Annotated in this window: 210 protein-coding genes, 3 tRNA genes, 2 rRNA genes and 1 pseudogene (2 of these 216 cut by a window edge); 105 read left to right on the forward strand and 111 right to left on the reverse strand. The window is 59.7% G+C overall.

Annotation, left to right across the window (positions count from 1 at the left end; translation table 11 throughout):
- Positions 1–213, forward strand: the 3' portion of a protein-coding gene (locus L6966_RS03405) for a YchJ family protein (protein WP_237232873.1). 210 nt of this gene lie to the left of the window's left edge; only the last 213 of its 423 coding nucleotides appear in the window; its start codon lies off the left edge, out of view; it ends in the stop codon at positions 211–213.
- A 109-nt stretch (positions 214–322) separates the two neighbouring features.
- Here L6966_RS03405 and L6966_RS03410 read toward each other — a convergent pair whose 3' ends face one another.
- Entirely contained in the window at positions 323–1,228 is a 906-nt protein-coding gene (locus L6966_RS03410; protein WP_237232874.1) for a spermidine synthase, read from the reverse strand.
- Between the two features lie 65 nt (positions 1,229–1,293).
- Between L6966_RS03410 and L6966_RS03415 the strand changes: the two genes are divergently transcribed.
- Positions 1,294–1,917, forward strand: a complete 624-nt coding sequence (locus tag L6966_RS03415; RefSeq protein ID WP_237224989.1) for a GNAT family N-acetyltransferase family protein — start codon at positions 1,294–1,296, stop codon at positions 1,915–1,917.
- A gap of 74 nt (positions 1,918–1,991) precedes the next feature.
- Entirely contained in the window at positions 1,992–3,122 is a 1,131-nt protein-coding gene (locus tag L6966_RS03420; RefSeq protein ID WP_083090625.1) for a glutathione S-transferase family protein, read from the forward strand.
- Here the strand turns inward: L6966_RS03420 and L6966_RS03425 are convergent.
- Together L6966_RS03425 and L6966_RS03430 are read right to left on the reverse strand one after the other, a co-directional pair.
- Positions 3,083–4,921, reverse strand: coding sequence for a lipase family protein (locus L6966_RS03425; RefSeq protein WP_237224990.1), 1,839 nt, complete (start codon positions 4,919–4,921; stop codon positions 3,083–3,085). The genes L6966_RS03420 and L6966_RS03425 overlap by 40 nt on opposite strands.
- Before the next feature lie 2 nt (positions 4,922–4,923).
- The gene (locus L6966_RS03430; protein WP_237224991.1) at positions 4,924–5,466 is read right to left on the reverse strand and encodes a hypothetical protein; all 543 of its coding nucleotides are present in this window, start codon (positions 5,464–5,466) and stop codon (positions 4,924–4,926) included.
- A gap of 281 nt (positions 5,467–5,747) precedes the next feature.
- On the opposite strand from L6966_RS03430, the gene purB reads away from it, so the two are divergent.
- The 4 genes from purB (at position 5,748) to L6966_RS03450 (ending at position 8,941) form a co-directional block, all read left to right on the forward strand.
- A complete protein-coding gene (gene purB, locus L6966_RS03435) occupies positions 5,748–7,181 on the forward strand; it encodes an adenylosuccinate lyase (protein ID WP_237224992.1) in 1,434 nt (477 codons plus the stop codon).
- Positions 7,182–7,277: 96 nt separating this feature from the next.
- A complete protein-coding gene (locus tag L6966_RS03440) occupies positions 7,278–7,769 on the forward strand; it encodes an ion channel (protein ID WP_083090629.1) in 492 nt (163 codons plus the stop codon).
- On the forward strand, positions 7,759–8,322 hold the full coding sequence (locus L6966_RS03445; RefSeq protein WP_237224993.1) for a voltage-gated chloride channel family protein: 564 nt from the start codon (positions 7,759–7,761) through the stop codon (positions 8,320–8,322). Before L6966_RS03440 ends, L6966_RS03445 begins: the two co-directional genes overlap by 11 nt.
- The gene (locus L6966_RS03450) at positions 8,294–8,941 is read left to right on the forward strand and encodes a chloride channel protein (RefSeq protein ID WP_237224994.1); all 648 of its coding nucleotides are present in this window, start codon (positions 8,294–8,296) and stop codon (positions 8,939–8,941) included. Before L6966_RS03445 ends, L6966_RS03450 begins: the two co-directional genes overlap by 29 nt.
- Positions 8,942–8,995: 54 nt before the next feature.
- Here the strand turns inward: L6966_RS03450 and L6966_RS03455 are convergent, their stop codons facing one another.
- Positions 8,996–9,526 carry an HdeD family acid-resistance protein gene (locus L6966_RS03455; RefSeq protein WP_237224995.1) on the reverse strand — a complete coding sequence of 177 codons (531 nt, stop codon included), beginning with the start codon at positions 9,524–9,526 and terminating at the stop codon, positions 8,996–8,998.
- Between the two features lie 246 nt (positions 9,527–9,772).
- Between L6966_RS03455 and L6966_RS03460 the strand changes: the two genes are divergently transcribed.
- Positions 9,773–10,846: a hypothetical protein gene (locus tag L6966_RS03460; protein WP_237224996.1), complete on the forward strand. Its 1,074-nt coding sequence runs from the start codon at positions 9,773–9,775 to the stop codon at positions 10,844–10,846.
- A gap of 56 nt (positions 10,847–10,902) precedes the next feature.
- Here L6966_RS03460 and ypfJ read toward each other — a convergent pair whose 3' ends face one another.
- Positions 10,903–11,838: a KPN_02809 family neutral zinc metallopeptidase gene (gene ypfJ, locus L6966_RS03465; RefSeq protein ID WP_237224997.1), complete on the reverse strand. Its 936-nt coding sequence runs from the start codon at positions 11,836–11,838 to the stop codon at positions 10,903–10,905.
- A 12-nt stretch (positions 11,839–11,850) separates the two neighbouring features.
- Positions 11,851–12,654: a di- and tripeptidase gene (locus tag L6966_RS03470; RefSeq protein ID WP_237224998.1), complete on the reverse strand. Its 804-nt coding sequence runs from the start codon at positions 12,652–12,654 to the stop codon at positions 11,851–11,853.
- Between the two features lie 170 nt (positions 12,655–12,824).
- Here L6966_RS03470 and L6966_RS03475 point away from each other — a divergent pair, with 170 nt between their 5' ends.
- Positions 12,825–13,757 carry an EamA family transporter gene (locus L6966_RS03475; RefSeq protein WP_237224999.1) on the forward strand — a complete coding sequence of 311 codons (933 nt, stop codon included), beginning with the start codon at positions 12,825–12,827 and terminating at the stop codon, positions 13,755–13,757.
- Here the strand turns inward: L6966_RS03475 and L6966_RS03480 are convergent.
- The 5 genes from L6966_RS03480 to L6966_RS03500 form a co-directional block, all read right to left on the reverse strand.
- Entirely contained in the window at positions 13,754–14,563 is an 810-nt protein-coding gene (locus L6966_RS03480) for a spermidine synthase (RefSeq protein WP_237225000.1), read from the reverse strand. The two genes, L6966_RS03475 and L6966_RS03480, sit on opposite strands and share 4 nt — an antisense overlap.
- Positions 14,564–14,589: 26 nt before the next feature.
- Complete coding sequence (locus L6966_RS03485) at positions 14,590–15,534, reverse strand: cation diffusion facilitator family transporter (protein ID WP_237222067.1); 945 nt, start codon at positions 15,532–15,534, stop codon at positions 14,590–14,592.
- Between the two features lie 11 nt (positions 15,535–15,545).
- On the reverse strand, positions 15,546–15,863 hold the full coding sequence (locus L6966_RS03490) for an acylphosphatase (RefSeq protein ID WP_237225001.1): 318 nt from the start codon (positions 15,861–15,863) through the stop codon (positions 15,546–15,548).
- Between the two features lie 17 nt (positions 15,864–15,880).
- The gene (locus L6966_RS03495; RefSeq protein ID WP_237225002.1) at positions 15,881–16,696 is read right to left on the reverse strand and encodes a carbon-nitrogen hydrolase family protein; all 816 of its coding nucleotides are present in this window, start codon (positions 16,694–16,696) and stop codon (positions 15,881–15,883) included.
- A 124-nt stretch (positions 16,697–16,820) separates the two neighbouring features.
- Entirely contained in the window at positions 16,821–17,492 is a 672-nt protein-coding gene (locus L6966_RS03500; protein WP_237225003.1) for a DsbA family protein, read from the reverse strand.
- Between the two features lie 225 nt (positions 17,493–17,717).
- On the opposite strand from L6966_RS03500, the gene pta reads away from it, so the two are divergent.
- From pta to L6966_RS03530, 6 genes are all read left to right on the forward strand, one after another.
- Positions 17,718–19,829 (forward strand): phosphate acetyltransferase, encoded by a 2,112-nt coding sequence (gene pta / locus L6966_RS03505; RefSeq protein ID WP_237225004.1) that lies wholly within the window; start codon positions 17,718–17,720, stop codon positions 19,827–19,829.
- A 250-nt stretch (positions 19,830–20,079) separates the two neighbouring features.
- Positions 20,080–21,219, forward strand: coding sequence for an acetate/propionate family kinase (locus L6966_RS03510; RefSeq protein ID WP_083090643.1), 1,140 nt, complete (start codon positions 20,080–20,082; stop codon positions 21,217–21,219).
- Between the two features lie 273 nt (positions 21,220–21,492).
- A complete protein-coding gene (locus tag L6966_RS03515; RefSeq protein WP_143539031.1) occupies positions 21,493–22,101 on the forward strand; it encodes a hypothetical protein in 609 nt (202 codons plus the stop codon).
- Positions 22,098–22,871: a hypothetical protein gene (locus L6966_RS03520; protein WP_237225005.1), complete on the forward strand. Its 774-nt coding sequence runs from the start codon at positions 22,098–22,100 to the stop codon at positions 22,869–22,871. Before L6966_RS03515 ends, L6966_RS03520 begins: the two co-directional genes overlap by 4 nt.
- 279 nt (positions 22,872–23,150) lie before the next feature.
- Complete coding sequence (locus tag L6966_RS03525) at positions 23,151–24,587, forward strand: M48 family metallopeptidase (protein WP_237225006.1); 1,437 nt, start codon at positions 23,151–23,153, stop codon at positions 24,585–24,587.
- Between the two features lie 201 nt (positions 24,588–24,788).
- Positions 24,789–25,760, forward strand: a complete 972-nt coding sequence (locus L6966_RS03530) for a bile acid:sodium symporter family protein (RefSeq protein WP_237232875.1) — start codon at positions 24,789–24,791, stop codon at positions 25,758–25,760.
- 6 nt (positions 25,761–25,766) lie between these two features.
- Here the strand turns inward: L6966_RS03530 and L6966_RS03535 are convergent, their stop codons facing one another.
- Entirely contained in the window at positions 25,767–26,723 is a 957-nt protein-coding gene (locus L6966_RS03535; protein ID WP_237225008.1) for a LysR family transcriptional regulator, read from the reverse strand.
- A gap of 88 nt (positions 26,724–26,811) precedes the next feature.
- On the opposite strand from L6966_RS03535, the gene L6966_RS03540 reads away from it, so the two are divergent.
- Positions 26,812–27,555: a LysE family translocator gene (locus tag L6966_RS03540; protein ID WP_237225009.1), complete on the forward strand. Its 744-nt coding sequence runs from the start codon at positions 26,812–26,814 to the stop codon at positions 27,553–27,555.
- Positions 27,556–27,678: 123 nt separating this feature from the next.
- On the opposite strand, the gene L6966_RS03545 is transcribed toward L6966_RS03540, so the two are convergent.
- A complete protein-coding gene (locus tag L6966_RS03545) occupies positions 27,679–29,772 on the reverse strand; it encodes a glycoside hydrolase family 15 protein (protein WP_083090649.1) in 2,094 nt (697 codons plus the stop codon).
- A gap of 158 nt (positions 29,773–29,930) precedes the next feature.
- On the opposite strand from L6966_RS03545, the gene L6966_RS03550 reads away from it, so the two are divergent.
- From L6966_RS03550 to L6966_RS03565, 4 genes are all read left to right on the forward strand, one after another.
- Positions 29,931–30,281, forward strand: a complete 351-nt coding sequence (locus L6966_RS03550; RefSeq protein WP_237225010.1) for a metal-sensitive transcriptional regulator — start codon at positions 29,931–29,933, stop codon at positions 30,279–30,281.
- Positions 30,282–30,363: 82 nt separating this feature from the next.
- Positions 30,364–30,579 carry a heavy-metal-associated domain-containing protein gene (locus L6966_RS03555; RefSeq protein ID WP_237225011.1) on the forward strand — a complete coding sequence of 72 codons (216 nt, stop codon included), beginning with the start codon at positions 30,364–30,366 and terminating at the stop codon, positions 30,577–30,579.
- A gap of 192 nt (positions 30,580–30,771) precedes the next feature.
- Entirely contained in the window at positions 30,772–33,048 is a 2,277-nt protein-coding gene (locus L6966_RS03560; RefSeq protein WP_237225012.1) for a heavy metal translocating P-type ATPase, read from the forward strand.
- 29 nt (positions 33,049–33,077) lie between these two features.
- Positions 33,078–33,653 (forward strand): YdhK family protein, encoded by a 576-nt coding sequence (locus L6966_RS03565; RefSeq protein ID WP_237225013.1) that lies wholly within the window; start codon positions 33,078–33,080, stop codon positions 33,651–33,653.
- 80 nt (positions 33,654–33,733) lie between these two features.
- On the opposite strand, the gene L6966_RS03570 is transcribed toward L6966_RS03565, so the two are convergent.
- Positions 33,734–34,759: an LLM class flavin-dependent oxidoreductase gene (locus L6966_RS03570; RefSeq protein WP_237232876.1), complete on the reverse strand. Its 1,026-nt coding sequence runs from the start codon at positions 34,757–34,759 to the stop codon at positions 33,734–33,736.
- A gap of 287 nt (positions 34,760–35,046) precedes the next feature.
- Between L6966_RS03570 and L6966_RS03575 the strand changes: the two genes are divergently transcribed.
- The 8 genes from L6966_RS03575 to L6966_RS03610 all read left to right on the forward strand — a co-directional run bounded on the left by L6966_RS03575 (position 35,047) and on the right by L6966_RS03610 (position 39,039).
- Positions 35,047–35,520 carry an Asp23/Gls24 family envelope stress response protein gene (locus L6966_RS03575; RefSeq protein WP_237224508.1) on the forward strand — a complete coding sequence of 158 codons (474 nt, stop codon included), beginning with the start codon at positions 35,047–35,049 and terminating at the stop codon, positions 35,518–35,520.
- Positions 35,520–35,714 (forward strand): hypothetical protein, encoded by a 195-nt coding sequence (locus L6966_RS03580; RefSeq protein WP_237224507.1) that lies wholly within the window; start codon positions 35,520–35,522, stop codon positions 35,712–35,714. The genes L6966_RS03575 and L6966_RS03580 overlap by 1 nt, the downstream gene beginning before the upstream one ends.
- Before the next feature lie 64 nt (positions 35,715–35,778).
- Positions 35,779–36,144, forward strand: a complete 366-nt coding sequence (locus L6966_RS03585) for a hypothetical protein (RefSeq protein ID WP_237203022.1) — start codon at positions 35,779–35,781, stop codon at positions 36,142–36,144.
- Positions 36,141–36,812: an Asp23/Gls24 family envelope stress response protein gene (locus L6966_RS03590; RefSeq protein WP_237224506.1), complete on the forward strand. Its 672-nt coding sequence runs from the start codon at positions 36,141–36,143 to the stop codon at positions 36,810–36,812. Before L6966_RS03585 ends, L6966_RS03590 begins: the two co-directional genes overlap by 4 nt.
- Positions 36,805–37,422 (forward strand): Asp23/Gls24 family envelope stress response protein, encoded by a 618-nt coding sequence (locus L6966_RS03595; protein ID WP_237224505.1) that lies wholly within the window; start codon positions 36,805–36,807, stop codon positions 37,420–37,422. The genes L6966_RS03590 and L6966_RS03595 overlap by 8 nt, the downstream gene beginning before the upstream one ends.
- Positions 37,423–37,489: 67 nt before the next feature.
- Positions 37,490–38,050 carry an RNA polymerase sigma factor gene (locus tag L6966_RS03600; RefSeq protein WP_237224504.1) on the forward strand — a complete coding sequence of 187 codons (561 nt, stop codon included), beginning with the start codon at positions 37,490–37,492 and terminating at the stop codon, positions 38,048–38,050.
- Positions 38,051–38,056: 6 nt separating this feature from the next.
- Positions 38,057–38,647, forward strand: a complete 591-nt coding sequence (locus tag L6966_RS03605; RefSeq protein WP_237224503.1) for an anti-sigma factor — start codon at positions 38,057–38,059, stop codon at positions 38,645–38,647.
- The gene (locus L6966_RS03610) at positions 38,644–39,039 is read left to right on the forward strand and encodes a hypothetical protein (protein ID WP_237224502.1); all 396 of its coding nucleotides are present in this window, start codon (positions 38,644–38,646) and stop codon (positions 39,037–39,039) included. The genes L6966_RS03605 and L6966_RS03610 overlap by 4 nt, the downstream gene beginning before the upstream one ends.
- A gap of 43 nt (positions 39,040–39,082) precedes the next feature.
- Here the strand turns inward: L6966_RS03610 and L6966_RS03615 are convergent, their stop codons facing one another.
- Positions 39,083–40,042, reverse strand: coding sequence for an AraC-like ligand-binding domain-containing protein (locus L6966_RS03615; protein WP_237224501.1), 960 nt, complete (start codon positions 40,040–40,042; stop codon positions 39,083–39,085).
- A gap of 152 nt (positions 40,043–40,194) precedes the next feature.
- Between L6966_RS03615 and L6966_RS03620 the strand changes: the two genes are divergently transcribed.
- From L6966_RS03620 to L6966_RS03650, 7 genes are all read left to right on the forward strand, one after another.
- Positions 40,195–41,610: an aldehyde dehydrogenase family protein gene (locus tag L6966_RS03620; protein ID WP_237224500.1), complete on the forward strand. Its 1,416-nt coding sequence runs from the start codon at positions 40,195–40,197 to the stop codon at positions 41,608–41,610.
- A 112-nt stretch (positions 41,611–41,722) separates the two neighbouring features.
- Positions 41,723–43,252 (forward strand): GMC family oxidoreductase, encoded by a 1,530-nt coding sequence (locus tag L6966_RS03625; protein ID WP_237232877.1) that lies wholly within the window; start codon positions 41,723–41,725, stop codon positions 43,250–43,252.
- 209 nt (positions 43,253–43,461) lie between these two features.
- Positions 43,462–44,802: an MFS transporter gene (locus L6966_RS03630; RefSeq protein ID WP_237232878.1), complete on the forward strand. Its 1,341-nt coding sequence runs from the start codon at positions 43,462–43,464 to the stop codon at positions 44,800–44,802.
- 194 nt (positions 44,803–44,996) lie between these two features.
- Entirely contained in the window at positions 44,997–46,205 is a 1,209-nt protein-coding gene (locus tag L6966_RS03635; RefSeq protein WP_237232879.1) for a thiolase family protein, read from the forward strand.
- Positions 46,205–46,963, forward strand: coding sequence for an enoyl-CoA hydratase/isomerase family protein (locus tag L6966_RS03640; RefSeq protein WP_237232880.1), 759 nt, complete (start codon positions 46,205–46,207; stop codon positions 46,961–46,963). The genes L6966_RS03635 and L6966_RS03640 overlap by 1 nt, the downstream gene beginning before the upstream one ends.
- A gap of 9 nt (positions 46,964–46,972) precedes the next feature.
- Complete coding sequence (locus tag L6966_RS03645) at positions 46,973–47,839, forward strand: 3-hydroxyacyl-CoA dehydrogenase family protein (RefSeq protein ID WP_237232881.1); 867 nt, start codon at positions 46,973–46,975, stop codon at positions 47,837–47,839.
- Between the two features lie 87 nt (positions 47,840–47,926).
- Entirely contained in the window at positions 47,927–48,232 is a 306-nt protein-coding gene (locus L6966_RS03650; protein ID WP_083091925.1) for a helix-turn-helix domain-containing protein, read from the forward strand.
- Between the two features lie 211 nt (positions 48,233–48,443).
- Here L6966_RS03650 and L6966_RS03655 read toward each other — a convergent pair whose 3' ends face one another.
- Positions 48,444–48,872, reverse strand: a complete 429-nt coding sequence (locus tag L6966_RS03655) for a PaaI family thioesterase (protein WP_237224494.1) — start codon at positions 48,870–48,872, stop codon at positions 48,444–48,446.
- Positions 48,873–49,003: 131 nt separating this feature from the next.
- Here L6966_RS03655 and paaZ point away from each other — a divergent pair, with 131 nt between their 5' ends.
- Complete coding sequence (gene paaZ / locus L6966_RS03660) at positions 49,004–51,085, forward strand: phenylacetic acid degradation bifunctional protein PaaZ (protein WP_237232882.1); 2,082 nt, start codon at positions 49,004–49,006, stop codon at positions 51,083–51,085.
- On the opposite strand, the gene L6966_RS03665 is transcribed toward paaZ, so the two are convergent.
- The 8 genes from L6966_RS03665 to L6966_RS03700 form a co-directional block, all read right to left on the reverse strand.
- Positions 51,082–51,774, reverse strand: coding sequence for an MOSC domain-containing protein (locus tag L6966_RS03665; protein WP_237224492.1), 693 nt, complete (start codon positions 51,772–51,774; stop codon positions 51,082–51,084). The genes paaZ and L6966_RS03665 overlap by 4 nt on opposite strands.
- Positions 51,775–51,799: 25 nt before the next feature.
- Positions 51,800–52,414 (reverse strand): TetR/AcrR family transcriptional regulator, encoded by a 615-nt coding sequence (locus L6966_RS03670; RefSeq protein ID WP_237224491.1) that lies wholly within the window; start codon positions 52,412–52,414, stop codon positions 51,800–51,802.
- Positions 52,415–52,499: 85 nt separating this feature from the next.
- The gene (locus L6966_RS03675; protein ID WP_237232883.1) at positions 52,500–53,873 is read right to left on the reverse strand and encodes a phenylacetate--CoA ligase family protein; all 1,374 of its coding nucleotides are present in this window, start codon (positions 53,871–53,873) and stop codon (positions 52,500–52,502) included.
- Positions 53,870–54,301: a PaaI family thioesterase gene (locus L6966_RS03680; RefSeq protein WP_237232884.1), complete on the reverse strand. Its 432-nt coding sequence runs from the start codon at positions 54,299–54,301 to the stop codon at positions 53,870–53,872. Before L6966_RS03680 ends, L6966_RS03675 begins: the two co-directional genes overlap by 4 nt.
- A gap of 84 nt (positions 54,302–54,385) precedes the next feature.
- The gene (locus L6966_RS03685) at positions 54,386–55,165 is read right to left on the reverse strand and encodes an enoyl-CoA hydratase (RefSeq protein WP_237232885.1); all 780 of its coding nucleotides are present in this window, start codon (positions 55,163–55,165) and stop codon (positions 54,386–54,388) included.
- Positions 55,166–55,190: 25 nt separating this feature from the next.
- On the reverse strand, positions 55,191–56,120 hold the full coding sequence (mmsB, locus tag L6966_RS03690; RefSeq protein WP_237232886.1) for a 3-hydroxyisobutyrate dehydrogenase: 930 nt from the start codon (positions 56,118–56,120) through the stop codon (positions 55,191–55,193).
- Between the two features lie 53 nt (positions 56,121–56,173).
- On the reverse strand, positions 56,174–56,935 hold the full coding sequence (locus L6966_RS03695) for an SDR family oxidoreductase (protein WP_237232887.1): 762 nt from the start codon (positions 56,933–56,935) through the stop codon (positions 56,174–56,176).
- A 32-nt stretch (positions 56,936–56,967) separates the two neighbouring features.
- Entirely contained in the window at positions 56,968–58,173 is a 1,206-nt protein-coding gene (locus L6966_RS03700; protein WP_083091914.1) for an acyl-CoA dehydrogenase family protein, read from the reverse strand.
- Positions 58,174–58,470: 297 nt separating this feature from the next.
- Here L6966_RS03700 and L6966_RS03705 point away from each other — a divergent pair, with 297 nt between their 5' ends.
- The gene (locus tag L6966_RS03705) at positions 58,471–60,240 is read left to right on the forward strand and encodes an AMP-binding protein (protein ID WP_237224485.1); all 1,770 of its coding nucleotides are present in this window, start codon (positions 58,471–58,473) and stop codon (positions 60,238–60,240) included.
- Between the two features lie 91 nt (positions 60,241–60,331).
- Here the strand turns inward: L6966_RS03705 and L6966_RS03710 are convergent, their stop codons facing one another.
- Together L6966_RS03710 and L6966_RS03715 are read right to left on the reverse strand one after the other, a co-directional pair.
- Positions 60,332–61,408 carry an enoyl-CoA hydratase/isomerase family protein gene (locus L6966_RS03710; protein WP_237224513.1) on the reverse strand — a complete coding sequence of 359 codons (1,077 nt, stop codon included), beginning with the start codon at positions 61,406–61,408 and terminating at the stop codon, positions 60,332–60,334.
- A 21-nt stretch (positions 61,409–61,429) separates the two neighbouring features.
- Positions 61,430–62,929, reverse strand: coding sequence for a CoA-acylating methylmalonate-semialdehyde dehydrogenase (locus tag L6966_RS03715; RefSeq protein ID WP_237224484.1), 1,500 nt, complete (start codon positions 62,927–62,929; stop codon positions 61,430–61,432).
- Positions 62,930–63,132: 203 nt separating this feature from the next.
- Here L6966_RS03715 and paaA point away from each other — a divergent pair, with 203 nt between their 5' ends.
- The 7 genes from paaA to L6966_RS03750 all read left to right on the forward strand — a co-directional run bounded on the left by paaA (position 63,133) and on the right by L6966_RS03750 (position 69,246).
- Positions 63,133–64,155: a 1,2-phenylacetyl-CoA epoxidase subunit PaaA gene (gene paaA / locus L6966_RS03720; protein WP_237224483.1), complete on the forward strand. Its 1,023-nt coding sequence runs from the start codon at positions 63,133–63,135 to the stop codon at positions 64,153–64,155.
- A gap of 2 nt (positions 64,156–64,157) precedes the next feature.
- The gene (gene paaB / locus L6966_RS03725) at positions 64,158–64,469 is read left to right on the forward strand and encodes a 1,2-phenylacetyl-CoA epoxidase subunit PaaB (protein ID WP_083091910.1); all 312 of its coding nucleotides are present in this window, start codon (positions 64,158–64,160) and stop codon (positions 64,467–64,469) included.
- Complete coding sequence (gene paaC, locus L6966_RS03730; protein WP_237232888.1) at positions 64,466–65,293, forward strand: 1,2-phenylacetyl-CoA epoxidase subunit PaaC; 828 nt, start codon at positions 64,466–64,468, stop codon at positions 65,291–65,293. The genes paaB and paaC overlap by 4 nt, the downstream gene beginning before the upstream one ends.
- Before the next feature lie 188 nt (positions 65,294–65,481).
- Positions 65,482–65,973: a 1,2-phenylacetyl-CoA epoxidase subunit PaaD gene (paaD, locus tag L6966_RS03735; protein WP_237224512.1), complete on the forward strand. Its 492-nt coding sequence runs from the start codon at positions 65,482–65,484 to the stop codon at positions 65,971–65,973.
- 16 nt (positions 65,974–65,989) lie between these two features.
- Entirely contained in the window at positions 65,990–67,141 is a 1,152-nt protein-coding gene (gene paaE / locus L6966_RS03740; protein ID WP_237224481.1) for a 1,2-phenylacetyl-CoA epoxidase subunit PaaE, read from the forward strand.
- 13 nt (positions 67,142–67,154) lie between these two features.
- Positions 67,155–67,925 carry an enoyl-CoA hydratase/isomerase family protein gene (locus tag L6966_RS03745; protein WP_083091907.1) on the forward strand — a complete coding sequence of 257 codons (771 nt, stop codon included), beginning with the start codon at positions 67,155–67,157 and terminating at the stop codon, positions 67,923–67,925.
- A gap of 82 nt (positions 67,926–68,007) precedes the next feature.
- A complete protein-coding gene (locus L6966_RS03750) occupies positions 68,008–69,246 on the forward strand; it encodes an ATP-binding protein (protein WP_083091906.1) in 1,239 nt (412 codons plus the stop codon).
- Positions 69,247–69,415: 169 nt separating this feature from the next.
- On the opposite strand, the gene L6966_RS03755 is transcribed toward L6966_RS03750, so the two are convergent.
- From L6966_RS03755 to L6966_RS03780, 6 genes are all read right to left on the reverse strand, one after another.
- Positions 69,416–70,222 carry an HpcH/HpaI aldolase family protein gene (locus L6966_RS03755; protein ID WP_237232889.1) on the reverse strand — a complete coding sequence of 269 codons (807 nt, stop codon included), beginning with the start codon at positions 70,220–70,222 and terminating at the stop codon, positions 69,416–69,418.
- Positions 70,207–70,992 (reverse strand): 2-oxo-hept-4-ene-1,7-dioate hydratase, encoded by a 786-nt coding sequence (gene hpaH / locus L6966_RS03760; RefSeq protein ID WP_083091905.1) that lies wholly within the window; start codon positions 70,990–70,992, stop codon positions 70,207–70,209. The genes L6966_RS03755 and hpaH overlap by 16 nt, the downstream gene beginning before the upstream one ends.
- 155 nt (positions 70,993–71,147) lie before the next feature.
- A complete protein-coding gene (hpaD, locus tag L6966_RS03765) occupies positions 71,148–72,254 on the reverse strand; it encodes a 3,4-dihydroxyphenylacetate 2,3-dioxygenase (protein ID WP_237232890.1) in 1,107 nt (368 codons plus the stop codon).
- A gap of 77 nt (positions 72,255–72,331) precedes the next feature.
- The gene (gene hpaE / locus L6966_RS03770) at positions 72,332–73,840 is read right to left on the reverse strand and encodes a 5-carboxymethyl-2-hydroxymuconate semialdehyde dehydrogenase (RefSeq protein ID WP_237224477.1); all 1,509 of its coding nucleotides are present in this window, start codon (positions 73,838–73,840) and stop codon (positions 72,332–72,334) included.
- 18 nt (positions 73,841–73,858) lie between these two features.
- A complete protein-coding gene (locus L6966_RS03775; protein ID WP_143539140.1) occupies positions 73,859–74,536 on the reverse strand; it encodes a GntR family transcriptional regulator in 678 nt (225 codons plus the stop codon).
- Between the two features lie 15 nt (positions 74,537–74,551).
- Positions 74,552–76,099: a fumarylacetoacetate hydrolase family protein gene (locus tag L6966_RS03780; RefSeq protein ID WP_272878606.1), complete on the reverse strand. Its 1,548-nt coding sequence runs from the start codon at positions 76,097–76,099 to the stop codon at positions 74,552–74,554.
- A gap of 87 nt (positions 76,100–76,186) precedes the next feature.
- Between L6966_RS03780 and L6966_RS03785 the strand changes: the two genes are divergently transcribed.
- The 4 genes from L6966_RS03785 (at position 76,187) to L6966_RS03800 (ending at position 81,489) form a co-directional block, all read left to right on the forward strand.
- Positions 76,187–76,333, forward strand: a complete 147-nt coding sequence (locus L6966_RS03785; RefSeq protein ID WP_237224475.1) for a hypothetical protein — start codon at positions 76,187–76,189, stop codon at positions 76,331–76,333.
- A gap of 59 nt (positions 76,334–76,392) precedes the next feature.
- On the forward strand, positions 76,393–78,282 hold the full coding sequence (locus L6966_RS03790; RefSeq protein WP_237232891.1) for an FAD-binding monooxygenase: 1,890 nt from the start codon (positions 76,393–76,395) through the stop codon (positions 78,280–78,282).
- 251 nt (positions 78,283–78,533) lie between these two features.
- Complete coding sequence (locus tag L6966_RS03795; protein WP_237232892.1) at positions 78,534–79,871, forward strand: flavin monoamine oxidase family protein; 1,338 nt, start codon at positions 78,534–78,536, stop codon at positions 79,869–79,871.
- 175 nt (positions 79,872–80,046) lie between these two features.
- A complete protein-coding gene (locus tag L6966_RS03800) occupies positions 80,047–81,489 on the forward strand; it encodes an APC family permease (protein WP_237232893.1) in 1,443 nt (480 codons plus the stop codon).
- 146 nt (positions 81,490–81,635) lie between these two features.
- Here L6966_RS03800 and L6966_RS03805 read toward each other — a convergent pair whose 3' ends face one another.
- Positions 81,636–82,163 carry a TetR/AcrR family transcriptional regulator gene (locus tag L6966_RS03805; RefSeq protein WP_143539139.1) on the reverse strand — a complete coding sequence of 176 codons (528 nt, stop codon included), beginning with the start codon at positions 82,161–82,163 and terminating at the stop codon, positions 81,636–81,638.
- Positions 82,164–82,204: 41 nt separating this feature from the next.
- On the opposite strand from L6966_RS03805, the gene L6966_RS03810 reads away from it, so the two are divergent.
- Positions 82,205–82,762, forward strand: coding sequence for a DUF4188 domain-containing protein (locus tag L6966_RS03810; RefSeq protein ID WP_237232894.1), 558 nt, complete (start codon positions 82,205–82,207; stop codon positions 82,760–82,762).
- A gap of 8 nt (positions 82,763–82,770) precedes the next feature.
- Here L6966_RS03810 and L6966_RS03815 read toward each other — a convergent pair whose 3' ends face one another.
- The 4 genes from L6966_RS03815 to L6966_RS03830 all read right to left on the reverse strand — a co-directional run bounded on the left by L6966_RS03815 (position 82,771) and on the right by L6966_RS03830 (position 87,345).
- Positions 82,771–83,187 (reverse strand): hypothetical protein, encoded by a 417-nt coding sequence (locus L6966_RS03815; RefSeq protein ID WP_237224469.1) that lies wholly within the window; start codon positions 83,185–83,187, stop codon positions 82,771–82,773.
- 88 nt (positions 83,188–83,275) lie between these two features.
- Entirely contained in the window at positions 83,276–83,887 is a 612-nt protein-coding gene (locus L6966_RS03820) for a hypothetical protein (RefSeq protein ID WP_083091894.1), read from the reverse strand.
- 115 nt (positions 83,888–84,002) lie between these two features.
- Positions 84,003–85,574, reverse strand: coding sequence for a MocR-like pyridoxine biosynthesis transcription factor PdxR (pdxR, locus tag L6966_RS03825; protein WP_143539138.1), 1,572 nt, complete (start codon positions 85,572–85,574; stop codon positions 84,003–84,005).
- 319 nt (positions 85,575–85,893) lie between these two features.
- Positions 85,894–87,345 carry a glycoside hydrolase family 16 protein gene (locus tag L6966_RS03830; protein WP_237224466.1) on the reverse strand — a complete coding sequence of 484 codons (1,452 nt, stop codon included), beginning with the start codon at positions 87,343–87,345 and terminating at the stop codon, positions 85,894–85,896.
- A gap of 681 nt (positions 87,346–88,026) precedes the next feature.
- Between L6966_RS03830 and pdxS the strand changes: the two genes are divergently transcribed.
- The gene (gene pdxS / locus L6966_RS03835; RefSeq protein WP_083091892.1) at positions 88,027–88,938 is read left to right on the forward strand and encodes a pyridoxal 5'-phosphate synthase lyase subunit PdxS; all 912 of its coding nucleotides are present in this window, start codon (positions 88,027–88,029) and stop codon (positions 88,936–88,938) included.
- Positions 88,939–88,973: 35 nt separating this feature from the next.
- On the opposite strand, the gene L6966_RS03840 is transcribed toward pdxS, so the two are convergent.
- A complete protein-coding gene (locus tag L6966_RS03840; protein ID WP_237232895.1) occupies positions 88,974–89,120 on the reverse strand; it encodes a hypothetical protein in 147 nt (48 codons plus the stop codon).
- 121 nt (positions 89,121–89,241) lie between these two features.
- Between L6966_RS03840 and pdxT the strand changes: the two genes are divergently transcribed.
- On the forward strand, positions 89,242–89,874 hold the full coding sequence (gene pdxT, locus L6966_RS03845; RefSeq protein ID WP_083091891.1) for a pyridoxal 5'-phosphate synthase glutaminase subunit PdxT: 633 nt from the start codon (positions 89,242–89,244) through the stop codon (positions 89,872–89,874).
- On the opposite strand, the gene L6966_RS03850 is transcribed toward pdxT, so the two are convergent.
- Positions 89,871–90,899 (reverse strand): TPM domain-containing protein, encoded by a 1,029-nt coding sequence (locus L6966_RS03850; protein WP_237232896.1) that lies wholly within the window; start codon positions 90,897–90,899, stop codon positions 89,871–89,873. The two genes, pdxT and L6966_RS03850, sit on opposite strands and share 4 nt — an antisense overlap.
- Before the next feature lie 106 nt (positions 90,900–91,005).
- Positions 91,006–92,484 (reverse strand): phospholipase D-like domain-containing protein, encoded by a 1,479-nt coding sequence (locus L6966_RS03855; protein WP_237232897.1) that lies wholly within the window; start codon positions 92,482–92,484, stop codon positions 91,006–91,008.
- Between the two features lie 115 nt (positions 92,485–92,599).
- On the opposite strand from L6966_RS03855, the gene L6966_RS03860 reads away from it, so the two are divergent.
- The 5 genes from L6966_RS03860 (at position 92,600) to L6966_RS03880 (ending at position 100,086) form a co-directional block, all read left to right on the forward strand.
- Positions 92,600–93,196: a TetR/AcrR family transcriptional regulator gene (locus L6966_RS03860; RefSeq protein WP_237232898.1), complete on the forward strand. Its 597-nt coding sequence runs from the start codon at positions 92,600–92,602 to the stop codon at positions 93,194–93,196.
- 52 nt (positions 93,197–93,248) lie between these two features.
- Positions 93,249–95,834 carry a YhgE/Pip domain-containing protein gene (locus L6966_RS03865; RefSeq protein ID WP_237232899.1) on the forward strand — a complete coding sequence of 862 codons (2,586 nt, stop codon included), beginning with the start codon at positions 93,249–93,251 and terminating at the stop codon, positions 95,832–95,834.
- A gap of 96 nt (positions 95,835–95,930) precedes the next feature.
- Entirely contained in the window at positions 95,931–96,395 is a 465-nt protein-coding gene (locus tag L6966_RS03870; RefSeq protein ID WP_237224457.1) for a YbjN domain-containing protein, read from the forward strand.
- 4 nt (positions 96,396–96,399) lie between these two features.
- On the forward strand, positions 96,400–98,271 hold the full coding sequence (locus L6966_RS03875; RefSeq protein WP_237232900.1) for an HSP90 family protein: 1,872 nt from the start codon (positions 96,400–96,402) through the stop codon (positions 98,269–98,271).
- Positions 98,272–98,292: 21 nt separating this feature from the next.
- Positions 98,293–100,086, forward strand: coding sequence for a hypothetical protein (locus L6966_RS03880; RefSeq protein WP_237232901.1), 1,794 nt, complete (start codon positions 98,293–98,295; stop codon positions 100,084–100,086).
- Between the two features lie 15 nt (positions 100,087–100,101).
- Here L6966_RS03880 and L6966_RS03885 read toward each other — a convergent pair whose 3' ends face one another.
- Positions 100,102–100,842 carry a FadR/GntR family transcriptional regulator gene (locus L6966_RS03885; RefSeq protein WP_237232902.1) on the reverse strand — a complete coding sequence of 247 codons (741 nt, stop codon included), beginning with the start codon at positions 100,840–100,842 and terminating at the stop codon, positions 100,102–100,104.
- A 138-nt stretch (positions 100,843–100,980) separates the two neighbouring features.
- On the opposite strand from L6966_RS03885, the gene eat reads away from it, so the two are divergent.
- From eat to L6966_RS03910, 5 genes are read left to right on the forward strand one after another with little or no spacing between them, the layout of a single operon-like run.
- On the forward strand, positions 100,981–102,396 hold the full coding sequence (gene eat / locus L6966_RS03890) for an ethanolamine permease (RefSeq protein WP_237232903.1): 1,416 nt from the start codon (positions 100,981–100,983) through the stop codon (positions 102,394–102,396).
- Positions 102,397–102,429: 33 nt separating this feature from the next.
- Complete coding sequence (locus tag L6966_RS03895; protein WP_237232904.1) at positions 102,430–103,815, forward strand: glutamine synthetase family protein; 1,386 nt, start codon at positions 102,430–102,432, stop codon at positions 103,813–103,815.
- Entirely contained in the window at positions 103,796–104,512 is a 717-nt protein-coding gene (locus L6966_RS03900; RefSeq protein ID WP_237232905.1) for a gamma-glutamyl-gamma-aminobutyrate hydrolase family protein, read from the forward strand. Before L6966_RS03895 ends, L6966_RS03900 begins: the two co-directional genes overlap by 20 nt.
- Positions 104,513–104,521: 9 nt before the next feature.
- A complete protein-coding gene (locus L6966_RS03905) occupies positions 104,522–105,877 on the forward strand; it encodes an aldehyde dehydrogenase family protein (protein ID WP_083091880.1) in 1,356 nt (451 codons plus the stop codon).
- A 32-nt stretch (positions 105,878–105,909) separates the two neighbouring features.
- The gene (locus L6966_RS03910; RefSeq protein ID WP_083091879.1) at positions 105,910–106,692 is read left to right on the forward strand and encodes a 3-oxoacyl-ACP reductase; all 783 of its coding nucleotides are present in this window, start codon (positions 105,910–105,912) and stop codon (positions 106,690–106,692) included.
- An 84-nt stretch (positions 106,693–106,776) separates the two neighbouring features.
- On the opposite strand, the gene L6966_RS03915 is transcribed toward L6966_RS03910, so the two are convergent.
- From L6966_RS03915 to L6966_RS03935, 5 genes are all read right to left on the reverse strand, one after another.
- Entirely contained in the window at positions 106,777–108,216 is a 1,440-nt protein-coding gene (locus L6966_RS03915) for an MATE family efflux transporter (RefSeq protein ID WP_237232906.1), read from the reverse strand.
- Between the two features lie 153 nt (positions 108,217–108,369).
- On the reverse strand, positions 108,370–109,239 hold the full coding sequence (locus tag L6966_RS03920; RefSeq protein ID WP_237232907.1) for a shikimate 5-dehydrogenase: 870 nt from the start codon (positions 109,237–109,239) through the stop codon (positions 108,370–108,372).
- Positions 109,240–109,356: 117 nt separating this feature from the next.
- Positions 109,357–109,938, reverse strand: coding sequence for a GNAT family N-acetyltransferase (locus tag L6966_RS03925; protein WP_237232908.1), 582 nt, complete (start codon positions 109,936–109,938; stop codon positions 109,357–109,359).
- A gap of 91 nt (positions 109,939–110,029) precedes the next feature.
- Positions 110,030–110,551 (reverse strand): GNAT family N-acetyltransferase, encoded by a 522-nt coding sequence (locus tag L6966_RS03930; RefSeq protein WP_237232909.1) that lies wholly within the window; start codon positions 110,549–110,551, stop codon positions 110,030–110,032.
- Between the two features lie 2 nt (positions 110,552–110,553).
- On the reverse strand, positions 110,554–110,979 hold the full coding sequence (locus L6966_RS03935) for an RNA-binding S4 domain-containing protein (protein ID WP_237224446.1): 426 nt from the start codon (positions 110,977–110,979) through the stop codon (positions 110,554–110,556).
- 147 nt (positions 110,980–111,126) lie between these two features.
- Here L6966_RS03935 and L6966_RS03940 point away from each other — a divergent pair, with 147 nt between their 5' ends.
- Entirely contained in the window at positions 111,127–112,077 is a 951-nt protein-coding gene (locus L6966_RS03940; RefSeq protein WP_237232910.1) for a sucrase ferredoxin, read from the forward strand.
- 54 nt (positions 112,078–112,131) lie between these two features.
- Here L6966_RS03940 and L6966_RS03945 read toward each other — a convergent pair whose 3' ends face one another.
- From L6966_RS03945 to L6966_RS03960, 4 genes are all read right to left on the reverse strand, one after another.
- Complete coding sequence (locus L6966_RS03945; protein ID WP_419721880.1) at positions 112,132–112,878, reverse strand: VIT1/CCC1 transporter family protein; 747 nt, start codon at positions 112,876–112,878, stop codon at positions 112,132–112,134.
- A gap of 96 nt (positions 112,879–112,974) precedes the next feature.
- Entirely contained in the window at positions 112,975–115,710 is a 2,736-nt protein-coding gene (locus tag L6966_RS03950; RefSeq protein ID WP_237232911.1) for an HAD-IC family P-type ATPase, read from the reverse strand.
- Positions 115,711–115,791: 81 nt separating this feature from the next.
- Positions 115,792–116,382, reverse strand: a complete 591-nt coding sequence (locus L6966_RS03955) for a TetR/AcrR family transcriptional regulator (RefSeq protein ID WP_237232912.1) — start codon at positions 116,380–116,382, stop codon at positions 115,792–115,794.
- Between the two features lie 118 nt (positions 116,383–116,500).
- Positions 116,501–117,499: an alpha/beta hydrolase gene (locus L6966_RS03960; protein WP_237224442.1), complete on the reverse strand. Its 999-nt coding sequence runs from the start codon at positions 117,497–117,499 to the stop codon at positions 116,501–116,503.
- A gap of 46 nt (positions 117,500–117,545) precedes the next feature.
- Here L6966_RS03960 and L6966_RS03965 point away from each other — a divergent pair, with 46 nt between their 5' ends.
- Positions 117,546–117,797, forward strand: coding sequence for a ribbon-helix-helix domain-containing protein (locus L6966_RS03965; RefSeq protein ID WP_237232913.1), 252 nt, complete (start codon positions 117,546–117,548; stop codon positions 117,795–117,797).
- Between the two features lie 153 nt (positions 117,798–117,950).
- On the forward strand, positions 117,951–119,606 hold the full coding sequence (locus tag L6966_RS03970) for an alpha-keto acid decarboxylase family protein (protein ID WP_237232914.1): 1,656 nt from the start codon (positions 117,951–117,953) through the stop codon (positions 119,604–119,606).
- 20 nt (positions 119,607–119,626) lie between these two features.
- Here the strand turns inward: L6966_RS03970 and L6966_RS03975 are convergent, their stop codons facing one another.
- Positions 119,627–121,015: an MBL fold metallo-hydrolase gene (locus L6966_RS03975; RefSeq protein WP_237224439.1), complete on the reverse strand. Its 1,389-nt coding sequence runs from the start codon at positions 121,013–121,015 to the stop codon at positions 119,627–119,629.
- A 127-nt stretch (positions 121,016–121,142) separates the two neighbouring features.
- On the opposite strand from L6966_RS03975, the gene L6966_RS03980 reads away from it, so the two are divergent.
- Positions 121,143–121,400: a metal-sensitive transcriptional regulator gene (locus tag L6966_RS03980; protein ID WP_237224438.1), complete on the forward strand. Its 258-nt coding sequence runs from the start codon at positions 121,143–121,145 to the stop codon at positions 121,398–121,400.
- A 104-nt stretch (positions 121,401–121,504) separates the two neighbouring features.
- Here L6966_RS03980 and L6966_RS03985 read toward each other — a convergent pair whose 3' ends face one another.
- Entirely contained in the window at positions 121,505–122,107 is a 603-nt protein-coding gene (locus L6966_RS03985) for a rhodanese-like domain-containing protein (RefSeq protein WP_237224437.1), read from the reverse strand.
- Between the two features lie 13 nt (positions 122,108–122,120).
- Complete coding sequence (locus tag L6966_RS03990) at positions 122,121–122,897, reverse strand: sulfite exporter TauE/SafE family protein (protein ID WP_237224436.1); 777 nt, start codon at positions 122,895–122,897, stop codon at positions 122,121–122,123.
- 171 nt (positions 122,898–123,068) lie between these two features.
- On the opposite strand from L6966_RS03990, the gene L6966_RS03995 reads away from it, so the two are divergent.
- Positions 123,069–124,343 (forward strand): ATP-binding protein, encoded by a 1,275-nt coding sequence (locus tag L6966_RS03995; RefSeq protein ID WP_237224435.1) that lies wholly within the window; start codon positions 123,069–123,071, stop codon positions 124,341–124,343.
- Between the two features lie 148 nt (positions 124,344–124,491).
- On the opposite strand, the gene L6966_RS04000 is transcribed toward L6966_RS03995, so the two are convergent.
- From L6966_RS04000 to L6966_RS04035, 8 genes and pseudogenes are all read right to left on the reverse strand, one after another.
- On the reverse strand, positions 124,492–125,802 hold the full coding sequence (locus L6966_RS04000; RefSeq protein WP_237224434.1) for a type II toxin-antitoxin system HipA family toxin: 1,311 nt from the start codon (positions 125,800–125,802) through the stop codon (positions 124,492–124,494).
- On the reverse strand, positions 125,799–126,164 hold the full coding sequence (locus L6966_RS04005) for a helix-turn-helix domain-containing protein (RefSeq protein WP_237224433.1): 366 nt from the start codon (positions 126,162–126,164) through the stop codon (positions 125,799–125,801). The genes L6966_RS04000 and L6966_RS04005 overlap by 4 nt, the downstream gene beginning before the upstream one ends.
- Before the next feature lie 200 nt (positions 126,165–126,364).
- Positions 126,365–127,741: an NAD-dependent succinate-semialdehyde dehydrogenase gene (locus L6966_RS04010; protein WP_237224432.1), complete on the reverse strand. Its 1,377-nt coding sequence runs from the start codon at positions 127,739–127,741 to the stop codon at positions 126,365–126,367.
- A 145-nt stretch (positions 127,742–127,886) separates the two neighbouring features.
- Positions 127,887–129,230 carry a 4-aminobutyrate--2-oxoglutarate transaminase gene (gene gabT / locus L6966_RS04015; protein ID WP_237224431.1) on the reverse strand — a complete coding sequence of 448 codons (1,344 nt, stop codon included), beginning with the start codon at positions 129,228–129,230 and terminating at the stop codon, positions 127,887–127,889.
- A 105-nt stretch (positions 129,231–129,335) separates the two neighbouring features.
- Positions 129,336–130,823 carry an NAD-dependent succinate-semialdehyde dehydrogenase gene (locus L6966_RS04020; RefSeq protein WP_237224510.1) on the reverse strand — a complete coding sequence of 496 codons (1,488 nt, stop codon included), beginning with the start codon at positions 130,821–130,823 and terminating at the stop codon, positions 129,336–129,338.
- Positions 130,824–131,032: 209 nt separating this feature from the next.
- Positions 131,033–132,589: an APC family permease gene (locus tag L6966_RS04025; protein WP_237224430.1), complete on the reverse strand. Its 1,557-nt coding sequence runs from the start codon at positions 132,587–132,589 to the stop codon at positions 131,033–131,035.
- Between the two features lie 126 nt (positions 132,590–132,715).
- Positions 132,716–133,105 (reverse strand): annotated as a pseudogene (locus L6966_RS04030) (helix-turn-helix domain-containing protein); the annotation flags it as partial.
- 69 nt (positions 133,106–133,174) lie between these two features.
- Entirely contained in the window at positions 133,175–133,540 is a 366-nt protein-coding gene (locus L6966_RS04035; protein WP_237224429.1) for a VOC family protein, read from the reverse strand.
- 89 nt (positions 133,541–133,629) lie between these two features.
- Here L6966_RS04035 and L6966_RS04040 point away from each other — a divergent pair, with 89 nt between their 5' ends.
- Positions 133,630–134,613 carry a helix-turn-helix transcriptional regulator gene (locus tag L6966_RS04040; RefSeq protein WP_237224428.1) on the forward strand — a complete coding sequence of 328 codons (984 nt, stop codon included), beginning with the start codon at positions 133,630–133,632 and terminating at the stop codon, positions 134,611–134,613.
- Here the strand turns inward: L6966_RS04040 and L6966_RS04045 are convergent.
- Both L6966_RS04045 and L6966_RS04050 read right to left on the reverse strand, forming a co-directional pair.
- Positions 134,610–135,506 carry a universal stress protein gene (locus L6966_RS04045; protein ID WP_237224427.1) on the reverse strand — a complete coding sequence of 299 codons (897 nt, stop codon included), beginning with the start codon at positions 135,504–135,506 and terminating at the stop codon, positions 134,610–134,612. The genes L6966_RS04040 and L6966_RS04045 overlap by 4 nt on opposite strands.
- A 40-nt stretch (positions 135,507–135,546) precedes the next feature.
- Positions 135,547–136,977: a flavin monoamine oxidase family protein gene (locus L6966_RS04050; RefSeq protein WP_237224426.1), complete on the reverse strand. Its 1,431-nt coding sequence runs from the start codon at positions 136,975–136,977 to the stop codon at positions 135,547–135,549.
- A gap of 134 nt (positions 136,978–137,111) precedes the next feature.
- Here L6966_RS04050 and L6966_RS04055 point away from each other — a divergent pair, with 134 nt between their 5' ends.
- The 4 genes from L6966_RS04055 to L6966_RS04070 all read left to right on the forward strand — a co-directional run bounded on the left by L6966_RS04055 (position 137,112) and on the right by L6966_RS04070 (position 141,096).
- Positions 137,112–137,900 (forward strand): TetR/AcrR family transcriptional regulator, encoded by a 789-nt coding sequence (locus tag L6966_RS04055; protein WP_237224425.1) that lies wholly within the window; start codon positions 137,112–137,114, stop codon positions 137,898–137,900.
- Between the two features lie 219 nt (positions 137,901–138,119).
- Positions 138,120–138,701 (forward strand): hypothetical protein, encoded by a 582-nt coding sequence (locus L6966_RS04060; RefSeq protein WP_237224514.1) that lies wholly within the window; start codon positions 138,120–138,122, stop codon positions 138,699–138,701.
- Between the two features lie 211 nt (positions 138,702–138,912).
- Entirely contained in the window at positions 138,913–140,478 is a 1,566-nt protein-coding gene (locus L6966_RS04065) for an SMI1/KNR4 family protein (RefSeq protein ID WP_237224424.1), read from the forward strand.
- A gap of 117 nt (positions 140,479–140,595) precedes the next feature.
- Positions 140,596–141,096: an arsenic metallochaperone ArsD family protein gene (locus L6966_RS04070; protein ID WP_237224423.1), complete on the forward strand. Its 501-nt coding sequence runs from the start codon at positions 140,596–140,598 to the stop codon at positions 141,094–141,096.
- Between the two features lie 142 nt (positions 141,097–141,238).
- On the opposite strand, the gene L6966_RS04075 is transcribed toward L6966_RS04070, so the two are convergent.
- A complete protein-coding gene (locus L6966_RS04075; protein WP_237232915.1) occupies positions 141,239–146,140 on the reverse strand; it encodes an NAD-glutamate dehydrogenase in 4,902 nt (1,633 codons plus the stop codon).
- A gap of 291 nt (positions 146,141–146,431) precedes the next feature.
- Between L6966_RS04075 and L6966_RS04080 the strand changes: the two genes are divergently transcribed.
- A complete protein-coding gene (locus L6966_RS04080) occupies positions 146,432–148,708 on the forward strand; it encodes an NAD-glutamate dehydrogenase domain-containing protein (protein ID WP_237232916.1) in 2,277 nt (758 codons plus the stop codon).
- Positions 148,709–148,755: 47 nt separating this feature from the next.
- Here L6966_RS04080 and L6966_RS04085 read toward each other — a convergent pair whose 3' ends face one another.
- From L6966_RS04085 to L6966_RS04115, 7 genes are all read right to left on the reverse strand, one after another.
- On the reverse strand, positions 148,756–150,099 hold the full coding sequence (locus L6966_RS04085) for an MFS transporter (RefSeq protein WP_083091852.1): 1,344 nt from the start codon (positions 150,097–150,099) through the stop codon (positions 148,756–148,758).
- Between the two features lie 113 nt (positions 150,100–150,212).
- Positions 150,213–152,429 (reverse strand): acyltransferase family protein, encoded by a 2,217-nt coding sequence (locus L6966_RS04090; protein ID WP_083091851.1) that lies wholly within the window; start codon positions 152,427–152,429, stop codon positions 150,213–150,215.
- Positions 152,430–152,637: 208 nt separating this feature from the next.
- Positions 152,638–153,927 (reverse strand): hypothetical protein, encoded by a 1,290-nt coding sequence (locus L6966_RS04095; RefSeq protein ID WP_143539134.1) that lies wholly within the window; start codon positions 153,925–153,927, stop codon positions 152,638–152,640.
- Between the two features lie 50 nt (positions 153,928–153,977).
- Entirely contained in the window at positions 153,978–154,853 is an 876-nt protein-coding gene (locus L6966_RS04100; RefSeq protein WP_083091849.1) for a glycosyltransferase family 2 protein, read from the reverse strand.
- Between the two features lie 60 nt (positions 154,854–154,913).
- Positions 154,914–155,312, reverse strand: coding sequence for a DUF2304 domain-containing protein (locus L6966_RS04105; RefSeq protein WP_237224417.1), 399 nt, complete (start codon positions 155,310–155,312; stop codon positions 154,914–154,916).
- Positions 155,313–155,315: 3 nt separating this feature from the next.
- Positions 155,316–156,059, reverse strand: a complete 744-nt coding sequence (locus L6966_RS04110; protein ID WP_083091847.1) for a glycosyltransferase family 2 protein — start codon at positions 156,057–156,059, stop codon at positions 155,316–155,318.
- 148 nt (positions 156,060–156,207) lie between these two features.
- Positions 156,208–158,241: a DUF6541 family protein gene (locus L6966_RS04115; protein WP_237232917.1), complete on the reverse strand. Its 2,034-nt coding sequence runs from the start codon at positions 158,239–158,241 to the stop codon at positions 156,208–156,210.
- A 207-nt stretch (positions 158,242–158,448) separates the two neighbouring features.
- On the opposite strand from L6966_RS04115, the gene L6966_RS04120 reads away from it, so the two are divergent.
- The 3 genes from L6966_RS04120 (at position 158,449) to L6966_RS04130 (ending at position 162,197) form a co-directional block, all read left to right on the forward strand.
- Positions 158,449–160,116: an alpha-keto acid decarboxylase family protein gene (locus L6966_RS04120; RefSeq protein WP_237232918.1), complete on the forward strand. Its 1,668-nt coding sequence runs from the start codon at positions 158,449–158,451 to the stop codon at positions 160,114–160,116.
- Positions 160,117–160,379: 263 nt separating this feature from the next.
- Positions 160,380–160,901, forward strand: a complete 522-nt coding sequence (locus L6966_RS04125) for a flavin reductase family protein (RefSeq protein WP_083090913.1) — start codon at positions 160,380–160,382, stop codon at positions 160,899–160,901.
- Between the two features lie 51 nt (positions 160,902–160,952).
- Positions 160,953–162,197, forward strand: a complete 1,245-nt coding sequence (locus tag L6966_RS04130) for an acetylornithine deacetylase (RefSeq protein ID WP_237224859.1) — start codon at positions 160,953–160,955, stop codon at positions 162,195–162,197.
- Positions 162,198–162,310: 113 nt separating this feature from the next.
- Here L6966_RS04130 and L6966_RS04135 read toward each other — a convergent pair whose 3' ends face one another.
- From L6966_RS04135 to L6966_RS04165, 7 genes are all read right to left on the reverse strand, one after another.
- On the reverse strand, positions 162,311–163,273 hold the full coding sequence (locus L6966_RS04135; RefSeq protein ID WP_083090915.1) for an MIP/aquaporin family protein: 963 nt from the start codon (positions 163,271–163,273) through the stop codon (positions 162,311–162,313).
- Between the two features lie 224 nt (positions 163,274–163,497).
- Positions 163,498–164,103, reverse strand: coding sequence for a VanZ family protein (locus L6966_RS04140; RefSeq protein WP_083090916.1), 606 nt, complete (start codon positions 164,101–164,103; stop codon positions 163,498–163,500).
- 42 nt (positions 164,104–164,145) lie between these two features.
- On the reverse strand, positions 164,146–164,799 hold the full coding sequence (locus tag L6966_RS04145; protein WP_237224860.1) for a VanZ family protein: 654 nt from the start codon (positions 164,797–164,799) through the stop codon (positions 164,146–164,148).
- A 96-nt stretch (positions 164,800–164,895) separates the two neighbouring features.
- Positions 164,896–165,282, reverse strand: coding sequence for a fluoride efflux transporter FluC (locus L6966_RS04150; RefSeq protein ID WP_180377796.1), 387 nt, complete (start codon positions 165,280–165,282; stop codon positions 164,896–164,898).
- On the reverse strand, positions 165,279–165,686 hold the full coding sequence (locus tag L6966_RS04155) for a CrcB family protein (RefSeq protein ID WP_237224861.1): 408 nt from the start codon (positions 165,684–165,686) through the stop codon (positions 165,279–165,281). The genes L6966_RS04150 and L6966_RS04155 overlap by 4 nt, the downstream gene beginning before the upstream one ends.
- Before the next feature lie 9 nt (positions 165,687–165,695).
- The gene (locus tag L6966_RS04160; RefSeq protein WP_237224862.1) at positions 165,696–167,219 is read right to left on the reverse strand and encodes a sensor histidine kinase; all 1,524 of its coding nucleotides are present in this window, start codon (positions 167,217–167,219) and stop codon (positions 165,696–165,698) included.
- Positions 167,220–167,230: 11 nt separating this feature from the next.
- On the reverse strand, positions 167,231–167,977 hold the full coding sequence (locus tag L6966_RS04165) for a response regulator transcription factor (protein WP_083090921.1): 747 nt from the start codon (positions 167,975–167,977) through the stop codon (positions 167,231–167,233).
- 566 nt (positions 167,978–168,543) lie between these two features.
- Between L6966_RS04165 and L6966_RS04170 the strand changes: the two genes are divergently transcribed.
- Complete coding sequence (locus tag L6966_RS04170) at positions 168,544–169,395, forward strand: PRD domain-containing protein (RefSeq protein ID WP_237224863.1); 852 nt, start codon at positions 168,544–168,546, stop codon at positions 169,393–169,395.
- A gap of 64 nt (positions 169,396–169,459) precedes the next feature.
- Here the strand turns inward: L6966_RS04170 and L6966_RS04175 are convergent, their stop codons facing one another.
- The 6 genes from L6966_RS04175 to L6966_RS04200 form a co-directional block, all read right to left on the reverse strand.
- A complete protein-coding gene (locus L6966_RS04175; RefSeq protein ID WP_083090923.1) occupies positions 169,460–169,906 on the reverse strand; it encodes a hypothetical protein in 447 nt (148 codons plus the stop codon).
- Positions 169,903–170,673: an HAD family hydrolase gene (locus L6966_RS04180; protein WP_237224864.1), complete on the reverse strand. Its 771-nt coding sequence runs from the start codon at positions 170,671–170,673 to the stop codon at positions 169,903–169,905. Before L6966_RS04180 ends, L6966_RS04175 begins: the two co-directional genes overlap by 4 nt.
- A 112-nt stretch (positions 170,674–170,785) precedes the next feature.
- Positions 170,786–171,661, reverse strand: a complete 876-nt coding sequence (locus L6966_RS04185) for a PTS system mannose/fructose/sorbose family transporter subunit IID (RefSeq protein ID WP_083090925.1) — start codon at positions 171,659–171,661, stop codon at positions 170,786–170,788.
- A 15-nt stretch (positions 171,662–171,676) separates the two neighbouring features.
- Positions 171,677–172,483, reverse strand: a complete 807-nt coding sequence (locus L6966_RS04190) for a PTS mannose/fructose/sorbose transporter subunit IIC (RefSeq protein WP_083090926.1) — start codon at positions 172,481–172,483, stop codon at positions 171,677–171,679.
- Positions 172,480–173,478 carry a mannose/fructose/sorbose PTS transporter subunit IIA gene (locus L6966_RS04195; protein ID WP_237224865.1) on the reverse strand — a complete coding sequence of 333 codons (999 nt, stop codon included), beginning with the start codon at positions 173,476–173,478 and terminating at the stop codon, positions 172,480–172,482. Before L6966_RS04195 ends, L6966_RS04190 begins: the two co-directional genes overlap by 4 nt.
- A gap of 196 nt (positions 173,479–173,674) precedes the next feature.
- Positions 173,675–175,000, reverse strand: a complete 1,326-nt coding sequence (locus L6966_RS04200) for a hypothetical protein (protein ID WP_083090928.1) — start codon at positions 174,998–175,000, stop codon at positions 173,675–173,677.
- A 157-nt stretch (positions 175,001–175,157) separates the two neighbouring features.
- On the opposite strand from L6966_RS04200, the gene L6966_RS04205 reads away from it, so the two are divergent.
- The 3 genes from L6966_RS04205 (at position 175,158) to L6966_RS04215 (ending at position 177,942) form a co-directional block, all read left to right on the forward strand.
- Positions 175,158–176,276, forward strand: coding sequence for an LLM class flavin-dependent oxidoreductase (locus L6966_RS04205; protein WP_237232919.1), 1,119 nt, complete (start codon positions 175,158–175,160; stop codon positions 176,274–176,276).
- A gap of 36 nt (positions 176,277–176,312) precedes the next feature.
- Positions 176,313–177,095 (forward strand): CE1759 family FMN reductase, encoded by a 783-nt coding sequence (locus L6966_RS04210; protein ID WP_237232920.1) that lies wholly within the window; start codon positions 176,313–176,315, stop codon positions 177,093–177,095.
- Between the two features lie 349 nt (positions 177,096–177,444).
- Positions 177,445–177,942 (forward strand): MarR family winged helix-turn-helix transcriptional regulator, encoded by a 498-nt coding sequence (locus L6966_RS04215; protein ID WP_083090931.1) that lies wholly within the window; start codon positions 177,445–177,447, stop codon positions 177,940–177,942.
- Between the two features lie 88 nt (positions 177,943–178,030).
- Here the strand turns inward: L6966_RS04215 and L6966_RS04220 are convergent, their stop codons facing one another.
- The 4 genes from L6966_RS04220 to L6966_RS04235 all read right to left on the reverse strand — a co-directional run bounded on the left by L6966_RS04220 (position 178,031) and on the right by L6966_RS04235 (position 181,022).
- Positions 178,031–178,246, reverse strand: a complete 216-nt coding sequence (locus L6966_RS04220) for a hypothetical protein (protein WP_083090932.1) — start codon at positions 178,244–178,246, stop codon at positions 178,031–178,033.
- 22 nt (positions 178,247–178,268) lie between these two features.
- Complete coding sequence (locus tag L6966_RS04225) at positions 178,269–178,655, reverse strand: hypothetical protein (protein ID WP_083090933.1); 387 nt, start codon at positions 178,653–178,655, stop codon at positions 178,269–178,271.
- 297 nt (positions 178,656–178,952) lie between these two features.
- On the reverse strand, positions 178,953–180,188 hold the full coding sequence (gene bioB, locus L6966_RS04230; RefSeq protein ID WP_237232921.1) for a biotin synthase BioB: 1,236 nt from the start codon (positions 180,186–180,188) through the stop codon (positions 178,953–178,955).
- 138 nt (positions 180,189–180,326) lie between these two features.
- Positions 180,327–181,022 (reverse strand): hypothetical protein, encoded by a 696-nt coding sequence (locus L6966_RS04235; protein WP_237232922.1) that lies wholly within the window; start codon positions 181,020–181,022, stop codon positions 180,327–180,329.
- A 115-nt stretch (positions 181,023–181,137) separates the two neighbouring features.
- Between L6966_RS04235 and L6966_RS04240 the strand changes: the two genes are divergently transcribed.
- The 4 genes from L6966_RS04240 to L6966_RS04255 all read left to right on the forward strand — a co-directional run bounded on the left by L6966_RS04240 (position 181,138) and on the right by L6966_RS04255 (position 183,912).
- Positions 181,138–181,725, forward strand: a complete 588-nt coding sequence (locus L6966_RS04240) for a TetR/AcrR family transcriptional regulator (RefSeq protein ID WP_237232923.1) — start codon at positions 181,138–181,140, stop codon at positions 181,723–181,725.
- On the forward strand, positions 181,709–183,082 hold the full coding sequence (locus L6966_RS04245; protein WP_237224873.1) for a galactokinase: 1,374 nt from the start codon (positions 181,709–181,711) through the stop codon (positions 183,080–183,082). The genes L6966_RS04240 and L6966_RS04245 overlap by 17 nt, the downstream gene beginning before the upstream one ends.
- A 381-nt stretch (positions 183,083–183,463) precedes the next feature.
- On the forward strand, positions 183,464–183,661 hold the full coding sequence (locus L6966_RS04250) for a CsbD family protein (RefSeq protein ID WP_083090938.1): 198 nt from the start codon (positions 183,464–183,466) through the stop codon (positions 183,659–183,661).
- A 38-nt stretch (positions 183,662–183,699) separates the two neighbouring features.
- Positions 183,700–183,912, forward strand: a complete 213-nt coding sequence (locus L6966_RS04255; RefSeq protein WP_237232924.1) for a hypothetical protein — start codon at positions 183,700–183,702, stop codon at positions 183,910–183,912.
- A 216-nt stretch (positions 183,913–184,128) separates the two neighbouring features.
- On the opposite strand, the gene L6966_RS04260 is transcribed toward L6966_RS04255, so the two are convergent.
- Together L6966_RS04260 and L6966_RS04265 are read right to left on the reverse strand one after the other, a co-directional pair.
- Entirely contained in the window at positions 184,129–184,752 is a 624-nt protein-coding gene (locus tag L6966_RS04260; protein WP_237232925.1) for a rhomboid family intramembrane serine protease, read from the reverse strand.
- 274 nt (positions 184,753–185,026) lie between these two features.
- Entirely contained in the window at positions 185,027–185,551 is a 525-nt protein-coding gene (locus L6966_RS04265) for a peptidylprolyl isomerase (RefSeq protein ID WP_237232926.1), read from the reverse strand.
- Positions 185,552–185,805: 254 nt separating this feature from the next.
- On the opposite strand from L6966_RS04265, the gene L6966_RS04270 reads away from it, so the two are divergent.
- Positions 185,806–186,630, forward strand: a complete 825-nt coding sequence (locus L6966_RS04270) for a class I SAM-dependent methyltransferase (RefSeq protein WP_237232927.1) — start codon at positions 185,806–185,808, stop codon at positions 186,628–186,630.
- A gap of 759 nt (positions 186,631–187,389) precedes the next feature.
- Positions 187,390–187,944 (forward strand): hypothetical protein, encoded by a 555-nt coding sequence (locus L6966_RS04275; RefSeq protein ID WP_083090942.1) that lies wholly within the window; start codon positions 187,390–187,392, stop codon positions 187,942–187,944.
- Positions 187,945–188,279: 335 nt separating this feature from the next.
- Here the strand turns inward: L6966_RS04275 and rrf (L6966_RS04280) are convergent.
- The 14 genes from rrf (L6966_RS04280) to dnaA form a co-directional block, all read right to left on the reverse strand.
- Positions 188,280–188,396 (reverse strand): 5S ribosomal RNA (gene rrf / locus L6966_RS04280).
- Between the two features lie 3 nt (positions 188,397–188,399).
- A tRNA-Ala gene (locus L6966_RS04285) sits at positions 188,400–188,472 on the reverse strand.
- Positions 188,473–188,595: 123 nt separating this feature from the next.
- Positions 188,596–189,330 (reverse strand): ATP-binding cassette domain-containing protein, encoded by a 735-nt coding sequence (locus L6966_RS04290; RefSeq protein ID WP_083091842.1) that lies wholly within the window; start codon positions 189,328–189,330, stop codon positions 188,596–188,598.
- Positions 189,331–189,581: 251 nt separating this feature from the next.
- Positions 189,582–189,698, reverse strand: a 5S ribosomal RNA gene (rrf, locus tag L6966_RS04295).
- 3 nt (positions 189,699–189,701) lie between these two features.
- A tRNA-Ala gene (locus tag L6966_RS04300) sits at positions 189,702–189,774 on the reverse strand.
- A gap of 12 nt (positions 189,775–189,786) precedes the next feature.
- Positions 189,787–189,894, reverse strand: a complete 108-nt coding sequence (locus L6966_RS04305; RefSeq protein WP_219336344.1) for a DLW-39 family protein — start codon at positions 189,892–189,894, stop codon at positions 189,787–189,789.
- Between the two features lie 35 nt (positions 189,895–189,929).
- A tRNA-Ile gene (locus L6966_RS04310) sits at positions 189,930–190,003 on the reverse strand.
- Between the two features lie 190 nt (positions 190,004–190,193).
- A complete protein-coding gene (locus tag L6966_RS04315) occupies positions 190,194–190,691 on the reverse strand; it encodes a DUF3566 domain-containing protein (protein WP_237232928.1) in 498 nt (165 codons plus the stop codon).
- Positions 190,681–193,332 carry a DNA gyrase subunit A gene (gyrA, locus tag L6966_RS04320; RefSeq protein ID WP_237232929.1) on the reverse strand — a complete coding sequence of 884 codons (2,652 nt, stop codon included), beginning with the start codon at positions 193,330–193,332 and terminating at the stop codon, positions 190,681–190,683. Before gyrA ends, L6966_RS04315 begins: the two co-directional genes overlap by 11 nt.
- A gap of 75 nt (positions 193,333–193,407) precedes the next feature.
- Positions 193,408–195,435, reverse strand: a complete 2,028-nt coding sequence (gyrB, locus tag L6966_RS04325) for a DNA topoisomerase (ATP-hydrolyzing) subunit B (RefSeq protein WP_083091533.1) — start codon at positions 195,433–195,435, stop codon at positions 193,408–193,410.
- A 309-nt stretch (positions 195,436–195,744) separates the two neighbouring features.
- Positions 195,745–196,350, reverse strand: coding sequence for a DciA family protein (locus L6966_RS04330; RefSeq protein ID WP_083091535.1), 606 nt, complete (start codon positions 196,348–196,350; stop codon positions 195,745–195,747).
- A gap of 6 nt (positions 196,351–196,356) precedes the next feature.
- A complete protein-coding gene (recF, locus tag L6966_RS04335) occupies positions 196,357–197,556 on the reverse strand; it encodes a DNA replication/repair protein RecF (RefSeq protein WP_372237682.1) in 1,200 nt (399 codons plus the stop codon).
- A gap of 29 nt (positions 197,557–197,585) precedes the next feature.
- Positions 197,586–198,713 carry a DNA polymerase III subunit beta gene (gene dnaN / locus L6966_RS04340; protein WP_237224884.1) on the reverse strand — a complete coding sequence of 376 codons (1,128 nt, stop codon included), beginning with the start codon at positions 198,711–198,713 and terminating at the stop codon, positions 197,586–197,588.
- A 456-nt stretch (positions 198,714–199,169) separates the two neighbouring features.
- Complete coding sequence (gene dnaA, locus L6966_RS04345) at positions 199,170–200,735, reverse strand: chromosomal replication initiator protein DnaA (protein WP_219336345.1); 1,566 nt, start codon at positions 200,733–200,735, stop codon at positions 199,170–199,172.
- A gap of 518 nt (positions 200,736–201,253) precedes the next feature.
- Between dnaA and rpmH the strand changes: the two genes are divergently transcribed.
- The 8 genes from rpmH to L6966_RS04385 all read left to right on the forward strand — a co-directional run bounded on the left by rpmH (position 201,254) and on the right by L6966_RS04385 (position 207,481).
- Positions 201,254–201,391: a 50S ribosomal protein L34 gene (gene rpmH / locus L6966_RS04350; RefSeq protein WP_083091541.1), complete on the forward strand. Its 138-nt coding sequence runs from the start codon at positions 201,254–201,256 to the stop codon at positions 201,389–201,391.
- Between the two features lie 96 nt (positions 201,392–201,487).
- The gene (gene rnpA, locus L6966_RS04355; RefSeq protein WP_083091543.1) at positions 201,488–201,889 is read left to right on the forward strand and encodes a ribonuclease P protein component; all 402 of its coding nucleotides are present in this window, start codon (positions 201,488–201,490) and stop codon (positions 201,887–201,889) included.
- A 9-nt stretch (positions 201,890–201,898) separates the two neighbouring features.
- Positions 201,899–202,318: a membrane protein insertion efficiency factor YidD gene (gene yidD / locus L6966_RS04360; RefSeq protein ID WP_237224912.1), complete on the forward strand. Its 420-nt coding sequence runs from the start codon at positions 201,899–201,901 to the stop codon at positions 202,316–202,318.
- 58 nt (positions 202,319–202,376) lie between these two features.
- Positions 202,377–203,348 carry a membrane protein insertase YidC gene (gene yidC / locus L6966_RS04365; protein ID WP_237224885.1) on the forward strand — a complete coding sequence of 324 codons (972 nt, stop codon included), beginning with the start codon at positions 202,377–202,379 and terminating at the stop codon, positions 203,346–203,348.
- A 24-nt stretch (positions 203,349–203,372) separates the two neighbouring features.
- A complete protein-coding gene (locus L6966_RS04370) occupies positions 203,373–203,912 on the forward strand; it encodes a Jag family protein (protein WP_237224886.1) in 540 nt (179 codons plus the stop codon).
- Between the two features lie 3 nt (positions 203,913–203,915).
- Positions 203,916–204,566 (forward strand): 16S rRNA (guanine(527)-N(7))-methyltransferase RsmG, encoded by a 651-nt coding sequence (gene rsmG, locus L6966_RS04375; protein ID WP_237224887.1) that lies wholly within the window; start codon positions 203,916–203,918, stop codon positions 204,564–204,566.
- A gap of 799 nt (positions 204,567–205,365) precedes the next feature.
- Positions 205,366–206,184: a ParA family protein gene (locus L6966_RS04380; RefSeq protein ID WP_143539100.1), complete on the forward strand. Its 819-nt coding sequence runs from the start codon at positions 205,366–205,368 to the stop codon at positions 206,182–206,184.
- A gap of 145 nt (positions 206,185–206,329) precedes the next feature.
- The gene (locus L6966_RS04385) at positions 206,330–207,481 is read left to right on the forward strand and encodes a ParB/RepB/Spo0J family partition protein (protein WP_083091551.1); all 1,152 of its coding nucleotides are present in this window, start codon (positions 206,330–206,332) and stop codon (positions 207,479–207,481) included.
- Positions 207,482–211,118: 3,637 nt separating this feature from the next.
- On the opposite strand, the gene trxA is transcribed toward L6966_RS04385, so the two are convergent.
- The 5 genes from trxA to L6966_RS04410 all read right to left on the reverse strand — a co-directional run bounded on the left by trxA (position 211,119) and on the right by L6966_RS04410 (position 216,115).
- Entirely contained in the window at positions 211,119–211,439 is a 321-nt protein-coding gene (gene trxA / locus L6966_RS04390; protein WP_237224888.1) for a thioredoxin, read from the reverse strand.
- 33 nt (positions 211,440–211,472) lie between these two features.
- Positions 211,473–212,513, reverse strand: a complete 1,041-nt coding sequence (gene trxB, locus L6966_RS04395; protein ID WP_237224889.1) for a thioredoxin-disulfide reductase — start codon at positions 212,511–212,513, stop codon at positions 211,473–211,475.
- 90 nt (positions 212,514–212,603) lie between these two features.
- Positions 212,604–213,848 carry a hypothetical protein gene (locus tag L6966_RS04400; RefSeq protein WP_083090565.1) on the reverse strand — a complete coding sequence of 415 codons (1,245 nt, stop codon included), beginning with the start codon at positions 213,846–213,848 and terminating at the stop codon, positions 212,604–212,606.
- A gap of 54 nt (positions 213,849–213,902) precedes the next feature.
- A complete protein-coding gene (gene murJ / locus L6966_RS04405; protein WP_237224890.1) occupies positions 213,903–215,585 on the reverse strand; it encodes a murein biosynthesis integral membrane protein MurJ in 1,683 nt (560 codons plus the stop codon).
- A gap of 26 nt (positions 215,586–215,611) precedes the next feature.
- Positions 215,612–216,115, reverse strand: coding sequence for an NUDIX hydrolase (locus L6966_RS04410; protein ID WP_237224891.1), 504 nt, complete (start codon positions 216,113–216,115; stop codon positions 215,612–215,614).
- Between the two features lie 92 nt (positions 216,116–216,207).
- On the opposite strand from L6966_RS04410, the gene L6966_RS04415 reads away from it, so the two are divergent.
- The 11 genes from L6966_RS04415 to L6966_RS04465 all read left to right on the forward strand — a co-directional run bounded on the left by L6966_RS04415 (position 216,208) and on the right by L6966_RS04465 (position 226,705).
- Complete coding sequence (locus L6966_RS04415) at positions 216,208–217,626, forward strand: CCA tRNA nucleotidyltransferase (protein WP_237224892.1); 1,419 nt, start codon at positions 216,208–216,210, stop codon at positions 217,624–217,626.
- A 187-nt stretch (positions 217,627–217,813) separates the two neighbouring features.
- Positions 217,814–218,824 (forward strand): ATP-binding cassette domain-containing protein, encoded by a 1,011-nt coding sequence (locus tag L6966_RS04420; RefSeq protein WP_237232930.1) that lies wholly within the window; start codon positions 217,814–217,816, stop codon positions 218,822–218,824.
- 2 nt (positions 218,825–218,826) lie between these two features.
- Entirely contained in the window at positions 218,827–219,720 is an 894-nt protein-coding gene (locus tag L6966_RS04425; protein WP_237232931.1) for an ABC transporter permease, read from the forward strand.
- Between the two features lie 184 nt (positions 219,721–219,904).
- Complete coding sequence (locus L6966_RS04430; protein ID WP_083090559.1) at positions 219,905–221,167, forward strand: hypothetical protein; 1,263 nt, start codon at positions 219,905–219,907, stop codon at positions 221,165–221,167.
- A gap of 225 nt (positions 221,168–221,392) precedes the next feature.
- The gene (gene rpsF / locus L6966_RS04435; RefSeq protein ID WP_083090558.1) at positions 221,393–221,698 is read left to right on the forward strand and encodes a 30S ribosomal protein S6; all 306 of its coding nucleotides are present in this window, start codon (positions 221,393–221,395) and stop codon (positions 221,696–221,698) included.
- A gap of 91 nt (positions 221,699–221,789) precedes the next feature.
- Entirely contained in the window at positions 221,790–222,455 is a 666-nt protein-coding gene (locus L6966_RS04440; RefSeq protein ID WP_083090557.1) for a single-stranded DNA-binding protein, read from the forward strand.
- A gap of 131 nt (positions 222,456–222,586) precedes the next feature.
- Entirely contained in the window at positions 222,587–222,823 is a 237-nt protein-coding gene (gene rpsR / locus L6966_RS04445; RefSeq protein ID WP_004005948.1) for a 30S ribosomal protein S18, read from the forward strand.
- A 24-nt stretch (positions 222,824–222,847) separates the two neighbouring features.
- The gene (rplI, locus tag L6966_RS04450) at positions 222,848–223,297 is read left to right on the forward strand and encodes a 50S ribosomal protein L9 (RefSeq protein WP_083090556.1); all 450 of its coding nucleotides are present in this window, start codon (positions 222,848–222,850) and stop codon (positions 223,295–223,297) included.
- Between the two features lie 130 nt (positions 223,298–223,427).
- On the forward strand, positions 223,428–223,742 hold the full coding sequence (locus L6966_RS04455; RefSeq protein WP_143539027.1) for a hypothetical protein: 315 nt from the start codon (positions 223,428–223,430) through the stop codon (positions 223,740–223,742).
- A gap of 376 nt (positions 223,743–224,118) precedes the next feature.
- Complete coding sequence (locus L6966_RS04460; RefSeq protein ID WP_237232932.1) at positions 224,119–225,459, forward strand: DUF418 domain-containing protein; 1,341 nt, start codon at positions 224,119–224,121, stop codon at positions 225,457–225,459.
- A 109-nt stretch (positions 225,460–225,568) separates the two neighbouring features.
- Positions 225,569–226,705: a glycerate kinase gene (locus tag L6966_RS04465; RefSeq protein ID WP_237232933.1), complete on the forward strand. Its 1,137-nt coding sequence runs from the start codon at positions 225,569–225,571 to the stop codon at positions 226,703–226,705.
- Here L6966_RS04465 and L6966_RS04470 read toward each other — a convergent pair.
- Together L6966_RS04470 and L6966_RS04475 are read right to left on the reverse strand one after the other, a co-directional pair.
- Positions 226,702–227,586: an ABC transporter substrate-binding protein gene (locus L6966_RS04470; protein ID WP_219336322.1), complete on the reverse strand. Its 885-nt coding sequence runs from the start codon at positions 227,584–227,586 to the stop codon at positions 226,702–226,704. The two genes, L6966_RS04465 and L6966_RS04470, sit on opposite strands and share 4 nt — an antisense overlap.
- Positions 227,587–227,839: 253 nt before the next feature.
- Positions 227,840–228,862: a siderophore-interacting protein gene (locus tag L6966_RS04475; protein WP_237232934.1), complete on the reverse strand. Its 1,023-nt coding sequence runs from the start codon at positions 228,860–228,862 to the stop codon at positions 227,840–227,842.
- 180 nt (positions 228,863–229,042) lie between these two features.
- Here L6966_RS04475 and dnaB point away from each other — a divergent pair, with 180 nt between their 5' ends.
- On the forward strand, positions 229,043–230,153 hold the 5' portion of the coding sequence (gene dnaB / locus L6966_RS04480; protein ID WP_237232935.1) for a replicative DNA helicase. 2,414 nt of this gene lie beyond the right edge of the window; the window shows 1,111 of its 3,525 coding nt (coding positions 1–1,111); it begins with the start codon at positions 229,043–229,045; its stop codon lies beyond the right edge, outside the window.

Below are 230,153 nucleotides of genomic sequence, written 5' to 3' on the forward strand. Positions count from 1 at the left end.
GATCTTGACTCCAGCCTGCGCTGGTACCGCCTCGACATTCTCAGTACGGCAGGTGGCCCCTTCGATACCAGCGGTGGCGTAGAGTTTGCCGCCTACTACCGGTCAGTGCCGGGCACACCCGAGGACGAGCGGGTGCGCGGGGTGCAGACCGAGGTCTCCCGCTTCACCAAGGACGGCGGGGCCTGGTACTACGTTGATGGTGAGGTCAGCTAACCCCGGCAGACTTCTTCGCCCTATCCCTTTTCTCATGGCCCCAGAGATTATCTCGGGGCCAAGAGAGAGGATAGGGCGATTACTTTATTGACCAGCGCGAAGCTGAATATTACTGACCGGCGCGAAGTTGGGCCAGGTCAACCTCTGGTTGGGCGTCGCGACGCGGGGTAGCCGAACGAGTAAAGTCGCGCACCCAGGCGTCGTCCTTGTATTGGGCAGGCACACCGCCACCTAGCAGGCGCTTAGTGATTGCGGCGGCTGCCAGATCACCCGCCACCGGCAGGGGCGCGTTTGACCCGGCAATGATGACGTTGCCCTTGCGCCTCCCCTTGAGCATGGCCGGGTCTGCCACGATGCAGGTATGTTCAAAGACCTGCGCGATAGCGGCAGCCTCAGCGCGAGCCCCGGCCAGGGAGCGGTCGTCGCCGCAGTTGATGATGTAGAGCCCGCCCGGGGTCAGCGAGCGCTCGGCCAGCTGGGTAAATTCGAGGGTGGTCAGTGGTTCCGGGGTGATGTAGCCGGCAAAGACGTCGCGGATGATGATGTCGCGGGAGGCCGGGGCAAAACCTTCGGTGACGGCGCGGGCTTCGCCGACCCTGATCTTGAGGGTGGGGGCCTTGGGCAGGTCGAACCATTCGCGCACGTAGGCGGCGAGTTTGCCGTCAAGTTCAACGACGGTATTGTGGGAGGCCGGGTAGACGTCGGCCAGGTATCGGCCCATGGAGCAGGCCCCGCCGCCTAGGTGGGTGATGCGGAGGTGTGCGGGGTCCAGGTGGGTATCAACGAAGGACTCAATGACGGTGGCCAGCCAGCGCATATATTCGAAGTCAAGTTCACGGGGCTGATCGAGCACGATGTGGGAGGATTCCATGCCGTTGATTTCGAGCACCCAACCACCGGGAGTGTAATCGTCCTCAATCAGCTCGGCGATGCCGGTGTCGATGGGGTAGGTGCCTTCGGTGAGGGCTACGGGGGCTTCTACCTGCTTTTTGGGGGTTCGTCTGCGCTGTGCCACCCCTCTAGCCTAGTGGGTGAGTGGGCCCAGCGGGGCTTGCTAGAGTGAGAAAGCAGTCATTGTGAGTGAAAGGACGCGCGCCCGTGGGTTTTGTGGCTGATGGCCGGTATGTGTTGGCGCCGGTGGGCGCTGAAGACGCCGAGAAGTATGTTGACCTACAGTTGCGGTGCCTGGCGGAAACCTATAACGGGCTTGTAGACCCGGAGTTCGGTGCCCGGCAGGCTGCTAACCGAGAGGGCTGGCTCGAAGAGTTTGCCGAGAATATCGCCGCTCCCGGCGCACGAGCCTTTTTTGCCTACGAGAACCCGGCGTGGACGCCCACCGGTGGCCTATCGTGTGCCGTCGGCGGGGTGATTGATTGGGGGGCCCCGGTCGGATTTTCGCTTTCCCGCCCCGGCCCTTTGGCTTGGGAGCTTGGCATCGGCCTGCCCCCGGTTGATGAAGGCACCCGGGAGCTCACCCATCTTTATACCCTTGCCTCGACTCATGGGACGGGGTTAGGCGCTGCCCTCTTTGACGCTGTTCTTTACCCAGATGAGCCTGCCTATCTGTGGTACATCGTGGGGAACGGTCGGGCGGTCGAGTTTTACCGACGCCGGGGCTTTGAGGACGAGGGGTGCCCTGTCGACTGCGGTGGGGCCTGGGGTTCTGCCCGGACGGCCCGTATGTATCGCGGGCTCACTCTTTAAGGAGCCAGATACTAACACCCGTCCACCGCCACAAGATATTTTACTTTGAAAGTATTTTCTGGGATGGTGGGTATATGAGCACCTCCACCAAAGCCCCGGCAGGTAGCGCAGAAGACCACTCCACGCGTGGCTCCTATGTGCACGCCGGTGAAGAATACAACCGCGACACCGCCTATATCGAGGACCGCATCGTCGCGAATCCGGCAGCCACCGCAGTGACCGCCCCGGAGCACCGCCTCTGGCAGGTCAAGCCCGGCGCCTACCACCTGGTTGCAGCCCGCGCCTGCCCCTGGGCCAACCGTACCCTGATTGTGCGCCGTCTGCTGGGGCTCGAAGATGCTATCTCAGCCGGTATGCCCGGCCCCACCCATGATGCCCGTTCTTGGACCTTCGATCTGGACGAAGACGGTAGGGATCCTGTGCTCGGCATTGAACGTCTGCAGCAGGCCTACCTCACCCGCTTTCCCGACTACCCGCGCGGTATCACCGTACCGGCCATCGTTGATATTGAGACCGGCGCCGTGGTGACCAACAACTTCCCTCAAATCACCGAGGACTTCTCGAAGGAGTGGACAGCCTACCAGCGTGAGGGCTCCCCCGACCTGTGGCCCGCTGAGCTTGAGGACGAGATGCGCGATGTGATGAGGCGTATCTACACCGAAATCAACAACGGGGTCTACCGCTGCGGTTTTGCTGGTTCTCACAAGGCCTACGAGGACGCCTACAAGCGTCTCTGGGATGCCCTCGACTGGGTTGAGGAGCGCCTGGCTACCCGCCGCTACCTCATGGGGGACCACATCACTGAAGCCGATGTGCGCCTCTTCACCACCCTGGTACGCTTCGACGCGGTCTATTACAGCCACTTTAAGTGCAACCGCCAGACCCTGGCCTCCATGCCCAACCTGTGGGGCTACGCCCGTGACCTTTTCCAGACACCCGGCTTTGGCGACACCGTGGACTTCCAGCAAATCAAGGAGCACTACTACATCGTTCACGAGGACATCAACCCCACCCAGCTTGTTCCTGCTGGCCCTGACCTCTCGGGCTGGCTGACCCCGCACGGCCGCGAGGCTCTGGGGGGCTCCCCCTTCAACACGGACGCCGGTGCCACCGCCCCTGCCCCCGTGCGGGAGGCCGAGCGGGTGGCCTCCGGCCACAGCCCGCTCTACCCGGCAGGTACAGAATCCTCAGGTGCGAAGAAGTGAACCGCTTCTGTGACACCCTGGTCGATAGCCTCATCACTGACCAGACCTCCCAGCCCGGCTAGGTCTGACATGTTGCGAACGTGCTGTTGCAGGTCAGGGTGGTAGACCCGAATACTGGGATCCTCGGGCGGCAGAAGAGCTGGCTCACCCACCGTGAAACCCTCAAAGGTAGGGTTGTGGAGCTGAACCCCGCCGATTTCCACCCTGCGGAGCTGCTCGTCCAACCACTGATCTGCAGGTCTCATGGCGTTGGCGTCAAACTGCCGCATGGCGTGATCAATATCTTGGTAAATATCTGAGGGATTAATATCTTCACTGGAAAGGTGGCGGCTCCCCGCACCCGCTTCCTGCGCAGTGGCGTGCACCAGATTGGCAGTGCCCAGAAGCATCATCTGCTCCTGCTCAGTATCAGTGACGGTGGGAAGATGAGTAGAACCTGACGTAACGTTCGTGCTCTGCCACTGATAGCCACTAAAAACCTCCTCCAGCTCCTGAATGGTCTGCTGTGCCCCCGGGTCAATCTCAGCCATCTTCCGGTAGTCGCTAGCACCGTGCGCGCCCACCCCCTCTGGCCTGGTGCGTAAAACGTGAGAGTGGTGAGGCCGGTAGTCAGGATCATCACCCAAAAGGTGAGCAACAGGATCCCCCTGGTAGGTGAGATCAACGTGTTTGACCCCGTCACGGGCCCTCACCCCGTGCACCGGCGTGCCCATGGTAATCACCGAACCCACCCTGTACCTACTGGCAACAGAACCGTTATTAGCCATAGCCATGGCGGCCATACCGCCCTGGCTGAACCCCGCAAAATTCACCTTCGCCCCCTCAGGGATTCCAGCGTCGTCCATAGCCTCTTGAACTAGCGTCATCAGGGCGGGGTACTCCTCAGGAGCTAAATTGGGCTCCTTGAGAGCCTCGGCCATAAGCACCGTGCCAACCCAGTTGTTGACGCCACCATCATACTGCTCACGCCAGCTCATCTCACCATCAGTCCCCGGCACAATGACGAGGTAGGAGACCTCACCGGTGTGCTCATGCACATAGGTCTGAACCGTAACGTGGTCGCTCTCGTGCTGGTGCCCCTGAGCCTCCATGTGAGCATCGCCGGCCTCTTCAATCGCTTGCGCCTGCTCAAACATCTCGGTAATCGCCTGCGCAGTCGTGGGAGGAGCCATCATGTACCCCCGCTCAGAACCAGGCCCCATGAGCACACCAGTCATGTCTTTTGACGACCGCAGGCGACCATTCATACCGGCTTGACGCGCCTTCCTGGCAGCCACACCCGTCACACAGTTGAAAAATTCATGCCCCAGGCGGGTCTGGCGGAACAGCAGATACCCCTTCTCGGTAGCGGTAACAACCGCTTGAGCCCCGTGCACCACCCTGATTTTCAGTGTTCCTACCCGATAACCAAAAACAGAGCCCACCTGACGGGCAGCAGCGGAGCCTGAACGCTCAGCCGCCGCGTAGGCGCTCAACGCCTCCACAGCGAACCGCTCAGCCTGCTCATAAGCCCGGGCAGAGAGCCTCACCCGACCCGCCAGGCGACTCACACCCTCAACCAGAGCATAGAGAGCAACAGTGCCAGCGCCCAGGGTAGCCAGGGCACCCGCGCCAGCCCCCGAACTGTCCAGGGGAGCCAGCAGGGCCACCTGAGCCGTCAGGCTACCCAGCGGCCCCACCAGATCCTCATACCGGTCAGCCACCCCCTGCAAGGCATCAGCCAACGGGCCCAACTGCTCCAGCTCGACCGAAATATTAAAGCCAGCACCACCACCGTCAAGAGAAGAAACACCGTGCACCGCTACCGCCCCACCTCAGCCAGAGCAGCAGCCACCCTACCCATCAACGGGTCAGACATCACCGCAGTGAGCTGCGCGTGAGCCTGAGGTAGCCCCGCCCGCTCGGCATAAACCACAAAATCGTCCAGCTCCACATCAAGCGACCCCATGCCTACCAGCACCGCATCCACCGCAGCACCCGCCGCCCCAATAGCAGCAGCCAGTACTTCCACCTGGGCGGCAACCACCTCACCGGCCACACGCACCTGGCCCGCAGCGTCCTCAAGCTCCCTACCCAGCAGAGCACCGGCCTCCCGCTCCACACTCAAAGCACGACCAAAGGCTTGCCCCGCCTGCGATGACCAATCCACCTGACCCGCAACCCAGGCATCCCGCGAAGCACTCACCACCTGCTCAGCCTGTACACGCACCTGAGAAGCTACCGCATCAGACCACTCCCGAATCCGGGCAGCTAGCGCCATAGCTTCCGCGCTCGCAGCTGCCGCGCCTTCGCTCCCCCAGCCTGCGCGCCCCGCAGCTGCAACCAGTTCATGAACCGACGGCATCACTACCTCCTCAACAGCACAACCAATCAGCACTTGCCCACACTCTAGCCCTCGCCGACCCTGCTCAGCCGCTCGCGGGCACCCTGTGGATAAGGCACAGCGCACCGTCACGCTCGCGCACTCCCCGGCAACCCAGGATTTGGTGCAGCCGTGACGCACTATGACGGAGCTCGTCCACACCCCTTGACGTCAGCATTTGCGGCCTGCAAGGGCGCGGGGAGCCACCGCACACGCAGGCTCAAAACATGCGCTCCCCCACTCACCCGTGAGAAACTAGAGTCATGTCTCATCGCGAAAACTGCACCACCCTGCCCTCTGGCCGCCACTCCCTTACTGGCGCAGGCCTTGCCCTCGGCGCCCTCGACGGCCGCTACAAGGCCGCCACCGAGCCCCTGGTCGACTACCTCTCAGAAGCCGCCCTCAACCGCGACCGCATCCACGTTGAAGTTGAATGGTTCATCTACCTCTGTGACCATCGGGTCCTGCCCGGCCTGGCTCCCCTCACCGACGACCAGCATGCCGGTCTGCGCGCCATCGTCACCGACTTCACCGAAGAATCTGCCGCCGAACTGGCAGAAATTGAAGCCGTCACCGTGCACGACGTAAAGGCCGTAGAATACTTCATTGCCCGCCGCCTTGAACCCCTGGGCCTAGGCCACCTCAAGCCCCTGGTCCACTTCGGCTGCACCAGCGAAGACATCAACAACCTCTCCTACGCCCTGGGCATCAAGGACGCCGTCACCAACGTCTGGCTGCCCGCCGCCCGCGGCCTGGTTGAGCAGATCATGAAGCTGGCCGAAGAGGCCCGCGACGTGCCCATGCTTTCTCGCACCCACGGCCAGCCCGCCACCCCCTCCACCCTGGGTAAGGAACTAGCTGTCTTCGCCTACCGCCTGAACCGCCAGATCAAGCACGTTGAAAAGGCTGAATTCCTGGGCAAGATCAACGGTGCAACCGGCACCTACTCCGCCCACGTGGTCTCTGTGCCCACCGCCGACTGGCAGAAGATTTCTGAAGAGTTCGTCACCGGCCTGGGCCTGGACTGGAACCCCCTGACCACCCAGATTGAAAACCACGACTGGCAGGCAGAGCTCTACTCCTCCATCGCCCACTTCAACCAGGTGCTGCACAATCTCTGCACCGACGTGTGGAGCTACATCTCCATCCGCTTCTTCCGCCAGATTCCCGTTGCGGGCGCGACCGGCTCCTCAACCATGCCGCACAAGGTCAACCCCATCCGCTTCGAGAATGCCGAAGCCAACCTTGAAATTTCTAACGCCCTGCTCAACGCCCTGGGCTCAACCCTGGTGCAGTCCCGCTGGCAGCGCGACCTGACCGACTCCTCCTCCCAGCGCAACATCGGTGTGGCCTTCGGTCACTCCGTGCTGGCTATTTCGAACGTGGTCAAGGGCCTGGAGCGTCTGGACATCGCCACCGACGTCATCGCCGAAGATCTCAACGACAACTGGGAGGTGCTGGCCGAGGCTATCCAGATGGTCATGCGTGCCGAGGCAATCGCAGGCACTCCCGGCATGGAGGACCCCTACGAGCGCCTTAAGGAGCTGACTCGCGGCCACCGCGTGGACGCCGCCCGCCTCAAGGAATTCGTCGCTGAGCTCGGCCTGAGTAAGGACGCCGAAGCCCGGCTCTCTGAGCTCACCCCGGCTACCTACATCGGCCTGGCTCCGCAGCTGCTCGACCATGTGACACGGTAATCAGCCACCGGGGTCACGGTCAGGCCAGCTCCGCCGACTCGGAGTAAGACTTGACAGGCTCAAGCCCCTCTTCCCTACCCTGGCACTTTTGCACCCATGACACCCTACGCCATCAAACAAGTCTTCATCTACGCCAGCACCATCGGCATCTTCTACCTGCTACCCATCAGGCTTAATAACGATTCCTACCTGCAGGGCATCATTGCAGGCCTCATGCTTCTTGCTCTGGCCTACGCCATTACCACCCAGCTACGCAAGCAGGAGCGCCGCTTCTTCGACTTGGTCGCCCTCATGTTTGTGGCTGCTCACGTCTGTGCCTTCGTCTGCTACGTCTTGGCCGTTCAAGAACCCGAGCAGTTCACCGGTCTCGCCACCCGCACCGATGCCCTTTACTTCACCATTGTGACCATGTCTACCGTGGGATTTGGCGATATTCACCCTGTCGGGCAGCAGGCGAAGCTACTGGTCATCGCTATGATTATCTTCGACCTTATTTTTATCGCCGCTCTGGGCCACGCCATGAGCGAGGCGCTCCGTCACGGCCGAGAAAAGCGCTCCTACCAGGCCCAAAAGAATCATGAACAGTAAATTCCTCTGGATCTGCCTCCTCTACGGTGGCCTGGCAGGTCTCGTCTCTGCCCTGACCCTCATGGCCATGCTGAGCCTACAGCACCACATCTGGGCCCTGGGTAGCGGCCCCTTCTTTATCTTTGCTACCGTCATGGTCGGCGGTATTCTGCTGGCCATACTGCAACACCGTCATAGCCTGGGGAGTCTGGATCAGGCTATTGCTGAGACCACCGACCCTGCCCGACCCCGGGCACTCAAGACTGGCGTCCTTGCTCTTTCTGCCATTATCGCTGTGGCCTTTGGTGCCTCCATCGGCCCCGAAGCCGGCCTAGTGGCTGTGGTTGCTGAGCTATCTATACTGGTCAGCTCCAAGATTGCCCGCACCCGCGAAGAGGCAGGGGCACTGGGTGAGGCCGGAACCGCAGCAGCACTGGCTAGTGTCTATGGCTCCCCGCCTGCCGCAGCCTCTTACGCCGACGACTCTATTAACCCCCTCAAAAGTGCCTGCTTTCTTAGCCGGCGTGAGCGGCTTTCTAACCTTTATGGCAGCCCTCAACCTACTGGGAGCTGAGCGGCATATTTTAGAGCTCCCCCTGGCCCCGCGCGGGGATGTGAACACCTGGTGGCAGGCCCTACTCCCGGCTCTTTTGGCCAGTGCCCTGGCCCTGTTCTTTGGCTGGTTACACCACCGGGTGGATCATTTCGCCGAGCGTTTTACCCGCCCCTGGGCCCGGGTTCTCGTAGGTTCTGCTCTGCTGGCGGGGCTACTCGCGGCCGTCCCCCTGCTACGTTTTTCAGGGCACGCAGAGCTCCCTGAACTGGTAACCCTGGTTGAGGATTCTGCCTGGTGGGCCCTCGCAGGCCTGGCCCTGCTCAAGGTGGTTGCGACCGCCCTGAGCCTGTCTGCTGGCTGGCCCGGTGGCGAGTTCTTCCCCCTAGCTTTTGCGGGGGCAGCGGCAGGTTTGCTCACTACGGCTCTGTTACCGGGTACGGACGCCGGTACCGCCCTGGCTGCGGGGATGGTTGCAGCAACGACGGTTGCGGTCAAAAAGCCTCTGGCTATCGTGCTGATTATGGTTTTTATGCTACCCGGCACCGCCCTGGGGCCCCTGCTGGTAGCCTCTGCGGTAGGGACGCTGATGGTCAAGCTGGTAGAAGCCCGCACCGAGTCAGCTAAACAAGCTGGTTAAAGAAAGCGGGGTTACCCACAGCCGTGGGCAACCCCGCTTTGTTAGAGGCTTAAATTATGCAACTTTTTTGGCATTGGAACGAGCCTTAAAGCCCGCAACAATCAGGGTAATACCCAGAGCGATAGTGAGCAGGCCGATCCAGATAATCATGCTAATCATAGCAACACCGGGGCTAGCCATCACCAGCAGACCGGCCAGCAACCAGAGAACACCTGCCAGGATCAGGTAGGCCTTGGGAGCCTCCTTAGGCAGGCGCACAGCAGCAATGATTTCGATGATACCGCGCACCACCAGCCAGAAACCCAGAACCCAGGTCAAGGTAGCTGCGCCCCAGAGGGGCTGAAAGATAACAGCCAGGCCAGCAAGGAGGCCAATGATGCCAGAGAGAATGTAGAAAAACTTACCCGACTTATCGGCAGATCCAACACGTGAGAAAGTTGAGATAGCTTCAACAATCGCAAAGATACCCCACATCACAGCAATCACGCTGAGAGTAATACCGGGCCAGATAATGGCAGCAAGTCCGAGCATGACAGCCAGGGCGCCTGTAATAAAAAGCGGGCGTGCAAAAAGTGAAGAGGTCATATTTGCTCCATGAGAAATAGGGACTGCGTGCGTTTTGCTTAAAACACCTCAAGACTAACAGTCAAAAACATCTCACTTAGTGGTTACCGGCGAATAACTTTTCTTCATAAAGCGTGTTTCTGCTCTCCGTTGTTGGATTTTAGGCAACAAGGCGACTAAAAAATCTACATATTTCTATTACCTGCCACAGGTTAAGAGCAGTAAAGGGCGAGCTGGTTCAATCCCCAGGTTTCCTACAATAGACCTATGACCGACACCTCCCGCCCCGCAGACAGCTCACCCGATCAGGTTCCCCTGGCCGTGCGCCGCCTGCGCAAGCTCCGCGCCCGCTACTCCGAAGCCACCCCCGCTACCCTGGCAGAGCGCCTAGGCGGTATCTTCGTGCGCGATTTTACCCTGGTCGGGTCAGCCCAGGCCGGGGCCCAGGAGCTGACCCCCAACGTCCTCGGCAGCGTTACCCGCAACCGGCGCGTAGCCGGTCTCACCCAGGTAGCCGCCCACCTGGGCGCGGTGCAGCAGGGCATGGCCACCTACAGCAGGGCCGCTAACAAAGGCATCAACACCACAGCCCATGTGGGCAGCGCTCAGGCAGTCAAGACCTACCTGCACGGCATGGCCCTGCTCTACGGGCTTCAGGTTGAAAGCAGCGACGAGGCCGCAACAGCCGTTTTAGGGCAGGACGTCAATGAGCTACTCACCCAGGTCGAAAACACCCCCAGCGCCGGAGTGCGCCAGGGGCAGCAGATGAACATTCTAGGGGCTGTGGCCACCATCGGCCTGCGCAACCCGCAGACCCTACTGCTGGTCAAGGCGGGCGAGCAGCTGGTTAAGGCCGGTGGCGCTGTTTTTGCTAGCCAGAAGGTGCGCCGAGATTTCGCCCAGCAGCTGATTGCCCAGGTAGGGCAGAACCTGGGGGCCGCCCCCGCTCAGCTAGCTGCCAGCACCCTCGCGGTCTTAGACAGTGGTCAAGACGCCGGAACCCCGAGCACGGGGGCAGGGCAGGGCAACAGCGGCTCGGTTCCTGCTACTGATGACGCTGACCTACTGGAACTCTCCGCCGAAGAGATAAGTGCCATTGAGGTGCCCGAGCCCGTGGCCCCCTCCACCCTCGATGAGCCTGAGCCCATCGAACCTTCCCAGCTTGAGGCACCAGAGCCGGTGACCGCATCCGACATTGAAGAACCAGCCCCGGTGGTTACCGAAACTCAGGTGCGGCCCAGCACCGAGGCAGAGCTCGCAGCAGCCGACGGGGCAACCGCCAAGGGTGCCCGCCTAGCTGCCCGCGCCTTCGTCCGCGCCCGCTCCCGTTTTAAGAGTTAAAAGAAGGAGGGGCCAGAGAAAACTCTGGCCCCTCCTTGCTGTTAGCTAGATTCCGACTAGGAATTGAAGGGCTGGGCACAAGCTGACATGGTGCCCTCGGTGTAGCCCTTGGTGAACCAGCTGACGCGCTGTTCCGAGGAACCGTGCGTCCACAGGTCAGGGTTAACCTGCTGACCGGCCGAACGCTGAATCGCGTCATCACCAATAGCACGGGCGGTGTCAATAGCCTGCTGGATCTGCTCTTCGGTCAAGGGGTCGAGCAGGGCGTTCTCGCCCTTATCAGCCTGAGAAGCCCACACACCGGCGTAACAGTCAGCCTGAACCTCAACCTGCACCGCACCCGAATCAGCGCCCGGGTCCTGGTAGTTGGAGTACTTCAGGGTGCCCATGGTCTGCTGAATATGGTGAGCGAACTCGTGCGCGGTGACGTACATGACCGCGAAATCACCGTTTGAACCGCCCATCGCCTTGAGCTGGTCAAAGAAGGGAACCGACATGTACACGGTCGTATCGGCCGGGCAGTAGAAGGGGCCGGTCTGCGAAATGTTAGCGCTACCGCAGCCGGTAGACAGCTGACCCTCGCCCAGTACCAGGTCAGGGGCCGTGTAGCTGACGCCTGCCTCAGCAGGCAGTTTCTCTTCCCACACCATATCGAGGCTGACGCCGGTCGCCAGAATACGGCAGTCGTCGTAGCGGTTAGCGTCCTCAGCGGTCTGGCAGTGATCAAAGTTGCCAGCGCCGGTCACCTGATCCTGCTGGGACTCAGTGCCGTACATGGAGCTAGAGCCACCGGTCAGACCGCCTAGGCCGCCTGACGCAAAAAAGAAGATAGCGCCAACAATCAGCACGCCGGGAATACCGAACTTGCGAGCAACACTGCTCATCAGCATCATCATGAGCGGGTTCGTACCGCCGCCACCGGCGGAGCGGCCATTACCCCCAGAAGAGCCGCGCTGGGAGTAGTTACTGTTCAGATTGTCATTAAAGCCCATGTCAACCTCAGGTTATTTCTCAAGCTGGGCGGGCTCAGCGGCCCCGGCCTCGGAGGCACCGGCGTCCTCACCCTTGCCGCCCTCAAACTTAGGCGCACGGTCAGGGTTTAGGGCATCGGGGAAAACAGCGGGCAGGGCCCCGAAGGTCTGCCCAACAGACTTGACCACATTCTTGCCCAGGGCCAGGTTGGCACCGCCACCGACCACAGCACCCACACCGAAGGGCAGGGCACGACCCAGTAGCGCGCCGGACTGACGGGCCAAGAAACGCTTAATAAACATGTTGCGGATGGTGCGCTCGATACTGAACACCTTGCCTGAATCCTTAGAACCCATCATCATGCCCCACTTGCGGGAGACACCGCCAGTCTTGCCGGTATGGGCCAGAATTGAGTTCATGAGTGCGGAGCCGTCCTCCCCCAGCATGATGGCCATGACCATGAGGCGGGCCTTATCGGGGTCATCAATGTGAACTCCGTGCAACTCAGCCATGGCCTGCGCATAGATAGCGGTGCGCTCCAGGTAGCCGCCAACTGCCAGAGCAGACAGACCGACGGACGCCGCAGTACCCAGACCGGGCACGAAAGCGGTTGCGCCCACGGCGCCGCCACCAACGGTTACATCGCGCAGGTAGGCCTTTTCGAGGCGCTTGGCAATCTGGTCGGGGGTCTCGTTAGGGTGCTTCTCACGCATCTTCTTGAGCATGGAAACAATCAGGGGACGCTGAACCTTCAGCACAGTGTCGACAGTGCGGGTAACTGCGGGCTTGGGCTGACCGTTAGCGTCGAAAGCGCTAGATGCGTTGAAGTTGAACATAGCTTTTAGTTTACCGGCAAATAGCTGTAAACACAGTGTGCTTGCTATTGTGTACGCCCTAGGCGTGGCGGGCTGCGGTAGCTCACGGTGGCAACTGTGGCACCCACCGCCAGATATGCGGCAGACATCTGCCTACACTGGTTGCAGTATCTTCTTGAAAGTAGGCACCCGTGCAAGCAGTTCGTTCACGTTTGGCCGGTTCTGATAAGACCACCGGCGTTCTGCTGGTCATTGGCTCCTGCATCTCCCTACAGGTGGGAGCGGCTTTTGCTGTGCAGCTCTTCCCCCAGCTGGGAGCCTGGGGCGTGACCACCCTGCGTCTGGGAGTAGCGGCCCTGGTCATCTGCACTCTCACCCGGCCCCTCTTCTGGCGGTGGACGCCCGCCCAGTGGGTCGCCGTGATCCTGCTCGGGGCTGCCTTCGCCGGCATGAACGGGGCCTTCTACCACGCCATTGAGCTGCTCCCCCTGGGGCTGGCAGTCTCGGTGGAGTTTATCGGCCCGCTGGTTCTGGCAGCTGTGCTCTCCCGCCGGCCTATCGACGCCCTCTGGATTGGACTAGCCACTATCGGTATGGCCCTCATCGGGGCTGAAAAGGCCTTCGGAGTTGAGCACATTTCTACCCTTGGCCTGGTCTTTGCCCTGGTCGCAGCCTTCTTCTGGGCCTGTTATATTCTGGCCAGCTCCCGCGTAGGCAGGCTCTTTGATGGGGCGGGCGGCCTGGGGGCCGCCCTGGTCGTCGCCACCCTCATTACCCTCCCCTTGGGCGGGGCCGGGGCTGCCCAGGCCTTTGCCGACCCGGGCGTCCTTGCCCTGGCAGTGGGTACGGGCCTGCTGGCGTCCGTGGTTCCTTACACTTTCGAGCTGGCGGCCCTGCGCCGCCTGCCCAATAATGTCTTCTCGATTCTGCTCAGCCTAGAGCCTGGTATCGCAGCCATTGGCGGCTGGCTGCTGCTAGACCAAGAAACCGGTGCCCTGCGCTGGGCGGCGATCCTGCTGTTGACTGTAGCCTCTATGGGTATCACAGCGACATCCCGCCCCAAGCGGGCAGCAGGCGAGCCTGCGCCCGTCACCAGCACCATCGCCCAGGTGGACGCCCTCTAGCCCAGCTTGTCGAGCAGCTCCACCAGCTCATCGGTGCCCAGGGCGGACGCCGGGTGCGGCCCGGCACCCACCAGGTAGGTTGCGGCGTCCTGGGTGAGCGCCACATGGGAGCCCACCAGAATAAGGTTGCCCGCATGGCGGCCGCCCAGCATGGTGGTATCAGTCAGGCACCAGACGTGCTCAAAGACCTCTAATAGGGTTCGGGCCTGGGCCACGAAGAAGCTGAGCCCGGCGTCGTCGCCCACATTGACGGCCAGCAGGCCGCCCGCACTATCACCGGCTGCCGGGGCCAGGGCCTGGCGCAGGTCGGTGTAAAACTCGGCGGTGGTCAGGTGGGGCGGAGCCTCCCAGCCCGAGAAAATATCGAGGACAACCACATCCAGACCGCCCGGGGCACCCAACTCATCCCTCAGGCGGGGAGCGGCCGCGGCGGCATCCTCAATCAAAATTGTGCAGTTAGTACCTTCTGGCAGGGGCAGCTGCTCCATCACAAAACCGGGCAGCTCCCGCTCGATGTCAACAGCCAGCTGGGCTGAGCCGGGCCGGGTGGCCTGAATATAGCGCACCAGGGTCAGAGCCCCTGCCCCCAGGTGGGCGGCGGTGATGGGCGCCCCGGGCTCAGCCTGAAGATCAACCAGGTTGCCGATCCGGCGTAGGTACTCGTAGAAGATGAAGTCGGGGTGGGCTAGATCCACGTGAGACTGCTCTGCCCCGCCGATTTCAAGAATCCGGCCGGTCGCTGAGAAGCCGTCAGGGGCAACGGATGCGCTCAGGCCAGAAAAAGAAAGTTGAATGGTGCGTGACATGTTCTCTAGCCTAGCCCCTTTCCGGTCTAGTGCAGGTGCCGCAGGTCTTCGTCGGCAGCCAGGGAGTGCGGCTCCATCTGGAAGGTGGAGTGCTTAATGGACACCTCAAAATGCTCAGCCACGCAGCTTTGCAGGTGTTTGAGAATCTCTACGGAGTGGCCCGAGGTGAAGCACTCGTCGTCGAGCACAATGTGGGCGGTGAGCACCGGCAGGTCGGAGGAAATCTGGCTGGCGTGTAGGTCGTGTACGGCAACCACGTGGGGCTGGCTTTCCAGGTGGCGGCGGACCTCGTCGAGATCAAGCCCGCGCGGGGTTGATTCCAGCAGGACCGAGGTGGTTTCGCGGAAGAGCTTGACGGTGCGCGGAATAATGAGCAGGCCGATGAGCACAGCCACTAGGGCGTCGGCCTGGTAGAAGCCGGTACGCCAGATAATAAGGGCCGAGATAATAACCGCCACCGACCCCAGGGCGTCGTTGAGCACTTCCAGGAAGGCGGCCCGCATGTTGAAGTTGGTGCGGTCGCCGCCCACCAGCACCGCAATCATCACGATGTTGCCCACCAGGCCAATGACGCCGAAAATCAGCACTTCAAGGCCGGGTATGGGGGCAGGTTCCAGCAGGCGCTGCACCGCCTCGTAAAGCACAAAGAGCCCAACCCCGAGCAGCACGGCGGCCTGGAACATGGCCGAGAGCACCTCGACCCGGCGGAACCCCCAGGTGTGGCGCGAGGACGCCGGCAGGCGGGCCAGACGCGCGGCGGCCAGGGCAACGCTGACCCCCAGGGCATCGGTGAAAACGTGGACCGTGTCAAAGAGCAGGGCCAGGGAACCGGTCAGCCAGGCTCCGGTCAACTGGAAGGCAACCAATGACCAGGCAATAACCACCACAATGATAAGGCGGCGCTCGTTAGCCCCGCTGCCGTGGGAATGCCCGTGGGCATGGCTGTGGGAGTGGCCGTGCGAGTGGCCCATGGTGTGCCCTTCTAGTAAATGCCGAACCCCTTATAGGAGCCAACCGGCTGGGTGATGTCAGAGTCAACATGATCAATCCTACCAGCGGTATCGCCGCCGGTCAGTTCGGCAAGGAGCTGCTCACAGGCGTCCGCGCTGCCCTGGGCGACAATCTCAACCGACCCGTCGTCCATGTTTTTGGCGTAGCCCACCAGCCCCAGGGGCTTAGCAATACCGGCCACCCACCAGCGAAAGCCCACGCCCTGCACGTGCCCGTAGGCTGTCGCCATGAGCTGGGCCTCAGCGGGTTCAGCGGGAGTTCTATCGGTGAAAATATCAAAGAAACCCATGTCAGAAGACTCTTTCTCTAGTAGTCCAGCTTGGCGTTCGCCAGTACGGGTAGGGCCTGGCGGGCCCGGTCTACCTCAGTGAGGTCAAGGTCAACCACCAGAATCTCGGGAGCTTCACCGGCCTCAGCCAGGGTCGCACTGAAGGGGGAAACTACCCGGGAGTAGCCCACGCCGGTCGGCTGGGTAATATCTGCCCGCGGGTCAGCGCTGGTAGGCGACGCCTGGTCAACAGCCAACACAAACATATTGGAATCTAGGGCACGGGCACTGGTGAGAATCTGCCACTGGCTCACCTTGCCCTCACCCCCAGCCCAGGACGCCGCAACAATCGTTGCCTTAGCCCCTGCCCGGGAGTAGTCGGCAAAAAGCTTGGGGAAGCGCACGTCGTAACAGGTGGCCAGGCCAATTTTGGTGCCATCCACGGTGACGGTCACCAGCTGTTCACCGGCCTTAACGCCCTCAGATTCCTTAAAACCAAAAGCGTCGTAGAGGTGCATCTTAGTGTAGACGGTCTCTACCCCGTTCTGGTCGAAGCAGTAGAGGTTGTTATAAACCCGCAGGTTCCATTCATCAGAGAGCTGCACCGGGGCGAAGCCGCCCGCCACCACGGTCACGTAGTTCTCGCGAGCAATGTTAGCGAGGGCGGTGCGGAAGGTTAGCTCGTGTTGGGCAGCATCGTCGTAGAGGCGCCCGCCAAAACTCAGCATGGCTGCCTCGGGGAAGACCACCAGGCGGGCTCCGCGCTCTGCTGCGAGCGCCGTGTATTCACGGATCGTCTCGATATTGCGGGCAACGTCCTTGGTACTGAGCATCTGGGCGAGAGCTATCTTCATACCTTCAACTCTAGAGGGCGCAGCGGGCGGTGACCAGGCGTCCGCCCCGGTGAATGTAATCGAAACCTTCATCTGCGCGTTCAAAGAACACGCACATGAAGGTTTCGGTTACCTACACGACTTCTTAGAGACCCGCCGCCTGCTTGAAGGCCGCCACCATGTCGGCGGTGCTGGTACCTGAGTCCACGTTCTCCAGTTTGGTTCCCTCCACCACGAAACTGGGGGTGCCCTTCACACCTGCGGCGACGCCGTCCTGGTACTCCTGCTCAATCAGGGCCAGGGCACCTTCGCTTGCCAGGTCAGACTCGAAACGGGAGCGATCCAGGCCCAGCTCTTCGGCGTAGTCACCCATGAGGGTGGCGAACTGGGCGGTGTCGGTGATCTCCTTCCAGTCGGCCTGGTGGGTGTAGAGGTGATCAGCCATAGCCACGTAAGCCCCCTGAGCCTCAGCAGCCTGCACTGCCTGGGCCGCAGGGACGGCATTGGCGTGCATGGGCAGCGGGAAATGGCGTACCGTCACGTTCATGGTGCCCTCCAGTTCGGCAGCAGCCTCCCGGTACTTGGGGTCGGCCTTGGCGCAGTAGGGGCACTGCAAATCGGTGTAGAGGGTGACCGTGGGGGCCCCGTCCGTCACTGCATTGAGCTGGTAGCCAGCATCGGTGCGGACGCCCGCCGCAGCTTCACCGCTCGCGGCAGCAGAAGCGCCGGCGGTGGTCTCGGTAGAACCGCCACAGGCCACCAAACCCAGCAGAGGGAGGGTGCTCACAAGGGCTCGGCGGGTGAGTTTCACAGACATAAGACTCTTCTCTCAGACGATAGTTCTGAACCCAGCCTAACCAACCGACTGTACCCCCTGCGGGCACAGACTGTCAGCAAGCGTCCGCCCCTCATGAGATACCACACAAACGCACGCCGCTCCGCCCCTAAAGTCCACACAAAGGAATAAACTCAGAAGTAAACATACGGTAGCCCCACGGCCACCGTAACCCACAAAAACACAGCCACAAGGATGTAGACCCAGATGACCAACGGCATGTACATTTCCGCGATGAACCAGGGCTCAGGCAAGTCCCTCATCGCCATCGGCCTAATCGACTCCCTGCTCAAAGAAACCGACCGCGTGGGCTTCTTCCGCCCCGTCTTCAGCGGCGAAATCGAGTCACAAGACCCCCTCATCCGTCTGCTCCGCACCAAGTACAACCTCAGCGACGCCCAGGCCCGCGGCGGCGTCTCCCTCGAACGCTGCCGCGAACTGCTGGCCTCCGGCGATCACGAAGAAATGTCCTCCATCGCCGTCTCCGTCTACTCCGACATGGCCAAGCACTGCGACGCCATCATCGTCGACGGCACCGACCTGCTCTCCCACAACGCAGCCACCGTAGAATTCGACCTCAACGCCCAGTTCGCCAAAGACCTCGGCACCCCCGTCATCGCCGTCGTCGGCGCCCAGGAATCCACCGTCTCAGACGTCGTCAACGCCGTGGACGTCGCCCGCACCGAACTCCACGGAGCCAAGGTTGACCTGCTGGCCGTCATGGTCAACCGCGCCCGCCCCGAACTGCGCGAAGAAATCCTCAAAAACGTCAAGCGCGGCCCCTCTAACCGCCCCGTCTACGTCCTGCCTGAGCTGCCCGAAATCTCACTGCCCACCGTCGCCGAAGTGGTCTACAACCTCGGCCTGGGCCACGAAGGCATGAGCCAGGACTTCCTGGACCGCGACATCCACGACATCAAAATCGCGGCCATGACCGTCTCCAACTTCCTCTCACAGTTCACCGACGGCGACTTCGTCATCGTCCCCGGCGACCGCTCCGACATCATGGTCGCTACCCTGGCCTCAGCTCTGGCGCCATCCTTTCCCGCTCCTTCCGGTATGCTGCTGACCGGCGGCCTGGCTGCAGAACTCAAGGGCGACACCGCCATCGGCCAGCTGGTTGAAAAGGCCCCCTTCCCCGTCTTCTCCACCCAGCTCGATACCTTCAAGGCAGGCCGTGCCGTCTCCATGGTGCGCGGCCAGCTGGCCCTCGGCCAGCCCCGCAAGATTGCAACGGCCCTGGGCGAATGGTTCCGCAACGTCGACGAAAAGGAACTCTTCGAGCGCCTCGAACTCGAACGCCCCGCCACCATGACCCCTCTACGCTTTCTGCACAACCTCATCGAAAAGGCCCGCAGCGACCGCCGCTCCATCGTCCTGCCCGAAGGCTACGACCCCCGCATCCTACGCGCCGCCTCCATCATCGTCCGCCGCGACTTCTGCGACCTCACACTGATCGGCAACCCCGAAAAAATCGCAGAAATCTGCCAGCGCGAATCCATTGACCTGCCCATCGCAGAGGACGGCAAGCGCGGCGTCACCATCATCGATCTCGACAAGAACGACTACACCGAGGACTTCGCCAAAACCTACGCCGACTTGCGCGCCCACAAGGGCATGACCTTCGAAGGCGCCCAGAACCGCATGATGGACCCCTCCTACTTCGGCACCATGCTGGTGCACAAGGGCATCGTGGACGGCATGGTCTCCGGCGCTGTCAACACCACAGCCAATACCATCCGCCCCTCCCTGGAGTTCATCAAAACCCGCGAGGGCGTTAACGTGGTCTCCTCCGTCTTCCTCATGCTCATGGAAGACCGCGTGCTGGTCTTCGGTGACTGCGCCGTCAACCCCAACCCCAACGCCGAGCAGCTGGCTGACATCGCCAGAGCCTCGGCAGAGACCGCCCGCCAGTTCGGCGTTGACCCCAAGGTGGCCATGCTCTCCTACTCCACCGGCACCTCCGGCTCCGGTACCGACGTTGAGCTCGTGGCCGAAGCCACCGAGAAGCTGCGCGAATCTAACCCCGACTTCGCCTTCGAGGGCCCCATCCAGTTCGACGCGGCCTCCAACATGTCCATCGCCTCCTCCAAGCTCCCCGGCTCAGAGGTCGCAGGCCAGGCAACCGTCTTCATCTTCCCCGACCTGAACACCGGCAACAACACCTACAAGGCTGTTCAGCAGACCTCCGGCGCTGTAGCCGTCGGCCCCGTCCTGCAGGGCCTGCGCAAGCCTGTGAACGACCTCTCCCGCGGCGCTACCGTCGATGACATCATCAACACCGTGGCTATCACCGCTATTCAGGCCCAAACCCTGTAATAGGACGCACGGGGTTGGGTTGGCAGAACGGCCGCAGCGGACTCCCCTGCGGCGACTAACCTTCTCGAGCTCGCCCTGGAGGGCTCGCTCGATTCATGCCCCGCCTAACGGCGGATTCCGTTCGCTCTCGTGTGCTGGCGCACCCGCTCACTCCATCCAGCCAGTCGCCTTTCGGGGAGTCCGCCTGCGTCCTAGGCGCAAACGTCCGCGTACCCCCTCACTCACTAAGCAACTAAAGGAAAACACTTTCATGCTCGTACTCGTTATTAACTGCGGTTCCTCATCTGTGAAGTACCAGGTGCGTGACACCGCCGCTACCGGTGAAGAGAACCAGGTCATCGCTAAGGGCCTGGTGGAGAACATCGGCTCAGCCGAGATTCCCACCCACACCGAAGCCCTCGACATCATGGCTAAGGCCCTGGTTGAGCCCCTGCACGGCAAGACCATCGACGCTATCGGCCACCGTATCGTTCAGGGCGGCGATGTCTTCTCAGAGCCCGTGCTGGTCACTGACGAGGTCATCGCTAAGATTGATGAGCTCTCCCCCTTAGCTCCCCTGCACAACCCCGCCCATGTGCTGGGTCTGAAGGCTGCCCAGGAAACCTACCCCGGCGTCCCCATGGTTGCCGTCTTCGATACCGCCTTCCACGGCACCATGCCCGAGCACGTCTACCGTTACGCTGTGCCCGAAGAACTGGTGGAGAAGTACGGCGTGCGCCGCTACGGCTTCCACGGCACCAGCCACGACTACGTCACCGGCATTGCCGCTGACTTCCTGGGCCTGGACCGCTCCGACTTCAACGGCGTTATCGCCCACCTGGGTAACGGCGCGTCCGTCACCGCTGTTGAGGGCGGTCAGTGCCTGGACACCTCCATGGGCTACACCCCCCTGGCTGGCCTGGTCATGGGTACCCGCTCCGGCGACATCGACCCCTCCGTGCTGACCTCCATTATGATGCGCGACCCCGAGATGACTCCCGCCAAGATGGACTCCCTGCTGAACAAGGAATCCGGCCTGCTCGCTATCGCTGGCAACAACGACATGCGCGCTGTGGTTGAGGCTATGGAAGCTGGGGACGAGCGCGCCAAGCTGGCCCTGGACATGACCTCCTACCGCCTGGCTAAGTACATCGGCGCCTACCATGTGGCTGTTGGTGGCGCTAAGGCCCTGGTCTTCACCGCCGGTATCGGTGAGAACTCCCACCAGTTCCGCAAGCTGGCTGTTGAGCGCCTGGGTGCCCTGGGCATCAAGCTGGACGTCGAAGCCAACAAGGTACGCGGCGACGAGCCCCGCATCATCTCCACCGAGGACTCAGCTATCCCCGTCCTGGTTGTTCCAACCAACGAGGAAAAGGCTATCGCCGAGGCCACCGAGGCCCTGGTTGCCTAAGTTTTAGGGCTTCCCCATTGTAGGGCGGGGGTTCTTTCGAACTACGGTTCTTTACTGTGTTTCGAAAGAAACCCCGCTTTTCGTTTCTATCCAGGTAGCAAGATTCACCAGGCTAGGGGCACCCCGAGGAAACCCTTGAAAAACCTATCGACTTTTTTTAGATAACTTCTTGACTGGATTTAACCAAGGTATTAAAGTCAGAAGCACAAGAACTCACTCTTGATCCCCAAGTCTCAGCCAAAGACGGCTGACCAAGCACTCAAGGAGTACCCGGTGAAACTCGCCTCAATATCAAAAGGGATAGCACTAGCTATTATTGCATCTACAACATTTTCCGGCGCAGCATTTGCAGATACCAATAGTCATATATCTGCAAGTATGGATTCGTCTAGCCTTTCCACTATTATATCAAGCCAACAAGCTAGAATTTATATATCGCATCACCCCAACATAGAAGTAGCCGACCCAGGTTTTTTTGAAGCCGATACTGTGGCTATCACAGGGATTCAAGATTTACCGCTAGGAGATAGTCTATCCACCTCCGCCCTGCAGTCAGCAAGATGCCCGCTTCTTAGAGCAGGTTTCATCTATAGCCATCAGTGGACGGAATCCACTAATGGTTGTGGAATCATCGGAGCTTCCCGCAATGCAAACTACCGGTATGGGTGGACAAAAGATCGATACTTTCTTAATGTTGCCCCTGATGCCTGCGTCCAAGGGCGAGGATATTCATACAACCTTTCGGTTCAGGAACCCATCTGGGTCAACGCAGGATGTGGAGCAAATGGAGAAGCTGTGGTTACTATTGGCAATAGAGCAACCGTCGCAAAAATTCGCGGAAAAACCATGGGCAGCGTTCCTTCATCGGTATATTGGCGATGAAAAATAAGTTCAAAATCATTACAGTTCTAGCCTTTGGAATTATCGCCCTACTAATTTCTTTGCTAATGAACAATATTAGATTGATTAATAACGAAGAAAATTCAACCCCTCGAGCAGAACAGTCCGAACTAACAAAAAATCAAGGAGCAGAAAAGGAGGCCGGAGAAACTTCTAAAAAAGATTTAACGATTGAAAACTACCCCAATCTTATCGACACGCTCCCTTGCAAAGACAAGGATATTTTCTATGGAAATCCAACGTATTGGGACGAAGCAATCGGGATCAATTGCTATCTGAATGATAGAGAATCAATTCTTATACGAATATTTTCGCAAGAGTCCACCTTAAAAGTCATTTCAGATTGGGATGAAGTCATCACCCCAGGGAATCAGCTAGTCTACTCAGAATCTTGGTTTGCCACTGGACCCCGTGATGAAATTCAAAAAATATTTGATGGTTATAGTTATATTGATATAGTTCATGAAACACCCCAGACGGAAGAAATGTCTGAATATGAGTTTTCAACCTCAATGTGCTCATCCATTGTATATAATATAATTCAAGAATCAATCATTGAGGGATACTCTGCAGAGAAATATTCCGACTACTATAAATACTACCCTCGGGAGGCTGTAGAAGAAACGTACCAAAAGATTAGTAGAGATAATTTTTCTGTCAATTTGAGCGAAAACTATGAGTATGATATTTTGGAAAAAATTTCTCACTACGACAAGCAAATAAAAGACTCCTGCAAGGAAAATCCTTGGTAGTAGATATTAATGGTATCCGCGTAAGTAGAAATAGAATAATCGCAACCTGGGGGCCGTAATGTTTGAGATAACACCATTAGAAATTCTTAACAGCGGGCTATTGCTTCTTCTGGCCTCTGCTATTGCATATGGATTTATCCGCTCGCAACCAAGACAAGAAATAATAAACCCAGCGCCTGCGCCATTGAGAAATACTCAATGGCGCAGGCGTTCCTTCACCTATCGCTTTCTTGCTACTGTTGAATGCAGAAGATACACGCCCAATCAGCAGGAAATCGCATGAGTGAGAACAACCCCGGCACCACCCCGCCCTACCCGCAGCAACCCGGCCCACAGGCGTCCGCGCACAGTAAGAAGCAGGGCCTCACCCAGCCCCTGCCCAACGACCTCAGCGACGGCTGGCTGCCCGAAGACATGCGCCAGCGGCCCCTCTCGCCCCTGCCTGCCCCTAAGCTCTTCGGCTTCCAATCCCTGCTGCCCTTCAAGTTCATCAACGCTATTCGACACCCTGCCGAACTGCCTTTGGTCATCATGGCCTACGCGCTCACCCTCCTCCTGTATGTGGGCGGGGGCATCTACCTGATTTATTCCATGTTTAGCACGATACTGGGCGATAACTTTGTGAACTACCAGCTCAGCAACCTGGTCGGCCAGCTAGTGGTCCTCGCTATCTATCTGCCCCTGGGTATCTTCTTCGTGCGCGGCATCCTCTACTCCCAGCTACGCCTCAGCGGGGTGCGCATCACCCCCACCCAGTTCCCCGAGGCCTACCAGATGGTCGTTGAAGCAGCGCACGCCGCCGGGCTACGCCGTGTACCTGACGCCTACGTCGTGCTCGGTAACGGCCAGATCAACGCTTTCGCCTCTGGCCACGGGCACCGCCGCTTCATCGCGATTTACTCCGACCTCTTCGAAATTGGCGGTGCGGCCCGCAACCCCGAGGCCCTACGCTTCATCATCGGCCACGAAGTCGGTCACATCGCCGCAGGTCACGTCAGCTACTTCCGCCTCATCTTCACGTCTTTCTTCATGCAACTACCCATTCTGGGTAACCTGCTCTCCCGCACCCAGGAGTACACCGCCGACAACTTCGGCTACCGTTACGCCCCCGACGGCGCCGAAACCACCACCACCGTACTGGCCGCCGGCAAGTACCTGATGAACGACGTGAACTTCCACGAGCTGGCCAACCGGGCTGTCTACGAACGCGGCTTCTTTACCTGGGTCTACAACCTCACCACCACCCACCCGCCGGTTACCTGGCGCGCCCACGCCCTGCGCGACCGCACCGAACCGGGTCGCCTGGTGTGGCGCCCCAAGAACAACCCGCCCTACCCGCTCTCCATGATTCCGGCGGCAGAGCCTGCCGAAGCCTGGGCCGACCCCCTACAGGCCACCGACCACCTGGCCACCTACCCCGAGCGGGCCGACAACCAGCACTGGGGTTCAGTCAACACCACCCACCGACCCCCGGCCCAGTACCGCGACCGCACCGTGGGCGATATGCTCTACAGCGGCTGGGTACCCCCGCAGTTCCGCCAGCGCACTCCCTGGAACAGCTTCGGAGCCCCCTCACCGCAGGAGCCCCAGCAGGTACCTGGCCAGCATTCACCTGATCAGCAGGGTCAGGACGCCGGTAGTGGCCCGGGTGCCATGCCTCGGGAAGATGAGCGCCCAGCGTCCGCCCCGGACAATCCACCCACTGACCAGGTCTAACCCTCGACACAAAAACCCCACCTCAACCCTTACCTGCATCACAGGAACGGGGTTAGGATGGGGTTTATTAGCTCTCACGCAAGAAGGTGAACCCCATGGGTTTTCTCTACGCTATCGCAGGTATTGTTGCCCTGGTTCTAGCAGCGCGCGGCGGCGCTAAGTGGTACGAGGCTGAAAAGGGCAAAGAGTAAAATGGGCTAAATGGCCCCACCCCTAAAACTGCGCTCCTGGCGCCCAGACCCGCTCATCACCCTGATTCTGCTCGCCGTTGCCCTGGCGATTATCGCCCCGGCACGCGGGGACTTCGCTGAGGGGTTCAGCGTAGCCACCAAAATCGCTATCGGCCTACTCTTCTTCCTCTACGGCGCCAGGCTCTCACCCCAGGAGGCCCTGCAGGGCCTGAAGAACTGGCGGCTCCACAGCACCATTCTGGGCTTTACCTACCTGATCTTTCCGCTCATTGGCCTGGCCCTCTACCCCCTTCAGAGCCTTATCGGCAAGGAGCTCTATCTGGGTCTGCTCTTCATGACCCTGGTGCCCTCCACCGTGCAGTCCTCGGTGGCTTTCACCTCGATCGCTAGGGGCAATGTGGCAGGAGCGATTGTCTCGGCCAGCGCCTCAAATATCGTGGGCGTGGTCGCCACCCCCCTGCTGGTCATGCTGCTGATGCAGAGCGACCAGCTCACTATCTCCGGCTCTGTTTTCGGTGATATTGCCCTTCAGCTCCTGCTGCCCTTCATTCTGGGCCAGCTCCTGCGCCGCTGGGTGGGTGAGATTGCCAAGAACAAGCTGACCAAGCACGTTGACCGGCTCTCCATCGCCATGGTGGTCTACGCGGCCTTTTCGGACGGCATTGTGCAGGGCATTTGGACCCGCATCAGCCCCTGGCAGATCCTGCTGCTGGTTGTTCTGTCGATTGCCCTGGTGGAGTTCCTGCTCTGGCTCAGCGGGGTCGTTTCAAAGAAGCTGGGCTTTAGCTACGGCGACCGGGTGGCGGTACAGTTCTGTGGTTCCAAAAAGTCCCTGGCCACCGGCCTGCCCATGGCCGCCGTTATCTTTGGTGGCGGTACGGTGGGAGCACTGATTCTCCCGCTCATGATTTTCCACCAGGTTCAGCTCATGATTTGCGCCGCCAAAGCCGCCCGCTGGGGCAGGCAGGCCGAAGCGTCATAGCGAAAGTCATGGTGAGGACGCCGGGTTCAGCTCCCGCAGGGTCTCGGTAAGCAGGCGAACGGCGGCGTCCTGCTCTGAACTGGACCGTAGCACCGCAAAAACCCGGCGGCGGCCCAGCGGCTGACTGACCCACAGGCTGCCGGTGCGGGTTCCCTGCCGCCAGGAGGCAGCGCGCTGGCGGTCAAGGGTGAGCTCCGACCGGTAGAGACCATCAAGTACCAGGTGGGGCAGAATCGCTACCGCGTAGCCCCCGTAGGCCGAGTGTAGCTGCCAGCTCAAGTCGGTGGAGATGAAGCGCGGCTGCGGGGCGATAGCGGCTCCCGCCAAGAAGGCGTCTGACCAGGCACGCAGTTCGGTGCCAACCGGCTCCATGCACCAGGGGGCAGTCTCAGCCCAGGCCAGGTTTTTGAGCGGATCTTGAGGCACCATGCTGGCGGGGGCGACTAGCACGATGGGATCGTCCCAGAGTTCTGCTCGCACTAGGGGCCCCGGTAGCTGCACCGGCCGCCCCCCGTATTCTTCAGCGATGACCAGGTCGAACTGGTGGCGGGTCAGTTCGGTGATGGACCGCTGGGGTTCTAGCTGGGTGAGTTCCAGACTCAGGTGCGGGGCCCGCTTGGCCAGTAGCTCAAAGACGCGGGGTACCATGTAGCGGGCCGCTGAATTGAAGGACGCTACCCGCAGGGTTCTGGGGGCCAAGCTGGTTTCGCTAGCCATGGCATTGTGGGCCTGCTCCATGAGAGCGAGGATCTGCCCAGCGTAGTCGGCCAGTTCTCGGCCACGCGGGGTGAGTACCACGCCGCGCCCAGATCTTTCGTAGAGGGTGTGGCCGACCTCGGCCTGGAGTTTGGCCAGGTGGTTTGAGACGGTGGAGGGGTCGTAGCCCAACACGTCAGCGGCTGCGGCCAGGGAGCCCTGCTGGGCGAATTCGAAGAGGATTTCAAGGCGGCGGGAGTCGTACATTCAGGCTCCATTCATTGCTATTATCCATGAGTACTATTTGAACTCATGGACTAGAACCGGGTATTCCTCCTAGTTTACAGTGGTGCCCATGACCCTTACCCAGGCCCTTCTTGGTTTTGCAAGCATCGCCTTTCTCATCACCATCATCCCGGCAACCGATACCGCCCTAGTGCTCCGCTCCCTGGTCGCCGGTGGGCACCGCAGTGCCTACGCCTGCGTCTTCGGCATCACGGCAGGACTACTCATCTGGGGTGTCACCGCCGCCACCGGCCTGGCCGTGCTCATGGCCGCAGCCCCCCTGGTCTTTGACCTCATCACAGTCGCGGGCGGGCTCTACCTGATTTACCTGGGCATCAAATTCATGCTCAACCTTAGGCACTGGGGGCAGGTGACAACCCTCAAAACAGAGCAGGCCGCCCTGGCCTCGCTACCTGCACCCGCGGCGTCCTTACCCGGCCCAGGCGGCGGGGTAAGCACCCCCGCCAGCGCAAAGCCGGGCGCAACCACCCCAGCTCCCGCCAACTTTCGCAAGGATTTTCTGGCGGGTTTTATCGCCAACATTCTCAACCCTAAAATTGCGGTCTTCTACATCGCCAGCGTGCCGCCCTTTATGGTGGCGTCTGTACAGCCCTTCCTCATGGGCACCCTTCTGGCGGCCATTCACGGCGGCATTAACGTGCTCTGGTTTACCCTGATTATCTCGCTGGCCGCCCTGGCCATGAGGTGGCTACTGCACCCGCGCGCCACCCTGGTCATCGACGGTATCGCAGGGTCAGTGCTACTGGTCTTTGGCGTTCTGATTCTGGTGGAGGCGGCGCACAGGCTACTCTAGAGTGTCTGGCGCAAGTGGGTACGCCGAAAGCCCGCGCCCCTCCCGCCAGAAAACCAGAAAAGACCATTTAAACCAGAAATACCCACCTAGTTCGTGGGTATTTCTGATTTAGATGGTACCTACCTAGAGGCCGAGGGCTTCAACCGCCCGAATCAACGAAATGTGGGCCAGAGCCTGCGGAAAGTTACCTGCCAGGCGCTGCTGCTCAAAATCGTACTCAGAACTCATCAGACCCAGGTCACTGGCCCTGTTCAGAACCGTATCGAGCAGGGCACGGCCCTCCGCCTCACGGCCCGAACGAATGTACTGCTCCGCCAGCCAAAGCGACGAGATGAAATGAGGATTGCCCTGGCCCTCAAACCCGTCGTGAGCGTCTGAGTTATCGTACCGGTAGATCATGCCCGACTCATGGCGAATGGTGGCCTCAATCCGCTCCACCGTCGCCAGCATACGCGGATCATCCCAGTCAACCAGGCCTATCTGAGGCAACTGCAACAGGGAGGCATCCACCGAAAAACCACCGTAGGTTGAGACGAAGTGGCCTAGCTCCTCCTTGAAGCCATGCTCAAGAATCTCCTCCGCCACAGCGTCGCGGCAGTGCTCCCAGGTGGCAGCGTCCCCGTCTAAGCCAAAGTCACGCACGGCTGATACACCGGCATCGAAAGCAGCCCAGAGCATGGCCTGTGAGTGGGTATACACAGCAGGTTCACCGAAACTCTCCCACATGGAACGGTCAGGCTCACCAATACGCTCAGTGGCGGCGTTAAGCAGGGCCTTCTGAATGGGCCATGACAGGTGATCCTCGGCCACACCTGCCTCACGCAGATTAGCGAAGGTGACAAGCACCTGCCCCAGGGCGTCCCCCTGAAAGCGGTCACCCGACCCATTACCCGAACGCACCGGCTGCGACCCCTCATAGCCGGGTAAGGCCAGGCGGCGTTCGATGTCGTCCTTTTCACCGGCCAGCCCGTACACGGCGTGAACCCGGCGGGGGCTGTTAGCGAGCGCCCGCAGAATCCAGTTGCGCAGCTGGGCGGTTTCGCGCTCGTGGCCGTGAGCCAGCATCACGTCCATGCTCATAGCGACGTCGCGCAGCCAGGTGAAGCGGAAGTCGTAGTTACGTTTTCCGCCCAGCACCTCAGGCAGGGAGGTGGTCACCGAGGCAACCAGGGCACCGGTCTCACGGGAAATCAGGGCTCGCAGAAGTAGTAGGGAACGCAGGCGGGCCTCACGGTAGCGTGCGTTAGCCCCCTCCCGGTGGTCTTCTGCGGTCGCAGCAATCACCTGAGTGGCGGCGGTTTGGGCCAGTTCGCGGTAGGTTTCAAGGTCTACTTCGGGGGTGGCGGTGTTCGACCCGGCATCGAGCAGGGAGCTTCCGCCAGCCAGCTCCTCGTCAATATTGACCTGGGCTGATATGACCGCGGGTTGCGGGGCGGTGGCAGGCTCCTGCCCCCCGGTTTCACCGCCCTGTGGTGTCGGGTCGGGGCGGACGTCCGCGCCCCCTTCTACGCTTGCGGCCGACTCTGCGGGGGTGTACAAGTCAGACCACTCAGCCCACTGGTCCTGGGTGTAGGTTAGGGCTGCTAGGTAGTCAACCGGGGTCGGTGGGTTGTGGTTGGAGGCGAAGTAGGAAAGCGTAAATGTATAGCTCTGACCAGCGGAGACAGTAAAGGTGCCGGCCTTGGACTCGGGGTCACCTTCAGGCATGGCATCCCCCCGGAAGACCAGGGCGTGGGGGCCCGCCATGCCCACCAGCATATCGGCGGACGGGTCGGGGGTACCGGCGGCGTCCGCTCCCTCGTAGTGGGTCACCCAGGGTACGGTCTTGCCGTAGTCAAAGCGCAGGGCCAGCTCCTGGTACATGGTGACCTCGCCGGTGAGGCCCTCAACATTACGCACAATCGTTGTACTCCCTGACAGGGGCATGAACTCGGTGACGCGCACCGACGCATCTCCCACGAACCAGACGGTCTGCAGAATAAAAGTGTTCTCACGGTAGGAGCGCTCGGTACGAATCTCTACCAGGGGGGCGGGGTTAACCGATTCGAGGGGGGCCAGCAGCCAGCGTCCGTGCTCCCGCTCCCCCAGGAGGGCCGCGAAGACTGCGCGGGAGTCGAAGCGCGGTGCGCAGAACCAGTCGATTGAACCGCTGCGGGCGACCAGCGCGCCCGTATTCATGTCTGACAGCAGGGCGTAATCCTCGATGAAAGAAGCCATGCCACCAGTCTAACAGGGCGCTTACTATCGACCGGCGGCGCTGAAGGTAATCGAAATTGCCATAGGTGCGTTCTTTTTCCGCGCCTATGGCAATTTCGATTACTTTCAAGAATCCACCCTCTTGTAAACATACCCCTAGGGGGTATATGTTTAAGGATATGAGCGAAGAATACCGCACAACCCACCACCAGGCTGACCCGCAGGGCGGGCACCACCACGGCTACACCGCCGACAAGGACGCCTACCTCAAGCGCCTGCGCCGCATCGAGGGGCAGGTGCGCGGCATCGCCCGCATGGTCGATGAGGACGTCTACTGCATCGACATTCTCACCCAGGTCTCTGCCATCAACAGGGCCCTGCATAGCGTCTCCATTCAACTGCTGGAAGACCACGTGCGGCACTGTGTCGTCGACGCCGCAGCCCAGGCAGAAGCCACCGGCAACACCGCCCCGCTTGACGACAAAATCAGCGAAGCCATGGCAGCCATTACCCGCCTGATCAAGAGCTAGCCCGCACCGGGAGCCTCCAGGCCCCGCACCGGGCAACCCAAGCACGGGCGTCCGCGCCCCTTACCTCATAAGGAGAAAACCCATGTCAGCAACCATTGTCAAGGCAACCGGCCTCACCTGCAACCACTGCGCCATGAGCGTACGCGAAGAAATCGAAGAGATTGAGAACGTCACCGGCGTAGAGGTCGATGTGGTCAAGGGCAGCGAATCTACCGTCACCATCAACCACACCGGCGACCTGGACGCCGCAGCCGTCTCAGCCGCCATCGAAGAAGCCGGCTTCACCCCCGTCGCTTAATCTCCCAGCGGGCTGCAGAGGGCGGCTTTGCCCACGGGAGGGGCGGACGCGCGTCTCTGCCAACTAACCTTCTCGCGGGCTCGCAAGCTCGCGCGCGATTCATGCCAGACCCAGCCAGTTGGCTGCCGACGCGCGTCCGCCCCCCCAAATAAGCACTAAACACAACAAACACATCAAGTGAAAGAAGGCGTCATGCCAACCCAATCCACCGCTGAGGTTTTCACCGGTGATACCCGCATCGTGAATCTGAAGGTGGGAGGTATGACCTGCGCGTCCTGTGTGGGGCGGGTGGAGCGCAAGCTCAAGAAAATTGGGGTGGAACCCTCGGTCAATCTGCCACTAGAGACCGCCCGCGTGGTTGCGCCCGCCTCTATCACCGATGAGCAGCTGATTGAGACCATCGAGAAGGCCGGCTACTCGGCCAGTCTCAAGCAGGACGCCGTGGAGCAGGCAGACGAGGCCGGGCAGGATTCGCTCGCCCCGCGCCTGTGGGTAGCGGCGGTTTTCACCCTGCCGGTCTTTCTGGTTTCTATGTTTGCCGCCTTCCAGTTCCCCCACTGGGGCTGGGTGGTTGCAGCCCTGACCCTGCCTGTGGTCACCTGGGCGGCTTTGCCCTTTCACCGCCCGGCCTGGACTAACCTGCGGCACGGCTCTTTCACCATGGACACCCTGATTTCTCTGGGTGTGGTTGCCTCCTACGCTTTTTCGCTCTGGCAGCTGGCCATCGACCCGGCTATGACCGCCCATGCCGGCCACGGAGCGTCCGCAGGCGGGCACGGCATGGACCACATGCTCTACTTCGATGCCGCCGCCATGATTACCCTCTTTTTGCTGGCTGGCCGCACCATTGAGCACCGTACCGCCCGGCGCTCGTCCCAGGCCCTGCGGGCCCTGCTGAATCTGGGGGCTAAATCGGCCACGGTGCTGCAGGGCGGTCGGGAAGTGCAGATTCCTGTCAAGGACCTGTTGCCCGGCGACATCTTTCTGGTGCGCCCCGGCGAGAAAATCGCGGTGGACGGCGAGGTTGTCGAAGGACGCTCGGCGGTAGACACCTCCCTGCTGACCGGTGAGTCTGTGCCGGTTGAGGTGGAAGTTGGGGACGCTGTTGTCGGGGCGACCGTCAATACGTCCGGCTCCCTGACGGTGCGGGCAACTCGGGTGGGGGCCGATACTGTGCTGGCCCAGATGAGTCGCACCGTGGCCGAGGCCCAATCGACGAAGGCTCCTATCGCCCGTCTGGCAGATAGGGTATCTGCGGTTTTTGTTCCGATTGTCATTGGGTTGGCTCTGGCCACCTTGGCAGGCTGGCTACTGGTCACCGGCGACCTCAACGCCGCCTTTACCGCAGCCGTGTCGGTGCTGGTCATCGCCTGCCCCTGCGCCCTGGGTCTGGCTACCCCTACGGCCCTGCTGGCAGGCACCTCACGTGGTTCCCAGCTGGGTATTCTGATTCGTTCAGCCCAGGTGCTCGAATCCACCAAGCACCTGCGCACCGTGGTGCTCGATAAGACCGGTACCGTCACTACCGGCGCCTTCACCCTGGCTGAGATAACTCCCCTTGCGGGCTTTGAGCCCCAAGACGCCGGGCGGTTACTAGCACTGGCCGGGGCGGCTGAGAGCCGCTCTGAGCACCCTCTTGCCCGGGCTATCACCCAGGCAGCCCAGGCTGCTGGAGCGGGTTCCTCTCTGCCTGAAGTCACCGCCTTTGAGTCAGCCCCCGGCGGGGGTGTGCGAGCCACCCTGTTGGAAGAGGTTTCCTCGGGCGAAAGCCGAGAAATCACGGCTCTAGTGGGTCAGACCAGCTTCTTGGCTGCCGAAGGTATCGAGCTGAGCGAAGCCCACACCCACGCCCTACTGGCCGGGCAGGAGGCCGGGCGCACCACCGTCGTCCTTGCTCTCAACGGGCAGCCCGCGGCCCTGCTGGCCCTGCAAGATACCCCCAAGCCGGGGGCGTCCGAAGCTCTGGCAGAACTCAAGGCCCTGGGGCTCACCCCGGTTCTACTGACCGGGGATGCCGAACCCGTCGCCCGTGCGGTAGCTGCCCGGGTGGGCATTGACTCCGCGAATGTTTATGCGGGAGTTAGCCCCTCCGATAAGCTGGCCACCATCACCCGCCTGCAAGAGGGCGGGGTGGGGGTCGCCATGGTGGGCGACGGCGTGAATGACGCGGCCGCCCTGGCCAAGGCCGATGTGGGCGTGGCCATGGGGTCGGGCACCGACGTGGCTATGGAGGCTGCCGACATGACCATTGTGCGCAGCGACCTAAGCTCGCTGCCGACAGCCATTCGACTCTCGCGGGCCACCTTGCGCCTCATTAAGAGCAACCTCTTCTGGGCCTTTGCCTATAACACGGTGGCTATTCCGGTGGCAGCAGCTGGCCTGCTCAACCCCATGATTGCAGCAGCAGCCATGGCCTTCTCCTCAGTCTTCGTGGTACTCAACTCCACCCGACTGCTCCGCTTTTCCTAACACCCCAACCAACGCCCCAGGAGGCACCTATGAAAACCCTACCCACCCGCGTCCTCGCCCTCGCTGCCCTATCTCTGCTGGCTCTGACCGCCTGCGGGTCCAACGAGTCAAATGCTAAAAACGAGGCTGAGGCTCTGGTCTCGTCAGCTGCCGCAGCCCACGCTGATCACGCCAACCACCCGACAGATGGCGGGCCCGCACCTGCCGGTATCGCTGAAGCATCAGACCCCACCTACCCGGTTGGCACCGAGGTTGTTCTCGCCGCTGACCACATGAGTGGTATGAGCGGGGCTACCGCCACCATCGTGGGCGCCTACCAGACCTACACCTACTCGGTGAACTACACCCCTACCGATGGCTCTGACCCCGTCACCGACCACAAGTGGGTTGTGCAGGAAGAACTGGCGGACGCCGGGAGTGAGCGCCTTTCCGACGGCGCCCCCGTGACCATCGAGGCTGAGCACATGACCGGCATGAGGGGAGCTGAGGGGACGGTTGAATCGTCCACCGATGAGACCGTTTATATGGTGGACTTCACTTCCAGTGGCATGACCATGAAGAACCATAAGTGGGTCACTGAATCCGAGATTGAAGGAGTCAAGTAACTCCTCATTCTCAAAGGGACCACGAAACTTCAAAAGGACCGCATACTATGCGGTCCTTTTGAAGAAATGAGGTCCCCTTGCTAGGGGCGGGGATGGGGGTAGAGGGTGGGCTTAATGTCGCGGATGATTGCCTCCAGCTGGCGCAGGTTGAAGTCCACTCCCAGCATGTTGGGAATAGTCACCAGCAGGGTGTCTGCCTCCGCCACTGCCTCGTCTTGGGCCAGTTCTTCAGCGATTTTGTCGGGCTCGCCAATGTAGCTCTTGCCAAAGCGGGAAACAGCACCGTCCAGAATACCGACCTGGTCCTGCCCCTCAGCCTGGGCGCGCAGGCCGAAGTAGTAGTTACTCTGCTCATCAATAATCGGGATAATCGAGCGCGAGACCGAAGTGCGCGGGGTACCCTCGTGCCCGGCGTCCGCCCAAGCCTGCTTGAAGATGCGTAGTTGCTCGGCCTGGAGCTGGTCAAAGGGTACACCGGTGTCTTCCAGCAGCAGGGTGGAGGACATAAGGTTCATGCCCTGTTCGCCGGTCCAGCGGGCGGTATCGCGAGTACTAGCGCCCCACCAGATACGACGGGGCAGGCCGGGTGACTGGGGCGTAATCGGATCGAGCTGGGTGGGGTCAGAAACGCTCTGGGCGATTCCCTTCCCGGCGATGGCCTCGCGGAAGAGGGCGGTGTGACGGCGGGCCATGTCGGCCTCGTCCTCCCCCTCGGCGGGTAGGTAGCCGAAGTGGGCAAAGCCCTTATAGACGGTCTCGGGTGAGCCGCGGGAGATACCCAGCTGTAGGCGCTCGTTACCGGCAATGAGGTCGACCATGGCTGCCTGCTCTGCCATGTAGAGCGGGTTTTCATAGCGCATATCGATGACGCCGGTGCCTAGCTCGATGGTGGAGGTGCGGGCTGCTGCGGCGGCCAGCAGGGGGAACGGGGACATCTGCTGCTGGGCGAAGTGGTGCACGCGGTAGAAGGCCCCGTCTAGCCCAATGTCTTCAGCGCCGACGGCTAGATCGATGGCTTGGTGGAGCATGTCGGCGCCGGTGCGGGTTTTGGATCCGGGATAGTCGCCGTAGTGGCCAAAGGAGAGGAAGCCTATTTTTTGAGTCATGGCCTTGCGCCTTTCTGGTGGATTTTCCTACAGAAATTATTTTACTAGTAAAGTTTTTTAATCGAAAGGGTGCCTAACCAAGAGGCATCCGCCCCTCTGAAAAGTAAGAGGTAGGTGCAAGTTGTAGGGCCCGCTTTCACCACAGCGTCAAAAAAAATTAAAAATTTCCGTGACACTTTGCCCCTCTGTTCCGTCTTACTACTGACGGCGCATCTGGCATAGATTGAGAGCCTCTCTCAATCTGCGCCGTCACCTAAACTAACGACCCTTTACAGAAGGAAGAAACCATGTCTCAGACCACCGTGACCCCCGCAGATATCGCCGGAAACCAGAGCGTCGAGCCCCTCACCCGCAACACCGGCACCGACAACGGCCAGGGTTCCACCAGCATCAACGACGGCGTTATTGCCAAGATTGCAGGCATTGCCCTGCGCGACGTTGAAGGTGTCTACGCCTTAGGCGGCGGTGCAGCCCGTGCCATGGGCGCCCTGCGCAACGCTGTAGGCCAAGAAGACAACCTCAAGCAGGGTATCAGCGTAGAGGTAGGTCAGACCCAGGCCGCCCTCGACCTCTCCATTATCGTCGAATACCCCTACCCCATCTACGACGTCGCCGACCAGGCTCGCCAGGCGGTGATTGAAGCTATTCAAACACTAGCTGGCCTCGAAGTCACCGAGGTGAATATTGAAGTTCTCGACGTTCACATCCCCAGCGACGACTCCGCTGAAGAAGCCACCGAATCTGAGGGTCGTGTTAAGTAATGACTAAGACTTTTGCTGGTGCCCTGCTGGGCACGATTCTGGCTTTCGCTGGGCTTGCCTACGGTTTTGGTGGCTTCGTGCTGGTTGCTCTCCTGATGGCTCTCGGTGCCGCTGCTGGGCATTTTATGCAGACCTCAGACTTCAGCGTTTCAGACCTCTTTGATGCCCTGCGTAAGAGCACATCATCTCGGTAAATTCAGTATTCAGCACTGTGTGCGCGGTCAACCCCAGCAACCTGCGCACGGCAAATGAGGCTCAATGACTACACACATTAAAGGACGCGGGCATACCACGGTCAGGCAGAAAGCCCTGATATCGACCTGCTCAGCCCTTGCTGCTCAGGCTATAGGGGTACCTGTAGAGAGGGCGCAGACCTCCCTCTTTGACGACGACGGTCAGCTTGGCATATCGGTTACCGTGGACTACCCGCTCCCCCGACTCGATAGGCTCATCGAGCACGAAACCTATCTTGCGGCACTCGGCGGCACTGTCTTTGACGCGGTCTCCCGGGCCCGCACCCGCATCTCAACCCGCGCCACCCAGCTCATCGGAGCAGAGGTAGGCTCTGTCAACGTGACGCTTAACGGTGTTGCGCCGCTCGGTAAGGAGGCGAGAGTGCAATGAACGAACAGGGTACTTTAGGCTATGTTGGTGACGCTCAAAGGCACCAGAACCCGCCTACCGGTAACCACCTGGAATTGGATCTTGATCAGGCCGGCCCCCTGGTGAACCTCATGGGGCGGCGGGAAACCCACTCGTCACGTTCCTTTGCTACGGTGCTGCTTGCCCTTGCACTCATCGTGATTTTGGTATGGTGTGGCACAGAGCTGGTACGTGCGGCCCTCGGGCTTCCCCCGCTTGTGCTCTCGGGAGAGAAGGCTTTCTCCGCCTTCTTCTCAGCACCGGAGCTCCTGTCAGGTCCGCTCGGTATTACTCTCGGCGCCCTGCTCTCTCTCGCAGGCCTCTTCCTGATTTTCCTGGCCTGCGCTCCAGGTAGCCTCAACCGCCACCGTGCCCGCACCGGGCGGTTCGCCTTCATTGTTGATGACAGGGTACTTGCATCCGCCCTCAGCGCAGCCATACGCAAACGGACCGGTCTGACCCGTGACCAGGTTGTTACCCGCGTATCTGCCCGCCGGGTAGTCATCACGGTCACGCCTACATCCGGCCACCGGGTTGACACCCAAGAGCTCACCGACATGGCGCAAGCCACCATCGATAGCTACGCGCTCACACCTGCCCCGCAGGCCCGCGTCCAGATAGAAAAACAGGGGGTTATCTCTCATGGGTAGCACACCTAGAGCTCTCAACCGTGTCTTCCTTGGGGTGACCGGGCTCGTCCTTCTTGCCCTTGGGGCGGGGGCATTCGCCCTCCTGTTTCTGCCGCAAGCCCGGCAGGCCTGGGAGACCCAGCTGGCCCCCCTCGAAACAGAGGCCAGGCAGGGCCTAGCCAGCGCAGCGGTAGATACTACCTCGGGGCAGACCAGCCTCTTCACTCTTGCCCTGCTCGCGCTCATGCTCCTAGCGGTGGCGGCTCTTCTCTGGCTGATGCTGAAGCAGCGGGCCCGGCGCGTCAGCTCCCTGGGCACCCAGCAGGACCCTCAGGGTGAGGGGAGCACTACACTATCTCATAGCTTCGTCAAAGAGGCTGTGAGCCAGGCTTTTGAGAACCATCCTGACCTGCTTGCCGTCACCGTCACTTCGTTGGCTGTGAAGAAAACCCCCGGGGTGCAGGTTAAGCTTGAGGTCCGCCAGGGGGCGAACCTGGTGCAGCTTCAAGAGCTGACGGCTCGCGTCGCACAGGGGCTCGATAGGCTCCTGGGGTACCAGGTTCCTCTCCTGGTACGAGCCACCGGTGGCCTGCGGGCTACCCTTCACCAGGACGAGCAGCGAGTCCGCTAGCTCGAAGGCCGGGGCTCACGCGCCCCGGCCTTCCCCTCCCCAAGCTAACCACCATCAGGAACCACAGGTGACAGATTCAAGTCAACATCAGCCGTCCGGGCCCACCGATCAGCTACTGTGCCAGCGCGCCATCGACGGAGACGAACAGGCCTTTCAGATACTGGTACGGCGTTACTTACCGCTCATGCGGGCCTATGCGCTCAGGCTGACGGGTAGCACGGCAGACGCGGACGATGCCCTCCAAGAGACTCTGCTCCAGGCCTGGCAAAAATTGGACACGCTACAGAATCCCAGCAAGGTCAAAAGCTGGCTCATGACCCTCACCGGCCGCAAAAGTATAGATCTTATTCGGGCCCGGGCAAAGAACCTCCCCCTTGAAGACCAGCAGCACCTCCCCAGCACAGAGCCTACCCCCGAGACTCAGGCCCTCATCAGCACAGACATGCAGAAGCTCACCCAGGTATTGAAAAAGCTCCCCGAACAACAGCAGCGCATCTGGCTGATGCGTGAATTTGGGGGATCTAGCTACCGGGAGATCGCGGAGGCGCTCAATATCACCACGGCCAGCGTCAGAGGTCAGCTAGCCCGCGCACGGGTCAAGCTACTCGAGGGTATGGAGGGAAAGTAAGGAACAATGACAGATTGCAACATGCCCATCAGCACTCTCAGCGACTGGGTGGATCGCGATACAAGCCAGCCACTCAGCCCTGCCCACCACAAACTCGCTCACCATATTGACTCCTGCCCGGAGTGCACCCGAAAAATCGCTTCTCTCAGCAAGCTCCACGACCTAGCGGCCACGGCCCTAGACCGGGAGACACAGGAGCAGGAGGCAGACACATCATGGGTTGATTCTCTGCTGAACAACCTGGTTTTTGAGGCAAGGAGCGGGCGGTCTATCCCCCTAGAAGCCCCGTCAGAGCGGGTGCGTCTCAGCCAGAGTGAAGGTGCAGTAGTGGCCGCAGCCAGGGCGGTGGCCGACCGCATTGAGGGAGTTATGATTGGCAGGTGCCGCCTTGTGGGTGACGTTCAGACCTATGGCGCACCGGTCACGGTACAGGTTACGGTATCGGTGTGCCTGGGGCAGCAGATTCCCCTGCTGATCCAGCTCCTGCGAGAAGCCTTGACCTCTGAATTTGCTCGGGTCAGCGAGCTCAATATCACCGGTATCGACATCACAGTGCAAGATCTTCACACCAAGAATCAGGAGGTAGAGGCGGCATGAGCCATCGTATTTTCATCGAACCCGATACCTCCACATCTGCCGGCCGCCATCTTCCCGCAGGGGTCACCCTTGACCGCCTGCGGTGCTCTATTCTGAACCTACCCGGTGTAGAGAAAATCTACCCGCGCTCACCCTATGTGCTACGTGCTATGCGAACCACCCAGAGCCGTTCACATGCCACGTCAGAGGCACCTGAGGGCAGCCAGAACCACACCTCAAACAGTTCAGACGACACCCTGATACAGGGCACCGGGGGCGCAGACCTTACCGTGGCGGTGCGTATCGGCGCAGCTCCCGGTGTTCATGTTCCCACCCTGGCCCGAGAGGTTGGTGCCCTGCTGGCCCGGGAGCTACCTGCTGCCGCCATTGAGGTAGAAATTGTGAGCTGCTAGCCTGACGCTACCGGCCGATAAGCAACAAGTGCCCGGGCTTGTACTATAAGGTGGCAAGCATGCGTGCCCGGTAGGCTGAGGGTGACTCCCCGTACTCAGCCTTAAAGACCTTGCTGACGTGGGAGGGATCAAAAAGAGCGTAGCGGGCGCTAATGGTCTGCACCGAGTCTCCGCGATAGAGGGGGTTGGCTAGGTCCTCCCGAATAGATTCCAGGCGGCGGGTACGAATGTAGGTTGCTACTGTTTGTTGGTGGCTCGCAAACCGGCCGTGTAACTGCCGCAGAGAGATATAGAGAGCTTCGGCGATTTTACTCGGCCCCAGATGGGGGTCACCCAGGTGCTCTTCGATGTAGGCCAGTGCCTGGTGGTAGAGCGTGTTATCGGGCTGGCGGCCCGCCTCGCTTGATTCTGCTGCCATCACCGTAATCACCATTTCTAGGGCTGAGCGCACCAGGGCGAGAGCGTGGGGCCCTGACAGTTCCTCAACGTTTACTGCCAGCTGCTCAAAGAGGGGCACCGCAAATTTTCCCAGGCCCTGGGTGTCTGACACGGGGGTGGCGGTCATAAGTTCGAGGTAGTCGCTGCTGAGGTGAATAAAGCTTTGAGGAAAGAGCACCACAAGGCTACGCTGGCTTCCACTGTATTCAATCTGGTAGGGGCTTGAAGTCAGGTAAAGTGCCAGGTCACCCGGGCCTAGGGTGCAGGTTCGCCCGCCCTGGCTGATGACGGCGCTACCTTCAAGTTGCAGGCTGAGCTTGCAATAACCCTCGGTGGAGTCCGTGGCGGCGGGGTCCCTACGAACGGTGTGCGCGGGGGTGCGCATATCGAAGAGGTGCACATCGCCAAGTGAGGCGGTGCGGACGCTGGCGGTGAAGTTTTCAGAATCGGGAGCGGTAATGACGAGAGGGCCGAAGCTCTCTCTGGCCCCCGCAATCCACTGGGTGAGATTCATGGGGTCGTGGCTACGAAAGCTGTAGGCTTCTTGTTTTTCGTCCTGCTGCATGAGGGGCCTTCCGGTATCAGGGATTGCTCAAAACTGTAACTGAAGTGACTGGGAGCACACCAGGCCAAGGAGTGTGCACTGCACACCTAACACCAATTTTCCAGTGAGCCACATCATAAATCTAAGATCCATTTGAGAGCAAGGAGCTAACGGTGTCATCACTACCCACCACCTATCAGGAACTTCTGAGCCGCGTCACACAGGGCGGCACTCGCGAGGTTTTTGACCCAGCCACCGAAGAACTCATTGGCTTGGCGCCCGAGCAGGGCGCTGACGTCCTCGATGAGCTTGTTACCAAAGCGCGTGAAGCTCAGCCCGCCTGGGCAGCCCTCTCTCACGCTGAGCGTAGCGACTACCTGATGAAGATGGCCGATGCTATTGAGCAGGCCTCCGAGCCCCTGGCCGAGCTGCTCTCCCGTGAGCAGGGCAAGCCCCTGAACGGGCCCAATGCCCGCTTTGAGGTGGGCGGCTGTGTGGCGTGGACACGGGTAACGGCGTCCTTTGGGCTAGATGAAGAGTTGCTGGTGGACGACGGCGAGACCCGAGCCGTTCTCAATTACCGGCCCATCGGTGTGGTGGGTGGCATTGGCCCCTGGAACTGGCCGATGATGATTACCATCTGGCAGATTGCCCCGGCCCTGCGCATGGGCAACACCATTGTGCTCAAGCCCTCTGAGTACACCACCCTGAGTGTGCTGGCCTTAGTTGAGGTTATTAATACCGTGCTCCCCGAGGGTGTGGTTCAGATCATTGCCGCAGACCGCGGTGTGGGTGCTGCCATGACCACCCACCCGGGTATCGACAAGATTACTTTCACCGGCTCCACCGCCACGGGCAAGAAGATTGCCGCCTCGGCTGCTGACTCTCTCAAGCGTCTAACCCTGGAGCTGGGTGGCAACGACGCTGGCATCGTGCTCGATGACGCCGACCCCAAGGCTATCGCTGAGGGTCTCTTCTGGGGAGCCTTCATCAATACCGGCCAGACCTGCGCCGCACTCAAGCGCCTCTATGTGCCTGATTCTCTCTACGATGCGGTCTGCCAGGAGCTAGTCGAGGTAGCTAAGAACATGCCCATGGGCGTGGGTCTTGAGGAGCAGAATGTTCTGGGCCCCCTGCAGAATAAGGCCCAGTACGACATTGTGGCTGATTTGGTGCAGAAGGCTCAGGACGCTGGTGCCCGCATTCTGCTAGGCGGCGACCCGGACGAGGGTTCTCAGGGCTTCTTCTACCCCACCACCCTGGTGGCCGATATTGAGAAAGATAACCCGCTGGTGGTTGAGGAACAGTTTGGCCCAGCCCTGCCGATTATCCGCTACTCCACCCTGGAGGAGGCCCTGGAAGAGGCCAATCGTTTGGACGTTGGTCTGGGTGCTTCTGTCTGGTCACCGAACCTTGAGCGGGCCCGCGAGGTTGCCGCCAAGATGCAGGCCGGTACCGTCTGGATTAATAAGCACGGTGCAATTGATCCACGCATCCCCTTCGGCGGTATTAAGGAGTCGGGCTACGGCGTGGAATTCGGTCTTGAGGGGCTCAAGCATATGGGCTTACCCCAGGTGATTTGCGAGTAGCAACCGCGCCAGGATTGTAGGTAAAGCACCCCCAAGCACAGAGGTTTTTGAGTAAGACAAAAGCTCTGCTGCTTGGGGGTTTATATACATACACTTTGTAGAGGAGAAAACCATGACAGACTTTTTGATCGTAGGGGGAGGCTCGGCGGGAGCCGTGCTTACTCGCAGGCTCATTGATGCCGGCAAAACAGTAACTTTGGTTGAGGCGGGCCTGCAGGAGCCTAACCCAGATATTGACCACCTCAATGATCTTGGCAAGCTCTGGCACTCCGACCAAGACTGGGACTATTTCACATCTCCTCAGCCTGGAGCTCATAACCGCCGGCTTCACCTGCCGCGCGGCAAGGTTCTTGGCGGCTCTCATGCGCTCAACGCCTGTATTTGGGTGCGCGGTGCAGCTGCTGACTACGATAGCTGGGCCTATCTGGGCAACCCGGGGTGGGGGTGGAATGAGGTGCTCCCCTATTTCATCAAAGCAGAGAATTATGACGGAGGCCCCTCTAAGTCACGGGGAACCGATGGCCTGCTGGACGTTCGTCAGGATTTTTCTCGTAGCCCCTTACAGGAGTCTATGGTCGAGGCTGCCCAGCAGGCTGGCCACAAGCTGAACCCTGACTACAACTCGGGCGACCCCGAGGGCGTCTCGCGTATGCAGCTTAACGTGCGGGATGACAAAAGGTTTAATGTTTGGCACGCCTACCTTAAACCCGTGGCTGACCACGAAAATCTCACGCTGATTACTGGGGCGCGGGTAGAAAAAGTTCTCTTTGAAGGCACCTCTGCCGTTGGTATTCTTATGCATACACAAGAGGGGCGCCAGGAAGTATATGCCAGTAAGGTAGTGCTTTCGGCTGGCGCCCTGGGAAGCCCCGAGATTCTCTTGCGGTCAGGCATAGGCCCTGCCCGCGAGCTGAGAGATTTAGGTATAGAACTGGTGGCGGAAGCGCCTGGGGTGGGGAAGAACTTACACGACCATCTGCTTGTGCCGGTGATTTATACAGCTGATAAGCCTATTCCTACCCCACAGGTAGCCCCTGCAGAGGTTCATCTTTTTGCAAGGTCCTCACCTGCGCAGCACCTGCCCGATACCCAACCGATTTTCTTCTCTTTCCCTATGTATTCTCAGGCTTACGGCCCCGGTGAGATGACCGGCCCGGCAGAGGCCTTCACCCTGATGGCTGGTATTGTTCGCCCGCAGTCACGGGGCGCTCTTACGCTCACAGGTTCGCGCCTCGATGACCCTGTCACGGTAGATCTGGGGGTCTTTGAAGCAGATGCAGACTTACAGGCCATGGTGCAGTCCATCAAACAGTGCCGTGCTATCGGCAGGCAGCCTGCGCTGGCAGAAGAGTGGGGTGCCACCGAAATATGGCCGGGCCCAGAAGTCTCTGATGATGAACTCGAACAGTACGCCCGTGATGCCGTGGTCACCTACCACCACCAGGTCGGCACCTGTGCCATGGGCACCGGCACACAGGCAGTGGTTTCTCCCCACAACCTCGCCGTCTACGGGGTTGAAAATCTGCACGTCATTGATGCCTCCATCATGCCTATCGTCCCCACAGGGAACACTAATGCGCCCTCAATTATGATTGCAGAAAAGGCCGCTGACGCACTGATGAGTGCAGATCTAGGGCAATAACGGCACCCCGGGTGCGCGCCCCACCTTGCCTGAAGCGGGCGCACACCCGCCTTCCCACGGCATTTACTGACCATTCGGTAAAAATTTCTGTTGAGCCCTGTTGCACCCCCACGCTTTTCGTATATGATTCAACTCATAGTTAAATGTGACAGCCGCCTCAAGCCCACGATGGCAGCTCCCCCGCATACCTCAACGCAGAGGAACACACCATGTCTACAACCACAGCACACAGGGTCACCGCAGAAGAACGCAAGGTTCTCGCAGGCACTCTCATCGGCACCACCATCGAGTGGTACGACTTCTTCATTTACGCCCAGGCCGCAGGCCTCATTCTTGCCACCCAGTACTTCACCCCCGAAGGAGAAGACAGGACTCTCGCCCAGATCGTTTCCTGGGCTTCACTGGGCATTAGTTTCATCTTCCGCCCCCTGGGGGCTATCGTGGCAGGGCATATCGGCGATAAGTTCGGCCGCCGCATCACCCTGGTACTCACCCTCATCATGATGGGCGTAGCCACCGTCGGCATCGGCTTTGTACCCACCTACGCCCAAATCGGCATAGCCGCACCCCTCATTATCATCGCCCTGCGCATCCTCCAGGGTTTCTCCGCAGGCGGCGAATGGGGCGGTGCAGCCCTGATGTCCGTTGAACACGCACCCCGCAACAAGCGCGGCTTCTTTGGAGCTTTCCCCCAGATTGGTGTTCCCCTGGGCATGATTCTGGCAACCCTGGTCAACCTACTCCTCAGCGCAGTCCTGACCGAAGAGCAGTTCCTGAGCTTCGGCTGGCGCATCCCCTTCTGGTCCTCCATCGTCCTGATTCTGGTAGGCTTCTATATCCGCCACTCCGTTGAAGAATCCCCCGTCTTCAAAGAAATGCAGAACCTCAAAAAGAAGGAGTCAGCCCCGCTCAAACAGCTTTTCAAGACCAACACCCGCGAGGTCCTTCTGGCCGCCTTTATCTTTATTGCCAACAACGCGGCAGGCTATCTAGTGATTGCATTCTTTATCTCCTACGGCGTGAAGAACCTGGGCATGACCCGCGGCCAGGCGATGACAGCAGCCATTATTGGCGGTCTAGGCTGGCTCATCTTCACCATGGTTGGTGGCTGGATGAGCGACAAGCTTGGCCGAGTACGAACCTTCCAGATTGGCTACGGAATTCTACTGCTCTGGGCTGTACCCATGTGGTTCATGATTGACTCGGGCAGCATCGCCCTATTCGCCCTGGCCATTTTCATTCTCACCATTGGCCTAGGCCCCTCCTACGGCCCCCAGTCAGCCATGTACGCCGAGATGTTCCCCGCCTCCGTCCGCTTCTCGGGTATCTCTATCGGCTACGCCATTGGTGCAATTCTCGGTGGCGCCTTCGCCCCCATGATCGCCGAAATGATTCTGCGTGAGACCGGCCAGTCCTGGATGATTGGCCTCTACATCGCGGGCATCACCCTCATCTCGCTGATTGCAGTCAGCCTGGTACCCAAGGGCATCCAAGAAATTGACCTGCACCCAGAGAATGCGGAAGATTTTTCCGAGCGCGCGAGGAAATAAAAATCTTCCGAATTGAGTAAGAGGTAAGGGCTCAGAGGAGGGAAAACTTCTCACAGGTACGCCCTCACCCAAGACCCCCGCACCTCTTTTTCTTGCGGGGGTCTCACCCTTTCCCTTGACCTAGGTCACTTAAAATGACAAGATTTAGTGAACGATTGGTCAGTTATTTTTGACTTTCCGACAAAGGAGTTTGAATGTCGCAGACACCCCAGGCTTATCTCGTAGGCGGCTCCCGCACCCCCGTGGGGCGCTACGGCGGGGCACTGTCGTCCGTCCGCCCCGATGATCTGGCAGCCCTGGTGATTAAGGACGTCATCGAGAAGGCCGGGCTCGACCCGGCGGCTGTCGACGAGGTCATCCTGGGCAATGCCAACGGTGCCGGTGAAGAGAACCGTAACGTGGCCCGCCTGGCCTGGCTACTCAACGACTACCCCGATACCGTCCCCGGCATCACCGTCAACCGCCTCTGCGCCTCAGGGCTCAGCGCTATTACCCTCGCAGCTCAGATGATCAAGGCCGGAGAGGCCGATATCGTGGTTGCCGGAGGTGTGGAGTCCATGTCCCGCGCCCCCTGGGTCATGGAAAAGCCCACCACCGCCTTCGCCAAGCCCGGCCAGAGCTTCGACACCTCTATCGGCTGGCGCTTCATCAACCCCATCTTTGCCGAGCGCGACAAGTTCACCTACTCCATGCCAGAGACCGCAGAAGAGGTAGCCCGGGTTGATTCGATTTCCCGTGAAGACTGTGACGCCTTTGCCGTCCGCTCCCACGAGCGGGCTCTTGCGGCCATCGAGGCCGGGCATTTCAAGGATGAAATTGTGCCTGTGGTCGTGCGCGACCGCAAGGGCCGTGAAACCGTGGTTGATACCGACGAAGGCCCCCGCCCCGGCACGACCGCCGAGGTGCTGGCTAAGCTACGCCCGGTTGTTGCCGGTGGCTCTGTGGTAACTGCCGGAAACTCATCCAGCCTCAACGACGGGGCTTCAGCCATTATCGTGGCCTCCGAAGAAGCCCTGAAAAAGTACGGCCTGACCCCCCGCGCCCGCGTCGCCACCGGCACGTCTGCTGGCCTGGCCCCCGAAATCATGGGCCTGGGCCCGGTTCCGGCCACCGAAAAGGCCCTGGCTAGGGCCGGGTGGACGGTAGCCGACCTGGGCGCTGTTGAACTCAATGAGGCCTTTGCCTCCCAGTCCCTGGCCTCCATGCGCCGTCTGGACCTGAGCGAGGACATCGTCAACCGCGACGGCGGGGCGATTGCCCTGGGCCACCCGCTGGGCTCGTCCGGCTCCCGCATTGTGATTACCCTGCTGGGCCGTATGGAACGAGAAGGTGCCACCCGCGGCCTGGCCACCATGTGCATCGGCGTGGGGCAGGGCGCTGCCCTGCTGGTGGAGGCTGTCTAATGTTTGAGCATTTCACCGCCCTGACCGTTGAAGAGGGCGACGACCGCCTGCTGGTTCGCATGAACCGCCCCCAGGTGCGCAACGCCATCGACGCCACCATGGTCGCTGAACTGCACGAGGTCTGCGCCTACCTAGAGGCCACCCCCAAGATTCTGATTCTGACCGGGTGCGAGGTCAACGGGCGCGGCATTTTTGCCTCGGGGGCAGACATTGCCCAGCTGCGCGAGCGCCGCCGCGAGGACGCCCTGCGCGGGGTCAATTCGCAAATTTTTGACCGCATTCATAAGCTCCCCATGCCGGTCATTGCCGCCATTGATGGCTATGCCCTAGGGGGCGGGGCGGAGCTGGCCTATGCGGCTGACTTCCGCCTGGGTACCCCCTACATCAAGATGGGCCAGCCCGAAACCAACCTGGGTATTATCGCCGCGGCCGGTGCCCTCTGGCGCCTTAAAGAGCTGGTGGGTGAGCCGGTAGCTCTTGAGATTCTCATGGCCGGTCGTATTCTCAACGCCAAGGAGGCGCTGAAGCTGCACCTGGTCACTGAGCTGCATGAGCCGTCCGAGCTCGTGGCCGCTGCCCATGCCTTAGCTGACCGCATCGGGGGCCAGGACCCCCTGGCGGTGCGCGTGACCAAGCGGGTTTTTGGGGCTCCGCGCGAGGCCCACCCCCACATTGACGAGCTGGCCCAGGCGATTTTGTTTGAGTCCCAGGCCAAGTTTGACCGCATGCAGGCTTTTCTTGATCGGAAGAAGAAGTAGAGGTAAGTGATGACTGAAGTTCACGAGTTGAAGGTTCCTGCCCGCGTGGGCGTGCTGGGCGGCGGACGTATGGGCGCGGGTATTGCCCATGCTTTTCTGCTGGCCGGGGCCCAGGTTGTGGTGGTTGAGCGGGACGCTCAGGCGGCCGAAGCTGCCCGCGAGCGCGTGGAGCGCGATTTGGCCAAGTCGCTGGAGCGCGGGGCTTTTGACGGTAATTTTGATGAGCTGACCGAGCGCTTTGCGGTGTCGGTGGATTACAGTGATTTTGCCGACCGCCAGCTGGTGGTTGAGGCCGTGCCCGAGAACTGGGATCTGAAGGTGGGTGCCTTGCGGGCTGTTGAGGAGCAGCTGGGTGAGGGGGCCTGGCTGGCGTCGAATACCTCGTCCCTGTCGATTGATGGGTTGGCTGAGTCTTTGGAGCGCCCCGGTAACTTTATTGGCCTGCATTTCTTTAACCCGGTGCCGGCGTCCAAGCTGGTGGAGGTGGTGCAGTCTCAGCATTCGTCTGCCGAGCTCAAGGACGCGGCCCGCCTCTGGGTTGAGGGCCTGGGCAAGACCCCGGTGGTGGTCAATGACGCTCCCGGTTTTGCCTCCTCGCGTCTGGGTGTGGCGATTGCGCTTGAGGCTATTCGCATGGTTGAGGAGGGCGTGGCCAGCCCGGAGGATATCGATAACGCAATGGTGTTGGGCTATAAGTTCCCCATTGGCCCGCTGGCTTTGACCGATGTGGTGGGGCTGGACGTCCGCCTGGGCATTGCTGAGTACCTGGAGTCACAGCTGGGTGAGCGGTTTGCCCCGCCGCAGCTCATGCGCGATATGGTGGCCCGCGGGGAGCTGGGCCGTAAGAGCGGCAAGGGCTTCTACGACTACAGCTAGGCTCGCCCACCCATACAACAAACAGAAGCTTTTCTTTCACTATGGGGCTTATACTGAAAGAAAAGTTTCTGCTTAAGGGAGGTCTCAGTGGGATATATTCCCCTACCCGTCCGCCGAGCCCAACGCACTATGGGCGAAAATCTAACTACCCAGCGTAAACTTCTGGGTCTTACCGCCCAAATGGTCGCAGAACGAGCAGGAACCACGGTAGTAACCTTACGAAAGATTGAGTCTGGTCAACCCGTTCGCTCCGACATTCTGCTCACGGTCTTGAAAGTCTTGGGCATGCTCGATGGAGTTGTTACCGCAACCGATCCTTATCTCACCGACGTGGGCAAGCTCCGAGCCAACGAGAAGCTCCCCAAGGTGGTAAGGCAGCGCAATGAACCCTAAAGTCACCGTTACAACCCTTATCGGCACTCAAGAAGTAGTCGCCGGGCACCTTTATCCCGCGTATCGAAACGGGGTCTTTTCGTACAGTCTCTTGAAGAACTTAGGGATTTCTAGGCCCGCCCACCCCGGTAGGTACCATCTCAGTCAGAAAAACCCACGAACTAGGTGGGTTTTTCTGATTTAACTGGTACCTACCTGACTGAGGTGGTACCTACTTGATGAAGTTGGTGATGCGCAGAGTACACAGGCGCGCGCCCGTGTCTTCGTGGGTGATAATCACTTCGTGGGTAGTCAGGGAACGGCCTAGGTGAATGGCGGACGCCGTCGCCCGCACCCTGCCGCTTTTTGAGGATTTATGGTGGGTGGCATTCACGTCCACACCCACCGCGACCCTGCCCATAGAAGAAGCATGAATGACCGCAGCCCAGGAGCCCACCGCCTCTCCCAGGGCCAACATAGCGCCCCCGTGCAGCAGCCCTAAGGACTGGCGGTTGCCCTCCACCGGCATGGTGGCCACTACCCGTTCTGCCGATTCTTCTAGAACCGTAACCCCCATCTTTTCATCCAGCTCACCCAGGGTGATTTTCCAGAGTTCCATCTGCCCATCGGCCTCCCGGCCGGCCGCCACCTGCTCGCCCATGAGCGTCCTTTCCGCCCTGCTGCTCAAGGCCTGCAAGGCTTTTCTTCACCTGTGATGTGAACTATAGTTTATACCAATAACTGAACGCTCGGTCATTTATTTCCGAGCGCCCCAACAGTAAGGATTTCTCAATGACGAGCACCCCCACCCTTGTTCCCAGTTTCATCAAGGGCTCCTGGTGGGCCCCGGAAAACCCTGCCTCACCCCAGGACGTCCTCCACGCCATCACCGGCCAACCCATCTACCGGGTATCCACCGAGGGAATCGACACCGCAGGGGCCATTGACTACGCCCGCACCACCGGCCAGGCCAACCTGGGTAAGCTCACCTTCCACGAACGCGCCCTCATCATCAAGCAGCTGGCCCAGTTCCTGACCGAGCACAAGGCCGAGCTCTACGAGCTTTCCTTCGCCACCGGTGCCACCCAGCGCGACCACTACATCGACGTGGACGGCGGTATCGGCACCCTCTTCACTTTCTCCTCCAAGGGCCGCCGCGAGCTGCCCAACTCCCGCGTCATCATCGACGGCAACGTTGAGCAGCTCTCCCGCGACGGCTCCTTCATTGGCGAGCACATCTACACCACCCTGCCCGGGGTGGCCGTTGAGATTAACGCCTTTAACTTCCCCATCTGGGGCATGCTTGAGAAGTTCGCCCCGGCCTTTATCGCCGGTATGCCCACCATCGTCAAGCCCGCCACCCCCACCGGCTACGTCACCGAGGCGACCGTGCGCCTCATGCTGGATTCGGGCCTGCTTCCAGAGGGCGCCCTACAGCTGATTTCCGGCTCTGCCCGCGACCTGCTGGACTACCTGGACTACCGCGACCACGTCGCCTTTACCGGCTCCGCCGCCACCGTCCACACCCTGCGCCAACACCCCAGCGTGCAGACCAAGGGCCTGCACTTTACCGCCGAGACCGACTCCCTGAACGCCGCTATTCTGGGCCCGGACGCCACCGCTGATACCCCCGAGTTTGAGGCCTTTATCAAGTCGGTGATGGTGGAGATTACCGCTAAGGCCGGCCAGAAGTGCACCGCTATCCGCCGGGTTCTGGTGCCCGCCGGGCGCTCCGCTGAGGTGGTCCAGGCCCTGGCGGGCAAGATTTCCGGACGCGTGGTGGTTGGCGACCCGCGCCAGGAGGGCGTGACCATGGGTTCCCTGGCCTCCCCCGAACAGAAGGCCGAGGTGGAGAGGGCTGTGACCCGCCTGGTGGAGGCCGGCGGTAAGATTGCCTTCCGCGGCGAAGCCCCTGAGGGCCCCTCCTTCTACCCGGTCACGGTGCTGACCTTTGAGGACGCCCGCACCCCCGAGGTTCATTCCGTTGAGGCCTTTGGCCCTGTGACCTCTGTGCTGGAGTACACTGACCTGGCTGAGGCCGTTGAGCTGGCTGCCCTGGGCGAGGGCTCCCTGGTGGCTACAGTCTGCACCCACGATGACGCCACCGCCGCCCAGCTGGCCCTGGGCATTGCGGCCCACCACGGCCGCGTCCTGGTGTTAAACCGCGAGGACGCCAAGACCTCAACCGGCCACGGCTCCCCCGTACCCCACCTGGTGCATGGCGGCCCCGGCCGGGCCGGTGGCGGTGAGGAGCTCGGTGGCGTGCGCGCCGTGAAGCACTACATGCAGCGCACCGCTATTCAGGGCTCCCCCAATAAGCTCACTGCCCTGACCGGGGTCTGGCACCCCGGGGCGGACGCCGCAACCGTCACCCGCGCCCAGGTAGAGTCGGGCGAGGGCGTACACCCCTTCCGCAAGTCCCTGGCCGAGCTGGCCATCGGCGACCAGTTCGCTTCTGACCTGCGCGAGGTGAAACTACAGGACATCACTGATTTCGCCCATGAGACCGGGGATATGTTCTACGCCCACACCGACGAGGAGGCTGCGGCGGCTAACCCCTTCTTCCCCCGTCGTGTGGCCCACGGCTACCTGCTGGTCTCTTGGGCGGCAGGGCTCTTCGTTGACCCGGCCCCGGGCCCGGTGCTGGCTAACTACGGCCTGGAGAACCTGCGTTTCATCACCCCTGTCACCTACGATGATTCCATTCGCGTGACGCTGACCGCCAAGAAGATTACCCCGCGCGTGACTGACGAGTACGGCGAGGTCACCTGGGACGCGGTGCTGCACAACCAGAAGGACGAAATCGTGGCCACCTACGATGTGCTGACCCTGGTGGCCAAGACCTGGCCTATGGCCGAGGCTGACGCCAGCTAGCGCCCCAGCTTCGCCAGTAGCCGGTCGTGGTAGAAAGGCGGGTAGCAGCCTGCTTCTACCACGGCCTGCATGGCGGCACGGTCACCCATAGCGGCTGCAAAGGCCTGCCCCATAGTCACCCCGTGGTCGGGGGTAGGCAGAAAAGTAATAGTATCCCCGGCTGTGATGGTACCGGGCTGGATAACGCGCAAGTAGGCACCGGCATCCTGACGCTCAGTAAAAGTTTTTACCCAGCCTTTTTGACCCAGCCAGTCGGCAAAGGTGCGGCAGGGCTGGCGCGGCACCGACACCTCAAGCACGGCCGTACCCACCGCCAGGCGCTGGTTGATGAGAACCCCACTCCAGGTAATACCCTCGGTGGTCAGATTCTCACCGAACTGCCCGTCAGCCAAGGGGGCACCTAATCGCTCGGCCCAGTAATCCAATTCCTCCCGGGCAAAGGCATAGACCGCCTTGTCAGCACCGCCATGGTGCTTGGCATCCCCCACGAAATCCCCGCTCACGCCGGAGCCGTTGCCATAGCCGGGTGCCGGGGCAAAAACCTCCAGCGAAGCTACCGGCTGCTTATTGATACCGGTAGTGCCCTTACCGGTCGGGCTGAGCATTTCTGCCCCGCGATTGGTGGACCGGACGCGCGCCCCCGCCGGGCTTAGGCCAGGAAAGGTGGGTGCGGAGTGGGTTTCAGTCATAGGTCTACGATACCCTGCACCACCTCTAGGGGCGGGCCCCCACCGCAATCCCCCTAAAGGCCATATCGACGACCGTGTCGGCCAGGGCCTCAACGTCGCCGCCACGGGCCGGGTCGTACCAGACCGCCAGGGAGTTAATCATGCCGAAAATCAGGCGGGCCAGGGTGCGGGCGTCCGCACTCTGCCGCACCTGCCCAGCCTGCTGAGTAGCATCCACCAGGGCTGCCAGGCGGCCGGTCAGGGCCCGGCGCTTATCGAGAGCGGCCTGCTGGGCCGGGGAATTACCGCGCAAACGCAGCAGCAGAGTCACATAGGGCAGGTGCTCAGCCAGCACAAACACGGTCTGACGCACCACAAACTCAAGCCGCTCGCGAGCGTCCGCCTCCAAGCTCTCACCAGCCTCAAAAACCTCATCCAGGGCATCGAGAGCCCGGTCAAGAGCGATACGCAGAATTTCTTCCTTAGAAGAAACATGGTGGTAGATAGCGCTCTTAGTCAACCCCAAGCGCTTAGCCAGCATATCCATGCTGGTGGCGTCGTAGCCGTGTTCGTTGAAGACCTCCACGGCCAGGCGCAGTACCTCTTGGCGGTCATAGCCGGGGCGGCCGCGCTTGGCAGGCTGGGGCTGGCGAGTGCTCACGGCACCTTCCTCTCACACACGGGTAGGGAGCCTCCGCAACGGGAGGCTCCCTACATGCTAACAAACCACCCGCTGGTAAGAGTGTTTATTCGTTGCCCTTGGGCTTGTTGCGGTAGTCGTAGATACGGCGGATCTTGCCGACGGAGCGGGGCAGGACGTCCGGGTCTAGCACCTCAATGCGGCAGGTGGAGCCGATCTTGGTTTTGATGTCGTGCAGCAGGCGCTTGCCGGCTTCTTCGGCGGCTTCGAGGGTGAACTCTTCACGGCGTTCGATGCGCACGGTCATTTCGTCCATGCGGCCGGGGCGGGTGAGCTCCAGGGCGAAGTGGGGCGACAATTCGGGCTGCTGCAGGGCCAGCTCTTCGACCTGGGAGGGGAAGAGGTTGACGCCGCGCAGAATAATCATGTCGTCGCTTCGGCCGGTGATACGGCCCAGACGGCGGTGTCCGGGGCGGGCGGTACCGGGCAGCAGGCGGGTTAGGTCGTGGGTGCGGTAGCGGATAATGGGCAGGGCCTCCTTGGTCAGGGAGGTAAAGACCAGTTCGCCGGGGCGGCCCAAATCGAGCACGGTGTCGTCGAAGGGGTCGATGATTTCGGGGCGGAAGTGGTCTTCCCAGATGTGGGAGCCGTCCTGCGATTCAAAGGACTCGCCGGCCACACCGGGGCCCATGACCTCAGACAGGCCGTAGATGTCGCAGGCCTTGAGGGTGCCGAAGGTGACCTCGATTTCGCGGCGCATTTCTTCGGTCCAGGGCTCGGCGCCCAGCACAGCGGTTTTGAGGGAGGTTTCCTTGGGATCGATACCCAGCTTGCGGAAGGCGTCGGCGATGGTCAGCAGGTAGGTGGGGGTGGAGAGAATGGCATCGGGTTCAAAGTCGCGGATAAGCTGCACCTGCTTTTCGGTCTGACCGCCAGACATGGGGATGACGGCTGCGCCCAAGCGTTCAGCACCGTAGTGGGCACCCAGGCCGCCGGTGAAGAGGCCGTAGCCGTAGGCGTTGTGCACCTTGTAGCCGGGCTTGATGCCTGAGAAGCGTAAGCAGCGGGCAACCAGGGCGCTCCAGGTGGCAATATCGTTTTCGGTGTAGCCCACCACGGTGGGCTGGCCGGTGGTACCGGAGGACGCGTGGATGCGGCGCACGTCGCTCATGGGCACGGCAAAGGCCTTGAAGGGGTAGGCCTTACGCAGGAATTCCTTGTCGGTGTAGGGGAAGAGCCCCAGGTCGTCGAGCTCTTTGAAGTCACCGGGGTGCACGCCGTGCTCGTCGTAGAGTTCCTTGTAGGCGGGTACGTTTTCGTAGGCGTAGTGCAGGGCCCAGCGCAGCCGCTCGAACTGGAGGGCCTCGATCTGGTCGCGGCTCATCAGCTCCTCGGGGTCGGGAGCGCCGGGGTCTGCGGCGCGGGGAGCCGGGGTATAGGGGTTTTCTACGCTACAAGCGGGAGCCTTATAGGTGCTCATGCCTGGTGTCCTTCCGTGGCTGTTGGGGGCTTGATGGAGCGGCCACGACCGCGGAACTCGGCGATGAGTTTGTCTCCGCAGGTGACGGTCACATCAACGATGCAGTTGCGCCCGTACTGTGCTTTAAGAGTGGCCTCGGCTCGAAGGGTCTGCCCTTCGTAGGCTGAGGCGATGTAGTTAACGTCAACGCCCGCCCCCACAGTGATGCTCTGGGCGTAGCGCTCAGGGTCACTGTGGTTGCAGGCCAGGGCGAAGGCGGTGTCTGCAAAGGCAAAGGTCATACCACCGTGGATAATGCCGAAGCCGTTGACCATCTCATGCTTGATATCCATTTCGATGACGGCGTGGCCCAGCTGGGCGGTAAGCACGCGAATGCCCATCCAGTCGCTGGCATGATCGCCTTCAAGCATGGGGTGGATTGCGCCCACTCTGCCTCCAAAGTATTTAGTGACCGTTTGGTCAGTTATTCACTCAACCCAACTGTGTCACATTTTGGTGAGACGCGCAACACTTTACCGGTGCTTAAAATCAGCCTCCCGTTTCTCAACGAAAGCAGCCATACCCTCTTTCTGATCCTCAGTAGCAAAAAGAGCGTGGAAGGTTCGGCGCTCAAACTGGATACCCTGAGCCAGGGTGGTCTCAAAGGCGGCGTTCACGGCTTCCTTGCAGACCTGGGCCACGAACTTTGACTTAGAAGCGATGGTTTCTGCCATTTCAAGGGCAGTGGGGAGGACGTCCGCGTCCTGCTCCACCAGGCGGGAGACCAGCCCTGCCCGCTCGGCTTCGTCCGCCCCCATAAAGCGCCCGGTCAGGCAAAGGTCCATGGCTTTAGCCTTGCCGACAGCGCGGGTCAGGCGCTGGGAGCCACCCATACCGGGGATAACCCCCAGGTTAATTTCGGGCTGGCCAAACTTGGTGGAAGGCCCAGCCACCAGCATGTCCGCCATCATGGCCAGTTCACAGCCGCCACCCAGAGCGTAGCCGTTGACGGCTGCCACGATGGGGGTACGCAGGCGGGTGAAGTTGTCCCAGTGGGCGAACCAGTCAGCTGCGTACATGCTGGCGTAGGTCTGGGATGACATCTCCTTAATGTCTGCCCCTGCGGCAAAAGCTTTTTCACTACCGGTCAGGACGATGGCCCCCACCTCGGGTGAGCGGTCAAAGTCGCTTGCGGCGGCAACAACCTCGCGCATGGTGGCATCGTTGAGGGCGTTGAGAGCCTTGGGGCGGTTGAGGGTAATCAGCCCAACCCGGCCGCGGGTTTCAACCAGAATATTCTCGTAAGTGGTCACGGTGTTCCTCCTTGCTGTGGGCAGGCTAGATGCCTGAGACGGGCGAGCCGTCGGCCTCACGAATAGCGTTGATGACGTCTGAGAAGTCCTTGGCGCCACGCCCTTCTTCTACCAGGTGAGTATAGATATCTGCGGCGTGCTTGCCGAGTTCGCCGTTGACCCCTGCGGTGTCGAGGGCGGCGACAGCTAGCCCCATGTCTTTGCTCATCAGGGCGGTGGCAAAGCCCGGTTCATAGTCCCGGTTGGCGGGCGACCCGGGCACGGGGCCGGGTACCGGGCAGTTGACATTGACCGCCCAGCAGTAGCCGGAGGAGGTGGAGATAACGTCATAGAGCACCTGGGCGTCTAACCCCAGACGCTCACCCAACACGAAGGCTTCTGAAGCGCCCACCATGGTGATGCCCAGCAGCATGTTGTTACAGATTTTGGCGGCCTGGCCGGTGCTGTTGGTGCCGCAGTGCACCACCTTCTTACCCATCACCTCAAGCAGGGGGCGAACCTGGTCTACGTCCGCCTCAGCGCCACCCACCATGAAGGTGAGGGTGCCCTGCTCGGCCCCCACCATACCGCCGGACACCGGAGCGTCCACGGCCCGCATACCGGCTTGCACAGCCAGGTCGGCTGCCTGGCGGGCGTGCTCCACCTCGATGGTGGAGCAGTCTACGAAGAGGGTGCCGGGCTGAGCGGCAGCCAGCAGGCCCCCCTGGCCCGCGCGCCCGCCGTAGGCTCCCAGAACGTGCTGGCCAGCAGGCAGCATGGTAATGACGATATCGGCCTGGGCTACAGCGTCTTCGCCGCTGGCGGCCACCTGGATTCCGCGGTCGCGGGCGGCATCGAGCGCGGCAGGCACCAGGTCAAAGCCGTGCACGGTGTAGCCTGCGGCAACCAGGTTGGCTGCCATGTAGCCGCCCATGTGCCCCAGGCCGATAAAAGCGATAGTTGGTGTGGTGGTCATCTTCTTCTCCCTTACAAGGTGGGCTGATAGGTCTAGTGAAGCTAAGGCTCAATCTAACGGGGGGCCATGCGCAAGGCGCCGTCCATGCGGATAGTTTCGCCGTTGATATAGTCGTGCTCGGCGATAAAGACCGCCAGGTCGGCGTATTCGGCAGGAGCTGCAAGGCGCTGCGGGAAGGGTACGTTTTTAGCCAGCTCTTCGCGGAATTCTTCGGTGATACCGGCCATCAGCGGGGTATCAACAATGCCCGGGGCAATGGTATTCACACGGATTCCCGAGCTGGCCAAATCGCGGGCGGCAGGCAGAGTGAGGGCTACAACCCCGCCCTTTGAGGCCGCGTAGGCTATCTGGCCAATCTGCCCCTCATAGGCGGCAATAGAGGCGGTGTTAATAATGACGCCCCGCCCGACAGTACCCTCCACCGGCTCCTGGCTGGCCATTAGGGCAGCCCCGGCGGTGAGTACGTTGAAAGTGCCATTGAGATTGATAGTGACAGTTTTTGCGAAGAGGGCAGGGTCATGCGGGCCCTTTTTAGAAAGGACGCGGGCCCCCGGGGCGATACCGGCACAGTTGACCACGGTGCGCAGAGGGCGGGAGTCCTGCCCTACCTTCTCGAAAGCAGCCTCAACAGCGGCGTAATCGGTGACGTCACCGGGCAGGAAGGTTACGCCCTCAACCTCCCCGGCCTTCTCAATACCGGCGGGAAGGTCGAGCCCATAGACGTGTGCGCCGCGGGCGACTAGAGCGGAGGCGGTAGCCGCCCCAATACCCGAGGCTGCACCGGTGACTAGGGCTGTGGTGTTTTTTAGGTTCATGTTTTCCTCTTTCCGGTGGGAGCTCTAGGGACTTAGACGAAGGCTGAGTAGCCGGTCAGGGCTCGACCCACAATGAGGGAGTTAATTTCGTAGGTTCCCTCGTAGGTGTAGAGGATTTCGGCGTCCCCGAAGAATTTGGCCATCTCGTAGTCGGTGGTCATACCGTTACCACCCTGGATTTCTCGGCCCAGCCAGGCGCTCTGCCGCGCCAGCTTAGTAGTGGTGGCCTTGGCCATGGCGGCATGCACCATATCCAGGGTGCCGTTTTCTTGCATACGGGCGCAGTTCATCATGAGCCCCAGGGCGGCCTGGCTGTTACTCATAATCTCTGCAATGTTCTTTTGGATGAGCTGAAACTTAGCCAGGGGTTTGCCGAACTGCTGGCGGGTGATGGCGTAGTCGCGGGCTATATCAAAGATGCCCAACTGAATACCGTATCCCTGCCAGCCCACCCAGGCTCGGGAGTTGCGGAGCATCTCGTTGGCAGCATCAAAGTTGACGGCTCCGGGCAGGTGGGCGCTGGCGGGCACCTTTACATTGGTGAGGGTGATGTGGGCGTTCTGCATGACGCGCAACCCAATTTTGTTGCGGATTTTCTCGGCCTCGTAGCCGGGGGTGTCGGTGGGGACGATGAAGGCCTTAATCTGCTGGTCGGCGGTGTCGCGGGCCCAGACCAGGGCGAAGTCAGCGATGGTGCCCATGCCGATCCAGCGCTTCTCACCGTTGATGACCCAGTTTTCACCGTCGAAGGTGGCGCTGGTTTCAAGGCCCCCGGCGATATCGGAGCCGTGGTTGGGTTCTGTTAGCGCGAAGGCTCCGGTGAGCTGGAAGTTTTCGAGTTTGGGGAGCAGGTCGGATTTCTGCTGATCTGAGCCGAGCAGATTAATCATGCCCAAGACCAGCTCGTTGTGAATACCTACCAGAGCCGAGAGTGAGACGTCCACTCGGGTTACTTCTGCGTAGGCTAGACCCCTAAAGAGCCAGGATGTTTCGCTGGTTTCCAGGCGGGCCAAACCCACCTCAGCTAGACCTTCGAGCAGGTGCAGGGGGAATTCTTCGGTATTCCAGTAGTCAACGATCTGGGGGCGCACTTCTTCTTGCAGGTAGGTGCGGATGCGCAAAAACCACTCTTTCTCGTGGTCGGGCAGGAGGTTAAGGACGCCGAAGGGGTCGATATCGGGGAAGGGTAGGGGCTTTTCGGGCGGGTTTTTGACCATGCCTCGAATGTGGGTGTTCATAGAGTAGCTCTCCTGTGCAACGTCGTCGTGTGCAACTCACAGGTCGGGGGTCACCCGCCTTCATGTGGTGTGAGTCAAGCCATATTTAGCTCTGAATGTACCTTGCTTTGCGGCAGCCCGGTAGCTTTTGCGGCAAAATAACCGGTTCGTTACGCGCAGACAGGACTCTTGAGGTTGATTTTTCCACAGGCCCTTGGCAGGAGTATCGCCCCTCACCTATAGTGACTCGTAGCACCCTATTCGTGACCTATGCCACTATATCTTGGTGGTTTTTTGCCGAAAGGAAAGAGGTTACCCATGAGCGTTACCGACCAATTTCGCGCTGCCCGCGACCAGCTTGTTGCTCTGCGCGAAGACTACACCGCAGCACGTGAGCAGTTCACCTGGCCCCAGTTCGAGTATTTCAACTTCGCCCTGGATTGGTTTGACCAGGTAGCCGCCAGCGATGAGCGCAAGGACGCCCCCGCCCTAATTATCGCGGAACAGGATGGTTCCAGCGTGAGCGTCAGCTACTCAGAAATGTCGAAGCGGTCATCACAGGTGGCTAACTGGCTGCGTTCAGTGGGCGTGAAGCGCGGGGATCGCGTGATTCTTATGCTGGGCAACCAGGTGGAACTCTGGGAGCTCATGCTGGCCGGCATTAAGCTGGGCGTCATTCTCATGCCCTCTACCGAGATGCTCGAGCCTGTTGACCTCGATGAACGTATTAGCCGTGGCACGGTTGAGTGGGTCATTACCAACAGCAAGAACGTGCCCAAGTTCGAACGGGTTGAAGGTAACTTCACCGTCATCGAAACAGGCGGCAAGACCGCCGGAGCCCTGACCAAGCACCCCCACCTGAATTACCTGGACGCGGCGTCCGCCCCCACCGATTTCACCCCGGACGCCCCAACCCGAGGGGATGAGCCCCTGCTCTGGTACTTCACCTCGGGTACCACCTCCCGGGCCAAGATGGTAGAGCACACCCATACCTCCTACCCGGTGGGCCACCTTTCGACCATGTACTGGATTGGCATGGGCCCGGGCGATGTTCACCTGAACGTGGCCTCACCAGGTTGGGCTAAGCACGCCTGGTCCAATATCTTTACCCCCTGGATTGCCGAGGCGACCGTCTTTATCTACAACTATTCCCGCTTCGATGCCGCTGCCCTCATGCAGAACATGGAGAAGTTCGGGGTCACCAGTTTCTGCGCCCCGCCTACCGTCTGGCGCATGCTGATTCAGGCTGATTTGAGCCAGCTGGCAACCCCGCCCACCAAGGTTGTTGCCGCAGGTGAGCCTCTGAACCCCGAGGTTATTTCTAAGGTGAAAACTGCCTGGGGTGTAGATATTCGCGACGGCTTTGGGCAGACTGAGTCCACTGTACAGATTGCCAACACCCCCGGGCAGCCCATCAAGATTGGTGCCATGGGCAAGCCCCTGCCCGGCTACGATATTGTGCTGATTGACCCGGCCACCGATGAGATTTCGCAGACCGAGGGTGAGATTTGTATTCGTCTGGGCGATGCCCGCCCGCTGGGTCTGATGACCCAGTACAAGGGGGACCCTGAGAAGACCGAGAGCACCATGCGCGGCGGCTTCTACCACACCGGCGATATTGCCGAGCGGGACGAGAACGGGGTGCTCACCTACGTGGGCCGTGCCGACGACGTCTTCAAGGCCTCCGACTACAAGCTCTCGCCCTTTGAGCTAGAGTCTGTGGTGATTGAGCACCCGGCGGTAGCTGAGGCTGCGGTGGTGCCGTCACCGGATGAGATTCGCCTGGCGGTGCCTAAGGCCTACATTGTGCTGGCTGCTGGCTATGAGCCGACCGCAGAGACCGCTCAGAATATTCTGGTCTTTCTGCGGGAGAACCTGGCCGCCTATAAGCGTATTCGCCGCATCGAGTTCTACGAGCTGCCCAAGACCATTTCGGGCAAGATTCGCCGCGTGGAGCTGCGTGCCCGTGAGAACGACTTCCACGGCCGCCACGGTGAGAAGACTACCGCCGCCCTGGCAGCCCGCACCACCACCGAGGGTTATGGCCACGAGTTCGCAGACACTGACTTTCCAGACCTCAAGGGCTAAGCCGGTGCGGAACCTACAGGCCAGCTAGAGAGCGGAAAACCCGCTGAGGATGATTCTCAGCGGGTTTTCTTATGGGTGCCGGGGTGAGGGGTTAGGCCAGGCCCAGCTCCCCCGCTTCCGTGGGGGTGAAGAAGGCCAGGACGCTCTCGCGTGAGACCTCCGCCAGACTGGCAGGGGACCAGCTGGGGTTGCGGTCCTTATCAACCACCTGGGCCCGGATGCCCTCACGCATATCGTGGTGGGCCAGGGCGTTACAGGAGGTCACAAAGTCCTGGTTCAGGGTCTCGGCCAGACTCTGACTACCGGCCCGGCGCACGGCCTCCAGGGCCACCTTCATACCGGTTGGCCCGTTCTTCTGCAGGGCCGCCAGAACTGTACCGGCGAACTCGGAGCCGTCCGCCCCCGACTCAGCTACTGTCTGAACCTTCTGCAGAATTTCCTCAACGGTATCGGCAGCAAAAGCACCCTCAATCCAGTGGGCGTTATCTACGAGCTGGGAGGGAGGCGCGTCAGCCGCGAAGCCCTCAATGACGCGGGTGACGGCGTCCGCCCCCTCTGCCCCCTCAAGGGTAGCGACCAGCTCATCGAGCTTCTCAGAGGGCACGAAGTAGTCGGCCATGCCGACGGCGAGCGCATCAGCCCCGGTCACGTGCAGGCCGGTGACGGCCATGAGGGTGCCCAGGTTCTGCGGGGCGCGGGCCAGTATATTGAGGCCGCCCACGTCGGGGCAGAAGCCGATGACGGTTTCGGGCATGCCAGTGCGGGTGCGTTCGGTGACGATGCGGTGGGAGCTATGGGCCGAGACACCCACGCCGCCGCCCAGCACCAGGCCGTCCATGAGGGAGATGAAGGGCTTGGGGTAGCGGGCGATGCGCAGGTCCAGGGTATATTCGGTGCGGAAGAAGGCTACCCCCTGCTCCGGGCTCTCACCGGTGGCCTTGTAGAGGGCTACCACGTCGCCGCCTGCGCAGAGGCCCCGTTCGCCGGCTCCGCGCAGGAGTACGGCGGTGATGCCGGAGTCCTGTTCGAAGTCGTCCAGGGCTACGTTCATCAACCCCATCATCTCGGCGTTGAGGGCGTTGACCGCGCGGGGGCGGTTGAGGGTGATAACCCCCAGGCTGCCGCGTTTTTCGGTGAGGACGCTCTCGGTCGGCTGGGTGCCGGGCATATCAGTCACGGTGGGCCTCCTTTAGTTGCCGGTGGGCATGACGAAGCTGGCACCTTCTTTAATGCCTGAGGGCCAGCGGGATGTTACCGTCTTGGTCTTGGTGTAGAAGCGGAAGGCGTCGGGCCCGTGCTGGTTGAGGTCGCCAAAGCCGGAGGCCTTCCAGCCACCGAAGGTGTAGTAGGCGATCGGCACGGGGATCGGTACGTTCACACCGACCATGCCGACGTCGACGCGGCGGGCGAATTCGCGGGCGGTATCGCCGTCGCGGGTGTAGATGGCTACACCGTTGCCGAACTCGTGCTTGGTGGGCAGGGCCAGGGCTTCTTCGAAGTTCTCAGCCCGAACCACGGTGAGCACCGGGCCGAAAATCTCCTCGCGGTAGATGGACATGTCGGCGGTGACCTGATCGAAGAGGGTGGCGCCGATGTAGTAGCCGCCCTCGTGGCCCTCAACCGTGGCGCTGCGTCCGTCCACCAGGAGCTTGGCCCCTTCTTTCTCGCCTGCGGCAATGTAGCCCTCAATGCGTTCTAGGGCGCTGGCGGCAACGACGGGGCCGAAGTCAGCCTCGGGGTCAAGGGCATGGCCGACCTTGAGGGTTTTGGTGCGCTCGACCAGTTTTTCGACCAGGGCATCGGCGGTGGCCTGGCCGACGGGTACAGCCACCGAGATAGCCATGCAGCGTTCACCGGCAGAGCCGAAAGCTGCGCCAATGAGGGCGTCGGCGGCCTGGTCAAGATCGGCGTCGGGCATGATAATCAGGTGGTTCTTGGCGCCGCCGAAACACTGGGCGCGCTTGCCGGTGCGGGCGGCGTGCTCGTAGATGCTCTGGGCGATGGGAGTGGATCCCACAAAGCCGACGGCCTTAATGCGGGGATCATCGAGCAGGGTATCGACGGCTTCCTTATCGCCGTTGACCACGTTGAAGATGCCGTCGGGTAGGCCGGCTTCTGTCCAGAGTTCGGCCAGACGTAGGGGCACGGAGGGGTCGCGCTCTGAGGGCTTGAGGACGAAGGCGTTACCGGCGGCGATGGCGGGGCCACACTTCCAGAGGGGGATCATGGCCGGGAAGTTGAAGGGGGTGATACCGGCAACTACGCCCAGGGGCTGGCGCATGGAGTAGACATCGATGCCGGTGCCCACGGAGTCGGAATATTCGCCCTTGAGCAGGTGGGGGGCGGCGGTGGCAAATTCGACGACGTCGAGGCCGCGCTGGATATCGCCGTGGGCATCGGCCACGGTCTTACCGTGTTCGAGGGAGAGCATCTCGGCCAGCTCGTCAGCGTTCTGGTTGACCAGGTCAACGAAGCGGTGCAGAATACGGGCCCGCTTCTGGGCGTTGGTTGCAGCCCACTTGACCTGGGCTTCTGCGGCGTTGGCGATAACCTCGCGCACCTCGTCAGCGGACGCCAGGGGTACCTGGGCTTGGACCTGGCCGGTACTGGGGTTGTAGACATCGGCGAACCGACCTGAGGTTCCTGGGCGGTGGGCACCGCCGACGTAGTGGGTTAACTGCTTCGTCATCGAAGCCTCCTTCCGTAAGGGGAGCACAGCCTTCTGTGCATCAGCTCACACGATACAGAAAAAATAGACGGGTGCCTAGGGGTCAGTCGCAAGATTACGCTTGACCGTTGCGCACTCAAGACTATATTCTGAACGAACGGTCAGTAATTAGTGCAGATGGGGCTACCTCGCCCCGAGCAGCCCGCACCCGCAAGGAGCCAGACATGACTTCAACGACGAAGAACCCCGACCTCTCCCCCGTAGCCGACGCGCCCGCCCAGGTGGGCGAGAACGTCCTTAAGGAAGAAGCCGAGCAGGCCTACTTCGACCGGCTCATCGCCGACGACTCCCGCGTAGAACCCCGCGACTGGATGCCCGAAAAATACCGCAAGACCCTCACCCGCCAGGTCTCCCAGCACGCCCACTCCGAAATTATCGGCATGCAGCCCGAGGCCAACTGGATCACCCGGGCCCCCTCCCTCAAGCGCAAGGCTATTCTCATGGCCAAGGTGCAGGACGAAGCCGGCCACGGCCTCTACCTCTACTCCGCCGCCGAAACCCTCGGCACCCCGCGTCATATTCTCAACGAGCAGCTCCTAGACGGCCGCGCCAAGTACTCCTCCATCTTCAACTACCCCGCCCGCACCTGGGCAGACATGGGAGCCATCGGCTGGCTGGTCGACGGGGCCGCCATCTGCAACCAGGTCCCCCTCTGCCGCGCCTCCTACGGCCCCTACGGCCGCGCCATGGTGCGTATCTGCAAGGAAGAATCCTTCCACCAGCGCCAGGGCTGGGAGATCCTGTACGAACTCTCCCACGGCACAGAAGCCCAGAAAAAGATGGCCCAGGACGCCGTCAACCGCTTCTACGGCCCCGCCCTGCAAATGTTCGGCCCGCCGGACGCCGACTCCCCCAACTCCCAGCAGTCCATGGCCTGGAACATCAAGCGCTTCTCCAACGACGAGCTGCGCCAGCGCTTCATCGACATGCTGGTACCCCAGGCAGAAGCCCTCGGGCTCACCCTGCCCGACCCTGACCTCAAGTGGAACGAAGAGCGCGGCCACTACGACTACGGCCCCCTGGACTGGGACGAGTTCCACTCCGTCATCTCGGGTAAGGGCCCCTGCAACGTGCAGCGCATGCAGCGCCGCCGTGCCGCCCACGAAGAAGGCGCCTGGGTGCGCGAAGCCGCCGCCGAGTACGCCCGCAAGACCGCTAAGCAGCACTCCGAACTGCTAGGAGCCTAACCATGACCGACAAGATCACACACCTGCCCGAATCCAAGGAATGGCCCCTCTGGGAGGTCTTCGTCCGCTCCTCCCGCGGCCTCTCCCACGTGCACGCGGGATCCCTCCACGCCCCCGACGCCACCATGGCCCTGCGCAACGCCCGCGACCTCTACACCCGCCGCAACGAAGGAACCAGTGTCTGGGTCGTGCCCGCCGAGGCAATCCTGGCCTCTGACCCCGATTCCAAGGGGGGCTTCTTTGAGTCCTCCCAGGGCAAGAGCTACCGCCACGCCACCTACTACACCAAGAGCGAGGGGGTAAAGCACCTATGAGTTACGCCTCCTTCGAATCAGCCACCCGCCACAGCGAAGGCGAATCCATCATCGCTGAGGACATCTCCGCCTCCGGCGTCAAGGCCAGTGAGGACGTTGCCCGCTACGCCCTGGCCCTGGGCGACGACGCCCTCATGCTGGGCCAGCGCCTGGCCCACTGGATTTCCCGCGCCCCCGAACTCGAAGAAGACATCGCCCTGGGCAACATCGCCCTGGACCTGATTGGCCACGCCCGCTTCTTCCTCACCTACGCGGGCACCGCCTGGGGCAAGACCGAGGACGACCTGGCCTACTTCCGCGACGAAGAAGAATTCCGCTCAGCCCGCCTGCCCGAACAGGAAAACGGGGACTTCGGGCAGACCATCGCCCGCCAGCTTATTTTCTCCTACTACCAGTACGAGCTCTACTCAGCCCTGGTGAAGTCTGAAGACCCCACTCTGGCAGCGATTGCCGCTAAGGCCCTCAAGGAGGTGGCCTACCACCAGGACCACGCCACCGCCTGGACCCTACGCCTGGGTATCGGCACCGAAGAATCCAACCGCCGCATGCAAGAAGGCCTCTACTACATGTGGCCCTACATCGACGAACTCTTCTACGACTTCGAAGACGCAGTCGCCCTGCCCGGTGTAGCCGTGCTCCCCTCCACCCTGCGCGAGAACTTCGACAGGCGCCTGACCGCCATCATCGAAGAAGCCCAGCTACAGGTCCCCGACGTGCCCCAGGCCCGGGGCGGCGACCGCTCCGGCGTCATGAGCGAGGCCCGCGGCCACATCCTGGCAGAAATGCAGGTCCTAGCCCGCGCCCACCCCGGCGCCACCTGGTAATTCCCAGCAGGCCAGCACAAGGAGGTGCCCCCGTGAACAGCCGCAGCAACCATCCGCTCCACCAGCACCAGCACCAGCACCAGAGTGACTCTCTCACCAGCGAGCAGGCCAGCGCCGGAGTCGACTTCAGCTTTGGCTTCGACGCCGACTCCGGCTACACAGCCCCGCCCCTCGAAACCGAGAGCGCTGTGCCCGCCCCGGCCGGTTCTGACGCCGCTCTGTGGGAACTTGCCGCCCGCGTAGCTGATCCCGAAATCCCCGTTCTCTCCATCGCTGACCTGGGGATTCTGCGGGCCACCCGCTACGAGGGCGACCAGCCTGTTGTGGTCATTACCCCCACCTATTCCGGCTGCCCGGCCATGGGCGCTATCACCACCAACGTCCGCCGGGTCTTCACCAACCAGGGCTACCCGGCCCCGCGCGTGGACACCGTCCTCACCCCCGCCTGGAGCACCGACTGGATGAGTGAAGCAGGCAAAAAACGCCTTGCCGAGTACGGCATCGCCCCACCCACAGGCACAGCCGCCGCGGGGCCCGTCCGCCTAGGACTTGCCGTCAAGTGCCCCCGCTGCCACTCCCTGGCCACCCGCGAACTCGCCCGCTTCGGCTCCACCTCTTGCAAGGCCCTCTACCAGTGCGAATCCTGCTCAGAGCCCTTCGACTACTTCAAGATTCACTAGACCCAAGGAAGACGCCATGACCGATACCAGCACCCGCCGCCGCGCCACCTTCAACACGCTGACCGTGGCTGGCGTCCGCAAACTCACCAAAGACTCCGTCGAAGTCACCTTCGCCGTGCCCGAGGAGCTCGCAGCCGACTACGACTACCTGCCCGGCCAGTACGTGGCCCTGCGCGCCCAGATTGACGGGCAGGAGGTGCGCCGCTCCTATTCCATCTGCGCCGAACCCGTCCCTGGCGAAATTCGTGTGGCTATTAAACGCGACTTCGGCGGCCTCTTCTCCAACTGGGCCAACGACACCCTGCAACCGGGCCAGCAGATTGACGTGATGAACCCCCAGGGCGCTTTCGTCTCCAAGAGCACCATCACCAGCCTCAACGACCCCGACAAAATCGCTGAGGACGCCGCCGCGGCAGGGGGTGAGCACATGGTCGCCTTCGCCGCCGGTTCCGGTATCACCCCCATCATCGCCATCGCCCGCACCGTGCTCAAAGCCAGCCCCACCAGCACCTTTGACCTGGTCTACGCCAACAAGTCCGCCATGGACGTCATGTTCGCCGAAGAAATCGGCGACCTCAAGGACCGCTACCCCACCCGCTTCGCCGTGCACCACGTGCTCTCCCGCGAACAGCGCATCAACCCGCTCATGAGCGGCCGTATTGATGATGAGAAGCTCAACGCTATCCTGAATCACGTCATCCAGGTCGATAAAACCGATGAGTGGTTCCTCTGCGGCCCCTTCGAACTGGTGCAACTGACCCGCGATACCCTGGCCGAACGTGGCGTCCGCGAGGACGACGTGCGCTTCGAACTCTTCACCACCGGCAAGCCTGAAACCCCCGCAGGCCAGCAGGGCCGGGCCGTCCAAGCCGACCCCTCCGGGGCCAACTACGCTATCTCTTTCAACCTGGACAGCACCTCCTCCTCCGTTGAATCCCCCATCTCAGCCAACGAGACCATTCTCAACGCCGCCCTGCGCGTGCGCGCCGATGTGCCCTTCGCCTGCGCCGGTGGCGTCTGCGGAACCTGCCGCGCCAAGGTGGTCTCGGGCGACGTAAAGATGGAGGAAAACTACGCCCTGGAGAAGGACGAGGTCGATTCCGGCTACATTCTCACCTGCCAGACCCGCCCCTGCTCCGATGCTGTGACCGTGGACTTCGACGCCTAGGAGGGGAAAAGCCGTGATTGATCTGACCATTGAGGGCGCTGTTGCCGAGGTGGTGCTGAACGCCCCCGAAAAGATGAACGCCGTCAACGAGGCCGCCCTGGCCGAGCTCTCTGCCGCCTACGACCAGGCAGCTGCGGCGGGCGTCCGCGCCCTGCTTCTGCGCGGGGAGGGGCGAGGCTTCTGCGCCGGGCGGGATATTGCCGGGCTGGTGCCTGCCGAGGACGACGCCTACGGCTACCTGGCTGGCAAGGTGACCCCGCTCTTGAAGAAGATGAGCGCTTTCCCTGCACCGACATTCGCGGCGGTGCAGGGCCCCTGCCTGGGTGTGGGCCTGGGCCTGGCCATTGCTACGGACGTGGTTTATGTGGCTGAGAACGCTAAGATCGGCTCCCCCTTTGCCAACCTGGGCGCCACTCTGGATTCCGGTGGGCACGCCCTCTTTGTAGAGCGGCTGGGTGCCCACCGGGCTCTGGATTTGATTTATACCGCTGACCTGATTTCTGGGGCCGAGGCTGTGGCTGCGGGCCTCTTTAGCCGGGCTATTCCCGCCGAGGAGCTTTTGGACTTTACCCGCGAGAAGGTGGCCAGGGTGGCTGCCGGGGCGACCGGTGCTTTTGTGGCCTCTAAGCAGCTGGTAGCCCAGGTGCGCGACGCCCGGGTAGGCCTTTGGGAGTCGGTTGAGGCCGAAAACAAGACCCAGGGTGAGCTCTGCTCCTCTGAGGACTACGCCGAAGGCTTCGCAGCTTTCACAGAGAAGCGGAAGCCGGTGTTTCGGGGCAAATAAGTGCTGGCAAATCTCCATTCTGGTGCTGGCAAATCTCCATTCCGGTGCTGGCAAATCTCCATTCTGGTGCTAACCTGAAGGCATGAACACACCCTTCCCACGCCATCTTGAACCCCTATGCCGGGAAATTCTAGAAGACACTCCTGTACTTGTTATCCAGGGGGCTAGGCAGGTTGGCAAATCAACCCTGGCTCAACAGTTAGCGGGCGAGGACGCCGTCATCGTCACCCTAGATGATGCGGCCCAACGGGAATTTGCCTCAGCCGACCCAGTGCGTTTTCTTCAACAGGCTGGTAGTGGAACCCTCATCATCGACGAGCTCCAAAGAGTCCCGGAACTCACTCTCCAAATCAAAGCAGAGGTTGACAGTAATAGAAGGCCCGGGCGCTTCATCGTTACAGGTTCCTCCAACCTGCTGCGTACCAGGGGTTCCAGTGACTCTTTAGCTGGCAGGCAAGAATCCGTTGTACTGCGCCCCTTTAGCGTGGGCGAGCAACTACAACTCCCACCAGAAGACTTTGCAACCTGGATTTTGGGGGGAGGCCATGCCCCTGTTCAGGCAGATGACCCTGCCCTATACGTTGTAGCTGGCGGCTACCCTATTCCCCTCCAACGAACCAGCAATCGTAGCCGGGCGTCCTGGTTCGCCCACTACGCAGAAGCCTTAGCCACCCACGATGCGGCAGAAATTGAAGCGGGAAACTTCTCTGAGCACCTACTCTCACTGATTTCCTACCTGGCCGCCCACGGCGCCCAGGAGCTGGTAAAACGTCGCATAGCGCAACATCTGAGCATCAGTGAGACAACGGTGAGCAAATACCTTGACCTGCTGGCTCGCATGTACCTGCTAGAAGAGCTCCCTGCATGGGGCCTTAATTACGGTTCCCGCGTTGTGAGGCGCCCCAGAGTAGGGCTAGTGGATACCGGCCTGGCTGCCTCACTGACCGGGTTCAGCGAAGACAAGGCTGCGACGGTTGGCGGCAGAGAACATTACGGCGCCCTTCTAGAACAGTTTGTTGCCAGCGAACTGCTCAAGCAGAGAGAGTGGAGTGAAACCAGCTACCGGCTCTACCACTTTAGGGAACGGGAGCAGGAGGTGGATGCTGTACTTGAACTCAACGATGGGCGGCTCATACTCCTTGAGGTGAAAAGTCGATCCGTTGCAGGTAGGCAACAGGCCAAGCATCTTTATGCTCTTAAAGAGCGCTTAGGTGACAGGGTTGCGGCAGCGGTAGTTCTTTACACCGGTGACCTTGCTTTCTCCCTAGAACCCTGGTTGCAGGTACTCCCTGTATCGGCGCTCTGGAGACACCCCAGGTAACTGGAGTAGCAGCCCCGGCAGGGCAGAGCTCTTGATTGCAGCACACCTGCAAATGTTGTCATAAGTCTGACTTGGTTGCATATAGAAGAACAAATGAAGTATACCTGGGAAAGAGACCTAGGGAAGAAGGCTACCTTCTTCCCTAGAATTTCCCTTTTCAGGCAGGAGCCTAGTAGCCCACATCCTGGCTCCACTCACCGCCACCGGCGATGAAGCGGGTAGCCAGCTTCTTCGACTCCAGGGCTAGCAGCTGCACGTCGGCAGCCACCAGAATAAAATCAGCACCGGCAGCCAGGTAGTCCTCAGCCTGAGCCGGGTCAAAGGCGTTCACGCCCACCTTCACCCCGGCGGCCCGGGCCACCTCGATCACCCGCTTCACAGCCTCCACCACCTGCGGGTGATTCTGCTGGCCCAGCAACCCCATAGAGGCCGCCAAATCTGAGGGGCCAACAAAAACCCCAGCCAGGCCGTCCACCGCGCAAATCTCTTCAGCATTAGCCACGGCCACCGCAGACTCAATCTGCACAAAAAGCGAAATATACTTCTCAGCCTCGGTCAGGTAGCCGGGCACCCCGCCCCAGCGGGCTGAGCGGGACAGGGCAGAACCCACCCCGCGCACCCCGGCAGGCGGGTAACGGGTAGCAGCCACGGCGTCCTGCACCATGCCAGCATTATCAACCATGGGAATGAGCAGGTTCTGGGCACCGGCGTCCAAGAACTGCTTGATAGCAACCACATCCAGGGAGGGCAGGCGCACCACGGTCTGCACCGGGTAGGCGGCCGCCACCTGCAGAAGCTGCTGCACAGTCTCCAGGCTGACAACCCCGTGCTCACCATCAATCAGCAACCAGTCCAGGCCGGAACCCGCACAAATTTCAGCGGCCACCGGCGAGCCCGAGCAAACCCACATGCCCACCGCCGGGCGGCCCAGCTCCCGCAAGGTATCGGCAAAGGGAGGCTCTAGACGAAGCGACACGTTACCGCCCCCAAGTCCCCATAATCGGCGTGGACGGTATCGCCCGGGTGAACCCACATGGGCTTGGTGAAAGACCCGGCCAGGATTATCTCACCAGCTTTAAGGGAGTCCCCGTGGGCAGCCAGCTTCTTGGCCAGCCAGGCAACACCGTTGGCCGGGTGGTTGAGGACGGCGGCAGCCACCCCGGTATCTTCAATCTGCTCATTGCGGTAGAGCAGGGCTGAGACCCATCGCAGATCAACGGAGGCCGGGTCCACCGGGTTGCCTCCGTAGACCATGGCTCCTAGGGCTGCGTTGTCGCTGATTGTATCGACGATGGTGCGGCCCTCCATCTCAATGCGAGAGCTGAGAATCTCCAGGGCCGGAACCACATATTCGGTAGCCCGCAAGACGTCGAAGACGGTGACGTTGGGGCCGGTCAGGTCGTCTTTGAGCACGAAAGCCAGCTCAACTTCAATACGCACATTGGAGTAGAGCCCGTGCTCGATGACCGAGCCGTTTTCGTAGACCTGGTCGGCGAAGATCGCCCCGTAGTCGGGTTCAGTGATGCCGGTGGCCTCTTGCATGACCTTGGAGGTCAGCCCGATTTTACGGCCGATTAGACGGCGGCCGACGGCCTCACCCCGGGCCCGCCACATGTTCTGTACCGCGTAAGAGTCTTCAACGGTCATGTCGGGGTAGGTGGCGGTCAGGCGCGGAATCATGGTGCGCTTGGCCTCGGCCTCGGCCAAGTCATCGGCAATTTTGGTGAGCTGTTCTTGAGTGAGCATAGCTAGCTTTCAATACTGCGGGAGGTGCTTGAGGGATATGCTCGCCGCCGACTGGCTGGGTCTGGCGTGAATTGGGGCGAGCGCCCCGCGCGAGGCCCAAGAGGGTCAGTCGGCTAGAGCATATCCCGAAGCACCGAACTTATGTATTTCAGTCTTTACAGCTGGTGGCCCAGCTTGTATTCGCCCTTCTTCCAGTCGGGCATGTCTTCTTCGCCTGCGCGGGTGTAGGAGAAGCCGTCGGCACCGATGGTTTGTTCCATCTCGGAGTCGTCGGTGCGCTCGGTGAGGGGTACCAGGTTGCCGTCGAGGTCGAGGACGCGGGAGGCGTCGGTGTACCAGGAGGGTACGACGGGGGTGCCCCACCAGTCGCGGCGCTGGTTGTCGTGGACGTCCCAGGTGACGCGGGGGTTGTCGGGGTCGCCGGTGTAGTAGTCCTGGGTGTAGATCTCGACGCGGTGGCCGTCGGGGTCGCGCAGGTAGAGGTAGTAGGCGTTGGAGACGCCGTGGCGGCCTGGGCCGCGTTCGATGTGGTCGGAAAGACGCAGGGCGCCGAGCTTGTCGCAGATGGCAATGATGTTGTGCTTTTCGTGGGTGGCGAAGGCGACGTGGTGCATGCGGGGGCCGTCGCCGCCGGTCATAGCGGTGTCGTGGACGGTGGGCTTGCGGCGCATCCAGGCGGCGTAGGAGGTGCCGGCTTCGTCCTGAATGTCTTCGGTGACGCGGAAGCCCAGGTCTTCCATGTAGCCGATAGCCTTAGGGACGTCGGGGGTGACCTGGTTGAAGTGGTCAAGGCGGACGAGGGCGCCGGGGATGTGAAGTTCGTAGCGCCAGGCCAGGCGTTCGACGTGCTCTACCTCGTAGAAGAATTCGTAGGGGAAGCCCAGGGGATCAAGCACGCGCACGGAGTCGCCCAGGCCCTTGACGAAGCCGTCCTTCTTGCGGCGCACCTGGCAGCCGCGGGCGGTGTAGAACTTTTCTGCCCTGTCGAGGTCTTCGGGGGTGCGGACGCGGTAGGAGAAGGCGGCGACGGCGGGGGTGTCGCCCTTGCGCAGAATCAGGTTGTGGTGGATGAATTCTTCCAGGGAGCGCAGGTAGATGGTGTTGTCGTCTTCTTCGGTGACGACCAGGCCGAGCACGTCGACGTAGAAGTTGCGGGAGCGTTCGAGGTCGGTGACGACCAGTTCCATAGAGGCGCAGCGGACGATGTCGGGGGCGTTTTCGTCGGGGACGATAACGGGGTAGTCAACAAAGGTAGGTGACATGGGTTTTGCTTTCTTGGGTGGGGCGGACGCGGGGAGGCTACGGTGCGCACCCGGCGGCCGCGGAGGTGGGGCGGGTGTTAGTCGGCCTTGCCGAAGACGGGGTTGTGGACTTCGCCGAGGTTGATGTGGACGGCCTGCTGGTCGGTGTAGAAGTCGATGGAGCGGTAGCCGCCTTCGTGGCCCAGGCCGGAGGCTTTGACACCGCCGAAGGGGGTACGCAGGTCACGGACGTTGTTGGAGTTGAGCCAGACCATACCTGCTTCAACGGCCTGGGAGAAGTTATGGGCGCGTTGCAGGTTGGAGGTCCAGATGTAGGCGGCCAGGCCGTACTTGGTGTTGTTGGCCAACTCTAGGGCTTCTTCGTCGGTGTCGAAGGGGGTGATGGCAACGACGGGGCCGAAGATTTCTTCCTGGAAGATGCGGGCCTCGGGGGCGACGTCGGCGAAGACGGTGGGCAGGACGAAGTTGCCCTCGGGGAAGTCGGCGGGGCGTTCGCCGCCTGCGACCAGGCGGGCTTCGGTCTTGCCGATTTCTACGTAGGACATGACCTTGTCATAGTGTTCGGGGTGGACCAGGGCGCCGACTTCGGTTGCGGGGTCTGCGGGCAGGCCGACCTTGACGCGCTTGGCCTGGGCGGCGTAGCGTTCGACGAATTCGTCGTAGATGCTGCGCTGGACCAGGATGCGGGAGCCTGCGGTGCAGCGTTCGCCGTTGAGGGAGAATACGCCGAAGATGGTGGCGTTGATGGCGGTTTCGAGGTCGGCGTCTTCGAAGACGACGGCCGGGGACTTGCCGCCCAGTTCCATGGAGAGGCCCTTGAGGTAGGGGGCTGCGTTGGCGAAGATGATTTGCCCGGTTGTGGATTCGCCGGTGAAGGAGATGAGGGGGGCCTCGGGGTGCTTGACCAGGGCGTCACCTGCGGTTTCGCCGAAGCCGTTGACCAGGTTGAAGACGCCGGCCGGTAGGCCTGCTTCTTCGAAGATTCCGGCCCAGAGGGAGGCGGAGAGGGGGGTGAATTCGGCGGGCTTGAGCACGACCGTGTTGCCGGTGGCCAGGGCCGGGGCCAGCTTCCAGGATTCCAGCATGAAGGGGGTGTTCCAGGGGGTGATCAGGCCGGCAACGCCGATGGGCTTGCGGTTGACGTAGTTGACCTGGCGGCCGGGGACCTTGAAGGCGTCGTCGGTCTGGGCGACGATGAGGTCTGCGAAGAAGCGGAAGTTTTCAGCGGCACGGCGGGCCTGGCCCTTGGCCTGGGTGATGGGCAAGCCGGAGTCGAAGGATTCCATCTGGGCGAGGGCGTCCTCACGGGATTCGACGATGTCGGCGATCTTCATGAGCACGCGGGCGCGTTCGCGGGGGAGCATGCGGGGCCAGGGGCCTTCGGTGAAGGCGGTGCGGGCGGCCGCTACAGCCGCTTCAATGTCTTCCTTCTTGCCCGAGGCAGCCTGGATATAGGGCTGGTTGGTGACGGGGTCCAGCACCTCGAAGGTTTCGCCGTCAATGGAGTCAACAAAGGCACCGTTAATGTAGTGCTGGATGCGCTCAGGCAGGCCTTCGGGTTTAGCCGTGGTGAGAGTGGTGGTCATGGAGAAACTCCTTTGCTGCTAAGAAGAGCTGTCGCTTATTTTTTTGCTGGCTAGGTAGCTTGAGAGGGTGGCCTTGCGGTGGTTGCGGGCTGCGGTTTCTATCTCCTGCTCGCTAGCCCCCGTTTCAATCAGTCTGATAATGCCGGTGTGCTCGGCCACCGATTCAGCAGCGCGACCGGGCACAAAAGAGAAGGTTGATTCGCGCAGGTTACCCAGGCGGGTCCATTCGGCTTCGACAAGTTCCAGTAGCCGGTCGTTGGGGCAGGCCGAGCACAGTTTCTGGTGAAGGCGGTGGTTAATCTCGGTGAAGGCCTTAGGGTCAAAGTCCTCAAGCAGGGCCTCAAGCTGGGCGTTGAGATCTTTGGCCTCCTGGAGGTCTTCGCTCGTGAGGTAGGGGGCAGATTTTGAGGTTGCGGCACCCTCCAAGAGGCCTAGGCACTGCATACTCTGGGTGTAGGCGGACTCATCAACCATGGCCACCTTGGCGCCGACGTTACGTTCAAAGGTGGCGAGCCCTTCAGCTTCTAGGCGGCGGATGGCCTCTCGGACGGGTACAACCGACATGTCGAGATCAGTAGCCAAGGTTGAAAGGGTCAGCCGGTGGCCGGGGGCCAATTCTCGGGAGATGATTTTTTCTCGAATCCACTGGTAGGCAGATTCCGCTTTCGATACAGCGGGGGGCTCGGTGCTGGTCACGGTTGCTCCCCTCAACTAGGGCTGGGCGGGCGGATTGGCCGCCCGCCAGGTAGCATACTTGTCTTTCCAGGCGCCGACTGGCGGGAAGAGCCCGTCCACGGGGTGCCCCGCAGCAACCTGCTCGGCGACCCAGGCGTCCTCGTGTTCTTTGTCGTAGGCGGCCTGGGCAACCTCGGCTGCGAGGGCCGGGGGAATGACGATGGCGCCGTCGTCATCACCGACGATAATGTCACCGGGCAACACGGTGGCGTTGCCGCAGGCCACAGCGACGTCGACTTCCCAGGGCACGTGCTTGCGCCCCAGAACAGCCGGGTGGGGGCCCTGGGTGAAGACGGGTAGGCCAATGTCCTTGACGGCCGCGTAGTCCCGTACCCCGCCGTCGGTAATGACGCCGGCGGCTCCCCGGTGCTTGGCACGCAGGGCCAGAATATCGCCCAGGGTGCCAGAACCTGATTCCCCCCGGGCTTCAATGACGATGATTTCACCCTCGCGCACCTCGTCGAAGCAGCGTTTTTGGGCGTTGTAGCCACCGCCGTGGGCTTTGAAGAGGTCTTCGCGGTTGGGCACGAAGCGCAGGGTCTTGGCGGTACCCACGACCTTGGTACCCGGGGTCTGGGGGTAGACGCCCTCGATGACCACGTTGTTGAGGCCGCGGGCGCGGAGCTGGGCTGAGAGCCCGGCGGTGGGCACGGCCTGTAGAAGGCGGCGTAGCTCGTCAGTGAGGACGGGGCCCTCACCGGCTTGCTCGCTAGAGGTGGTTTCGCGGGAGGGCAGGCCCGCAGCCTCGCGGGAGCCCCAGGCTTCTTCGATCTGCTTCTCGTCCACGGCGGGCAGGGTGCCGAGGGCCTCATCGAAGCCGCCTTCACCTGCGGTGACGCGGGTGACGAGGCGGCCGGAAGTGGGCGTACCGGGGGTGGTGGGTGCATCTACTTCCACCTCAACCACGTCACCGGGAACAACCACAGAAGAACCTGCCGGGGTGCCTGTCAGAATGACGTCACCGGTTTCGAGGGTCATGTGCTGGGAGAGGTCAGCAACGAACTGTGACAGTGGGAAAATCATGTGGTCTTCGGCGGTGTCGTCCTGCTGGACTAGCTGGCCGTTGACCCAGGTACGCACCCGCAGCTGGTCTTCGGTGACCGTGCGGGCGTCGATGAGTGCTGGGCCCAGCGGGGTGTAGCCATCCCGCCCCTTAGAGCGCAGGTTAGAGCCCTTATCTGCCGGGCGGTAGTCGTAGATACCCAGGTCGTTAGCGGCGGTCACGTAGGCGACGTGATTCCAGGCTTCGTCGAGGGGGACTCTGCGGGCCGGGGTGCCGATAACCAGGGCAATCTCCCCTTCAAAGGCGAGGAGTTCGGTGCCCTCGGGGCGCTCTACTGTGGCCCCGGAGCCAGCGAGTGAGCTGGTGGTCTTGAGGAAGTAGGAGGGTGCGGAGGGGCGGCGGCCGCGCTGGGCTGCGCGCGATTCGTAGGCCACGTGCACGGCAATGATTTTTCCGGGGGTCACGGGCACAGGGGCGGACTGTTCTGCCATTGGGGTCTCCTCCTTGGACTCTGGGAGCATCACCAGGAATCGTATATCATTTTTACACACTAGCAAGTAACCCACATCACAGCAATAGGCTGGGTGGAAAAACATAGAAAGACCACCATGCCCACAGATATCACCACCCTCATCAGCACCGAGGCTATGACCGAACTAGCCATTGACCCCGCTGCCCGGCTGGCAGACGTACAGCCCGGCGCGCTAACCGCAACCCTTGTCACTAATTTCAGTATCGTATATGATTCAGGATAAGTGTTACCCGTCACATACCTGCCGGGGTGCGGAGCCGCACCCACCCACCAAGGAGCACCATGCATTTCCATCACAACGGCTACGTTTCCCGTGACCCCCGCATCGAAGAGCCCGCCGGTTACGGCATAAACCGAGCCCCTGAGCTGCCCGACACCATGGACGTGCTCATCGTCGGTTCCGGCCCCGCCGGTATGATTGCCGCCGCCCAGCTCTCCCAGTTTCCACACGTCAACACTCGTATTATCGAACGTCGAGCTGGCCGACTCGAACTCGGCCAGGCTGATGGCATTCAGGCCCGCTCCGTCGAAACCTTCCAGGCCTTCCGCTTTGCCGAAGAAATCACCCGCGAGGCCTACCACATCACCGAGATGAGCTTCTGGAAGCCCGACCCCGAAAACCCGCGCAATATCGTCCGCACCGCCCGCCCAGCGGACGACCCCCACAAGATCAGCGAATTCCCCCACCTCATCGTCAACCAGGCCCGCGTGCTCGACTACTTTGCCGACTTCGCCCGCAACTCAGCCGGAAAAATCACCCCCGACTACGGCGTCGAATTTCTGGGGCTAACCATGGACGAGAGCCAGGACTACCCGATTGAAGTCACCGTGCGCTACACTGCCGGTGAGCGCGAAGGTGAAGAACGCACCGTGCGCACCAAGTACCTGGTCGGTTGCGATGGCGCCCGCTCCGCCGTGCGCAAGTCCATCGGCCGCACCCTCTCAGGGGACGCCGCCAACCACGCCTGGGGCGTCATGGACGTGGTCGTTTCCACCGACTTTCCCGACTGGCGCATGAAGTGCGCCATCAACTCCACCCAGGGCTCCATCCTGCACATTCCGCGCGAAGGCGGCCACCTGGCCCGCATCTATGTTGACCTGGGCGAAGTGCCCGTGGGCGATAACCACGCCGTGCGCTCAACCCCCATCGAAAACATCATCGACCGCGCCAACTCCATCTACCACCCCTACTCCATCCAGGTGAAAGACGTAGCCTGGCACTCGGTCTACGAGGTAGGCCACCGCCTTACCGACCACTTCGATAACATTGACACCGAGGCCCGTGGCAGCCGCACCCCCCGCGTCTTCATCACCGGGGACGCCTGCCACACCCACTCCGCCAAGGCCGGGCAGGGCATGAACGTCTCCATGCAAGACGGCTTCAATATCGCCTGGAAGCTAGGGCACGTGCTGGACGGCCGCGCCCCCGCATCCCTGCTTGATACCTACTCGAGCGAACGGCAGGAAATAGCAAAGAACCTGATTGATTTCGATAAAGAGTGGTCATCGCTCATGGCCGCCAAACCCGAGGACCTACCCAGCCCCGAGTACCTGGAAGAGTTCTACGTGAAGACCGCCGAGTTCCCGGCCGGCTTTATGACCGAGTACAAGCCCTCTATGCTGACCGGTGGCACCGAGCACCAGCACCTAGCTACAGGTTTCCCAGTGGGCAAGCGCTTCCGCTCTGCCCGCGTCAACCGCCGCGAAAACGCCTACCCCCGCCACCTGGGCCACGAGGCTGCGGCCGATGGCCGCTACCGACTCTACGTGTTTGCAGACGCCGCCCACCCGGCGTCCGCAGATTCAAAGGTGCGGGCACTGAGCGACTTTTTGATTGAGAACCCCGAGTCTCCTTTTGTGAAATTCCGCCCCGCTGACGAAGATTTTGATTGCCGCATTGTGCCGCTGGTGATCTACCAGCAGCTACACACCGAGTTTGAAACCACCGACGCCCCAGCCGCCTTCCGACCCCTGGTAGGCAAGTTCGGCCTCGAATACTGGGAACACATCTACAGTGTTCTGCCCGATGAAGATATCTTTGCTGAGCGCGGGCTCAGCCGCGACGGAGTCCTAGTGGTAGTACGCCCCGACCAGTATGTGGGCGCTGTACTGCCCCTGGCTGATCACACAGGTTTAGCAGACTACTTCAAGGGGGTGTTTCGCGAACCCTGAGACCTCCTCAAAAGACCGCACCCTCGGCGCCCCAGGCTCACTGCGAACCTGGGGCGCCAGATTACTTTTAAATAAGCTTCATACTGTGAAATAACTCCTTATGCCTCAATATGTGAGTGCACACACATCATATCTAACTGCACTCTCATGCAAATACTTTTATATCAACTGTGAGTAGAATAATCTTCACCGCATATCAAAATATCCGGTGTTCCCCACCCCATCGAACGCCTTAGCACTGGAGGACTACCATGGCAAGAAAAGTCATTATCATCGGGGCTGGGTTCGCGGGCCTCGTTGCTGCAAGAGAACTACAGACCCTCGGTCATACTACAGAAATCTTCGAGGCACGAAACCGCATTGGCGGTCGCGCCTGGACCGATAATCGACTGGGCGTTCCACTCGAAATGGGGGCAACCTGGGTTCACTGGATGCAGCCTAATATATGGAATGAAATTACACGTTACGGGCAAACAATATACCCATCACCCTACACAGAAAAGGCCTATTGGGTCACCGAAAATAGGGTGATATCAGGGACGGAAGCAGAAATTGATGAAAAGATTTCACGCCCCATGTACAAAATATTTGAAAATTCCAAAGAATTCTTTCCTAATCCACATGATCCGCTCAAAATTTTAGATCCGGGCTTTCCTGACCACGACAATTTACGTGAAAAATTTAGAACGGCAGATCACACCTCTCCGCTAGATTTGCTGCGCACCGGGGAATTCACCCAAGAGGAAATCGATCTCTGTGATGCCTACTGGTCCGCAGGTTTCATCGGTGACCCCGACAGGGGCTCCTCCCTCATGCCAAAACAATGGGCAGCACTATCGCATCACAACCTTCCTCTCATGGATGACATCACTCTGCGCTGGAAACTCACTAACGGCATGCGGGGCCTCTACGAAAACATCGCTCAGGATCTTACCTGCCCCATTCATCTTTCAACGCCTATCACCAGGGTAGAACACCACGAATCCGGTGTAACGGTCTTTCTAGAAACCGGGGAGTCCCACCGGGCTGACGCCGTCATCATAACCGTTCCGGTCGGCGCCCTGGGGCATATCGACTTCACCCCAGCCCTACCTGCCCCCATGAATACGGTGATAGAAGAAAAATGGAACTCAACCGGGTGTAAGGCCTGGATTAAGGTTAAAGGCCACCACAATATCTTTGCCTACGCACCTCGACCGGCCAAACTGACCATGATTCGTTCGGAGCTTTTTCTCGACGACAACACCACCATTCTGGTTGGTTTCGGTCCGCAACATGAAGCTATGGACGTCACCAACCTTCACGATGCGCAGGAGGCCATTAACCGGTGGCGACCAGACCTTGAGGTACTTGACTGCACCGGTCACGACTGGGTGGCCGACAAGTGGAGCGGACAGGCCTGGGCGACCCTGCGTAAAGGCCAGTTCATTGAGGGGTGGAGTGCATTTGCTAACACCTCCACCCGCTTGTACTTTGCAGGCTCTGACTATGCCAAAGGCTGGCGCGGTGTAGTTGTTGAAGGTGCCCTCGAGACGGGAGTCGCTACGGCTCGGCGAGTTCACAACGAACTATCTGCAACCGACAGCTAAGAACCTTTCTCTAGCAGGTGTGCCCAGGCACACCTGCTCTATAAAACTTATTCGAAAGGGGCCCAGCTCCCCAGGCTTGTACCGCATACAAGCCTGGGGATTAGGGACAAAGAGACTTACGAACAAGCCTCCATCTTCACCCCTTAATATTCAATATTCAAAGAAGAGAATAGCTATGTCTGATCGCGTCTCACGCCCCTCCCCTGGCAAACTTTCAACCACGTCACTCGTCCTGATGATTATCGCAGCGTCAGCGCCGCTCACCGTCCTTGCTGGCGGTGTAACCACCAACTATGCTGTCTCCGGACTGATAGGGGTACCCTTCACCTACCTGGTTCTCGGAATCATCCTGCTCATATTTGTTGGCGGCTACGCCATCATGAGCACCAAAATCCAAAACTCAGGAGCCTTCTACGCGTATGTCACGGCAGGCCTGGGCCCACGGCAGGGAATCGCCTCAGCAATCTTGGCCCTCATCTCTTACAACATGATGCAGATAGGCCTTTACGGAATCTTTGGTTTCTCCGTCTCTACAACCCTCAACTCACTCACCGGGGTCAGTCTTCCCTGGTGGCTGTGCGCTTTGGTGGGCTGGGCCTTTGTTGGGCTCCTAGGCGCGAGATCTATTGATTTATCGGCTAAAGTGCTCGGCACCCTCGTCCTCCTAGAATTTGTTGTTGTGATAGGGGTGAGTGTCTTCTCACTGTTCGTAGCACCAGAAGGGATTAGTAGTACCTCTTTACGCCCGTCCGAGTTCTTCGTTCCCGGCATAGGCGTGCTCTTAGCTTTTGGGTTTGCTGCCTTCATGGGGTTTGAATCGGGCGCTATCTATTCTGAGGAGACCGTCAACCCTCACACAACCGTAGCCCGCGCAACCTACATAGCGGTTACAATTATCTCTCTTTTCTACATGCTCTCCTCGTGGGCTTGGACCATGGGGGTTGGCCCCAGCGTCATAATTGAGCAATCGGGTGAATACGGCCCTGACCTACTCTTTGTCTGGCTGGGAGGCTTCTCTACCCTGATAGCGAATACGGTCAACGCCCTCTTCGTTACTAGCCTTGTAGCAGCACTTTTGGCCTTTCACAACGCTTCTGCCAGATACTTCCTCGCGCTAGGCAGAACCCAGGTAATCCCTCGCTTCTTTGCGCGGAGTAATCAGGCTCAAGTTCCCCTAGGGGGCTCCCTCGCGCAGAGCTCCCTGGCTCTTATCGTCATAGGAATCTTTGCCATAGCCGGTAGCAATTCAGAACTGGGGGAACTATTCCCGGTCATCACTCTTTTCACGTGGTTCACTAACGCTGCAGCATTTGGGCTGGTCTTTCTGCTGGGCATCACCTCGGTAGCTATGTTGGTGTGGTTCAACAAACAGAGTGAGCGTTACAATCTGTGGGTGCGGGCGATAGCCCCGTTTCTTTCAGCTGTTTTCTTTGCGCTCATCGCTGTTCTGGTTCTCTGGAATTTTGATCTCATGATTGGGGCTGAAAGTTTCTCCCCATTAGTGGTTATTATGCCGGGAATAATCATTGCTTCTGGGGTGGGCGGCCTTATCTGGGGGCATATCTTGGGCAGGCGAAACTCCGATATTTATCGGCACTTTGAAACAAACACCTTCTAGGGGAACTTGCGTAAGCCCAACGGCCCATGGCCTCAAGGCCCTATTTATGTGCTTCTAGGGGTTGGCACCTTTTCGCTGTGACCGCACTGGGCACCTTCTTCGAAGAAGGCAACCCCGCCGAAAACACAGGTAAGCCTGGGCAGGGGCTAGGTTTTTACCAACCCTCGCACTATGCCCTCAAGGAGAACTTCAAATTTCTCCAGCTCTTGACCTTGGTCCCCAAACTGGCAGTCAGTGATACCCAAAAGGGCCGCACCATGAACCGCCGCCCAGAGAGCCCACACAACCTGCCAGGAATCTGGTGCCTTCAGCTTCCCCTGAATCTGAAGTCTCTGCACCGCAGTCGCCAGGGGTTCAATTGGTTCCCGGTCTGCCTCCTGAGACTTAAAATGACCTCCAAACATAACGCCATAGAGAGCAGGGTTCCCTAGAGCCCACCCATAATAAGCACGCCCCAATTCCTTGAGGTCTGCTACAGCATCTTCACTTACCTCTACCTCGCGCTGGGCACGTACAAAAGAGTTGCGGGCCTCAATAGAGACTGCCCTAAGCAAATCATCCCGCTTTCCAACAAGGGAATAAATAACCGTGGTGGATACTCCAGCGCGAGCAGCAACCGCACGAAGAGAGAGATGGCTCAAACCCTCATCCACAATAATCTGCGCGGCTGCCATGATGATTTTTTGATGGTACTCGGCTCCATACACAGTAGGTCTTGACACCCCATAAGGTTATCACTAGCCTTTTAATAACACTGTTATTTAATCACTGCCTGCACCTAGGAGAAACCATGCAAGGGCTCAATTTGGGGCGTTTCACCTCATCAAACTCACAAGACGTGACCGTATTTATGCTGGGGTTGCGCATCAATTCAATCATGCGCCCAGACGCCTATCTACCGGTAATGAAAGCCTATCTGAACATGGTGAAATATCTAGAAAACCACCCCGAAACGGGCTTTCTAGGGCAAGAAACCTGGCTCAAACGCACCACAGTCTCTATACAGTACTGGGAAAGCCCTCAAGCACTACAGGACTTTGCCTCCAACAGCTCTGCACCTCACATGCAGGCCTGGCGGAATTTTGCTCAACAAGCCAGCCCCCACGTGGGGCTCTGGCACGAAACCTATCAGGTTCCAGCAACTGCCAGGGAATGTATCTACTTCAATATGCCAGCCTTTGGCCTAGGCAAAGCGAGAGGGCTTGAGGCAATAGGCAAAGAAACCGCAACCGCCAAGCGTCGAATGTCGCGCTGGAAAAACCCTAACAAATAGGCATTTTTCTAGTCAGCCTGCGAAGAGCTAGTTTTCCCTTGCTGCTCACCTGCGTTGGCCTGGTCAATACGCTTGGCCAGGCGCTCCTTCTCTTCAGCCTCACGCCGCTTAGCCTCAGTTTCTCGGCGGGCCTTAGCCTCAGCGTAGAGTTTGGCAGAAGACCGATTAATGCCCGTACCCTCACCCAACGACTCGTCGTTAGGCTTCTCCACCAGAATTAGGGTGGCGCACATGACCAGAGTGACCACGAAAACGGCACCCGCAACAGTCAGGGCCAGCACAAAGTTAGGGGTGTTGTTGGTGCCGCCGGTCGCAAAAATAACAATGCCTAAAAAGGCGACCAGGGCCAGCACAACCGCAATAACCAGCGAGCCACGCACCTGGGCTTTAAATCCGCGCTGGGGTGAATCACTCTTCTGAGCCACGAAATTTTCCTCCATGAATATACGCTCCCACCAGTCTACGGGGTCTAGCCAAGTTTTACCGGGCCGCCACCATCTGGCTCCGCAGCACCTAGCGACCGTGGGCAACCCCGCGCAAGGTCAAAGCCCCCACCACCAAAAAAATACCGGCCACCAGGGCACCACCACCGGCGGTTCCCATAATCGCCTTGTCACCAATCTCAGATACTACGGGCAGGGCCGCCGCCGAGAGCGTCACAATGGCTCCTTCTAGCTGCCAGTCCCGTGCCACTGGGTTACTAGCCTTAGTGCGCATACCGGCCAGTAGTTTGAGCACGCCAGTCAAACCCAGCACACAAGCAGCAATCAGGGTCAGCCAGAACTCCCCACGCGGGGCAACAAAAGTTAGCACACCGCCAGCAGCCTGAACCAGGGCGATCGAGGTAAAGGCCTGGGCTGTGCTGGCGTCGCCTACCCGGCGTAGGGTTTGGGCAGTCAGGTACGACGCCCCCGCGTAGCCCAGCATGTAGAGCCCCAGCATGACGGTGATGACGCCCAGGTTCGGCTCCTGCCAAAAAACCGTGGTGAGACCAAAGGCCAGAAAGACCAGGGCATGCACCAGTGTAGGGCGAACCAGGGCACCCGCTAGCTGCGGGTCAAGAGAGCCAGAAGAGGGGGCGCTACCGCCCTCAGTTGCGTGTGTGTGCTGGGAATCAAAAGTCACCCCACCAGTTTAACGGTGCAAACTGGGAGCGTGCTCAGAGGTTACAAACGGGCAGAAAGGAACCCTGGCGCGATGGGCTGTAAGCGCCGCAGCCTCCACGCACAGAAACGACTTGTCAGCCACCCCACGCCGTCAGGACGCCGCGCAAAAGCGCCAGCCCAGCGCCAAGTTGACGGTCACCCACCCCGCCGAAGCCCACCACCAACCCGTAGAGGGGGGAGGCGCCCTGCATGGCTTGACCCATGTGCGATCGTGACGACCAGTAGTTGCCCAGAGGCGCAACGAGCACACCGGTAGCTGCTGCCCGGGCAACCAGGGTCTCTTCGGTCAAGTCGTCTGCAGCGGGCAGGTGGAGCACTGCGTGCAGGCCTCCATCCATAGGCAGGGCCCTCACTCCATTCACATCGGCCAAAGCTTCGATAACCTGCTCCCGGCGCCCCCTGTATACACGGCGCATCCGGGCAGTGTGGCGTCGCACCCCGCCGGCAGCCAGAAAGGAGGTCATGGCATCCTGCACCAGCGTAGACACAGGGTTGCCCAGGTCAGAGCGCAATTCGAGCAGGTCTTCTCGGAGGTGGCTAGGTACCAGCAGATAACCCAGAGCAAGGCCAGGTGCCAGCATCTTGGCAAAGGATCCCAGAGTTATCACCCGGTCAGACCCCCACCGAGAGGGGTGCAGCTGCGCGCCTCCGGGCAAAGAAGGCCGATCAAGTGAGGCCAGGGCGGGCAGAGGGTCACCGGTGTAGCGTAGCTCTGAGTCATAGTCGTCCTCAACAATCAAGGCTCCGTGTTCACGGGCCCAGGCCAGCAGTTCGAGGCGGCGAGCCACCGGCATGGAGGCTCCCAGCGGGTACTGGTGGCTGGGAGCTACGAGGACGAGGTCAGGCTGCCGGTCACCACCGGGCAGGCAGGAAGGGTCAAGACCGTCAGCATCAACCGGTATCGGTAGAATTTCATGCCCAAAGGTAAGGGGGATACGATGCAGGGAGGGGTAGCCGGGGTCTTCCACAGCGATGCGTAACGGCCGGTTGCGCACACGGCGGCGCAGGGCGGTGAGCACGAGGCGGAATCCATCGCGGGCACCGGCAGTCACGAGCAGGTCGTCCGGGTCACACAGTACCGAACGCACCAGACGTAGGTGTTCCACCAGCTGAGAGCGCAGTTGGGGCGACCCTGCGGCGGGGTAGCTGGTTCCGGGGCTAGCTGCCGCCGCACGCCAGGCTGACCGCCAGGTGGCCGATGCCAGCAAGGCCGTATTCGGGGAGCCGGGGCGCAAATCGAGCGGGGCCTGGGTGGTTTCAGCAGGAGTCGGCTGGCTAGTCACCAGGACACCCCGGCCCACCTGGGCCTGCCGAGCAGGTAAAAGTTCGAGTGCGGCGGGTGATCTAGCCCCCGGGCTGCCGGGCGTCATCGCCCTAAAACTCAGGCTGTCAGCCACCCGGGTGCCACCCTTCCCGGTCACAAGGTAGCCCTCCCCCACCAGCTGCTCATAGGCAAAAACAACCGTTCCACGTGAAACGTTGAGCCGCTCACTCAGAGCCCGAGTCGATGGGAGCGAATCACCCGCCACCAAAAAACCACCCACAATGAGTGACCGTACCTGTTCAGCAAGCTGAGAGGGCAGTGATCCCGGGGCAGAACGCGATACACTCACCGGCAACTGGTCAAACCGAGAATACCCCGCCATTCATGCCCTCCTCCATAGATAGGGAATACCCATATAAACCTTCCACCGATACTAGCCCAAGCTCGGGCGTTTCTGTTGAGCACCGGCGTCCCTGCGCACTCAAAAGGCAGGCACCCGCCACCCCACGAGGGTAGCGGGCACCTGCCTCAAGAAAGCGAACTACCGGGGCTTTACACCCTAGCTCTAGCTTGCTACTTCTATTGAGAAGCTACTTTTAAAGGTTGATTCAAAATGGCCAGGCACCCCAGGCTGACAGCGAAGCCACTGGGCTACATTGAGCGCAAGCCTGGGAGCCCGGGGCTTTTGAATAAGCCTCTTCTTAGCCCACGTATTCCCATACGCGCACATAGTCGACCTCAATGGCACAGTCACGGGTAGACCCGGCAAGACCGCCCCAGTAGGCATTACCGGCCTGCATGCACAAGCGAATGTTGAACTTCTCGCCGCTCGGTAGGGCAGCCCGGTAACGAGGATCCTCTGACGAGACAAACAGATACTCGATTCCGTCAAAGAAGAACCTGATACCCGCCGGAGTTTTCTCAACAGCCCAGGTGTGGTACTCGGTGGCAAGGTTCTGACCGAGCACGGGAATCAGAGCGTTCTTCTTAGCCTTGTTACCCTGCTCCTGACCGTAGTGCACGGTGCCTTCAGAGCGGTTGGAGATATCAATCTTCTGCTTACCTGAGGCATAGCCGTAAGACTCGGAGATGTCGATTTCACCGAGGAAGGCGGTGTTATCAGGGCGCATCCAGATACCTCCCCAGGCGCCAATATGTTCGGGCGTTGAGGCGGGTTGCTTGGCGCGGTACTCCAGGCGGAAGCTCTCGGCAGAGAACTTACCCACGGTATCGATGTACCCGGTAGCCCAGTCACGCCGTTTACCGTCACCGTAGGTCACGGGAGCGGCGAGCTTCTTGAGCCAAATCTTGGTGGAGGAATCACCCATGGTCACAGCCTCCTTGAGGATGACGCCGGAGTCGAAACCAACGTAGGACTTGTCACGCACACGCCATTTGGTGCTGTCGAGAGCACCGCCGCTGAAGTCATCTTCGAAGATGAGCCTGCCCCAGCCTGCCGCGGTGGTGCCCCCACGGTGCTCTCCCCAGTGATCAGACTTGGCTTTTTCAAGCCGAATCACGTGGGTGCTGGGCACAGCTCGACCAGCGTAGACGCTGGCACCGGTACCGATGCCCTGCGGGGTTGCGCTAAAGGGCACCTGGTTATCGTTGACGACCAGGCTTTCGGCGGCACCGCCGGCAACGATGACTTGGGCAACCAGTCGGGTTGCGCGCACGGAAAGAGCCAGTTCATAGGAGAAGGAGCTGGTAGGTGCAGTTGCCGCGAGCACCCGCTGCCCCAACAGGACGGTACGCCGATCCATCACTCGCTCGATATGCAGGGTCATGGCACCGGTGAAATCGATGGATAGCATCGCGGTGTAGTAGTCGCGGCTGTTCCCGGTGCGCCGTGCAATAACACGGGTGTATATGGTGCCAGCCGTGGGGCGCGCAGTGGTGTAGGTTGCCTCAACCAGGGCATCTGAGTGATTGGTGCCCAAGGGAGTAAAGGAGCGGGCATCAGTGAAGGCCTGGGTGAAAGGTGAGGTATACGCGATATCAGGGAGGCGGGTAAAACGCAGAATACCTGAGTTCTGGCCCTCACCATTGAGTACGACGCCGGTATTGGCGTGCGCTGTCTGTGTGGACAACGCGGTGGCAATGCCGGTTGCTGCGGTCAGCGACAGAAAGTTGCGACGGGATACAGAAAGCATAGTTTGGGGTCTCTTTCATATCGTATATGTGTGGAGTTGGAGTGCTCTTGGGGAGAGCTGGGGTAGTGAGAGATTCTTAGCGAATCTCAATGGCGAGCCCTGGGGAGGGTTCAATTGACTCCTATGTGGAGTCTATGTGTTTTTGAGCTGCCCCTTTGCACTTCGATTGAAAACTTTATAGGACTTTTGGGGGACAAAATAACGAAATAGGGGACAAGTCCGCAACTTTCTCCGTCAACCAAATCAATTGCACTTGTCAGATGCTATCTGACAAATTTTTATTTTTTTCGTAAAACTTTCGTAAAGAAGGGCTGAGTGCTCACTCCTGCCTCAAACAGCCCATTTTTCAAACTTTTGTCCCCACTTTGACCGGCAAAAATCAGGTTTTGGGAGGCACAGATGGTGGCAGGCCGCAACCCCCTGGCTTAGACCCAGTGAGAGCGGAGAAGGCAGTCGCAGTATCTACCGAGGCTAGGCCAAACACGGGGTTCCCCGTAGAGATTAGGGTGTGGGGGCCACCCAAATCCCTCCCTGGCTTTGTCCACTCATTTGCGAGCATCGCAACACGCCCTGACGCTCTCAGCAGAAATCATTACCCCGTTTGAAGTAACAGTATGGTCTAAAAAATTTATTAGAAACTGGCTCTATTCTTAGACCAGCCGTGAAGGCACAGTAGAAAACATGACCGAAACTAACACCACAGAAACCACCGGATCCCCCCTCGTCAAGCGCGGCCTGGCCGACATGCTCAAGGGCGGCGTCATCATGGACGTCGTCACTCCCGAACAGGCCAAAATCGCTGAGGACGCCGGGGCCGTGGCCGTCATGGCACTTGAGCGGGTGCCAGCTGACATCCGCGCCCAGGGCGGTGTGGCCCGCATGAGCGACCCTGACATGATTGGGGGAATCATTGACGCCGTCTCCATTCCCGTTATGGCCAAGGCTCGCATCGGCCACTTCGTTGAGGCCCAGATTCTTGAACACCTCACGGTGGATTACATCGACGAATCCGAGGTACTTTCTCCCGCTGATTACGTCAATCACATCGACAAGCACACCTTTAAGGTGCCCTTTGTCTGCGGCGCTACCAACCTGGGTGAGGCCCTGCGCCGTATCACCGAGGGCGCTGCCATGATCCGCTCCAAGGGTGAGGCTGGCACCGGCGATGTCTCTGAGGCCACCAAGCATATTCGAACCATCAAGACCCAGATTGCCGAGCTGCAGGCCCTGCAGGCCACCGCCCCCGATTTGCTCTACGTTAAGGCCAAGGAACTTGCCGCCCCCTACGAGCTGGTGCGCGAGGTGGCTGAGACCGGCAAGCTGCCCGTCGTCCTTTTCACCGCCGGCGGCGTGGCGACCCCGGCGGATGCTGCCATGATGATGCAGTTGGGTGCGGACGGTGTCTTCGTTGGCTCTGGCATTTTCAAGTCGGGTAACCCCGAGGCCCGTGCCAGGGCTATCGTTAAGGCGACCGCCTTCTACAATGACCCGGCTGCTGTTGCGGATGCCTCTCGCGGTTTGGGCGAGGCAATGGTGGGTATCAATGTGGCAGATTTGCCCGCCCCGCACCGCCTGGCGGAGCGTGGCTGGTAGTGAATTTTCCGAGCGAGCGAGGAAATAAAAATTCACTACCAGCGCCGAGCATAGCGTAGCGGCGAGGCGAGGAGCGGGCGAGCGTAGCGAGCTCCTTCCGCCCCCAGGCGAATCAAAAAATCATTTTTACCGCCGAGCATAGCGTAGCGGCGAGGCGAAGACAGGGCGAGCGCAGCGAGCACCTCCTCGCCCCCCCAGGCGAATCAAAAAATCATTTTTACCGCCGAGCATAGCGTAGCGGCGAGGCGAGGAGCGGGCGAGCGCAGCGAGCGCCTCTTCACCTCATGAAAGGATGGGATTCTCATGAATACACAGCGTGTGGGCGTCCTTGCCCTGCAGGGTGGGGTCGCCGAGCACGCCGCCCTGCTGGAGGAGCTGGGGGCGCAGGTGGTTTTGGTCAAGCGCCCTGAGCAGTTAGAAAATCTAGATGCCCTGGTGCTTCCCGGTGGGGAATCCACGACCATTGACCGGTTGACCAGGATATTTGGCCTACGGCAGCCCCTGATTGAGGCTATTGCGGGTGGCCTGCCTACCCTGGGCACCTGCGCCGGGCTGATTCTTCTGGCCCGAGACATTGAGGACCCGGCAGCTGGCCAGCAGACCCTGGGCCTGCTTGATGTGACCGTTCGTCGCAACGCCTTTGGCTCCCAGGTGGATTCGGTTGAGACTGAGCTGACCTGGGGGGATGCCGGTACGGGCGGTGCTGGGCGTGAGACGAGTGCAGGCAGGCAGGTGCCGGTTAAGGCCGCCTTTATTCGTGCCCCTATTGTCACCCGGGTAGGGGCGGACGTCACCGTCCTGGCCCGTCACGCCGGGCAGGTTGTCGGGGTGCAGCAGGGCCACCTGCTGGGTGTCTCTTTTCACCCGGAGCTCACCGGCGACACCACCGTGCACCGAGCCCTGCTGGACCTGGCTAGCCGGGCGGGGGCGTCCTAGAAGCGTCCGCCTCCCCCGCCGCCGCTAAAGCCCCCGCCGCCACCGAAGGAGGAGCCGCCCGAGAAGCCACCGAAGGAGGAGCCACCCCCTGACGCTCCCGAATTTTCTGGCACATGGTTGCTACCCGAGTAGAGGTGGGGCATGGTCGCATAGAGGGGCAACCAGGCGTTAAAGGTGGGGGCGTAGCGGGTGTAGGTGTCCTTGGTTTCCGTTTCCTGCTCGGCCAGCTCAGCCTCCCGCTGGTCGGGGTCGACCGGGGCGGTGCGGTTGGCGTAGCGGTATTTGATGTAGTCACGGCGCATATCGTCGGGAATGCTCAGGCCGGGGTTTTCTTCCTTGGCCCGGCGCATCTCGTCCTCGGCTGACCGCTTGACCTTGCGGTAGTCGCGGAGAACCCACCCAACAATAATGGCGGCAATGGCACCTAGAGTGCCCAGAACGACCCAGAGAATCAGGTTGCTATCGGCGCTCTCGCTTTCTGCCGCCGTGTAGACCTCGTCGATAGTAGCCTCAAGCCCGGCGGCGTAGTTGCCGTCGGTCAGGTAGGGGCCCAGGGTGTCGTTGGCGATGGTCTCCGCCTCGGAGTCGCTGATGTATTCACCCGCTCCGTCTGCTACAGCGATGAAGGTTTCGCGGCCCTGCATGTCAATGACCAGTACAGCGCCGTTGTCTTTACCCTGGTCGCCGACGCCCCAGGCCTTGCCCAGGTCGGTGGCGTAGTCGGGCAGGTCAGTTAGGCTCTGGTCGGTGGTGTAGATAGCGAAGCGGGCGCGGTCGGTGCCGCGGTTTTTCTGGTCGATGAGGTCGTTGAGGCTGTTCTCTTCGGCGTCGGTGAGCAGGTTAGCGTCGTCCCGAATATTGCCGGAGGCCGGCGGGGCGGGCGCCTCTGCTGCTTGGGCTGGGGCAAAGGTGAGGGGTGCGAGGGTGAGGACGCCCGCCGCAACCAGCGCGGGCAGGGCAACGAACCTGCCAAGTGGTTTTCCGCTCCGGTTCTGGCGGCTTTGGGTATCGGCCTGGTGAGTCACGGTTGCGTCCTTTCTGGCGTCGGGTAGCAGGCGTCTTTACCTGCTCTCACCGCCAGCGTAGCAAGCCTGCTGATAAAAGGCCTCCCCCGGCAGAATGAGTTACGGCCTAGAAGGTCCCCAGCCCCGTTGCCTCCTGGGTGCGATAGACCAGGGTTTGCAGGGCAGGTTTGAGGACGCCGCCGCCTGCCTTAGCCTCATAGGGCAGGGTAAAGGTGGCTTCGGCCCCCTCTACCGGTTCGTTATTCCAGATGAGGGACCAGTAGGCGGCAAACTCCTGAGCCAGGGCAGAATCACCCGCAGCCCGCACCCGCAGACTGGTTTCTAGGTTGTAATTACAAATATTGCGGCGAGTAAAATTACCCGATCCGCTCACAAGCTCAAAGCCACCCGCATCAGCATGCGCCGCCGGGTCACGGAACACCGCCAGGTACTTGGGGTGAAACTGTTCGCCATCTGTGGCGTACCAGCGCACCTGCACGCCTGCGTCCATAAGTTCTCGCGCAACGGGCAACGCAGGCAGGCCGGTTTTCTTGCGGCCAAAAGCGTCAATATTGAGGTCAAGCACCACCTGCACCGACACCCCGCGAGTCACGGCGGCCTTGAGCCCGGCGATAACAGCTCGCTCTGCCAGGTAGAACATGCCCAGGCAGACCCTATCTCCTGCGTCAGCACCGGCCAGCATCTCCAGCACCGCATCGCGAATACCGCCCTCGGTCACCAGCTGCACCTCAGCCTCACTCTCCGAGCCCAAAGAAACCTCAGCAGCCCTGAGCCCCCGTAGGTCACGGGCAAGGTCGGGGGCAGAAAAGTCAAGTACGGCCAGTTCGCTGGCCAGCAGATCAGCCACCACAGGCCCAGTAACCCGCAGGCCCAGGTTGGAGTTGGGTGCAGAGGCGTCATGCGGGTTGGCTGAGCTGACCACGGCCTCAGACTCAGACAGGGCCACCTTGCGGTGGTTGGCCTTGAAGTTGAAGAGGCGGGCATAGGCATTGGGCGAGACGCGCGGCCCACCGGGAGCTAGAGCATTAGGCAGGACGGCAGGCAGCTGCGGCAGGTGGCCCAAAAGCGCCCGGTAGACACCGGAGTAGGCGGGGTTGGAGTCACGCAGGGCCTCCAGCCTGGTTTCAACCACCTGCACCCCGGCGGCCCGCAGCTGCTCTAGGTGGGGTAGGGAGTAGCTACCGTAGAAGGTATTGATGGGGTCGGTGATGAGCACAATGGGCATGCCGGGGGCAGCTGCCCGTTTGGCCAGGAGGGCATCAGTGAGGCGCTGTGAGAGGGCCGGGTAGGTGCTACCTCCAGAGCGGTCATAGTCGCTGTTGAAGAGGAACATGTCGAGCATTAAGAAACTCTCAGCCCGCTCAATCACCCCCTCAACCGCCCTAAAAATCTGCTGGTTAGTCTGGCTTTCACTACCAGCGCGATAGGTGAGGTCAGCCAGCAGCTCCACCTGCCCGCCTCGCCAGAGGCCGGCAACACTCAGGCCAGTTGGCAGGGGCTTGTAGCGGTGGTAGAGGGCGGACGCCGCCGCGGCAGCACCGCAGGCCAGGCCAGCGAGAGCAAGGGGACGAAAGGGTCTATTCATGCTCCCAATCTACCTAGAAGGCCTATCTTTTAGCTCACACACTCGCCACTTGCCAATATTCTTTACAGGTGTAAAGTTTACATCTGTAAGAAAAACTGCCAATCGAGGACGCACCATGACCCCCACCGCAGAAGAGACCCGCGCCGCCGACCCGCGTCCGGCCCGCTCCCGCGCCGCCCTCATCGAGGCCGCCACCAAGGCCCTCACCGCCAGTAACCCCGGCAATCTCAGCATCACCGTGCTCGTCAAGGCGGCGGAGATCAGCCGCCCCACCTTCTATCAGCACTTCACCGACCTGCACGAACTCATCCACACCGCAGCCCTCACCAAGCTCAGCGCCGCCTTCGATACCCTAGCTCCTGCCGACCCCGGCGAGTCTGTTGCGGTCTTCACCAGCGAGGTCAGCACCAACCTGCTCAAGCAGCTACAGGCCGATGCCATCTTCTACCGCAGGGTGCTGGCGATTTCAGGCAACTCCTCCCTGGTCACCGAACTCATCGGCTTCCTCAGCCACCGTTTCCTCAGCCGCCCGGCTGTCACCGAACGCTTCACAGCCAAAACCCCCAGCCTGACCAGCGACTACGCCCAGTTCGTTGCTGCCGGAGTCGCCTGGCTCGCCGTGCGCTGGCTGGCCACCGACTTCACCGGCGAGCACACCGCAGAAGCCACCGGCGAGCGCCTGGCCCAGATGATGCAGGCAGCTCTCTCCTAGCCCGCCCCTTATACTTTTACTACCCCTACACCCTGAAAGCAGGTGGAATCCCGTGCCGTCAACGCGCGCTAAACGCCCCAAGCTCCACGACCGGTTCAGCCCCATGAAGTACCTGGTGCTACTGGCCATCATCATCATCCCCTCGATTTACTCGGGTATTTTGACCTGGGCAAACTATGACCCTACGGGCACGATTGATGCTGTTCCGGCGGCGATTGTGAATGAGGACGCCCCGGCCACCACCGCAAGCGGCGACACCCTTAACCTGGGGCGGCAGCTGACCGATGAGCTGCTGAGCAACGACAGCTCGCAGAACTTTGACTGGTCAACCATGGGCGCTGATGAGGCCCGGGCCAAACTCGAAAACGGTGAAATTCAGGCGGTGCTGACCATTCCCGCCGACTTCTCAGCCAACGTGGCCTCGGTATCTGAAAATGACGCCGCAACAGCTCAGACCGCTAAGCTCACCATTACCACCAATGACGGCTCCAACATTATCTCGGGCAATATCGCCAGCTCCCTGGGCACAGCGGTCACCGATGCTCTAGCCAGCCAGGTTTCCACCGAGTATCTCAACAATATCTACGCAGGTTTCACCGATATTCACGATTCTTTGGGGCAGGCTGCGGATGGGGCCAGCCAACTCGCTAACGGTTCCGCCAGTGCCCAGGAAGGCTCCGACCAGCTGGTCGTGGGCCTGACCGACCTCAAGTCCGGCAGTAGCGAGTTGAGCTCGGGTGCGAGCACTCTTGCGGACGGGGCCACCCAGGTCAAGAGCGGTGCAGGTGAGCTGGCATCCGGCTCTGCTTCTCTAGCCGACGGGGCTAGCCAGGTGAACGACGGCGCTAGCTCTCTGGCGTCCGGGGCCACCGACCTAAACAGCGGGGCAACCTCCCTGGCGTCCGGCGCTGATAGCGCTGCCAGCGGCGCAGCCTCCCTCTCAGACGGCCTGAGCCAGATTAACTCTGAGGTATCTGCCCTGCCCGAGCAAATCCCTGCCCTGACCGAGGGCATGGGCTCACTGGCGTCCGGTGCGGACGGCCTTGCCAGCGGGGCCCAGAATCTTGAGGACGCCGCAGGGCAGCTGGCCAGCGGGGCCACCACCCTGTCGGACGGAGCGGATGCCGCCCTTACCGGGGCCCAGACCCTAGCCGACGGGGCAGGGCAGCTGCACACTGCCACGGGCACCCTGACCTCCGGGGCGAGTGACCTGGCTACTAGCTCCCAGGCCCTTGTTGATAACTGGGGCCTGCTGACCGATGAGCAGAAGCTTGCTGCCCTACAGCAACTCAACGCGGGGGTGTCTGACCTGGCAGGCGGGGCCAGCGCGGTAGATACAGCCGCCGGGCAGCTCTCGGCGGGGGCAGACACCCTGGTCGGCGACAACTCGAGCGGCCTGACCAAGCTCTCGGCGGGGGCGTCCGACCTCGAGGGCGGGGCCAGCCAACTGGCCAGCGGCACAACCTCTCTTTCTGACGGGGCAGATACCCTGAGCCAGGGGGCCTCCACTCTCGACAGTAAGGTGAGTACCCTCTCCACAGGTTTGAGCTCCCTGGTGACCGCTATCTCCCAGGCTAATGACGGGGCCGCTTCGCTCGCATCAGGCACCGGTGAACTGGCCAGCGGGGCGAACACCCTGGCCGAAGGTACCGGCACACTCTCATCGGGCGCGTCCAGCCTGGCTGAGGGCACCAGCTCCTTGGCCAGTGGGTCAGCCACCCTCAATGACGGGGCCCAGACCCTAGCCGAGGGCACTAGCAGCCTGAGTGATGGGGCAAGCAGCCTAGCTGGCGGGGCTGCAACCCTCGATGAGGGGGCTTCCTCAGCCGTGGACGGGGCCTCTTCCCTGGCCAGCGGTCTGAACAACCTAGAGGACGGCAGCAGCCAGCTGGCGACCTCCCTGGGGGATGCCGTGGGGCAGGTCCCCAGCTACACCACCGACCAGGCCAGCGAACTCAGCGCGGTGACCAGCGACCCCGTGACTGTTGAGAAGACCCGCCTGAACGAGGTACCCACCTACGGTCACGGCCTGGCCCCCTACTTCATGACCCTGGGCCTGTGGGTTGGCGCGATTGCCTACTTCATGATGTACCCGGCCATCTCCAGCAAGTTCGCCCGCGGCGGCCACTCCGGCCTGCGCACCCTGCGCGGGGCCCTGGTGCCGGTACTCCTGATAGGTGTTCTTCAGGGCGCGGTCATGTCCCTTATTCTCCACTCCTGGGTGGGCATTGAAGAGGTCAACTTCTGGGGCCTGACCGGCTTTGCCATCCTGACCTCCATCACCTTCCTAGCCATTAACCAGGCTCTCATCGCCCTGCTGGATGCCCCCGGCCGCTTCATTGCCCTGATTCTGACCGTGGTTCAGATTGGCGCGGCGGGCGGCACCTATCCGATTGAGACCGCCCCTGCCTTCCTACAGGTTATCCACCCCTGGCTGCCGCTGACCCACGCCCTGGAAGCCTTCCGCTCCCTCATCGCCGGCGGTTCTATCGGCCTAACCTCGGGTACCGTCTGGCTGCTGGGCTGGATCACCCTGGCTATTGCGGGCACTGCCCTGAGCATCTGGATCCGCCACCGCCGCGAAGACAGGGCCGAAACTGAGCGCCAGGCTCGCCGCAGCGCCCTGGCGAGTGCCTAAGTGGTACCCGGCCCCAACCGCCCCTGTAAGATGGGGTTGGAGTCGCCGTATCGGGCGGCCCATTAACACACCCGCCCGCCGACGTAAGAGAGCATTATGGGTTTTTTCGATTCCGTGCAACCGGTAGTTGCCGCCGCTCCTCCGGCCAGCCAGGAGCGCCTGTTTGAAGCCCTGCGACGACTCGAACTTAACTACACGGTTGATGAATTCGATACGCCCATTGCCCACTATGATCACGGGTACCTGCTCTACATGCTGGCCGATGATCAGCTGACGGTTCGGGCCACCTTTCACGGGTCTATGCCTACCGAGGCTCTGCCGCACCTGAGCATGTTTGCCCACCAGTGGAACCAGTTCCGCCCCTACCTGGCTGCCTTCCCCGTAGTGCTGGGAGAAGAAGGGCAAGAGTTCGCGCTCCTTACCTCTGAGCAGACTTACCCGCTGGCCGCTGGCGCTACCGATGAGCAACTCGATTTGATGTTGCGCGGGGCAACCGAGGCAGCACTGGAGCTTTTCAGCGAAATCGCTAACACCTTTGGACCCACAGAATCCGGGGAGTAGACACATGTCAAAGCGGTTTAAGGTAGATTTAGGTGGCCTGGTTGAGCTGCTCTCTAAGAACCTGTATTCGGGCCCGCAAGTTTACCTGCGTGAGGCTATCCAAAACGGGGTTGACGCGATTACCGCCCGCCGGGAGCTTGACGCAGACGCCCCGGCGCGCGTGCTCCTGGACCCCTGGGAGGACGGTACCGGTATCACCATCACCGATACCGGCATCGGCCTCACTTCCGAGCAGGCTGAGGAATTTTTGGCAACCATTGGCCGCACCTCGAAGCGCGATGAGGTACTCAACGAAGGCCGGGCGGAGTACCTGGGCCAGTTCGGTATCGGCCTGCTGGCCTGTTTCTTGATTGCTGACCAAATTGAGGTCACCTCGCTGAGCGCCCTACCGGGCTCTAGCCCGGTGCGCTGGCTGGGCCACGCCAACGGCACCTTTGAAGTCGCCCCGCTGGAACAGGGCAGGCAGGACGCCGGTGGGCAGGACGGAGCCAACCAGCAGGCCCGTACCGACCTGCACCAAAGCGAAGTGCCGGTCGGCACCACTATTCGCCTCAGGGCCCGCCGCGACGCGGAGCACTGGGTAGCTGAGGAAACCATCATCACCCTAGCCAGTGACTACGCCGACTTGCTCCCGGTGGATGTCTCTGTCATGGTGAGCGCCGCTGGCCGTCGCGTGCCCCGCCGCATTTCGCACCTGGCGCTACCGTGGGCGCCCAGCGGTGGGCGCAACCAGCACGAACGGGCCCTTGCCCTGGCCACCTATGCTGATAAGACCCTGGGGGTGGCCCCGCTGGCCACCATTGACCTAGACGTTCCCGCCACCGGCACCACCGGTGTGGCCTATGTGCTGCCGCAGGCTGTGGCGCCGGGCTCGGGCCGCCACCGCGTCTACGTAAAAAATATGCTGGTCAGCTCCAAAGAAGACACCCTGCTCCCCGACTGGGCTTTCTTTGTGCGGGCCGTGGTGAACTCCGAGTCGCTCACACCCACGGCCTCGCGTGAGCAGTTGCGTGAAGACGAGATTCTACTACTGACCCGCGAGGCTATCGGTGAACAGCTCAAGACCTGGATTACTGAGACCCTGGCTGAGACTTCACCCCTGCAAGCCCGGTTTGTGGAGACCCACTCCCTGGCCCTGCGCGCTGTGGCTCTAGCTAGTGATGACATGCTCGACGTGGTCGCCCGCTCCCTGCCCTTTGAGACTACTGGAGGCCTGGCTACCCTGGCCGATGTAGTCGAACAGGCCGGGCAGGTTCTTTATACCCCCACCACCGAGGCCTACCGCCGCGTGGCCCCGGTTGCCCGCGCCCAGGGCCTGTGGGTGGTCAACGGCGGCTACGTTTATGACGCTGACCTGCTCGCCAAGCTGGCCGCGCGACCGGGCTGGCAGGTCTCTGAGCTGACCAGTAAGGACGTGAGCCAAACCCTCGCCCCGGTCTCTATGGAGCGGGAGTTTGACCTGCTCACTGCTCTGGAGCGGGCCCGAGCCGTCCTAGAAGCTCAGGACTGTGGAGTGGTGCTGAGAGAGTTCGACCCGGCCGAGGTTCCTGCCGTACTCTTGCGCGATGCGGACGCCGAGCGCGCCCGCGACATCCAACAGGAGGCCATGGACGCCGATGGCGCCCTCGCCGGCCTGCTCGGTTCCTTCGCGGGAGAGCAGACCGAGCCGACCCGCACCCTGGTTCTGAACGACACCAATGACAATGTACGCAGACTCCTGCAGCAACCCCACCACGCCTCCTTCGAGCCGGGCCTAACCACCCTCTACCTATCGGCTCTCATGCTAGCTGGCGAGGGCCTACACGGGGCAGAGACCCGCCTGCTCAGTAGCAGCCTAGCCCAGCTACTTGAGGCTGCCCTTCGAACCGACTACTAGCTAACGACCAGGGAGAATACCGTGTGGTCCCTTGACGAAACCAAACGCAAAATTGACCGGGTTCGCAGCCTTCCCTACGGTAGCGCCCGTACCGCTGCCGCCGAGCATGTAGCCCGCACGGTTGAGAAAGAAGGGCCTGCCCCAGCCCTGCCCCTGGCCTACCTGGCCCAGGTTGAGGCCTACGTGTTTGGGCAGCCGACCCCGGCGTCCTTTGCGGTATTCTCCAAGCTACTGCGCCTGTGGGACACCCACCCCGAGTATTTTGATGAAGGAACCACCGGCATCCTTTTCTGGCAGTTCAAATGGATTGTGGGTGACCTGACCGCCTACCCGCAGATTTCTCAGGCTCAGGCGCGTGAGCTGCTCGATGAGATGCGCAAGCGCTACCGGCTGGCAGGTCTGGGTGAATCGGCACCTGACCGGGCTGAATACATGTGGGCCGCACACCTGGGTTGCGATGACGAGGCCGAAGAGTGGCGGGCGGCCTGGCTGGCGCACGGAGAGGACGAGATGGACTGCAGCTCCTGCCGGCACGGTGGGATTCTACGGGATTATGTGGCCGATCAAGAATACGAACGGGCCATTGAGATGGGCGCTCCCACTGAAGATCTCTGCAACCGCGAACCTGCGGCCTCGCACCGGCAGCTGGCCCGGGCCTACCTCCACCTGGGTGACGGCGAGGCCGCTGGGCGGCACCTGCTGCGCGCCCAGGCGACCCGAAAGGACTACGACCCGGACGACCTGGGCCTTGAATTTGAGATTCTAGCCCGCGGCGGGCTGCTGGCCGAAGCCTTTCAACTGCTGGTTGACCACGGTAAACGGGCTCTAGCCCTGAGCGGAGACCCCGGTGATAACCGCAACTTTCTGCACTACCTGGTTGCGGGGCTGGCCTGGGCTGTGCCCCGGCACGGGGATATGCCGACCGGGATGCGTCCGGCTGAGAACGGCCGGCCTCGCGCCACCCTGCGTGAGCTCTACGACTGGGCACTGGCCGAGGCGAGGCCGTTAGCGCAGGCCTTTGACCGCCGCGCCGAGAACACCCGCTTTACTGAAAACCTGAGGGAGGCAGCTGAGGCCCCTGCCCTAGCGCAACTACTGCTGCCTACCCTGGGGAGGGGGTCGGCACCTGGAAGCAGGCCACACCCCGCGCAGAGCGTCCTGACTAGGGGCGAGATAGAAACGGACGGTCAGACCGGGCCCGTTGGATTCACACCCGGCGAGTCAGCCGGGCCGCGTGACCGGGCTGAGGCTCTACTGGCAGCCGGCGACCACGCCGGAGCCTTTGAGACCCTGCATGCGGCAGGTGCAGCTCCTGGCCTGCTTGTAGAAACCCTGCGGCTCTGGTGTCTGGTGGCTGAAAAGACCGGTGGATTAGCGGATCTGCTGGGCCCCGCCGCTACCGCTGTGGAACGAGCCGAGCGGGCTCTGGCCCCTGAAAGGCAGAGCCAGGGGGCCGAACCAGGCCGCACAGACCTGCTGGTCTTTCTGCTCGCCCGGGAGCTGCAGGCCCGCCTGATGGCAGTCACCAGCCCGGCGGGGCAGGGCGCCGCTGATACGGTCAGCGGCGTGGTTGAGGCCTACTCGGAGTCCGGCTTTGCCCGGCGGGCGGCGACCCTGCGCCTGTTTGAGGGTGAACTGGCCAGCGAACGCGGGCAGGCTACCCCTGCCATAGAGGCTTTTTTGGCGGCACGGCAGATGTTTGCGGACGCCGGTCTGCAAGATTCTGCCGCTAGCGCCTTGGAGGCTGCGGTGGAGCTACTCCAGGCCACCGGCCAGGCTGCCCGCGCTGAGGCCCTGGTAGCGGAGAGTCTCTAGGTGCTGGCAAGGCAACTACTGTGCAGCTGTCCTATGGTGTAAGAAGCCGCGAATCAAAGATGCAGTACCCCTGACATGGGAGCGCATCTGTTCCTCCGCTGATTCTGGATCGCCCGCCATAATGGCGTGGGCAATGGCGGCATGCTGCTCTTTAGAATGGGTGATGTTCGTGTCTATTAGGGGGAATACGTCGAGACACTCGTTGAGCATGGCTCGCATTTCAACTACGCCTTTCGCCAATCTTGAAATGCCCGTGAGCTGCGCGAGGTAAAGATGGAACCTGGAATCATAGAAGCGGTATAGGTGCTCGGGGGCCTCATTGACCTCTTTGAGGCGAGCCAGCAACCCAGCGCGTTGCTCAGCAGAGAGCGGCTGGCGGGCCGCCTCCTGAGCGATGGCTGATTCCAAGACTTCACGGTACCGGAGCAGATCCTCCAGGTCTGTGAAGTCAATTTTTTTCTCCCCCCAGGTAGCGGGGGCCGCGGGCAACACGAAGGCCCCGCCGTAACGCCCCCTGCGAACCTCGATACACCCTGTTTTTTGCAGCTCAATGATGGCTTCCCGTACCGCGCTCCGAGAGACTCCCAGAATTTCCGTGAGTTCTCGTTCACTAGGGAGCTTTCCCTGCGGTGGTACGAGGCCCGCACTGATGAGTGACAGAATCTTTTCCACAGTTTCTTCAAACACATTGCCGCTTTTGACGGGTGTAACGAGTTCTGCGAGTCGGCCAGGGGAGAAAAGTGCTGGAGTGCTCATGTACTCAGCATATCTGTAAATTCTCAGTAAACCCCCTTGACCCAAATCTGTGAACCAGGTTACGCTTTGCCTAAATCAATTGATTATTATCAGACCATTGATTCCTCTGGGATCCACTCTACGAAGGGCCTGGTTTCGATGAAAGAAATTGAAGCTGATAGCCACTATCTCCAACGCAGGCAACTCAAGAGAGGGGCAGCCGGCTGGATTCTACTTGCCGGGCTCGGCGTATCTTACGTCATTTCAGGTGACTTCTCCGGCTGGAACCTCGGGCTCGCCGAAGGCGGCTGGGGTGGCCTTCTTATCGCATTTATACTGATGGGAGTCATGTATATCTGCATGGTTCTTGGCCTGGCAGAGCTGAGCTCCGCCATCCCAACAGCTGGCGCCGGGTACGGATTCGCCCGGAGGGCCATGGGGCCCCTCGGCGGCTACGCCACCGGTATCGCGGTACTCATTGAATATGCGGTCGCCCCAGCTGCAATCGTCACTTTTATTGGGGGCTATCTCCAAGCTCTTGGTCTCTCAGAAAGCATCCCCCTCCCCCTCGTATATTTGGTCTGTTATCTAATCTTTATTGGGATTCACCTATGGGGTGTAGGCGAAGCACTTAAACTGATGTTTGCCATCACCGCTGTCGCCGTCATAGCTCTCTTAGCTTTCATTCTTGGAGCCCTGCCACACTTCTCGGTCAACAACCTTTTTGACATAGAACAGCAGAGCAAGGCTGTGGGGGCCTTCCTCCCCTTCGGTATCACAGGAGCCCTAGGCGCCCTCGTCTTTGGTATCTGGTTCTTCCTAGCGGTTGAGGGCGTGCCGCTAGCTGCGGAAGAGGCAGAGAACCCCGCCCGTGACGTCCCCCGGGGCATTATCACCTCAATCATTGTTCTCGTCTTCTTTGGTGCCGCCGTGCTACTGCTAGCTCCCGGCATCGCGGGGGCGTCTCTCATGAGCACGTCAGATAACCCCCTACCCGAAGCCCTCCGCACGGTGTATGGGCAAGACAGTAAACTAGCCGCCTTCGTCAACATCGCCGGCCTCTTTGGCCTCATCGCCAGCTTCTTCTCCATTGTTTACGGCTACTCGCGCCAGCTCTTCGCGCTCTCACGGGCAGGCTACCTACCTAAATTCATGTCTCTGACAGGGTCACGCAAAACACCCTACGTGGCCCTGCTCATCCCCGGCACCATTGGGTATCTACTCGCAGCCTGGCTCCAGGACGGCTCCCTGTTAATCAATATTGCGGTTTTTGGAGCCGCAGTATCCTACCTGCTCCTCAACCTCTCTCACATACTCCTCCGCATCAAGGAACCCGAGATGCCCCGAGCATACAAGACCCCCGGCGGTGTAGTCACCACGGGCATTGCACTAGCCCTATCGGCAGTCGCTATTGTTTCTACCTTCCTCGTAGACATGGTTGCCGCAGGCCTGGCAGCGCTGGTCTTCATAGGGTTCCTTCTCCACTTCATGCTCTACTCCAGAAACCACCTCGTGGCCAATGCCCCCGAAGAAGAACTAGCTCTGCTCTCCGCAGCAGAATCTGAACTCAAATAATATTTCTACCCTTATCAAGAACGGGGAAGTCCCATGACACTAGCATCCGCCTACACTGAATACCGAGATGGCTTTCTCACCCTAGAAGAGCTGAAGACACTCCATAAGAGCGGTGACATCGACACCGTTATCGTCGCGGTCGTCGACATGCAGGGCCGCCTACAGGGAAAACGGCTGACCAGCGAGTTTTTTCTAGACGGTATCTACGAACACGGAACAGAGTCATGCAACTACCTGCTGGCTGTAGACGTTGAAATGAACACGGTGCCCGGCTTCAAGATATCCTCGTGGGAAAACGGGTACGGCGACCTAGAGATGCGCCCCGATATGCGCACCCTGCGCAAGGTCGCGTGGCTAGAACGCACCGCCATGGTTTATTGTGACTTCTTCACGACAAACGGCCAGCCCGTTCAAGAGTCTCCCCGTCAGATGCTCATCACTCAACTGGAACGACTTGAAAGACTGGGCCTCAAAGCCTACGTTGGCACCGAACTTGAATTCATCATGTTTGACGACACCTACGAAGAAGCACAGAAAGCCGGGTACAGCAACCTCACCCCCTCCAACCTGTACAACGTCGACTACTCCCTCCTGGGAACCACCAAGGTGGAACCGTTACTCCAAGACATCCGCACCAAGATGGTCAGCTCCGGAATGTACTGTGAGGGCGCTAAGGGTGAGTGCAATTATGGGCAACACGAAATCACCTTCCGCTACCAGGACGCGCTACAAAGCTGCGACAACCACGCCCTCTACAAGAACGGCGCTAAAGAAATTGCCGCTCAACACGGTAAATCAATCACCTTCATGGCCAAGTACAACCAGCAAGAAGGCAGCTCCTGCCATATCCACCTCAGCTTCCGCACCCTGGAGGACGAGCCCGTCCTCGCCGGCGATAGAGAACACGGGTTTAGCACGATGATGGAGCACTTCATTGCGGGCCAGCTGAACTGCATCGAAGATTTCACCTACTTCTTCGCCCCCAACATCAACTCCTACAAACGCTTCGTGGAAGGCAGCTTCGCCCCCACCGCAATCGCCTGGGGCATCGACAACCGCACCTGCGCTGTGCGAGTAGTCGGCCACGGCCCGGGGCTACGAATTGAAAACCGGGTGGGCGGCGCAGACCTCAACCCCTACCTAGCGGTTGCCGCCATGATTGCAGCCGGCATCTACGGCATAGAAAACAAACTCGAGATGCCTGACAAGATGCCCGGCAACGCCTACACCTCCGACGCCCAACGGCTACCAACCACCCTGGCAGCAGCCCGCGAAAAGCTCATCAGCTCCCAGCTCGTCCTAGACGTGTTCGGGCCTGACGTCGTTGAGCACTACGCGCATGCCGCCCAAGTAGAAATTGAGGCCTACAACTCAACCGTCACCGACTGGGAAAGGATTCGTGGTTTTGAACGCCTCTAAACCGATTGTTGGAATTACCACCTACCTGCAGGAGGCCCGGTGGGGAGTCTGGGAAGATGAGGCCACGCTACTTCCTATCGACTACGCCCGGGAAGTAGCCGCAGCAGGGGCCTACCCCGTGCTCCTCCCCCCTATCGGAACCGACGTCAGCATCCTCGACCGCTTGGACGGGCTCCTTGTTGCCGGGGGAACCGACGTGAACCCGGCCCTCTACGGCGCCGACCAGCACGCAACGACCCTCTACCAGGAAGACCGAGACACCCACGATACCCTGCTCACCAGGGCAGCTCTCACCCGGGGCCTTCCCCTGCTCGCCATCTGCCGAGGCATGCAGGTTCTCAATACGGCCCTGGGCGGGACTCTGCACCAGCACATACCCGAGCTACTGGGGCATGACCGCTACCGACCCGAGCCCGGAGTGTACGGCCAGGTAAACCTCACCATATCGCCTGGCACCCTACTAGCAGATATCCTGGGAGAGGCCGCATCGGCCCCCTGCTACCACCACCAGGCAGTCGACCGGGTAGCCCCCGGCCTCAAGCCCACCGCCACCAGCCCCGAAGGTCTAGTTGAGGCCCTTGAGCTCGCGGACGATTCCCCCTACACCGGCTGGGTCCTGGCCGTGCAGTGGCACCCGGAACACAACCCCGATGACCGCAGAATCATTGATGCCTTCATCAATCATCTTCAGAAATAGAGAAACCGTATGTCTGTGACACAACTCTTCAACCCCTCCAACGGCCAGCTCATCCGGGAGATCCCCCAGACCTCTGCTGAACAGACCGGGGACGCCATCGAGCAGGCAGCAGCAGCACAGCCGGGCTGGGCAGCCACCGACCCTGCCCACAAGGCTGCGGTGCTCAGAGAATTTGCCCGGCTCGTTCACGAACACCGGCAGGAGCTAGCAGATTTAGAAGTCCTCAACTCCGGCCACACCATCTCTAACGCCCTGTGGGAGGCTGACAACGTCCACAACGTGCTGAACTACTACGCAGCCGCACCCGAGCGCCTCTTTGGCCGGCAGATCCCCGTTCCCGGCGGTATCAACATCACCTACAAGGAGCCACTAGGGGTTGTGGGCGTCATCGTCCCCTGGAACTTCCCTATGCCCATCGCCGGGTGGGGGTTCGCGCCCGCCCTCGCCGCAGGAAACGCAGTCGTACTCAAACCCGCCGAAGTAACACCGCTCACCGCCCTCCGCCTCGCTGAGCTAGGCCTCCAGGCAGGCCTACCCGAGGGTCTTTTCACGGTTTTACCGGGGCGGGGCTCCGTTGTTGGTGAAACCATGCTCACCCACCCCCTGGTGCGTAAGATTGTTTTCACCGGATCCACCGACGTCGGCAAGCACGTTCTTGCAACCTGCGCACAGACCATCAAACGCACCACCCTAGAGCTAGGTGGCAAGAACGCTAACATCGTCTTTGCCGACGCCGATATTGAGAAAGCCGCCCACGCAGCCCCCGGGGGTGTCTTTGACAACTCCGGCCAGGACTGTTGCTCACGCTCACGCCTACTCGTCCAAAAGGACATCTACGACGAGTTCATGGGGCACTTTGAAACCGCCGTTCAACGGTTTAGGGTGGGCGACCCCCAAGACACCTCCACCGACATGGGCCCACTCATCACGGCCTCCCACGCCGACTCCGTACGCCGCTATATTGAAGCTGCTTCGGTGTCATTCACCGGCTCCTGCCCCACCGGTCCCGGGAACTGGGTGGCCCCCACGGTCCTCACCCCGGACTCGATTGATACAGCCGACTTCAACGAAGAAATCTTCGGCCCGGTCGTTTCCGTCGTCCCCTTCAGCACCGAAGAAGAGGCCATTGCAATCGCCAATAATACTGAATACGGTCTTTCCGGCTCTCTCTGGACGGGGTCTCTTGACCGGGCGATTCGCGCCAGCCGCGCCATCGAAACCGGCAACCTCTCGGTCAACTCCCATGCATCGGTGCGCTACTGGACTCCCTTCGGAGGCTTTAAGCAGTCGGGCCTCGGGCGGGAGCTTGGCCCTGACGCAGTAGACGCATTCACCGAAACCAAAAACGTTTTCTACTCCGCATAAGCACAACCACTATTTCAGAAAGGGACTTCTTCATGCCCAAGGAACTCATCTCTAACCGCCTTGAAGAAAAGGTCGTCGTGATTACCGGCGGCGCTTCAGGCATCGGCCTCGCAACCGCCCGGCGCGTTGCCCTGGAAAAGGGTATTCCCGTTATCGCTGATCTTGATGACGTCAAGGGCCCTCAGCTCGCTGAAGAGCTCGGCGGGCTGTTCGTCAAGACCAACGTGGCGGACGAAGAATCTGTTAAGAACCTCTTCAAGACTGTGCATGATGCCTACGGCCGCATCGACGTTGCTTTCAACAATGCAGGTATCTCACCCGCCGATGACAACTCTATTCTCACCACCGGCATTGATGCCTGGCGTAAGGTGCAGGAGGTCAACCTGACCAGCGTCTACTACTGCTGTAAGTACGCCCTGGAATACATGGTTGAGCAAAAGTCGGGCTCCATCATCAACACCGCCTCCTTTGTGGCTCTCATGGGCGCAGCTACTTCTCAGATTTCCTACTCCGCGTCCAAGGGAGGGGTACTGTCTATGAGCCGGGAACTCGGCGTCCAGTTCGCCAAGGACGGCATCCGCGTCAATGCCCTCTGCCCTGGGCCGGTGAACACCCCCCTGCTCCAGGAACTCTTTGCCAAAGATCCGGTAGCTGCGGCCCGTCGCCTGGTGCACGTGCCCCGCGGCAGCTTCGCCGAACCCGAGGAAATCGCTGCTGCCGTAGCCTTCCTGGCAAGCGATGACTCATCATTTGTTAACGCCACTGCCTTCAACGTAGACGGTGGCATTACTGCCGCCTACGTCACCCCCGAGTAAACCGCTCACTCACCAGGTAGGTTGGCGGGGCGCAGGCCTTATCTGTGCCCCGCCTTTCTCTGCTCTCACGAACGCGGAGCTGTTCTAGCGCACCCACACACCGGTGCGAGCCCGCCGCCAGAGAGTAAAAGCGCGAGCGCCCATGTACCAGAGGGCGTAGGCGCACCAGAGCAACAGGTAGGCGGTAGTTGCGGACGCAGGGTGGGCTGCCTCCTGCCACCAGATATAAAGCCCACCCAGCACCGGCAGGTAGGCAACCAGGGTGAAGAGACCAGCCAAGCCCAGGTAGCGCACGTCCTGGGCGCCAATGAGCACGCCGTCCAGAATAAAGACGTAAGCGGCCAAAGGTTGCCCTATACCCAGCACCAGCAGAGAGAGCGCAAAGAGCCGTTGCACCTCAGGGTCTGAGGTGAACACCCAGGCCAGGCCAAAGCCCACCGCCGGGCAGGCCAGTGCTGTGACCAGACCAAAACCCACGCTCCACCGCACCAGGCGGTTTTTCAGCCGCACAACGGCGTCCTGCCCCTCCCGGGTTGCCAGGTTCTGGGCGCCCATCTCCTTACCCAGCAGGGCCTGGGCGGCAATGGCCAGTGAGTCCAGGGCGAAGGCCAGCAGGTTGAAGAAAGCCATGGTCAGCTGGTAGGCGGCCAGGTTCTTCTCGCCCTGGGCGGTCACTACAAAGACGGTCGTCAGCAGGGCAATGCGCAGGGCCGCAGCCCGCACCATCAGCCAGCCGCCCACCCTAAAGACGGCCAGTAGCCCGGCGGCATCCGGCAACCAGCTAGCGGATGCCCCTGTTTTTGCCGAAAATCCCACCCTAGGCGCCGCTTTCGGCAAAAACAGGGGCATTCGAGCAGAAGCACCACCTCCTGCCCGCGCCACGACGGCGGCGGTCAGGGCCAGAGCCATGCCCCACTGCACGGCAGCGGTTGCCACCGCCGACCCGGCCACACCCCAGCCGACCGGGTAGACCAGGGCCCAGCTGAGTGGCACGTTCACCGCCGCGCCCAGGGTGGCAACGTAGAGCGGAGTTTTGGCGTCCTGAAAACCGCGCAGGGCCCCGGTGGCCGCGAGAACCAGCAGCATACCGGGTAAGCCAACCAGCGAGGGCAGCAGGTAGGCGCGGGCGTGAATCAGGACGTCCCCGCCTGCACCCAGCGCACGCAACAGGAGGTCAGCGGAGGCAGCCAGCAGCAGAGCGAAGAGAATCCCTAGACCAGCGGCAACCCAGAGGCCGTTGCGGGCGGCAGCAAGGGCACGGGCAGCATCCCCGGCACCGACCGCCCGGGCTACTGCGGGAGTAGTCGAGTAGGCCAGAAAAACCATAAAACCCACCAGGGTTTGCACCACCGTGGATCCCAAGGTCAGACCGGCCAGCGGGCCACTACCCAGGTGCCCCACGATTGCCGAGTCAGCCAGGACCAGCAGTGGCTCAGCAATGAGGGCTCCGAAGGCGGGAACGGCCAGAGCCAGAATCTGGCGGTTAAGAGAAGTAGCGGGGCGGTCAGAGGTTCTAGGAGGCATGCTCACCACCCTACCGCGCAGAGGAAGGGCAGGTCTTCTCTCCCCTCGAATGCCGCTATAAGTTCCCTGTGCATGAAGTTAAGAACAGGCTGATGACGTTTGCAACTACCTTCACGGAGCCGGGCCCTAGGTGCTTGGGGCTCATGCCGAGGGCTAGTTGGCCTGGGCTTCAGCTTCAGCCACATCGGCCTCACTGACGTCGTGACCGGTGTAAAGCTTGAACTGCTCAGCAGCCTGCAAGGCAATGACTTCGCCGCCGGTGATAACCTCTTTGCCAGCGGCCCGGCCCGCACGAATCAGCGGGGTTTCAACGGGCATGGCGACCACATCAAAGACCGTCTGGGCAGCCTCGATAGTGGGGAGCGGGTAGGCCAGAGCATCAACCTCGGGGCCACCTTCCATGCCGATAGGGGTGACGTTGACCAGCACAGGGGCGGCCAGCTCCCCTACCTCTGGCGCCCAGGTGTAACCGTAACGCTCGGCCAGGGCCCGGCCGGTTTCTTCGTTACGGGCGATGATGGTACCGCTACGGAATCCGGCATCGTAGAAAGCCCCGGCCACCGCCGCAGCCATACCACCTGAACCGCGCAGCAGGAAGGGCAGGGCCGGGTCAACCCGGTGGCTAGCCAGCAGGGAGGCCACTGCAATCACGTCGGTGTTGTAGGCCTTAAGGTAGCCGTCGGTGTTCACGATGGTGTTGACCGCACCGATCACCGACGCGGAGTGATCCATCTCGTTGACCAGGGGAATCACGGCCTGTTTAAAGGGCATGGAGACCGAGCAGCCGCGAATACCCAGGGCCCGTACACCACCGATAGCCGCCTCAATATCGTTGGTGGTCATAGCTTTATAGAGAAAGTCCAGGCCAAACTTTTCATAGAGGTAGTTGTGGAATTTAATGCCGTGGTTAGAGGGGCGGGCCGATAGAGAGATGCAGACGGTGGTGTCACGGTTGAGGGGCGGGCGGCCAGCAACCTCCCGGGTGTGGTTAGCGGATGCCAATGCAGTGGGTGAGGTGGTCATAGCGTGTTTTCCTGGGTTTAGCTCCCCGCCGGAAGCCTCGGTAGGGCAAACCGGCCTAACCCTTTCAACCCTATCACCGGCGTCCGCGTAAGCTGTGTTCTGGCTCCTCTGGGCCAGCTAGGGTCGCCTCATAATGTAGGTTTTGCGCCCGGCAAACTCATCGGTGTGGGCAATAGTGAAGCCCTCCTTGGTGTAAAAGCGGATTGCACGGACGTTAGTGGTCAGCACCTCAAGCTCGGCGGGGCCGGGGTCGAGCACATCAGCCATCAGGGCCTGCGCCACCCCGGTGCCAAAAGCCTCGGGGAGCAGGTAGAGCATCTCAAGTTTCTGCACGTCATAGGGCATCTGGGAGGCGAAGGCCAGCCCCAGCAGACAACCGATTTCAGGGTCGGGGCAGGGGGTTGACCCCGCAGTTGGCCGAGGTGTTTCAAGGCTGGGGAGAGACTCATACTCGGGGAGCCTGACCGCAACCAGGGCGCGGCGGCGCTGACCCAGCTGAGCCTGGGCGTCCTGCCCGCTACCACCGGTGGACTCTAGCCACTCGGCAAAACCGGTAGCGCGGGCCTCTAGTTGCTCTTCCTGCTTGGCGAACATTTGGGAGGTGAAAGTGCCGGTGTAGGCCTTCCGCCACGAGACTATACGCAGTCTCTCCCACGCTAGGGCCTCATTGGGCCTGGGTGGGCGAACCTCAAAATTCATGAATTCTCCTAGCGCCCGGCCGTGGCGAGTGATGCTGGGGGCTGGCGGGCGTAGAGACATACTACCGCGTCAAGCCCACATACCTGGCAGTTTAAAGGGGCAGGTAGAAGATGTAATCGTGGCCGACTACGGTCTCAGTCAACCGGAAGACCCGCTCCCCCACCCGCTTAAAACCCATTTTTTCGTAGAATTTTTGGGCGCGGACGTTCTCGCGGTGGGTTCCCAGGTGCAGGCCGTCCTTACCGTCAGCGCGGGCGTCCTCAATGACCCGGCTCATCAGTTCCTGAGCCAGGCCGGTTCCGCGGGCCTCCTCACTCAGGTAGAACTTGCTGAGGTAGGCGGCGCTACCGGGTACCTCTGCCGGCTGCTCGGCCTCATGGTCAATGCCGGTGTAGGCGATTATCTCGCCCTGGGTGTTGAGGGCGATGGTGAAGGCGTAGGCCCCGGTGGCAATGTGGCGAGCCAGGGATGCCTCGTCAAGGTTTGTGGCGATGAACTCTGCTACTGCGGCGCGGGGCACCGTGGCGGGGGCGGCATCGGGAAAGTAGGTGCCGGCGAAGTCTGAGAGGGCGGCGGCATCAGTCAGGGTTGCGGGTCGGATGATGACGGTCACGCTTATTCCTTTTCGTAGCCACGTAGCCTGTTGAGGGCGCGGCGTTCGGTTTTGGTGGGGCGGCCGCTGCCGCGCTCACGCTTGGGCAGGACGCCGCTGGTGAGGTAGGCAGGCTTGGGGGCGGAGATGTCGTTGTAGCAGGTCACTGCCAGGGGCGCACCGACCCGCTTGGCGATAGTTTTCTGTACGACCAGGATTCGCTCCCAGCCGGGGTAGCGCACGGTGACGGTATCGCCGGGCTTGACCTTTTGCGAGGGCTTGGTGTGTTCTCCGTTCAGGCGCACATGCGCGGCCTTGACCTCGGTGGAGGCCAGCGATCGGGTCTTGAAGACGCGCACGGCCCAGAGCCAGACGTCGATACGCACCGGGGGCTGGGGTTCCACCGGGCCAAGGGTCTCTGCTAGCTGGTTGGCACTGGGTGAAGTCATGTTTCTAGGCTACCCAATGAGCGGGTGAAGCACTTACCCGCGCGAGCGTGCGTCATATCGCTGAGCGTGCAGTAGTCGTGCGCACTCTCGGCGATATGACGCACTTTCGCTGCCCGTCGGGTTCCGTCCTGCCGTACACTTGTGCCCATGACTACCCCTGTTGCGCCTGCCGTTCCTGCTGATTCCTGTTCCCTACCGGTTGACGAGAACCTACCGGGTACCGCCGCCTGCGAGCGTATCTGGATTCTGCTGGAGTACCCCGGCGGCTGGGGGCGCGACATTCTCGACGGCACCACCTTCGGCACCGATCTTTCTTTAGTCCTCAAAGAGAAGATGGCGCAGGTAGGTGCCCGTCTGCTCCTGGTTAGGCAGCCTGGCCGTGAGGGCCAGAAGGTTAAGGACGCTGGGGCTCGCCGCCGTGCCTTCATTGCGGTGACCGGGGGTAAGGGTTTTTCTGGGGCCAAACTTTATTCTTTTGAGGTGCGCGGTGCAGATGACCTGCTCGCTCTCCCCCTCGAAACCCCAGAGAATATACCCGGCGCGGTTCTTTCGTCTGAAACCTTGACCCTGTTCTGCACCCATTCCAAGCGTGACCGCTGCTGTGCGGTGCGTGGCCGACCTATTGCCTCTTTCGTGTCAGAACAGCTGGCTGACGGTAGCGTCTGGGAGTGCTCTCATACCGGCGGGCACCGCTTCGCCCCGGTGGCTATCAGCCTACCAACCGGCTACACCTACGGGCGGCTGACCTTCTCTAGTGCTCTGGCGGTGGCTGAGGCTGCCCGTGGCAACCGCGTGGAGCTGACCGGCCTGCGCGGGCGTTCGGCCCACTCTCCGGTTGAACAAGTGGCGGAGGCTGCGGTACGGCGGGTTCTTGCGGACGCCGGTGAGCAGGTGAGCCCCGACCACCTTAGCCCCAGCGAAATGACCGCCACCGAACCCGACCTGTACGCCGCTCGTATAGTTCACCGCGACGGGCGAGCCTGGGTGGTGACCGCCCGCCGCACCAAGCTACCGCCGCGCCCGGCGTCCTGCGGTAAGGAGCCAGGCCCGGCTTTCAGCTGGGAGGTCGTCAGCCTGCGCCCGGGGACGGCAGCCTAACCCTTTTACCTCATCACCCAGGCATCGCCCTGTTTCAGGGGCAAATCTCAATTTTTAGACCACGCCGCTAGCGCCCAGCAGAGAGCCCACACCGAAGGTCACGGCCAGGGCCAGGGCACCGCCGACTACCACGCGCACAGCGGCCTTGCCATAGTGTGGGGATCCGCCCCACTTGGCGCCCAAGGTGCCGGTAATAGCCAGGGCGATGAGCACACCGGCGAAGGTCACCGGAATGCGGGTGGACTCGGGGAAGAGCAAAATCAGCAGGGTGGGTAGCAGGGCTCCCACCAGGAAGGCACCGGCGGAGGCAAAGGCAGCGGACCAGGGTGAGGGGATGTCCTCATCGTCGATACCCAGCTCAAAGTGCAGGTGGGTCTTGAGGGCGTTCTTCTCGGTCATTTCAATGGCTGCCTTGCGGGCAGTTTCGGGGGAGATACCGCGCTCTTCAAGGATTTCGGTCAGCTCATCGAGCTCGTGCTCAGGCAGCTCGCGTAGCTCGGCCTTTTCCTTGGCGATCAGGGCCTCCTGGCTGTCCACCTGGGAGGAAACCGAGACATATTCGCCCAGGGCCATTGAGATGGCACCACCGACCACGGCGGCTGCGGCAGCCACGCCGATTGCAGAGGTACTGGTGGTTGCACCGGCAACACCCACCACGGTGGCGGCCACAGAGACAATGCCGTCATTAGCGCCCAGAACAGCAGCACGCAGGCGGTTGAGCTTCTCCTGGTAGGCTCCGCCCATATCGTGGGCCTCGCCGGCGTGGGGGGCGGGGGCCGCCTCAGCAGGTTGATTCATCATGTCTATCAGCCTAGACCCCCGCCCGGAGTGCCACCAGCGAGTGTGCAGTCACCGCAGGCTCGGCCCCGCTTAACCGGCAGGTGAGGTGGCCCTGGCCTAACCCCGCTGAGCCTCCTTGCGTTCCTTCGCGTAGATGAGCGGCTTAGCTGCCTCAATGATGAAGAAGACCACCAGCCCCAGGCTCAAGGACATCAGGTAGGAGCGCGCCGGTAGCGAGGTTGATTCAAAGAGATTCTGCATGAAGGGTAGGTAGATAAAGCCCAATTGCAGGGCCACCAGAATTCCAACCACAAGCCAGGCCACCCTGTTATTGAAGAGCACAGTGGTACGCATGGCTGTGTTCTGCAGGGCCTTGACGTTGAAGAGGTAGAAGGCCTGGGCGACCACCAGCACGGTGGTTGCCTGGGTGCGAGCTACCTCGGTCGAGAAGCCCTGGTTCAGTAGCACATAGAAGGAGCCCATGGTAGCAGCTGCAATGAGTAGCGAGGCCAGAGCGATCTGCACGATATGCGAGGCGCGCACAATGGAGTGCGACGGATTCTGCGGGGGCCTACTCATGACGTTATCTTCAGCGGGTTCAAAAGCGTAGGCGAAGGCCAGGGTCACAGCGGTTACCGTATTGACCCAGAGAATCTGCAGGGGTGAGAGCGGGAGCATCCAACCAGCCAGGATAGCAACCAGCATCACCAGTGACTGGGCCCCGTTGGTCACCAGCAGAAAGACCAGGGCCTTGCGCAGGTTGTCGTAGATACGGCGGCCTTCTTCAACCGCAGTTTTGATGGTGGCGAAGTTGTCGTCGGCAAGCACCACTTCGGCTGACTCTTTGGTGACCTCGGTACCCTTGATGCCCATGGCAACACCCACGTCAGCACGGCGCAGGGCAGGGGCGTCGTTCACGCCGTCACCCGTCATAGCGACGATCTCGCCCTGGCCCTGCATGGCCTTGACCAGGCGCAGCTTGTGTTCAGGGCTGGTTCGGGCAAAGACGTTATGACGGCGGGCTAGCTCGGCTAGCTCGCTCTCGCTGGCCGTTTCAATCTGGGCTCCGGTCACGGCCCCGGCACCGTCGTCAATGCCCATCTGGCGGGCGATGGCCGTAGCCGTTCCGGCGTGGTCGCCGGTAATCATTTTGACGGTAATACCCGCCCTGTGGCAGGCCTCGATGGCGTCAATTGCTTCGGGGCGCGGCGGGTCAACGATGCCTGCTAAGCCCACAAAAATGAGGTCATCTACTGAGTCTAGGGGCAGTTCGGTGGCATCCTGCGGGCTGGCAGGGCGGTAGGCGGCAGCCAGTAGACGTAGCCCCTGGTCAGAGAGCTCGTCAACTGCCCTCTCCCAGCGGGTAGCGTCGAGCGGCTCAGTTCCGGTCTCGGTGAGCTGGGTGTTAGAACGGGCCAGCAGGACGTCCGGGGCCCCCTTGACGAAGACAGCCGGCGAGCCGCTCCCGACGTCCGCAACCGTGGTGGCCATGAACTTGTAGTCGGAGCTAAAGGGGAGGGTTGCGGTGCGCCGGTAGTCGTCGGCGTCCACGCCCAGTTTAAGAGAGAAGGTTTTGACTGCGCCTTCGGTGGGTTCACCGGCGATCTTCCAGAGGCCTTCTTCTTCAAAGACATCGGTTTCGTTGGCTACACCCATGATGCGGCCCAGGGTCGCGACGGTGGCACCGGGTTCTACAGCCTGGCTGGTGGCAGCCTTCCCGGCAGGGCGAATGGAGCCTACCGGCTCGTAGCCGTTTCCCTCAACCTCAAAGCTGCCAGCGGTGGTGACGGCGCGGGTTACGGTCATTTCGTTCTTGGTTAGGGTGCCGGTCTTGTCTGAGCTAATGACGGTCACGGAGCCCAGGGTCTGCACCGAGGGGAGCTTGCGGGTGATCGCCTTCTTCTGGGCCAGGGTTTGCACGCCCAGCGCCAGGGTAATAGTAATCAGAGCGGGCAGGCCTTCGGGTATAGCTGCTACCGCAAAACCAACCGCTCCCATCACAGCTTCGACCAGGGCGGTGCCGTAGGCAAAGTAGTCAATCAGCCCAAGGAGCACGGCTGCGACCATCACGCCGATAGCCAGCCATTTGGTGAAGGCTGAGATTTGGCGGGTTAGCGGGGTTTCAAGGGAGTCCACCTCGCTCATCATGGTGTTGATATGGCCGATTTGGGTGTTTTGGCCGGTGGCTACGACTAGGCCGCGGGCTGACCCGGAGCTGACCAGGGTGCCCGAGAACAGCATGGAGGTGCGGTCGCCGAGACCGGCCTCACGGTCAACGGGGTGCGTGGCTTTTTCAGCGGGCACAGATTCGCCGGTTAGGGCTGATTCTTCGGCGGCTAAGTTGGCGGCGTCAAGAATACGGATGTCGGCGGGGATTTTGTCACCGGCTGCCAGGCGTACCAGGTCACCGGGCACTAGCTGGTCGGCATCGATATTCTCCCAGGCCCCGCTCCTGCGCACCGAGGCCGTGGAGGAGAGCATGTTTTTGATGCCGTCGAGAGCTGCCTCAGATTTTCCCTCTTGAATGTAGCCGATAATCGCGTTGGCAATGACGACGGCCAAAATCACGAAGGTGTCGATCCACTCCCCTAAAAAGGCAGTAAGCACCGCAGAGCCCAGGAGCACATAGATCATGATGTCTTGGAACTGGCGCATGAAGCGCACCAGGTTGCTGTCTTTTTTGGGCTCGGGGAGCCTGTTGGGCCCATAGGTGGTCAGGCGCTCGGAAACGTGGGCACTGTCAAGGCCGGTCTCGGGGTTGACCGCGAGCTCCTGGGCGACCTGCTCGGCGCTCAGAGCGTGGGCGGTACTTTCTAGCGGTGGGGCGCCGTGAGCGCCAGCGGTAGTAGCCATGATCCTTTTTCTGGTGGTTTTGTTGGGCTGTGGGCTAGGGCCTACCGTTCTGGCAAGGCACCAGCAGATGGGCAGAGAGGCTTAACCGGGGAGCATGGTTGCTAGCTCCTTGAGAAAGGCCTGCCGGTCGAGAGTTGGGTCGATGGTTGAGCGCAGAGCAAAGCCGTGGACGAGGGTGAGTACCTTATTTGCCGCAGTCAACGCATAGTCGCGGCTACCGGTACCGGCCGGAGCGTGAGCGTCCGCCCAGGCCTGGAGCTGGTCTGCGAGCGCGGCGAGCAGACGCAGCAGGGCGTCTGCGACGACGCCGTCAACCTCCCCGCCGGAGCACATTTCGGGCCAGAGCTTCACCAGTATTGCAGGGCGTGAGCTCACTATGGCGCCTGCGGCGATAAGGTCGAAAATCTGGCGGGGGGTGACCGGGGCGTCCGCCCGCTTGGAAACGGCGCGTATAGCTTCTTCAAGAAAGCTGACGTTGAGGTCGATGGCGGCTCGCAGAATTTCTTCTTTGCTGGAGAAGTGGGAGTAGATGGAGCCGCTGGACATGCCCGATTCTTTGATGACGTCTGCCATGGAGATGGCCGCGTAGCCCCTTCTGGCGAAGCAGGCGGTGGCTGCTTCAACGATTTGTGACCGGCGGGCGAGGCGGGTCTCTTCGGTCAGTCGAGGCATGTAAACAGAATAGCAAAGCTGTTTTAAGTTGACAAACAGAATGTTCAATCTTTTATTCTGGGTTGGGCGCACATTAAATATTCTGTTTGTAGCTGAGTTCCTGGCCCGAGGGGAGCAGTTAGTGGGCAGGAAGGGCGCTCACAAAGTCACTTAGGGCCGCGTAGGCGTCTGCGCGGGCGGGCTCGGGTGAGAGGAAAACGTCGTGGGTGGCACCGTCAATGACGCGGCTGGTGACGTTCTTACCCAACACCAGGGCCCAGCGGCGAATGCTCCACACGTTGAGTATGGCATCGAAGTCATGGCGGTCGCCGGGGGCTTTTAGCCTCTCCGAACGAGCTGAGGTCAACACCAACACGGGAGCTTTAATATCGAGCCCACCCTGCAACTGCCGGTGGGCCCGGCGCACAGCAGCCAACCAGCCTGCGTAGATGGGCGGGAAGTTGAGGGTCTTCCAGTCGGTGTTAAACTCCCAGCTACCTGCATGGTCGGCGTGCAGGGAGCGGGCGTAGGGGTCGGGTGCAGACTTCTGGACGATGGTGCGCGGCTTGAGGCGGGCCAAAGAGGCGATTGAGCCGCTTGCGGCAACCCGCACCAGGGGGTTATTGAAGTGGTCCAGCCAGGGTGAGTTAAGGACGAGGGCGGCCAGTTCGGGCGGGGCAGTGCGGCCAGCCCAGAGGGAGGCGATGAGCCCGCCGGTGGAGTGGGCCACGAGGATGACCTGCCGATGGCCGTCGCGGCCGGTGATGAGCTGCCAGGCGGCAGTGAGGTCTTCGAAGTAGTCGTCAAGGCTTTCGGTGTAGAAGGGGGTTTGCCCGGGCCGCAGGGAGCGGCCGTACTTGCGCAGGTCAAGGGCGTAGAAGTCATAGCCGCGCTCGGACCACCAGTCGCCGAGGTCCTTTTGGAAGAAGTAGTCCACAAAGCCGTGCAGGTAGAGCACAGCAGGCTGGGTTGCCCCGCGCTCTCCCTGGGCGGACGCCGGTGGGCGGGGCGCGGCGCCCTGACCGCTAGTGCTGGCGGGACGGTGGACCAGGGTGGCGACGAGAGGGCCTTCGGAGTCCCTGCCCAGGTCGATAGTTTCGGCGGTGTAGGGGGAACCAAGAATGTCTGGCTGTGTCATACAATCCACTATACTCTCGCACACATTTTCGTATTACGATATTTATATGGAAACTATCAACGGCACCCCGGTAACAGAAGAACAGATTCAAGCCTGGGCAGACGAGGCTGAAAAAGGTTACTCCGTAGACCGCTTTAAAAAACGCGGCCGCCCAAGCCTCGGGGGCGCTCCTGCATCGGTTATTCCCGTCCGCATGGAGGAGGAGCTCCTTGCGGCCCTTTTGCATAAGGCTAAGGTTGAGCATCTTAACCGTTCAGAAGCTATCCGCGCCGCTGTCCAGGCCTGGGTTGATGCATGATTTCAGTTCACCACTCCGCTCTCAAACATGGAATGTAGAGGCATAGATCCATTCACCGCTAACATTCTTATAGAAGTGATACCTGCAACACCCCGCAGGTATCTCATGCAAAAGACCCCTTGCTCATCTTCTTAGATTTAAAGGACACCACCCATGACCTACACCGTCAGTGACTACCTGCTTGACCGCCTGGCTTCCCTGGGGGCCACCGATATTTTCGGTGTTCCCGGCGACTTCAACCTGCAGTTCCTTGACCATGTGATTGCCCATAAGGACCTCACCTGGGTGGGCAACGCCAATGAGCTGAACGCCGGCTACGCGGCGGACGGCTACGCCCGCGTGGGCGGTATTGGCGCCCTGGTCACTACCTACGGTGTGGGTGAGCTTTCAGCTATTAACGCGACGGCAGGCTCCTATGCCGAGCACGTGCCCGTCCTGCACATTGTGGGTGCCCCCTCCAAGGACGCCCAGGCCGCCCACCTGACCATGCACCACACCCTGGGGGATGGGGACTTCAGCCACTTTATCCGTATGGCCTCTGAGGTGTCCTGCGCGGTTGCTAACCTTGAGCACGCTACCGCCACTGCCGAGATCGACCGCGCGCTGCGCGAGATGATGATCCAGAAGCGCCCCGGCTACATTCTGCTGGCGACCGACGTGGCCCGGGTTGAGGTGGCTCCGCCGTCCGGCCCTCTGGAGGTGCCCAAGGCCCTGTCCTCCCCCGGCGCTGCCGAGGCTTTCCGCACCGACCTGGCTCAGGTGCTGGCGGGCAAGCAGGCCACGGTGCTCGCTGACCTTTTGGTTCACCGCATGGGGGCCCAGGCTAACCTGACTGAGATGCTGGAGGCAACCGGCCTGCCCTATGCCACCCTCATGTGGGGCAAGACCCTGGTGGACGAGTCCAAGCCGGCTTTTGCGGGCATTTACGCCGGGGTGGTGTCGTCCGCCCGCACCAAGGACGCCGTGGAGCAGGCACAAGCCCTGATCTGCGCGGGCGTGACCTTCACCGACACCACCACCGCAGGTTTCTCCCAGAACCTCCCCGAAAACACCGTCTTCCTGGGCGCCCAGACCGCCAAGATTGGCCGTAAGACCTACGCCCCGCTCACCCTCGATACCGCCCTGGATATTGTGCGCGAGATTGCCCGTGAGGTCGGGGCAACCCCCAAGGAGCTGCTGCCCTGGGAAGAAGAAACCCACGAAGACATCGATATGACCGCCCCGCTGACCCAGGACGTCCTCTGGTCCCTGCTCTCCCGCGAGCTGTCACCGGGCAACATTGTGGTGGCCGACCAGGGCACCTCCTTCTTCGGCATGGCCTCCCGCCGCTTCCCTGAGAACTCCATGTTCATCGGCCAGCCCCTGTGGGGTTCTATTGGCTATACCCTGCCCGCCATGCTGGGGGCCGCGATTGCCGACCGGGGCGCGCGCGGCGTCCTGCTCATTGGCGACGGCTCAGCCCAGCTGACCTTCCAGGAAATCGGCACCATGCTGGAACAGAAAATCAACCCGGTGGTGGTGCTCATTAACAATGACGGCTACACGGTAGAGCGTGCCATTCACGGGGCCACCCAGCCCTACAATGACATCCGCCGCTACAACTGGCAGCTGATCCCGGCGGCCCTGGGGGCGACCGAGGAGGACGTGCTCATGCTGCGCGTGACCACCGCCGCCGAGCTACTGGAGGCAACCGCCCTGACCCAGGCAACCCGCGACAAGCTGGTATTCCTAGAAATCATGATGGATAGGGACGACGTTCCCGCCCTGCTGGCCGACGTGGCCGCAGCGCTGACCCGCGCCAACTCCTAAAAGTAGCCACCCCACCCTGGCTAGTTCTGCGCTACCCAGGCGGCGTAGCTGCCTTCTAGCTCAAGCACGGTGTACCCGGCCCGGCGCAGGCCGCTGGCGACCACCGAGTTACGCACGCCGGACTGGCAGAAGGTCAGCAGGGTCGAGCCGGGGGCGGGCAGTTCGTCAAGACGCCAGAGGGCAGAGCCGCCGGAGAGCTGCTGGGCACCGGGAATAGTGCCTGCGGCGTACTCGTTTTTAGCACGCACATCGACCAGGGCATCGCGACCGGTGGAATCCAGCTCATCCACCGTAACCAGGGGCGGGGTGAAGTTCACCAGGGGCTCAATATCGGTGGTGTAGTAGCGAACGGTGTCAATGCCCACCCGGTAGAGGGCATCGCGCAGGTTAGCTGCCTGGGCTTGGGTATCAGCCAGGACGACCAGGGGGCGGCTTTCGCGGTCGGGGTCCAGCACCCAGGCGGCGAAGTTGGAGGCCTGGGGGCCTGCCGGGACGTTCAGGGAGCCCTCTACGGTGCCGCTGTGCACGCCGTGCTGGCTGCGGGTATCGATGAAGATAACCTGGTCAGCCTCAAGTTTTTCTGCCACCTGGTCGGCGGTGAGTTCAGCGGGTTTGGGGGCTGGGTAGCCGATGAGGGCCGGGCCGAGACGGTTTTCCTTCTTCATGCGGGCGAAGTAGGCGTGGGCGTCGGGCTGGCCGTTGAGCAGTTCATCGATGAAGCCCTGCTCGTCATCATTGCGCACGTAGGGTGCCCACCAGGCGTAGGCCTTTTCGTAGCCGACGGTGCTTGAGGGGACCGCGCCAAGGGCTTTGCCGCAGGGGGATCCTGCGCCGTGGGCGGGGTGCACCTGCACGTGATCGGGCAGGGGCACGAAGATGTTTTTGAGGCTGGCGAAGAGGTCCCGGGCGCCGGCAAAGCGGGTGTCGATACCGCCTGCGGCTTCATCGAGCAGGTCGGGTCGGCCCAGGTCGCCCACAAAGACGAAGTCGCCGGTGAGCATGTAGCCGGGGGCGTCGGCCACTGCGCCGTCGGTGATGAGGAAGGAGAGGTGCTCCGGGGTGTGGCCGGGGGTGTGCTGGGCGGTGACGGTGATTTTGCCCAGCTGGATGGTGTCACCGTGGTAGAGGCGGGTGCCGTCGAAGTCGTACTGCCAGTCGTCCCCGCCTTCGCCGGAGAGGTAGACGCTGGCGCCGGTTGCGGACGCCAGTTCACGGGTTCCTGAGAGGTAGTCGGCGTGGATGTGGGTTTCGGTAGCTGCCACAATCTTCATGTTGTTTTTGGCGGCCAGGTCGAGGTAGACCTGGATGTCGCGACGGGCGTCCACCACGATGGCTTCGCCCTTGCGCTGGCAGCCGATGAAGTAGCTGGCCTGGGCGAGGCCTTCTTCGTAGATGCGTTCAAAGAGCACGGTAGGTCCTTTCGGTATCAGTCGTTTAAAAATACCCCTGGGGGTATTTAAAAGGTAACAGAGCCCCACCCAAAAACAAACCCCCAGGGGTATACTAGAGAAAAGTTTTTACCAGAAAGCAGGAGCCATGCAACTGAACCCCGACGAGATGAAGCCCGTGATCAACCGCCTCAAGCGCGCCCAGGGGCAGCTCAACGGCATTATCCGCATGCTCGAAGAAGGCGATGACTGCCAAAAAATCGTCACCCAGCTGGCCGCCGCCTCCAAGGCGGTCGACCGCGCCAGCTTTGCCGTGGTCGCCAGTGGCCTCCAGCAGTGCCTCACCGCAGATAAGCCCGAAATGACCCCCGACCAGCTAGAGAAAATGTTCCTCTCCCTGGCCTAGACCCCACCCAGCACACCTCAAGGCCGCACCCCGGCTCTTACCTTGCACTCTACTGGTGCTGAGGTAAAAGCCGGGGTGCGGCGTCCTTATTTTAAAGCCGGGGCCTAGCTGGCCTGGGAGGTGCCAGCAGTAGCCAGGCGGCGCTTGGCTTCGCGCAGGGTCACGTCACCACCCCTGTTGTAGGGCAGTTTGGAGAGCGCTGTACCCATGGCGCAGGTGTTACTGACCGCTGAAAAGGTTAGGCCACCCCCAATAGCGCCTGCCAGGTACTTGGCCTTGGGGAAGATAGTGCTAGCCACTACCCCACCCAGCACCAGGGAGCCTGCAACCAGGCGCACCTGGCGCTCAAGATCCCAGCGGGCCGGGCCCACATTCACGGACCGGTCAGCCTTCTTCCAGGCCTCCATGCCGCCGGTGAGCACACTGGTGCGGGTGACACCAGCCCCGGCCAGAAGCTTCTGGGCACGGGTGGCGCGAGCACCGGAGCGGCAGATAATAACAGCTTCATCGTCAATGAAGGCACTCAGTTCTTCGGGGTGCTTTTCAATCAGAGCCAGAGGCACATTCACACTGCCGGGAATATGGGCACCCTCGTATTCAGCTGCGGTGCGCACATCGAGCAGTAGGGCCGTATGAGAGTTTTGAATATTCTGCGCTAGCTGCTGCACCTCAAGGGTTGAGGGGAGGGCGCTTGTAGTATCTGACATGTTTTTCCTTTCTTTATGCCATGAGTTCAACAAGAGTAGTAGTTGCCATATAGGCCGCAACGAGATAGAGAAAGAGGGCGAAAGCTATCTGTAGGGCAGGCTGGGGTAGCCGCTTCCCACCCCAGGTTCCCACCAGGGTGCCGGCTATAGTAGTGGCTAGCAGGGGGGCTAGCGCCGCCCAGTCTAAGGACGGCAGGGCCCCAGCTCCCAGGGCCAGGGCAACAAGGCTATTGATGAGGATAACCAGTAGAGAGGTTCCCACGGCGGTTGCCATACTGAGCCCCAGAATCAGGGTCAGGGCGGGGACGATAGCGAAGCCGCCACCTACCCCGAAGAAGCCGGTCAAAAAGCCAACACCTGTAGCTGCCCCCACCAGCGCTACCCCTTGACGGAAGGCAGCGGGGCGGGAGGTGGCGTCCGCCCGGCTCACCCGCACGGAGCCCCTGCGTGCCGTGCGCACCATCAGACTGGCCACCACCAGAAGCAGGGCAGAAAAGGCCAGCAGGAGCAGGTGCCCATCGAGACCCTGAGCCAACACCCGGCCACCGTAGGCACCGGCTAAACCGAGGGCACCAAAGAGGGTGCCGCGCCGCCAGTCGAGGGAGCGGGCCTGGGTGAGGACGCCGGTGACAGCACCGATACCCACCACAACCAGGGAGGCCAGGGTTGCCTGGGCGGGCGTAAAGCCAAAGCCGTAGACCAGCAGGGGGATGGCCAAAATAGCTCCACCCCCACCCAGGGCACCCATGAGTAACCCGACGGCTAGACCGCCTGCAAGAGCTAACAGCACCTTTACCCTTTCTCCTTCTTTACCCTAGAGATAATACCCCTAGGGGTATATGGAAGACAAGATGTAGGGATGGATGGTCTTATGAGTTGGAATTTTAGTAGTCTAGATTAGGTAATTTTGGTAGTGTAAAAGGAAGAATTTCAGCAGTGTAGAGAGTAAAATACTGGAACTATGCCCTTGTCAAAAGAAAAATCACCCTACCTCCAGCGCACACTCGACCGGGAACTTTCCCTCCTGATGCCCTACGCCCCAGCTATTGCGATTGACGGCCCCAAGGGTGTTGGCAAGACAGGTACAGCCAGTCGCCATGCCGATACCATTTTTTACCTTGACCAGGTAGAACAGCAGAACATCGCACGAGCCGACCCTACATTTACGATGGTTCCCGACGGCACCCTACTCTTCGATGAATGGCATTATGTTCCAGAAGTATGGAACTCGGTGCGTCGCCAGGTTGATCAGGGTGCTTCACCGGGGCGTTTCTTGCTCACGGGCAGCGCCTCCCCTCGTGAGGGTGTTGATACCCACAGCGGGGCGGGGCGCATTCTGAGCCTGCGCATGCGTCCTCTGACTTACTATGAACGCTACCGTCCACACGCACCTGTGAGTCTCTCAGAGCTCCTTCTTGGAGAGGGCAACCCCATCGCGGGGCAGACGACCCAAGCGACACTTGCAGACTACTTCACCGCAATCGTCAGCAGTGGTTTCCCCGGCATTTTCCAGGCCCCGGAGCAGATTCGCAGGCGCCTACTCAATGCTTATCTCCAGCGCGTGATCGATAAAGATTTACCCGACTCAGGGTATGCAGTAAGACGCCCCGAAACCTTCCGCCGCTGGCTAACCGCCTACGCGGCGGCAAGTTCTACCAGCACAAGTTACTCTCGAATCCTCGATGCGACAACTGCCGGCGATGGCAGCCAGCCCGCCAAAACGACCACCGCAATGTACCGGGATTTTTTGACGAAGCTGTGGCTCCTTGACCCGGTTCCGGGGTGGGTGCCGGTCAATAATGAGTTCACGAAACTCGCGGTTTCTCCTAAGCACCAGCTGGCAGACCCTGCCCTGGCAGCGCGACTTCTGGGCTTAGGGGCGCGGGGTTTAGCCACAAGCCAGGGAGCCCACATGGCAGGGCCTCTCTTCGAATCGCTGGTAACTCTGAGTGTGCGTACAGCCGCCCAGGCTGCTGAGGCTACGGTCAGCCACCTGCGCACCCCCAAGGGGGATAGAGAGGTTGACTTGATCGTTCAGGGGCCCGAAGGGCAGGTCCTAGGCATTGAAGTGAAATTGACCGCGAGCGTTACGGACGCGGACGTCCGCCACCTCCTGTGGTTGCGGGAGAAGGCAGGAAGCTCAGTAACAAATCTGGTGGAGATCACAACTGGCTCTCAGGCCTACCACCGTCAGGACGGCGTAGCGGTAGTCCCGCTGGCTCTTTTAGCTGAGTAGCAACACCCCAAAAAAACTAAACCCCACGCTTTGTCACGAGGAGCGGAGGGCGTCCACCCTGCTGAATCTTGCCAGGTACCGGGCGAGCAGGGCTGCCAAGGGCTGCGCCCAAAACCAGCAAGCCAGCTCCCCTACTAGCCCCTATGACCTAGTCCCCCCGATCCAGAAGAGTCAGCGTCACATCAGATAGGTGTTTGACCTCCGGGTACAGACGCTCAGGCAAAGCACTGTTTCCTATGGCCTTAGACTCTGCAGTGAATACAGCCTCTAATGCAACCGGCAATCTCTCTGCAATCTCCCTCACCGTGGCTACCACCCAGTCTGCCTCTATGCGCGCCGCTGCCGCAAACCTCTCCCAATGCCTACGGGAGATTTTGCCAAAGCGTCGTTCACCCCCAATAGCCATAGCAGCCTTTCTCAGCTCATCAGAAACCCCAGGAAGCCCATCGTTTTCGCTATAACCAAACTCCGAGCCTCCCGGCTCGTAGGGTAAGGCTGAGGCAACATCATAAAAAGGAGCCAAAACCAAGCGACCCCCAGGAAGGTGCATCAGCGAATAATTCTTCGCGTGGGCGTCAGGAGCACCCAACAGATAGTTGCCGATAAGTCCTTGAACGAATTTTTCAATTTCTGAATCAGCCGCCCCGTTCAGCCTTAAAACTTCAATTATTTTTAGGGCACTGGGCCCTTTATTGGATTCGTATTTATTCTGCGGGAGAGTTGAGGTTGCCTGACAGAAATCCTCCTGGTGCAGACGCATAACCTGCCCATCACCTAGACGTAAGCGATCGTAACGCCCAACAATAATCGCCGGCACTCCATCGAAAGTACGGTACTCCGTAGAGGCAACCGCTAGCCCCACTTCACCCAAGGCCTTAAGGCAGAGGTGCTCATTAAGAGCCTGGTCTTTTAAGGTATAAATACCCGGCTTAAAGATATGGGTTGTTGGTTCTGCACCTCTAGCTTCAAACCAGCCACCTTTCTCCTGTCGCAGCGCAAATTTACTCTGTGCACCTGCCAAGGACCACCGCTCCCGAGAAAGAATCCATGCCTGCCCAGGATTTGCCAGACCCCTCAAACGGTTAGCTATTGTTTCTTCATCGCAGGAAATCAAGTCACCAGTAAGGTTCAGAGAAGGGTCTTCACTTTCGGGGTCGAAAAACTGAACCGCTCCGGCGCAATCAGCACCAATGTGTTCAAGCAAGGCAAAAGGATTCCGGGGAGAAACCCCAAACTCCCGCCCCAAGGCCTCACGTGCCCCGTAGCCTTCTGGCACAAGGCCCTCGATAAAAGCTCTAGTCACCTTTGCTGAGTAAGGAGCTTCACGCACTGGCATAGCAACTGAGAGCTGCAACGTATCACTCACGCCAGACAAGTATTGGAAAGAAAGACTACCTGCGTCTGACTGGCTCAGAGTGCCGATTTTCTGACCATAGGAGTAGGCCACGAGTTGTTTCATGACTTTCTACCGCCTTCGAGAGTGGCACGCACCTCTTGTTGCAGCTTAGTCTCGCCGAAGAGGTAACTCAGTTGATCGTCCGCAGGAAACATAACATCGGGTATATCGTCTGTCGTTTTTTGAGGGCGGGGTGCCCCCTCTGCCGCAGACCAGGACAGGGTAATATCAACTCCCAGAACTTTCAACAGATCCAGGACTTTACCCAACTCTGCCCTAGGGCGTTTGCCCTGCTCGATACCACTTATCCATTCGCGTGAGACCCTAGCCCTTAAGGCAAGCTCTTGCTGAGTTAGACCAGATTTTGTGCGGGCATCATGAATAAAAGCTCCCAGATTTTTCTGATGAGTGATTTTCCGCTTCATCTTTACCTCCCGCACCCCAAGAGTTATGTGTCAATACGTTCACACCACTGAATGTGAACGTACCATCACAATACCAGATGTGAACATGCCTTCACATGACTGAAAGGAACAGGCCCTCCCTGCCCTTCTAGACCTCCATGACATAAAGACGGGGCTCACACCCCGCAGGGTGTGAGCCCCTGCCAGCCAGGGAACCTAGTTTAGCCAGCTACATAGTAGAGGCGTTTGTTGACGAATTCGTCCATGCCGTAGGGGCCGAGCTCCCTACCGTAGCCGGAGTTCTTGACACCGCCGAAGGGGATTTCAGCGCCTTCACCGGCAGGGGTGTTGACGTTGACCATACCGGCGTCAATCTGCTGGGCCAGGCGGCGGGCGCGGGCCTCGTCCTGCGAGAAGACAGCCCCACCCAGGCCGTACTGGGTATTGTTGGCCAGGTCAATAGCCTCCTCCTCACTCTCTACCCGATAGACGGTGGCCACGGGGCCGAAGAGCTCCTGATAGTAAACCTCAGAGCCAACAGGCACATCAGTGAGGACGGCCGGGGAGAGGTAGGCGCTCTTCTCATCCAGCAACTGGCCACCGGCTCGCAGAGTAGCACCGGCAGCTACGGCATCGTCGAGCTGCTTCTTGAGGCCTTCGGCCGCTGAGCGCGAGGAAAGGGCCATGTAGGTGGTTTCGTCCGCCTCGGCAGGTTTGCCCGGCTTCATGGCTTCGGCCAGTTTGACCAGCTCAGCCACGAACTCGTCGTAGATATCAGCCATGACGATCATGCGCTTGTTGGAGTTACAGGCCTGGCCGGTGTTGTACATACGGAAGCCCCAGGCGGTGGCCGCAGCTTCAGCGACGTTGTCGGTGTCGAGCACGATGTAGGGGTCGGAGCCACCCAGTTCCAGCACGGCCTTCTTGAGGTTGCGCCCGGCAATACCGGCCACAATGGCACCGGCGCGTTCGGAGCCGGTCAGGGAGACACCCTGAATGTGGCGGTGGCCGATCATGGTCTCAATCTGGTCGTGGCTAGCAAAAACTGCCTCATAGGCACCCTCCGGTAGCCCGGCGTCCTTCATAATCTCAGCGATGGCGAGCGCGGACTTGGGGCAGATTTCGGCGTGCTTGAGCACAATAGTGTTGCCCAGCATGAGGTTGGGGGCGGCGAAGCGGGCTACCTGGTAGTAGGGGAAGTTCCAGGGCATGATGCCCAGCAGGGCGCCCAGGGGCTTGCGCTGGATGTAGGCCTCGGAGTTCTCCGCTTCTGAGGGGATCCGCTCGTCCGCAAGGTGGTCGGCGGCGATCCCGGCGTAGTAGGCGAAGATTGCGGAGGAGAACTCGGCTTCTTCAATGCCCTCCGAGATGGGCTTACCCATTTCCTGGGAGATGATTTCGGCTAGCTCCTGCTTGCGTTCTTCGAAGAGTTCAGCGATGCGGTTCACGATGGTGGCGCGTTCTTCGACGCTGGTGGTGCGCCAGGTCAGGTAGGCGGTGTGGGCGCGGTCTACGGCGGCGGTAGCCTGCTCGTCGGTGAGGGTGTCGAAGGTTTCGAGCACCTCGCCGGTGGTGGGGTCTTCAAGTCGGTAGCTCATGAGTTACGTTCCTTTGCGTCTAACTAGCCGGGCGGGATGAGCGCCCCGGCAGTCGGCTGGCTGGGTCTGGCATGAATCGAGCGAGCGCTCTGCGCGAGCTCGAGAAGGTTAGCCGACAGAGGGGCGCTCATCCCGCCCCAGGGGTTTAGGCTGCGACCTTGCGGATCTCTTCCACGAAAACATCCAGGGCCTGGCCGAGGAGTTCTTCGGGCATGGTCAGCGGGGGCAGCAGGCGCACGACGTTGCCGTAGGTGCCGCAGGTGAGGATTAGGACGCCGCGTTCGGCGCAGGCCGCTGCGATATCTTTGGCGGCGGTGGCGTGGGGTTCCTTGGAGTCGGAGTCTGCCACAAATTCGACGGCGAACATGGCGCCGCGTCCGCGAATTTCACCCACAATATCCAGCTCATCAACCAGGGGGGCCAGCTTTTCACGGGCCAGTTCTTCAATGCGGGCGGCTCGGGCGTTGAGGTCCCACTCTTCCATGGTTTCGATGGTGGCGAGGGCTGCGGCGCAGGCGACGGGGTTGCCGCCGTAGGTGCCGCCGAGGCCGCCGGGCTGGACCTTGTCGAAGAGTTCGGCGCGGCCGGTGACGGCGGAGAGGGGCATGCCGCCGGCGATGCCCTTGGCGGTGGTGATGAGGTCGGGTTCGATGCCTTCGTGGTCGGAGGCGAACCAGGTGCCGGTGCGGCAGAAGCCTGCCTGAACCTCGTCCGCGATGAAGACGATGCCCTTTTCGCGGGCCCAGGTGACCAGTTCGGGCAGGAAGCCTTCGGCGGGGACGATGAAGCCGCCTTCACCCTGGATGGGTTCGATGAGGATTGCGGCGACGTATTCCGAGCCAATCTGCTTTTCGATCATGTCGATGACGCGGGCGGCTGCTTCTTTACCGCCGGTGTTGCCGTCACGGTAGGGGTAGCTCATGGGGGCGCGGTAGACCTCGGGGGCGAAGGGGCCGAAGCCCTTCTTGTAGGGGGCTGCCTTGGCGGTCAGGGCCATGGTGAGGTTGGTGCGGCCGTGGTAGGCGTGGTCGAAGACGACGACGGCGTTGCGCCCCGTAGCTGCGCGGGCGATTTTGACGGCGTTTTCTACGGCTTCGGCACCGGAGTTGAAGAGCACGGTGCGCTTGTCGAAGTCGCCGGGGGTGAGCTGGTTGAGCTTCTCGGCAACGGCTACGTAGCCCTCGTAGGGGGTGACCATGAAGCAGGTGTGGGTGAAGTGGGTGGCTGCTTCACGCACGGCTTCTACGACCTTGGGAGCGGAGGCACCTACGGAGGTCACGGCGATACCGGAGCCCAGGTCGGCGAAGGAGTTGCCGTCAACGTCGACGATGACGCCGCCGTCGGCGTCCGCTGCGTAGAGGGGCAGGGTGGAGGCAACAGAGCCGGGGATATTGCTGGCGCGGCGGGCGGCCAGTTCGGCGGATTTGGGGCCGGGAGCGGCACCGGTCAGCTTAATTTCTTGGGGTAGGCGGTAGGTGATATCGGCCATAAGTTCAAGTTCCTTGAGTGGTGGGTTTTTGTAACTACACAAAGTTGGGGTGTGGGCGCCCGCCCGAACCGGGTGCCGGGGCGGGCACCCGCCGGGGTTGGGGCCTTAGTTGGCGTAGGGGTCGCGCAGGCCGATGTACTGGATGGAGGAGTATTCGGCAATACCCTCTGCAGCGCCCTCGCGGCCCATACCGGACTGCTTGACGCCACCAAAGGGGGCTGCCGCGTTGGAGACCACACCGGCGTTGAAGCCCATGATGCCGAACTCCAGGTGGTCGCTGGCGCGGTAGAGGCGGTCGATGGACTCGGTGAAGACGTAGGAGGCTAGGCCGTATTCGGTATCGTTGGCTAGCTCGTAGGCCTCGTATTCATCAGTGAAGGTGAGGACGGGGGCGATGGGCCCGAAAATTTCTTCGCGGGCTACGCGGGCATCGCGGGGCACGTCGACGAGTACGGTGGGCTCGAAGAAGTAGCCTGCGCCCTCCCCCTTCTTGCCTCCGGTAAGTACGCGGGCGCCCTTGGCGGTGGCGTCCTCAACCAGGGCCGCCATGGAGTCCTGGGCCTTCTGTTCAATCAGGGGGCCGCAGGTGACGCCCTCATCAAGACCGTTGCCCAGTTTGAGGGCACCCATGGCCTCGGCGAACTTCTGGGAGAACTCTTCGGCCAGGGATTCGTGCACGATGAAGCGGTTGGCGGCGGTGCAGGCCTCACCGATGTTGCGCATTTTAGCGGCCATGGCACCGGCGACGGCCTGGTCAAGATCGGCGTCCTCAAAGACCAGGAAGGGGGCGTTGCCGCCCAGTTCCATGGAGGTGCGTAGCACGTTCTCGGAAGCTTTTTTGAGGAGCTCTTTACCGACGGGGGTGGAGCCGGTGAAGGAGACCTTACGTAGGCGGGTGTCGCTCATGATGGGCTCAGAGATAGCTGATGCTGACTTGGACGAAACCACGTTGAGCACACCCGCAGGCAGGCCAGCGTCCATCAGGGTCTGAGCGAAGTATTGGCTGGTCAGCGGGGTGAGGCGGGCAGGCTTAAGCACCATGGTGCACCCCGCGGCAATGGCGGGGGCAACCTTGCGGGTGCCCATGGCCAGCGGGAAGTTCCAGGGGGTAATGAGCAGGCAGGGGCCCACGGGCTTGTGGCGGGTGATCATGCGCAGAGAACCCTCGGGCATGTTAAGGGTGCGCCCATAGTGGCGAGGGGTTTCTTCGGCGAACCAGCGCAAGAATTCGGCACCATACTTGACCTCACCCAAGGCTTCTGCGTAGGGCTTACCCATCTCTAGGGTCATGAGGGTGGCGAACTCATCGGCCCGCTCGGTGACCAGTTCGAAGGCGCGGCGCAGAATTTCGGCGCGTTCGCGCGGGGGTGTGGCGGCCCAGCCGTGCTCACCGGCCTCCTTTTCGGCGCGGCAGGCGGCATCAAGGGCAGCTAGGGCGTCCTCTTCAGTGGCGGAAGCCAGGGTTGCGATGACGTCACCGGTGGCGGGGTTTTCAACATCGAAAGTTTCGCCGTTTGAGGAGTCGCGCCACTGGCCCTCAATCAGCAGGCCGGTGGGCACCTTTGCCAAAAGTTCTTTGACATCTACAGTCATGGTAGGGAGTGTACCTTTCATTGACGAGGTCTCTTGCACAGTGAGCTGGCTTTGGGCGCCTTTGCTCTTGCTTGCTATCCTACGCCCGCTGGTAGGAAGGCCGGTAGGCCATCTCACACGCTTAAGCTCACGGGGTGTGCAGTTTATCTAGTGATCGAGGCTTATCTCGAGGGTCGGGAGCACCGGGCTGGGAGCCCCCTGAGTCAGGGTTACTCAGGCAGGTCGAGCATATGCTCAACGTCCATAGGCACCCGCCCGGCGAAAAAGTCGGGGCGTTTGAATCGCTGGTAGACCATGACCGCCAGGCCCAGGAGCAGAAGCACCAGGGAGAGGATGAAGACCAGGCCGATTCCCCCGATCTCTGAGCCGGAACCGTAGGCCGGGTCCATGGAGTCAAAGAAGGTTTGGAAGAAGAAGACCACCAGAATCAGCCCGCCGATGAGGGGCAGGAGGAACTGGTTGATGAGGTTGCGGGCCCCACTGGTCAGGGAGGTCTTGCGGAAGTACCAGACGCAGGCGAAGGCCGTCACACCGTAGTAGAGGCAGACCATGAGGCTGAGGGCCGCGATGGTGTCCCACAGGACCGAGGTGGAGATAAAACGCATAGCCACGTAGAAGACAGTGGCGATTAGGCAGGAGGCGATAGTGGCGTAGGAGGGTGCCTGGTACTTGGGTGAGAGGCTGGCAAACTTGGGGCCTAGGGCCTTGTAGTAGCCCATGGCTAGCAGGGTGCGAGCCGGGGAGACTGCGGTGGACTGGAGCGAGGCCAGGGCCGCCACCATGACGGCGATGGACATGAGAATACCCAGGGAACCGAGGACGGGGCCGGAGAGGGCCGCGAAGATATTTTCCTGATTATCGGGGTTACCCAAGCCCAGGCCGTCCTCGCTGGTACCGGCAAAGGAGAGAGTGCCGACGGAGAGGAAGAGGTAGAGGATGACGATGGTCAAAATGGTGCCGACGGCGGCGGTGCCGCTGGTGGTGTGCTTACCTGCGGTTTCTTCGTTCATGGTCAGCACCGCATCCCAGCCCCAGTAGAGGAAGAAGACCAGAGACATTGAGGCCGCCAGGGTAGAGAAGGAGTCGATACCGAAAGGGTTGAACCATTCCAGGCTGAAGCTCAGGTTGGCAAAACCGGTGCCGGTGGCGGCCTTGTAGAGGGCCACGGCTGAGAAGAGGGTGAGGACGATCAGCTGGAAGATAATGAGGACGGTCTGGAGTTTCTGGGTGGCGTCCAGGCCGCGGTAGGTGATGTAGCAGCCGAAAGCCATGAAGGCGATGAAGGTTGCGATGTTGACCAGGTTGTTGGAGGCTAGGTCTGCTATGCCGGGGTTGTTCAGGGCCTGGGAGAGGAAGAGGTAGAAGAAGTCCACGGCAATGCCGGCCAGGTTGGAGAGCACCAGGATGGTGGCAACCAGCAGGGCCCAGCCACCCATCCAGCCCACGTAGGGGCCGAAGGCCTTGGAGGTCCAGGTGAAGGTGGTTCCGGCGTCGGGCATGGCGGCGTTGAGTTCACGGTAGCCGATAGCAACCAGGAGCATGGGGATGAAGCCGATGAGGAACATGGCGGGCATGTAGATGCCGGCTTCGGCGGCGACAGGGCCGAGGGCACCTGAGAGAGAGTAGGCGGGGGCCACCACTGAGATGCCGATGATGATGGAGGAGAAGAGAGTGACGTTGCCCGAGGAGAGGCCTTTTTTGTTGGCGGCACTGACATCGACAGAGCCGTGAGGGTTGGCTCCCGAGGTAGCTGGGGTCTGGGTCATCGCTGACTCCTTTTCACTATCACCTTCAGAGGTTGCAAGCAGAACAGTAAAACGAACATCATTCGTTTAGTTAGTTAGATTACAACCTTAAGTGATTCTTGTGAAGTGCGTAACGAAACTTTTACACAGCAGGGACCCCGGAATGCAAGGTGCGCCGGACGCGCGGTCGACATGCGACAGGCGGTTCAGGTGCGCGTCCACCAGGATGCGGTGGACCGTCGACGGCGCGATACCGAGCCGGCATGCGAGCTGGGCTGGGCCCTCACGCAGGCGCAGGCGGAGCTGGATACAGCGCCTGACGGTGGCCTGGCTGGTCTTGTTCGGTGACCGGTGTGGACGTGAGCTGCGGTCCTGCATGGACTGGCCGGCTTGGTAGCGGTCGGCCCAGCGCTTCACGGTGGGCCAGGAGACCTGGAACCTGGCGGCGACCTCGCTAATTGGCCAGCCTTAATCGATAACGAGCTGGCCGACGATCAGGCGATGCCGGGGTGTGAGAGCGGCGTTGGGATGGGACATGGAGCCTCGTGTGGAAGTAGGCGTGGCGGCGAGCTGGTGCTCGCCGCCACGTGAGAGTTGGTTGTCGGGTCAGTCGACGGGACTGACTCGGATGAGGTTGCCGTCGGGGTCAGCGATTACGAAAGTGCGGCCGAACACGTCGTCATGCAGTTCCTCGACCACACGTACGCCCTTCGCGACCCACTCCTGGTAGATGCCATCGACTTTCGAGGAAGGGCCGGGGACCATGAGTCCGATCTCGCTCGTGCGGGGCGTGTCGCGGGTGATGTTCTCGTTGTGGCCGGTCCAGATGGCGAACAGCACCCCATCTGCCACCTCGAAGGCGACATAGCGCGGGCTAGTGAAGGTTGGCTCGATGTCGAACAGGTCGCTGTAGAAGGCGGTGGACTGCTCGGCGTCGCTGACGTAGGTCAGGAACAGGTTGGGTGTGGACATGAATGTCTCCTCGGGTCGGTTGGTCACGTAGCGCCAGTCAATCACCTAAACTGGACATCTTGTGTCATGTTTTCTGGGAGGATCGGGCCATGAAGTCCTCGAGGCTGTTGTCGATGTTGCTGCTCCTGCAGACCCATGAGCGGATGACCAGCCGAGAACTGGCTCGACGATTCGAGGTGTCACCGCGCACGATCCTGCGTGACGTCGAAGCCTTGTCGGCCGCTGGTGTTCCGGTTCATACGGAGCAGGGGCGGTATGGGGCGATCGTGCTGGACCGTCGGGCCCGTCTCGACCCGGCCCGTCTCGACCCGGCCGAGGTGCAGCTGCTGAGGGTCGCGGGGGTGGGCGCCACAATTCTTGGGCAGATCGGACTGCAGGCAGCCCATGCCAGCGCCCAGGAGAAACTGTCGACCGTCGCCACGCGAGGACAGGCACTGGGTACTCAGCCCTTGTCCGAGGTGCTCCTCATTGATCCGTCAGGATGGTTCTCGACCGGAGGGAATCTCGATCTGACTGACCTGTTGACGGCAGCGCGAGAGCGACGACGCGTCCGGTTGTACTACCGGCGGAGTGGAGAAACCACTGGTCAATGGTTGACTGTCGACCCGTATGGGCTGGCGAACAAAGCTGGCTCGTGGTATCTCGTTGCGGATGTTGATGGGCGACCGCGCATGTTCAATACGATCCGCATCGAAGATCGCCGGTGCTGCACGGATGTCGCGGTTCTCCGATCAGACCAAGACCTGCGATCGGTATGGCGAGACCTCGTGACCAGCTTCGAGCCGACTCCCGGCATCGAGGTGCACGCGCTACTGCGTTCAACGCGCCTGGACCTGGCCCAACGAATTCTCGGAACCCGCATGGTCAGCATCGCCCACACCGAGGACGCCTGGACGCCCATCACCGTCCTGTACCCCGATCTTGAATCTGTGCGGCAGCTCCTCCAGTTCGGTGACCACATTCGCATCCTGAGCCCAGCCGACGCGGTCAGACGGTTCCACGACATTGCTGCTGAGATCATGCAGAACCACCCGGTGAGCAAGTCAATCAACGTCCCCGATCAGTACAACTAGCGACCCACCACGGGAATCGACCCGGTCCAGGGCTCCTGGGCCGAGCCGCGGCGTCCCGGTGAATAGTCGCGCGGAACCACAACCAGCGGCACCGGCAGGCGGGTCAAAATCTTGGCGGTGTTAGAGCTCAAAAAGAGCTCCCCACGGGCAGCCAGCTTAGACGAACCAGCCATGAGCACAGAGGCTGCCGACCAGTCCACAGACTCCACCGCCTCAGGAACGGTTGCACCCGCGCCAACAGCAACAGAAACCTGCGCCGCTTCGACCGGTTTAACAGAAGACTGCCCCAGCAACTCCTGCACCGCCGACTGCGCATCAGTAGCCGCCTCACCCCCGTCCGCGCCCTCAATCAGAGAAACCAGGCGAACCGGCAGCCCGGTACGGTTGGCGGTCGCCACTGCCTCCTCCACCAGGGAAATCGAGTCAATCTCAGCGGATACGGCGCAGTCAATCTGAGTGATGCGGGTGTCAGCCGAGTAGTTGTGAGGCGCCAAAATCACCGGAGCACTGGAACGATGCAACAGGGCATTGCCCACCGACCCCAGGGAATGGAAGAGCCAGCCGCCGGTCTTAGCACCACCGACCACAATAGCCCCGGCAGAAATTGCCTCGGCAAACTCCATCAGACCGGAGGCGGTAGACTCCGACTGCCGCAAGTGAAAGCGGGCAGTCAACTCAGCGGGCACCCACTGCTGAGCCTCCTCAAGCCAGCCCACAGCCTGCTGCTGTAGCAGGGCCCCAAAATTGGAGCGGGGGGCCGCCAGGCGCGGGTTCTGGTGCTTGATTACATAGACCACATCAAGCTCAGCTCCCAGAGACTGGGCAAGAGCAACAGCCAGATTGAGCGCATCGCGCCCGCGCGGGGTAGGTGAGTAGCCAACAACGTAGCGCATGGTTTTCCCTTCGGTGATATGGCAGGACGCCGGGGTTCGGCTAGCCTTTGAGTTTCTCGCTGATCATAGCTGCTGTTTTTTCGCCCATGCGAACCGCGCCGTCCACGTGCTGGTAGCCTTCGGCAGCTAGGTCGGAGCAAGACCAGTAGATAGGGCCGACGGGGTCAGACTGGTAGGCGCCGTAGCGGGAGAGACCGCCGAGATCGAAGCTGGCGGCATAGGCACCGCGGGTCCATTCTTCTGCACCCCAATCAGATTCGTAGTAGCGCACTGGGTGCAGGGTCTCCTCACCCAGCATCTCAGCCATGGACTCGAGAATAGCGCGCTTGCGCTCCTCGGCAGAGAGGGTGAACATGCGGTCTGCCTGTTCGTCGGAGACGAATCCAACCAGGGTGCCGCGCTCTTCTTCCTGGCCGGTGGCAGGGTCATAGTTGGTGTTGTCGTAGATTTCCTGCACCAGGTTGTCACAGGCAAAGCAGGTGCCCGAGAGACCCGCCTCGCGCCAGAAGGGGCGGTCGTAGACGGCGTGCACCTTGATGACCAGGCCCAGGGACTGGTGCTGGTGCATCTGGTGCTGGCGGCGATCCAGGGCGGGCACGTACGAGACGCGCGAATAGAGGTTGGGCGGCACGGCCATGATGGCGTACTTGGCGCGAATTTTCACAGCCCCCTCAGGGTTAGCGACACCGTCCTCGGTGAAGTCTTCGGCCTCGACCATGACGGGGTAGTCCCCCTCTTCCTGCCAGCGCAGCACGCGCACGGGGTGGCCCAGAATGATGTTGTCGTGGCCGATTTTTTCGGCCAGAGTGAGGGAGACCTTCTGCATGCCGCCAAGCACACGCTCGTCGAGGATGAAGTTTTCGTCAACCAGGTTAGAGAAGGAGCCTGCGGAGGCCGCCATAAGAATGGCCTGTAGGGTTGAGAAGGCGTGAGAGGGCTTGGTGAGCATGGCGCCTGCAATGAAGAGTGAGATGTTATTGAGGGCCTCTTGGTTGTCGGTCTTAGTCTTGAGCCATTCGCGGAAGCTGATGGAGTCCAGCTCCTTGGCACGGGGGTGATCCCAGGGGGCTTCGGCACCGACCTCTGCCACGATTTCGTCCATCATCTCAATCAGGCGCAGCATTTCTGCCTTGGTGGCTTCATCGACGGGGAAAATATCTCCGGAGTAGCGTTTGATGTCGCCGCTGAGGGTTTTGTAGATAGATTCGCCATCACGATAGCGGGGGAAGGTGGTGAGGCCGAGCTCGCCAATGAGGGCTTTGAGGGCGGTTTGGTCAGGCGAGACCCACTGGCCGCCGATTTCGATGAAGGCACCATCCAGGTCGCCGTTCCAGGTGCGGCCGCCAACACGGTGGCGGGCTTCGAGGACGACGACGGAGTGCCCGGCCTGCTGCAGGCGGTAGGCGGCGGTGAGGCCTGAGGGGCCTGCTCCGATGACGGCAACGTCGCGGGTGATTTCTGTGGGGGCCATGGTCTACCTTCCCTTGAGCCGGTGCTAAGCGCCGGATAAAACGAATATCGTTCGTTTTAGTGTAACCCAGACCCTAAGACCTGTGAAGTACCTAACGCATTTTTATAGGCACCAGCAGCAGGCAAAAATACACCGTGATCCACAATCCCGGAGGGCAACTACTTCAGCACCTGCTCCAGCGCATCACTACCAGCATTGCCAGCCGAGTAGGGAAAAGGCTAGCCGATGCTACCGTTAAACCCATGAGCCCAGCCGCACCCCGCCAGGCAGGCCGCCCCACGGCGTCCCTGCTGACCGCCGACAAAATAACAGATGCAGCCACCGCACTCATGGTGCAGGACGGCGACTTCACCATGGCCAAGCTGGCCCGTAAACTGGGGGTCGCAGCCAGCTCCCTCTACAACCACGTGGCCTCTCGCGACCAGGTGCTCGCCGCGATTTCCGACCGGGTAGCGCGCAATATCGACACCGGTGCGTTACAGGACGCCGCCGCCCAACTGGATGGCAAGACCTTCAGCCCGTCAGAGACACGGACGCTTTGGATCGAGGCAACAGAGCAGTGGGCGCGTTCCTACCGGCAGGCCTTTTCTGTAGCGCCAACGGTGGTGATGGCACTGGCGGTGACCCCGGTCAGGCAGGCCCCGGCCACCCTGGCAATGTACGAACAGGTCATCAGAGCTTTTACAACCTTTGGCATGACCCCCCGCCAGGCCCTGTTAACCGTTGAAGCGCTTGAGGCCTTCCTCCTGGGGTCCGCCATTGACCTATATGCTCCAACCGATATATATGATCCCGGCAGCCTGGCTGTCGACCACCCCACCATGCACGAAAGCTACCGCACCCTGGGAAACTCCCCGCAGGAAGAAGCTTTTACCATCGGCCTTCGGGCCCTGCTGGCTGGACTAGCAACCACACTGAACTAAATATCTATAGAGATGAATCTCACCCCTAGATATGGTGCTTATAACAACCTTGAGTCTTGTCAGACTAAATAAATGTAATAGATAATTTTTACGCTAGCTAATTTTTTAGATAGTCTCCCCCAAGTGACCCACCCACATCACTTACCCTGGTGAAACCACCACATTTCACAATCTACTCGCAATTACTATCCACCTTTTGGGCTAAAATAAGGGATTACATTGAACACACCCATCAACCGCCGCCGACTTGTCCAGGGTACAGCCTGGGCCGCTCCGGTTGTCCTCGCAGCAACCTCCGTACCTGCCTACGCAGCCTCACCCACCAGAGGGCTTGACGGCTGGCTTCGCAACACCATACGGTGCACCAACGATGCCTACAGGCGCCGTATAACCACCTACGAATTTAATGCCACCGGTGGTAGCTACCCCGATAGGGGCCTGTGGGTTTCTGGAGCTGCCGAAAAGTCTGTGGTCGGCTCTACAAAGATTATCCAGTACCTTGGCTACACAGCCGCAACTCTCACCTTTCAGGTTGCCCAAGCCAGCCAGTGGACCACTCTGGCCTACGATGCATCGGCCCCCAAAAGGGACGGGTACATCGCCTACAGCACCACCTACACGGGAACCTGGAGCTACGATAAAGCGACTGGCCTCTACTTCCCCGCCAGCCAGCCCTACTTTAGAACCACAGTAGCAACCGGCACCTGCCTTAGTAGACTCCCGGTTATTACACGTCGAGAGGTCGTTATTGACGGCGGAACCTACACTATAGAACGTTCAGGCACCCTAGTGCCCCAGTAGAGCTAGCACCTCGGTAGAATCCGCGCATACGGTCTTGAGCTTCTGCGCCACGAAAGCCAGCTACCCTCCCACCATCACACCCCATCAGGGGAGTCGTTCAGAAATGGTGGGAGGGCCTTGCTTTTAAGACCGGTAATCTACAGGGCGCGCCCTGCAACCAACACACGGTTTTGCCCACGCGTAACCTGCCAAACATGCAAAAATAGAAACCATGAGTTTTGATTCGCGCTCCGAGCTCCCACCGCACCTTCTCGCCCTGTCGAGCCTCACCCAGTGGCACGCAAATTCACAGCACCGGCCCCTCGAACTCCGCTTCACCGTGCACGGAATCACCGTTGAAAACGTCACCACTGCCGTAACAGGTGAAATCGGCAAAACAGCACCCATAGCCTTCACGCAGGCAGCCACCGTCGCCGTCTTCGAACTCGCCCTCGCAGACCACTTTGACGGTTCCTACACCGTGCGCATTAACGCAACCCCAGGCGGGCAGGCCATCGTCAAACAGGTGCCGATTACCGCCCCTACGAGCACAGAGCAGGCTGAGCCAGAGCCACCCGAGCCCATTACATCGGTCTCTGATAACGGCCTACGCCTACGCACTGCCCTCCTGGGGCGCGGCCACGCCTCGGGCTACACCCCCGCTGAGATAGCGGCCGAAGAAAAGCAGCGCGGTTTCACTTTTCCGCCCGAACTCAAGTTCTATCGCATGCTCGTACGCAACGGGGTGGTCGCAGAGGTGGGCGGGCACAAGGTCATCGCCTCTACCCAGCACGCCGATTTTGGGGCATCCACCCTCGACTCGGCCCCCTGGAAGGCGCCCGAAACCGCCAACAGTACCGTGCAGGCCGTACTCAATCACAGCCTCTGGCTCGAGATTGCCAGCTCCCCTACCCACCTCTACGCCATTGACCTGGCACCGGGCGCTACCGGTGTAGCTGGTCAGGTGATTGCGCGTAGGCGCGGTGAGGCCTCGGTGCCGGTGCGGATTGCCCTGTCACTGGCTGATTTTGTAACCGGTCAGCTGGTCAAGCAGGACGCCAGTGCCGCCTCCCCTGCCAGCCAGTACGGCGCGGGAGTGGCGGCAGCTCCTGCAAGCACACATTCAACTCTGGCTCAGACTATCGCCTGGGTAGGTAACGTTGAACCGGCTGCCCTGCCGGGTTTTTTGAGGTGGGACTCAGAACCCACCGAAGCTCGCTACCGTGGTGTGTTAGAGCAGATTGAACCGGATACCGCACCGAGTCTAGGGGGCACCGCTGACAGCGAGCCCTTTACGGTTGCACCCCAGCCGGTTGCCGAGCAGATTCGGTTCACACCGCAGGAGGTTGCTCCGGTGGAGCCTGCTCAAGCCACCGCCGTCGCTGACAGCCAAGAGGCTGCCGAGCCCGTTGTCACCGAGCCCGTTGTCACCGAGCCTCCGGCCACGGAACCAGAGGCCACTGAACCAGAGGGTCCGGGGCCTAAGGCCCCGGCCCCCGCAGAGAAAGCCGCCTCTCTCTTCGCCAGCCAGGAGACCGACCTGCCGGTTACACCCGGTACTGACCCGGCGTCCTTGCCTACCAGCTCAGAGTCAAAATACATGGATGAATCTGCTGCTGACGGCACCCGCGAAGAGTACCAGTCCGCCAACACCGGCAGCATTGCAGCGCGCGCTAAGAAGGTCTCACTGGCCACCGACTCAGAGACCCCCCAGCCCGTAGAGCAGGCCGAGCAACCCAGGCCTCACGAAGAAGGCGGGCTGCGATTGGCACTGCGCCGCTTCTTCATCGGTGATTAGTTCTGAGGGGTCAGGCGGCCCCATGCCGGGTGAGAACGTACGCGCAGGTGGCGTGCGGCCCCCCGGGGAACGGGCGTAGGCTAGGAGAAGAAACCGACCGTACACGAAGGAGCTTTAGTGGCCCGCACCTCCCAGAACACCATCGGCACCACCCCGCTCGAGGTCTTCATTCCCGGTCCCGGCCAAAACCCGGAGGACCCGCAGGACGCCGCCCGAACCGCCTTTCTTAACGAGGCCCAACAACTGCTTGACGCGGGGCTGGATATTGCCGTCTACTCCACAGACACCTACCCCTCAGCCTTCACGGACTGTGAGCCAGTGGCTGAGCAAATTGCCATGAGCGGGCCGGAGGCGCTACCGATCCTGCTCGTTGAGGGCCTTATCAAGGTGTCTTTTATGTACCCAACTGCGGAGCAGTTGCGCCGTTTTTCGCACTTTGGTGACGTCAAACAGCCTAAGGTAAGCGCGGCTGCTGCAGCCTGTGGAACCGGGGGTGCAGACGCTCCCGCTACAGTTCCCGCAACTGAGCCGGCTGGTTTTGCGGCGGTTCTAGCGGGGGTTACACAGCGCCCTGCTGGCGGCCCAGACATTGGCGACCGCGTCAACCTGATGGGGTGAGCAGAACCTTCAGCCCGCAAGCGAAGGCTGCACAAATCAGCCGATACTACTAAGCCAAAGGCTGCATCCTCGTGTGTGAGATGAGGGTACGAGCACTGTCATCCCACACACGAGGACGTAGTCTCGGTGTGTATGGGTCTCCCTAGAGGGCAGAGCGCAGGGTGCGCAGAGCCACCTGCAGTACGGCCAGGCGGGGGCGGCCGTCCGCTCCGGGAGCGGCCTTCTGAATCTCGCCCAGCATCGAATCCACTCGGTTCATGCGCACGGGGTGGTCGTTAACCCAGCGGGCCACAGCGGCGTCACCGGTTTCGGTGCCGGCGGCAACCCCTTCGCCGGCCTCCTGAACCACGCCAAGTGCCAGCGAGGCAGCAATCTCGTAGAGGTCATCGCGCAGGGACGACCTGGCCAGGGTCTCCCAGCGGTCGTTGCGGGGCAGGGTTGAAATCTTAGTCAACAGCATATCGATCTGAAAGCGGTCGTAGACCGAGTAGTAGACACGGGCAACCTGCTCGGTGGCAAGACCATTGGCCTCAGCGGTGCGCACCACGTCCATGAGGGCGAAGGCCTCAAATTCACGAATCCAGTTGACGATGAGTTCCTCGGGCAGGCCCCACTCCTCTGCCTGATCCCGCATGGCGCGCACGCGGGCGCGGGTATCTTCTGAGAAGTAGTCCTTGAGCGAGGGGATTAACTCGGCGACGGGTTTGAACCGCTCAATCATCTGGTCGATGGTGATGCCCACAACCACGGAACGCTCGGCGACGAACCAGCGGGCCAGGCGGTCAAGCACACGCTGCCAGTCCTTGATAACGGCCTGCCAGCCTTCCAGCGGAACCGTGGCAGGAAGCTCGCGGTGTAGCCGGGCAGAGTTGCCAATGCCGAATGTTTCGCGCGAAACGTAGAAGGCGCGGGCCAGGGCATCCACGCCCGCACCGGTTTCTTCAACAGCACGGAAGACATGGGTGATACCGCCCAGGTTGACCATCTCGTTAGCTACGCGGGTGCAGATAATCTGCCTGCGGAGCGGGTGGGATTCTAGGTGCTGCCCGAAACGCTCCACAAGGGCGGGCGGGAAGTAGTCGGTCAGCACACGCACCAGGTAAGGGTCATCGGCAATATCTGTCTGCTCCAGTTGCCCGGCCAGGTGAATCTTCACGTAGGCTGCCAGAACCGCCAGCTCAGGGCCATTGAGGGTTTCGCCGGCAGCCTCGTAGCGTTCGCGGATTTCCTCGTCGGTGGGCAGGAACTCCACCTCACGGTTGAGCCCGGCCCTCTCTTCCAGATCGTGGATCAGGCGGATGTAGGCCTCAACACCGGGAATCACGCCGTGGCGCTCAGCCTGCAGAAGCACGTTCTGCTCAACATTGGTGAGTAGAACCTGAGCACCGACGTCCTCGCGCTGGGCTTCGATGAACCCCGCACGTTCACTGGCAGGGAGCTCCCCTGCGGTCACCAGGCGGTCCACCAGAATCTTAATGTTAACCTCGCGGTCTGAGGTCTCAACGCCGGCAGAGTTGTCGATGGCGTCGGTGTTAATCAGAATACCGGCGCGGGCAGCCTCAATACGTCCCAGCTGGGTAAAGCCCAGGTTGCCGCCCTCACCCACAACGCGGGCGCGCAGGTCGCGGCCGTTGACGCGCAGGGAGTCGTTGGCCTTATCACCTACCGCCGCGTGGGTTTCGGTGAAGCCCTTAACGTAGGTGCCAATACCGCCGTTGTACAGCAGATCTACGGGAGCCTTAAGGATGGCAGAGAGTAGCTCCGGCGGGGCCATCTCGGTCACGCCCTCCTCAATACCCAGCACCTCGCGCACCTGCTCTGAAACCGGAATGGACTTAGCGCCGCGGGAGAAGACACCCCCACCCTCTGAAATCAGTTCAGGGTTGTAGTCCTGCCAGGAGGAGCGAGGCAGGTTGTAGAGACGCACACGCTCCTCAAAGGCAACCTCTGGGTTCGGGGCGGGATCCAGGAAGATGTCGCGGTGGTCGAAGGCTGCGACCAGGCGAGTGGCAGGCGAGCGCATGAGGCCGTTACCGAAGACGTCGCCGCTCATATCACCGATACCGACGGCGGTGAACTCTTGGGTCTGGCAGTCAATGCCCAGCTCAGCGAAGTGGCGTTTGACGGATTCCCAGGCTCCGCGGGCGGTGATGCCCATAGCCTTGTGGTCGTAGCCCACCGAGCCTCCGGAGGCAAAGGCATCGCCCAGCCAGAAGCCGTAGTCGGCGCTAATCGCGTTGGCGGTGTCTGAGAAGGAGGCGGTACCCTTGTCTGCTGCGACGACCAGGTAGTAGTCGTCGCCGTCGCGGGCAATCACGCGCGGGTCGTGAATGACGGTCTCGGAGCCGTCCGACTCAATGTTCAGGTTGTCGGTGACGTCCAGCAGGGAGGAGATGAAGACCCTGTAGGATTCGCGGCCCTCGGCGATCCAGGCGTCGCGGTCGACGGCGGGGTTGGGTAGCTGCTTGGGGTAGAAGCCGCCCTTAGCGCCGGTGGGGATAATGACTGCATTCTTGACCATCTGCGCCTTGACCAGACCCAGCACCTCGGTGCGGTAGTCCTCGCGGCGGTCGCTCCACCGCAGGCCGCCACGCGCCACGGAGCCGAAGCGCAGGTGTACGCCTTCTACACGGGGTGAGTAGACGAAGATTTCGAAGGTAGGCCGGGGCAGGGGCGCAAAGTCAATCTGGCCGGGTGCCACCTTGAGGGCAAGGGCGGGACCTTGTAGGTAGGCGTTGGTGCGCAGGGTCGCCTTCATGACGGTGGCTAGGGAGCGCATGAAGCGGTCAACGTCGAGGGTGGGGATGGCATCCAGCACGCCACCCAGTTGAACCCAGACCTGCTCACGGGCGTCCTCGCGGGCCTGCTCGCTGGCAAAGTCAGCATCGGGGTCAAAGCTGGTGGAGAAGTAGTCGGCGAGCAGACGGGTGGCCGCCGGGTAGGCCAGCAGGGTGTCAGACATGAACTCCGCCGTGTAGACCTGACCCAGCTGCACCAGGTAGTGGGTGTAGGCACGGAATACGCGCACCTGCTCCCAGGTGAGGCCCTCAGCCAGAATGAGGCGGTCAAGGGTGTCTGACTCGCGCCTGCCCAGCAGGTAGGCATTGAGGGCGTCTTCGTAGAGGTGGGCTACCTTCTCGGCCTGCACGCCCTCGGGAAGCTGCACACCGAAGTCATACAGCGAGAAGGAGCGGCCGTCGGCGGGGGTAATCTCATAGGGTTTCTGGTCAACAACAACGAGGCCCATGTTCTGCATCACCGGGAGTAGCTCGGTCAGGGTGTGGGCGGTGGCCAGATAGGTCTTGATACGGGTACCTGAGGCACCCTCGTAGATGTGGATGGCGGCGGGCCTGGTCTCGCTCAGCGATTCAAAGATGTCGATGTCTTCAACCGCGTTATCGACCTCGTAGTCGGCTCGGTAGGTGGCGGGCACGGCTTCGGCCCAGGCTGAGGCGGCTTCGCGCCCCTGGGCGGCGCTCCGCCCCGCACTGACCGCTGAGCTTTCGACGGCTGCGGCGGTTGCCTCGCCCCAGGAGCGGGTAGCCTGTTGCAGGCGGCGCTCAATAGCTCGAGCGTCCAGGTCAGGGATGGTGTTGGGGGTGCTCAGACTCAGACGGAAGAAAATGCGGGCCAGGGACGAGGTGGAGAGGTAGACCTCAAAATCCAGGCTCTCAATATCGATGAATTCGCGGAAGGCCGCCTCAAGCCGGTGCCGCACCTGGGTGTTGTAGCGGTCGCGAGGCAAGAAGACGGTGGCCGAGACAAAGCGCCCGAAGGCATCGGGGCGCAGGAAGAGGCGGGTGGTGCGGCGCTCTTCAAGGCCCATGATGCCACGGAAGGTATCCGTGAGTTCCTGCAAGTCAGCGTGCAGAAGTTCTAGGCGGGGGTAGTCTTCGATAATGCCGGCCAGGGTCTTGTCAGAATGGGAGCCAGGCTGGTAACCCAGATTGCGGCGCATGATGGCAACTCGTTCGCGCACCAGCGGAGTTTCAACGGCGGGCAGGGAGTAGGCCTGACGCGAGAAAAGGCCCAGAATTACGTATTCACCCACAACTTTGCCGGAGCGATCAAAGTTGCGCACGCCGATGTAGTCCAGGTACTCATGGCGGTGCACGGTAGAACGAGAATTGGCCTTGGTGATGTACAGGGGCTTGGGGTCGCGGGCGTTGGTCAGGCCCAGGCCGGTCAGGACGATGGGGTCACCACCGACTGTTTCGGCCAGAATCCCCAGGCCGGAGCCGGGGCGGTCGGTGAGTAGCAGGTCGCCCGAGCGGCCGGTGAGATCACGCTCTTTCACCCCCATAAACAGGAAGTTGCCGCGGGTGAGCCAGCGCAGAAACTCCTGCACAGATTCTACGCGGGTCATGGGGTCTGCATCGGAATTGATGGTACCGGTGTAGTGTTCGGCCCCGCCCAGGGTAATATCTGCGAGGTCGCCCAGGTTCTCGGCGATGTCGAGGGCCCGGCAGGCCATGGCCTCGGTGTCGCGGGCAGCAAGGCGCACATCAACGAGAATCGTACGAATCTCGTCTTCTAGGCGGGCGGCCTGTTCGTCATCGAGACGGGCCGCCAGGCGAACCGCAATCCACGACTCAATGATTGCTCCGGCCCTCACGCTCCCGGCACTGGCACTGTCGCGAATAATGGGCATAGAGACCGTATCGCCACTAGCCACAGGCTGCTTAAAACCGGTGCTCTCCACGGAGGTCAGCTGGCCTGACCCGTCACGCTCCACAAGGAAGATGGGGTGAATGAGGCCCGAGATACCACCCCAGTTAGAGGCAATCTGCGCGGTCACTGACGAGACCAGAAAGCTGGTGTCATCGACCACGATAAAGAGGGTGCTACCGGAGTCATCATGGAGAACCCGGACGGTTGCCGCACCAGCCTCGCGGGTATAGGCCAGGGAGCGGTGGGTCTGTGCCAAATCGGTCAGTTGCTGGTCATTCAGCCCCTCAAGTTCCTCGGCTGAACTGTGCCGATAGTATTCGTTGATCCAGTCTTCCTGCTCGGACCAGTGGGCTGAACGTTCGTTGGTAAGCAAGGGGGTGTACCTTTCGCTGGGTGGATGTCACGTCCTTGTGATATCTGGGGCGCCAGGGGCGCTCCCCTTAATAGTAGTCGGGATACCGGTGGGAGTGAATTGCAACATCACGAAGCGCCGGTAGCTCTCTGAGATAGGGGTTGCACAGTGCACAGCTACAAAGACCAGTGTTCTCTATGAGATGCTCAGTCTCACATTCCAAACACGTCATCGCCATGATTGCCTCGGGTACATATGCTTGAGTCTGATACAACGCCACGATGCGTCGAGCTACACCTAGAAGGGCACCCCATGTCAGCCACCCCCACTTCAGACCTCTCCACCCAGGTTCTGTACGCCTATTCCCGCTACCTGCTACAGCTGGGAGCGGGCTTCTCAGAGGACTTCATGACTCAGAAGCTCGCAGAGAACCCCGAGTTGACCGGTCACCTTGCAGAGATTTTTGCTCTAGGTTTTGACCCCCAGGGCAAGGGTGATGCGGGCACCCGCCGCACCGCCCAGCGCGAGGTGGCGCAGCGCGTCCGTGCCACACTTGAAGGGCTGCAAGACGGCGATACCCGCCGTTTCTTTGAGAACCTGCTCGAGGCCGTCCTCGCAACCGTGCGCACCAACGCCTACCAGGGCAAAGATACCATCGCCCTGAAAATTTCTACCCGCGAGATTTCCTTTGCCCCGCTGCCCAGGCCCCTCTTTGAAATCTTTGTTGAGGGCGAGGCCCTAGAAGGCGTGCACCTACGCTTCGGCAAGGTAGCGCGCGGCGGCCTGCGCTGGAGCGACCGCCCCGACGACTTCCGCACCGAGGTGCTGGGTCTGGTCAAGGCCCAGGTCACCAAGAACGCCGTCATTATTCCCACCGGCTCCAAGGGCGGTTTCGTACCCAAGAACCTGCCCGACCGTGACGCAGAACAGGCCCGCTACAATGAGATGGGCATAGCCGCCTACAAGCTCTTTATCTCATCCCTACTGGACGTCACCGACAACCTGGTTACCGATGAGAGCGGTGAGCAGAAGATTGAGCGCCCCGCTAACGTAGTAGCCCTGGACGCGGACGACCACTACCTGGTGGTTGCCGCAGATAAGGGCACCGCAACCTTCTCAGACACCGCCAACGCAATCTCCCTTGAACGCGGCTTCTGGCTGGGCGACGCCTTTGCCTCCGGCGGCTCGGTGGGCTTCGACCACAAAGAGATGGGCATCACCGCCCGCGGAGCCTGGGAATCCGTCAAACGCCACTTCGCCGCCCTGGGCCACGACTCTCAGAGCGAGGACTTCACCATGGTCGGCATCGGCGGCATGGCCGGTGATGTGTTCGGCAACGGCGCCCTGCTCTCAGAACACATCCGCCTGATTGGTGCCTTCGACTCCCGCCACATCTTCATTGACCCCAACCCTGATGTAGCGGTCTCCTACGCTGAACGCAAGCGCCTCTTCGAACTCCCCCGCGCCTACTGGACCGACTACAAGCCCGAGCTAATCTCAGAGGGCGGGGGTGTCTTCTCCCGCAAAGACAGGGCTATTGAGCTCACCGACCAGATGCGTGAAGCGCTCGGGCTCAGCACCTCAGCGGAGACCCTGACCGCCGACGAATTGATTGTCGCCCTGCTCAAGGCTCCCGTTGACCTGCTCTACACCGGTGGCACCGGCACCTACGTGCGTTCCACAGAAGAAACCGACGACCAGGTCGGTGACTCCACCAACGATCGTCTACGTATCACCGCCCCCGAACTGCGCGTCCGCGTGATTTCTGAAGGCGGCAACCTGGGGCTCACCCAGCGCGCCCGCATCGAGGCAGCTGCAGGCGGCGTGCTCGTGAACACCGACGCTATCGACAACTCGGCGGGGGTTGAGACCTCCGACCGGGAGGTCAACCTCAAGATTCTCATGGACCGCGCCATTGCTGCCGGAGCTTTCAAGGAGGCAGACCGCGCGGGCTTTATCGCCGGCCTGGTTGAAGAGACTGGCCGCCGTGTACTGCGCTCCAACCTGGAGCAGAACGTGCTTTTGCAGGCTGAACGCACCGAGGTCTTCAATACCAACGCGCTGGTGTCAGAGTTCATGGACTACCTGGCCGATACCGTGCACCTGGACCGCGAGGTAGAAGTGCTCCCCTCAGATTCAGAGCTCGCCGACCGCGCAGAAGCCCATGTGCCGCTGACCAGCCCCGAGCTGGCCGTCCTGACCGCCTACGCCAAGATTGATTTGACCGCCCAGCTGGTTGAGAGCGGCTACGCCGACCTGCCCGATCTGAACCTGCACGATGTGCTCGTGGACTACTTCCCCGAATCGGCTACCGACCGGTTCGAGGCCTATTTTGGTGAGCACCCCCTGCGTAGCGAAATCATTGCTACCCGTGCGGCTAACCGCATCATCAACCACGCTGGTATCACCTTTGTGTATGAGATGCAGAAGAAGCATGGCTCTTCGGTTAACGACGTAGCCCGTGCCTTCCGCGCCGCGCGCCTTGAGGCCGGGGCCCTGCCCGATATCGAGGCAAGCAGTGACTTTGACGCCTGGGTGAAAGGTTCACTCGCCCTCCGTCAGGCCATCGAAGCCAAGCTGACGGCCTAGCCTACGCTCCCGGCCCATGAAATAGCCGCCGGTAGGGCGCGCCTGGCCTAGGCGCTCTGCACCTGGCTTCCCTGTACCCTGTCAACCTCGGCCAGGGTGAGCTTGCCGGTCTCGCGAGCGGTCAGGGCTGCCAGGGTGGCTACACCGGCCATGGCCAGGGTGAAGGCGGCGGGTCCGACCCAGTTGCTGAGGTCGTCACCGGCGAGCGCGGTCGCAGTGGCAGGAGCAATACCGCCTGAGAGCGCGAAACCAATCTGGGTACCCAGGGCCAGGCCGGTCACGCGGACGGCGGTGGGGAACATCTCCGCGTAGAAGGCGGGCCAGATGCCGTTCGCCATGGAGTAGAAGGCCCCGTGCATGAGCACACCAAAGACAAAAACCAGCACCACGTTACCGGTTGTGATGGCGTGCAGGTAGGGGAACATGAGGCCGCCAGCAACCAGCGCGCCGGTAGCGAAGATGGGCTTGCGGCCTACGCGGTCAGCGAGGGCAGCCCAGAGCGGGATGGCGAGCAGGCTCAGCCCGTTGGAGGCGATGGGCACCCAGAGCATGACGCCGGAGTCAACCCCGTGGCCCTTGGTGGCAAAGGAGATGGAGAAGGTCGTGAAAACCATGTTGACGGTGTTGACCATGGCGCAGGCTGCTACGGTGATCACGCCGCGCTTGTGGCGGGTTAAGACCTGTCTGAGCGGGGTGGTGCGGCGGGTTGGGTCGATAACCTGCTGGGCTTGGGTTTCTACGAAGGAGGGGGCTTCTTCGAGGCGGCGGCGGATAATCCAGGCGGTGACAAGCACGAAGGCTGAGAGCCAGAAGGGAACGCGCCAGCCCCAGGCGAGTAGGTCTTCTTCAGGCAGGGCTGCAAAGGGGAGGAAGACGGCGGTAGCGAGAAGCGAGCCGAACTGGGTTCCGTGGAGAGTCCAGGAGGTGGTGAAGGCCCGCTGGTGGTCGTGGGCGTGCTCTAGAGACATGGAGATGGCCGAGGCCTGCTCGCCGGCGGCCGAGAGCCCCTGGAAGACGCGGCAGAGCACGAGGAGTATAGGGGCGAGTAGGCCTATCTCATCGTAGGTGGGGAGGCAGCCAATGGCGAAGGTAGCCCCGCCCATCATGAAGAGGGTGAGCATGAGCACGAAACGGCGGCCAAAGCGGTCGCCAAGCGGGCCCATGAGCATGGCACCGAAGGGGCGCACCACGTAGGCCACGCCCAGCACCATCATGGATTTGAGGAGGCCGGCGGCGTCCGAATCTTCGGGGAAGAAGATGCGGTTGAGCACGAGGGCGGCTGCGGTGCCGAAGACCGCGAAGTCGTAGTACTCAAGGGCTGAGCCGATCCAGGAGGCTAGCGCGGCCTTACGCGGCTTTTTCTGTGGGCTGGTGGGGGCGTGTGTGCTCATGGGGTGCCCTTCGGCTCTGGTGGGTATGTTCTTACCCTGAGCGTAAACGGGAGCGCTCCCGTCGGTCAAAGTTGAGGCGGGAACGTTCCGTATTGTGGCTAAAACGGCGCTAGCTAAGCACCCGGGGCGAATTCCTGGAGGGCTGGTTCGCTGGGCTCTGGGAGAGGCTCCTCAGCTGGCGGATTTGGATCCTCGAAAGTTTCCACGGAGATGTTGTTGAGTGCCGGATCCCACCCCTGTGAACGGAGCTGGTTCTCCAGCTCGGGTGAGAGGGTGGTGCCGTACGCTTTGGTGATGTGGTTGTCGTCAAGGTAGACGAAGACGTTGCCTTCAATAGGCCTGCATGTGCCGTTGGGGCAAATGGTGGAGGTCAGGTCTACGTTGTAGACACGGGGGTTGGATTCAAAGCGTGCCAGGGCGGGATTGACCGGGGCCAGCTTGGTGTCGAGCGGAGCGTTGCATTCAGAGAGACGACGCATGTTTTCCTGGCCACAGACGTACATGTTGTAGTCGTAGCGGGGGTTGTCACGCAGGGCGATGACGTTGATTCCGGCTTCAGTGAAACGCTCAACCACGGGGTCAAGTTCTGTGATGGGTACTTCGTTGGCGTCTACGGGGCTAGCTGCGGTAGACATCAGAAGGACGTTGGCGGGTTTCAGGTCGATGATTTCTTCGGTGACATGGCGGTTGAAGGAGGCGCAGTCCTCCCACCCTGAGGGCTGGGTGGGGAACTGGCACCCGCCCAGCAGGAAGGCCATCATGTTCTGCCCGTTAGCCTGGGCAATGGGCCGGTACATAGAGATAGCCTGCTCGGCGTGAGAGTCACCGACGACGACGGTGAGGGGGGCGTCCTCGTCTCCCCACCGGTCAGTGGTGCAGTACCCGGTGAGGGCCGGGTTGATGGTGGTGTTGTAGGAGGTGCAGGGCTCGGAGAGAGAATCGAACTGGGTAATAATATCGCCCTGGGGAATGGGCAGATCCCGGTAGCTGCTATTGGTTCCTGCTGCCAGAGCTCCTGGGTAGGCCTCGGTACCTGCGAGAAGGGCCAGTTCCTCGGCGCGGTCCTGCTGCTGGCGCACCCAGGCTTGCGCGGTGCTGACTCCCCCGCCAACGAGGGCCAAGCAGACCGCAATCACCGCTACGGGGCGCACCCAGCCGGAACCAGAACTCTTACGGGCACCTCCCCAGGGGGCCTTGGAACGGGTGGCCTGACGCAGGGCGTGCCTGTGGGGTTTTTTCTCCCAGGAACGTAGGGGTTTTTCAACCACAGTGTGTAGCACCCAGGCCACCGCAATGGAGGCCAGAATAATCAGTGAGCCGTCGAGCCAGCCCGCCTGTGGTTTTCGGGCGGCTGTGGTGTAGAGGATGAGAATAGGCCAGTGCACCAGGTAGAGGCAGTAAGAGATAGCACCCAGCTTCTGCAAGGGCTTAGTTGAGAGAAGACGGTCAGCACCGAAGGGGGAACCGGTCTGCCCAGCGGCGATCACGAAGGCACCTGACAGAAGAGGCCAGAGAGCCAGGTAGCCGGGGAAGGCCTGTTGGACCGGCAGGAGCCAGCCGCAGGTGACTAGGCCGATAATGCCCAGCCAGCCGAGCGGCACCCTAAGCACCTGAGGTACCCGCCAGACAAGCACAATCATGGCGAGCAGGGTGCCCGCAGCGAATTCCCAGAGGCGGGTTCGGGTGTCGAAGTAGGCGAAGGCCTGGTTGTTGGCCGTCTCGATGATGGAATAGGTCAGTGACGCAACGAAGAGCGACCCGAAGACAATCAGGGCAGTGGGTAGCACCCTCAGGCGCACGTAACTCACCAGAAGGGCCACGAGCATAAAGAGGAGCGGCCAGAGAATAAAAATCTGCCCCTGCATTGACAGCGACCAGAAGTGCTGGAAGGGGGTTTTTAGGGTGGCGTCCTGGGCGTAGTAGTCCACCGAGGTGAAGGCCAGCCGCCAGTTGAGCCAGTAGAAGAGGGCTGCCTTGGCGTCCTCAAGTAAGGAGGCCCAGCGAGAAGGGGCGACGATGAAATAGGCCGCGACGAGGGTTCCCACTAGGACGGTGGCGGCAGCGGGGAGCAGACGCTGGAAGACGTGCAGCCAGTAGCTCACAATCTTGAGTGGTTGACCTGCCTGAATTTTACGCAGTGACGAAAGAGAGAGCAGAAAGGCGGAGATGAAGAGGAAGACGTCTACGCCACCGGAGACACGGCCGAACCAGACGTGGTACATCACCACCAGTAGCACAGCGAGAGACCTCAGGCCCTGCACTTCGGGCCTGAATTTGGGTTGCTCGACAAAGCTGCCGAGGGGGGTGTGTCTGCGGCGTGGTTGTGTCATGTACTAGCTTCTTTGTATGCGGTAAATCACCTAGTGGCATGGTAGGTGCCACAGTCAGCGAGATAAAAGTGAAAAAATCCTACGCCGCCTCACGGCAGAATAGGATTCATTGCGGTTCATAAACCACCCTGTCTCGACTGGGAGAGCCAAGCCTGTTTACAGGGTGTCGAACTCAGGAAGTCTATCACAGTGGACTTACCGTGCCCGATTATGTCACAGACTCAGGTGTCTGCGCGGTAAACCGTCGCCCGGCGTAGAGCGCCCCCAGGTGCACGAGTGCCCCCGCCAGCGGCCCCAGATAAAGAGCGAGCAGAACACGGATTTCTAGGCTGGCGGGCACGAAGACAAGGAGGGTAGCAAGGGCCGCAGCGGTCACCCACCCGGCAGTATAGGCGCGGTGGCGGTTGGTGGCTAGGGTGGCTGCACCGGTCATCATGAGTATGGCCATAAAAGCTGAGGCGAAGGTGAGCGCCCCCAGGAAGGTGCCGGCCAGCAGGCCGTCATACTTATTGCCGAAGATGAGGGAGAAAAGCCAGGGGCCAAGCAGGTAGGCGAGCACACCGCCGAGCAGGCCCGCCCCCAGGAGGGCGAGCAGGGGGGTGCGCAGCGCCTGCAGGGGGCGGTGCTGTTGCTTCAGGAAGGCTGAAATTACCACACCCTGAAAGGATTGGAGCGGAATCATAATGGGTGAACGGGTCACGGTGATTGCAAAAACAACGGCGGCGAGCAGGCCCGCGCTGTTGCTCAGCTCCTCTTCTGACGAGGCAAACTGCAGCACCACCGGGAACCCGGTCACCAGCACGGCGTTGGCTGATGACGAGACCACCGCAAATCCCATTTTTTGGGCGAGAATACTAGCGGGAACGTCCGCTCGCTCGGTGGCAGTGGCGCGCCCGGCCTTGCCCACCAGCAGAATCACCCAGACCAGCACGGGCAGGGTAACAGCCAGGTAGAAGGGCATCAGATCAGCCAGCGTGAATGCAACGAGAGTAGCCAGGAGCAGGCGGGCAAGGGCGTCCCCGCCGGTGACGGTAGCGAGCAGGTACCAGCGGCGCGCACCTGAGGCGGCCCCCATCATGGCGCTCTGCCCCGAGTAGAGCACGGCGGCAAGTGCGACCAGGGTGAAGGCTTCCCAGGTGTTGGTGGTGAGCAGTTCAGGGCCTTCGGTAGCGCCGAGCACGAGCAGAAGTAGCGCGGCCCCCAGACCAAAGAGCAGGGCCACGGGCAGAACGCGCGCGCCAGGAGCCCCGGCACCGGTCACCGCAGCGCCCCGGTGGTAGTTTGCCGCGCCCACGCCGCGGGTGACCTCCTGCTGAATGCCGGTCAGTACACCGTACACGCCGAACAGCAAGCCCCAAAAGACCACAAATTCGTTAGCTGCAGTGGGGGTCAGGCTTCGGGCGGCCAGCACCGTCACCAGCAGGGCCGACCCGGCAGCTAAGAGCGAGCCAAGGAGCAGGGCTAACGACTCCTGACGGGTGATGGTAGGGTGATCCAAAGCTGGCCCCTGGGCGGCGCGCTCCACTGGCTCAGAACTCTCGGCAGGCACTAACGCACCACATGCCGAAGTAGCTTGGAGGCAGCTGACCAGTTCTTGGTCAGGCCAGCCTGAGGTAGCAGGGTTGCCGCGTGCAGACGCGACGATAGATGCAGGGCGGAGGTGCGGGCGGCCTTGGACCAGCCACGGGTCTCAGCACGCTCTTTCATCTCCTTGAAGAAGCGGCGCTCCTCTTCAAAGCGCATCCCGTCCACTGCGCCCGCCGACGAGAAGGAGGCGCTGTGGCGGCGATACATAAAGGCAAGCGTCTGGTCGTAGTAGAGAGAGCCGCCATCAAAGGCGATGTCAAGGAGTAGCCCCATATCGAGCACAATATCGTAGCCCTCGCGAAAACTGTGCTTCTTCAGGGCATCGGTGCGCCAGGCCAGCGAGGGAAAGTAGAGCCAGTTCCCGCGTAGCACGGTCATGACGAAGTCTTCACCAGAAATCAGGGTTGAGGACTTAGGCCGGTAGTGGGCCTTGGTTTTCTCGACCAGGGTGTTTGAAAGGGCATCGTTCTCGTCAATGACGACCACGCCGGGCTGCATAATGGTGGCCTCTGGCTGGGTAGCAGCGGTGCGCTCAACCCACTCCACGTAGTTGGGGAGGAGCACGTCATCGCACCCCATAATGACGGTAAGTTCATTTTCAGCCAGTTCCACACACCGTCGAAAGTTTTCGTTGAGTCCCACATTGTGCTCGTTGAGAATGTAGGTGATGCGGGGGTCGCCCAGCCCCGTGAGCCAGTGACCGATGGCGGGGTCCGGGTAACGGTCGTCAATGACGACCAGGCGCCAATCTTCACTAGTCTGCCTGAGTGCGGAGGCTACGGCATCCTTCATCTGCTGAACGTCGCCGTAGTAGGGAATCATGATATCGACCGTCATGCGGTTGCGTCCTTTCGACCTGGGCTGTTCAGCTGAGCGCCTGATCCTGGCGCCGGGTGTCTACTTACCTGATTCAGATTTTTCAGCGCGTTCGACTGCACGCTGATGCTGCTTGTTATCAGGCTGGTTTTGGACGGCCCGCAGAATAGCGACCTCTTCGGCCAGCACACGAACGTCCTCACCCATTTTAGAGAGGGCTGCGGTCAGGTGCAGACACACACCGATAAGCATGATGATAGCCAGGAGGAAGAGCAGGTTAACGGGCGACTCTATGCCGATGAGATCCGCGAAGAAGGAGAGCAGGCGGGGGAAGAGCACCAGCAGGATGATGATGGCTGAAACGATGAGCCACAGGGCTGCGTACTTTTCCTTCATGTTCTGGTTGCGCACCTGGGCAAGAACCAGCAGGACGATAACCGCCGCAAAGACCAAGAAGAAGATATATGCATTAGTTGACATATTTTATTGGCCCCCTACTGAGGTCTTGGAACGGGTCATCGACATACCGAAAGAGAAAAAGGAGCGAACCAGATATATCGCTGATTTCCAGGGGTTTGATGAGGGGGTGCCCGCCTGGCGTTCGCGCATCTCTACCGGGACCTGCTTCACGGTTAGGCCAGCGCGAATAGCCATGACGCAGGCATCGATGCAGTCACCCAAATATTCAGCGGGCAGATGCTCACAGTACTGGGCGATAGCGCGGCGGTTGGCGGCGCGGAAGCCACTCGTTGCGTCGGTGAACTTTTCACCAGAAATCTTGGTGAAGAGAAAGGCGAGGACGACCATGGCCCACTTGCGGGGGCCCCGCACCTTGTAGTTCGTTGCCTCAGCGAAGCGGGATCCAATTGAGATGTCGGTGCCGTCGTCTAGGCCTGCAAGAACGGTGCGGATGCCCTTGGGGTCGTGCTGACCATCGGCGTCCACCTGAATCGCACGGTCGTAGTTCATGCGGCGGGCGTACTTGTAGCCGGTGCGCAGAGCGCCACCAATCCCCATGTTGTAGGGGAGATCGATGACAAAAGCACCAGCTTCGCGGGCAATTTGAGAGGTGCGGTCAGTCGAACCGTCGTTGACAACGAGCAGGTCTATCTCTGGCATCATGCGGTAGAGCTCGGTGATAGTACCTCCGATAACCTCCTCCTCATTCCATGCTGGCATGATAATGAGAGTGCGCGGTTCATCAGCAGGGGTAGATGATGAGTTCATCGGCAAGAGTTCTCCTCAGAGGTCCATTCGCCCGCAGTCTCCTAGGCAAAGTTCACTACCCAGTCTAACAGCTGACAGGCGGGGGCGAGCGGCCCGGAGCTTGCCAGAGAGTGTGAGATAGCGCGAACCTCTCCACCCCTGTCAGAGACTAGGGGCAGGCAGTAATTTCATAGAGGACCGCATCACCCGAGCGGTAGACCTCGGTCAGCACGCCTGACTGAGGCAAATCTTCGTAGCCCCTATACCAGCCCACATGGTTACCGCCGTTTACTTCCTCGGTGCCGAAGTCCAGGTAGTAGTCAATGCTGTTCTGATCGGCAATCTGGCAGACTTGGCTATCGCGCAGGGCCTTATTCAGATTCTGCTGGATGTACCAGGTCTGCTCATCAGCAGCGTAGATGGTGTGATAGGCCGTGACCTTGCGGTCTGCTAGAGCGTAAGCCAGCGGCGCACCCGTAAAGGCCTGCACCGCGATTTCTGAATCTACGGGCACGAAGTCATCAAGAGCCTCAAGGACGTTACGTTCGTCCTCACTGAGCAGAGGTGAGTTGTCGGTGGGCTGGTAGGCGATATAGCTGGCCTCTACTTGATCTTCCAGGGGTTGAGCGGTCTGGCCCAAGACCCCCACCACAATGACACCCAGGGCGGCTAGGCCTGCTACCACCGTCTCGCGTGACACGCCGAGCGTGCCCGCCCAGTCACGAACGTCCAGCGCCTTCTCAGCCAACCAGTCAACAGCCAAAACCATGAGCGGAATCGCCACGATCGGTAGCAAGGCCGCCAGGCGGAAGGAATCGTGGTACCAGATACCCACCACAAAATACCGGTCGTCTTCCCAGGGCAGGGAGCGGGCAGCTACATAGAAGTAAGTGGCCACCACCCACGAGAAGAAAATCCAGAGGGGGGCACGGCGGGTGCGCACTAGGGCGTAGAGACCCACAACAAAGAGAACCAGAAGCAGCCACTGCACCCCCTGCCCCATGGTTCCTTGAACAAGAGATTCACCCATCGCCTGTGCCGGCGAGAGAACCGGCCCCCACATCTCACCGGCTTCTTCAGGCGGGCGCACCACCAGCCACAGAACATAGAGGGCACCCAACAGGGCCGCTACACCCAGGGTCGTAACGGCTACGTTCACGCGGGTTGCACCGCCCCCCATCAGAGCTTTCCACTGAATGAACAGACGGGCCATAAAGATAGGAGCCATCATCACCAGTGCAGACATCAGGGTGTTGGGGTGCGCCAGCGCCAGCGCAAGCCCGGCAGGAATGCCCAGCACCAGGGTCTGCACCGTCGCCAAACGACGCACCGCAACAGTGCGGAAAAGCTGGGCCACCAAAGCAAGCACAGGAGCGATCAGCGCAATACCCAGCAGGTTGGGGTAGAGCACGCCGAAGTCCAGCAGCAAAATGGGGTAGGCAGTAAACGATGCCGTGAGAGCACCAATGACCAGCACACCGGGGGCCCGCATAGCCAGTATCTGACGCATCATAAAGACCACACCCAGCGGCCACACAACAGAGCACACCAGCAAGGCCATAGTATTGGTCGCCACCGGTATATCAGCGCCAGACCCCGTAAAAATTAGCGACACCATGGCGTGCCAGGCACCGGGATAGAAGGTGGAGTCACCCTCAGCCGCAGTCATCGCGCCCAGCGTCATCGATGAGGCACTACCCGTATTTTCAATGTAACGCACCGCGTTCAAATGAAAATTGTTGTCCCAGGTCTGGGATATCCACTCCGGGCTACCCAGCGCGTTGGTCACATTGCGCATCAGCAAGGCAGCACCCACCAGGGTGCTCAACCAAAAAAGGGCCTGTTCCCGCGAGAACCAAGCGCCTTGCGCCACCTGACGTTCGGCTGAACGGCCGGTGCCAGCGTCCTGGCTGCGGTGCACACCGGGTGCATCCCAGAGACCGAGTTTGACCGCAGCAAAGCTCAAGCCGCCCAGTAGGCACGCCAGTAGCACTGCGGCCACTAAAGGCACCAGGGCACCCCACGTTATACCCAGGGCAGGCGCAGCAACCGCACCCACTATGGTGGCTCCCACCGATAGGGCAGGGGCCAGCGCAAAGGCATCAAAACCACGCACCCGCGCAGCCACAGCTATCAAAAGACCCGGAACGAACAGGTAGAACAAGCCCACCACAAAAGGCACCATAATATCGAACCAGGTCATTCTTCTCCTAGGGAGGCTGAGTTATGGGAATTTTGAAAACTATTCCCACCCAGTCTAGTAGTAAATATGTGAACCCCGCCGAATCTGCACCCTGAGCTAAGGCGCAGGCACTCTTAGACCAGCGGGGCGGCGTAGGTAGACCGATAAACTAAATATCGAATGATGCAAGTCACATAAACCCGATGTGTGTTTATTTCTGAGGAGTCAATGATGACCTATACCGTGGGCAATTATATTCTCGACCGTCTCGCCGAGCTTGGCGTTGACAAGATTTTCGGCGTGCCTGGCGATTTTAATCTCTTCTTCCTCGACGACGTGCTGGCCCACGAGAAGCTGGACTGGGTGGGTAACGCCAACGAACTCAACGCCGGTTATGCGGCTGACGGCTACGCGCGTGTCAGGGGCCTGGGTGCCCTGGTTACAACCTACGGCGTGGGCGAACTATCAGCCATTAACGCAACTGCGGGGTCCTACGCCGAGAACGTGCCAGTCATTCACATCGTCGGTGCCCCCTCCCTGGCTGCACAGAACTCCCACCTGCGGATGCATCACACCCTGGGTGACGGTGATTTCAAACACTTTATGCGCATGGCCTCTGAGGTCTCTATCGCGGCCGCAGCAATTCACCCGGCTACCGCAGCATCCGATATTGACCGCGTCATCCGTACCGCTGTTGTTCACCGCAAGCCCGGCTACCTAATGCTACCCGTGGATGTCTCCACCATGCCCACCCAGCCCCCGGCCCGCCCACTGGACGTCAACCGCCACGTCTCCTCCCCCGCCATTGAGTCCGACTTCAAGAGCGCCGCTACCGACTTTATGCGTAGCAAGAGGGTGACAGTGCTGGCTGACATCATGGCTGAGCGGCTTGGGGCTGTAGACGAGGTACGCACCCTGGTCACCGAGACCGGCTTTCCTTTTGCCTCCCTCATGTGGGGCAAGGCTGTACTTGACGAAACCGAACCCAACTTTGCGGGTATCTACGTTGGTGGTTTATCGGCAGAACATACCCGCGCTGCGGTCGAAGAAGCTGAGGTTCTGGTGTGTGCGGGCGTTGAATTTACTGATACCACAACCGGCATATATTCACATCAGATAGACTTTTCGAGGGTTATTAATATTGGTGCCGAGAGCACCAGCATCGCCGGCCGCCACTATGCTCCGCTGACCATGGCCAGCGCCCTGCGCATCCTCAAAGAGGTCTCCCTGGAGCTGGGTCTTGAGGGCACTCCCTTTGAAACTCCCACCGCCGAAGAGCCCCTCCCCGAGATTACCGATGAGGCCCTGACCCAGGATGTGCTGTGGCGGGTACTCTCATCAAACCTGGATGAGAAGAATACCGTGGTGGTCGATATGGGCACCTCCTTCTTCGGTATGGCGACCCGTAAGTTTCCGCGTGATTCTCGGTTTATCGGAATGCCTCTGTGGGGTTCTATTGGTTACTCCATCCCGGCCCTACTGGGGGCTGCTATGGCCGATACCGATTCCCGTGGCGTGCTTATGGTGGGCGACGGCTCGGCCCAACTCACCATTCAGGAGCTTGGAACCATCATCCGCGAGAGTGTGAACCCGGTGGTCTTCTTAATTAACAATGATGGCTACACCATCGAGCGGTCGATTCACGGTGTAGAAGCTGAGTACAACGACATCACCGCCTATGACTGGTCGAAGATCCCGGCGGCCTTCGGCGGCACCGAGCAGAACACGGTGACCCTGCGTGCTGCTACGGTTCGTGAGTTCGACGAGGCCTGCCGCCTTGCCAAGGAAAACCGTGACAAGCTGGTCTTTGTTGAGGTGGTAACCGCCCCCATGGATATGCCCGAGCTACTTGAAAGGTTCGGCGCCCAGGCCGCCCAGCTTAACAAAAAGAAGTAGCAGAGGCAGGGCAGCGACCTCCTCGGCCAGGGAAAATTTAGGCTCTTGCGCTCCTAACTACGGGGAATAGCCCCGTAGTTAGGAGCGCAAGGCCCTAAGCCTTTGCGCATGCGCAAAGAACCCGGCATGAACGTAACAGAGTCACAGTTCTTCGCAAAGAGGCAACATATGAGACAGCACTAGTTTCGTTCCCCTCAAGCTCCTAGGCTAAGACCAGGCGCAGATGCGCTGACTCCCCAAGCAGCCGCACAAAGGAACAAGAGATGACCACCCAGATTGACATCAGCGAAAAGACAGCTACCGAACTCTTCTGCGAGGCTTTTGGCGCACAAGCAGCGGGCGTTGCTATCATCACCGCAGAAGGCTCCGATGGGCTGCCGGGTGGCCTGACTATCTCGTCCCTGTCATCGGTTTCCGCAGAGCCCCCCATCGTCTCCTTCTCTTTCAAGGACCGCACCGGCTCCGCTGCCCGTATCATCGGTGCCGATTCCTTCCTCATTCACCTGATAGGCGCCGATAACATCGAGGTCGCCAAGCGCTTTTCGGTTAGCAAGGCCGATAAGTTTGGTGATACCTCCACCTGGGACCGCCTGCCCACCGGTGAGCCCCTGTTGCACGGGGTGAGCCGGGTGTTGCGCGTCCGTCCGCTGGGAACACTCGATGCTGGCCCCGCCGTGGTCTTTACCGCTGAGGTCACCGACTTCATCCGCCACGACGCTAACGCCGCCCCCACCGTCTACCACGCCCGCCGCTTCCACGGCCTGGGTGACCACTCAGCCCTGTAATCTAGCCGCCCTGGCGGGCCCAGCCCCGGCCGCTGGTTTTAGACTGGTGCTATGACACTGCCTAACACCCCGCTCCCTACATCTCTCCCCTGGATTAAAAAGCTAATTGCCGCGCAGTCCATCAGCCAAACTAGCAACCGCCCCGTGCTCGATCTGCTGGCGGCCGAGTTTGAGACTCACGGTCTGTCCCCGCACTATACCTATAGCGAGGACGGCGAGCGCGCCAATCTCTTCGTGACCGTACCCGCCGCAGATGGTGGTACGGACGGCGGTGTGGTGCTGTCTGGGCATACGGACGTGGTGCCGGTTGAGGGCCAGGCCTGGACTGTGACTGACCCTTTCACCCCCCGTGTCCTTGACGGTAGGCTCTACGGGCGCGGATCGTCGGATATGAAGTCTTTTATTGGTGTGGCTATGTGGCTGTTGCCGCGCATTGCCCAGGCTAAGCTGGCGCGGCCGCTGCACTTCGCTTTTTCCTACGACGAGGAAATCGGCTGCGTGGGTGCCCCCACCATGATTCGTGACTTCAAGGCTCGCGGTATCAACCCCGACTTTGCGGTGATTGGTGAGCCGTCCATGATGCAGGTGATTTCGGCCCACAAGGGAGCACACCGGGGCCGTGTTACGCTAACGGGGATCGCCAAGCACGCCTCTCTGGCTCCGCACGGGGTGAACGCGCTGGCGCAGGCGGCTGAGTTTATTACTTTCTTTGAGCAGCTGGCGGGAACCTGGCGGGCGTCTGGCCCCTTTGATGAGGGTTTTGTGGTGCCTCATTCCACCGGCGGGGTGAATTTTGCCCGCGGTGGTATTCAGTACAACATCGTGGGTGAGCAGGTAGTACTGGAGTATGACTTCCGCACCGTGCCCCAGATGACCACCGAAGAGGTCATCGCTCAGGTTGAAGCCAAAATTAGTACTGATCTGTTGCCTGCCCTTAAGGCACGCGCGGCGGACGCCGAGGCTCTGACTGGCGTAGCCCCCGGCGAGCTGGTGGACGCTGTGGGTATAAGCCACGAGCTACTGGCAGCTGTGCCACCGCTGGGTACGGCCGATGATGCTGAGATTATTACCCTGGCGAATGAGTGGGCAGGACGCCCCGGCTCGACGCAGGCACAGAAGGTTACCTACGGTACAGAGGCAGGTCAGTTCGCCCTTTACGGTGGCGTTCAGGCGGTAGTGTGCGGCCCCGGTGATATTGCTCAGGCGCATACGCCCAATGAGTGGATTGAGCTGGGTCAGATTGAGGCCTGCGAGCGCTTTATGCTGAACGTGCTGGACTGGGCTCGCAGCGGGTAGGGAGCGGTAAGCCCGGTATAGCACCCCTGGGCGCTCAGCGGTGCAGGTTTCTTGGGCTGTGTGCAGAGAAAAACCTGCACACAGCCCAAGAAGTCTGCACAGTGCTTAGTGGGCTACTCCCAGAAAGCTTTCTTCCGCACGACCGGAATCTTGCCAGTAGGCACGTAGGTGGCGGCGGCAGAAGCTGCGGTGGCGGCGGTGTCTTCGGTTTGGGGGAGCACCTCGGCTGATTTGGAGCGGTACATGTGCGTATTGGCCCAGAGACCGAAGCCTAGAACCGCAAGGACGAGCAGGGTTGAGATACCTTGAAAGACGGAGAGCTGGCCGTCGTAGTAGAGCTTGAAGAAGGAGCCGCCCATCATGCCGCCGGCGATGGGGGCTGTCACCGGCACCCAGGCGTAGTACCAGCGGGAGGTTCCCTTACCGTGAATAGGTAGCAGGGCGTGCATGAGACGGGGCCCAAAGTCGCGGGCCGGGTTGAGGGCAAAACCGGTCTGCCCACCCAGGCCAATCACCAGCACCGTTACCAGGAAGCCGAAGGCCAGGGGTTTGAGCACATGATTGAGGTCGAGGGCCAGTTCAGATCCTTCTAGCACCGGGGTGAAGTTGACGCCTACATAGAGGGCAGAGAAAACCAGCATGAAGGTGCCGATAATTTCTGAGAGGGCGTTGGTGAAATAGTTATGAATGGCGGGCACAGTCGCAAAAACACCGAGCTTGATTTTGCGGTCGGCGGTGGCCTTCCAGTGGGGTAGGTAGTTGAGGAAGACGAATCCTGCCCCCACCATAGCGCCCGCCACTTGGGCGAGAATGTAGCCGGGCACCATGGCCCAGTCGAACTCCCCGTAGGCTGCCAGGCCGATAGATACGGCGGGGTTGAGGTGGCCGCCGGAGTAGGCGTGGGAGGCGTAGACACCGAAGGTGACGGCAAAACCCCAGCCGAAGGCGATGGTGAAGAAGTTGTCGCCGTGGCCCTTGGAACGGCGCAGTTCGACGGTGGCGATGACGCCGCAGCCGATGGTCACCATAATCATGGTGCCGAGGAATTCGGCCAGGTAGGGGCTGATGGTGTTCATGTGTTTCTCCGCGGGTCGGAGGCTGATGTTCCGGCACATGCGCCAGGCCGCTCAGCCTTCGTGTTCACTTGGTTTTAAGTGTGAACCTGTGGTTTTCGCGGGGCAAGGCTTTGGGGTAAAAGTGCCCTAACACTTAAGCGGTTTTACAGCAGACCGGGCGGCCCCTATGACCAAGCCCTCAAAGCAGGTTCCCGCATAGCAAGACGCCCCTGACGGGCTACACGTCACCGCAAGTGGTCTGGCAGGGTCTGGCGGTGTTGCCAGCCAGCCACCAGTGCCCAACCCAACACCGCACCCAGAGTGTTATTAAAGAGATCTTCGGCATCAAAGGTGCGAATGGCACAACCGTAGTAACCCCAGATACCGGTCAGCTGGGTCAATTCAATAGCCAGTGAGGTACCAAAGGCCGCAAAAAGCACAGTGCGAAAACTAACGCCCCAACGCCAGCGAGCGAGAATTCCAAAGGGCACAAAGAGTAGCGCATTGAGTAGCATTTGCAGCACATAGGCCGAGAAAAGCGCGTCAACTAACCCGTTGCTCGTCCTCAGGGCAAAGCTGATGCTCCACCCCAGAAAGAGGCGGGGGTAGGTGTTGTTCCAGCTACTACAGGACCAGGTGTCGCGATCAGGTAGGGGTAGAAAGGTGTAGGCAATTACTGCGGTGGCGTAGAGCAACAGCACACCGGTGGCCGCGATACGGCGGAGCAGGCGGCCTGCTGGCAGGCTACGGCTAAACCACCAGGTTACAGGGACCACAAAAACCATGAGCGCAAGCCAGAGGGGGAGGGCCTGCTGGAGTACGGTGAGGGAGAAGTGATAGTAGTACCGCATGTGCCTTAGGGTGGTGGTCTGTTGGGTCTCCAGTTTACCGGGCTAGTGAGCTTCTTCGGCAGGGTCGTCTTCTGCTGAGCTACGAGGGCGGGCACCGGAGCCCCAGGGCAGGGGCTTTTCGTCACGGGGGCGCAGGGCAATCCAGACGAGGGCGATGGTTGCACCGATGAGGCCGCCTAGGGTGTTAGTGATGAGATCATCGACGTCGAAGATACGGTAGGCGCAGGGATAGTAGCCCCAGAGGCCGGTGAGCTGGGTGAGTTCGATGGCGAACGAGACGCTGAAGGCGATGAGGGTTGAGGTGAACAGTCCCCGTTTGAAGACGGCTCGAGCCAGAAAGCCCAGGGGTACAAAGAGCAGGATGTTGAAGAAGATTTGGAGAAAGGAGTCACTGGTAAGAAACTGGGTGAGCGTGTAGCCTTCGGTGGTCTGCATGAGTGAGACGACGCTGTGGAAGGGTGTGGTGCGCACCGGATTGCTACTGCACACAAAGTCTTCTGGAGCTTGGAGCGGTAGCATGGTGAAGGAGATGACGCCCGTGGTGTAGATGGTGAGGGTGGCGCAGACCAGGAGCCAGTAGCTGCGTAGGCGGTTGCGGAAGATGAGCTGGGCTACTCCGAGTAGGGGGACGGTGACGGCACAGAGCCAGAGGCCCCAGACCATTCCGGTGTAGCCATAGTCTGCCCAGATGCTCATGTTTCTCCTGCGGTTTTTCTACTTGCTCCAAGACTGTCATGGCTTCTTAAGTGCACCTCTAGGGTGAGCTGTGTACAGCCTGTGGATTGAGTGGGTTTAGAGCAGGATTCCGAGGGCTAGGCCAGCGGTAGCAGCAAGTGTTGAGGCAAGGGCTTGGCCGAGGATTAGGACGTTGGTGGCCACCTTGCTGGGGGCCTGGGCAGCTTCGAGCAGAGCGGTGGAGAAGGTGGTGTAGCCACCTAGAAAACCTATCCCTAGAATCAGGGCGAGGTTTTCTGTCATTGCAGCAGCCTCCTGCTGATGGCCACCGAGCGGTGAGCTCAGTAAGCCGGTCGCTACCCCCAGAAAGAAGGAGCCGGTAACATTAATAAAAAATGTATCAATCGGCATATAGCCATGCCAGATTGATTTTATGAGGCTACCAACCAGGTAGCGCAGGGTAGCGCCAGCGCCTCCTGCACAGAAAACGAGAAAGAGTATCACCCGAACCTCCCTCCCAACTTCATCCCCCAAATTGCGCAGAGGTAGCCGCCGGTGAGAGACAGGCTGGCGTAAAGAAGAGCGGCACCCCAGTGCCCGGCAGCAGCTAGCTGAGCTAGGGCCAGGGCGAAGGTGGAGTAGGTGGTAAAGCCGCCAAGGAGGCCTGTACCCAGCAGTAGCTGACCCACGTGGAGAGCGTCCGACGACCAGCGGCTAGCTGCCGAAGACACTAGAAAACCTGTCAGGCACCCCAGAGCAAGGGTGCCGGCACAGTTGACGACCAGCACAGTTACCGGCAGCAGACCCTCTACCGGAAAGACCTCGAGGAGTAGCGCCCGCAGGGTGGCACCGCTCCCGCCACCGATAAAAACCAGTAGCAGGTCACGAAGCGAAGGTTGAGTTTTCACAGGCCCAGTCTACGGCGCTGCCAGCAGGGGGAGCCGAACCGTGAACTCGGTGCGCCCCGGCCGCGATACCAGATTAATAGAGCCGCCGTGAGCTTCAACGATGGCCTTAGCAATCGGCAACCCCAGGCCGGTCGTGCCGTCCGAGCCGGAGCGGGCGGCGTCCGCGCGGGTAAAGCGGTCAAAAATTTTGCCTTTAAATTCCGGCGCGATGCCGGGCCCGTTATCCGAGACACTCATCAGAGCCTCCCTGCCGTTGGCTGAGATGGCTAATGAGGCAGTCACGGTGGTTCCCTCATCGGTGTGCTTACGGGCGTTAGAGAGCAGATTCAGCAGTACCTGCTGCAGCTGGGAACGGGAACCGCGCACCTCAACGATATCTTCGGGTAGGTTGAGCTGCCAGATATGATTCGGGGCAGCCACCTGCAGACCCATAACGTTCTCAACCAGTAGCTCGGTCAAATCAACGTCTGCCATCTCGGGTTCGCGGCCCTCATCCAGGCGGGCAAGCAGTAGCAAGTCCTCAACCAGGTGTGACATGCGTTCGGTCTGAGAATTTACCCTTTCCAAGGAGGTCTTGCCCTGATCGGTAAGATGCTCGGTCCATCGAATCATGTCTGCATACCCCTTGATAGCCGCCAGGGGGGTGCGCAACTCATGGGAGGCGTCCGCAACAAAGACCCGCATCCTCTCCTCGGTGCGGGAGCGGGCTTCAAGGGCTGACTGCACGTTGTCGAGTAGCTGATTGAGGGCATAGCCCACAGCCCCCACCTCGTCACCGGGGCGGGCGTCAGCAGGTTGCACACGGCTCGCTTCTGACAGGGTTTCAAGAGCTAAATCCATACCGGCCACCTCAGCGGCAACCCCTGATACCCGCTCAAGGGGCCGCATCGTGCGGCGGATAATCCAGGAACCCAACACTCCGGCACCAACCATCACAATCAGCGAGCCACCCGCAGTGACGGCCACCAGAACAGTAAGGGTCCGGTGGGTTTCAGCCAGGGGAACACCGGTAATCACAAGGCCAGAGGTAGCGGGGCTCTCTTGCACCACAACCAGATACTCGCCCACGTCAAGGTGGACTTCTACAGTTCCATCACCGGGCGAAAGAGCTAGCAGAGTAGCCTGGTCAACCTCACTCAGGGTCTGAGTAGCACCCACCGAGTCAATTACGCCAGCCACAACCGTCTGCCCTTCTGAGGTGCAGACGGTCAACGTTCCGGGGCCCTGGCCCGGGGCATCAAGAATCGTACGGCCACCGAACTGCTGGCAGTCATCAACGTCCGTTTCACCAGCCTGGTTCGAATCAACCGGCTTGAAGGAAACAGCTCGGTGGGCTGCCTCATCAAGCTGTCCGTAGGCCCGGTCCATCAGAGACTTTGAGAGTACCCAGTAGCTAGAAACACCGATGATGAGACAGGCAACGCCCAGCATAATCACCAAAATAGCAATGAGCTTGGTGCGCAGGCGGGGGGCTGGGCGGAGCTGGGTGGCAGTGGCGCCCAGCTCCGAGTCTGAAGAATCGGATAAAGACATTGAGGTTGAAGCTACCGGTTGGCGGGCTTGATCACGTAGCCCGCGCCGCGCACAGTATGAATCATGGGCTCACGGCCAGCGTCAATCTTCTTGCGTAGGTAAGAAATATACAGTTCAACAATGTTCGCCTGGCCACCAAAATCATAGTTCCACACATGATCGAGAATCTGGGCCTTAGAGACCACTCGTTTGGCGTTTTCCATGAGGTAGCGCAGCAGGTCGAACTGGGTGGCGGTTAGCTGAATTTCGTCGCCGCCCCGGGTGACCTCGCGGGTGTCTTGGTTGAGTACCAGATCACCAACAACCAGCTCAGCGTCGTTGGCTGCTACCACGCCGGAGCGCTGCACCAGGCGGTGCAGGCGAATAATGACCTCTTCCATGGAAAAGGGTTTGGTCACGTAGTCATCCGCACCGGCTGCCAGGCCAACGATGCGGTCGTCTACAGAGTCTTTGGCAGTCAGAAAGAGGCAGGGCACCTCAGGATATATTTTGCGGATGCGCCCGAGTAGCTCTAGACCGTCAAAGCCTGGCATCATAATGTCGAGCACAAGGACGTCGGGGCGCCAGTCACGAGCGATAGCCAGTGCGGAGGGGCCGTCACCGGCTGACCTGACCTCCCAGCCGACCATTTTGAGGGCCACACTGACGAGCTCTTCGAGCATGCGTTCATCGTCAACGACGAGAGCGCGGATAGGGGAGCCATCCGGGTGCTCGAGGGGCGGTAGGTTCTTGGCAAGATCGGTTGCTGTGCTGCTCATACTTCTAAGGGTAGCTAAGTTGGGCTGTTTTAGGCGCTCCGGCGGGCAAATTGGTGGTTTTAGAGCCGGTTTTCACAGGCGATTCTTAGTGGACTGTGAGCGGGAGCAACAGGAGGTTACGCAAGGTGCCCGTTGACTCACGATGGGCGAACTGCTAGCGGCACCCTTCCAGCCGGGGAGTGGTTGGCCTTGAGCAGGGGGCCGTTCCGCCGCACAAAGACTTGTGGTTTTATGCCCGATTTAGGTTTCTTTCTGGGGCTTCATCGGGTAGAGTTTTGCTCAGGCTGCCAATTGTTTATTTTTGAAGAAACTTTATGACGGGTTGCCCAGAGGCCTTCTAAGTTTGAGTTGAATGAACCACCTCGCAACTCGTTAGACGGGCTCGCGTTGATGGTTGTGGTTCCCCTCAGCGCGGGCCTCTCTATACCAAGGGGTCTTGCCCCGCAGTTCACGCGGGAGCAAGGCCCTTTTCTTTTCCGGTTGCTCACGAATCGGTGTCTTTCGCCCAGTAGACTGGTAGCGACAGTTAAGGGAAACTCAGACCTGCACCACGAAGGGGGCCCATCGTGCGCATTTCGCGGATTTATAACAACAATGTGGCCCTTGCGGAGTCGTATACGGGTGAGCAGATGGTGGTCATCGGGCGCGGTTTGGCCTTTGGCAAACGCAAAGGCGACATGCTTGACCCCACTCTCATTGAACAGACCTTTGTGCCGGAGCAGGGAACCCCCGACGAGAATCTGGCGGGCTCGCTGGCGCAGATTCCTTCAGAAATTCTAGGCCTGGCAACCGAGTTAGAGCTTCTGGTCAAGGCCGAAGGTATCACCATTTCGCACTCTTTCATCGTGCCGGTCGCTGACCATATCAACTACGCAGTGGTGCGGCAACGTCAGGGCATGACGGTGGACTACCCGTTAGCCCTTGAGGTACGCCAACTCTACCCGCAGGAGGTACGCTTTGGTGAGCGAGCCCTGCAGCTGGTACGTGAGCGCCTGGGGGTGCACCTACCTGAGGTCGAGGCAATCCCGTTGGCCATGCACCTGGTGAATTCGCAGTTTGCGTCAAAAGATATGGGTGGCACCTACCGCATGACCGAGGTTTTTGCGCAAATTTTTGAGGTCATCGGGGCAGGGTTTGACGGGCCGGTGGATCGTTCTCTGATGAGCGCTGCACGTTTTGTGACGCACCTGCGCTATCTCTTCGTTCGTGCAGGCGCTACCCAGATTGCGGACACAAGCACAAATGTCCCGCTGCTTTTGGAGAGTCTCAAGGGTGCTCACCCTCGCGCTTTTGCGGCCGCTGTCAAGGTCAAGCTGGTGCTCGAGATGCACCTGGAGCAGCAGCTCACCGAGGACGAGCTGACCTATTTGACGATTCACATTGCCCGCCTGGCACGCGACCAGTACGGCACCTCCTAGCGCCCCACCCGTCCGTCTGCTGCGAATCCTGCCTGCCCTAGCGGAAGGGGCGGACGAGAGTTTTCTACTGTTGCTTAGCCTGTTGCTCCTGTGCCCAAGCCAGAAGTGAACTCACTTCTGCGCGCGCGGCCTGAGTCAGCGCCTTGTTATCGCGGAGCATCTGTTCGGCTCGCAGTTGAATGAATTCGGCGTATTCCGGTTTACCGGTGCTGCGGTAGCCCTCTTGGGAGGTGTACATGTCGGCGAAGTCCTTGGCCGCCTGCCGTTGCAGTACCCAGCGCCCCCACAGCACGATGAGCGCGCAGAGCAGGGCCACGAGTGTTCCCCAGCCGTGGGTGAAGGCGTAGAGAAGCGCGGCGAGCACCATCAGGCCGGTCACGATGGGGGCGACTGACACGATGTAGACGCCTTCGTTGCGGCGATCTTTGTCGAGGGTTCGTTGCCCAACGGCCACGAACGTTTCTTTAAAGGAGGGCCGGTTAGTACCGGTTGTTTTGTCTTCGCTGCTCATAGGGTTAGGGCCTTATTGATGAAATCATAGGTTTTTTCTACCACGTACTCGGTTTCCGCCTGGATCTCCTCCGGTGAGTAGGTGAAGGATGCTGCGTGGTCAGCCCAGCGGTGCATGTCTAGGTCGTTCCAGGAATCCCCTACGCTGAATGTTTCGAGCTCCTGGTCGCCAAGATAGTTGCTGACGAGCCACTCAAGACCCGCCCCTTTGGTGCTTTTTTTGGGTACGATATCGAGGAAGTCCTGGTTGCGGTGGCAGTCAATGACGTCACCGTAGGTATCAGTAATCCAGCGGTAAGCCGCCTGGCGGGTCTCTGGCAGGGGTGACCAGATAGGTATGCCCACGTATTCGTGGTTTTCAAGGTCGCTCAGCTCCATCTGGGTGAAGGCGGGCAGAATGTTAGAGACCTGCCCGATGGTGTCTACCAGCTGGTAGTCATGATCCAGAGTCGTGGCGAACAGGGCTATGCGGTCGAGTGCGCTGAGGTGGGCGATGACGTCCTTAACCAGAGGGGTGTCCAGGGTTCTTTGGTAGAGAATTTCACCGGTGCGGTCGGTAATGACCGCACCGGTGTAGAGCACGTTGAAATCAAAGTTCAGTTCGTAGTCCTGTAACGCTACCCGGGTGGCATAGATGCTTTTGCCGGTGGAGCAAACCGCCAGGTTCCCGGCGTCTTGCCAGCGGTTAATTGCGTCGATGTTGGCAGGTTCGATGGAACGCTCAAAGATGAGGGTTCCATCAAGGTCAAATGCCATCAGTTTTCTCATGGTGTCTTTCTCTAAATTTTAAAGATGAGCCTTATGCACTAGGTAATGTTCAAAGCATCCCGGGTTCGCACTTGCTACCTGCCTCATAAATAACCCTCGGTGAGTGAGATATCTAGGGGGCGAGAATCCCTGCCCAGTAGCCGAGAATTCCTACGGCGAACATACCGAAGATAATCCAGATAGCGTTGACCTTCTTTCGGAGTAACCACATACAGGCGAAGGTCAGCAGTAGCGCGAGCATACCCGGTAACAGTGAGTCGAGAATCCCCTGCACGGTGGTGACGACTTCTTCCCCCTGCTGGTTGGTGTAGCGCGAGAGTTCGAGGGGGACCTTGATGCTGGTCCACTTTGAGACCAGGGAACCCATCACGAACAGGCCCACAATTGATGCCATCTGGGTTAGTCGCCTGAGCGTGTTACCGCCAACCTCAGAGACAATTGCTACGCCTTTCTCGTAGCCAATTTTGAAGCCGTACCAGCGGGTGACTGCGCGAATGATGGTGAGGCCAAAGAAGAAAAGCAGGGGGCCAAGGATGCTGCCGGAGAGCGCGATGGACGCACCGAGTGCTGCGAGGACGGGGCGGGCGGTGCCCCAAAAGATGGGGTCGCCCACTCCTGCGAGTGGGCCCATAAGACCTACTTTGACGTTGGTGATCGCAGCAGCGTCGATACCTTCTTCGCCACGGGATTTTTGGCGCTCCATCGCGGCAGTCACGCCAATGATGGGTGAGGCCATCCAGGGTTGGGTGTTAAAGAATTCGAGGTGGCGGCTCAGTGCGGCTGCCCGGTCCTCTTTGGTGGTGTAGAAGCGCTTAATTGCGGGGATCATGGAGACCGCGAACCCGATTGCCTGCATACGCTCAAAGTTGAATGAACCGAGCAAGAAGGTGGAACGTACGTAGGTGCTCATGTAGTCACGTTGAGTGAGTTCTGCGGTGTTTTTTTCGTTCCCCTGCGCCGGGGGGTTCTGGGTGTTTTCGTTTGTCATGGGGCGGTTCTTTCTTTACTCAAGTTCGTTGTCGAGGTCACTGCTGGGCGTGCCTGCCGTGGCGGGTGCCGGTGCCACAATGGCGTCATGAAAGGCGGGGTTGAGCTGCACGTAGACCACCGCTAGGCAGGCGCCGATGATACCGAGACCAACCAGGTTGAAGTCGGGGATGAAGGCGGCGAGCACAAAACCTAAAAAGAAGAAGGGCATGAGCGAGCGAGCTTTCATCATATTGATGACCATGGCATAGCCAACGACTACGATGAAGCCACCCGCTACCTGTAGACCTGAGGTGATGACATCGGGAATCGCATCGAGCCAGGACTGCACAATGTGGGTTCCGGCTACAGCTGCCACGGCTGCGGTGGGAATGGCTACGCGAAGGCCTTGAAGCAGTAGACCTGAGAAGTGCATGAATTCTATGCCTCTGAAATTGGCTTCTTGGGCGTATCTGTCGGCCTGGTGCTGGAAGAAGACGGTGATGGTGCGGACGAAGATGGTGAGCACCTGACCAGCGGCCGCAAGGGGGACTGCTAAAGCGATACCCTCGCCGATGGATTGGTTGCCTTCAATGACGACGATGGTAGCGATGGTGGAGGCCAGTGCGGCATCGGGCGCCATGGCGGCACCCACGTTCATCCACCCTAGGGCAATGAGTTCGAGGCTACCGCCGAGAATGATGCCGGTTTGGAGGTCTCCGAGCACCAGTCCCATGAGGGTGCAGGCTACGAGGGGGCGGTGGAATTGTCGTTCGTCTAGCACGGAAGCCATGCCGCACACCAGTGCGATGAGGACGACCAGTGTAAATGTTAGGGGGCTCATGCGATTAGACCCTTTTCTTTGAGCTTTTTCATCATGTCTTCACGGCCTGAGTTGGGTACCTGTTGGATGGTCATTGTGATACCGCGACAATTGAGTTCTTGGTAGGTTTTGAGGTCGTCTTCTGAGGCGTAAACCGCCTCAGAGACCCGTTTCATGCCGTCCTTGTAGGTCACGCCGCCCACGTTAATTTCTGAGATTTTCACCCCGGCATCCAGTAGTTCGAGCGCTGCCTGCGGGGTTTCAACCACAATCATGGTTTTCATGCCCGTGTATTTGGGGTTGTTGTAGACGCGGCCGGTTTTGGCTATGTCAAGCACGTTGGTTTTGATGTGGGGCGGAGCCACCTGCAAGAGGAGCGTTTTGCGCAGAGTGTCGTGGGCGGCTGAGTCCGAGGCTGCGATGAGGGTTTGAGGGGCTACATGGTTGCTCCAGGCTCCGGCGACCTGGCCGTGAATTAGTCGAGAGTCAATGCGCAGAAAGACGACGTCCATGTGGCCGTCTGCACCGGTGGCGGGGGCTGGTTCGGGTGGCTGGGTGAGCGTGTGCAGGGTGTCGGGTTTGGTCTGTTCAGCTGGGGCGGGGGCCTGAGGCGGGTTCGTGCTTGCTTGAAAGCTACGAATCCCGCCGGTGCCCGCTTTCTCTGCAGTGGCCACCAGGCTGGTTAGGGTGGCTGTTGCGCGGCCCATTCCGCTGATGACCTCAAGAAGCATGGGGATGTTAACGCCCGCGACGACGGCGGTATTGGGCCGTTCTGCAGCGAAGCGGGCACCGGCGTTGTAGGGACTCCCTCCAAAGAGGTCAACAAGGAGGAGGATTTCTTCGTCAGCCGGCCGGGTGTCAGCAATTTTTTGGTATTCGGCGATGAGATCTTCTGGCCCTTGCCCGGGGTGAAACTCAACGGCTGTGACGTGATTGAATGTACCAAGGATCATTTGGGCGGTCGCACAGAGCTCTGGTGCTGACTTGCCATGTGCCGCCACGATGATAGAGGCCATAAGCGGTCCTCTCGAAGGTGAGTAGGAATGTGATGTGAAACAAGAGGTTTCATCACTCACTCTAGAGCAGAGCAGGCGGTGCGACACGCGGTTTTGGGCCGTCTCACATGGGAATTTTTGCCGTTTACATAAGGTCAACCTAACCTAATAGAATGCAGACCCGCCGCCTGCCCTGGGCCCGTCTTGGCCAAATCTTTTACTGCTCAGCGAGCTTCTTGCCGTCGCGGGCGTAGAGGGCCAGTCCATCAACGGGTAGGGAACCCGCGGTGGCACGGACGGCGTCCGCCCCGGCACCATTGGCCCGTATAGCGCTAGCTGCGAATGCCCTCACCTCACCGAGTGACTCGACGGCAGGAACGTTATCGCCGCTGGTGGAGATTTCACCGCCGACCTCGAGTGACTCAAGTACGCCGCCGTCCTGAATGGAGAGGGCGATGGCTTGCAGGGTGACCTGCATACCGCGAACCAGGCTAAGGCCCTCGCCACCCACGGTGGTGAGGTCGCGGCGAACGGTCAGTGACGGTAGGGGCTTAGAGACCTGAATGCCGATGGATCCGTCGCCGGTGGTAGCGATGGAGTCGAAGATGGCTCGCTTGAGGTAGCCGTCGTAGAGGTTGAAGCCGCGAGCGCCCCTACCCGTGGTCAGGATGGGCTGGCGGATGTCGAGGGTGTCAATGCCGCCGAAGTTGACGAAGCCGATACCGGAGGGGCCGTGGGAGGTGACGCGCCCCTCAGAAATCCATTCGGTAGCCTGCCCCCAGTTGTCGAGTACCATGTCGTTCTGGCCGTAGGTGGTGGTGGAGCCGTGGTTGATGACGCGGTCGGCAATGCCGCCGTACATGAGGAAGACTCCACCGCTGATGAGGTCGGGTGTGCCGGGGGCGATGCCACCGTCGGTATAGATGTCACCGGTGGTGAGCTGGGAGATATGCAGGGTACCACCCTCAGGTTGCCCCTCCCAGGTACCCTGGCCACCCACAAACACGCCGGAGCCTCGCACGGGGGTAGTTTCGGTTCCTGCGGAGACGCCTAGCAGTTCTGCGGTGATGACCACTTCCTTGTCGCGCTGGAGGTTCCAGGCGGTGAAGGCCCCTTGCAGGGCGTCGACACCGAAGCCATGAGGGCGCAGGGTACGGCCACGCACGTCCGCCTCACGTACGTGGACGCCGTCGGTTTCGAAGCGGCCAGCGCGGTTGGCTCCTGCGGCGGTCAGATAGATCTGGCCGACGGTGGTGATGTTTTCCAGGCGGAGGGTGCCAAAGTCTTCAACCTGGTCAGAGTTGAAGATAGCCAGCTCCTGAGGGCTGGTAGTGACTGCCAGGTGGGCTACGGTGTTGTTGGCGGTAAGCTGTAGACCTTTGGCGCCAAAGTGGAGTTCAGCATCATCGGTAATGCCTCGCAGGGTGGTGCCTGCGGGTAGTTTCAGGGAGGGCATGCCGCTGATGCGCCCGGAAATATCGAGGGCGGTGTCGCCACGGCTAAGGGCCTCGGTAAGGTCTTGGACGGTAGTGATGGTTGACATGGTATACCCTTCCGAAAGTAATTCATATATAAATCTTCTTTCCTCCAGCCTAGACCTCTCGCAGGGAAAAGCAAACCTTTCGAAATACTTTACAAGGAAAGTTTTTAGAGGTAGGCTCAAATCATCGAAACAGCACCACCTATCGAAAGGTTCCACCATGCAGTTCGGCATTTTCTCCGTCGGCGACGTCACCACCGACCCCACCACCGGCAAGACCCCCAGCGAGTATGAGCGTCAACACGCTATGGTCGAAATCGCCAAGAAGGCAGACGAAGTAGGGCTTGATGTCTTTGCCATGGGCCAGCACCACAACCCACCCTTCATCGCCTCCTCACCAACTACCACCCTGGCCTACATAGCGGCCCAGACTAAAAACATTCAGCTCTCCACCGCAACCACGCTAATTACCACCACCGACCCCGTCCGCATCGCTGAGGACTACGGAACTCTGCAACACCTGACTGACGGGCGCATGGATATGATGCTGGGGCGCGGCAACACCGGCCCGGTCTACCCCTGGTTCGGCAAAGACATCCGCCAGGGCGTTAACCTGGCCATCGAAAACTACGCCCTGCTCCGCAAGCTCTGGAGCGAGAAGACTGTCAACTGGTCAGGCAACTTCCGCACCCCGCTCAACTCCTTCACCGTCACCCCCCAGCCCCTGGACGGCACCGCCCCCTTCGTCTGGCACGGCTCCATTCGCACCCCTGAAATCGCTGAACAGGCCGCCTACTACGGGGACGGTTTCTTCCACAACAACATCTTCTGGAACAAAGAGCACACGCAGCAGATGATCAACCTCTACCGCGAGCGCTACGAGCACTACGGCCACGGCAAGGCTGAGCAGGCCATCGTGGGCCTGGGCGGGCAGGTCTTTATGAGCAAGAGCTCCCAGGACGCCGTTCGCTTCTTCCGCCCCTACTTCGACAACGCCCCGGTCTACGGCGGCGGCCCCTCGCTGGAAGACTTCACCGAGCAGACCCCGCTGACTGTGGGTTCACCCCAGCAGGTCATTGAGAAGACCCTCTCCTTCCGCGATTACGCCGGCGACTACCAGCGTCAGCTCTTCCTGGTAGACCACGCAGGCCTCCCTCTCAAGGAAGTTCTGAACCAGATCGACATGCTGGGCGAGCAGGTTGTGCCCGTACTCCGCGAAGAGTTCGCCAAGCTACGCCCCGCCGGCGTACCTGATGCCCCCGTCCACCCCCGCTACGCAGCCCACCTAGCCGAGCAGGGCAAGCGCGTCCCTGCCGTAGCCGGTGCGGATCGCACGTAGAGCCGTAGCCCCACAGAACTGTTCAAGGAGAAGCAGATGAGCAACCCCACCATTGCTGTGGTAACCGCCGGTATGGGCGAGCCTTCAACCACCAACCTGCTCGGTGAGAACCTGGCTCAGGCCACCGAGACTGCTCTGAGCCAGGCAGGCCTACAAGCCACCACCTTTACCTCCATCTCCCTTCGGGCTCTAGCTAAGGACATCACCAACCACTACCTCACCGGATTCCCTCTGGGTGGTCTGGCAACTGCCCTGGATCAGGTTCGGGAGGCTGATGCCCTCATTGTGGTCTCCCCGGTTTTCAAGGCCAGCCATTCCGGGCTTTTCAAGAGTTTCTGGGACTTGGTTGAAGACGGCTCCCTGGCTGGCAAGCCGGTTCTGATTGCCGCCACCGGTGGAACCGCCCGCCACTCTCTCATGCTCGAGACAGCCATGCGCCCCCTCTTTAGCTACCTCAAGGCCAACGTTGCACCCTCGGGTGTCTTCGCTGCCACCGATGACTTTGGTACCGACAGCACCCTCAGCTCCCGTGTAACCAAGGCGGCAGACGAGTTCGCTCAGCTGGTCCTTTGGCGGATCGGGGCCGCCACTCAAGGTAGGCAAAACCTGCAGTCCCCTGCCCCACTCGCCACAGCAGGCGGCGCCGCTCTAACCAAGAGCCCTAGCCACAGCGCACAGGATGTCAACGCCGGTTCCTTCTTTGGAATTCTTGATGAGAAGCGTGGCGGTAGCACCTCCCAGACCCAGTACAAGGCGCCCGGCCTTGAGGCTCTGAGCGTCACCCCCTTTGAGGAGCTACTCCAACGTAACGGTCAGTAGCCCACAAAACGGTACACAAGATATCTGCGGAGCAGGAGCCCCCACTCTGCAGATGTCTATTTTTATCCCCTCTTTCATCGCAACCCGTCATACATAAGCCCAAGTGAAACCGATACAGTAAATTAACCCGTCTTAATATTTCACACACATATTTCGTACAGGTGCTCTGCGAACTAGTCTGAAATTAAGGGCTATTCAAAGGTTCTGATTCCCAGCTCCCTAAACTCACACTCACTGTGGGCCCAGGTCGCTTGGTCACTTTTGAAGAGGCCTCATTAATAGGGATTTTCTGAGAAAGTCTCCTGACCCGTTCCTACCCCAACGGCGGGTAGTTAGGAGAGGAGGTTTGATGGGCGCACCTACCCCATCCGCTAGCTTTACCGGGCAGCAGAAAAAGCTGTGGGAGATTTATACCGATGCTCTAGCAGCTCTCAACCATAAACTTGACCGTTGCCTCAAAGAAGAAGCAAACATAAAACTAGCGGAATACCGCATTCTGGCAGCTCTCATGGTTTCAGCCAGCACACCGGATTCCGCACCCGATTCTGTAGTGCGCATGCGCGACCTTGCGCGCGCAACCCGCGTCTCGGCATCCAGACTCACCTATCAAATTAATGTGCTCGCCGAGAACGGCTGGGTCACTAAGGTTCAGGTTCCCGACGACAGGCGCGGTAAGGGTGTCTCTATCACGCAGCTAGGTCGGCAGGTCTACCGAGGAGCTGAGCCCGTGTACACTCGCGAGGTACAGCACGCTGTTTTCAGTGACTTTGACCCTCGTGCAGCTGGGGCAGTCACCGAATTTTCGCGCTCTATTCTTGACCGCGTTGAGCAGCACACCAAACGGTAGGCACTCCATTGACCCCACCACAAAGGCCGATGCACCTGGGGGTGCACCGGCCTCTTGAGGCTGTCGGTCTTGGCACTAACTCCCGGGCTTATTGGTTGGCTTTGGGTATGGTTCCGGTGCGCTGGGCCTTGTAGAGCTGTTCGCGGTTGGCTAAAATAACCAGGGCCAGGGAGTTGAGGGCCAGACCAACAATAAAGATAATCCAGCCCACGACCATCAGAGAGGTACCGCTCAATATTGCGCCCACAATGAGCGCAACCACTGAGACCAGATAGGCCGGCGAAAGAAGAAAACGGGTATCCATGGGTTACCTCACCGTCTGATGGTTAGCGGACGTGGGGGCGGGGCGAGCGAGCTCGGGGGCGGAAGATACGGTTATCAGTGGGGTTCTCGGCAGAGACTACCTGGTGAGATTCGGTGACGGCCTCCGGCTCACCGTCCTGAGCACCCTCAGGCTGACTCCCCTGCTCCTCGTCCACAGGCTCACCCTCTTGGGCCCCATTACCTTGACCGGCAATGAGAGCCGGGAGGGGGCCACCCTTAACGCGCTGAATCATAATGAGGGTGGCAAAAATATTCAGAGCAACACCGCCCAGCAGGGCTCCCCAGCCCAGCACTAAAACCCAAGTTGTACTCATACCGATCATCAGAGCACCCACACAGACAGCTACCAGTGATGTGAAGTAGGCGGGCGAGAGGTCTTTGGTGTTCATGGGTCCTGATTCTACGAGGTGTATGAGAGGGGTATCACGTATCTTTATCTTCTATGAAACAAAGAATATAAAGCCGGGGCTCCCTCGTATTCCCTAAATACATTCCTAGGGCACGATTACAGCCACACGTGCAGTGACACTTATTCATAGTAGGTTAAGATTCTCAGAATTTCTTGAGTATCTGCTTGACGGTGCCTCATATCACCCCCAAGGCACCCGGTGAGACTGAGCACCCCGGTGTGCTGCCTCAACCACCTCGCGTCAGGGGTGGTGTTTGACTGTGGGCTGTGTGCCGAGCTAGAAGTTGGGCGCGGTTCCCGTCCCAACACCTCGGCGGCGAATCTCGGGAACAACCACCTGGGGCGCACGCAGGTTAGCGGAGCGAACGCCAGCCCCAGCCTCCCCTGCGAGCGCATGAGTACCGCAGGCCCCAGAGCTACACCCACCACAACCGCCAGACGCCCCGCAGGGAGCGGGCGCTGTTGCGGTTTCTTGAGCAAGGTCTACGCCGTGGGCGCGCAGGTATTCCTCATGCTCAGCAACCAGGTCACGGTTTTCAGCGCCAAACACCACAAAACCACCGTCACGAATCATTCTCAGGTCATCGAGGGCCGACTGGCCGGTGGAGGTCAGGTAGTCCCCCAAAAAGAGGGAGTTAACCACGTGCAGAGCCAGAGGCTGGAGCGAACGCAGGTGCATTTCACGACCTCCCGCCATGCGGAGCTCTTTCTCGGGAGCAACCAGACGAACGGCTGCCAGTATCCGCAGGCAGCGCATGGGGGTGAGTTCCCAGGTGCCCGCCAGTGGGGTTCCCTCAAAGGGCATGAGGAAATTGACGGGAATGGAGTCGCCACCCAGGTCACGCAAGGCAAAAATAGCATCAACCAGTTGTTCGTCGGTTTCTTTCATGCCCACAATCAGTCCCGAACAGGCCGAGAGTCCGGCGGACTGGGCCTTATCGACGGTGGCGAGGCGGTCGGCATAGGTGTGGGTGGTGCAGATGTCTGCGTAGTGGTCTTCGCTGGTATTGAGGTTGTGGTTGTAGGCGTCCACTCCGGCCTGCTTGAGGCGGTCGGCCTGGCCGTCCTTAAGAATGCCGAGGCAGGCGCAGACCTCAACCTGCGGGTGTTCCTCTTTGAGTCCTTCGACCATGGTGGCAACTCGCTCCACGTCGCGGTCGGTGGGGCCTTTGCCGGAAGCGACCATGCAGACGCGAGAGGCACCGCCTGCAATACCGTAGCCGGCCTGTTTGACGGCCTCATCAGCTTTAATCCAGGAGTACTTGAGCACGTCAGCTTCGGATCCCAGACGCTGGGAGCAGTAGGTGCAGTCTTCGGGGCAGAGCCCGGATTTGAGATTGACCAGGTAGTTGACCTTGACGGTGTTGCCGAAGTAGTGGCGGCGCAGACGGGCGGCGGCATCGACCAGGGCAAAGGTTTGAGCGTCGGTGGCGGCCAGGGTGGCAAGAGCTTCGGAGCGGGTGGCTGGCTCACCAGTCAGCACGCGGTCAGCGATAGCAGAAAAGTCAGTCATAGAACCAGTCAACACCGTTTTTGAACAGTGTTCAAATTATCTAGGTTTATGACATCAGCTAGGTACCATTTGAGTCAGAAAAACCCACGAACTAGGTGGGTATTTCTGATTCAGATGGTACCTTTCACAAAAAGAGGGTTAGGAGCCGCAACCCCCAGAACCGCAGGCACAGTTACCCCCACACCCACCGGCCTTCGCACCTGCCAACGCTACCCGAGCGTAGGTTTCAACATCCTCAACACCCAAATCGCGCAGGAGCTCGGTGTACTCGGCAACCAGGTCTCGCTCCCCCGCCCCCGCAACGGTCAGCCCAGAACCCTTAATCAGCCTAAGGTCCTCATAAATCAGTTGGGGGCGGGCCGGGTCAACAATCAGCTCCAACGAATCAACAGCCCCCACAGCCAGCGGTTGTAAGGAGCGTAGAGCACCCTCCCGAGAAGGGCCCAGGTGTAAGCTAGCGGCCGGAGCAGTAATACGGGCCGCAGCAATCACGCGCAGGGCTTCCATGGGCACAAGCGCACCCTCGCCGGTCACAAAGTCCAGGGCTAGGGCTCCGGGGCGGTCAGCAGTATCGAGCAGGGAGACGGTGAGCTCCTCAGCATCCAGCGGCGCGGGCACTTCAAGGCGCACGGCCGCCGTCGGTATTCCCGGTGCACCCGGCAGGTTAAGCACAGTCACACCGGTACCAAAATAGATACCGCGTAGCTCTGCTGCATACTCTATGAGGGCAAAGGTGGCTGCGGGGCTGGCACCGAGCACGTTGTAGATATCAGTTTCAGTAGCGGCTTCGCCAGCGCGCAGGCGCCGGGTGAGATCTGAAAAATTGAGGGTCATGCAACCAATCTACTCCCCCACCCCGCGCCGGGCAGGGCATCGCCTCTCACCTCGCTGGGAGCGGACGGCCCGGTTGAGTACTTGCACCCGGGCGTCTGTGAGCGACAATAGGGAGGTGGCTTTAACCCGTGAGAAAATTCTTGAAACCGCCCTACAGGTGCTTCGCTCCTACAGCCTGGCCGACCTATCGATGCGCCGCCTGGCAACCGAGCTAGGCGTCGCCCCCGGTGCACTTTACTATCACGTGAGAAATAAACAGGAACTTCTGGCATCTCTGGCCTCGCGCCTGCTGGCCGGAGTGACGCTAGAGCGGGAGGTGGCGCATTCACTTACGGCTCCCTTGGTTGTAGCCGGTGAAAACCTCTACCAAAAACTTATTCCAGTTAAGGAATCTTCCGAAGTCATACGACTAGCCTTGGCCTTTCAACCCGTGATAGAAGATTCCGACCGGCTCACTCTACGTGACGAGTTCGAAGACTACTTCACACGGGTGCTGGGCACAGCGCAGCCAGCCCTAGCCGCTGACTCCCTGCTTCACCTAGCCCTTAGCTTCATTGAGCAGGAGCAAACCCGAGCCCTCTTAACCGGCGGTGACCCGCCGAAGCAACCACCGGCGTCCTACTCAACCGCCCTCACCGCCCTCATTGCGGGCTTTACCCCTCAATCCACCTCACAGAAAGACTCCCGTGACCCTTCGCGTTGAACCTTCCTGGGCAACCCTCCCCGACCATCATCAGCAGGTGGAGACTGCCCGTGCCGCCTTTCGTGAAAAATATGGTCAGGAGCCCGACGGCGTCTGGTCAGCCCCCGGCCGCCTCAACCTGCTCGGTGAGTATATCGACTTTTTAGGGGGTTCATGTCTGCCCATGCCCCTGCCCTACCGCACCTATGTGGCGGGCAAGCTACGCACTGACGGGGTGCTACGAGCCGCGTCCCTACAGATGCCCGGCGATGACCGTACTGTGGTGATTCGTGAGATTACTCCCGGCACCATCAAGGGCTGGTTCACCTATGTGGCCGGTGTGGCCTGGGCTATGAATCGTGAGGGTGGCAAGGACATCGCTCTGCCCCATCATTTTGGCGCTGACCTGCTCATCACTTCACAGGTTCCGGTGGGCGGCGGGCTATCCTCGTCCGCAGCAATTGAGTGCTCTACCGCCCTGGCCTTGCTAGATCTTTCCTGCCCCCTGCGGCAGGACTGCGACTGCACTGAGGCCCTTCCATCAGACCTCTCCCCCGTCAATGATGCGCTGCGTGCCCGCCTGGCCCAGGTCTGTATTCGGGCCGAGAACGAGGTGGCTGGGGCGCGCACTGGTGGCCTGGACCAGACTACGTCCCTGCGTTCAGCACCGGGCAAGGCACTGGTCATTGACTTTAGGGACTTCTCCATTCAGCCCCTGGCTGTTGATCTGGCTAGCGCCAATCTGGCCTGGCTAGTTATTAATACCAATACCCCACACGAGCTGGCCGGGGGTGAGTTCGCTGCCCGCCGCGCGGCTAATGAGGCTGTGACTGAGGCTATGAATCTCGATTTTCTGCGCAACGCCCTACCCCAGGATCTCACCTGCATCGGTTTATCCGAGCGTGAGGCCAAGCAGCGCCGTCTTGATTTGGTTGATCAGACCGTCAACCGTTCCCTGGTTGCGCTTGAGGAATCGGGCCGCACCCTGGACTTCCCGCGTGGTTGGGTGCGCCACACCCTGCACGACATGACATTGGTGGAGCGCGCCGCCCACCTGCTGTCAGCTACGGACGCCAGTGGGCAGGTTGACTGGGTTGAGCTGGGGCATCTGCTGACTGAGAGCTTCGTATCAATGCGCGATGAACTGCGGGTCTCACGCCCCGAGATTGACCTGGCCGTTGATATCTGTTTGAATGCTGGGTCTCTGGGTGCCCGCTTGGTGGGTGGCGGCTTTGGCGGGGCGGTCATGGCACTGATGCCTGCGCATCTGATTGAGAAAACCGCAGAGCAGGTGGCCCTAGCCTACGCCCAGGCTGGCTACGCCGACCCTGAGTTCTTACCCATGGTGGCGGGCTTCCCGGCAGACCGGGATCTCTAAAGCCCAGTCAGTCGGGTTAGATTACCTGTGGCTGAGGGCCGGTCTGGTGGCAGGTTCTGGATTGCTGTTGTGGGGCGGTTTGCGATTCTGTGCAACAGGGTAGGTATGGGGCGTCCTGACCACTTTCGAAACGTAGTTCCGGGTGGTTCGGTGGAGCCGTCCTGAGAAGTTAGAGTACACCCGCTGAGCCCTGGTGCAGGTAGCGGGGCGGGGAAATTTTTTGCGTGCCGGGGTTCGGGTGGCCTACTGGGTGGTCTTCAGAATTTTCTCAGCTTACTGGGTTTCTTTTTGCCGAGTTAGTGCGTAAACTTATCAATAAGGGAAGTATGCGAAGCATTGTTTACCCAACCCCGCAAATGCGATACATGAAAGGAACTCATCATGAGTGCAGGAGACAAGATTAAAAACGGCCTCGACAACCTCACTGGTAAGGCCAAGGAGGCCGGTGGCAAGCTGACCGGTAACGAGCGTCTTGAAGCTGAGGGCAAGGCTGACCAGGTTCAGGCACAGGCCCAAGATAAGGTTGATGACGCTAAGAACACCGTTGCTGGCATTAAGGACTCCTTTAAGAAGGACTAGATTCGCCTTGCTGTTTTTCGGGGAGACTACCAGGTTTGGTGGTCTCCCTTACTGTTATCTCAGGCCCGGCAGAATATCAAGCCGGTAGAGCCCTGGAGCCCGCTGATGCTACGAATGACGTGATTTACGTGAAGAGCGTTGCTGAGAGCAACGCCGTGGGGCCGATCGTCCGTACCAATGAGCGGTTTTTTGTTATCTCAGCTCAGCTCACCGCAGACTGTGGCGGAGCCGATCGGGCAGCAGGCAAATAGAAGAAGCATGTTTTTTGAAATTACAGGTTCTCTACACCCTGCAGATAGAAGTTATCCACAGATGGGGATAAATCTGGGGAAACCTCTTACACCAGTGTAATTACGTACCCCAACAAGAGCCTACAGGCGCTCTACACAGGTTTTTAACACCTGTGGAATTACAATGATGTTCTTATTAACAACTGTGGATAAGTTCTGTGGATATCGGTCTTTACCTTACTTAGCAGGACGCCCGCTACGGCTTCCTGAGGTGGGTATACGATCTAACAGAGCCGCTGTTACAGCACCCGTCACTAGACCACCCAGATGCGCTTCCCACGAGATTCCGGGCATAATAAAACCAAAGACAAAGTTCACGGCCACCAGAATCAGAATGCTACTGGTGCTCTGTTTCCGTGCACGGGCTAAAGCGAAAAAGGCTCCAAAGAGACCAAACACACCGCCAGATGCTCCCAAAGTGCTAATCATCATGTCTCCCATCATCGAGGAAAACAGGTGTACAGCTATTGACCCACCAAGAATTGAGAGCAGGTAGGTGACCAGAAACTTCCACCTACCCATGAGCGGTTCTAGAGCCTGCCCAAAAAGATAGAGGGTAAACATGTTAAGTAGTAGGTGAGTGATGTTAGTGGGTGAATGCAAAAAGCCCGATGTCAGTAGCCGGTGCCACTCCCCCGTTGTCTCAACATAAAGCGGGTTATAGATGCCAGCAACCGTCACCGAGTCGAAGAAGAACTGTAAAACCCACACCACCACATTTATACCGATAAGTGCATATGTAATAGTGGGAGCTGTTTTTGCGTAGTGCACTTTGGGTGTTGCGGCTTGCGCAGCTGCCATGCAGTCCACACACATCATGCCCACCTCACGCGGAACCTGACAAAGCCCACAGGCCAGCCGACCGCAACGTCCGCACCGTACATAGGTCACCTGATTGGGGTGCCGCGGGCACACAGAAATATCCCCACTGCTGTACCCATAACCGCCGGGGTTGCTACCTCTGCCTGCCTGCTCGCTCACGGGCGTCCTTTCGTCTGCGGCCGCACGCCGCTTGTACTGAGGTAGAGCAAAGGCCCACCCTCACGGGCGGGCCTTGCACTAACCTGTGTAAGGTTTAGAGCTCTTCAATATCGATGGAAGAAATGACCACGTCTTCAACGGGGCGGTCCATAGCGCCGGTTGCTACGCCTTCGATAGCGTCAACGACCTTCTTGGAGTCTTCATCTGCGACCTCACCGAAGATAGTGTGGCGGCCATTGAGCCAGGGGGTCTCAACGGTTGTGATGAAGAACTGGGAGCCGTTGGTGCCGGGGCCTGCGTTGGCCATGGCCAGCAGGTAGGGCTTGTTAAAGCTCAGTTCGGGGTGGATTTCGTCCTTGAACTGGTAGCCGGGGCCACCAATACCCTGGCCGAGAGGGTCGCCGCCCTGGATCATGAAGTCACGGATGATGCGGTGGAAGATGACGTCCTTGTAAAGGGGGCCATTCTGTACTTCGCCGGTGCGGGGGTGGCGCCATTCCTGGGTGCCGTCTGATAGGCCGATGAAGTTCTTGACGGTTGCCGGTGCGTGATTACCGAAGAGGTTAACGACGACATCACCGTGGTTGGTGTGAATAGTTGCTTTTGCAGTTGCAGTCATGCCCCTATTCTTGCACGCAGTGGGGCACGCCCGCTAGAGCGGTGGGTAGGCTTTTGCGGTCAGTGAAAGAGAAGGACGCCGGTGCGTCGCTCTCGCTACCTGAGTCACAAAAACACACACTGGCAGTCATCCCTGAAGGCGATAAACTCGTCCAATAAATACAAGAATCCATATAACAAGATAAATCTTCTCGCATTTTGAAAATAAGGTTTGGCTTGAGAGAATTACTGAACCCTAGAGAAAGTAGGTTCCCCTTGGCTTCCCGACCCTACACACACGGCCATGCACCGGCCGTCCTGCAGGCTCATCAGCAGCGCACAGCACAGAACTCGGCGGCCTATCTGCTCCCGTTTTTAGCCGCCGGCATGCATGTACTCGATATCGGTGCTGGCCCTGGAACTATCACCGCAGACTTCGCCCGCATCACGGGCAGGGTAACCGCCACAGAGATCGGTGAAGAGGAACTTTCCCTCTCGCAGCGCCACTTTGAACATCAGGGTCTCACGCCTGAAAACGGCATAGAGGCTTCCTTCTCCGTCGAAAATATCCGCTCACTGAGCTTTCCAGATTCTTCCTTCGATATTGTTCATGCACATCAGGTGATACAGCACATAGGGAACCCGGTTCTGGCTCTGCGCGAGATGGCACGAGTGGTAAAGCCCGGTGGTTATGTTGCTGTTTGTGACGCCGACTATGAGGGTTTCTTCTGGTTTGCCGATTCTGAGCACCTTACCCACTGGAGAGAGCTCTATCTTGAAGCTGCTCGAGCAAATGGTGGAGAACCCAGCGCAGGACGCCGCCTACCCGCTTACGCAGCTGAGGCAGGTTTGCGCGGTGCCCAGTTTTCTACTTCAACATGGACTTATACCGGTCCTGAGGCGCGCTGGCTGGCTGATTCATGGGCTATGAGACTGGAGGAATCAGCCTTAGGGCAACAGATAATTGAAACAGGCCTGTGCACTCACAGCGATTTGAATACTATAGCCTCAGGCTGGCGCAGGTGGGCACTCTCACCCGCTTCCGTCTTCGTGATGCCCCACGGAGAGATTCTCTGGCAGAAACCTATTCCTTCGCCCTAGGCTATTCCCACCTGTCTCAGTACGAAGCCCTATATTCCCGGCACCGTAAAGACCAGCGGCGAGCACATCGTCATCTGTGATTATCTGCTGGGTGGCAGAGTTCCAGATAGCCTGCCCCTGTTGCTGGATGAAGTAGGGGTAGCTCTGCGAGGCGGCGGTAGCTTTTTCGAGGGCACTTTCTACGTTGTGCCCGCCGGGGCTGCAGATGGGTTCTATGAAAGCCCGACGGGTTGCGTCAGGGTGAGAGTACCGGGCGGGATTGGGCAAAGCCCGGAGTGAGTGATATTTCGGCGATGGAGACGACGGCTCGCTGTGAGGCGTCCTCGCAGTTGACCTTCTTGGTCCGCGTAACTCGTGGTGGTCGGACCAACCACTCATCTGCACGGTAGAATGTAGTTGGCTTGAGCGCTCATTAGAAGATTTCACCGTGCTGAACTTGGATGAAAAAACCCACCAGGGAGAAACCTTGACCGGTGAGAAGTTCTGGCATATTTTCACCCTCATTGCACGACGTTGACGTTAGTCATGTAAAACAGAGTACCCTCCCGGCACTCAACATCGCACTCATGGAGGCACGATTCGGCGCTGGCGGCACCCTACAGACACGCTTAACTTTAGCGGGCAGAGAAACACGAGAGTTTTTGCGGTGGCTCAGAGAATTTTTCAGGTTTTAGAAAGTAAGCTGATACTAAAGGTAACTTGCCCTGCACCCCTCACCCGACAAGCGGGCTGAGGGGCGGGCATTCTCTGGAGGTAATCATGGCACTATGCAAGAAAAGTAAAGCTAAAAAGGCTCAGAAGCAGGCAGAAAAGTTCCTAGCCAAGGCCGCTAAAACCACCGGTAAGAAGGCTGACAAGCTAACCTCTCTAGCTGAGAAGAAGACCGCCCGCGCCAATAAGCTGACCGGTAAGAAGGTATCCCAGTTGCAGAAAGCTCAGACAACCTTGACTGATAAGATTCAGGCAAAAATTGACGATGCCACCCCCGCCGTTGAGAATGCTGTGGCTACTGCCCGCGTTAAGGCTGCCGACGTTGCCAGCACCGTTGCTGACAAGCTCGCAGACGCTGAAGTTCCTGTAGCGGCCCAGACTGTAGCCACTAAGGTCACCGGCGATAAGAAGGCCCTGAAGAAGGCTCAGAAGGCTGCTGTTAAGGCCGCTAAGGGTTACGCCAAGGAGCAGAAGAAGGCTTCTAAGGGCGGCAACAAGGGCCTGTTGGTCTTTGGTCTGCTGGTTGCTGGTGCTGTCGCTGGTGCAGCCGCTTTCAAGGCTTCTCGCCCCGTTGAGGATCCCTGGAAGACCCCCGCTGCCTAGTCCTCACACTTGCTCACGCGCGTCCGCCCCTCATTGATTGCGAGCGCGGACGCCCGGCCCCGGCTCCCACACAGGGAGGCCGGGGCCGTTTGTTTTAGGGGCCTTATTCTGACGGGGTAACCGCGAGCGTGCACCATATCGCTGAGCGTGCGCCCGCCATGTGCACGCTCAGCGATATCACGCACGCTCGCCAAAAGATGGCGCAGGGGCGGGACACACTTTTTATCCTCCAACCCGTCCTCCAACCCCAAAAGTGTGCCCACCCACACCCGAAAGAACCCCGCACACAAAAAGGAACCCCCAGTCTTTCAACTGGAGGTTCCCTACCAAATTTAATTCGGCGATGACCTACTCTCCCACACCGTCGCCAGTGCAGTACCATCGGCGCTAAGAGCCTTAACTTCCGGGTTCGGGATGGGACCGGGTGTTTCCCTCTTGCTATAATCACCGAAAAGTGGAGGCGAGGGGACTCGAACCCCTAACCCCCTGCTTGCAAAGCAGGTGCGCTACCAATTGCGCCACGCCCCCGTGGTGTTATGCTTCTACTTTACTACAGGTTTTTTGCACGCGCAAACCAATTCTATCAAATGCGCGGTTAGCTCCGCCACAGGTTTTAGGTTAAAACCTGAAAAACCGACTCTATACCCCGGTTTACCCCAGGTGGTGCAGGTACATCTCGGGGTCATCGAGCATATTGCGCCAGTGAACGGTCATATCAAGTTCAGCCCAGGCCAGCTGGCGCACGCCCCACTCCCCTATCTCCCACACCAGTTCATTGCAGTGCGTGGCAAGCGCAGCCAGGAGCGGACTGTGGGTACAAAGCACCACCTGCCCACCCCGTTCAAGGAAGGCAAGGACGCGGGCACACAGCTCTAGTTGCCCGGAGAAAGAGAGCCCCGATTCAGGTTCGTCAAGAATCCAGAGGCCATAGTCGTCAAAAGACTCTTCAAGCAAACGCTGGGCACCTTCCCCGTGCGAGAGGCGCAGAATATCGGTTGCCTGTTTCGATTCGAGACTAGCCAGGTGTTCCAGGTGTGCCAGCATTCCTTCAGCCCGCAGGAAGAGCCCTGCCCGGCGTCCTGCCGCGCCCCGCACAATCTGCAAGTCAGCCCCAAAAGCTGAGACCTGGTCAAAAGTGGGCCGGGAAACCCGGTTATCTCCGCCACCAAGCGGCAGGCCGTAGGCTTCTGCGATTGATTCAACCAGGGAGGATTTACCAGCCCCGTTTTCTCCCACGATAACTGTGAGCCGCCCAAAGGTGAGCCCGGCGAGCGCTGCCCGAGTCACAGCCAGGTGGTAGGGCCAGGTATGGGCGCGGACGCCAGTGAGCGGCTCCGCATCGCTGCGGGCGGTGATACTGCGGAGGGGAAGGTCGTTGAGCACCATACAAGGAACCCTACCGACAACCTCAGATCGAAACAAGACGTTCTATGGGCATCACCCCAGTGAGCGTGCACCATATCGCTGAGCGTGCACATGGCGGGCGCACGCTCAGCGATATGGTGCACGCTCGCCAAAAGATGGCGCAGGGGCGGGACACACTTTTCTGCCTATAACCCTATAACCCACACCCGAAAGAACCCCGCACACAAAAAGGAACCCCCAGTCTTTCAACTGGAGGTTCCCTACCAAATTTAATTCGGCGATGACCTACTCTCCCACACCGTCGCCAGTGCAGTACCATCGGCGCTAAGAGCCTTAACTTCCGGGTTCGGGATGGGACCGGGTGTTTCCCTCTTGCTATAATCACCGAAAAGTGGAGGCGAGGGGACTCGAACCCCTAACCCCCTGCTTGCAAAGCAGGTGCGCTACCAATTGCGCCACGCCCCCAACGGGTGCTACCTATGAAATTTTATCTGTAGCTTCTTCCCAAGTTCTTTTATTCTCCTGAGAATCCTTGACTGCCTTACCTGCAACCGCTGCTACTATGAAGGCGGTTGCAATGGCCATAAATCTCTTCATGCCAACCTTTCAGCCAAGGTGAGTGGGCGTACCAGGAATTGAACCTGGGACCTCTACATTATCAGTGTAGCGCTCTAACCGTCTGAGCTATACGCCCCCTTGTGTTCTTCAGAACGAGATATAACTTTACACAGGTTTCAAGACCTTGCCAAATCAAAAATCTATGTTCTAAATCACAGGCTTTGAGGGATTATTAAGGACGCTCACGGGTAGCTTGAGAGCCCGTGCGAGGTTCCCTGCAGTGAGGGCCCACCACCCACTCTTACTGTAAGTTCTGAGCCCCTGATTTATTCGTCGGTAAGAGTGACACCCACACCACCAACAAGCTTGGCCGCTACGTTATAGAGCATTGCAGCGAGGGTACCAAGCAAGGTGAAGAGGACGACGTTCACGACGGAGATAATGGTGCTGTAGAGAGCTATCTGACCGAGTGAAAGGTACTGAGAAATATCTACCGCGTCGCCGGTGGTACCCAGCAAGGTGAGCATGTCATTGAGGCTTTGGAAAGCACCGGTAGCCTGCATGACGAGCCATAGAATCACTGCGGCCACCACAGTGGCAATACCAATGGCTACAGAAAGCAGGAAGACCAGCTTGGCGACGGAGAAAGTATCTACCCTTGCAACGACCAGGCGGGCACGGCGAATCTTCGAGCGAGGAGCCGGGCGCACAAGGGGCTTACGCTGGCCACCTCCGGCAGGTGCCTGGTGTCGTGGTTTGCCTGAGGCTGCGCGCGGGGTGCCCGTGCGCGGCGCGGGCCGCGGTGCGGTGCTGTTAGTGCTCACTCTTACCTCCGTGTGCGTCTACGGTGTCGGCTACTGCCTGTAGGGTGTCGTTTTCTAAAGTTACTTCATCTGCCGGCTTTTCGGTGCTTTCTGCGCCGTTTTCGTCGGTGTTGTTTAACTCATCGATGTTGCGTTCATAGTTGCGGGCGACTTCGAGAATTTCATCGTTTTTGCCGGGCTTAGCGAAAATAACACCCATGGTGTCTCGCCCCTTGGCTGGCACTTCGGAAACTGAGGTACGCACGACCTTACCAGACTGCATAACGACCATAATCTCGTCCTCTTCACCCACGATGAGGCCGCCGACTAGCTCGCCGCGGTCTTCAGCCAGTTTGGCGACCTTGATGCCGAGGCCGCCACGACCCTGAACACGGTACTGGTCGATTCGGGTGCGTTTGGCATATCCGCCTGCGGTGACCACGAAGACGAAAGAATCATCGGTGACCACATTCATGGAGAGCAGTTCGTCTCCGTCACGGAATTTCATGCCGGTCACACCGGAGGTTGCGCGACCCATGGGGCGCAGGGCCTCATCGGTGGCAGTGAAGCGTAGGGATTGACCCTGGCGGGAGATGAGGATGAGGTCGTCCTCAGCGCTGGCCAGCTGCGCTGAGACCAGCTCGTCACCGTCGCGCAGGTTGATGGCGATGACGCCGGCGGCGCGGTTGGTGTCATAATCTGAGAGGGCAGTCTTTTTGACTAGGCCATTCTTGGTGGCAAGTACCAGGTAAGGGGCGTCCTCATAGGATTTGAGCTCCATGACCTTGGCGATGGTTTCCTCCGGCTGGAAGGCTAGCAGGTTAGCCACGTGTTGCCCCTTGGCATCACGGCCAGCTTCCATGAGTTCATAGGCCTTGGTGCGGTACACACGGCCCAGATTGGTGAAGAAGAGAATCCAGGAGTGGGTGGAGGTGACGAAGAAGTGCTGGACGACGTCGTCCCCGCGTAGCGAAGCACCCTTGATGCCCTTGCCTCCGCGATGCTGGGAGCGGTACTGGTCGCTGCGAGTGCGCTTGACGTAGCCGCCGCGGGTGATGGTGACGACCATTTCTTCCTCGGGGATGAGGTCCTCCATCGACATATCACCGTCGTAACCCATGAGGATCTTGGTGCGGCGCTCGTCGCCAAAGCGGGCAACGATTTCAGCCAATTCTTCAGAGATGATGGAGCGCTGGCGGTCCTCTGAGGCGATAATCGCGTTGTACTCGTCAATCATGCGCATGAGTTCTGCGTGACGGTCCTGAATCTTCTGACGTTCCAGGGCGGCCAGGCGGCGCAGCTGCATATTGAGGATAGCCTGGGCCTGGGCCTCGTCAATGTCGAGGAAGTCCATCAGGGCTGTGCGTGCTTCGTCAGCGGTGGGTGAGCGACGAATGAGCGCGATGACCTCATCGAGGGCATCGAGGGCCTTGAGTAGGCCGCGCAGGATATGCGCCTCTTCTTCGGCCTGACGCAGGCGGTAGCGGGTGCGGCGCACAATGACTTCGAGCTGGTGGTTGACCCAGTGGCGGATGAAGGCATCCAGCGAGAGGGTGCGGGGCACACCGTCCACAATAGCCAGCATATTGGCGGAGAAGTTTTCCTGCAGCTGGGTGTGCTTGTAGAGGTTGTTCAGCACCACCTTGGGCACAGCGTCGCGCTTGAGGACGATGACCAGGCGCTGGCCGGTACGGCCGGAGGTTTCGTCGCGCAGGTCGGCGATACCGGTGATCTTGCCGTCCTTGACCAGTTCAGCAATCTTGATGGCCAGGTTATCGGGGTTGGCCTGGTAGGGCAGCTCGGTGACGACCAGGCAGGTGCGGCCCTGAATCTCTTCAACATTGACTACAGCGCGCATGGTGATGGAGCCGCGGCCGGTGCGGTAGGCATTCTCGATACCCTTATGCCCCAAGATAGTGGCACCGGTGGGGAAGTCGGGGCCCTTAATGCGGGCAATAAGGGCTTCAAGCAACTCTTCGTTGGAGGCCTCGGGGTTCTGCAGGAACCACTGCACACCGTCAGCAACCTCACGCAGATTGTGCGGGGGAATATTGGTGGCCATACCGACCGCAATACCGGATGAGCCGTTGACCAGCAGGTTGGGAATACGAGAGGGCAGGACGACCGGCTCCTGGTTCTTGCCGTCGTAGTTGGGCTGGAAGTCCACGGCGTCCTCGTTGATGTCTCGCACCATTTCGAGGGCCAGGGGGGCCATCTTAGTTTCGGTGTAGCGGGGGGCCGCAGCACCGTCATTGCCGGGGGAGCCGAAGTTACCCTGGCCAAGAGCCAGGGGGTAGCGCATGACCCAGTCCTGGATTAGACGGACCAGGGTGTCGTAGATAGGGGCGTCGCCGTGGGGGTGGTATTGGCCCATAACTTCACCGACCACGCGGGCGCACTTGTTGAAGGAGCGCTCGGGGCGGTAGCCGCCGTCGTACATGGCGTAGATGACGCGGCGGTGCACAGGCTTGAGACCATCGCGCACGTCGGGCAGGGCGCGGCCGATAATGACGGCCATGGCGTAATCCAGGTAGGAGCGCTCCATCTCGGAGCGCAGGTCGACAACCTCAACGTTACCGCCGGCCGGTGCCGGGGTTGCATCGGTTGCAACGATATCGCCCTCAATGGGCTGGGGTGAGCTGGTGGTGTTCTCGTCGCTCATAAATTCCTCTGTTCGTATCCTTGACTTCTTTTATTCCCTAAAGGTTATATAGCGCATTTTTCATGCGAAAACCCTTTAGATATCAAGGAAGCGGATGTCCTTTGCGTTCTGCTGGATAAATTCTCGGCGGGCCTCGACGTCCTCACCCATTAGGACGGAGAAGATCTGGTCGGCCGCCGCGGCGTCCTCCATCTTGACCTGCAGGAGGGTGCGACGCTCGGGGTCCATGGTGGTATCCCAGAGCTCGGCGTAGTCCATCTCGCCCAGACCCTTGTAGCGCTGGATGCCGTTGTCCTTGGGCAGGCGCTGGTTCTTGGCGTAGCCGGCTTCCAGGGCGGCGTCGCGCTCGGCGTCAGAGAATACGTAGTCGTGCGGGGCATTGGACCACTTGATGCGGTAGAGCGGGGGCTGGGCCAGGTAGACGTAGCCGGCTTCGATGAGCGGACGCATGTAGCGGAAGAGCAGGGTCAGCAGCAGGGTGGTGATGTGCTGGCCGTCCACGTCCGCGTCCGCCATGAGAACAACCTTGTGGTAGCGGGCCTTCTCAATGTCGAAGTCCTCACCAATACCGGTGCCAAAGGCGGTAATCAGCGACTGGATTTCAGCGTTGGACAGGGCGCGGTCAAGGCGAGCGCGCTCCACATTCAGCACCTTACCGCGCAGGGGCAGGATGGCCTGGGTTTCGGGGTTACGGCCGCGCACGGCTGAACCTCCCGCAGAGTCACCCTCCACCAGGTAAATCTCTGAAATCGAGGGATCCTTGGAGGAGCAGTCCTTGAGCTTACCGGGCATGGAACCGGTTTCGAGCAGGCCCTTGCGGCGGGTGGTTTCGCGGGCCTTGCGGGCAGCCAGACGGGCCTGCGCTGCGGTAATAGCCCGGCGGACGATTTCCTTGCCGGTTCCGGGGTTGCGCTCCAGCCAGTCGCCCAGCTGATCCATGGTTTCACGCTGTACGAAGGCCTTAGCTTCGGAGTTACCCAGCTTGGTCTTGGTCTGACCCTCGAACTGGGGCTCAGAAATTTTGACGGAGACTACAGCGGTCAGGCCCTCGCGCACATCCTCACCGGTCAGGTTGTCGTCCTTCTCGCGCAGGAGCTTGTTGTCGCGGGCAAAGCGGTTGATGAGCGTGGTCAGCGCAGCGCGGAAGCCCTCTTCGTGGGTGCCACCTTCGTGGGTATTGATGGTGTTGGCATAGGTATGCACTGATTCCTTGTAGGCGGTGGTCCACTGCATGGCCACCTCTAGGCTCATCATGCGGTCGGTGTCTTCGGTTTCGAAGGCGATAATATCACCGTGCACAGTCGTGAGTTTCTTGGAGGTATTCAAGAAGTTCACATAGTCGAAGAGGCCGTCCTTATACATGTAGGTAACAGTCTTGTGACCGTCAGAATCGGCACCCACCTGGTTGAGGGGCAGAGTCGCAGGTTTCTCTTCACCGGTTACTTCATCGCCCTCGTGCATCTCACGTTCGTCGGTAAGTTGAATAGTCAGGCCCTTGTTGAGGAAGGCCATCTGCTGAAAGCGGGCACGCAGGGTCTCGAAATCAAAGTCGACGGTTTCAAAAATTTCGGGGTCAGGGTAGAAAATTTGGGTGGTACCCGTTTCGTCAGTCGCTTCTCCGCGGGTCAGCGGTTTGACGGTGTGCCCACCGTTGGCATAGCTGATGTGCCAGGTGTAGCCCTGGCGGCGCACCTCGGTTTCGACCTTGGTAGAGAGCGCGTTGACAACGGAGATGCCAACGCCATGAAGGCCGCCTGAAACGGCGTATCCGCCGCCACCGAACTTACCGCCTGCGTGAAGAATAGTCATAACAACTTCAACAGTCGGTTTCTTCTCGGTGGGGTGCTCATCGACGGGAATACCGCGGCCATTATCAGCGACACGGACGGCACCGTCCTTCTGGATGACAACCTCAATCAGGTCAGCATACCCGGCCAGTGCCTCGTCAACGGAGTTATCGACGACCTCATAGACCAGGTGGTGCAGGCCGCGTTCACCGGTTGAACCAATGTACATACCAGGGCGCTTGCGCACGGCTTCGAGGCCTTCAAGCACCGTGATATCGGCAGCACCGTATTCGTGGGAGGTTTCTTCAGTTGCCACTGGTAGTTAGGCTCCTTGCATGATCGGTCTCGCGCCGACCGGCAGGGGAGCAGACGCCCGCAGCGTGAGCTCGAAGGGCATATGAACGGTACCTACAGGTGGGCGCGCGTATTCTTCCCCAATTCTACCGCACAGGGGTGTTTTTGAGTCATTTATGGCTTCTTTTTGAGGGTGAACCCACCCAGAAAGGGCAAAAAAGCCCCTGGGAGCGAACTGACCCCTTATGGTGTAGGCTCACACAGCTTGAGGGGTCAAGAACCGCAGAGGCGATTTTGGGGTTTTATTTTACTCGGACGGGTGCCCAGGGTTTTATCCGTAGGTGTCTCGGGGCCCGCGCCCACCGGGGGCCACGCGGCGTCCTTTCTTCCAGGAGGGGGCAGTCGGCCCAAAGGCACGCACGTCAGTCACAATCTCATCGCCAAGCTCGCTATTGAAGCGGCGCATAATGTCGTACTTCATTTGACGAACCTGCACTGCCCAAGCCGTTGACTCACAGCGCACGGTAAGAACACCACCCTCAAAAGTTTCTGGTATTGCCTTACACGCCAAAGAAGGCCCTGCAATCTGATCCCAGCGGGCTAAAACTGAAGAGACAGCTAGGGGAGTGGTCCAGCCGCGCTCCATAATGACGCGATTTAGCAGACCGGCCAAGCTCTGTGGATCGCGGCTGCTCGGCCCGGCCTCACTGTAACCACCGAGTTGACTGACGCCATTTTCACTGCTGAAGCGGCGCACCTTTGGGCCCGATTCTACCTTCATAGCCCGACCAAAATCCTTGATGATTTTGCGGCCAGCTGCACCCTGGACACGGTGCTCACCCCGAGCTTCTTTGGCAGCACGAATTCGGCTGAGTAGGGCGTGAGGGGCATCCACCCCCTCCGCTAAATACATCTCATCAGACATAGAATCACCCATAGTTATTTATTCCCTTCCAGGCATACTAGCGGGTGAATCCATCTCGACCCAGGCTTTACCTGGAGAAACACGTACCAGGGTAATATCGCCGAGTTCCGGAGGAATATCATGAGCAACAGCCGTCGTCACCAAAACCTGCTCAGCTCCAGCAACGATTGATCCCAGCCGGTGACGGCGGTCTGTGTCGAGTTCAGCAAAAACATCGTCCAAAATCAAAATGGGCGAGGCGCCTTTTGCATCGCTACTATCTGCCAGGTGAACATACCAGGCGCCCAGTTTGAGGGCTAGGGCATACGACCAGCTCTCACCGTGTGAAGCGAAACCCTTAACAGGTATTCCCCCCAATTCCAATGCCAGATCGTCGCGATGAGGGCCTACCAGAGTGACTCCCCGGTCAATTTCTTCAGTTTGTTTAGACTCAAAGCCACGGAGCAGCGCATCACGGATGTCGTTCACATTCATACGCGAAGCCTGGGGGAGTATCTGCCCCGAAATGGGTGGAAAACTGGTTGATTCATACACCGCAGTCACCGTCTTAGAACCGTCCGTCAGCTGTTCATATGCTCGCTGTACTTGAGGTAGGAGCAGAGCCAGGGTACGTAAACGTGCCTGTATAAGGTGAGCCCCGGCGTTCGCAAGTTGCTTGTTCCATACCTCCAGAGTGTGGGCGTCGTCCCCGCTACCCGCACGCCGTGAACGCATAGATTTCAGCAAAGAATTACGCTGACGCAGCACCTTCTCATAGTCAGCTCGGTAGGCTGCTACAGCAGGACGTAGCGAAACCGCCAGATCATCGAGAAAACGGCGGCGGGTAGAGGGATCACCTTTGACCAGGTGCAGATCTTCGGGAGAGAAGAGCACAGTACGAGTCACACCTAGTGCCTCACGGGCACGCACAGGAGCTGCCCTGTTGATACGGACCCGGTTACTGTGGCCGGGGGCCAGCTCAAACTCCAGCACTGTTTGCTGATTGCCACGCACCGTTCTGGTGCGAATGTAGGCACGCTGTGCCCCCACACGTACCAACGGTGAATCCTGCGATACTCGGTGTGAAGAGAGCTGAGCAGTGTAATCAATTGCCTCAACAATGTTGGTCTTACCCACACCGTTAGGACCCAAAAAGACCGTGACCCCGGGAGATAATGGCAGGTTCAGTAGCCGGTAGGTGCGGTAGTCCATCAATGAAAGATGGTCAATGTACAGCACAACCTCCTAGCAATGACGTGTCAGCGACTTTATTGATTCTGCAGACGAATAGGCATGAGCAAGTAGCGGTAGTTTTTCTCGTCTTCAGCCTGCCAGTCTTCCTGCTCCGAAAGAACAACGGGCTTGCGCGGGTCGGTGAATGAGAAGCGCACAAACTTGTTGGCTGTGAAGGTGTGTAGTCCCTCAGAAAGGTAGCTGGGGTTGAAAGCTACAGTGATGTCTTCACCGTGCAGATGGGCCTGGAGGGTTTCGGAGGCCTGGGCGTCCTCACCTGTGCCGGCGTCCAGAGTAACCTCACCCTGGCTGAAAGCCAGACGTACGGGAGTGTTACGCTCAGCAACCAGGGAGACACGGCGGACGGCCTCAAGAAGGTCGGCGGTTCGAACGATTGCATAGGTGGGAGTTGTTTCGGGAAAGAGCGAGCGAATTTTAGGGTACTCACCATCTACCAAAAGACTGGTCGTACGTCGAGAATCTGATTCAAACCCGATAAGTTCGTGAGCATCAGACAGAGCGATTGATAGTTCACCAGCACCGCCTAGAGTCTTAGCAACCTCAGACAGTGTTTTCGCCTTGACGAGTGTAGCGGTTGAAATAGCTGAGTCTGTAGGGTTCCAGTTTAGCTCGCGCATAGCCAGCCGATAGCGATCGGTGGCAAGTAGGGTCATCTGGTTACCTTCGATTTCCATGCGCACACCGGTCAGAATGGGCAAAGTGTCGTCTTTTGATGCAGCAATAGAAACCTGTGCAACAGCTTTCGCAAATTCTGACCCCTCAACAGTACCGGATACAGCGGGTAGTGCAGGGAGCTCAGGGTAGTCAGAAACCGGCATGGACGAGAGGTTAAAGTTTGATGAGCCGCAGGTCAAGTGAACTTTGCCTTCATGTAGCTCAAAGGTCACGTCTGCTTTAGGAAGAGACCTGCAAATATCAGCGAGTAAGCGGCCTGATATGAGAGCTTCACCCTCTTCAGCGATATTGGCCTCGATGTTCAGCTTAGCTGAGGTCTCATAGTCGAAACTGGCAATTGAAACTTCACCGGATGCAGCCTTAATGAGCAATCCTGAGAGTACGGGCACTGGGGGGCGGGGGGAGAGGGAACGGGCAGTCCAGCTGACGGCCTCGGCTAAGGTATCGCGTTCGACAGTAAATTTCACTGGTCACCTTCCAAACTCTGTGTCACCGCTAGAAACCCTGAACATGGGCGTAGCTAGTTACCCAGTCTACCGGACGGAGAAGGGCGCAGCTTTGTGTAATTACATCTCGGCATACGAAGTGGCCCGTATGGATCCATAGCTTGTAATTACAGGAACTACTGCGCACATACCAGGGTAGAACTCATCAGTCTTTTGTTATTTGACGTTTTTTCTTTAAGGATTGTAGTGTTAATAACCCTTGTGAAAACTGTGGAAAACCCCGTTTTGCCGCGAGTTCTCAAGGAAGGCCCTGTGGCTTACCTGTGGAGAAAAACACCCACTACTGTACATGAATAGTGGATGGATATTTATGCACACCTTGGAACCCACAGCTTCTGTATATCTATACACTTAACATCCACATTAAAACGCTCTTCTGAGTCAACCTTATCCACAAGTATTTGACTTGCGGAAACTCTACGACGCATCTTTTGAACTCTGCTTAATACGGTTGGTGAGTTCAGTGACCTGATTGAAGATAGTGCGACGCTCAGCCATCAGATTGCGAATCTTGCGGTCTGCGTACATGACTGTGGTGTGGTCACGGTCGCCTAACTCCTGGCCAATACGAGGCAGAGACATCTCAGTGAGCTCACGCAACAGATACATAGCAATCTGACGGGCATTGACCAGAGTGCGGCTACGCGACTTGGACCGTAAATCCTCAATAGTCACATCAAAATACTCAGCGGTAGCCTGCAAAACCTGCGAAGCTGTAATCTCCTGGGCACCGTCGTCCAACAACAAATCTTTGAGTACCTGTTCGGCCAGCTGCATATCAACTGGCTGCCCCTGTAAGGATGCGAAAGCGGTCACGCGAATCAGCGCACCTTCCAACTCACGGATGTTGGTAGAGATATGCGAAGCGATATATTCCATCACATCATCGGGCACATTCAAGCCTTCGTTCTGAGCCTTCTTGCTCAGAATAGCAATGCGAGTTTCAAGCTCCGGTGGCTGAACATCGGTAATCAGACCCCACTCAAAGCGAGAACGCATGCGCTCTGCGAAACCGGTTAGCTGCTTGGGCGGCAAATCAGAGGTAATCACGACCTGCTTCTGGTGATTGTGCAGGGCATTGAAAGTATGAAAGAACTCTTCCTGAGTGGAGTCTTTACCAGCCAGAAACTGAATATCGTCAATTAGTAGCATGTCTACATTGCGGTAAATCTGCTTAAAAGAGGTATCGTTCTTATCTCGAATCGAATTGATGAAATCATTAGTGAATTCCTCGGAGTTCACGTAGCGCACGCGCAGACCGGGGTAAAGACTCTTGGCGTAGTGGCCGATGGCGTGTAAGAGATGGGTTTTACCCAGCCCCGATCCTCCATAGATGAAGAGTGGATTGTAGGCAGACGCCGGTGTTTCAGACACCGCGAAGGCAGCCGCGTGAGCAAATCTATTGGATCGCCCAATCACAAAACTGTCAAAGGTGTATTTGGGGTTCAGTCGAGCCGTCGAATCCCAGGTGGTGACTTCACCGCTTTCAATCGCAGCTTCGATGTCAGATAAGGACGCCACTTCATCGTTGTCAGCGGTCATATGTGCTTGAGCGGGGCCGGACTCTACCACCGGCTCAAACTCTTGCGGAGCGGGGGAGTGGGGAGAAACGTCCCGGCCTGAAAAAGCTTCAGAAACACTCTTACTTTCCCCTTCATAGGGCACAGGCTGGGTTTCAGCGGGAGCCTGCGTTGAAGGAATCGCCACAGGTGCCGGTGACGCAGTAGGGCTCACCTTCTCAGGTGAACTTTCCATGCTGGTGTCAATAATGAAAGCCTCAGTCACGCCCGGGCCGAAAGTTGAAGCGATCGCTTCTTGAAGCGTGCCCTTCAGCTCGTGTTGAAAAATATCGCGCGTGAATTCACTCGGAACAGCAATGAGCAACACATTACCCATGAATGCGTGCAACTGGGCTAAACCAATATGGGCACGATGCCGCTGAGCCACCGAGGTATCTGCGCGTAGCAGAGTCACAAGATGCATCCACTTTTTCTGAAGCTCGGGGTCCAAAAAATCGCCCACAGGCTCTCCAATCATTTGTTCAACGCGCAAAAACTTACACACAGGTTTACCGCAGTTACCCGTATCTTACTACCATGTTATCCACAGGGTGGAAAACCTGTGATTTAAGCAGGGGAGTACCTGTTTACAGTATGTGATTAAAACAGGTACCGCTAGCTCAAAGCCACAGTTTTTGCCATGAATAAGCAACATTGAGATACCTGTGGATAACTCTCGCAAGGGTAGAGGTGTTCAGCTACTATCCACAGGTGTGGGCAAACTCTCCCCATAGCCTGTGATTAAAGACCTACCCCAACCGGGCTTGACCTTATATCTCAACCTCTTCTAGAGTTGTTTAGTCAAAGTGTGGCAGGACTATGCCTAGACTCGGGCCAGGCAACCGCCCAATGGCGGCACCCTGACACAAACAAGAAGCGTCAACCTGTTCGAAGAACTGTTGAAAGGTTGGCCCCCGTACCAACCATTTTTGGAGTAACCAAATGAGCAAGCGGACTTTCCAGCCGAATAACCGCCGCCGCGCCAAGAAGCACGGCTTCCGCCTTCGCATGCGTACCCGTGCGGGCCGCGCTATCCTCGCGAACCGTCGTTCAAAGGGCCGTGCAAGCCTCTCCGCATAAGGCTTCACATCTCCTCGCCTCGGCTTAGCCCCTTGCGCAGGCCAGCGTGACTACGCAGCCCGCCGAGAGACGACCGAAAAGACATAAGGAGAAAACGTGCTGGCACAACAGCACCGAATGCGAGCCTCGGCTCAATTTTCAGCAACTACACGTTCCGGTGCCCGTTCAGGGCGCCGGAACTTAGTTCTATATGCGGTCAAAATAGGCGAAGAACCAACCATTGTAGGTTTCATTGTCTCCAAGGCAGTCGGAAATGCCGTCACCCGCAACAAAACTAAGCGACGCCTGCGCGAACTTATTGCTCCCTTTGTTGCGACCCACCCCACCGGCTACTCTGTGGTCGTCCGCGCTCTGCCACCAGCAGCAGCTGCACCCTACATCGAGCTTGCGGCTGACCTCACCAATGCACTTGCCGCCATCGTCAAAAAAATTGGGCCTACTGCGCCTCCGGCAGCTGCACCACGCTCCCACATTGCCGCACAGCGAGAGGAGCTCTAACCCGTGGGCATCTCGAACAATAAAAACCACCGAACTAGCCGCTCCGAGGCGCAAGAGCTCCCCAACGACGTCCTGCTCGAGAACGCACCTCATGAATTCGTTGTGCCCAACACCGTTGTTCAGGCTCTCATCACTCTGCCGCAGAACGCTCTCATTGCCTTCATCAAGATCTACCGCGCTATAGTCTCCCCCCTTTATGGGAACGTCTGCCGGTACTACCCCAGCTGTTCAGCCTATGGGCTCGAAGCTCTCACCACTCACGGTGCCGTTCGCGGTCTCTCACTGACCGTCCAAAGGCTCCTACGATGCCACCCCTGGGCAACGGGTGGGCTTGACCCCGTACCTGCTGGCTGCCGTACATTTACCCCCGGCACGGAACCTAAAATAATACTTCTAAACCACCCGCACCAGCACTTGAACCACTCATAGGCGCTGACTGCAATCCACCACAACCGGCTCACACATCTACCGAGCCAGGGAGAGAACTATGTTCGACATCATTCTCTGGCCCTTCAAATGGATCGTCTCTGCGATTCTCTGGGCATTTCACGAACTTTTCACCGCTATGGGCATGGACCCAGCATCAGGTTTTACCTGGGTGCTGGCCATTATCGGCCTGACTCTGGTCATGCGAACCCTCACCATCCCGCTCTTTATGCGCCAAATCAAGGCCATGCGCGGCATGCAGGAGCTCCAGCCTGAACTGGCAAAACTGCAGGCAAAATACAAGGGCAAGACCGACCAGCTCTCCCGCCAGGCCATGGCCCAGGAGCAGATGGCTCTCTACCGCGAATCCGGCTCTAACCCGCTCGCCTCCTGCATGCCAATTCTGGTTCAGATGCCCATCTTCTTTGGCCTCTTCCAGGTGCTCAACGGCGTACCCAGCGCAGCTGCTAACAACGAGAGCATCCTGATGCTCTCCAACGATAAGGTTGAGCAGTTCAACGACGCCTACATCTTTGGTGCACCCCTCTTCTCCACCATGCTGAACCCCGGCGACGGCAATCACGCAGCCACCATCATCATCGCCGCCATCATGGTTGTGCTCATGAGCGCCACCCAGTTCTACATCACCAAGCAGCTCTCGGTGAAGAACATGTCGGACGCTGCCAAACAGTCCCCCATATACCGCCAGCAGCAGATCATGCTCTACGTGCTACCTCTGGTCTTCGCTATTTCTGGCATTAATTTCCCTCTGGGTGTTCTGGTCTACTGGACTGTCTCGAACTTCTGGACCCTGGGCCAGCAGTACTGGGTTATCCGTAACAAGCCCACCCCCGGTTCCCAGGCCGAGCGTGAACTCAACGAGCGCCGCGCAGCCAAGGGCCTGCCCCCCGTTGGCAAGACCAAGGAAGAGCACGAGGCTGAGGTCGAAGCCCAGCGCGAGCGAGCCAACCGCGGCCAGCGCGTCCAGCCCATGAGTAAGAAGCGCCAAAAGCAGCAGAACAAGAAGAAATAAATGGCAGCTACAGGAGGAAAACCCATGACTGAAGCATTTGAGACCCCCGCTGCCGGTTCAGCCGATACAGAGTATGAGGACGCCCTGGGGGAGGGCTTCGAGGATGAAGGTGATATTGCAGCCGACTACCTCGAAGAACTTCTCGACATCGCTGACATCGATGGTGACATCGACATTGAGGTGCGCAACGGGCGCACCTACCTGTCTGTGGTCACTGAAGACGGCAACACCGAAGAACTTGAAGCTCTTGTGGGTCAGGACGGGCAGGTACTCGATGCCCTGCAAGAACTTGTGCGACTCTCTGTTTTGGCCGCTACCGGCCAGCGTACCCGCCTGATTCTTGATATCGCTGAGTACCGTGCGAGCCGCCAGAAGGCTCTTGTGGACATGGCCGAGACCGCCATTGCTCGCGTCAAAGAAACTGGCGACGGTGTACACCTAGAACCCCTGGGCTCCTATGAGCGCAAGCTCGTGCACGACATCGTGGCAGCTCACGGCCTCTACTCAGAGTCCGAAGGTACTGGCCCCGACCGCCACATCGTCATTATGCCGGCGGAGGGCTAGGCTATGACCGAAGAAAACGTCACTCAACCCGAGCTGGTCGGCCCAGCTCTCGTGGCTGCCGACCAAGTCTTTGGTGACCGGCTGCCCCTGGCAGAGCGTTATGTGGAACATTTGGCCACCAGCGGCATTGAACGCGGTCTCATTGGCCCCCGCGAGGTTCCCCGCATCTGGGAACGTCACGTGCTCAACTGTGCTGTGATTGAGGAATTGATCGAGGACGGCGCTCGAGTTGCTGACGTGGGCTCAGGGGCGGGTCTACCTGGCCTCTGCCTGGCCATTGCCCGCCCTGACCTTCAAATCACCCTTATTGAGCCTCTAGAACGCCGTGTCATCTGGCTAACCGAGGTCGTTGATGACCTAGGCCTAGAAAATGTAGATATCATGCGTTCACGCGCAGAGCAGGCTGTGGGTCACGTTGAAGCGGACTATGTGACTGCTCGCGCCGTCTCAGCCTTGGTCGGTCTGCTGGATATTACCCTGCCGATTCTGCGTGGAACCGGCCAGCTGCTTGCCCTCAAGGGCCGTTCTGCTGCTGATGAAATCGATAGAGCCAAGAAGAAACTCAACAAGTATGGGGCCCGAGAAACAGAAATTCTCATTGCTGGTGAAGGGCTCCTTGAAGAACCCACCACTGTGGTTCGAGTGAGCCTGTAAACAATCTACCCAGTTTCTTTAGATTCGGGTTCAGAATGAACAAAGCCCGGCTACCTATTTTGATGGTAGTCGGGCTTTTTGTGCACGATTAGTCTGCAGCTGCGGTGGTCTATACGGCATGTGGAGTATCTTGTTGAGGTAAGCCTACAAATCCGGTGGGGTCTCTCAATAGTGTAGTTGTCAGACCAGCTGTATCGAACACAGGTTTACAGGGGTAGGGGAGCGGTTCAGTGTTTTTGAAGTTTATATAACCAGCCGGTAAGCCATCATCTATACATAATCAGTGCAGCAGATGGGGGCAGTAAGAGAGCTTTGGTGTTCCTCTGAAGGTTCAACAATTTTGAGTCTCAGCTCCCCTGATTGGATCTCGCGGACTTCTCATTAGATAACGTGCAGGCAGCCTGTGGTCTTCTGACGGGTGGTGCTACGAGAAGTGAACCACCCAACTACCCGCTAAAGTTATAGATACCTGTGTTTCACGTGAAACCTATAAAATTTATTTTCAAAACAATCTATATAAATTGTTATATAAATAATGCTGTTGTCTTAAGGGGTAAAGCGGGTAGTCTAGTAGGAGCGAGATGACCAAACCTAACCAGGGGAGAGATCGGTGCCCACTATCTCAAATATTCCAGACTTCGGTTTACCACCTGAGCCACAGGTAACTACGGCAAAGCCAGACAAAGGTTCTCATGTTTCACGTGAAACACGTGAAAAACTAGAACGCATCGACAGCGTAGTAGCTCAGAGTAATCCCATTTCTCAGCAGGCCCAGAACGCTAGGCAGCAGCTTCAGCAACTGGACTCAGAGACTCTGAATCGGCCTCAGGAAACCCGTATTTTCACTATCTCCAATCAGAAGGGTGGGGTGGGTAAAACCTCAACAGCTGTAAACCTTGCTGCTGCACTCGCCTCCAAGGGAATGAACGTCCTGGTAATCGATAATGACCCCCAGGGTAATGCATCTACAGCTTTGGGAATTGAACATGGTACCGAGGTGCCTTCCACCTATGATGTACTTATTGACGGGAAACCTCTGATAGAGATTATTCAGCCCTGCCCTGATCTTGATAATCTCTGGTGCGCCCCTGCCAATATTGATCTAGCCGGTGCAGAAATTGAGCTGGTCTCGATGGTGGCCCGAGAAACCCGCCTCAAGACCGCAATCGCAGACTACGCTGCTACCCGTGAGTCTGAAGGTCTGCCCCGTCTGGACTATATTTTCATTGATTGCCCTCCATCTCTGGGGCTACTGACTATCAATGCCTTCTGTGCCGCTCGCGAGGTTCTCATTCCCATTCAGTGTGAATACTATGCTCTGGAGGGGCTGAGCCAGTTGCTCAAAAATATCACCATGATTCAGAAGCATCTCAACTCTGAATTACGCATTAGCACCATCTTGCTGACTATGTATGACGGGCGTACTAACCTCTCTGCCCAGGTAGCTGAAGAGGTGCGTGAACATTTCCCCCAACAGGTACTTGATACCACTATTCCGCGCTCGGTACGAATCTCGGAGGCACCGAGCTACCAGCAAACTGTTATTTCTTATGACCCGTCATCATCTGGAGCCGTGGCGTATCTTAAGGCTGCTGTAGAGATAGCCCAGATGGTGTAAAACAAAAGATACTAGTTTATTATCATCTAAAAATTTATAGTTGGGCACTGGTTTTCTTTATCTAAGGGAGAGCCAGTGCTCTTTTCTCTCCGCTCGCTCCACTAGACTTGAGGGTAGATGCAACGCACGATCATGGAGAAGGAACATGGCAGAAAAGAAGCGCGGTCTGGGCCGTGGGCTAGGCGCACTCATTCCTGAAGCGAGTGCTCCGGTGAATCCTGCCACCGAAAAGAAAACGGTGGCAGCACAGAAAACTACGCAGCGCCCTCGAACAACTGGCAAGGGAGCTAGCAAACAAAACGATGTAAGCCCGAGAAAAAAGACCACCGAGACCTCTTCCAAGAATGTTTCACGTGAAACATCAAAGAATAAGCGGGCAGATATGAGGGCAGCCCTGCACAACACCACTGCTCCTCGCCGTCCTGTTGACTTTTTCTTTGGTGATCAAGCGGCTACCTCAGATGAGGAGCTGGTTCCCGTCCCCGGTGCTGTTTTTGCAACCCTTGAGGTTGCTGAGATTCATCCTAACCGTAAGCAGCCCAGAACTGATTTTGATGAGCATGATATGCAGGAGCTCGTACACTCCATTAAAGAAATTGGAGTGTTGCAGCCGATTGTTGTGCGACCAAGCCGTGAACAGGGAGATCAGAAGTATGAGCTGATTATGGGTGAGCGCCGCTGGCGCGCTACTCAGAGGGCTGGCATAACCACTATCCCGGCTATTATTCGTGAGACTCAGGATGAAGACCTGCTCCGCGACGCCCTGTTAGAAAACCTGCACCGCTCTCAGCTCAACCCTATTGAAGAGGCCGCTGCCTATCAGCAACTTCTTGAAGAATTTGGAACTACTCAGGAACAGCTGGCCCAGCGTATTGGGCGTTCTCGCCCTCAAATTTCTAACACTATTCGTCTGCTCAAGTTACCGGCACTAGTTCAGCGTAGGGTAGCTGCTGGAACGATTTCCTCTGGGCATGCTCGAGCCCTGTTGGGACTCAAGAAAGCAGCAGATATTGAGACTTTGGCTCAGAAAATTGTGAATGAAGGGCTGTCAGTTCGAGCGGTTGAAGAACTAGTTGTTGCCGGTTCTAGCGCACAGTCTGCTCCATCTAAAAAGGCTCCTAAAGTGCAGGAGCACGCTGAACGTTTGGACTATTTGGCTGATGCCCTAGGTGACAAGCTTGATACGGGTGTCACTATCAACCTGGGTGCACGTAAGGGGAAGATGACCATTGAATTTGCATCTATCGATGATTTGAATCGCATTCTTGATTTGATTGACCCCAAACTGAAACGTTAATAAGGCATCGTGCGGTGAGTGGCGAGCTGTGCCCTCACAATCATTGCACACCCGCTTCCTTCCCCCAGGGGAGGGGAGCGGTTTTTTCTAAGCCCAAAATGTTTCACGTGAAACAGATCAAAATGGGTGCGTTCCACCTCTGAGTGATGGAACGAAAGAGTGTTTTTCGGAGCCTCGGTGAGGAAAGCGGGCTTGTGTGCTCTTCTGAGGGCTTGTTAGAGCATTAAACGTACAATCACACCAGGGTGCTGCTGTTAGGCGCTTAGAATCGATTCTACGGGGCCATTTTTAGAGTCAGGTAGAGGTTATTCATAAGCATAGAGGTATCCCTGGGGTATCTGAGAGTCGAGCCTGGGTAGCCTAATCATCTTCGAATGAGCCTCTAAATAGCTCTGGATGGATAACAGCCCCATTCTAGAAGATTACGCAGGATTGGATGCCCTGCTGAATATGGGGCACAGAATTTTGAGGCCTTGTGCGCTCAAGGAATTTTTCAGGTACAGGGGCCAAAACCTTAGGGAAGTAGACGAAGGCAATGAGCTCCATACGAGCTAACAGTTTTGCTTCAAAAATTGGGAACCGACAGAGATAGAAGGAACTCTGATGATTACTCAAAATGACTTTACCCCGCCTTGTCCAGGAGATTCATGCCCTGCCTTGCGGCGAATTTCGTTCACTGAGTGTTGCTGCATCTTCGCTTCGCTCAGATGGTTCGCAACAGTTTTTCGACTGTGGGTGCAAACTGTTGGCTCGGCGGCTGGCGTGAATCGCCTGGATAAGCAAGGACTTCCTCGCGGCGAAAAAGAAAGCCTTGTGCATCTGGCGAACTTGCCAGCCAGAAGCGAACCAGGCGAGAGGGCAGGGCTACTCCCATTGAAGCCCTCAGATTAGTTTCCTCGCACGCTCGGATGGAGTCGGTAGCTTCCAAGCGTGCGAGGAAACAAAGGCTAACGACAAAATAGAAGCTTATTCATAAGGGGTTCCGCAGGCTCACACCTTCGCAAGCTCAGGTGATTCCGTTCGCTCTTGAGTGCTGACGCACCCGCTTCACTTCATCTGCCGACCCTCTCGCCTGGTTCGCTTCGCTCACGAGGTGATTCACGCCCCGCCTTGCGGCGGATTCCGTGCTCTGAGGGCGTTGCATCTTCGCTTCGCTCAGATGATTCGCACCAGTTTCTTTGGTCACCTGGGGGCGGAAACTGGTGCTCATCCGGTCACTTCATCCGAGCCAGCAGCTTCGCTGTGAGCCTGCTTCACCTACCCTTATGAATAAGCCTCATAGGCGAAGCAGCTGGTCTCCCTCGAGCGCGAGTCTGGGATCTGTAATGAAGGGGCTTTTGAATAAGATTCAATATAACATTAGTAATATTGATTTATTTAAATTATCTGATGCAATGGGGTTACTATTGTAGAATTTCTTAATACTCCTGGACCCAGTGTTTTAGTCAACGGATTTATTCTTTTGCACTGCGAATTTATATAATCTCTCAAATTTTTATGTTTTTTATATTTCTGATTAGATGGAGAGTAGATACCTTTAAACTAAGAATGTAACCACCTGCCGTATATAGGTAATTAATAAAAATGGTTTTTGAGGTTGACTTATAGTGAAGTGATGACAGGTGATATATGGTGGCTTATTCAAAAGTAATCAGGCAAAACCAGGCTCGCAGCGAAGCCGCTGGGCTCCATTGAGTGCGAGCCTGGAGAGCCGGGTGAAGGCACTTTTGAATAAGCCTCATGGCTGATGAGCCTCTTATTTTAGGTGTTTTCAGAACCGGTTTTCCCTTCTACTGCAACATTTCACGGGGTGAAATCTCCTCGATGTTTCACGTGAAACATGATTTTTGCTGTCAGAGGCTCTTGGGAGGTGTCCTTACAATGAGAATTATTATAGATTAGCTATCTTATAAAGTTGTTTTTATAGATAATTCATGCTTTAAGGCTTAAGGTCTTCAATGGTAGCCTCACATAAGGCCCGGCGTGGAGCATGCAGTTTATCTCTTGATAGGGGCTTATCCATAAGGGTAGGTGAAGCAGGCTCGCAGCGAATCTGCTGGCTCGGCAGTGAACGCGAGCCTGTGGAACCCCCTTATGAATAAGCTTCATAATCTGAGTTTGTTCCCGTGTCATTAGGCGCCATAGCTCGTTGTATGAAACCGCACTTGCCATGAAATGGTGGCTAGACTTTGCTTTAGAGATAGATATCTTTACCAGACCTTGATGGAGACGGAAAAATGTGAGAATTTACGAACCTATACTCCATAATTTTAGTAATAAGTACATAGCGATTTAATTCCTCGTTAAGGTTTGGTTATATTCAGTCTCTAAACTTCTCACTTATATTTGTGTAAACACTGACTCAATAGGCAATTTATGCAGATGGTCAAAAATATTGATGAGTTTATTTAAAAGTAGTCAGAGGGTTTGGGTACACAGTCAATTCTCTAGCTTGAACAGAATGAGACTTATTCATAAGGGTAGAGGTGCCCCGGGCTCGCAGCGAAGCTGCTGGCTCGGATGAAGTGCCCGGATGAGCACCAGTTCCGCCCCCAGGTGACCAAAGAAACTGGTGCCAATCATCTGAGCGAAGCGAAGATGCAACGCCCTCAGAGCACGGAATCCGCCGCAAGGCGGGGCATCAATCGCCTTGTGAGCGACACAGGCAGTCGCTTGGCCCCTGCGCTTATTCTTCGTTCGCTCTTGTTTCACCGGGCGGTGAACCACGCTGACGCAGACGAGAGAGGTGGGCTTGCTCCCATTGACGCTGGCAGATGCGGTGTCTCTGGCGATCAACCGATTCGCATGATCTTTCTTCTCTGCCGGTGGGCAAAAAATCATGCTCATCTCGCAATGCTTAGATGGGGTCGGCAGGTTCCGAGTGGGCGAAAAAAGAAAGGCTAAAGGTTGACGAGAAAGTAGGCGAAGCCGCTGGGCTCCATCGAGCTCGAGCCTATGGGTGCCTCAAGAAAGATGTTATGAATAAGGCTTATTGGTGTAGGGGCGCGAGATAAGGGTGAGGTGTCGCTGGAAATGTAGCGCGAGGGGAGAGGCGGCGAGAATCTCTAGGAAGCTTCTTATTGGCTGTATTGTTGTCTAGAGCTCCTTTATGTGTGGTATTACAAGAAGACAGTTTTTGAGTCAGCCTATGAGATTCAGAAGTCTATTCAAAGCTGTTTCAGGAGCTTCCAGGGTAGGCTGGCTTGTGAAGTCGCCAATCATGTCTGCCTTTCTGTGTGATCCTATAGCATGATGTTTCACGTGAAACACCCTTAAAAATCACAGGAATATCGGCGTGATACTCCTTCTGTAAGAGCCAGGCAAACTAAAATCGGCAGACGTAAAAGGGCAGCCTGAGCATCTGGCGAGCGTGTGAGTCAGAGAGAATAGGCAGAGGGTGCAGCTGGCTATGAAAACGCCCCTGAGAATTCGAGAAACAGGGCTATGAGGGGATCCCGTAAGCTACGCGCTGTGAGTTATTCATCAAGTCATAGAACCATAGGCAGTGAAGCTGCTGGACCTCATCGGGTATGAGTCTGTGCTACTTGAAAATTATCTTGTGGGTATAGCCTGTGCACCTAGAAAGACTCAGGGCCCGCAACCGTAACGGTTGCGGGCCCTGAGCGCGTCAATTTTTTTATTTGAGGAACTCTGCGAACTCCTGCTCCAGTACAGCCTTAGGCTTAGCACCCACGGTCTGCTTGGCAACTTCGCCGTCCTTAAACACATAAATTGCAGGGATAGAAGTGATGCCGTACTTCATGGCGGTGGCGGGGTTATTCTCAACGTCCAATTTGAGCACCTTCACCCTGTCGCCGTACTCTTCGCCGAGCTGGTCAACGATAGGCCCTACCATGCGGCAGGGGCCGCACCACTCAGCCCAGAAATCAACAATCACAGGCTTATCTGATTTGAGGACCTCATCAGCAAAAGTAGCATCAGTAACTTGGTTAGCCATTGTAAAACAACCTTTCGTAGGTGGGAATAAAACTTAGAGAGACTCGAGATAGTGTTGCGCATCAAGCGCTGCAACACAACCCGAACCTGCGGCGGTAATAGCCTGGCGGTAAGTGGGGTCAATGACGTCACCGGCAGCGAATACACCGGGAATTGAGGTGCGTGATGAGCGGCCGTCCACAGCGATAGTTCCCGCCTCGGTCAGCTCTAACTTGCCCTGAACTAGAGCAGTGCGGGGGTCTGAGCCGATGGCAACAAAAACGCCCTCAAGGGCAAGAGAAGAATCCTCACCGGTCTTCACATTGGTCAGAGTAACACCGGTTACCTGATCGCCTCCGTCGATAGTCTTGACGACAGAATCCCAGACAACCTCAATCTTTTCATGAGCCAAGGCACGCTGTGCCATGATCTCCGAGGCTCGGAAGGAATCACGGCGGTGAACCAGGTAGACCTTAGAAGCAAAATTGGTGAGGAAGAGAGCTTCCTCGAGAGCTGAATCGCCGCCACCAATCACAGCTAAAGCCTTTTCCTTGAAAAAGAAACCGTCACAGGTTGCACACCAAGAAACACCGTGCCCTGAAAGGCGCGCCTCACCGTCTACACCAAGCTTGCGGTACTCCGAGCCGGTAGAGAAAATAACGGTACGAGCCAGGTGAACCGAGCCGTCCGTCAAAATCACCTTCTTAACAGCGCCCTCAAGCTCAACCTCGGCAACGTCCTCGTAACGGATATCCGCGCCAAAGCGCTCGGCCTGAGCGCCGATATTGGTCATAAGTTCGGGGCCCTGAATGCCCTCGATAAAGCCGGGAAAGTTCTCTACCTCGGTAGTGGTCATCAAATCGCCGCCGGGCGAGATAGAAGAAGCGAAAAGTAGAGGCTTGAGATTGGCACGTGCGGCGTAGATAGCTGCGGTGTAGCCAGCGGGCCCCGAACCTACAATGATGACATTGTGTACGGTCTGCTCGCCATCAGTAGCTACGACTGCCTCGGTACCAGACTCAGCTGCCGTGTGTGCTGCCAGAGTCAAACCGGCTGCTGCGCCTCCGAAGATGCCGCCCAGTGCGTTATCTGTCATGGATTCTCCTTGGAATGGGTGATGTGTACCTGTGCAGTGAAACGGCGGGTAGATAAGGTTTATTCCCCACCTACCCGCCGCTCTCATCTGCTATTTAATAGATATTTCTGCCAGCCGGAGCCCGTAAATATAGTTGGGCACAATAGGCTGGGACAGCTGAGCGGCTGCAGTGAACTGGACGATAATGTACTCAGTCTCGCCGTTCTGGGCGTCCTGATCAAGCTCAACCGTGGTTGAACCGGAGGCTGAGAAGGTGCCTGATCCGATTTCTTGAGCCCCCTGAATAGACTCACTGTCTGAAGCATAGACCGTGAAGGCACCGCCGGTACCTGATACCTGGTCAATAGTGAGGGAATTGACGGTGGTGGGCTCGGCCAGCTTACCCGAGAAGTAAATAGAATCAGCAAGCCCCCCAAAGTCAGGAGACTTAAAGGCCAACGAAATCCAGGTGCTGCCTTCATTACCGTCGGTTAGATTGCCGAGCATGGAATCATTTTCAGCCATGAGGCTAGGGGACGAAGGCACAGTGCGAGTCAAAGTACCGCTGAACCTGGGGGTGGGCAGGTTCTGCTGGGTGGGGGAGGCCGAACTGGCAGGTGACTCGGACGCCGACGCCGTGGGCCGCTCCGGTGCCCCAACACTCGCGTTGCCCAGTGCGTCTTCTGTGGTGGAAGAATTGACCATACCGCCCAGGCTAGTAAAGACCGCACCTGCACCTATCATCAGAAGGAGGGCAGCTGCAATGCCTACCACCCACATACCGCCGTTGCGAGAGGCGGGCTCGTCACCTTCGTAGTAGCCCTCTTCTTCAGCATCGTATTCCTCAAACTCGTCGTCTGGCTCCTCAACAACAGGGTCGAGAGGGCGTGTAGCTGAAATTGAGGTTGCCTCAGATGCACTTGCCGCCGCTGCGGCAGCGGCGGGAGCAGCAGCGTCCTTAGGACCTTTTGCTACCACGTAAGTATTGGGGGCGGTCATTGTACCGGTGTCACCGAAAATCTCTTCGCCGAATTCCTCTGTACCACCCCCACCTTCTGTGAGCAGCAGGTCAAGCAGAGTATCGGGCCGAGCGTGGGAGGTTACCAGATAGGTACGCTCATTGTGATTGCCCAGGTCAAGAACCTGTACAGCTGCACGTGAGAGCGCAGCGGTTTGACGCGCATTGGTGACCAGCAAACGGGCGTGATGAGACGCCGCAATGACGATTGAAATTTTGCGGCCGAGTACCTGATCAAGACCGTCAAGCACGGCATCACCGCTCGCGGTTTCGAGCACCTGAGCTGTGACTTTGTAGCGATCTCCCAGCAGGGTGTTGAGGGGAATCTGCTGTGTCAAAAGGTGGCCTCCCATTGCGAAAAATAAGGTGAATGACGGTACTGGTATTTGAGTTTACCCTCTGTGGCGCGGAGCTGGGCGGCGCGCACCGAGTTTAGTCAGAATCGGATTGAGTAGGGTATCGAGTTCACGTACGCGGAAAAGCATGAGTGCGGCGTAGTAGGCAATACCCATGATGATACCGCCTGCGAGTACGGTGATAAAAGCCGTGACGCGGGTGGCCCAGGCAAAACCGTCGAAGCTGTAGCCTCCCATCAGGTAGAGAGCCACGGCCCCAACAGCCCCCGCACTCATAGCCGCAAACGAGACACGCGCGTGCGTTGAGATAAGCCTACGAATCCCGTAGTCACCCATGCGGCGTGCCAAAATACGGTGGCTCAGACAGACCGCAAGCATATTCTGTGCGGCATAGGTGAAAGCCAGACCGTAGATGACGTATTCGGGGGGAAGCCGCGAGGCGGCAAACCCCAGAGCCGCAATGATGATAGCCGAGTAGAGCTGTATGTAGAAGGGGGTTCTGGCATCTTCTTGGGAGTAGAATACACGGCCCATCATAAAAGCAATCGTGAGGAAGGGCCCGCCCAAGGCAATGACGGTGATAGTCTGCCCGAGTACGGCACCGGCCTGCTGAGACCCACCGCCAAAGATCATACCGATAGGACCGGCAAAGACAATCAGGGCTACGGCGCAGAAGATAGTGGCGATCGAGGCAGTGCGCAGGCCGGACGAGAGCGCGGCGGCAACCGTGTTGCGGTCATTGTTCTGCGAGGCGGCTGACATGCGGTTGAAGAGAACTGTTGCAATGGACAGGCCGATAACACCGTGCGGTAGGGAATAGAGCATGGAGGAATAATTGAGTGCCTGGACACCGGGAATTTGAACCCCCAGGGCCAAGAAATCCTCGCGAGCACCGATAACATCTGCAGCAATCTTGGCCAGGTAGAGGAAGGCCAGATTAGAGACAATGGCGGTGGCTAGCGTCCACCCGGCTAGGTGGGCAGCCTTGCCCAGACCGATACCGCGCCAGCCAAACTTTGGCCGTAGTCTGAGACCAACCTTACGCAGGGGGATAAAGAGGATTAAAGCCTGCAGGGACACACCCAGGGTTGCTGACCCTGCCAGTAGTACGGTTTGAGCGGATGTCCAACTATCTAAATTGTGGAAGGGCGGGTTGGTGGTGACATCCTGCGGGCCGAAGACGAAGATGAAGAGTACCAGAGCGGTGATAGCTACCACGTTGTTGAGTACGGGTGCCCACATATGCCAGCCGAAGGCCCCGCGGGCATTGAGTACCTGCCCCAGAACCGTATACAGGCCGTAGAAGAAAATCTGGGGCAGACACCAGAGCGCGAAAATCCAGCCAAAATGTTGCTGTTCAGGGGTCCACTTGCTACCCATCACCAGAATGATGGGCCACGAGAAAAGCAGCACTACGGCGGTTACCACTGCAATGCTGCCAATGGCCAGGGTCATCAGCCGTGACACGTAATCTGAGCCGCCGTCATCGTGCTGAGCTGCCTTAATAATTTGTGGAACCAGCACTGCGCTAAAAATACCGCCCGCCACCAGTACATAGATCAGATTGGGCAGGGTATTGGCGGTTTCAAAAATGTCGCCGACGGTCGTGGTTGAACCAAGAGCAACCGTAATAAGAAAGGTTTTGACGAAGCCAAGAACCCTCGAAACCAGGGTTCCAGCAGCCATGATTGCGCTAGAGAAAGCACCGGAACGTGCCACGGGAATCCTTATCTACTCTCAGTCAGCTACGTGAGCTGGTGAATGATGTACTCACGGGCAATCTCAGCGATGCGCCGCTCGTTGGGGAAGGAGAGTTTACGCCCCAGATCATCAATGTTGACCCAGGCGACGTCTACTGCCTCATGGTCGGGGTCGTTCTCGGTGGTCAATTCACCACCGGTTGCAGAGAACAAGAAATGGTGAACCGTTTTGTGCACGCGGTAACCCGAAACATTAAACCAGTAGTCAATGGACCCCAGCGACGTGATGACATCGCCTGAGATGCCGGTTTCTTCTTCAATTTCACGGGCTGCGGCCTGTGCCTTAGATTCGTTGCCCTCAGGGTGGCCCTTGGGTAGGCACCACTCTAGGCGCCCGCCGCGGTTAATGCGGGCAATGATAGCGACTGGCAGGTTGCGGTCGTCAAAGTTGACGATGACACCGCCTGCTGAGACCTCCTCAACCGTGGGCATAGCAGCGACGGGCGTGAACGCCCGCCTCTTGGGTGCCCGGGGAATTGGAAAGGTCATGTCTCTACCTTAACCGATAGAGCAGGGCCTGTGTTTAAAGGTTCGGGGTGTAAGTGGTAACTTGGCTGGTTTGCTGGCACGATTGAAGGGTTATGGCGCATGTTTTAGATACCTCCCTGATTCACCCGGTTATTCTCGAGGCCGGTGAACTGTTTGCTCGTGCTGGTTTTGAACTGGCCCTGGTTGGTGGGCCCGTCCGTGACCTGTTTTTAGGGGAAACCTCGGTGGACTTGGACTTCACCACCAATGCCACACCCGATGAGACGCTGGCTGTAGTGGCCGGTTGGGCTGATGCTACCTGGGAGATTGGTAAGGAGTATGGCACCATCGGCATCCGCAAGGGAAACGAGATGGTTGAAATCACCACCTACCGTGCTGAAAAGTACGACCCCGACTCGCGTAAGCCCATGGTCGCGTTTGGTACAGATTTGAAAGAAGATCTCTTTCGCCGCGACTTCACCATTAACTCCATGGCTCTGCGCCTGCCCTCTCTGGAACTGGTTGACCCCTTTGGTGGGCAGGCTGACCTTGAGGCAGGTATCATTCGTACACCAGGCACGCCTCAGGCGTCCTTCTCTGACGACCCGTTGCGTATGATGCGTGCTGCCCGTTTTGCCTCCCGCCTAGATATTGAACTGGCCCCCGAGGTGTTTGAGGCCATGGTCGATATGGCTGACCGTATTGCAATTATTTCTGCTGAACGTGTCCGTGACGAGTTGGTTAAGCTCATCTGCGGGGTTGCCCCCCGCCGCGGTGTGGATTTGCTAGTTGAATCCGGGCTGGCCGACCATGTTCTGCCCGAAATCCCGGCGCTCAAGCTGGAGGTTGATGAGCACCACCGCCACAAGGACGTCTACCAGCACTCCCTAACCGTGATGGAGCAGGCTGCCGCTCTTGAGACCGACGCGAGCGGGCCCGTCCCCGCACCCGACTTTATCCTGCGTTTTGCCGCCCTCATGCACGACGTCGGCAAGCCCGCCACCCGCAAATTTGAGAGCAACGGAGCTGTGAGCTTTTTGCACCACGATGTGGTGGGTGCCAAACTGACCAGGAAGCGTATGCGCCAGTTGCGATTCGATAACGACACCATCAAGGCCGTGGCCCGCCTGGTGGAGCTGCACATGCGCTTTTACGGGTACGGGGACGCCGGCTGGTCAGACTCTGCCGTGCGCCGCTACGTGCGCGACGCCGGTGACCTGCTAGAGCGCCTACACCGCCTGACCCGGGCGGACGTAACCACCCGCAACAGACGCAAGGCCAACCGTATCGCCTCTGCCTACGATGATCTGGAGCGCCGTATTGCCGAGCTGGCCGAGCAGGAGGAGATGGATGCTATGCGCCCCGACCTGGACGGTCAAGAGATTATGGCGATTCTGGGCCTGGAGCCCGGCCCGCTGGTAGGCCAGGCCTACAGGTACCTGCTTAACCTGCGCCTGGACGAGGGCGAATTAGGTAAGGAGGAAGCTGCTGCCCGCCTGCGTTTCTGGGCTGAGGAACAGGGAATTTTATGATTCTGCTTCTACGCCCAGCTTAACTGTAGCGAGCCTATCCGAGAACACCATCTACCCGCCCGTCAGTTACGGCCCCGCCAGCCAGGGGAGGGCCCACAGGGAAAAACTCACCCTACAGGCTGATGTTTTTGGTTATCTCAACCCCTAGAGTTAAAAATGAACAGTCGCACATAACCTTGGGAGACTCATGCTAGAAGTCAGAAACCTCACCAAACAGTACGGCGCGAAAATCGCCGTCAACGACATCAGTTTCACTGTGCCTGACGGCAAGGTGACCGGCTTTCTCGGCCCTAACGGCGCCGGTAAATCGACCACCATGCGTATGCTGGTGGGCCTTGAAAAACCCTCCAAGGGGCAGGCCCTGGTTGATGGGAAGGCCTACCGCTCCCTCAAAAGCCCGCTGACCAGTGTTGGCTCCTTGCTCGACGCTAAGGCCATGCACCCTGGGCGCTCCGGTATCGCCCACCTGCGCTCGCTTGCCCTAACCCACGGTATCCCTAAATCACGGGCCGATGAGGTTATCGAGATGACCGGCCTTACCGCCGTCTCGAAGAAGAAGGTTAAGGGTTTCTCGCTGGGTATGGGCCAGCGCATGGGTATTGCTGTTGCCCTGCTGGGTGACCCGCAGAACATCATTCTTGATGAGCCCGTCAACGGACTGGACCCTGAGGGCGTGATTTGGGTGCGTAATCTAGCCCGCCACCTGGCCTCAGAGGGGCGGGCGGTGCTCATTTCCTCCCACCTGATGAGTGAGATGGCCCAGACCGCTGATGACCTTATCGTCATCGGCCGCGGCCGTGTGTTAGTAAACACCTCTATGGAGGACTTTCTCAAAATCGGTGACCAGAACAAGGTTCTGGTACGCACTGACCAGAAGGACGCTTTCGCCACCTCCCTGCGCGAGCAAGGCCTGGTCTTTACCCCGGTTGAGCATGATGGGCTCATGGTCGAGCAGGCTGATGCCCGCAATTTGGCCCAGCTAGCTGCCCGCACCAACATCCTGCTCCACGAGCTGACTCCGCAAAAATCCACTCTGGAGCAGGTCTACATGAACATGACCCGAGACGAAGTGGAATACAATTCCTCACCTCTTGAGGGCCAGGGGATCACCCCAACGGGTGAACCTGTAGCGGCAATAGATGAAACCCCCTGGGCTCAGGGAACCGAACAGAATCAGACCAGCGGGCAGGAGAAGTAAACATGACCGTAACAACTCAATCACCGGCGTCCGCAACCTACCGGCCCCGCTTTGCCGACCGTAAACTCTCTTTTATCGGCACGGTACGTTCCGAGGCACTCAAGTTCCGCACTCTGACCACCAACTGGGTGATGACGGGAGTGATGGCTGTGGTCATGCTGGGCATGGCCCCGCTCTATGCCGCAATGCTGAATTCTTTTGCTGAAGACACTGAGACGATGGCCCAGGCTGCTGAGGGTATGGAAGCCACCAACGCTGGAATCGAAAGTATTACCAATATGGCATATGCCATGGGTGGTTCAGGTATCGACCTGGCAAACATGCTGATTGCTTCAGTGGCAGTTGTCTTTATCGGTGCCGAATATGCCACTCGGTCTATTCAAACCTCTATGACGGTAGTTCCCCGCCGCACCAGCCTCTACCTGGCTAAATTGCTGGTGCTGACGGTTTACGCCTTTGTGCTGGGAACGGTTCTGTCTGCCCTGGCCTACATCATCGGGTACGCGGTGCTTAATTCCTCAATTCAAGACACCATGGAGTTCAGCAGTGGTCTGGTACTCAACTGGGTAGCTGCCGGTCTCTACTTTATGTTTATGGCCTGGATGGGCTACGGCTTCGGTGCCCTCTTTCGCAACAATGCCGGCGGTATTGTACTGGTGGTCTTCTTGATGCTGATTCTGCCCATTATCGCATCGATTTTTATGGTTCAGGTCGAATGGGTTGCCGACGCTTATAACTACCTGCCTTCGGGTCTGGGCCGGGTGATTCTGACCTATGACCTCACATCGGATGCTGAGATTAGCTATCTTGAAGGCGGTGCCTGGTTTGCGGTGTGGGCTGCCGTGCCTGCCCTGCTGGGCTACCTCCGCTTCCGCTTTACGGACGTCGGTAGCTAAAGCCCACCCGAAATATGTAGATAAGAGCCGGCCCCTGCAGGGGCCGGCTCTTTTCTGTCTATCTGTCCCGTTGCCCTCCTGGGCCTTGAAACCTTGGTTATTCGAGGTGTAAGGGGGCCGGCGAGGAACGTCATACGATTTGAGGGTTTCGACTGTTATCAGCCCCTGCTCGTAAAATAGGGGAATGGCTGATAGAAAAAAGGACGGTGCCCAGTGGCTTCGCCGTACCGTTAACCGTGCTCATTCGCAGCAGCTCCGCGCCACCGTGGCCACATCACTTCATAAGGTCAGCCACATACCCGGCCAGCTCTCGGGGCGCGCCGCAGGTATATTGACACGCAAGGACGCCCGCACCGTCCGTATCCGCCTTACCCTGACAACCCTGGCCGTTACTCTGCTTGCAGTCCTGGTTGCTGGGGTTGGTAACTATCTCTCGCTTCCACGTACACCAGAGGAAAGCGTGGACCGCTACCTTACCTCTCTCAAAGACGGCAACTATGTGAGTGCCCTTGATAGCGGTGCCTATAACACGTTCGCTCACACCTATCTCACCAACGCCATCTACCGCGGCGCCGAAAACCGCGTTGATGACTATACGATTACCGGCATTCACCAGGACGCTGGCGGGGGAGTGAGCGCTGATGTTTTGGTGAGTTCCGGTGGGCAAGAACAGCCCATCACCCTGAACCTCACCCAGGTGCCCCGTACCGGCCCCTTCAACGACACCTGGAAGCTGACCAACCCGGCGCAAACGACCCTGACCCTCAATGCGCCGGTAGCACTGACGTCCGTGCAGATTAACGGGAGCTCTCTTGACCTGCCAACTACCCGCCGCACTGAGACTGACTCGGGCTACTTCTGGTCAATCCCCACCCTGCCCGGCACCTATACATTTACCCTGCCTGAAACCTCCTACTACACCCTGGCCCACACCAAACACGCCGTTACCGCCCCGCTGCCCGGTCACGGTAACCCAACACAAGAACTCACCCTTGATCTGCGCCCTTCACCGCGCATGTGGAACGAAACTAACGACCTCATCACCTCCTGGCTGGATCGCTGTGCAGGTTCCCGCCGGCTCGATATGGCAGACTGCCCCACCTCAGCTCTTCACAGTGAGGACTCTACCGTGACTATCAGCAACGTCACCTGGGAGCTGACCTACCGCCCGGCCTTCTATCTTGTTCAAGATCGGCACGATCCCAGCGTTTGGCGTGCCGCGCGTGATAGACCCGCCATTTTCGAAGTCACCTACCTGGCCGACGGTAAAGCCCAACGAGAAACTATCCCCTTTTATATCAACGCTCAGGTAGTCTCGAATGGATTCCAAGCAGATATCAGTGTGGGGCTTGATGGCAGTGAAGAAACTGAAGAGGAGCTACGCGAAACCCTGAACAGCGAGACCTCTGCACAGCCTACCCTTCAAAAATTTGCTGTTCCACGCTAGACGCCGAGGTAGGAGAAGCGACCTAATTCTCTAACAGGTAGCGCTACTGGAGTGCTGTGAACAACACCGCTTAAACCGCTCAAACCCTGCCGAAAACAGACGGGCTGCGGTAGAGTTGGTCAAGTCTGTGTTGGTGCTCGGCCATCACCCGTAGCCCCGCAGGCAGTACGTAATCTCCTGCTATGGAAATCCCATAGCCGCTTAGCCCAAAGGAGGGGTTTAATCATGCGTGCATACGAACTGATGGTTATCCTCAACCCTGAGGTAGAGGATAAGGCCGTAGAGCCCACCCTCACCAAGTTCCTCGAAGTTGTCACCAAGGGCAACGGAACCGTTGATAACATGGACATCTGGGGCCGCCGTAAGCTCGCTTACGAAATCCAGAAGAAGTCCGAAGGCATCTACGCCGTCGTCAACTTCACCTCAACCCCCGAGACTGCCGCTGAACTGGACCGCGTTCTGAACCTGAACGAGTCCGTGATGCGCACCAAGATCATCCGCCCGGAAGATCAGCAGATCTCCTCCAAGTAAATGTTTGAAACGGGGAGTTTTTGTTCACTAAAATGTCAGACCCCCGTGCAAGACTTCAAATACTTACACTTCTTACGACCGGAGGTAACACATGGCTGGCGATACCGTCATTACCGTTATCGGTAACCTGACCGGCGATCCTGAGCTCCGCTTCACCCCCAACGGGGCTGCGGTAGCTAACTTCACGATCGCATCAACCCCTCGCAACTTTGACCGCGCATCGGGTGAATGGAAAGAAGGCGAAACTCTCTTTCTGCGCGCCAGCGTCTGGCGTGAAGCTGCCGAGAACGTCGCCGAGACCCTCAAAAAGGGCATGCGCGTTATCGCGCAGGGCCGTCTGAAGTCTCGCTCGTATGAAACCAAAGAAGGCGAACGCCGCACCTCAATGGAGCTAGAGATCGAAGAAATCGGCCCCTCGCTCCGCTTTGCATCCGCCAATGTATCCCGTAACCAGCGCTCAGGTGGCAACTTCGGTGGCGACCAGTTTGGTGGTGGCTACGGTGGTCAACAGCAGCCCGGCGGCTACAACGCAGGTGCAGGCTATGGCAATCAGGGTGGTGGCTACAGCGGTGGTAACACCGGTGGCCAGCAGGGCGGCTACAACGCAGCCCCTGCGGCACCCGCTCAAGCCCCTCAAGCTGCACCTGCCCCCCAAGCTGCACCGACCCCTCAGGCTGCACCGGCAGCTGACCCCTGGAGTCAGCAGTCCGGCGGCAACTATAACTGGGGCTCCGGCGACGACGAGCCTCCCTTCTAAACCGTTGGCTGGGTACACGCCCACCCCGGTCACAAGGGCCGCCCACCGGCGTCCTTCTTTGAACCAAGACAAATAACAACCCATCCCGCGGCTGACCCCGCGGGCTCCCAACAGAAAAAAGGAGCACCACGATGGCTAAGGCTGAAATCCGCAAGCCCAAACCCAAGCAGAACCCTCTGAAGGCTGCAGACGTCACCGTCATTGACTACAAGGACGTTGCACTTCTTCGTAAGTTCATCTCCGACCGCGGCAAGATTCGTGCACGTCGCGTTACCGGCGTCACCGTTCAGGAACAGCGCAAGATCGCTCAGGCTATCAAGAACGCCCGTGAAGTTGCACTGCTGCCTTACTCAGGCGCTGGCCGCTAAAGAGAGAAGGAGAGGAGAAGTAACATGGCTAAGATTATTCTTACTCAGGAAGTCACCGGTCTCGGTGCCGCTGGCGACGTCGTCACCGTTAAGAACGGTTATGCCCGCAACTACCTGCTACCCCGCGGCTTCGCAGTCACCTGGACTGTAGGCGGCGAAAAGCAGGTTGAGTCAATCCGCGCAGCACGAGCTGCTCGTGCCAAGGCTAACCTTGAAGAAGCAAAGGCAACCGCAGCTGCCCTGTCAGCTAAGCCCGTTGTTGTTGCGCACAAGGCTGGCGCTGACGGCCGTCTCTTCGGCACTGTCAAGGCTGAGCACGTTGCTGACGCCATTGAGGCATCAGGTGCAGGATCCGTAGACAAGCGTGCGATCAACCTCGGTTCTGCTATCAAGCGCACCGGCGTGTACACCGTTACCGTGCGTTTGCACGAGGACGTTGTCGCTAACGTTGAGCTCGATGTTGTAGCTGAGTAATCATCATTTGATTACCCGCTCATCACGAGCGTTGGACGCCCCGTTTCCCCCGGTGGGGAGCGGGGCGTCGCTGTTTCTAAGGTGGTAGCCTACCAACTCATTTCACAGGCATATCTGGCATGCTAGGGGTATGGCTTCTACTTCTACCCGTAAAAAACTGCCGCAAAGCACACAGATGCTGATTGCCGCCTCCGTCACCGAGGGCTTCGCGATTCTTTTTTTAGTGCTGGCCTTCGTGGTGAACGTGGGCTCCCCAGCAACCGTTCTGGCCACCCTGCTGGGCTTTATGACCCTGTCTGTAGTGGCTGCGACCCTGGCTTTTATTCTGGCCCTTGTAGGCCTGCTACGCTACTCACGGCACAGCGGCGGGTTTATCACGATACTGGTGATCTCTGTGCTGGCTAACCCGGTGCTCTGGTTCTTTGTGCTGGGCTACTTAGCGTAGCTCTCCAAGACTAAAGAAACCCAGCAAGCTCCCAGGTAACTTAAAACCAGACTCAAGCCTTCTGCTGTTTGATAGATATCAGTAGCTCGAAAGGCTACGGGAAGCAAATGTGTGTGTGCTTCGATTACCGGGTAATGCTGAACCCGGTGTTCATTTCAAGTGGCAAGGCCTGTATGGGGGTCTTGCCACTTTTGTGTGCGCCCTTAATTTCATTCTGATGGGGGAAGTTTCAACCGGGGCAGTTTTCTAAACTGAGGGTGTAAAGAAGCTTATTGATAAAGGTATAGGTAGCCAGACCAGCAGCCGCTACGGGCCCGGCTACCTTGAGAAAGACCGTATGAATAAGCCTCAAAGAAGCCCCGGCGAAAGCAAAACAATGACCCAACCTCCACCTACTCCCTGGCGGCCCGAGCAGAACGCTAGCTCACCCCTGACCACGTCTGGGCAGACTTCTGCCGCTCCCTCCCAGCCCAGCTACTCCTGGGCGTCCTCGCGCATGCTGGTGCCCGATGCTGCCCGCGGGCTCATGCTCTGGGGCATTGCGGTAGCCAACGTAGCTACAGCCTGGGTGCTCTTTGCGGGCGGCCCGGCGTCTATGACCGGGCGGGTGGTTGACGGAAGTCTCTGGGACAAGCTGACCATCATGTTCACCACCTCCTTTGTACATGCCCGCGGCTTCCCCATGTTCTCGACCCTGCTGGGCTTTGGAGTGGGGCTAATTGCCGCCAGCCTCTACCGGCGGGGCTACCCGCTGCCGAAGGCCCGCGGGGTCATCGCCCGCCGCTACGGTATGCTGGCGATTTTCGGTGCTGTTCACATGGTCTTTCTCTTCTGGGGTGACATCATGCTGGCCTACGGCCTCATCGGCCTCTTTATGGCCTGCCTGATCGCAGTACGCACCAAGGTCCTGCTCTGGGTGGCCGGTACGCTCTTTGCCGTGACTAACCTGGTGGCCCTGGCCGGGGCGGTTCTGCTGGAGGCGGTGCTCGGCGCTGGCCAGCTACAAGAGCTACTTACCGGGAGTAGCGTCGGTTACCTGCTGGCGGTGACAAGCTACTTGGCGGTGTTGCTCAACGGCCTTGTTGTTCTGCTATCAAGCGTGCTGAGCGTGCCCTTACAGGCTTTCATGCTGCTCCCGCTGATGCTGTTGGGCTTTGTGCTGGCGCGTGAGGGCGTGCTGGCTGACCCTGTGCGCCACCGTCGTACCCTGCTCTGGTTGGCCGGGGTTGGTGTGGCCGCTGCTTTGGGTACCGGTATCCCCGCCGGGCTTGAGGCCCTGGGCGTGCTGAACACCGGAATTTTCGGCGTTCTCACCATGACCCTGGGCGTGCTAGGTGGCCCGGGGTTTATTGCCCTGCTGGCGCTGGCACTTGCCGGGGTTCAGGAGCGGGTGGCCGCCGGTGCCCCCGTCCCTGCCCCGTTACGGCCCCTGATTGCCCTGGGTAAGCGGTCCATGACCGGCTACGTGCTACAGTCGGTGATTTTCTTGGTTGTCTTTGGAGGCTTTGCCCTGGGGCTCTTTGCGGACGCCGGAGCGTTCTTGCTCCTGCTGGTTGGTACCGGTGGGTGGCTGGTCACGGTTCTTGTGGCGGTGGCCCTCGAAGCTGCGGGCAAGCCCGGCCCCTTGGAAGCCCTACATCGCAGGCTGTCTTACGGTAAAGGCGGGCTGAACTCAGTAGGGGAGCCGGGGCGTCCGCCTGTGCCCGGTTCTGTCTAGGGTTCTCGGTCTATGTGCAGAGAAAACCGTGCACACACACGCTAAGAAACCTAGACTGACCTGTTACTCGATATTCTCAGCTGGAGCTGAATGGGCTCATAATAGACCCATGAAGGTTTTACTTGCTGTCGATAAGTTCAAGGGAACTCTCACCGGGGTGCAGCTCACTGAGGCGCTCGCGGCCGGGCTTGAGGGGGCTGGCGGGTGCGAGGTCGTGACCTGCCCCATAGCCGACGGCGGCGACGGCACCGTAGACGCCGCCCTTGCAGCCGGCTACAGCGAGGTCACCTGCACCGTCACGGGCCCCTTTGCCGGTCAGCCGGTGACTGCCCGCTACGCCTACTTGCAGACTGAACGCACGGCCGTCCTCGAAATCGCTGAAGCAGGCGGCATTGCCCGCCTGCGCGAGGACCAGCTGGACACCTGGCGGGCCACCTCCTATGGGGCAGGTGAGCTGATTTTGCAGGCGGTGGGCGCGGGCGCAAGGACGCTCATCATCGGCCTGGGCGGGTCAGCCAGTACCGATGGGGGAGCGGGCCTGATGCAGGCTCTCGGCGTGAGATTTCAGGACGCCGCAGGGCACGACCTTGCTCCCGGCGGCGGGGCGCTGGGTGAGCTGGCTTCGGTTGACCTGACCGGGCTCGATGAGCGTCTGGCTGATGTAGACATCATTATGGCTAGCGACGTGACCAACCCGCTGACCGGCCCTGCGGGGGCCGCTGCGGTCTACGGGCCCCAGAAGGGGGCTACCGAAGAACAGGTTCCTTTACTAGACCTTAATCTTCAAAAACTAGCTGATGCGGTAGAGAACGCCCTGAAAGTTTCACGTGGAACCTTCGCACGCGCTTCAGGTGCGGGAGCTGCCGGTGGCCTGGGCTTTGCCTGCCTGTCAGTACTCGGTGCAACCATGCGCCCCGGCGTTGAGGTCTGTTTCGAGCTCACCGGCTTCTATAAGCACCTTGAAGGGGCTGACCTGGTAATCACCGGCGAAGGAAAATTTGACCGGCAGACCCTCCAGGGCAAGGGCCCTGCCGGTGTAGCTGCTGCCGCCCGCGAGCGCGATATTCCCGCCCTGGCCGTGTGCGGCGTCCGCGAGCTGGCGGAAGAAGACTACCGGGCGGCAGGCTTTACCACTGTCTACTCGGTCGTGGGCGACACTCAGGCAACCCTGGAAGAATCCCTGGCCAACCCGCGTCCTTACCTCCAAGAACTGGCAGCCACCATCTCCAGCACCCACCTGCGTTAGGAGGCCGCGCGCGTGTTCTCTACAGCCGCTGCTAAGTCTGCAAGCAGGGTGGTCTCATTGAGAGCCCACGGCACTGAGAGCGGCGAGGCGGCAGAAAGGGCTAGCCCCTTCTGCTTATCGAACTCAAAGACCGTCGCATCATTCTTGAGGGCAGGGAGCTGGGCAAAGAGTTCGTTAGAACGCACAGCCTCTGCCTCTTCAGCGGAATTAGCCCAGGCCCAGATTACATCGCACTCAACCTGGTCGAGAACCTCAGAGGAAATGGTCATATAGACACCCTCGGCTTCACCCTCATGCTCAGTAATGTAGGGAGCGTTCACCATACCAAGGGAAGCGAAGAACTGGGGTCGGGAGTCCTCTGCCGTGTAGGCCCCAAAGGTGTTGGCAGCGGTGTCGAAGTAGCCAGCAATGAAACTTGCACCCTTCAGAACAGGGTACTCTGCAACCGCTTCAGTGAGCTTCCCCTCAACCTCTTTAACCAGTGCGGAGGCATCCTCCTCCCGCTGCAACATCTTCCCTGCCATCTCAAGGCACTGCTGCCAGCTGGTCTCGAAGGCCCCCACTCCCACTGGAGCAGGAATCACGGGGGCGATGCCCGAGAGCTTATCGTAAACCTCCTGGGTCATGTCACCGTAGGGGGAGAAGATGACGTCAGGTTCTAGGGCGGCAAGAGCCTCGTAGTTGGGGCCGTCAGTTTCGTCATAGCGGGTAGGCTCTTCGCCACCCAGCTCGGTGAGTTTTTCATCGAACCAGTCGGTGGAGCGGTTGGCATTTTCGCCCCAGCTTACGTAGGGGGTACCAGCGGGGGCAACACCCAGGGCAAGAAGAGCATCGGGGTTTTTCCAGGGCTGAACAACAGCAATTTTTTTCAGGTATAGCATCGAAGGTGGTGCTGCCGAAGGCATGCTCAACGGTGTAGCTACCCCCGCTGGCGCTGTTCTCTGAGGATGAAGAGGAGGTGCCTGAGCCTGTTGAGCATGCGGAGAGGACGCCGGTGAGGGCGGTTGCTGCTGTGAGCTTGAGGAAGGTTGCGCGGGTGAGTGTCATCAGTAAAACTCCATTATTAGGTGTGCCTAAATCTCCGTTTAAGATACCCTAAAATTTCGGCTCTTTTGATGACACCATGTACCCAAACTACTTCTTCTTCCAGTAACCCTTGGCATAACCGTGCCCCTTGGGCACACCCAGCTCCCGCCGCGCCCAGATACGCAAGGGGTGAATAGACCCGGACTCGCCCGCCAACCAAGTGCACACCGACCCCTCCGGCAGGGGGTAGCTCATGACGGCCTCTGCCAGCGCCCCGCGTCGGGCAGAATCCACCCAGATCACCTCAAAATTCTCAGGAGTCACAATCACCTGCTGCGACTTTTCTCCGGGCACCTCAATAAAGGCCGCGCCCCGGGCGCTCGCAGGTAGGCTCTCAATCCAGCGGGCCATGCCGGGCAAGCCGCTCTCGTCCCCGGCCAACAGGTAAAAGTCATAGTCGCCGCTGATGAAATAGCCCGACTTAGGGCCCAGAAAATGCGCGCTATCGCCCACAGTAACGGTGCGGGCCCAGGTGGTGCCAGCCCCGTGCTCGTGCAGCATGATGTTGATTTCCAGTGCCCCCGTGCGCTTGTCAAAGTTCCTCACCGTGTATTTGGTGGTGGTGATCGGCTGGCCCCAGAGGGCCTTGCCCTTCTCAAAGGTCGGCGCGGGCAACACCTCCCCCTTCTTACCGGTCACCAGGTAGACATACTCGCCCACCAGCCCCTGGGCCTCAGCCCGATTACCCTCGACCGGCTCGGCCACCACCCGCATGACGGTGGGCGTCAACTGCCCCACCTGGGTTACCCGATAGTGGGAGTAGCCGCCCCGGTACTTGCCCGATTTCATGGGCTGAGGGTGGGACGCCCCCGCCCCGCCCGGGTCGCCACCGGTAGCTTGGGCACGGGCCAGATTATGCGCAGACGAGGTAGCAGACGCCGGGCCCTGCCACCCTGCGAGCGCCCTCTCCAGCTTCTCCACCCGCTTCAGCAGCTGCTTCTGCCCCTTCTTTAGATATTTCACTTCAGCCTTGAGGCTCTTGAGTTGCTCCTTGGCGTCCCTACCCTTGTTCTTAGTGCTGCCCACCGGCGTCCTTTCTACCATCTGCCCAGCGCTGTCTACCTTAAGCACCTCAGTACTCTCGCTAGAACACATGCTACCGCGATAAAGTTAAGCCCGTCACAGCGTGAAGATGTGAGAACAAGGAGGTATAAGGGATCGGCATCTAGTCTCACAGTTAAGTAGTGGTCGCAGGGCGCTCGCAGGTGAGATGATAGAAGCTCACTGTTTTTACCATCGAGGGGGGCCGCCTTGTCTGAGAGCCAGTCTGAGTTCGTACGCACACCGCCGCACGACGACACTGCCGAGCAGTCGGTACTGGGCGGTATGATGCTCTCCAAGGACGCCATCGCCGATGTTGTTGAGGTCATTGGTGGTGGTGCTGACTTCTACAAGCCCGCCCACGAGATGATTTATGAGGCCATTATTCACCTCTACGGGCACGGTGAGCCGGCTGATGCTATTACTGTGGCCGATGAGCTGACTAAGCGCGGCGAACTGAATCGCGTGGGCGGGGCGGCCTACCTTCACTCCCTGATTGCGGGCGTCCCTACCGCCGCCAACGCTGGTTTCTACGCTGAGATTGTGGCTGAGCGGGCTATGCTGCGCCGCCTGGTCGAAGCTGGCACCAAGATTGTGCAGCTGGGGTATTCGGGTGACGGCGAAGCTGAGGCTCTGGTTAACGCCGCCCAGGCCGAGATTTACGGTGTCTCTGCGAATAACACTAAGGAAGACTACGTTCCCCTCTCTGAGGCTATGAACAGCACGGTTGAGGAGATTGAGGCCAATGGGTCGCGTGCTGGCGGTATTCACGGCGTACCCACTGGCTTCATTGAGTTTGATGAGCTGACCGCCGGTTTGCAGCCGGGGCAGATGGTCGTGATTGCGGCGCGTCCGGCAATGGGTAAAGCGCTCGCCCTTGATACCCCCATCCCCACCCCCACAGGCTGGACCACCATGGGCGATATCCGCGTGGGCGACACCGTTCTGGGTGCAGATGGTCACCCCACGACCGTCACGAACGCTACCGACGTGATGACCGGGCGTCCCTGCTTCAAGGTCATTTTTGATGACGGAACCGAGATTATCGCGGACGCCGAGCATCAGTGGCTCACCGAAACCCGCGCGTCCCGTCGGGCCCGCTCGTCAGCTCTGGCGGGTTCAGGCGGGGGGCGTGTGCGGACGTCCGTGGGCGCGCAGGTGCGCACCACCGCTGAGATTCGTGAGACGGTTCGCTGCGCGACGGCTGACCGTCGAGCCAACCACTACATTGCTAACACCCGCCCGCTCCAACTGCCCGAAGCTGACCTACTAGTCGCCCCCTACACCCTGGGAATTTGGTTGGGTGATGGTGCGTCTGCTG

Origin of the sequence: Rothia nasisuis (assembly GCF_928381405.1) — a bacterium.
Lineage (GTDB): Bacteria > Actinomycetota > Actinomycetes > Actinomycetales > Micrococcaceae > Rothia > Rothia nasisuis.

Bases quoted from the DNA above. Each gene is read 5' to 3' on its own strand.
- L6966_RS03420 (WP_083090625.1), top strand. From the start codon at position 1,992: ATGAGCACCTCCACCAAAGCCCCGGCAGGTAGCGCAGAAGACCACTCC.
- L6966_RS03430 (WP_237224991.1), bottom strand. From the start codon at position 5,466: ATGCCGTCGGTTCATGAACTGGTTGCAGCTGCGGGGCGCGCAGGCTGG.
- purB (WP_237224992.1), top strand. From the start codon at position 5,748: ATGTCTCATCGCGAAAACTGCACCACCCTGCCCTCTGGCCGCCACTCC.
- L6966_RS03440 (WP_083090629.1), top strand. From the start codon at position 7,278: ATGACACCCTACGCCATCAAACAAGTCTTCATCTACGCCAGCACCATC.
- L6966_RS03445 (WP_237224993.1), top strand. From the start codon at position 7,759: ATGAACAGTAAATTCCTCTGGATCTGCCTCCTCTACGGTGGCCTGGCA.
- L6966_RS03450 (WP_237224994.1), top strand. From the start codon at position 8,294: ATGGCAGCCCTCAACCTACTGGGAGCTGAGCGGCATATTTTAGAGCTC.
- L6966_RS03455 (WP_237224995.1), bottom strand. From the start codon at position 9,526: ATGACCTCTTCACTTTTTGCACGCCCGCTTTTTATTACAGGCGCCCTG.
- L6966_RS03460 (WP_237224996.1), top strand. From the start codon at position 9,773: ATGACCGACACCTCCCGCCCCGCAGACAGCTCACCCGATCAGGTTCCC.
- ypfJ (WP_237224997.1), bottom strand. From the start codon at position 11,838: ATGGGCTTTAATGACAATCTGAACAGTAACTACTCCCAGCGCGGCTCT.
- L6966_RS03470 (WP_237224998.1), bottom strand. From the start codon at position 12,654: ATGTTCAACTTCAACGCATCTAGCGCTTTCGACGCTAACGGTCAGCCC.
- L6966_RS03480 (WP_237225000.1), bottom strand. From the start codon at position 14,563: ATGTCACGCACCATTCAACTTTCTTTTTCTGGCCTGAGCGCATCCGTT.
- L6966_RS03485 (WP_237222067.1), bottom strand. From the start codon at position 15,534: ATGGGCCACTCGCACGGCCACTCCCACAGCCATGCCCACGGGCATTCC.
- L6966_RS03490 (WP_237225001.1), bottom strand. From the start codon at position 15,863: ATGGGTTTCTTTGATATTTTCACCGATAGAACTCCCGCTGAACCCGCT.
- L6966_RS03495 (WP_237225002.1), bottom strand. From the start codon at position 16,696: ATGAAGATAGCTCTCGCCCAGATGCTCAGTACCAAGGACGTTGCCCGC.
- L6966_RS03500 (WP_237225003.1), bottom strand. From the start codon at position 17,492: ATGTCTGTGAAACTCACCCGCCGAGCCCTTGTGAGCACCCTCCCTCTG.
- pta (WP_237225004.1), top strand. From the start codon at position 17,718: ATGACCAACGGCATGTACATTTCCGCGATGAACCAGGGCTCAGGCAAG.
- L6966_RS03510 (WP_083090643.1), top strand. From the start codon at position 20,080: ATGCTCGTACTCGTTATTAACTGCGGTTCCTCATCTGTGAAGTACCAG.
- L6966_RS03520 (WP_237225005.1), top strand. From the start codon at position 22,098: ATGAAAAATAAGTTCAAAATCATTACAGTTCTAGCCTTTGGAATTATC.
- L6966_RS03525 (WP_237225006.1), top strand. From the start codon at position 23,151: ATGAGTGAGAACAACCCCGGCACCACCCCGCCCTACCCGCAGCAACCC.
- L6966_RS03530 (WP_237232875.1), top strand. From the start codon at position 24,789: ATGGCCCCACCCCTAAAACTGCGCTCCTGGCGCCCAGACCCGCTCATC.
- L6966_RS03535 (WP_237225008.1), bottom strand. From the start codon at position 26,723: ATGTACGACTCCCGCCGCCTTGAAATCCTCTTCGAATTCGCCCAGCAG.
- L6966_RS03540 (WP_237225009.1), top strand. From the start codon at position 26,812: ATGACCCTTACCCAGGCCCTTCTTGGTTTTGCAAGCATCGCCTTTCTC.
- L6966_RS03545 (WP_083090649.1), bottom strand. From the start codon at position 29,772: ATGGCTTCTTTCATCGAGGATTACGCCCTGCTGTCAGACATGAATACG.
- L6966_RS03550 (WP_237225010.1), top strand. From the start codon at position 29,931: ATGAGCGAAGAATACCGCACAACCCACCACCAGGCTGACCCGCAGGGC.
- L6966_RS03555 (WP_237225011.1), top strand. From the start codon at position 30,364: ATGTCAGCAACCATTGTCAAGGCAACCGGCCTCACCTGCAACCACTGC.
- L6966_RS03560 (WP_237225012.1), top strand. From the start codon at position 30,772: ATGCCAACCCAATCCACCGCTGAGGTTTTCACCGGTGATACCCGCATC.
- L6966_RS03565 (WP_237225013.1), top strand. From the start codon at position 33,078: ATGAAAACCCTACCCACCCGCGTCCTCGCCCTCGCTGCCCTATCTCTG.
- L6966_RS03570 (WP_237232876.1), bottom strand. From the start codon at position 34,759: ATGACTCAAAAAATAGGCTTCCTCTCCTTTGGCCACTACGGCGACTAT.
- L6966_RS03575 (WP_237224508.1), top strand. From the start codon at position 35,047: ATGTCTCAGACCACCGTGACCCCCGCAGATATCGCCGGAAACCAGAGC.
- L6966_RS03580 (WP_237224507.1), top strand. From the start codon at position 35,520: ATGACTAAGACTTTTGCTGGTGCCCTGCTGGGCACGATTCTGGCTTTC.
- L6966_RS03585 (WP_237203022.1), top strand. From the start codon at position 35,779: ATGACTACACACATTAAAGGACGCGGGCATACCACGGTCAGGCAGAAA.
- L6966_RS03590 (WP_237224506.1), top strand. From the start codon at position 36,141: ATGAACGAACAGGGTACTTTAGGCTATGTTGGTGACGCTCAAAGGCAC.
- L6966_RS03595 (WP_237224505.1), top strand. From the start codon at position 36,805: ATGGGTAGCACACCTAGAGCTCTCAACCGTGTCTTCCTTGGGGTGACC.
- L6966_RS03605 (WP_237224503.1), top strand. From the start codon at position 38,057: ATGACAGATTGCAACATGCCCATCAGCACTCTCAGCGACTGGGTGGAT.
- L6966_RS03610 (WP_237224502.1), top strand. From the start codon at position 38,644: ATGAGCCATCGTATTTTCATCGAACCCGATACCTCCACATCTGCCGGC.
- L6966_RS03615 (WP_237224501.1), bottom strand. From the start codon at position 40,042: ATGCAGCAGGACGAAAAACAAGAAGCCTACAGCTTTCGTAGCCACGAC.
- L6966_RS03625 (WP_237232877.1), top strand. From the start codon at position 41,723: ATGACAGACTTTTTGATCGTAGGGGGAGGCTCGGCGGGAGCCGTGCTT.
- L6966_RS03630 (WP_237232878.1), top strand. From the start codon at position 43,462: ATGTCTACAACCACAGCACACAGGGTCACCGCAGAAGAACGCAAGGTT.
- L6966_RS03635 (WP_237232879.1), top strand. From the start codon at position 44,997: ATGTCGCAGACACCCCAGGCTTATCTCGTAGGCGGCTCCCGCACCCCC.
- L6966_RS03640 (WP_237232880.1), top strand. From the start codon at position 46,205: ATGTTTGAGCATTTCACCGCCCTGACCGTTGAAGAGGGCGACGACCGC.
- L6966_RS03645 (WP_237232881.1), top strand. From the start codon at position 46,973: ATGACTGAAGTTCACGAGTTGAAGGTTCCTGCCCGCGTGGGCGTGCTG.
- L6966_RS03655 (WP_237224494.1), bottom strand. From the start codon at position 48,872: ATGGGCGAGCAGGTGGCGGCCGGCCGGGAGGCCGATGGGCAGATGGAA.
- paaZ (WP_237232882.1), top strand. From the start codon at position 49,004: ATGACGAGCACCCCCACCCTTGTTCCCAGTTTCATCAAGGGCTCCTGG.
- L6966_RS03665 (WP_237224492.1), bottom strand. From the start codon at position 51,774: ATGACTGAAACCCACTCCGCACCCACCTTTCCTGGCCTAAGCCCGGCG.
- L6966_RS03675 (WP_237232883.1), bottom strand. From the start codon at position 53,873: ATGAGCACCTATAAGGCTCCCGCTTGTAGCGTAGAAAACCCCTATACC.
- mmsB (WP_237232886.1), bottom strand. From the start codon at position 56,120: ATGACCACCACACCAACTATCGCTTTTATCGGCCTGGGGCACATGGGC.
- L6966_RS03695 (WP_237232887.1), bottom strand. From the start codon at position 56,935: ATGAACCTAAAAAACACCACAGCCCTAGTCACCGGTGCAGCCTCGGGT.
- L6966_RS03700 (WP_083091914.1), bottom strand. From the start codon at position 58,173: ATGAACACCCACATTCGAGGCATGGTCAAAAACCCGCCCGAAAAGCCC.
- L6966_RS03705 (WP_237224485.1), top strand. From the start codon at position 58,471: ATGAGCGTTACCGACCAATTTCGCGCTGCCCGCGACCAGCTTGTTGCT.
- L6966_RS03710 (WP_237224513.1), bottom strand. From the start codon at position 61,408: ATGCCCGGCACCCAGCCGACCGAGAGCGTCCTCACCGAAAAACGCGGC.
- L6966_RS03715 (WP_237224484.1), bottom strand. From the start codon at position 62,929: ATGACGAAGCAGTTAACCCACTACGTCGGCGGTGCCCACCGCCCAGGA.
- paaA (WP_237224483.1), top strand. From the start codon at position 63,133: ATGACTTCAACGACGAAGAACCCCGACCTCTCCCCCGTAGCCGACGCG.
- paaB (WP_083091910.1), top strand. From the start codon at position 64,158: ATGACCGACAAGATCACACACCTGCCCGAATCCAAGGAATGGCCCCTC.
- paaC (WP_237232888.1), top strand. From the start codon at position 64,466: ATGAGTTACGCCTCCTTCGAATCAGCCACCCGCCACAGCGAAGGCGAA.
- paaE (WP_237224481.1), top strand. From the start codon at position 65,990: ATGACCGATACCAGCACCCGCCGCCGCGCCACCTTCAACACGCTGACC.
- L6966_RS03750 (WP_083091906.1), top strand. From the start codon at position 68,008: ATGAACACACCCTTCCCACGCCATCTTGAACCCCTATGCCGGGAAATT.
- hpaH (WP_083091905.1), bottom strand. From the start codon at position 70,992: ATGCTCACTCAAGAACAGCTCACCAAAATTGCCGATGACTTGGCCGAG.
- hpaD (WP_237232890.1), bottom strand. From the start codon at position 72,254: ATGTCACCTACCTTTGTTGACTACCCCGTTATCGTCCCCGACGAAAAC.
- hpaE (WP_237224477.1), bottom strand. From the start codon at position 73,840: ATGACCACCACTCTCACCACGGCTAAACCCGAAGGCCTGCCTGAGCGC.
- L6966_RS03780 (WP_272878606.1), bottom strand. From the start codon at position 76,099: ATGCTCCCAGAGTCCAAGGAGGAGACCCCAATGGCAGAACAGTCCGCC.
- L6966_RS03785 (WP_237224475.1), top strand. From the start codon at position 76,187: ATGCCCACAGATATCACCACCCTCATCAGCACCGAGGCTATGACCGAA.
- L6966_RS03790 (WP_237232891.1), top strand. From the start codon at position 76,393: ATGCATTTCCATCACAACGGCTACGTTTCCCGTGACCCCCGCATCGAA.
- L6966_RS03795 (WP_237232892.1), top strand. From the start codon at position 78,534: ATGGCAAGAAAAGTCATTATCATCGGGGCTGGGTTCGCGGGCCTCGTT.
- L6966_RS03800 (WP_237232893.1), top strand. From the start codon at position 80,047: ATGTCTGATCGCGTCTCACGCCCCTCCCCTGGCAAACTTTCAACCACG.
- L6966_RS03805 (WP_143539139.1), bottom strand. From the start codon at position 82,163: ATGGCAGCCGCGCAGATTATTGTGGATGAGGGTTTGAGCCATCTCTCT.
- pdxR (WP_143539138.1), bottom strand. From the start codon at position 85,574: ATGGCGGGGTATTCTCGGTTTGACCAGTTGCCGGTGAGTGTATCGCGT.
- L6966_RS03830 (WP_237224466.1), bottom strand. From the start codon at position 87,345: ATGCTTTCTGTATCCCGTCGCAACTTTCTGTCGCTGACCGCAGCAACC.
- pdxS (WP_083091892.1), top strand. From the start codon at position 88,027: ATGACCGAAACTAACACCACAGAAACCACCGGATCCCCCCTCGTCAAG.
- pdxT (WP_083091891.1), top strand. From the start codon at position 89,242: ATGAATACACAGCGTGTGGGCGTCCTTGCCCTGCAGGGTGGGGTCGCC.
- L6966_RS03855 (WP_237232897.1), bottom strand. From the start codon at position 92,484: ATGAATAGACCCTTTCGTCCCCTTGCTCTCGCTGGCCTGGCCTGCGGT.
- L6966_RS03860 (WP_237232898.1), top strand. From the start codon at position 92,600: ATGACCCCCACCGCAGAAGAGACCCGCGCCGCCGACCCGCGTCCGGCC.
- L6966_RS03870 (WP_237224457.1), top strand. From the start codon at position 95,931: ATGGGTTTTTTCGATTCCGTGCAACCGGTAGTTGCCGCCGCTCCTCCG.
- L6966_RS03875 (WP_237232900.1), top strand. From the start codon at position 96,400: ATGTCAAAGCGGTTTAAGGTAGATTTAGGTGGCCTGGTTGAGCTGCTC.
- L6966_RS03885 (WP_237232902.1), bottom strand. From the start codon at position 100,842: ATGAGCACTCCAGCACTTTTCTCCCCTGGCCGACTCGCAGAACTCGTT.
- eat (WP_237232903.1), top strand. From the start codon at position 100,981: ATGAAAGAAATTGAAGCTGATAGCCACTATCTCCAACGCAGGCAACTC.
- L6966_RS03895 (WP_237232904.1), top strand. From the start codon at position 102,430: ATGACACTAGCATCCGCCTACACTGAATACCGAGATGGCTTTCTCACC.
- L6966_RS03905 (WP_083091880.1), top strand. From the start codon at position 104,522: ATGTCTGTGACACAACTCTTCAACCCCTCCAACGGCCAGCTCATCCGG.
- L6966_RS03910 (WP_083091879.1), top strand. From the start codon at position 105,910: ATGCCCAAGGAACTCATCTCTAACCGCCTTGAAGAAAAGGTCGTCGTG.
- L6966_RS03915 (WP_237232906.1), bottom strand. From the start codon at position 108,216: ATGCCTCCTAGAACCTCTGACCGCCCCGCTACTTCTCTTAACCGCCAG.
- L6966_RS03920 (WP_237232907.1), bottom strand. From the start codon at position 109,239: ATGACCACCTCACCCACTGCATTGGCATCCGCTAACCACACCCGGGAG.
- L6966_RS03925 (WP_237232908.1), bottom strand. From the start codon at position 109,938: ATGAATTTTGAGGTTCGCCCACCCAGGCCCAATGAGGCCCTAGCGTGG.
- L6966_RS03935 (WP_237224446.1), bottom strand. From the start codon at position 110,979: ATGACTTCACCCAGTGCCAACCAGCTAGCAGAGACCCTTGGCCCGGTG.
- L6966_RS03940 (WP_237232910.1), top strand. From the start codon at position 111,127: ATGACTACCCCTGTTGCGCCTGCCGTTCCTGCTGATTCCTGTTCCCTA.
- L6966_RS03945 (WP_419721880.1), bottom strand. From the start codon at position 112,878: ATGATGAATCAACCTGCTGAGGCGGCCCCCGCCCCCCACGCCGGCGAG.
- L6966_RS03950 (WP_237232911.1), bottom strand. From the start codon at position 115,710: ATGGCTACTACCGCTGGCGCTCACGGCGCCCCACCGCTAGAAAGTACC.
- L6966_RS03955 (WP_237232912.1), bottom strand. From the start codon at position 116,382: ATGCCTCGACTGACCGAAGAGACCCGCCTCGCCCGCCGGTCACAAATC.
- L6966_RS03960 (WP_237224442.1), bottom strand. From the start codon at position 117,499: ATGACACAGCCAGACATTCTTGGTTCCCCCTACACCGCCGAAACTATC.
- L6966_RS03965 (WP_237232913.1), top strand. From the start codon at position 117,546: ATGGAAACTATCAACGGCACCCCGGTAACAGAAGAACAGATTCAAGCC.
- L6966_RS03970 (WP_237232914.1), top strand. From the start codon at position 117,951: ATGACCTACACCGTCAGTGACTACCTGCTTGACCGCCTGGCTTCCCTG.
- L6966_RS03980 (WP_237224438.1), top strand. From the start codon at position 121,143: ATGCAACTGAACCCCGACGAGATGAAGCCCGTGATCAACCGCCTCAAG.
- L6966_RS03985 (WP_237224437.1), bottom strand. From the start codon at position 122,107: ATGTCAGATACTACAAGCGCCCTCCCCTCAACCCTTGAGGTGCAGCAG.
- L6966_RS03995 (WP_237224435.1), top strand. From the start codon at position 123,069: ATGCCCTTGTCAAAAGAAAAATCACCCTACCTCCAGCGCACACTCGAC.
- L6966_RS04000 (WP_237224434.1), bottom strand. From the start codon at position 125,802: ATGAAACAACTCGTGGCCTACTCCTATGGTCAGAAAATCGGCACTCTG.
- L6966_RS04005 (WP_237224433.1), bottom strand. From the start codon at position 126,164: ATGAAGCGGAAAATCACTCATCAGAAAAATCTGGGAGCTTTTATTCAT.
- L6966_RS04010 (WP_237224432.1), bottom strand. From the start codon at position 127,741: ATGAGCTACCGACTTGAAGACCCCACCACCGGCGAGGTGCTCGAAACC.
- gabT (WP_237224431.1), bottom strand. From the start codon at position 129,230: ATGGCCGATATCACCTACCGCCTACCCCAAGAAATTAAGCTGACCGGT.
- L6966_RS04020 (WP_237224510.1), bottom strand. From the start codon at position 130,823: ATGACTGTAGATGTCAAAGAACTTTTGGCAAAGGTGCCCACCGGCCTG.
- L6966_RS04025 (WP_237224430.1), bottom strand. From the start codon at position 132,589: ATGACCCAGACCCCAGCTACCTCGGGAGCCAACCCTCACGGCTCTGTC.
- L6966_RS04035 (WP_237224429.1), bottom strand. From the start codon at position 133,540: ATGTCCACACCCAACCTGTTCCTGACCTACGTCAGCGACGCCGAGCAG.
- L6966_RS04040 (WP_237224428.1), top strand. From the start codon at position 133,630: ATGAAGTCCTCGAGGCTGTTGTCGATGTTGCTGCTCCTGCAGACCCAT.
- L6966_RS04045 (WP_237224427.1), bottom strand. From the start codon at position 135,506: ATGCGCTACGTTGTTGGCTACTCACCTACCCCGCGCGGGCGCGATGCG.
- L6966_RS04050 (WP_237224426.1), bottom strand. From the start codon at position 136,977: ATGGCCCCCACAGAAATCACCCGCGACGTTGCCGTCATCGGAGCAGGC.
- L6966_RS04065 (WP_237224424.1), top strand. From the start codon at position 138,913: ATGAGTTTTGATTCGCGCTCCGAGCTCCCACCGCACCTTCTCGCCCTG.
- L6966_RS04080 (WP_237232916.1), top strand. From the start codon at position 146,432: ATGTCAGCCACCCCCACTTCAGACCTCTCCACCCAGGTTCTGTACGCC.
- L6966_RS04085 (WP_083091852.1), bottom strand. From the start codon at position 150,099: ATGAGCACACACGCCCCCACCAGCCCACAGAAAAAGCCGCGTAAGGCC.
- L6966_RS04090 (WP_083091851.1), bottom strand. From the start codon at position 152,429: ATGACACAACCACGCCGCAGACACACCCCCCTCGGCAGCTTTGTCGAG.
- L6966_RS04100 (WP_083091849.1), bottom strand. From the start codon at position 154,853: ATGACGGTCGATATCATGATTCCCTACTACGGCGACGTTCAGCAGATG.
- L6966_RS04105 (WP_237224417.1), bottom strand. From the start codon at position 155,312: ATGTCAACTAATGCATATATCTTCTTCTTGGTCTTTGCGGCGGTTATC.
- L6966_RS04110 (WP_083091847.1), bottom strand. From the start codon at position 156,059: ATGAACTCATCATCTACCCCTGCTGATGAACCGCGCACTCTCATTATC.
- L6966_RS04115 (WP_237232917.1), bottom strand. From the start codon at position 158,241: ATGACCTGGTTCGATATTATGGTGCCTTTTGTGGTGGGCTTGTTCTAC.
- L6966_RS04120 (WP_237232918.1), top strand. From the start codon at position 158,449: ATGATGACCTATACCGTGGGCAATTATATTCTCGACCGTCTCGCCGAG.
- L6966_RS04125 (WP_083090913.1), top strand. From the start codon at position 160,380: ATGACCACCCAGATTGACATCAGCGAAAAGACAGCTACCGAACTCTTC.
- L6966_RS04130 (WP_237224859.1), top strand. From the start codon at position 160,953: ATGACACTGCCTAACACCCCGCTCCCTACATCTCTCCCCTGGATTAAA.
- L6966_RS04135 (WP_083090915.1), bottom strand. From the start codon at position 163,273: ATGAACACCATCAGCCCCTACCTGGCCGAATTCCTCGGCACCATGATT.
- L6966_RS04140 (WP_083090916.1), bottom strand. From the start codon at position 164,103: ATGCGGTACTACTATCACTTCTCCCTCACCGTACTCCAGCAGGCCCTC.
- L6966_RS04145 (WP_237224860.1), bottom strand. From the start codon at position 164,799: ATGAGCATCTGGGCAGACTATGGCTACACCGGAATGGTCTGGGGCCTC.
- L6966_RS04160 (WP_237224862.1), bottom strand. From the start codon at position 167,219: ATGTCTTTATCCGATTCTTCAGACTCGGAGCTGGGCGCCACTGCCACC.
- L6966_RS04165 (WP_083090921.1), bottom strand. From the start codon at position 167,977: ATGAGCAGCACAGCAACCGATCTTGCCAAGAACCTACCGCCCCTCGAG.
- L6966_RS04175 (WP_083090923.1), bottom strand. From the start codon at position 169,906: ATGAGCAGCGAAGACAAAACAACCGGTACTAACCGGCCCTCCTTTAAA.
- L6966_RS04180 (WP_237224864.1), bottom strand. From the start codon at position 170,673: ATGAGAAAACTGATGGCATTTGACCTTGATGGAACCCTCATCTTTGAG.
- L6966_RS04185 (WP_083090925.1), bottom strand. From the start codon at position 171,661: ATGACAAACGAAAACACCCAGAACCCCCCGGCGCAGGGGAACGAAAAA.
- L6966_RS04190 (WP_083090926.1), bottom strand. From the start codon at position 172,483: ATGAGCCCCCTAACATTTACACTGGTCGTCCTCATCGCACTGGTGTGC.
- L6966_RS04195 (WP_237224865.1), bottom strand. From the start codon at position 173,478: ATGGCCTCTATCATCGTGGCGGCACATGGCAAGTCAGCACCAGAGCTC.
- L6966_RS04200 (WP_083090928.1), bottom strand. From the start codon at position 175,000: ATGTCAACCATCACTACCGTCCAAGACCTTACCGAGGCCCTTAGCCGT.
- L6966_RS04205 (WP_237232919.1), top strand. From the start codon at position 175,158: ATGCAGTTCGGCATTTTCTCCGTCGGCGACGTCACCACCGACCCCACC.
- L6966_RS04210 (WP_237232920.1), top strand. From the start codon at position 176,313: ATGAGCAACCCCACCATTGCTGTGGTAACCGCCGGTATGGGCGAGCCT.
- L6966_RS04215 (WP_083090931.1), top strand. From the start codon at position 177,445: ATGGGCGCACCTACCCCATCCGCTAGCTTTACCGGGCAGCAGAAAAAG.
- L6966_RS04220 (WP_083090932.1), bottom strand. From the start codon at position 178,246: ATGGATACCCGTTTTCTTCTTTCGCCGGCCTATCTGGTCTCAGTGGTT.
- L6966_RS04225 (WP_083090933.1), bottom strand. From the start codon at position 178,655: ATGAACACCAAAGACCTCTCGCCCGCCTACTTCACATCACTGGTAGCT.
- bioB (WP_237232921.1), bottom strand. From the start codon at position 180,188: ATGACTGACTTTTCTGCTATCGCTGACCGCGTGCTGACTGGTGAGCCA.
- L6966_RS04235 (WP_237232922.1), bottom strand. From the start codon at position 181,022: ATGACCCTCAATTTTTCAGATCTCACCCGGCGCCTGCGCGCTGGCGAA.
- L6966_RS04250 (WP_083090938.1), top strand. From the start codon at position 183,464: ATGAGTGCAGGAGACAAGATTAAAAACGGCCTCGACAACCTCACTGGT.
- L6966_RS04260 (WP_237232925.1), bottom strand. From the start codon at position 184,752: ATGGCAGCTGCGCAAGCCGCAACACCCAAAGTGCACTACGCAAAAACA.
- L6966_RS04265 (WP_237232926.1), bottom strand. From the start codon at position 185,551: ATGACTGCAACTGCAAAAGCAACTATTCACACCAACCACGGTGATGTC.
- L6966_RS04275 (WP_083090942.1), top strand. From the start codon at position 187,390: ATGGCACTATGCAAGAAAAGTAAAGCTAAAAAGGCTCAGAAGCAGGCA.
- L6966_RS04290 (WP_083091842.1), bottom strand. From the start codon at position 189,330: ATGGTGCTCAACGACCTTCCCCTCCGCAGTATCACCGCCCGCAGCGAT.
- L6966_RS04305 (WP_219336344.1), bottom strand. From the start codon at position 189,894: ATGGCCATTGCAACCGCCTTCATAGTAGCAGCGGTTGCAGGTAAGGCA.
- gyrA (WP_237232929.1), bottom strand. From the start codon at position 193,332: ATGAGCGACGAGAACACCACCAGCTCACCCCAGCCCATTGAGGGCGAT.
- L6966_RS04330 (WP_083091535.1), bottom strand. From the start codon at position 196,350: ATGGGTGATTCTATGTCTGATGAGATGTATTTAGCGGAGGGGGTGGAT.
- dnaA (WP_219336345.1), bottom strand. From the start codon at position 200,735: ATGCATCTTGTGACTCTGCTACGCGCAGATACCTCGGTGGCTCAGCGG.
- rpmH (WP_083091541.1), top strand. From the start codon at position 201,254: ATGAGCAAGCGGACTTTCCAGCCGAATAACCGCCGCCGCGCCAAGAAG.
- yidC (WP_237224885.1), top strand. From the start codon at position 202,377: ATGTTCGACATCATTCTCTGGCCCTTCAAATGGATCGTCTCTGCGATT.
- L6966_RS04370 (WP_237224886.1), top strand. From the start codon at position 203,373: ATGACTGAAGCATTTGAGACCCCCGCTGCCGGTTCAGCCGATACAGAG.
- rsmG (WP_237224887.1), top strand. From the start codon at position 203,916: ATGACCGAAGAAAACGTCACTCAACCCGAGCTGGTCGGCCCAGCTCTC.
- L6966_RS04385 (WP_083091551.1), top strand. From the start codon at position 206,330: ATGGCAGAAAAGAAGCGCGGTCTGGGCCGTGGGCTAGGCGCACTCATT.
- trxA (WP_237224888.1), bottom strand. From the start codon at position 211,439: ATGGCTAACCAAGTTACTGATGCTACTTTTGCTGATGAGGTCCTCAAA.
- trxB (WP_237224889.1), bottom strand. From the start codon at position 212,513: ATGACAGATAACGCACTGGGCGGCATCTTCGGAGGCGCAGCAGCCGGT.
- L6966_RS04410 (WP_237224891.1), bottom strand. From the start codon at position 216,115: ATGACCTTTCCAATTCCCCGGGCACCCAAGAGGCGGGCGTTCACGCCC.
- L6966_RS04415 (WP_237224892.1), top strand. From the start codon at position 216,208: ATGGCGCATGTTTTAGATACCTCCCTGATTCACCCGGTTATTCTCGAG.
- L6966_RS04420 (WP_237232930.1), top strand. From the start codon at position 217,814: ATGCTAGAAGTCAGAAACCTCACCAAACAGTACGGCGCGAAAATCGCC.
- L6966_RS04425 (WP_237232931.1), top strand. From the start codon at position 218,827: ATGACCGTAACAACTCAATCACCGGCGTCCGCAACCTACCGGCCCCGC.
- L6966_RS04430 (WP_083090559.1), top strand. From the start codon at position 219,905: ATGGCTGATAGAAAAAAGGACGGTGCCCAGTGGCTTCGCCGTACCGTT.
- rpsF (WP_083090558.1), top strand. From the start codon at position 221,393: ATGCGTGCATACGAACTGATGGTTATCCTCAACCCTGAGGTAGAGGAT.
- L6966_RS04440 (WP_083090557.1), top strand. From the start codon at position 221,790: ATGGCTGGCGATACCGTCATTACCGTTATCGGTAACCTGACCGGCGAT.
- rpsR (WP_004005948.1), top strand. From the start codon at position 222,587: ATGGCTAAGGCTGAAATCCGCAAGCCCAAACCCAAGCAGAACCCTCTG.
- rplI (WP_083090556.1), top strand. From the start codon at position 222,848: ATGGCTAAGATTATTCTTACTCAGGAAGTCACCGGTCTCGGTGCCGCT.
- L6966_RS04455 (WP_143539027.1), top strand. From the start codon at position 223,428: ATGGCTTCTACTTCTACCCGTAAAAAACTGCCGCAAAGCACACAGATG.
- L6966_RS04460 (WP_237232932.1), top strand. From the start codon at position 224,119: ATGACCCAACCTCCACCTACTCCCTGGCGGCCCGAGCAGAACGCTAGC.
- L6966_RS04465 (WP_237232933.1), top strand. From the start codon at position 225,569: ATGAAGGTTTTACTTGCTGTCGATAAGTTCAAGGGAACTCTCACCGGG.
- L6966_RS04470 (WP_219336322.1), bottom strand. From the start codon at position 227,586: ATGCTATACCTGAAAAAAATTGCTGTTGTTCAGCCCTGGAAAAACCCC.